General features: G+C 59.9%; 188 protein-coding genes and 4 tRNA genes (1 of these 192 running past the window's edge). 99 read left to right on the forward strand and 93 right to left on the reverse strand.

Going from position 1 to position 230,686, the window contains the following annotated elements; translation table 11 throughout:
- The first annotated feature begins 232 nt into the window (after nt 1-232).
- The gene (locus HSW_RS21170) at nt 233-778 is read left to right on the forward strand and encodes a dihydrofolate reductase family protein (protein WP_044003737.1); all 546 of its coding nucleotides are present in this window, start codon (nt 233-235) and stop codon (nt 776-778) included.
- A 110-nt stretch (nt 779-888) separates the two neighbouring features.
- Here the strand turns inward: HSW_RS21170 and HSW_RS21175 are convergent, their stop codons facing one another.
- From HSW_RS21175 to HSW_RS21190, 4 genes are all read right to left on the reverse strand, one after another.
- Nucleotides 889-1,569: a phosphatidylserine decarboxylase family protein gene (locus tag HSW_RS21175; protein WP_044003739.1), complete on the reverse strand. Its 681-nt coding sequence runs from the start codon at nt 1,567-1,569 to the stop codon at nt 889-891.
- A 235-nt stretch (nt 1,570-1,804) separates the two neighbouring features.
- A complete protein-coding gene (locus HSW_RS21180) occupies nt 1,805-3,094 on the reverse strand; it encodes a Glu/Leu/Phe/Val family dehydrogenase (protein ID WP_044003741.1) in 1,290 nt (429 codons plus the stop codon).
- A 313-nt stretch (nt 3,095-3,407) separates the two neighbouring features.
- Nucleotides 3,408-4,364, reverse strand: a complete 957-nt coding sequence (locus HSW_RS21185; protein ID WP_044003742.1) for a phosphatidate cytidylyltransferase — start codon at nt 4,362-4,364, stop codon at nt 3,408-3,410.
- A gap of 66 nt (nt 4,365-4,430) precedes the next feature.
- The gene (locus HSW_RS21190) at nt 4,431-5,486 is read right to left on the reverse strand and encodes a CPBP family intramembrane glutamic endopeptidase (RefSeq protein WP_081768550.1); all 1,056 of its coding nucleotides are present in this window, start codon (nt 5,484-5,486) and stop codon (nt 4,431-4,433) included.
- Between the two features lie 151 nt (nt 5,487-5,637).
- On the opposite strand from HSW_RS21190, the gene dusB reads away from it, so the two are divergent.
- Complete coding sequence (gene dusB, locus HSW_RS21195) at nt 5,638-6,627, forward strand: tRNA dihydrouridine synthase DusB (protein WP_044003744.1); 990 nt, start codon at nt 5,638-5,640, stop codon at nt 6,625-6,627.
- A gap of 148 nt (nt 6,628-6,775) precedes the next feature.
- Nucleotides 6,776-7,738 (forward strand): DMT family transporter, encoded by a 963-nt coding sequence (locus HSW_RS21200; RefSeq protein ID WP_052346725.1) that lies wholly within the window; start codon nt 6,776-6,778, stop codon nt 7,736-7,738.
- Between the two features lie 189 nt (nt 7,739-7,927).
- Here HSW_RS21200 and HSW_RS21205 read toward each other — a convergent pair whose 3' ends face one another.
- The 3 genes from HSW_RS21205 to HSW_RS21215 form a co-directional block, all read right to left on the reverse strand.
- Nucleotides 7,928-8,497, reverse strand: a complete 570-nt coding sequence (locus HSW_RS21205) for a hypothetical protein (RefSeq protein WP_044003746.1) — start codon at nt 8,495-8,497, stop codon at nt 7,928-7,930.
- Between the two features lie 127 nt (nt 8,498-8,624).
- A complete protein-coding gene (locus HSW_RS21210) occupies nt 8,625-13,457 on the reverse strand; it encodes a DUF3320 domain-containing protein (protein ID WP_044003747.1) in 4,833 nt (1,610 codons plus the stop codon).
- Between the two features lie 97 nt (nt 13,458-13,554).
- Entirely contained in the window at nt 13,555-15,318 is a 1,764-nt protein-coding gene (locus tag HSW_RS21215) for an amino acid permease (protein ID WP_231501335.1), read from the reverse strand.
- A gap of 154 nt (nt 15,319-15,472) precedes the next feature.
- On the opposite strand from HSW_RS21215, the gene HSW_RS21220 reads away from it, so the two are divergent.
- The 3 genes from HSW_RS21220 to HSW_RS21230 all read left to right on the forward strand — a co-directional run bounded on the left by HSW_RS21220 (nt 15,473) and on the right by HSW_RS21230 (nt 18,151).
- On the forward strand, nt 15,473-16,180 hold the full coding sequence (locus tag HSW_RS21220; RefSeq protein WP_044003749.1) for a peptidase associated/transthyretin-like domain-containing protein: 708 nt from the start codon (nt 15,473-15,475) through the stop codon (nt 16,178-16,180).
- 74 nt (nt 16,181-16,254) lie between these two features.
- On the forward strand, nt 16,255-16,980 hold the full coding sequence (locus HSW_RS21225; protein WP_044003751.1) for a carboxypeptidase-like regulatory domain-containing protein: 726 nt from the start codon (nt 16,255-16,257) through the stop codon (nt 16,978-16,980).
- A 49-nt stretch (nt 16,981-17,029) separates the two neighbouring features.
- Nucleotides 17,030-18,151 (forward strand): lipocalin-like domain-containing protein, encoded by a 1,122-nt coding sequence (locus tag HSW_RS21230; protein ID WP_044003753.1) that lies wholly within the window; start codon nt 17,030-17,032, stop codon nt 18,149-18,151.
- A gap of 104 nt (nt 18,152-18,255) precedes the next feature.
- Here HSW_RS21230 and HSW_RS21235 read toward each other — a convergent pair whose 3' ends face one another.
- Entirely contained in the window at nt 18,256-19,443 is a 1,188-nt protein-coding gene (locus HSW_RS21235) for an ATP-binding protein (RefSeq protein ID WP_231501336.1), read from the reverse strand.
- 264 nt (nt 19,444-19,707) lie between these two features.
- On the opposite strand from HSW_RS21235, the gene hemA reads away from it, so the two are divergent.
- Nucleotides 19,708-20,979, forward strand: coding sequence for a glutamyl-tRNA reductase (gene hemA, locus HSW_RS21240; RefSeq protein WP_044003754.1), 1,272 nt, complete (start codon nt 19,708-19,710; stop codon nt 20,977-20,979).
- A gap of 92 nt (nt 20,980-21,071) precedes the next feature.
- On the opposite strand, the gene HSW_RS21245 is transcribed toward hemA, so the two are convergent.
- Nucleotides 21,072-21,380 (reverse strand): ArsR/SmtB family transcription factor, encoded by a 309-nt coding sequence (locus HSW_RS21245; RefSeq protein WP_044003755.1) that lies wholly within the window; start codon nt 21,378-21,380, stop codon nt 21,072-21,074.
- Nucleotides 21,381-21,736: 356 nt separating this feature from the next.
- Between HSW_RS21245 and HSW_RS21250 the strand changes: the two genes are divergently transcribed.
- Together HSW_RS21250 and HSW_RS21255 are read left to right on the forward strand one after the other, a co-directional pair.
- A complete protein-coding gene (locus tag HSW_RS21250; protein WP_044003756.1) occupies nt 21,737-22,966 on the forward strand; it encodes a Glu/Leu/Phe/Val dehydrogenase dimerization domain-containing protein in 1,230 nt (409 codons plus the stop codon).
- A 121-nt stretch (nt 22,967-23,087) separates the two neighbouring features.
- Nucleotides 23,088-24,197 carry a mechanosensitive ion channel family protein gene (locus HSW_RS21255; protein WP_052346726.1) on the forward strand — a complete coding sequence of 370 codons (1,110 nt, stop codon included), beginning with the start codon at nt 23,088-23,090 and terminating at the stop codon, nt 24,195-24,197.
- An 89-nt stretch (nt 24,198-24,286) separates the two neighbouring features.
- Here the strand turns inward: HSW_RS21255 and HSW_RS25015 are convergent, their stop codons facing one another.
- Both HSW_RS25015 and HSW_RS21265 read right to left on the reverse strand, forming a co-directional pair.
- Nucleotides 24,287-25,174 (reverse strand): TerB family tellurite resistance protein, encoded by an 888-nt coding sequence (locus HSW_RS25015; protein ID WP_044003757.1) that lies wholly within the window; start codon nt 25,172-25,174, stop codon nt 24,287-24,289.
- 89 nt (nt 25,175-25,263) lie between these two features.
- A complete protein-coding gene (locus HSW_RS21265; protein ID WP_044003758.1) occupies nt 25,264-27,783 on the reverse strand; it encodes an AsmA-like C-terminal region-containing protein in 2,520 nt (839 codons plus the stop codon).
- Nucleotides 27,784-27,933: 150 nt separating this feature from the next.
- Here HSW_RS21265 and HSW_RS21270 point away from each other — a divergent pair.
- The 3 genes from HSW_RS21270 (at nt 27,934) to HSW_RS21280 (ending at nt 29,897) form a co-directional block, all read left to right on the forward strand.
- A tRNA-Val gene (locus tag HSW_RS21270) sits at nt 27,934-28,008 on the forward strand.
- A gap of 31 nt (nt 28,009-28,039) precedes the next feature.
- Nucleotides 28,040-28,117 (forward strand) — tRNA-Val (locus HSW_RS21275).
- A 163-nt stretch (nt 28,118-28,280) separates the two neighbouring features.
- Entirely contained in the window at nt 28,281-29,897 is a 1,617-nt protein-coding gene (locus HSW_RS21280) for an ArnT family glycosyltransferase (RefSeq protein WP_044003760.1), read from the forward strand.
- Between the two features lie 9 nt (nt 29,898-29,906).
- Here HSW_RS21280 and HSW_RS21285 read toward each other — a convergent pair whose 3' ends face one another.
- Entirely contained in the window at nt 29,907-31,193 is a 1,287-nt protein-coding gene (locus tag HSW_RS21285) for a hypothetical protein (protein WP_044003762.1), read from the reverse strand.
- Nucleotides 31,194-31,367: 174 nt separating this feature from the next.
- On the opposite strand from HSW_RS21285, the gene HSW_RS21290 reads away from it, so the two are divergent.
- A complete protein-coding gene (locus HSW_RS21290; RefSeq protein ID WP_044003765.1) occupies nt 31,368-32,984 on the forward strand; it encodes a hypothetical protein in 1,617 nt (538 codons plus the stop codon).
- Nucleotides 32,985-33,043: 59 nt separating this feature from the next.
- Complete coding sequence (locus HSW_RS21295; protein ID WP_044003766.1) at nt 33,044-34,216, forward strand: GNAT family N-acetyltransferase; 1,173 nt, start codon at nt 33,044-33,046, stop codon at nt 34,214-34,216.
- 183 nt (nt 34,217-34,399) lie between these two features.
- On the opposite strand, the gene coaE is transcribed toward HSW_RS21295, so the two are convergent.
- The 8 genes from coaE to HSW_RS21335 form a co-directional block, all read right to left on the reverse strand.
- Entirely contained in the window at nt 34,400-34,993 is a 594-nt protein-coding gene (gene coaE, locus HSW_RS21300; protein ID WP_044003767.1) for a dephospho-CoA kinase, read from the reverse strand.
- 153 nt (nt 34,994-35,146) lie between these two features.
- Nucleotides 35,147-36,106 carry a YbbR-like domain-containing protein gene (locus HSW_RS21305; RefSeq protein ID WP_052346727.1) on the reverse strand — a complete coding sequence of 320 codons (960 nt, stop codon included), beginning with the start codon at nt 36,104-36,106 and terminating at the stop codon, nt 35,147-35,149.
- A gap of 141 nt (nt 36,107-36,247) precedes the next feature.
- Complete coding sequence (yajC, locus tag HSW_RS21310; protein WP_044003768.1) at nt 36,248-36,568, reverse strand: preprotein translocase subunit YajC; 321 nt, start codon at nt 36,566-36,568, stop codon at nt 36,248-36,250.
- A gap of 108 nt (nt 36,569-36,676) precedes the next feature.
- Nucleotides 36,677-37,204 (reverse strand): DUF1573 domain-containing protein, encoded by a 528-nt coding sequence (locus HSW_RS21315; protein WP_044003769.1) that lies wholly within the window; start codon nt 37,202-37,204, stop codon nt 36,677-36,679.
- Nucleotides 37,205-37,386: 182 nt separating this feature from the next.
- The gene (locus HSW_RS21320) at nt 37,387-38,391 is read right to left on the reverse strand and encodes an isocitrate/isopropylmalate dehydrogenase family protein (RefSeq protein WP_044003771.1); all 1,005 of its coding nucleotides are present in this window, start codon (nt 38,389-38,391) and stop codon (nt 37,387-37,389) included.
- A gap of 228 nt (nt 38,392-38,619) precedes the next feature.
- Nucleotides 38,620-38,931 carry a YtxH domain-containing protein gene (locus HSW_RS21325; protein ID WP_044003772.1) on the reverse strand — a complete coding sequence of 104 codons (312 nt, stop codon included), beginning with the start codon at nt 38,929-38,931 and terminating at the stop codon, nt 38,620-38,622.
- A 203-nt stretch (nt 38,932-39,134) separates the two neighbouring features.
- A complete protein-coding gene (gene nusB, locus HSW_RS21330) occupies nt 39,135-40,319 on the reverse strand; it encodes a transcription antitermination factor NusB (RefSeq protein ID WP_044003774.1) in 1,185 nt (394 codons plus the stop codon).
- A 117-nt stretch (nt 40,320-40,436) separates the two neighbouring features.
- Entirely contained in the window at nt 40,437-41,528 is a 1,092-nt protein-coding gene (locus HSW_RS21335) for a Glu/Leu/Phe/Val dehydrogenase dimerization domain-containing protein (RefSeq protein ID WP_044003776.1), read from the reverse strand.
- Nucleotides 41,529-41,983: 455 nt separating this feature from the next.
- On the opposite strand from HSW_RS21335, the gene HSW_RS21340 reads away from it, so the two are divergent.
- Nucleotides 41,984-43,768 carry an ABC transporter ATP-binding protein gene (locus HSW_RS21340; RefSeq protein WP_044003777.1) on the forward strand — a complete coding sequence of 595 codons (1,785 nt, stop codon included), beginning with the start codon at nt 41,984-41,986 and terminating at the stop codon, nt 43,766-43,768.
- 169 nt (nt 43,769-43,937) lie between these two features.
- Here the strand turns inward: HSW_RS21340 and HSW_RS21345 are convergent, their stop codons facing one another.
- Both HSW_RS21345 and HSW_RS21350 read right to left on the reverse strand, forming a co-directional pair.
- Nucleotides 43,938-45,068, reverse strand: coding sequence for an NAD(P)/FAD-dependent oxidoreductase (locus HSW_RS21345; protein WP_044003778.1), 1,131 nt, complete (start codon nt 45,066-45,068; stop codon nt 43,938-43,940).
- Nucleotides 45,069-45,174: 106 nt separating this feature from the next.
- The gene (locus HSW_RS21350) at nt 45,175-45,633 is read right to left on the reverse strand and encodes a T9SS type A sorting domain-containing protein (RefSeq protein WP_044003779.1); all 459 of its coding nucleotides are present in this window, start codon (nt 45,631-45,633) and stop codon (nt 45,175-45,177) included.
- A 297-nt stretch (nt 45,634-45,930) separates the two neighbouring features.
- Here HSW_RS21350 and HSW_RS21355 point away from each other — a divergent pair.
- From HSW_RS21355 to HSW_RS21365, 3 genes are all read left to right on the forward strand, one after another.
- Nucleotides 45,931-46,004 (forward strand) — tRNA-Pro (locus tag HSW_RS21355).
- Between the two features lie 86 nt (nt 46,005-46,090).
- Nucleotides 46,091-46,164 (forward strand) — tRNA-Pro (locus HSW_RS21360).
- A 141-nt stretch (nt 46,165-46,305) separates the two neighbouring features.
- Nucleotides 46,306-47,010, forward strand: a complete 705-nt coding sequence (locus HSW_RS21365) for a hypothetical protein (RefSeq protein ID WP_044003781.1) — start codon at nt 46,306-46,308, stop codon at nt 47,008-47,010.
- An 82-nt stretch (nt 47,011-47,092) separates the two neighbouring features.
- On the opposite strand, the gene HSW_RS21370 is transcribed toward HSW_RS21365, so the two are convergent.
- The 6 genes from HSW_RS21370 to HSW_RS21390 all read right to left on the reverse strand — a co-directional run bounded on the left by HSW_RS21370 (nt 47,093) and on the right by HSW_RS21390 (nt 52,856).
- Nucleotides 47,093-47,617, reverse strand: coding sequence for a hypothetical protein (locus HSW_RS21370; protein WP_044003783.1), 525 nt, complete (start codon nt 47,615-47,617; stop codon nt 47,093-47,095).
- 170 nt (nt 47,618-47,787) lie between these two features.
- Nucleotides 47,788-49,560, reverse strand: coding sequence for an ABC transporter ATP-binding protein (locus HSW_RS21375; protein WP_044003785.1), 1,773 nt, complete (start codon nt 49,558-49,560; stop codon nt 47,788-47,790).
- A gap of 236 nt (nt 49,561-49,796) precedes the next feature.
- Nucleotides 49,797-50,588: a tRNA pseudouridine(38-40) synthase TruA gene (gene truA / locus HSW_RS21380; protein WP_044003786.1), complete on the reverse strand. Its 792-nt coding sequence runs from the start codon at nt 50,586-50,588 to the stop codon at nt 49,797-49,799.
- A gap of 30 nt (nt 50,589-50,618) precedes the next feature.
- Entirely contained in the window at nt 50,619-50,936 is a 318-nt protein-coding gene (locus HSW_RS24460) for a hypothetical protein (RefSeq protein WP_155833095.1), read from the reverse strand.
- A 59-nt stretch (nt 50,937-50,995) separates the two neighbouring features.
- Nucleotides 50,996-51,535, reverse strand: a complete 540-nt coding sequence (locus HSW_RS21385; RefSeq protein WP_052346728.1) for a GNAT family N-acetyltransferase — start codon at nt 51,533-51,535, stop codon at nt 50,996-50,998.
- A gap of 121 nt (nt 51,536-51,656) precedes the next feature.
- Entirely contained in the window at nt 51,657-52,856 is a 1,200-nt protein-coding gene (locus HSW_RS21390; protein ID WP_044005386.1) for a thiolase family protein, read from the reverse strand.
- An 88-nt stretch (nt 52,857-52,944) separates the two neighbouring features.
- On the opposite strand from HSW_RS21390, the gene HSW_RS21395 reads away from it, so the two are divergent.
- A complete protein-coding gene (locus HSW_RS21395; protein ID WP_044003788.1) occupies nt 52,945-53,418 on the forward strand; it encodes a DUF4293 family protein in 474 nt (157 codons plus the stop codon).
- Nucleotides 53,419-53,748: 330 nt separating this feature from the next.
- Nucleotides 53,749-54,327, forward strand: a complete 579-nt coding sequence (locus HSW_RS23240) for a DUF4382 domain-containing protein (protein ID WP_081768551.1) — start codon at nt 53,749-53,751, stop codon at nt 54,325-54,327.
- Between the two features lie 90 nt (nt 54,328-54,417).
- On the opposite strand, the gene HSW_RS21405 is transcribed toward HSW_RS23240, so the two are convergent.
- The 6 genes from HSW_RS21405 to fumC all read right to left on the reverse strand — a co-directional run bounded on the left by HSW_RS21405 (nt 54,418) and on the right by fumC (nt 59,204).
- Entirely contained in the window at nt 54,418-55,038 is a 621-nt protein-coding gene (locus HSW_RS21405; RefSeq protein ID WP_044003790.1) for a thioredoxin family protein, read from the reverse strand.
- Between the two features lie 131 nt (nt 55,039-55,169).
- Entirely contained in the window at nt 55,170-55,673 is a 504-nt protein-coding gene (locus tag HSW_RS21410; RefSeq protein WP_044003792.1) for a DinB family protein, read from the reverse strand.
- Nucleotides 55,674-55,788: 115 nt separating this feature from the next.
- Entirely contained in the window at nt 55,789-56,259 is a 471-nt protein-coding gene (locus HSW_RS24890) for a DUF6970 domain-containing protein (RefSeq protein WP_052346730.1), read from the reverse strand.
- A 126-nt stretch (nt 56,260-56,385) separates the two neighbouring features.
- Nucleotides 56,386-56,802, reverse strand: a complete 417-nt coding sequence (locus tag HSW_RS21420) for a diacylglycerol kinase family protein (RefSeq protein WP_052346731.1) — start codon at nt 56,800-56,802, stop codon at nt 56,386-56,388.
- Nucleotides 56,789-57,382, reverse strand: a complete 594-nt coding sequence (locus tag HSW_RS21425) for a GNAT family N-acetyltransferase (protein WP_044003793.1) — start codon at nt 57,380-57,382, stop codon at nt 56,789-56,791. The genes HSW_RS21420 and HSW_RS21425 overlap by 14 nt, the downstream gene beginning before the upstream one ends.
- Before the next feature lie 415 nt (nt 57,383-57,797).
- Nucleotides 57,798-59,204, reverse strand: a complete 1,407-nt coding sequence (gene fumC, locus HSW_RS21430; RefSeq protein ID WP_044003794.1) for a class II fumarate hydratase — start codon at nt 59,202-59,204, stop codon at nt 57,798-57,800.
- A 194-nt stretch (nt 59,205-59,398) separates the two neighbouring features.
- Between fumC and HSW_RS21435 the strand changes: the two genes are divergently transcribed.
- On the forward strand, nt 59,399-59,686 hold the full coding sequence (locus HSW_RS21435) for a hypothetical protein (protein WP_044003795.1): 288 nt from the start codon (nt 59,399-59,401) through the stop codon (nt 59,684-59,686).
- 201 nt (nt 59,687-59,887) lie between these two features.
- Here HSW_RS21435 and HSW_RS21440 read toward each other — a convergent pair whose 3' ends face one another.
- The gene (locus tag HSW_RS21440) at nt 59,888-61,285 is read right to left on the reverse strand and encodes a TonB family protein (protein ID WP_044003796.1); all 1,398 of its coding nucleotides are present in this window, start codon (nt 61,283-61,285) and stop codon (nt 59,888-59,890) included.
- Nucleotides 61,272-61,889, reverse strand: a complete 618-nt coding sequence (locus HSW_RS21445; protein ID WP_044003798.1) for an RNA polymerase sigma factor — start codon at nt 61,887-61,889, stop codon at nt 61,272-61,274. Before HSW_RS21445 ends, HSW_RS21440 begins: the two co-directional genes overlap by 14 nt.
- Nucleotides 61,890-62,086: 197 nt before the next feature.
- Between HSW_RS21445 and HSW_RS21450 the strand changes: the two genes are divergently transcribed.
- On the forward strand, nt 62,087-64,081 hold the full coding sequence (locus HSW_RS21450; RefSeq protein WP_044003800.1) for a vWA domain-containing protein: 1,995 nt from the start codon (nt 62,087-62,089) through the stop codon (nt 64,079-64,081).
- Between the two features lie 347 nt (nt 64,082-64,428).
- Here the strand turns inward: HSW_RS21450 and HSW_RS21455 are convergent, their stop codons facing one another.
- Both HSW_RS21455 and HSW_RS21460 read right to left on the reverse strand, forming a co-directional pair.
- Nucleotides 64,429-65,208: a porin family protein gene (locus HSW_RS21455; protein WP_044003802.1), complete on the reverse strand. Its 780-nt coding sequence runs from the start codon at nt 65,206-65,208 to the stop codon at nt 64,429-64,431.
- 152 nt (nt 65,209-65,360) lie between these two features.
- The gene (locus tag HSW_RS21460) at nt 65,361-66,557 is read right to left on the reverse strand and encodes a tetratricopeptide repeat protein (RefSeq protein WP_155833096.1); all 1,197 of its coding nucleotides are present in this window, start codon (nt 66,555-66,557) and stop codon (nt 65,361-65,363) included.
- Between the two features lie 494 nt (nt 66,558-67,051).
- Between HSW_RS21460 and HSW_RS21465 the strand changes: the two genes are divergently transcribed.
- From HSW_RS21465 to HSW_RS21480, 4 genes are all read left to right on the forward strand, one after another.
- A complete protein-coding gene (locus HSW_RS21465; RefSeq protein WP_044003806.1) occupies nt 67,052-67,888 on the forward strand; it encodes a prephenate dehydratase in 837 nt (278 codons plus the stop codon).
- Between the two features lie 112 nt (nt 67,889-68,000).
- Entirely contained in the window at nt 68,001-69,164 is a 1,164-nt protein-coding gene (locus tag HSW_RS21470; RefSeq protein WP_044003808.1) for a pyridoxal phosphate-dependent aminotransferase, read from the forward strand.
- 94 nt (nt 69,165-69,258) lie between these two features.
- Nucleotides 69,259-70,104 carry a prephenate dehydrogenase gene (locus tag HSW_RS21475; RefSeq protein WP_044003810.1) on the forward strand — a complete coding sequence of 282 codons (846 nt, stop codon included), beginning with the start codon at nt 69,259-69,261 and terminating at the stop codon, nt 70,102-70,104.
- 189 nt (nt 70,105-70,293) lie between these two features.
- On the forward strand, nt 70,294-71,391 hold the full coding sequence (locus tag HSW_RS21480; RefSeq protein WP_044003812.1) for a chorismate mutase: 1,098 nt from the start codon (nt 70,294-70,296) through the stop codon (nt 71,389-71,391).
- A gap of 216 nt (nt 71,392-71,607) precedes the next feature.
- On the opposite strand, the gene HSW_RS21485 is transcribed toward HSW_RS21480, so the two are convergent.
- Nucleotides 71,608-72,393, reverse strand: coding sequence for a tetratricopeptide repeat protein (locus HSW_RS21485; protein WP_044003813.1), 786 nt, complete (start codon nt 72,391-72,393; stop codon nt 71,608-71,610).
- A 42-nt stretch (nt 72,394-72,435) separates the two neighbouring features.
- On the reverse strand, nt 72,436-74,262 hold the full coding sequence (locus HSW_RS21490) for a hypothetical protein (RefSeq protein ID WP_044003814.1): 1,827 nt from the start codon (nt 74,260-74,262) through the stop codon (nt 72,436-72,438).
- 206 nt (nt 74,263-74,468) lie between these two features.
- On the opposite strand from HSW_RS21490, the gene HSW_RS21495 reads away from it, so the two are divergent.
- Complete coding sequence (locus HSW_RS21495) at nt 74,469-75,839, forward strand: lysophospholipid acyltransferase family protein (protein WP_081768552.1); 1,371 nt, start codon at nt 74,469-74,471, stop codon at nt 75,837-75,839.
- A 50-nt stretch (nt 75,840-75,889) separates the two neighbouring features.
- Here HSW_RS21495 and HSW_RS21500 read toward each other — a convergent pair whose 3' ends face one another.
- From HSW_RS21500 to HSW_RS23250, 7 genes are all read right to left on the reverse strand, one after another.
- Nucleotides 75,890-76,438 carry a hypothetical protein gene (locus HSW_RS21500; RefSeq protein ID WP_155833097.1) on the reverse strand — a complete coding sequence of 183 codons (549 nt, stop codon included), beginning with the start codon at nt 76,436-76,438 and terminating at the stop codon, nt 75,890-75,892.
- Nucleotides 76,439-76,469: 31 nt separating this feature from the next.
- Nucleotides 76,470-77,282, reverse strand: a complete 813-nt coding sequence (locus tag HSW_RS21505; protein WP_044003816.1) for a metallophosphoesterase family protein — start codon at nt 77,280-77,282, stop codon at nt 76,470-76,472.
- Between the two features lie 73 nt (nt 77,283-77,355).
- Nucleotides 77,356-78,012 (reverse strand): hypothetical protein, encoded by a 657-nt coding sequence (locus tag HSW_RS21510; RefSeq protein ID WP_155833098.1) that lies wholly within the window; start codon nt 78,010-78,012, stop codon nt 77,356-77,358.
- A gap of 5 nt (nt 78,013-78,017) precedes the next feature.
- The gene (locus HSW_RS21515) at nt 78,018-78,845 is read right to left on the reverse strand and encodes a metallophosphoesterase family protein (RefSeq protein WP_044003817.1); all 828 of its coding nucleotides are present in this window, start codon (nt 78,843-78,845) and stop codon (nt 78,018-78,020) included.
- 250 nt (nt 78,846-79,095) lie between these two features.
- Entirely contained in the window at nt 79,096-80,751 is a 1,656-nt protein-coding gene (locus HSW_RS21520) for an FAD-dependent oxidoreductase (protein WP_044003818.1), read from the reverse strand.
- A gap of 115 nt (nt 80,752-80,866) precedes the next feature.
- The gene (locus tag HSW_RS25020; RefSeq protein WP_044003819.1) at nt 80,867-82,258 is read right to left on the reverse strand and encodes a sensor histidine kinase; all 1,392 of its coding nucleotides are present in this window, start codon (nt 82,256-82,258) and stop codon (nt 80,867-80,869) included.
- A 143-nt stretch (nt 82,259-82,401) separates the two neighbouring features.
- Nucleotides 82,402-84,558 carry a lectin-like domain-containing protein gene (locus HSW_RS23250; protein ID WP_081768553.1) on the reverse strand — a complete coding sequence of 719 codons (2,157 nt, stop codon included), beginning with the start codon at nt 84,556-84,558 and terminating at the stop codon, nt 82,402-82,404.
- Between the two features lie 545 nt (nt 84,559-85,103).
- On the opposite strand from HSW_RS23250, the gene radA reads away from it, so the two are divergent.
- From radA to HSW_RS21560, 7 genes are all read left to right on the forward strand, one after another.
- Nucleotides 85,104-86,492, forward strand: a complete 1,389-nt coding sequence (gene radA, locus HSW_RS21535) for a DNA repair protein RadA (protein ID WP_044003820.1) — start codon at nt 85,104-85,106, stop codon at nt 86,490-86,492.
- Nucleotides 86,493-86,781: 289 nt separating this feature from the next.
- A complete protein-coding gene (locus HSW_RS21540; protein ID WP_044003821.1) occupies nt 86,782-88,236 on the forward strand; it encodes a TlpA family protein disulfide reductase in 1,455 nt (484 codons plus the stop codon).
- A gap of 276 nt (nt 88,237-88,512) precedes the next feature.
- The gene (locus tag HSW_RS24470) at nt 88,513-89,058 is read left to right on the forward strand and encodes a hypothetical protein (RefSeq protein ID WP_155833099.1); all 546 of its coding nucleotides are present in this window, start codon (nt 88,513-88,515) and stop codon (nt 89,056-89,058) included.
- 228 nt (nt 89,059-89,286) lie between these two features.
- Nucleotides 89,287-89,694, forward strand: a complete 408-nt coding sequence (locus HSW_RS21545) for a T9SS type A sorting domain-containing protein (protein ID WP_044003822.1) — start codon at nt 89,287-89,289, stop codon at nt 89,692-89,694.
- Nucleotides 89,695-89,808: 114 nt separating this feature from the next.
- Entirely contained in the window at nt 89,809-90,831 is a 1,023-nt protein-coding gene (locus HSW_RS21550) for an SPASM domain-containing protein (RefSeq protein WP_044003823.1), read from the forward strand.
- A gap of 217 nt (nt 90,832-91,048) precedes the next feature.
- Nucleotides 91,049-91,666 carry a helix-turn-helix domain-containing protein gene (locus HSW_RS23255; RefSeq protein ID WP_052346735.1) on the forward strand — a complete coding sequence of 206 codons (618 nt, stop codon included), beginning with the start codon at nt 91,049-91,051 and terminating at the stop codon, nt 91,664-91,666.
- A 134-nt stretch (nt 91,667-91,800) separates the two neighbouring features.
- Nucleotides 91,801-92,775, forward strand: a complete 975-nt coding sequence (locus tag HSW_RS21560) for a hypothetical protein (protein WP_044003824.1) — start codon at nt 91,801-91,803, stop codon at nt 92,773-92,775.
- A 92-nt stretch (nt 92,776-92,867) separates the two neighbouring features.
- Here HSW_RS21560 and HSW_RS21565 read toward each other — a convergent pair whose 3' ends face one another.
- From HSW_RS21565 to HSW_RS21595, 6 genes are all read right to left on the reverse strand, one after another.
- On the reverse strand, nt 92,868-93,212 hold the full coding sequence (locus HSW_RS21565; protein ID WP_044003825.1) for a hypothetical protein: 345 nt from the start codon (nt 93,210-93,212) through the stop codon (nt 92,868-92,870).
- Nucleotides 93,213-93,750: 538 nt separating this feature from the next.
- Nucleotides 93,751-94,545 (reverse strand): inositol monophosphatase family protein, encoded by a 795-nt coding sequence (locus HSW_RS21575; RefSeq protein WP_044003827.1) that lies wholly within the window; start codon nt 94,543-94,545, stop codon nt 93,751-93,753.
- Nucleotides 94,546-94,636: 91 nt separating this feature from the next.
- A complete protein-coding gene (gene lnt / locus HSW_RS21580) occupies nt 94,637-96,334 on the reverse strand; it encodes an apolipoprotein N-acyltransferase (RefSeq protein WP_155833100.1) in 1,698 nt (565 codons plus the stop codon).
- Nucleotides 96,309-97,049: a 16S rRNA (cytidine(1402)-2'-O)-methyltransferase gene (gene rsmI / locus HSW_RS21585; RefSeq protein WP_044005403.1), complete on the reverse strand. Its 741-nt coding sequence runs from the start codon at nt 97,047-97,049 to the stop codon at nt 96,309-96,311. The genes lnt and rsmI overlap by 26 nt, the downstream gene beginning before the upstream one ends.
- 78 nt (nt 97,050-97,127) lie before the next feature.
- The gene (locus HSW_RS21590) at nt 97,128-97,376 is read right to left on the reverse strand and encodes a 4a-hydroxytetrahydrobiopterin dehydratase (protein WP_044003829.1); all 249 of its coding nucleotides are present in this window, start codon (nt 97,374-97,376) and stop codon (nt 97,128-97,130) included.
- 32 nt (nt 97,377-97,408) lie between these two features.
- Nucleotides 97,409-97,966, reverse strand: a complete 558-nt coding sequence (locus HSW_RS21595) for an NADAR family protein (protein WP_044003830.1) — start codon at nt 97,964-97,966, stop codon at nt 97,409-97,411.
- Between the two features lie 121 nt (nt 97,967-98,087).
- Here HSW_RS21595 and HSW_RS21600 point away from each other — a divergent pair, with 121 nt between their 5' ends.
- The 3 genes from HSW_RS21600 (at nt 98,088) to HSW_RS21610 (ending at nt 99,625) form a co-directional block, all read left to right on the forward strand.
- On the forward strand, nt 98,088-98,588 hold the full coding sequence (locus HSW_RS21600) for a hypothetical protein (protein WP_044003831.1): 501 nt from the start codon (nt 98,088-98,090) through the stop codon (nt 98,586-98,588).
- Between the two features lie 62 nt (nt 98,589-98,650).
- Complete coding sequence (locus HSW_RS21605) at nt 98,651-98,860, forward strand: hypothetical protein (protein ID WP_044003832.1); 210 nt, start codon at nt 98,651-98,653, stop codon at nt 98,858-98,860.
- 66 nt (nt 98,861-98,926) lie between these two features.
- The gene (locus tag HSW_RS21610) at nt 98,927-99,625 is read left to right on the forward strand and encodes a metallophosphoesterase (RefSeq protein WP_044003833.1); all 699 of its coding nucleotides are present in this window, start codon (nt 98,927-98,929) and stop codon (nt 99,623-99,625) included.
- 75 nt (nt 99,626-99,700) lie between these two features.
- Here the strand turns inward: HSW_RS21610 and HSW_RS21615 are convergent, their stop codons facing one another.
- The 3 genes from HSW_RS21615 to HSW_RS21625 all read right to left on the reverse strand — a co-directional run bounded on the left by HSW_RS21615 (nt 99,701) and on the right by HSW_RS21625 (nt 103,492).
- Nucleotides 99,701-100,507 carry a hypothetical protein gene (locus HSW_RS21615; RefSeq protein ID WP_044003834.1) on the reverse strand — a complete coding sequence of 269 codons (807 nt, stop codon included), beginning with the start codon at nt 100,505-100,507 and terminating at the stop codon, nt 99,701-99,703.
- Between the two features lie 109 nt (nt 100,508-100,616).
- Nucleotides 100,617-101,129 carry a hypothetical protein gene (locus HSW_RS21620; protein WP_044003835.1) on the reverse strand — a complete coding sequence of 171 codons (513 nt, stop codon included), beginning with the start codon at nt 101,127-101,129 and terminating at the stop codon, nt 100,617-100,619.
- 128 nt (nt 101,130-101,257) lie between these two features.
- A complete protein-coding gene (locus tag HSW_RS21625) occupies nt 101,258-103,492 on the reverse strand; it encodes a beta-1,3-glucanase family protein (RefSeq protein WP_044003836.1) in 2,235 nt (744 codons plus the stop codon).
- A 380-nt stretch (nt 103,493-103,872) separates the two neighbouring features.
- Between HSW_RS21625 and HSW_RS21630 the strand changes: the two genes are divergently transcribed.
- From HSW_RS21630 to rpiB, 3 genes are all read left to right on the forward strand, one after another.
- Nucleotides 103,873-105,162 carry a serine hydroxymethyltransferase gene (locus HSW_RS21630; protein WP_044003837.1) on the forward strand — a complete coding sequence of 430 codons (1,290 nt, stop codon included), beginning with the start codon at nt 103,873-103,875 and terminating at the stop codon, nt 105,160-105,162.
- A 136-nt stretch (nt 105,163-105,298) separates the two neighbouring features.
- Nucleotides 105,299-106,156 (forward strand): twin-arginine translocase subunit TatC, encoded by an 858-nt coding sequence (tatC, locus tag HSW_RS21635; RefSeq protein WP_316931398.1) that lies wholly within the window; start codon nt 105,299-105,301, stop codon nt 106,154-106,156.
- Between the two features lie 102 nt (nt 106,157-106,258).
- Nucleotides 106,259-106,687, forward strand: coding sequence for a ribose 5-phosphate isomerase B (rpiB, locus tag HSW_RS21640; RefSeq protein ID WP_044003838.1), 429 nt, complete (start codon nt 106,259-106,261; stop codon nt 106,685-106,687).
- 65 nt (nt 106,688-106,752) lie between these two features.
- On the opposite strand, the gene HSW_RS23260 is transcribed toward rpiB, so the two are convergent.
- The 3 genes from HSW_RS23260 to crtD form a co-directional block, all read right to left on the reverse strand.
- Nucleotides 106,753-107,364, reverse strand: a complete 612-nt coding sequence (locus HSW_RS23260) for a TetR/AcrR family transcriptional regulator (RefSeq protein ID WP_052346736.1) — start codon at nt 107,362-107,364, stop codon at nt 106,753-106,755.
- A 70-nt stretch (nt 107,365-107,434) separates the two neighbouring features.
- Nucleotides 107,435-108,118 (reverse strand): carotenoid biosynthesis protein, encoded by a 684-nt coding sequence (locus HSW_RS21650; RefSeq protein WP_071883159.1) that lies wholly within the window; start codon nt 108,116-108,118, stop codon nt 107,435-107,437.
- A gap of 106 nt (nt 108,119-108,224) precedes the next feature.
- Nucleotides 108,225-109,718, reverse strand: a complete 1,494-nt coding sequence (crtD, locus tag HSW_RS21655; protein WP_052346737.1) for a 1-hydroxycarotenoid 3,4-desaturase CrtD — start codon at nt 109,716-109,718, stop codon at nt 108,225-108,227.
- Between the two features lie 481 nt (nt 109,719-110,199).
- Between crtD and HSW_RS21660 the strand changes: the two genes are divergently transcribed.
- From HSW_RS21660 to HSW_RS21690, 7 genes are all read left to right on the forward strand, one after another.
- Nucleotides 110,200-114,606: a carbohydrate-binding protein gene (locus HSW_RS21660; protein WP_052346738.1), complete on the forward strand. Its 4,407-nt coding sequence runs from the start codon at nt 110,200-110,202 to the stop codon at nt 114,604-114,606.
- 174 nt (nt 114,607-114,780) lie between these two features.
- Complete coding sequence (locus HSW_RS21665) at nt 114,781-116,664, forward strand: cellulase family glycosylhydrolase (protein ID WP_081768555.1); 1,884 nt, start codon at nt 114,781-114,783, stop codon at nt 116,662-116,664.
- Between the two features lie 43 nt (nt 116,665-116,707).
- Nucleotides 116,708-118,711, forward strand: a complete 2,004-nt coding sequence (locus HSW_RS21670) for a 7TM diverse intracellular signaling domain-containing protein (protein WP_044003839.1) — start codon at nt 116,708-116,710, stop codon at nt 118,709-118,711.
- Between the two features lie 897 nt (nt 118,712-119,608).
- Nucleotides 119,609-122,731: a SusC/RagA family TonB-linked outer membrane protein gene (locus tag HSW_RS21675; protein WP_052346740.1), complete on the forward strand. Its 3,123-nt coding sequence runs from the start codon at nt 119,609-119,611 to the stop codon at nt 122,729-122,731.
- 24 nt (nt 122,732-122,755) lie between these two features.
- Nucleotides 122,756-124,288 (forward strand): RagB/SusD family nutrient uptake outer membrane protein, encoded by a 1,533-nt coding sequence (locus HSW_RS21680; RefSeq protein ID WP_044003840.1) that lies wholly within the window; start codon nt 122,756-122,758, stop codon nt 124,286-124,288.
- Between the two features lie 36 nt (nt 124,289-124,324).
- Nucleotides 124,325-125,131: a PKD domain-containing protein gene (locus tag HSW_RS21685; protein ID WP_044003841.1), complete on the forward strand. Its 807-nt coding sequence runs from the start codon at nt 124,325-124,327 to the stop codon at nt 125,129-125,131.
- A gap of 113 nt (nt 125,132-125,244) precedes the next feature.
- Entirely contained in the window at nt 125,245-126,099 is an 855-nt protein-coding gene (locus HSW_RS21690; RefSeq protein ID WP_052346741.1) for a glycoside hydrolase family 16 protein, read from the forward strand.
- 410 nt (nt 126,100-126,509) lie between these two features.
- On the opposite strand, the gene HSW_RS21695 is transcribed toward HSW_RS21690, so the two are convergent.
- The 8 genes from HSW_RS21695 to HSW_RS21730 all read right to left on the reverse strand — a co-directional run bounded on the left by HSW_RS21695 (nt 126,510) and on the right by HSW_RS21730 (nt 135,184).
- Nucleotides 126,510-127,700 (reverse strand): class I SAM-dependent rRNA methyltransferase, encoded by a 1,191-nt coding sequence (locus HSW_RS21695; protein ID WP_044003842.1) that lies wholly within the window; start codon nt 127,698-127,700, stop codon nt 126,510-126,512.
- A 121-nt stretch (nt 127,701-127,821) separates the two neighbouring features.
- Complete coding sequence (locus tag HSW_RS21700) at nt 127,822-128,358, reverse strand: hypothetical protein (protein WP_155833101.1); 537 nt, start codon at nt 128,356-128,358, stop codon at nt 127,822-127,824.
- A 46-nt stretch (nt 128,359-128,404) separates the two neighbouring features.
- Nucleotides 128,405-128,911: an SRPBCC family protein gene (locus HSW_RS21705; RefSeq protein ID WP_052346742.1), complete on the reverse strand. Its 507-nt coding sequence runs from the start codon at nt 128,909-128,911 to the stop codon at nt 128,405-128,407.
- Nucleotides 128,912-128,963: 52 nt separating this feature from the next.
- The gene (locus HSW_RS21710; protein WP_044003844.1) at nt 128,964-129,170 is read right to left on the reverse strand and encodes a hypothetical protein; all 207 of its coding nucleotides are present in this window, start codon (nt 129,168-129,170) and stop codon (nt 128,964-128,966) included.
- A gap of 28 nt (nt 129,171-129,198) precedes the next feature.
- Nucleotides 129,199-132,165 carry a DEAD/DEAH box helicase gene (locus HSW_RS21715; protein ID WP_044003845.1) on the reverse strand — a complete coding sequence of 989 codons (2,967 nt, stop codon included), beginning with the start codon at nt 132,163-132,165 and terminating at the stop codon, nt 129,199-129,201.
- A gap of 337 nt (nt 132,166-132,502) precedes the next feature.
- Nucleotides 132,503-133,732 (reverse strand): FtsX-like permease family protein, encoded by a 1,230-nt coding sequence (locus HSW_RS21720; protein WP_044003846.1) that lies wholly within the window; start codon nt 133,730-133,732, stop codon nt 132,503-132,505.
- Between the two features lie 94 nt (nt 133,733-133,826).
- A complete protein-coding gene (locus HSW_RS21725) occupies nt 133,827-134,636 on the reverse strand; it encodes a class I SAM-dependent methyltransferase (RefSeq protein WP_044003847.1) in 810 nt (269 codons plus the stop codon).
- A 104-nt stretch (nt 134,637-134,740) separates the two neighbouring features.
- Nucleotides 134,741-135,184, reverse strand: a complete 444-nt coding sequence (locus HSW_RS21730; RefSeq protein ID WP_044003848.1) for a ribosome-binding factor A — start codon at nt 135,182-135,184, stop codon at nt 134,741-134,743.
- Nucleotides 135,185-135,357: 173 nt separating this feature from the next.
- Here HSW_RS21730 and HSW_RS21735 point away from each other — a divergent pair, with 173 nt between their 5' ends.
- Nucleotides 135,358-136,785, forward strand: a complete 1,428-nt coding sequence (locus HSW_RS21735) for a hypothetical protein (RefSeq protein WP_044003849.1) — start codon at nt 135,358-135,360, stop codon at nt 136,783-136,785.
- Nucleotides 136,786-136,864: 79 nt separating this feature from the next.
- Here HSW_RS21735 and HSW_RS21740 read toward each other — a convergent pair whose 3' ends face one another.
- The 7 genes from HSW_RS21740 to HSW_RS23270 all read right to left on the reverse strand — a co-directional run bounded on the left by HSW_RS21740 (nt 136,865) and on the right by HSW_RS23270 (nt 142,173).
- Nucleotides 136,865-137,107 (reverse strand): DUF6952 family protein, encoded by a 243-nt coding sequence (locus HSW_RS21740; RefSeq protein ID WP_044003851.1) that lies wholly within the window; start codon nt 137,105-137,107, stop codon nt 136,865-136,867.
- An 11-nt stretch (nt 137,108-137,118) separates the two neighbouring features.
- The gene (locus tag HSW_RS21745) at nt 137,119-137,430 is read right to left on the reverse strand and encodes a thioredoxin family protein (RefSeq protein ID WP_044003852.1); all 312 of its coding nucleotides are present in this window, start codon (nt 137,428-137,430) and stop codon (nt 137,119-137,121) included.
- A 133-nt stretch (nt 137,431-137,563) separates the two neighbouring features.
- Nucleotides 137,564-139,075: a T9SS type A sorting domain-containing protein gene (locus HSW_RS23265; RefSeq protein ID WP_052346743.1), complete on the reverse strand. Its 1,512-nt coding sequence runs from the start codon at nt 139,073-139,075 to the stop codon at nt 137,564-137,566.
- Between the two features lie 18 nt (nt 139,076-139,093).
- A complete protein-coding gene (locus HSW_RS21755) occupies nt 139,094-139,768 on the reverse strand; it encodes a phage tail protein (protein WP_316931399.1) in 675 nt (224 codons plus the stop codon).
- A 2-nt stretch (nt 139,769-139,770) separates the two neighbouring features.
- Nucleotides 139,771-140,460, reverse strand: coding sequence for a phage tail protein (locus HSW_RS21760; protein ID WP_316931400.1), 690 nt, complete (start codon nt 140,458-140,460; stop codon nt 139,771-139,773).
- Between the two features lie 13 nt (nt 140,461-140,473).
- Nucleotides 140,474-141,127 (reverse strand): phage tail protein, encoded by a 654-nt coding sequence (locus HSW_RS21765; protein ID WP_231501337.1) that lies wholly within the window; start codon nt 141,125-141,127, stop codon nt 140,474-140,476.
- Between the two features lie 44 nt (nt 141,128-141,171).
- Entirely contained in the window at nt 141,172-142,173 is a 1,002-nt protein-coding gene (locus HSW_RS23270; RefSeq protein WP_052346744.1) for a hypothetical protein, read from the reverse strand.
- 275 nt (nt 142,174-142,448) lie between these two features.
- Here HSW_RS23270 and HSW_RS21775 point away from each other — a divergent pair, with 275 nt between their 5' ends.
- Nucleotides 142,449-143,042, forward strand: a complete 594-nt coding sequence (locus tag HSW_RS21775) for an arylesterase (protein ID WP_044003853.1) — start codon at nt 142,449-142,451, stop codon at nt 143,040-143,042.
- A gap of 166 nt (nt 143,043-143,208) precedes the next feature.
- Here the strand turns inward: HSW_RS21775 and glgP are convergent, their stop codons facing one another.
- The gene (gene glgP / locus HSW_RS21780; protein ID WP_044003854.1) at nt 143,209-144,861 is read right to left on the reverse strand and encodes an alpha-glucan family phosphorylase; all 1,653 of its coding nucleotides are present in this window, start codon (nt 144,859-144,861) and stop codon (nt 143,209-143,211) included.
- Between the two features lie 376 nt (nt 144,862-145,237).
- On the opposite strand from glgP, the gene HSW_RS21785 reads away from it, so the two are divergent.
- The 5 genes from HSW_RS21785 (at nt 145,238) to HSW_RS21805 (ending at nt 153,077) form a co-directional block, all read left to right on the forward strand.
- Nucleotides 145,238-146,686, forward strand: a complete 1,449-nt coding sequence (locus HSW_RS21785) for a hypothetical protein (protein ID WP_044003855.1) — start codon at nt 145,238-145,240, stop codon at nt 146,684-146,686.
- A gap of 264 nt (nt 146,687-146,950) precedes the next feature.
- On the forward strand, nt 146,951-148,858 hold the full coding sequence (locus tag HSW_RS21790; protein WP_052346745.1) for a glycoside hydrolase family 13 protein: 1,908 nt from the start codon (nt 146,951-146,953) through the stop codon (nt 148,856-148,858).
- 89 nt (nt 148,859-148,947) lie between these two features.
- On the forward strand, nt 148,948-149,655 hold the full coding sequence (locus HSW_RS21795; RefSeq protein WP_044003857.1) for an SDR family oxidoreductase: 708 nt from the start codon (nt 148,948-148,950) through the stop codon (nt 149,653-149,655).
- A gap of 229 nt (nt 149,656-149,884) precedes the next feature.
- Nucleotides 149,885-151,564, forward strand: a complete 1,680-nt coding sequence (locus HSW_RS21800; RefSeq protein ID WP_231501415.1) for an alpha-amylase family glycosyl hydrolase — start codon at nt 149,885-149,887, stop codon at nt 151,562-151,564.
- Between the two features lie 100 nt (nt 151,565-151,664).
- Complete coding sequence (locus tag HSW_RS21805) at nt 151,665-153,077, forward strand: MFS transporter (protein WP_044003858.1); 1,413 nt, start codon at nt 151,665-151,667, stop codon at nt 153,075-153,077.
- Nucleotides 153,078-153,164: 87 nt separating this feature from the next.
- Here the strand turns inward: HSW_RS21805 and HSW_RS21810 are convergent, their stop codons facing one another.
- Entirely contained in the window at nt 153,165-153,572 is a 408-nt protein-coding gene (locus tag HSW_RS21810) for a hypothetical protein (RefSeq protein WP_044003860.1), read from the reverse strand.
- Between the two features lie 249 nt (nt 153,573-153,821).
- Here HSW_RS21810 and HSW_RS21815 point away from each other — a divergent pair, with 249 nt between their 5' ends.
- From HSW_RS21815 to HSW_RS21860, 10 genes are all read left to right on the forward strand, one after another.
- Nucleotides 153,822-156,848, forward strand: a complete 3,027-nt coding sequence (locus HSW_RS21815) for a M16 family metallopeptidase (RefSeq protein ID WP_044003861.1) — start codon at nt 153,822-153,824, stop codon at nt 156,846-156,848.
- A 185-nt stretch (nt 156,849-157,033) separates the two neighbouring features.
- Nucleotides 157,034-160,483: a DUF4175 family protein gene (locus HSW_RS21820; protein ID WP_231501338.1), complete on the forward strand. Its 3,450-nt coding sequence runs from the start codon at nt 157,034-157,036 to the stop codon at nt 160,481-160,483.
- 51 nt (nt 160,484-160,534) lie between these two features.
- On the forward strand, nt 160,535-160,996 hold the full coding sequence (locus HSW_RS21825; RefSeq protein WP_044003862.1) for an ATP-binding protein: 462 nt from the start codon (nt 160,535-160,537) through the stop codon (nt 160,994-160,996).
- Between the two features lie 15 nt (nt 160,997-161,011).
- Nucleotides 161,012-161,497 carry an rRNA maturation RNase YbeY gene (gene ybeY, locus HSW_RS21830; RefSeq protein ID WP_081768558.1) on the forward strand — a complete coding sequence of 162 codons (486 nt, stop codon included), beginning with the start codon at nt 161,012-161,014 and terminating at the stop codon, nt 161,495-161,497.
- A gap of 210 nt (nt 161,498-161,707) precedes the next feature.
- A complete protein-coding gene (locus tag HSW_RS21835) occupies nt 161,708-162,436 on the forward strand; it encodes a GNAT family N-acetyltransferase (protein ID WP_081768559.1) in 729 nt (242 codons plus the stop codon).
- 262 nt (nt 162,437-162,698) lie between these two features.
- Nucleotides 162,699-164,567: a tRNA uridine-5-carboxymethylaminomethyl(34) synthesis enzyme MnmG gene (gene mnmG / locus HSW_RS21840; protein ID WP_044003863.1), complete on the forward strand. Its 1,869-nt coding sequence runs from the start codon at nt 162,699-162,701 to the stop codon at nt 164,565-164,567.
- 273 nt (nt 164,568-164,840) lie between these two features.
- Nucleotides 164,841-165,731, forward strand: coding sequence for a class I SAM-dependent methyltransferase (locus HSW_RS21845; protein ID WP_044003864.1), 891 nt, complete (start codon nt 164,841-164,843; stop codon nt 165,729-165,731).
- A 241-nt stretch (nt 165,732-165,972) separates the two neighbouring features.
- The gene (locus HSW_RS21850) at nt 165,973-167,604 is read left to right on the forward strand and encodes an Ig-like domain-containing protein (RefSeq protein WP_044003866.1); all 1,632 of its coding nucleotides are present in this window, start codon (nt 165,973-165,975) and stop codon (nt 167,602-167,604) included.
- Nucleotides 167,605-168,697: 1,093 nt separating this feature from the next.
- Nucleotides 168,698-169,189 (forward strand): DUF4385 domain-containing protein, encoded by a 492-nt coding sequence (locus tag HSW_RS21855; RefSeq protein WP_044003868.1) that lies wholly within the window; start codon nt 168,698-168,700, stop codon nt 169,187-169,189.
- A 153-nt stretch (nt 169,190-169,342) separates the two neighbouring features.
- Nucleotides 169,343-169,825: a hypothetical protein gene (locus HSW_RS21860; protein WP_044003870.1), complete on the forward strand. Its 483-nt coding sequence runs from the start codon at nt 169,343-169,345 to the stop codon at nt 169,823-169,825.
- A gap of 214 nt (nt 169,826-170,039) precedes the next feature.
- Here HSW_RS21860 and HSW_RS21865 read toward each other — a convergent pair whose 3' ends face one another.
- Complete coding sequence (locus tag HSW_RS21865; protein ID WP_044003873.1) at nt 170,040-171,446, reverse strand: inorganic phosphate transporter; 1,407 nt, start codon at nt 171,444-171,446, stop codon at nt 170,040-170,042.
- A gap of 368 nt (nt 171,447-171,814) precedes the next feature.
- On the opposite strand from HSW_RS21865, the gene HSW_RS21870 reads away from it, so the two are divergent.
- On the forward strand, nt 171,815-173,332 hold the full coding sequence (locus HSW_RS21870; RefSeq protein WP_044003875.1) for a glycine--tRNA ligase: 1,518 nt from the start codon (nt 171,815-171,817) through the stop codon (nt 173,330-173,332).
- A gap of 81 nt (nt 173,333-173,413) precedes the next feature.
- Here the strand turns inward: HSW_RS21870 and HSW_RS21875 are convergent, their stop codons facing one another.
- Nucleotides 173,414-173,812: a hypothetical protein gene (locus HSW_RS21875; protein ID WP_155833102.1), complete on the reverse strand. Its 399-nt coding sequence runs from the start codon at nt 173,810-173,812 to the stop codon at nt 173,414-173,416.
- Between the two features lie 236 nt (nt 173,813-174,048).
- Between HSW_RS21875 and HSW_RS21880 the strand changes: the two genes are divergently transcribed.
- The 3 genes from HSW_RS21880 to HSW_RS21890 all read left to right on the forward strand — a co-directional run bounded on the left by HSW_RS21880 (nt 174,049) and on the right by HSW_RS21890 (nt 181,030).
- Nucleotides 174,049-176,487: an efflux RND transporter permease subunit gene (locus tag HSW_RS21880; protein ID WP_044003880.1), complete on the forward strand. Its 2,439-nt coding sequence runs from the start codon at nt 174,049-174,051 to the stop codon at nt 176,485-176,487.
- Nucleotides 176,488-176,621: 134 nt separating this feature from the next.
- Nucleotides 176,622-180,110, forward strand: coding sequence for an isoleucine--tRNA ligase (ileS, locus tag HSW_RS21885; RefSeq protein WP_044003881.1), 3,489 nt, complete (start codon nt 176,622-176,624; stop codon nt 180,108-180,110).
- Between the two features lie 263 nt (nt 180,111-180,373).
- Nucleotides 180,374-181,030, forward strand: a complete 657-nt coding sequence (locus HSW_RS21890) for a lipoprotein signal peptidase (protein WP_044003883.1) — start codon at nt 180,374-180,376, stop codon at nt 181,028-181,030.
- 98 nt (nt 181,031-181,128) lie between these two features.
- Here HSW_RS21890 and HSW_RS21895 read toward each other — a convergent pair whose 3' ends face one another.
- Nucleotides 181,129-182,115: an aldo/keto reductase gene (locus tag HSW_RS21895; protein ID WP_044003884.1), complete on the reverse strand. Its 987-nt coding sequence runs from the start codon at nt 182,113-182,115 to the stop codon at nt 181,129-181,131.
- A gap of 152 nt (nt 182,116-182,267) precedes the next feature.
- Here HSW_RS21895 and HSW_RS21900 point away from each other — a divergent pair, with 152 nt between their 5' ends.
- The 3 genes from HSW_RS21900 (at nt 182,268) to rnr (ending at nt 187,809) form a co-directional block, all read left to right on the forward strand.
- Nucleotides 182,268-184,316, forward strand: a complete 2,049-nt coding sequence (locus HSW_RS21900; protein ID WP_044003885.1) for an ABC transporter ATP-binding protein — start codon at nt 182,268-182,270, stop codon at nt 184,314-184,316.
- Between the two features lie 33 nt (nt 184,317-184,349).
- Nucleotides 184,350-185,093 (forward strand): ATP-grasp domain-containing protein, encoded by a 744-nt coding sequence (locus HSW_RS21905; RefSeq protein ID WP_155833103.1) that lies wholly within the window; start codon nt 184,350-184,352, stop codon nt 185,091-185,093.
- Between the two features lie 172 nt (nt 185,094-185,265).
- Nucleotides 185,266-187,809 (forward strand): ribonuclease R, encoded by a 2,544-nt coding sequence (gene rnr, locus HSW_RS21910; RefSeq protein WP_044003887.1) that lies wholly within the window; start codon nt 185,266-185,268, stop codon nt 187,807-187,809.
- A 142-nt stretch (nt 187,810-187,951) separates the two neighbouring features.
- On the opposite strand, the gene HSW_RS23275 is transcribed toward rnr, so the two are convergent.
- A complete protein-coding gene (locus HSW_RS23275; RefSeq protein ID WP_052346746.1) occupies nt 187,952-188,455 on the reverse strand; it encodes a TonB family protein in 504 nt (167 codons plus the stop codon).
- A 138-nt stretch (nt 188,456-188,593) separates the two neighbouring features.
- On the opposite strand from HSW_RS23275, the gene HSW_RS21920 reads away from it, so the two are divergent.
- From HSW_RS21920 to HSW_RS21930, 3 genes are all read left to right on the forward strand, one after another.
- A complete protein-coding gene (locus HSW_RS21920) occupies nt 188,594-189,565 on the forward strand; it encodes a polyprenyl synthetase family protein (RefSeq protein ID WP_044005445.1) in 972 nt (323 codons plus the stop codon).
- A gap of 97 nt (nt 189,566-189,662) precedes the next feature.
- Entirely contained in the window at nt 189,663-190,301 is a 639-nt protein-coding gene (locus HSW_RS21925) for a rhomboid family intramembrane serine protease (RefSeq protein ID WP_044003889.1), read from the forward strand.
- A gap of 102 nt (nt 190,302-190,403) precedes the next feature.
- Complete coding sequence (locus HSW_RS21930; RefSeq protein ID WP_044003890.1) at nt 190,404-190,682, forward strand: PLD nuclease N-terminal domain-containing protein; 279 nt, start codon at nt 190,404-190,406, stop codon at nt 190,680-190,682.
- Nucleotides 190,683-190,758: 76 nt separating this feature from the next.
- On the opposite strand, the gene HSW_RS21935 is transcribed toward HSW_RS21930, so the two are convergent.
- Nucleotides 190,759-191,376: a hypothetical protein gene (locus HSW_RS21935; protein ID WP_044003891.1), complete on the reverse strand. Its 618-nt coding sequence runs from the start codon at nt 191,374-191,376 to the stop codon at nt 190,759-190,761.
- Between the two features lie 131 nt (nt 191,377-191,507).
- Here HSW_RS21935 and HSW_RS21940 point away from each other — a divergent pair, with 131 nt between their 5' ends.
- From HSW_RS21940 to HSW_RS21950, 3 genes are all read left to right on the forward strand, one after another.
- A complete protein-coding gene (locus HSW_RS21940; RefSeq protein ID WP_044003892.1) occupies nt 191,508-192,350 on the forward strand; it encodes a glycerophosphodiester phosphodiesterase family protein in 843 nt (280 codons plus the stop codon).
- Nucleotides 192,351-192,585: 235 nt separating this feature from the next.
- The gene (locus HSW_RS21945) at nt 192,586-193,038 is read left to right on the forward strand and encodes a helix-turn-helix domain-containing protein (protein WP_155833104.1); all 453 of its coding nucleotides are present in this window, start codon (nt 192,586-192,588) and stop codon (nt 193,036-193,038) included.
- A 378-nt stretch (nt 193,039-193,416) separates the two neighbouring features.
- Nucleotides 193,417-193,980, forward strand: coding sequence for an acyl-CoA thioesterase (locus tag HSW_RS21950; protein ID WP_044003897.1), 564 nt, complete (start codon nt 193,417-193,419; stop codon nt 193,978-193,980).
- A 312-nt stretch (nt 193,981-194,292) separates the two neighbouring features.
- Here the strand turns inward: HSW_RS21950 and HSW_RS21955 are convergent, their stop codons facing one another.
- Together HSW_RS21955 and recF are read right to left on the reverse strand one after the other, a co-directional pair.
- Nucleotides 194,293-194,616 (reverse strand): DUF721 domain-containing protein, encoded by a 324-nt coding sequence (locus HSW_RS21955; protein ID WP_052346747.1) that lies wholly within the window; start codon nt 194,614-194,616, stop codon nt 194,293-194,295.
- 64 nt (nt 194,617-194,680) lie between these two features.
- On the reverse strand, nt 194,681-195,793 hold the full coding sequence (gene recF, locus HSW_RS21960) for a DNA replication/repair protein RecF (protein WP_044003899.1): 1,113 nt from the start codon (nt 195,791-195,793) through the stop codon (nt 194,681-194,683).
- A 68-nt stretch (nt 195,794-195,861) separates the two neighbouring features.
- Between recF and pdhA the strand changes: the two genes are divergently transcribed.
- From pdhA to recJ, 12 genes are all read left to right on the forward strand, one after another.
- Nucleotides 195,862-197,040 carry a pyruvate dehydrogenase (acetyl-transferring) E1 component subunit alpha gene (gene pdhA, locus HSW_RS21965; protein ID WP_081768560.1) on the forward strand — a complete coding sequence of 393 codons (1,179 nt, stop codon included), beginning with the start codon at nt 195,862-195,864 and terminating at the stop codon, nt 197,038-197,040.
- Nucleotides 197,041-197,094: 54 nt separating this feature from the next.
- Nucleotides 197,095-197,871, forward strand: coding sequence for a tetratricopeptide repeat protein (locus HSW_RS21970; protein WP_081768561.1), 777 nt, complete (start codon nt 197,095-197,097; stop codon nt 197,869-197,871).
- A gap of 152 nt (nt 197,872-198,023) precedes the next feature.
- Nucleotides 198,024-198,500 (forward strand): 6,7-dimethyl-8-ribityllumazine synthase, encoded by a 477-nt coding sequence (gene ribH, locus HSW_RS21975; protein ID WP_044003901.1) that lies wholly within the window; start codon nt 198,024-198,026, stop codon nt 198,498-198,500.
- A gap of 272 nt (nt 198,501-198,772) precedes the next feature.
- The gene (locus HSW_RS21980) at nt 198,773-199,156 is read left to right on the forward strand and encodes a TraR/DksA family transcriptional regulator (RefSeq protein WP_044003902.1); all 384 of its coding nucleotides are present in this window, start codon (nt 198,773-198,775) and stop codon (nt 199,154-199,156) included.
- 170 nt (nt 199,157-199,326) lie between these two features.
- Complete coding sequence (locus HSW_RS23670) at nt 199,327-201,279, forward strand: pseudouridine synthase (RefSeq protein WP_044003904.1); 1,953 nt, start codon at nt 199,327-199,329, stop codon at nt 201,277-201,279.
- 192 nt (nt 201,280-201,471) lie between these two features.
- Complete coding sequence (locus tag HSW_RS21990; RefSeq protein WP_044003905.1) at nt 201,472-202,215, forward strand: type III pantothenate kinase; 744 nt, start codon at nt 201,472-201,474, stop codon at nt 202,213-202,215.
- Entirely contained in the window at nt 202,202-203,554 is a 1,353-nt protein-coding gene (locus tag HSW_RS21995) for a porin family protein (RefSeq protein WP_044003906.1), read from the forward strand. Before HSW_RS21990 ends, HSW_RS21995 begins: the two co-directional genes overlap by 14 nt.
- Nucleotides 203,555-203,564: 10 nt before the next feature.
- Nucleotides 203,565-204,152, forward strand: coding sequence for an LPS export ABC transporter periplasmic protein LptC (gene lptC / locus HSW_RS22000; RefSeq protein ID WP_071883160.1), 588 nt, complete (start codon nt 203,565-203,567; stop codon nt 204,150-204,152).
- Nucleotides 204,153-204,161: 9 nt separating this feature from the next.
- Entirely contained in the window at nt 204,162-204,425 is a 264-nt protein-coding gene (locus HSW_RS22005; protein WP_044003908.1) for a hypothetical protein, read from the forward strand.
- A gap of 276 nt (nt 204,426-204,701) precedes the next feature.
- Nucleotides 204,702-206,834: a peptidylprolyl isomerase gene (locus HSW_RS22010; protein WP_044003909.1), complete on the forward strand. Its 2,133-nt coding sequence runs from the start codon at nt 204,702-204,704 to the stop codon at nt 206,832-206,834.
- 199 nt (nt 206,835-207,033) lie between these two features.
- Nucleotides 207,034-208,866: a tetratricopeptide repeat protein gene (locus HSW_RS22015; RefSeq protein ID WP_044003911.1), complete on the forward strand. Its 1,833-nt coding sequence runs from the start codon at nt 207,034-207,036 to the stop codon at nt 208,864-208,866.
- 257 nt (nt 208,867-209,123) lie between these two features.
- A complete protein-coding gene (recJ, locus tag HSW_RS22020) occupies nt 209,124-210,845 on the forward strand; it encodes a single-stranded-DNA-specific exonuclease RecJ (RefSeq protein ID WP_044003913.1) in 1,722 nt (573 codons plus the stop codon).
- Between the two features lie 19 nt (nt 210,846-210,864).
- On the opposite strand, the gene HSW_RS22025 is transcribed toward recJ, so the two are convergent.
- Nucleotides 210,865-211,224: a DoxX family protein gene (locus HSW_RS22025; RefSeq protein ID WP_044003914.1), complete on the reverse strand. Its 360-nt coding sequence runs from the start codon at nt 211,222-211,224 to the stop codon at nt 210,865-210,867.
- 154 nt (nt 211,225-211,378) lie between these two features.
- On the opposite strand from HSW_RS22025, the gene HSW_RS22030 reads away from it, so the two are divergent.
- The 4 genes from HSW_RS22030 to HSW_RS22045 all read left to right on the forward strand — a co-directional run bounded on the left by HSW_RS22030 (nt 211,379) and on the right by HSW_RS22045 (nt 216,348).
- Nucleotides 211,379-213,214, forward strand: a complete 1,836-nt coding sequence (locus HSW_RS22030; RefSeq protein ID WP_052346748.1) for a M61 family metallopeptidase — start codon at nt 211,379-211,381, stop codon at nt 213,212-213,214.
- 97 nt (nt 213,215-213,311) lie between these two features.
- The gene (gene lptB, locus HSW_RS22035) at nt 213,312-214,085 is read left to right on the forward strand and encodes an LPS export ABC transporter ATP-binding protein (protein WP_052346749.1); all 774 of its coding nucleotides are present in this window, start codon (nt 213,312-213,314) and stop codon (nt 214,083-214,085) included.
- A 191-nt stretch (nt 214,086-214,276) separates the two neighbouring features.
- Nucleotides 214,277-215,803 carry a GH3 auxin-responsive promoter family protein gene (locus HSW_RS22040; protein ID WP_044003915.1) on the forward strand — a complete coding sequence of 509 codons (1,527 nt, stop codon included), beginning with the start codon at nt 214,277-214,279 and terminating at the stop codon, nt 215,801-215,803.
- A 38-nt stretch (nt 215,804-215,841) separates the two neighbouring features.
- Entirely contained in the window at nt 215,842-216,348 is a 507-nt protein-coding gene (locus HSW_RS22045; RefSeq protein WP_155833105.1) for a toxin-antitoxin system YwqK family antitoxin, read from the forward strand.
- Nucleotides 216,349-216,828: 480 nt separating this feature from the next.
- On the opposite strand, the gene HSW_RS22050 is transcribed toward HSW_RS22045, so the two are convergent.
- The 9 genes from HSW_RS22050 to HSW_RS22090 form a co-directional block, all read right to left on the reverse strand.
- Complete coding sequence (locus HSW_RS22050; RefSeq protein ID WP_044003920.1) at nt 216,829-217,611, reverse strand: TIGR00266 family protein; 783 nt, start codon at nt 217,609-217,611, stop codon at nt 216,829-216,831.
- A 108-nt stretch (nt 217,612-217,719) separates the two neighbouring features.
- Nucleotides 217,720-218,085 (reverse strand): hypothetical protein, encoded by a 366-nt coding sequence (locus HSW_RS24635; protein ID WP_044003921.1) that lies wholly within the window; start codon nt 218,083-218,085, stop codon nt 217,720-217,722.
- A 194-nt stretch (nt 218,086-218,279) separates the two neighbouring features.
- Nucleotides 218,280-219,821 (reverse strand): glutamate--tRNA ligase, encoded by a 1,542-nt coding sequence (gene gltX / locus HSW_RS22060; protein ID WP_044003922.1) that lies wholly within the window; start codon nt 219,819-219,821, stop codon nt 218,280-218,282.
- A gap of 162 nt (nt 219,822-219,983) precedes the next feature.
- A complete protein-coding gene (locus HSW_RS22065; protein ID WP_052346750.1) occupies nt 219,984-220,595 on the reverse strand; it encodes a pentapeptide repeat-containing protein in 612 nt (203 codons plus the stop codon).
- The gene (locus tag HSW_RS22070) at nt 220,596-220,790 is read right to left on the reverse strand and encodes a hypothetical protein (RefSeq protein ID WP_044003923.1); all 195 of its coding nucleotides are present in this window, start codon (nt 220,788-220,790) and stop codon (nt 220,596-220,598) included.
- 133 nt (nt 220,791-220,923) lie between these two features.
- A complete protein-coding gene (locus HSW_RS22075) occupies nt 220,924-221,307 on the reverse strand; it encodes a RidA family protein (RefSeq protein WP_044003924.1) in 384 nt (127 codons plus the stop codon).
- A 132-nt stretch (nt 221,308-221,439) separates the two neighbouring features.
- Entirely contained in the window at nt 221,440-223,275 is a 1,836-nt protein-coding gene (gene glmS, locus HSW_RS22080) for a glutamine--fructose-6-phosphate transaminase (isomerizing) (RefSeq protein ID WP_044003926.1), read from the reverse strand.
- A 113-nt stretch (nt 223,276-223,388) separates the two neighbouring features.
- Nucleotides 223,389-224,867: a DUF4270 family protein gene (locus tag HSW_RS22085; RefSeq protein WP_044003928.1), complete on the reverse strand. Its 1,479-nt coding sequence runs from the start codon at nt 224,865-224,867 to the stop codon at nt 223,389-223,391.
- Nucleotides 224,851-225,663, reverse strand: a complete 813-nt coding sequence (locus HSW_RS22090; RefSeq protein WP_044003930.1) for a glycogen/starch synthase — start codon at nt 225,661-225,663, stop codon at nt 224,851-224,853. Before HSW_RS22090 ends, HSW_RS22085 begins: the two co-directional genes overlap by 17 nt.
- 120 nt (nt 225,664-225,783) lie before the next feature.
- Between HSW_RS22090 and panC the strand changes: the two genes are divergently transcribed.
- The 6 genes from panC to HSW_RS22120 form a co-directional block, all read left to right on the forward strand.
- Complete coding sequence (panC, locus tag HSW_RS22095) at nt 225,784-226,632, forward strand: pantoate--beta-alanine ligase (protein WP_044003931.1); 849 nt, start codon at nt 225,784-225,786, stop codon at nt 226,630-226,632.
- A 114-nt stretch (nt 226,633-226,746) separates the two neighbouring features.
- Nucleotides 226,747-227,094: an aspartate 1-decarboxylase gene (gene panD / locus HSW_RS22100; RefSeq protein WP_019948715.1), complete on the forward strand. Its 348-nt coding sequence runs from the start codon at nt 226,747-226,749 to the stop codon at nt 227,092-227,094.
- A gap of 97 nt (nt 227,095-227,191) precedes the next feature.
- Nucleotides 227,192-228,217: a lysylphosphatidylglycerol synthase transmembrane domain-containing protein gene (locus tag HSW_RS22105; RefSeq protein ID WP_044003934.1), complete on the forward strand. Its 1,026-nt coding sequence runs from the start codon at nt 227,192-227,194 to the stop codon at nt 228,215-228,217.
- A 72-nt stretch (nt 228,218-228,289) separates the two neighbouring features.
- On the forward strand, nt 228,290-228,784 hold the full coding sequence (gene rfaE2 / locus HSW_RS22110; protein ID WP_394332381.1) for a D-glycero-beta-D-manno-heptose 1-phosphate adenylyltransferase: 495 nt from the start codon (nt 228,290-228,292) through the stop codon (nt 228,782-228,784).
- A gap of 84 nt (nt 228,785-228,868) precedes the next feature.
- Nucleotides 228,869-229,552 carry a zinc metallopeptidase gene (locus HSW_RS22115; RefSeq protein ID WP_044005461.1) on the forward strand — a complete coding sequence of 228 codons (684 nt, stop codon included), beginning with the start codon at nt 228,869-228,871 and terminating at the stop codon, nt 229,550-229,552.
- A gap of 319 nt (nt 229,553-229,871) precedes the next feature.
- Nucleotides 229,872-230,686: the 5' portion of an acyl-CoA dehydrogenase family protein gene (locus HSW_RS22120; protein WP_044003935.1), read on the forward strand. Its footprint extends 325 nt past the window's final position; 815 of the gene's 1,140 nt are visible here — the first part of the coding sequence; the start codon lies at nt 229,872-229,874; its stop codon lies beyond the right edge, outside the window.

Genomic DNA, 230,686 nt, shown 5'->3' on the forward strand with positions numbered 1-230,686 from the left:
AATAGTAAGGAATATCGGGGTATTCGGAGCGGCAAAAGATGTTGTATTTTACACCGGCGTATTACTGCAGCCCCTCAGGCAGTTACCCGCCCACGCCCCTCAGTTTTCGTCCTTTCCTGTCGCTTCCCGCAGTCCGGTGGCCGCAGGCTGCCGTATGCAGGTCTATGCTGGCTCTGGTCAGTTGTGTCTGCCGCTCCGTTTCTTCCCACCCAACCATCCCACCACTTCCCACATGCGTAAAGTTGTTCTCTACATTGCCACCAGCCTCGATGGTTTCATCGCCTCCCCCGATGGCTCGGTGGAGTGGCTACCGAGTCCGCCTCCGGGCGAAGATTACGGTTACGCCGACTTCCTGACCACGGCCGACGCTACGCTGCTGGGCCGGGCCACTTACGAGCAGATTACCACCTTCGGCGAGTGGCCCTATCCTACGCTCACCAACTACGTATTCACGCGCCGCCCGCCGCATGAGGCGGCCCACCCTTCGGTGCAGTTCATCACCGACGACCCCACGCGGTTTGTGCGGGAGCTGCGCCAGCAGCCGGGTGGCACCATCTGGCTAATTGGCGGCAGTACCCTGGCGTCGCCGCTGCTGGCGGAAGGGCTGGTAGATGAGCTGATGCTGTTTGTGGTGCCGCGCCTGATTGGGGCAGGCATTCCGCTGTGGCGACATCAGGAGCACACTCAGCCGCTTCATCTGCTGCGCACCCAAACCTGGCCCGACGGCATGACTCTGCTCCACTACCGCCTCTCAGAAATGCCGGAAACCACCGGCTAAAATCTGACTACTCCCGAAAACACAACGGCCGCCCCAGATACTGGAGCGGCCGTTGCCTGTTTATGTTGGAACGAGTCCGTGCAATTCGAAAAACCCGGCTAAATACGTGGTTAAAAGAGGCTGGGGGCAGTGGTTTTGAGCTGGGCAATGATGGTCTGGCCACCTTTTACCTTCTCCCCAATCTGCACTTTTACTTCCGTGTCCACGGGCACGAAAATATCTACGCGGGAGCCGAACTTAATGAAGCCGAACTCCTCGCCCTGGCTTACTTCATCGCCCTCATTCACGTACCATACAATGCGGCGGGCCATAGCCCCGGCAATCTGGCGAAACAGCACCAGCGGACCGGCTTCCGACTCGACTACTACCGTGGTACGCTCGTTTTTGGTGCTGCTTTTGGGGTGCCAGGCCACCAGATAGTTACCGGGGTGGTACTTGAAGTAGCGCACAATACCCGAAATAGGATTCCGGGTGATGTGCACGTTAATCGGCGACATGAAGATGCTGATCTGCTTGCGCTTATCGTTGAAATATTCGGGTTCCTCCACGTCCTCAATCACCACCACCTTGCCATCGGCGGGGGCAATAACCAAGTCTTCGTGAGTGAAGAGACGACGGGCCGGACTGCGGAAAAACTGTAACAGCGTGAGAAACACGATGACAGAAATACCGGCAAAAACCTTGTTAAAACCACTGTTTTCGGCATTATACCGGAACAGCAGCAGGTTGGCAGCCAGCAAAGCCAGCAGGGTAAAGAACAGAATACGTCGTCCTTCTTTGTGGATCTTCATGAATCGCAGATTTGCGCTGATTACGTTGATTTCGCTGATTCAGACGACTTTCTACAAACAAAAGTAGCGGCTCGCCCTTGGGCGCATTACGAATCAACTTAGACAAAGATAGCCCGAGCCACCGGCCCGGGCTATCCGAAAGCAAATATAAGCGGTGGCGGCTATATGAGCCAGCCTCATTATTTACTGATTAACCAGTTGCTCTACCGATACAGTAGCACCGCCGGGTAAGGGCTTAGAAACCGCCGCGGAACTTATAAGTCTGGGCTACTTTATCGATGGCTACCACGTAGGCAGCAATACGCATTGGGATGTTGTACTTCTGGCTCGTGGCGTACACTTTCTCGAAGGCATCGTTCATGATGCGGTCGGCGCGCTCGGTTACCATTTCCTCGCTCCACTTGAAGCCCTGGCGGTTCTGCACCCACTCGAAGTAGGAAACCGTCACGCCGCCCGAGTTGGCCAGAATATCGGGCACCACCATGATGCCCTTTTCGTTGATGATAGGGTCGGCAGAGGCCGAGGTGGGGCCGTTGGCACCTTCCACAATCAGCTTGGCTTTGATGTCGTGGGCGTTGTGCTCGGTGATGACGTCCTCCACGGCGGCGGGCACCAGTACGTCCACGTCGGCAATCAGCAGGTCATCGGCGTTTTCCATCAGCACCGCGCCATTGAAACCATCGAGACGGCCTTTGTGGGCGTTCTTGTACGCCACGGCCTCATCAATGTTGATGCCGGCCTCGTTCCAGTACGCGCCCGAAACGTCGGAGATGCACTTGATTTTCACGCCCTGCTCGCTGAGCAGTTTGGCGGCCCAGGAGCCTACGTTGCCGAAGCCTTGCACAGCGGCCGACACCTGCGTGGGGTCGAGGCCCAGCTTCTTGAGGGCAGCCAGCGCCGACACCATCACGCCACGGCCGGTGGCCTCGGTGCGGCCCAAGGAGCCGCCCATTACCAGGGGCTTGCCGGTTACCACGGCGGGCGAGGTAGCGCCCACGGTCTTGCTGAACTCGTCCATCAGCCAAGCCATTTCGCGCGGACCGGTGCCCATGTCGGGAGCCGGAATGTCGCGGTCGGGGCCGAATACGTCCTTCATGGCCAAGGTATAGCCGCGGGTAAGACGCTCAATTTCGCCGGCGCTCATGGTGGTCGGCTCGCAGATGATACCGCCTTTGGCACCGCCGTAGGGAATATCAACCACGGCGCACTTCCAGGTCATCCAGGCGGCCAGGGCCTTCACCTCGTCGAGGTGCACGTTCTTGTCGTAGCGGATACCGCCTTTCGAGGGGCCCAGAATGGTGTTGTGCACCACGCGGTAGCCTTCAAACACGCGTACCTTGCCGTTGTCCATCGTCACAGGAATGTGCACGATGATCTGCTTATCGGGGGCTTTAAGGACGTTGTAGGTTTCTTCATCGAGGCCCAGGATTTCCGTGGCCACGTTGAAGCGCGACATCATAGATTCGAGGGGATTTTCGGCATCGACGCGGGGAGCCGGTTCTTTGTACACCGTGGTGGCAGCCATACGGAGGTGGGGGTTGGGGTGGGTTGAGGAAATGAAAACGCACGCCGGAATGGTGGGCAAACCGGCTGTACGCGGGAATTTTGGGTGGTCAAAGGTAAGCGGTTTACCCCATACGCGGCACGGCCGATACCGGCCGCCGCAGGCGGGAGTAGCGACGTAGCAAACTCCGTGCGAAATGCCAGCGAGTTTGTCAGTTTATTATTCAGTTACTGCTATTCTTCGCAACACAGCCGCCGGTTTTCTGCCATAAAAAAATCGGGCGACTTCCCGCCGAAAGTCGCCCGATAGTCAGGAGGTTACCCGTTGCGGCGACCTAGCCCCACAGCAGTTGCAGCAGCGCCAATACCGGCAGAATAAACAGAAACGCATCGAACCGGTCCAGCAGGCCGCCGTGACCGGGCATGATGCGGCCGGAGTCTTTCACGCCCACGCTGCGCTTGAGCATGGACTCGGCCAAATCACCGAGCGGCCCGAACACGGCCACCGCACCGGCCGCCACCAACCGGTAGGTCAGGGAAAGCTCGGGCAGCAGGTAGCCCAAGCCCCAGCCCACCACCAGCGTCAGCACGAAGCCACCCACGGCCCCTTCCCAGGTTTTGCCGGGCGAGATTTTGGGGGCCAGCTTGTGCTTACCGAAAGTTTTGCCGGCCGCGTAGGCTCCCGTATCGGACGCCCACACCAACAGCAGCAGCGCGAAGATGCGGCGGTAGTCGTAGCCAATTTCGGTGAAGGCCACCACGTTGAGTAGGCTCATCGGCAGGCTCACATAGAGCAGGCCCAGTAGCGCCACGCCCACATTAGAAAAGGGCGAGAAATCCTGCTTCTCCCGGGGCCAGGCCGCCATTTCCCGCAGGATCAGCAACGTGGGCAGCAGTAACAAAATGCCCATTAGGATGATACCGGCCGAACGGGCATCACCTACAATAACATGCATGCCCTGACCAATAGAATCTGTAGCGTTATTTACGACCACCACGCCTAGTACGCCGGCAAAAATCAGCGCACTAATTCCCCCGCCCAGCAGCGCGGCCGGTTTGTAGCCGGCGTGGCGCATCATGCGGTAAAACTCCCAGAGCATCCGCATCTGCACGGCCCCGAAGAATAGGGCAAACGTCCAGGCGCTGTACCACACGCTGCCCAGCAGCAGGGCGGCCCCAATCAGGCCAAAGATGACGCGCTGGGCCAGGTTGGACATGGGGGGCTTGTCGGCCGAGGGCTCAGCGGCGGAGGGCACGGGGGCGGAGGGCACGGGGGCGGGCGAAGAAGTCAAACGGAGAAGCGGGGGAATGAGAAGCGAAAATCGGATAGGAATAGCGGATATTCTGGGCCTTACAGGTTAGTTACGATCGGCTTTAGTGGCATCCACGCCGTCGTGGCTGAGGGTGCGGGCGGCGGGCAGGAGCTGCTCGGCGTGGCGCACGGCCACGCCGTGGCTGCCGAGCGTGTGCATCTGGGTAGGAAACTCGTCGGCGCGGGGCGCGCGCAGCTGGCGGTGCAGGTACCACAGCCCCACGGCGCAGGCCCCCAAAGACAGCAGCACCAGGTACCAGGGCAGCGCCTCGGTGGAATCGGGGTCGAAATCCGACGACGACCACTCCTGCTGCTGGGCGTAGAGCAGCACCAGCTGAAAGGCGTTCTGGGTGAAGTGCGCCGCCATGGGCACCAGAATATTGCCGCTCCACTCGTACAGGTAGCCCAGCACCAGGCCCAGCACCAGCCGCGGAAAAAACCCAAAAAACTGGAAATGAATGGCGCTGAAAATAATGGCCGCCAGCCAGATACCCACGTGCCGGGAGCCGGCCCACTGCACCAGGTTGCGCTGAATCACGCCCCGGAAAAACAGCTCCTCGCTCACGGCCGGCACCACCGCAATGACCAGCACGGCCACCACAAACCGCAGCGGCGACGAAAACCGGGTGAGGTAGCGAGTGATTTCTTGGGCCCGCTCCTCCATTTCCTTGGCTGCCTGCTCCCAACCCTGCAGGGCGGCCGGCAGGTGCATTTTGGCGTTCCAGGAAATCAGCACCGACATGGCCGGCAGGCTTGCCACGATGAGTACGCCCGCCAGCAGCAGCCACTGCGCCGGCACCGGCCGGCGGGGCGCGAAATAGTCGGGCAAACGGTAGCCGGTGAGGGCCGCCAGCGCCACGGCCGCGCCCCCGAAACCGCCCAGCAGCAGCAGCCCCTGGCTCAGCATCGACACGGCCCAGCCGTTGGGGTGGTCGGCGGGGCGCTGCGTCACGTTGCCCAGTTCCAGCAGGCCCACGCCGAAGAGCAGGTTGCTGCTGATGGCAATCAGCAGCATAGACAGACTGAACGTGGCCACCAGCAACACCAGCAGCAATGCCAGGTTGGCCAAAGGGTGTAGCTTGCTGGAAACGAAACCTTTCATGGTGTTTTGGTGCTTAATGCTTGGATTTTAGTGCTTGGCGGCCGGAAAGGCCAACCGTACTCTGCCGCTGAACGACCTACGCACCAGGCACTACGCACCGGGCACTAAATCCTATGTCGTAAATTTGCGCAAAATACTAGAATAGCCTGCCGTGGTTCACATCCGTAACATTGCCCTGCCCGATTTCCCGCTGCTGCTCGCGCCCATGGAGGACGTGTCGGATCCGCCGTTCCGGGCCGTGTGTAAGCAGGGCGGGGCCGATTTGATGTACACCGAGTTTATTTCCTCGGAAGGCCTGATCCGGGCCGCCGCCAAAAGCCGCCAGAAGCTCGACGTATTCGACTACGAGCGGCCCATCGGTATCCAGCTCTTCGGCTCCGACGTGGATACGATGGGCGAGTGCGCCCGCATCAGCACCGAGGCCGGCCCTGACCTCATCGACATCAACTACGGCTGCCCCGTAAAGCAGGTGGCCTGCCGGGGTGCCGGCGCGGCCCTGCTGCGCGACATCCCCAAAATGGTGGAAATGACCTCGGCCGTGGTGCGCGCCACCCACCTGCCCGTGACGGTGAAAACCCGCCTGGGCTGGGACGACTCGACCAAGAACGTAGAGGATGTGGCCGAACGGCTGCAGGATATTGGTATTGAGGCCCTCACGGTGCACGGCCGCACCCGCGTGCAGATGTACAAGGGCGAGGCCGACTGGGACTTGATTGGCCGCATCAAGAACAACCCGCGCATCAAAATCCCCATCTTCGGCAACGGCGACATCGACTCACCCCAGAAGGCCGTGGAATACAAAAATCGCTATGGCGTGGATGGCGTGATGATTGGCCGGGCCGCCATCGGCTACCCCTGGATTTTCCGGGAGGTGAAGCATTATGCCGCCACCGGCCAGTTGCTGCCACCGCCCACCGTAGAGGAGCGGGTGCAAGCCTGCCGCATGCATTTCGAGAAAAGCCTGGAATGGAAGGGCCCACGGGCAGGCGTGTTTGAGATGCGCCGCCACTACGCCCAGTACTTCCGCGGCTTGGAAGGTGCCCGCCAGTGGCGCAGCCGCCTCGTGGACAGCAACGACCCACTAGAAATCCACAGCATTATGGACGAAATCATTGCTGCCGAGCCGGTGCTGGTGGGGTAGCCTACCGATTGTTATTGAACGTCATGCTGAGCTTGCCGAAGCATCTTTACCGCGAGGCTATCTTCTTTGATTAGCTCCGGTAGAGATGCTTCGGCAAGCTCAGCATGACGTTCTTTTTTCTTCCCACAAAGGACTCTCTCCCCACCCCATGCCCACCACTACTCCCGCCCCGGCCGTGACGGCCGCGCCCGAACTGCCGCCCGTGGCTTCGCCCCCGCCCCACCGCACACCGGCCTCGGCCTGGCTGCTGCTGCTGGTGCTGGCCAGCATCTGGGGCACGTCGTTCATTCTGATGAAGAAGGGGTTGGTAGTGTTTTCAGCGCTGGAGCTGGGGGCGGCGCGTGTGAGCGTGGCGGCGCTGTTGCTGCTGCCGTTTGCTTTGCGCCACGTGGGGAAAGTGGACCGCAGCCGGTTTAAATGGCTGCTGCTGAGCGGCGTGGTGGGCACCCTCATTCCGGCCTTTCTGTTTGCCTACGCCGAAACCCGACTGGCCTCGGGGCTGGCGGGCGTGCTTAACGCCCTCACGGCCGTGTTTACACTGGTAGTGGGCGCGGCCTTTTTCGGGCAGCGGCTCACGGGTTTGCGGGTGCTGGGTATCGGGTTGGGGCTGGCGGGTACAGTAGTGCTGATGCTGCTGGGCGGCAGCGGCGGCGACGCCACGCCTTCGGGAGAAAGCAATGCCTGGTACGGCCTCTACATTGTGCTGGCCACGCTAGGCTACGGCGTGAGCGTGAACGTGATTAAGCACCACTTCCAAGGCATTCCGGCGCTGGCCGTGACGGGGCTGCTGCTGCTGTTTATCGGGGGGCCGGCGCTGGTGTTTTTGCTGCTGGGCACGGAGTTCGTACATAAGCTGCAGCATGTGCCAGGGGCCTGGACAGCGTTCGGCTACATTGCCCTGCTGGCCACCATGAGCACAGCCGTGGCTATGGTTCTGTTTAATAAGCTTATCCAAAGCTCCACAGCTTTGTTCGCGGCTTCCAACACCTACCTGGTGCCCGTGGTAGCCCTGGCCTGGGGCCTGCTCGACGGGGAAAGCTTCAACCTCTGGCACCTGCTGGGCATGGTAATTATCCTGGTGAGCGTGGCCATCATTCACCGGGCGAAGTAGGGATAGAACTGTCATTGCTTCGGCTCCGCCTCACAATGACAGTTCAGGGCGCTGTGTTTTGGGTAGCATAAAACTCCTGACATCTGGTTCTGGAATCAGATGTCAGGGGGCTTTAAGTAGGTTGGGGCTTCGTACTATATGAAGGAAGGCTTGCTTCGGCTTTGCCTCGCGATGACGGCTATCATCCTATCACCCGCCATACACATAAGGCCAGTCGTGGAAGCGTTCCGGCAGGTGCAGGCGTTGCGGGTGGGCCAGCAGGTACGTTTGGATGCGGGTTAGCTCCGGGGCATCCAGCACCGGCAGTTCGTGGAAGCCAGGTTGCCAGAAGTCGGCCTCCGGCGGGAGCTGGCCGCGCAGCAGGCGGCGGGCCAGGTTGGCGGTGCGCTGGTGCAGCAGTTCCACGGTTTTATAGAGCGAGAGGCTGGAGCCGACGGGTAGATGCAGCACGGCATGCAGGTGGTTGGGCAGCAGCACGAAGCACGGCACCCGCAGCCCCTGCTCCTCCAGCATCAGCAGCTCGCCGGCCACAGTTTCGGCCAGTTTTTCCTTCGTCAAATAATCCGGCCCCACGGTGCGGGCATCCAGCAGCGCATCGAAGCCGGCGAAGAACTGTTTCTCAGCGCGGCGGTGCGCCTCCGGGGAGTCGGCGGCTTGCCGGGCGGCTATGTGCTGGGCGTGCAACTGCCGACCCGCCCGCGTTGGGATGGAGCCGGCTAAGCGCAGGGTGAGCAGGATGGTTTCGCCGGGAGGCAGCATAGGCGGAATAAGTACGTTCGGGCTTGTCGAAACAACTCGCTTGGGGTAGTAATCAGATTAGGTTGGCAACGTCAGCACGCGAGATGTCTCGGCAAGCTCGACCTGACGTTCTGTTTTCCCGACCCGATTACTCCGCCGGTTTCAGCACGCCATTCACTTCCACTACCTCCCCGCTTTCCAGCAAACCAGCCAGTACCGCATCCAGTTGCTGGCGCATTTCTTCGGATAATCGGCTGAAGCCGAGCAAGCGTACCGTAGGCAGGAATACGGCCTCGCGGGGAAGGACAAAGCTCTGCTCCACCACGGTGCGTAGGGCGCGGGCCAGCTCCTCGGGAGCCACAAACGTCAGCTTGCGGGAAATGGCGGGCAGCTGGCTCCGGTCGCGCAGGGGCGGCTGTTGCATGCTGATGTCCCACAGAAAATCACCCTGCTGGCGCAGGTGGCGCAGGTTAGCGGCCAGTAGCGCCGCGTCGCGGCCGGCTTTGCGCATGCGGGCTCCTACCTGCGTGGCCCCGCTGGCTTGGCCCAGCCGGCGGGTGGCTTCATCAAGATGAATCGGGCTTTCAATGCGGACAATCTGGGTGAGCCAGTTGGCGAGTTGGCCCAGGCCGTGCTGGTGCAGCTCGCGGTGACCCACGGCGGCCGGCAACTGGGCTACTTGGTAAGGTTCGGCTAGTGCCGGGCTTTCAACCGGCAGATCTTCCCGCTCAATACCAGTGGTTTCCGCAGTTGTTTCTGGCTCTTCCGGCTCGTCGGGGTCGTCCTGGGTGGCGCGGCGCCGGGCTTCTTCAATGGCCTGCACAGCGCGTTCGGTTTCGCGCTGCGGGTCCCGGAACCAGTCGGTGCTCCAGATGCGGTGCAGCCGCCAGCCCACGGCTTCCAGCACCTGCTGGCGCAGCCGGTCCCGGTCCCGCGCCGAGCGGGCCGAATGGTACATGGCTCCGTCGCACTCAATACCCAGCACGTAGCGGCCGGGCTGGTCGGGGTCCATCACGGCCAAATCAATATAAAAGCCCTGGCTGCCAATTTGCGGACGCACCACGTAGCCCCGCGCCATGAGGGCGCGGTGTACGGCCTCCTCAAAGGGCGACTCCATCGGGCGGCCGGTGTCCTTGTTCTGGTTCAGGCGGCCGTGCTGGGCGAAGTTGAGGAAGGTTTTGAGCGCTGCCACGCCCTTGGCGCGAGTCCGGCTAAGGTCCAGGTCGTCGGCGGTGATGTTGGTGAAGACTTCGCAACGCTGCCTGGCCCTTGTTATCAGCACGTTGAGCCGCCGCTCCCCGCCCTCCCCGTTCAGCGGCCCGAAGCTCATGGGGAGGTAGCCATCCTTGGTGCGGCCGTAGCCGATGCTGATGAGGATGACGTCCCGCTCATCGCCCTGCACATTTTCCAGGTTTTTGATGAAGAACGGCTCGTGCGGGTGGCGGTTGAAAAACGCCTCCGTTTCGGGGTGCTGGCGGCGCAGCTTCTCCAGCGCATCCTGAATGGCCTGGCGCTGGGCCGTGCTGAAGGCCACCACGCCCAGCGTGAGGCGCGGCGTGGTGCGGGCGTGGTGCAGCACAGCCTCAGCCACGGCCTGCGCCTCCAGCGGGTTAGTGCGCGTGGTGCCCCGCTCGTAGTAGGTTTCGGGCAGCTGATGGTACACCAGCCCCAGCTGGCCCTGCCCGCCGGGACTGGGAAAAATCACCAGCTTGTTCTCGTAAAACAGGTGGTTGGAGGCCGCAATAAGCGACTGGTGCAGGCTGCGGTAGTGCCAGCGCAGCATCCGCTCGGGCATCTGGCGGGCCTTGCACAGCTCCAGAATACTCTGGATGTCGGCCGTTACGTTTTCCTCATCAGCCTCCTCGCCCGCCCCGGTTAGGGAGTCGAAGAACGAGGTAGGCGGCAGTTGCTTGGAGTCGCCGACCACCACCAGCTGCCGGCCCCGGGCAATGGCACCCAGCGCATCCACCGGCTTTACCTGCGAAGCCTCATCGAACACTACCAGATCAAACTCCACCGCCCCCGGCGGCAGGTAGCCGGCTACCGACAGCGGCGACATCATAAACACCGGCTTGATGGCCTGCACTGCCCGCCCGGCTTCCGCCATCAGGCGGCGCAGGGGCTTGTGGCGGGACTTTTTGGCAAACTCGTTTTTGAGCAGCAGCATCTGTCCGCCGGCCTGCGGGTGGGGCAGGCCCTCGTGGTGGCGACGCAGGGCCCGGATACGGTTGTGGTACAATGAATCCTGGTCAGCCTGACGGAAGCGGGCGGCCAGCTCCTCGTGGCTGGCCCGCTCGAACTGCCGCAGGGCCGGGTGCTGCTCGTAGGCTCGGCGCTGCAGGTACTCCAGCCACGTCTGGCGCACGGCGGCGGCCAGAAAGCGGGGGGCATCCGGCCAGCTTTCGGCCAGTAGCAATAGTTCCGGCAGCTGTTCCTGGTGCACGCTGGCGGCCACGTTGTTCCACTCTATCATCAGGCGCAGGGCGGGTACGTCGGCTGCCCAGGCGGCCAGGGTTTGCTGCTGATTATCAAAGGCATGAAACTGCAGCCGGCCAGCTGGCCCGAAGCGGCGCACTTCATTGAGCTGCAGACTATCTGCTACGGCCTGAAGGGCGGCGCGGTGCTGAGTAAGGGCAGTTTCGAGGGCGGCTAACTGGTCGGCAAGGTCGTTCTGGCGGTGGGCTTCACCCTGCCTCCCCCTTTCATCAAAGGAAGAAGTAGAGCCCAATGATTGGTTAGCCGCCAAATACCCTAGCAGCTCTTTGGGCAGCTCGCCCCGGCTGATGCGCTGGTGGGTCAGGGTCAGGTATTCCTGGGTTTTGGCCAACGCCGGCCAACTGGAGTGCGTGCCCTGCCAGGCGGGGCCGAACAGGGCACCGGCCCAGGCATCAGCTTCGGTCAGGGTCTGGCGGTGGCGGGTGGTTTCGTGGATGGCGTCGATGACAGGTAGCAGTTCGGCCGCATCTTTGGGTAGAGGGCCGCGCCACAGGCGTTGCAGGCGTTGGCGGGCGCGGCGGTAGTCGCCGCTCAGGACGTTCCACCACTTGCCGCCGTACGAGAGCAAAACGGCCCGCTCCGTCAGCAGCTGCTGGTCCCAGGCTTCGGGCAGCAGCACAGCGTCATGTTGCTGATGCAGGGCCGTGTAGGTCGCGCCGGCCAGCAAAATTTCAGTCACGCGGCTGGTTTGCTGCATCCAGGCCGTATCGGCCACGGCTGCGCCGGCCAGCGGCGGAGCCAGCTGAGCGTGGCGGGCGGCGGGCAGTAGCTTTTCGGCGGCGGCGCGGTCAGTAGGCCCAGCCAGACCCAGCGGCGCTGCCATGGCAGCGGCCTGGGTTTGCAGGTCCTGCACGGCGGCCTGGGCCGTGGCCAGCTGGGCGGTGAGGGTGGACTGGTCAGCGGGCAATAACACCGTCAGCTCGCTGCCCCAGAAAAGCAGGTGTTTGGGCGGTCCGGTTTTCTGCAGAGTAGCCTGCAGAAGCGTCGCCGATGCTTCGGCGTGGGTCGCGTCGGCATCGGCCCAGGTGGCCAGATTGGGTAAGGCAATGCGCGGCAGCTCCACCGGGCTTCGCTCTTCGGCTAGGCGCAGCAGCTCACCAACTACCTGCTGGGCGGTGCGGCGGCTGTGACCGATGGGTGCGTTTACAGCCAGGGCGTAGTCGTTGAGGGCCTGGCGGTAGCGGGGCAGCTGGGTTATCTGGTCTTCCACGCTGGCGGCCGTGGCGGGGCGGCCGAGGCTCAGGGTCTGCCGCAACTCGTCGTGGAGGGCTTTTTTGTTGGCTTTGTGGCTGTGCAGCTCCAGACAGGCCGCGCCCAGGCCCAGGGCATCGAGCCGGCGCTTTACTACTTCCAGCGCGGCCATTTTTTCGGCCACAAACAGCACTTTCTTCCCGGCCCCAATGGCCTCGGCCAACAGGTTGGCAATGGTCTGCGACTTGCCGGTGCCGGGAGGGCCCTGCACCACCAGGTTGCGCCCTTCCTGTACCGCCAGCAAAGCCAACAGCTGCGAAGAATCGGCGTCCAGCACCTGATGCAGCTCGTGGGCAGAGCTTTCGGTATCCAGAAAGGCCGTGTCGCCCACCGTCGGGGCCGCGTCGCGGAAGCCGGTATTCGGACCCAGCAGAGCCTTGATGGCGGGGTGGTTAAGCAGCGGGCTGTCGGCGGGCCAGGTAGCGGGGTCCAGGTCGCGGTAGAGTAGGAACTTGCCGAAGGAGAAGAAGCCCAGGGCAACGGAATCGGGGGTTACTTCCCAGCGCGGCAGGCCCGCCACGGCAGCCGCTACGGCCGCGTAATAGTCGGCCAGGGACGTTTCCTCCTCCAGCAGCGGCAACACCAGACCGAAGCTAGCTTTGAGCTTGGCCTGCAGACTCAGGTTGCTTTCGATTTCGGTTCCGGTGTGGCGCAGCTTAAACCGCTCGGCGGCGGTGCCGCGCTCCAGCAGCACCGGCACCAGCACCAGCGGGGCCTGCCGGGCTTCCTCGGTACTGTCGGCCTCGTACCAGCTCAGCATCCCCAGGGCCAGGTACAGGATGTTTACGCCCTGTTCCTCCAGGCTGGTGCGGGCGGTGTAGTAGGTGTTCAGCAGGCGGCTTTCCAGCTTGGCCAGCGGCTCAGCGGTTTGCAGCTTGTTGTCCGCAGCATCGGCGGCAAGTACGGCGGCGGTGGTAAGCTGCTGGGGCGTTACAGCGGCGGGCACGGGCAAACCCAAGGTTGCGGCCCGGCGGGCGGCCCGCTCCGCGTCGCCCTTCCAGCCGACGGGAGTTGGCAATGCTACTTCCGGGACGGGGGCAAATACCATTGCACGCCCTTTGCGCACCAGCAGTTCCCATACTGCCGCCGACTGCTCGCCAACTACCTCAACGCCCCGCGCTTTCGAGGGACGAAAGTTGAGCAACGGGTTGCGTAAACCCAAGTCCAGCAGCTCCTGGCGGGATGCTTCCAGACGAACGGTCAACGTAGAAGCAGCAGTAGAATCAGTCGACATACACTACAAATCCGGCAAGAATTACGCGCACTTACCATACAAAACCCGTCGGCAACGGATGCCGACGGGTTTGTGAAGCTGCCAGAAAACAGCCTGTTTACGACACTGCCGCAGCCTTCTTCAGACCTAGCTTCGAGTGTTTGAAGCCGTAATTGAAGTACAGGGCCAACCCAATCACCAGCCAGCCAAAGAACAGCAGCCAGTTGTTGATGCCGAGCTGGGTCATCAGGTAGAGGTTGGTAAGCAGGCCCAGCGTGGGCAGCAGGCTCAGCTTTTTGCGGAACGAGAGCCAGGCCAGGCCCAGGCAGAACCCGAAGAACACCAGCATCGGGATGTAGTGGCGGCCTTCCTCGTAGCTGCTGAAAGCCTGCGTAAACTCGCGGATACCGGCCTGGTTGTACATAAACAGCAGCCCGGCCCCGACCAGCAGCACCAGCGGCACCAGAAATTGGCCGTTGATGTAGGGCACCTTGAAGCGGGCGTTGCTCTGGCCGTGGGGGTCGATGATGAGGATGCCGCCGCACACCAGGGCAAAGGCAAACAGTGTCCCAATGCTCGTCAGGTCAATCACTAGGTCCATGTTCAGCAGCATGGCCGGCACGCCTACAAAGAAGCCCGTCACGATGGTGCTGAACGAAGGCGTGTGGAACTTGGGGTGCACCCGGGAGAATACCGGCGGCAGCAGCCCGTCGCGGCTCATGGTCATCCAGATGCGGGGCTGCCCGATCTGGAACACCAGCAGCACCGAGGCCATAGCCAGCACCGCTGACACGGCCACCACGCCGCCCAGCCACTTCACGCCTACTTTGTTGAACACATACGCCAGCGGGTCGCCCACAGCCAGCTCCTTGTAGTTCACCATACCGGTGAGAATCAGGGTGATAATCACGTAGAGAATGGTGCAGATGATGAGGGCGTAAATCATGGCCCGGGGCAGGTCGCGCTGGGGGTTTTTGCACTCCTCCGCCGTCGTCGAAATGGCATCGAAGCCGATGTAGGCGAAGAACACCGCCGACACGCCTTTCAGCACGCCGCCGATGCCATTGGGGGCAAACGGGCTCCAGTTTTCGGGCTGCACGTAGAACGCGCCTACCAGAATCACCACGGCCACTACCACCAGCTTCAGGGCCACCAACAGGTTGCTAGCGTTCTTACTTTCCTTGATACCCACGTACACCAACGCCGTAATAGCCAGGGTAATAAGCCCGGCCGGCAGATCCAGCACCAGCCGCAGCCCGCCCCCGATTTCGGGAGCCGCGCTCCAGGCTTTGTAGCCTTCCAGTTGGGCCGCTGAAGCTTCGCTCAGCGGCTTGCCGGCCTGCATCAACGCCAGCACTTCGTTGTAGTATTTGTGGGCGCTCTGCATGCCCATCGTGAGCCAGATAGGCACGTTGACGCCCACGCCGCTCAGCAGCCCGGTAAAGTAATCCGACCACGAAATGGCCACCACGATGTTGCCCACCGCGTACTCCATAATCAGCGCCCACCCGATAATCCAGGCCGTAAGCTCTCCGAAGGAAGCGTAAGCGTAAGTATATGCCGAGCCCGACACAGGAATGGTGGCCGCAAACTGCGCATAGCACAACGCCGAGAAGGCGCAGGCAATGGCCGTAAACACGAACAGCAACGACACAGCCGGGCCGCCATCATGCGAGGCGTTGCCGATGGTACTGAAGATACCGGCCCCGATAACGGCCGCAATACCGAGGGCAGTCAGGTCCCGAACGGTGAGGTGGCGCTCCAGGCCGCCGGCAGGGCCGCCGTGGCCTTCCGCGTCGGCGGGCGGGTTGTGCAGAATGTCGTCGAGGCTTTTGCGGCGAAACAGGCCGCTGAGGCGCGAGGGAGGCAGGGGGGTTGACAAAATCGGGCGTGAGAGGGTAGAAAGGGAAACCTGAGCAAACTGACGCCCGATCCGCACTTGGCAGATAGGGCCCCGCGTTTGCTTCAGGGGGCAAAAGATACAGAATAATGGCGGGCGGCTGCATGGGTTGGCGTGCCAATGGTATCTTCCGGCTATGGCTTCCCGTATTTCGCTCCCCCAGCCCTGCCCGGCCTCCTGGGCCGATATGACGCCCGCTTCCGGCGGCCGCCACTGCGCCGCCTGCAACAAGGTGGTAGTCGATTTCACTTCCCTGACCGAAGCCGAAACTGTGGCCGCGCTGCGGCAGCCGGACCGGGTGTGCGGCCGGTTTCGGCAAGAGCAGATCAATCCGCTTGCCAGTTGGGCACCGTGGCTGGCGGCGGCCGTTCTCACTCTGTCGTCCTGCGAAACGAGCTCGTCAGCCGGTTCAACCCTGAGCCCGGAACTGCCAGCTAAAGAGACGCTCGTACACCAGGATTCTATTCTGGTACGTGGCAAGGTGGTGGATAAGGGAAGTGGCCAGCCGCTGGCCCAGGCCATTATTATCAGCGAGCAGGATACCTCCTTCCATACCCGTACCGATGCGGAGGGCACCTTTGCCCTGCTACTTCCCAGGTCATTGCGCGGCACTCAACTGGTAGCCGCTCAGCCTGAGCCGGCTCATCTGACTCCCGATGACCCGGAGCCCGGCTTGTATATCCCCCGCTATTTCTCCGCGGATGAAAGCAGACCTATTGTAATCCGGCTGCGCAACCCGGGGCCCATGATTGGCATGCCTGTCCTGGAACCTCAGGAAAATTACTCGCCGGCCGTCATGTCGCGGGTAATGCACCTGGCGCCGCCCCCAAAAATTTCCCACTAGCCCAGCTTTCCCACCGCCGCGTGTGGAATCCGGCCCGGTCCGGCATCAGACAGACCGAACCTTACCCTACTGCCATGCCTGCCCGCTACACCCTCACCGTTCCGCAACCCTGCCATGAGAGCTGGGCCGCCATGACACCCGCCGCCCAGGGCCGCCACTGCGCCGCCTGTGATAAGGTAGTAGTTGACTTTACCCGCCTGACCGACGCCGAGGTGGTGGCTTTTCTGAGCCGGCCCACCGGGCCCAGCTGCGGCCGGTTCCAGACGGAGCAGCTGAACCGCCCGCTCCGGGCCACGGCCGAAGCACCGGCTTCGCGTCGGTGGCTGGCGGCTGCCCTGGCGGTGCTGGGGCTGGGCGTGGCCGGACCGGTGGCGGCCCAAACCCGCCTCGTCGCCCCGCAGGAGCAGCGGGTATTGTTGGGGGAAACGGTAGCACCAGCGGCCACTTCACCCAACCGGAGTATTCGGGGCCGGGTGACGGATGCGGCTACGGGTGCAGGACTGCCAGGGGTGACGGTGCTTTTGACGAACACTACTATAGGGGTTTCTACCAATTCGGACGGAACGTTCGAGTTACCAGGCTTATCTGCGGCCGCCAGCCAGCTCACCGTTGCTTCAATTGGTTATTTTACCCAACAAGTCGTGTTGGCAGATTTCAAAGGCCAAGACATCTATATAAAGCTTGCTGTTGATGAGAAAGCCATGAATGAGCGAATTGTGGTAGGAGGCTGTTCCGTATCACCTTGGTATTCCCCCCGCAGCCTGTGGCAGCGGCTGACACAACCATTTCGGCGTCATTAAATCAGCCAGCAGCAAACCTTTCGGCCCCTCAACTCCTTATTCCGGCAGTATGAAGAATTTACTGCTGGCTATTTTCCTGCTATTCATGGCCTCGGGCTGCGCCCTGAAGCCGACCAACAAATTCGACGTGTTCACGGAGCGGGCCCAGCTGCCCCAGGAGGAGGCCGTGCACAAACAAAACTCCCTGGAGTGGTGGTACTTCACCGGCCACCTGCGCGACCGGAAAACCGGCGAGCAGTTTGGAGTGGAGTACGTGTTTTTCCACTTTAACCTGAACGGCAAGCGCGACTGGCAGATGGTGAACTTCGCCCTCACCGACCCACAGGCCAAACAGTTCCGCTACGACTACAAGGTGCAGCGCCTCCCGCAGCTCCTGGAACCTAAGCTGCCGCTGAGCCTGCACGCCGAGAAAAAAGACCAGACTTGGACCCTCGACGGGCAGGAAGGCCGCTACCATTTGCAGGGCCGCATGGCCGCCCACCAGGGCCATGCCCTCGATCTGCGCACTACCCCCGCCAAACCCGTGCTGCTGCACAGCGGCACCGGCTATGAAAACTACGGCGACGTGGCCAAAGCCGGCTACTATAGCTACCCCCGCCTCACGGCCACCGGCACGCTGGAAGTAAACGGCCAGGTGCACGAGGTGGAGGGCGAGCTGTGGTACGACCGGCAATGGAACTGCAACAGCGTGACCAACAAAGGCATCGGCTGGGACTGGTTTTCGTTGCAGCTCGATGAAACCGACCCGGCCGCTACCGCCCAGGCCGGCCCCCAGCCCGGCGCGGCCCCGGCCACCACGCGCCACGATATCATGACCTACCTGCTGTTTGACCGCAACTCCAGCCGCACCGTGAGCGGCGGCACTTACAGCGGCCCCAGCCAGAATGAGGATCTGAAAGCGGACGACTTCCAGCTCGAGGTCCTCGACTATTGGACCAGCCCCCACTCCCGGCTGCGCTACCCAAGCAAATGGCGTCTGCGCATCCCCAGCCAGGAGTACGACCTCACCATCACCCCGCTGGTAGCCGACCAGGAACTCACGCTCAAGCTCTTCGCCGGCATCAAGATGCACTACTGGGAAGGTATGTGCCAGGTAGAAGGCACCCACCACGGCCGCCCCGTCCAGGGCAACAGCTACGTAGAGCTGACCAACCGGGGAAAAGAGAAGTAAGAACTGAGACTATAAGAGGTGAGACTTCTGTTCTGGAAGCCTGCTGGCCCAACTGAACGAAATTCTTACTTCTCCCCTCTTATAGTTAATCTCAGGTCTAAAAATTACCCGTTCAGAATCACCCGGAAGGTGGTACCACGGCCCGGCTCGCTCCATTTCACGAAGAGGCGACCCTTATGATAGTTCTCGATGATGCGCTTGGCCAAGGCCAGACCAAGGCCCCAGCCCCGCTTTTTAGTGGTGTAGCCGGGCAGAAACACCCGTTCCATCTTGCTTTTCGGGATGCCCTTGCCGGTATCGGTAATATCAATGGCAATCTGGGACTTGTTGCGGATGGGGCGGCGCAGGTGAATGGTGATGCTGCCCCGGCCGTCCATGGCATCCACAGCGTTTTTGCAGATATTTTCGATGACCCAGTCGAACAACGGGATGTTTACCTGGGCGGGCGTGTCGGTGGGCAGGTCGGTTTTTACCTCGAAGCTCACCTTCCGCGACACCCGGCTCTGCAGGTAACTGATGGCGTTCTGGGTCACGCGTAGGATGTTCTCGTCGTTGAGCACCGGCACCGAGCCGATGTTGCTGAACCGCTCGGTAATAATCTCCAGCCGCCGGATGTCCTTGCCCAGTTCCTCCACAATCGGCTCATCCCGGAACCGCTCACTCTCACGCAAATACGCCTGCCAGCCCACTAGGCTGCTCAGGGGCGTGCCCAATTGGTGGGCGGTTTCCTTGGCTAGCCCTACCCACACCCGGTTCTGTTCGGCGCGGCGGGAGTAGCTGAACGCGAAGTACGCAATAACGCCCAGGCACCCGATAATAGCCAGCTGCACCAGCGGGTAGTACCGCAGCTGCGTCAGCAGATCCGACTCCTTATAGTACAGGAAGTTACGCAGCCCCGCCCCTATTTCAATGATAATAGGCGGGTGCTGCTCCTTCATCAGTTCAATTTCCTTTCGCAGCAGCCGGATAGAGGTTTGCTCCGACACGCCCTTGGGCACGCTCACGTTACGGGCATCCACAATGTTGCCCTCCCCGTCCGTCACAATTACCGGTATGGTGGTGTTGGCCCCGATAATCTCGTCCATCAGAAACGACAGGTTCGAGGTTTCCTCAGTGTTGATGATGTAGCGCTGGGTTTTGGCGTAGAGGTCAATCTGCTCCTGCTCCCGCTCCGAGAGGCGCTGCACCAGCACGTTGGTATAGATGACCGTGGCCGCCCCAATTAGCAGGGCTACGGCCACAATAACGAGTTTGATGCGGGATTTCTGGTCGTAAATAGGAATGGGTAGCACAGGCGAAGCGGAACGGTGACGGGAGTGCCGGATACGGCCGACTCCTCAGCGAAGATACGGCCACTGCCCCGGCAAGGTCCACGGTAGCTGACATGGGAAAAATGATTTTCGCCGGCTTTACCCCTGATAATCGGCCATTAGCCGATGTGAACCGGGTTTTTGCCCCAATTTTAACTCTCTCCGAACCCTGGGCGTACATCAACTGTTTTTACCTAGCAATTTGTAGCGTATTTTTGCCCCCTGATTTTCGCACTAGCACCAGCTATGCTCCATTCATTCAAGGCCCTTAGTCTTTCCTTCAAAAAAGCACCTCTCGCCATTCGGGAGCTGATTGCGTTGGATGAGGCTGCCTGTCGGCGTTTCTTATATACCCTGCACCATGAGCTGGCCCTCCAAGACCTGCTCGTGCTGAGCACCTGCAACCGGACGGAAGTGTATTATTCCGCCGAGCGTGACCAGAGCCCGACCATTATTGAGGCGCTGGGCCAGCTGAAAGGCCTGCCGGAGGTAACTGAATACTTCCCTTACTTCGATGTGCTGGATCAGCAGACTGACGCTGTACGCCATCTTTTCGAGGTAGCAATGGGCCTCGATGCGCAGGTGGTAGGCGATTTGCAGATCAGCAATCAGGTAAAGCAGGCATACCAGTGGTCAGCCGATGCAGACGCAGCCGGGCCGTTTCTGCACCGCCTGCTGCACACCGTATTCTTTACCAATAAGCGCGTACAGCAGGAAACTTCGTTCCGCGACGGCGCGGCTTCTACCTCTTATGCTGCCTTGGAGCTGGTGGAAGAGCTGACGGCCGACATTGCCAACCCCCGCGTGCTGGTAGTAGGCCTGGGCGAAATCGGGGCCGATGTATGCCGCCACTTCGGCGACAGTAAGGTGTTCACCGACGTCACCATCTGCAACCGCACCCGCTCCAAGGCCGACGAGCTGGCCCAGGAGTGTGGCTTACAGGTAATCGACTTCGAAAACCTGGTACAGGGCCTCAAAGAGGCCGATGTCATTATCAGTAGCATTGCCCGCGACGAGCCTTTTTTCACCCGTGAGCTGGTGGCGCACCTTGACGTGCTGAGCTACAAGTTCTTTATCGACCTCTCCGTGCCGCGCAGTATTGCCGCCGATGTGGAGCAGGTGCCCGGGGTGCTGGTCTATAATATTGATGCCATCCAAAGTAAGGCTTCGGCCGCGTTGGAGCGCCGTTTGGCTGCCGTGCCGCAGGTACGCGCCATTATTGAGGAGAGCATGGCGGGGCTGCAGGACTGGAGCAAGGAAATGATGGTGTCGCCTACCATCCAAAAGCTCAAGAATGCCCTGGAGCAGATTCGGCTGGAGGAGATGGACCGCTACCAGAAAAAAATGAGCCCCGAGGAAGCGAAGCGCGTGGACGATATTACCCGCTCGCTGATGCAGAAAATTCTCAAGCAGCCCGTCATTCAACTGAAAGCCGCCTGCAAGCGCGGCGAGGCTGATCAGCTTATCGATGTACTCACCGACCTTTTTGACTTGGAACGCCACCCTGACGTAGCGTAAGCAAGTATACAGCACAAAAAAGCCTGCCCGACACATCCGTCGGGCAGGCTTTTTTTATGGGTTGGGCAACGACACCCGGCAACGAGCCGGCTTTACATCGTGTCGCAGCAGTCCTCCAGCGAGTCGATTACATCAAGCAGCTTGGGAATGGAGAGGGAGTAGTAGATTTTGGTACCCACCTTGAAGGAGGACAGAATGCCCCGGTCTTTGAGGGTGATGAGGTGCTGGGAGGCAATGGCCTGGGGCAGATCAAGAGAACGGTAGATTTCCGTGACGGTCATCTTCTCCTCTTTGCCCAGCAGGTCAACAATGGCGAGGCGTTTGGGGTGGGCCAGCACTTTAAGCATGGCGGCGGCCTTGTCTACTTTTTTGGATTCTACTCGTGACAGCAATGGTTTCATATGTCGTTACAACGGTGGTAGCAGAGGGTGGGTATCTAGGAATAGGCTTAATACGATATTCCAGACCCGCAAAGTTCCTCCCAGCATACCAGGGGCAAAAAAAAATTATATCCGGCGAGAAAATTGTATCCGTACAGGCTTCTACGCAACAATGGAGCCGAAGGACAAATCCGCGTAACCAGGGCTGCTTTGCTGTTGAGCTTACGCACGATATTTTCCCGCATGGTATTTATCCGGTACAGCAAGTATGCCGGTCCGGGGGTCTGGGTTTGTCCGTTTCAGGTACCATCGGCCATGAATGCCTGCGTACCTTTGCCCCCGAAATTTCCCACCCCCACCCCTACCTATTTCTGTTAATGAAAGACCTGCTGGCCAAGTTCGAGAACAAGCGTCCTGAAATCGTTTTTGAATGGAAAGACTCCGAAACCGAAGCCGAAGGCTGGGTGGTGATTAATTCCCTGCGCGGTGGCGCGGCCGGCGGCGGCACCCGCATGCGCAAGGGCCTGGACAAGAGGGAGGTAGAAAGCCTGGCCAAAACCATGGAGGTGAAGTTCACCGTGTCGGGGCCGGCCATTGGCGGGGCTAAGTCAGGCATCAACTTCGACCCCCAGGACCCGCGCAAGCGTGGCGTGCTGGAGCGCTGGTACAAGGCCGTCATTCCGCTGCTGAAAGCCTACTACGGCACCGGCGGCGACCTGAACGTGGACGAGATTCACGACGTGATTCCGATTACCGAAGACTACGGCCTCTGGCACCCGCAGGAAGGCATCGTGAACGGCCACTACCGCGCCACCGAGCCCCAGAAGATTCAGAAGCTGGGCCAGCTACGCCAGGGCGTGGTGAAAGTGCTGGAAGACGCCACCTTCACCCCCGACCTGAGCCGCAAATACACCGTGGCCGACCTGATTACCGGCTACGGCGTGGCCGAGGCTGTGCGCCACTACTACGAGTTGTGGGGCGGCCGCAGCGTGGCTGGTAAGCGGGCCATCATCCAGGGCTGGGGCAACGTGGGCGCGGCGGCGGCCTACTACCTGGCCAGCCAAGGCGCGCGCATCACCGGCATCATCGACCGGGCCGGCGGCCTAATTAAGGAGGAAGGCTTCTCGCTGGAGGAAATCCGAGCGCTGTTCCTGAACCGCAACGGCAACGCCCTGGCGGCCGATAACCTGCTCTCCTTTGAAGACGTGAACCAGCGCATCTGGAGCAGCGGGGCCGAGATATTTATTCCGGCGGCGGCTTCGCGGCTGGTTACGCGCCAGCAGGTGGAGCAGCTGGTGGCCGGCGGGCTGGAGGTGATTAGCTGCGGGGCCAACGTGCCGTTCCAGGACCCGGAAATCTTTTTCGGGCCTACCGGCGAGTTTGCCGACGCCCACACCAGCGTCATCCCCGATTTCATTGCCAACTGCGGCATGGCCCGGGTATTCGCCTACCTGATGGAATCCAACGCCGAAATTACCGACCAAGCTATCTTCCAGGATACATCCCGCATCATCCGGGCGGCTCTGGCCCGCACCCGCCACCAGGGCGACGCCACCACCGGCATTGCCCAGAAGTCGTTCGAAATGGCGCTTCGGCAGCTGGTATAGATGGAGTGTGAAGAATGTAGGTGAAATGTGAGGAATGTACCCGTTCCGATAGTAATGGATCATTTCTCCCATTCATCTCACTCTCCCACACTCTGCACATTCATTCCTGCTTCTTTCCTTCATGACTCTTCAGGAAATACTGCATTACCGCTTTCTGGGCAACAATGTGGCGGCGTACCTGTGGTGCGTGGGCATTCTGCTGTTCGGCTACGCGTTCAAAACGCTGCTCTCGAAGCTGCTCTCGAAACTGGTGTTCCGCTTTATCCGCAAGCGGACCGAGGGCGTGAGCGAAGCCCAGTTTCAGGCTTTGCTGATTCAGCCATTGTCCATCGTTATCTTCCTGATAACGGCCTACTTCGCGTTCCAGGTACTCGATTTTCCGGTGCGCACCTCTGAGCTGGCCCACAACGAGCCCTGGGCGAAGCGGCTGCTGTTCCGGGTGTTTCAGCTGGCCGTGTTCGGGGGTATGGGCTGGATCGGGCTGCGCATTATTGATTTTGTGGTGCTAGTGTTTCAGCGCCGGGCCGAGCACTCCACTTCCCGCCTCAATAACCAGCTGATTCCCTTCGCCAAAGACTTGCTGAAGGTATTGGTGCTCACGCTCACCTTTCTGGTGATGCTGAGCCGGGTATTCGGGGTGAACGTGACGGCCCTGATTGGGGGCCTGGGCATCGGGGGTCTAGCCGTGGCCTTCGCGGCCAAGGAAAGCCTGGAAAACCTGATTGCCTCGTTCACCATCTTCCTCGACCGGCCCTTTGCCGTGGGCGATTTGGTGGAAGTCGGCCCCGTAACGGGCACCGTGGAGAAGGTAGGCTTCCGGAGCACCCGCCTGCGCACCGCCGAGAAAAGCTACGTGACCGTGCCCAACAAGAGCATGATTGACAAGCCGTTAGACAACCTCTCGTTGCGCACAGCGCGGCGCGTGAGCTTCACCCTGGCCCTCAGCCACACCACCACCAGCCAGCAGCTGCACCGCATTGTGGAAGATGGCAAGCGGGCCCTCGAAGAAAACCCGCTGGTAACCAAAGAAGTGCAGATGCAATTTGCCGCCCTCACCCCTGCTGCTAAGGAAATAACGGTACAATACTTCGTGGAAACCACTAACTACGATGAGTACCTGCGGGTGAAGGAAGAGCTGAACTACCGGCTGGTAGAAGTGGTGGAACACGCTGGCGGCTCTTTCGCCAGCACCGGCACCACTGTTGTACAGGTGAACGGGTTGTCGGCGTAAACCCCCAGTGCGGAAGTGCGCATAAAAGTGAGGGGCCTTGAAACGTACGTTTCAAGGCCCCTCACTTTTAGATCAGTATGTACAATGGGCTACCGGCCGCCCAGCAGCCCACCGAGCAAACCGCCCATGCCGCCGTTCATTAGGCCGCCGAGGCCGCCACCGCCGCTGCTGCGGGGCTGCGAGTTGGGCTGCCCGCCCAAGCCGCCCAGAATCGACATCAATGAGCCGAGGCCGCCGCTGCCTACGTGGCTGCCTTGCTGCGGGTAGCCGGCCGTTTGCTGACCGCCACCCCCAAGTACCCCACTCAGCAGGCCGCCGCCGAGCAAGCCGCCCAGCAGGCCACCCATGCCGCTTTGTGAAGCGCCGCCGAGTAGGCCGCCCATGCCGCTGCTCATCATACCGCCGCCTATACCGGGGCTCTGATTACGGCCGCCCATCACCTTCGAAATGACCATCGGGGCCACTACACCCAGCAGGCCGGCCATCAGGGCACCTTTGGGGATGCCGGCACTTTCCAGCTTGTCAGTAATGCCGCCGAAGAAGCTTTGCTTGGCGGGGTCGGAGGCATCGTGCGGTACGTGGGCCGCTTGGTCTACTACCTGATTGAGGGTTTGCGTCTGCTGGGGCGTAATGCCCAGGTAGGCCGCTATTTTGTTAATCATGGCTTCCTCATCGTTGGCATACGAGCCATCGGCGCGGGCGAAGCTGATGAGGTCAGTTACCAGGGAGAAGCGCAACTCACTGCCCCGCAGCACGTCCAGGCTAGCTTTAATGCTTTCGTTGGTAGCATCCTTGGCTGAACCCAGCACCTGTTGGGTAGCACCGCCGCTGAGGCCGGCTTCGTGGGCCAGTTGCTGCAAAAATTCTACTTCAGCGGCCGAAGCTTCACGGTCGGCGGAGGCCAGGCTGGCAATGACACTGAGATATGCGGCTTTTTCCTGATCGGAATAATTCTGGAGTAGTTGCGAAGTGGCCATGGCAAGAGGGGAAAAGGGTGGGTGATACTTGTGCGTCCTTAACGCACTCCCCCTACCTGAGGTTGGGCTATGGCCTTGGCGGTTTCAACTTAGAACTCGAAATACTCCCCTACCTGCGGCTGGGCTGGTTTTTTCACCGGTTTCTTCAGCTCGAAGGAAGGCCGGTCGGCGGGCCGGGCCGGGGTGGCGGCGGGTCCGGCCGCCGGAGTAGTTACCGGCCGGCTCGGGGCCGGGGGTGTGGAGTTGGGCAGTGTCGGAGCGGAGCCGGTTTCGTAACGAACCGCAAAATCACTTTCCGAGCCCCGGATGCCCAGGCGCAGCACCGGCCCGTCGGCGCGGGTGAGCACGCGGGGCAGCAGGCCCGGCAGCAGCGGAATCTGCACATGGTAATCCAGCTGTTGATCAAAGGTGTGCGTACCGGTTACGCGAATGAGCGAGGCGGCGCGCACGTTGGAACGGATGTCCATTTCGGGCAGGTACACGGTTCGGCTTTGCACGTAGAGGCGGTTGTGCAGCTCGGCAAACCGCAGATGCCGCAGCGTGGCCCGGCTGGCCACCATGCTGAGTTTCTGCATAGGCTCGAAGTTGAGCAGCTCCCCGTTGCGGATGGTGGCCGTTACCTCGGCCTCCAGTCGGTCAGTGAGCGGGCTCAGGTGCTCATCAAAATACGTATCCGATTCGGCGGTGGCCGTGAGCTGGCCGCGCAGGTGCCGGGCCGTGAGAAACTGCTGGCCGAAATCCTCGAACACGTAAAACAGGCTGTCGAGCGGCAGGTGCTGGCAACTGGCCACAGTGCTGGCTTTCAGCAACTGGGGGCTACGGGCATCCACGGTGCCGCGCACGCTCACCGCGCCGCCCGCCGCTTGCAAACTCAGTCCCGCCGAGCTGAACACCTGGTTCCGGAGCCGTATCGTGCCCTGCAGATGCCGCCCCCGCAGCCGCCGGAACCGCACCTGCTGCGCCTCGGCCCGCACGCTCAGGGCCAGTGTGGCTGGCACCCGCAGCCCGGCGGCCTCCGCGCCCCCCCCGGTACCCGCACCACCGGGGCTGGCCGCGGGCTGATAGGCATAGAGCAGCTGGTTGAAATCGAGCAGGTGAGACGCCACTGTGGCATCCAGCCGTAGCGTTTGCCCCGGCCGCAGGGCCCAGGCCGTCACGTTGCCCAGCGTGCCCCGGCCCCGGAAATCGGAGTTACCCAGGCGGCCGCTCAGGGCTGGCACGGCCACATCGGAGCCCTGGAGCAGCAGACGGCCGTTGAGGTCAGTGAAGGGCTGGTGGAAGGCGCGCAGCCGGAGCGTTACGTGGCGCAGCGTCAGCTCACCGGCTACCTGCCGCGCCGTGGGTTGCTGTTTAATAGTGCGCAGTTTCCCGTGCAGCTGCAGGCGCAACTGGGCCTCACCCTGTGCTGTTTGCACGGCCGTCAGCGGGAAAAAGCGCACGGCCTGGGCCACGTCCAGGTCGGCGTGCAGGTTTAGGTCCAGTTGCGGATCGGCAAAGTTTGCCAGCCGCAGGTCGCCCCCAAAGGGCCGGCCCGCCAGTTGGCCCTGCACCTTTTGCAGGGTCAGCACGGCTGTGCGGGCCGCGTGGGCCGGGCCGTTGCGGAAGCTTCCGGTCAGCTGCAGGTGGTCGATGGTTTGCCGGTATTGCGGATGAAATACCGAGGCTTCCCGGCAGCCAAACTGCACGGCCACGGCTGGGTTCTGCCGGGCCGATAATTCTCCCTGCACGGTACCCGCAAAATACACCTGCCCCCGGCTCCGGTAGCCCGCCAGCGGCCGCGTCAGGCGGGACGGCAGCAGTGCCAGCACCGACTCCACATCGGCCCCGGTAGCAGTGGCCTGCAGGTTGAGTTGTGTAGCTCCCTGATAATTGATGGTACCCTGCACCGCGTAGGCAGCCGGCCCTACCCTGATTTCGGAAGGCTCCAGGGTAAGTTCGTGGCGGCGGCGGTCGACGGTGAGCGTGGTACGTAGCTGCAGCTGCTTGGCGCGGAAATAGTCGTCGGGACCCAGACGCAGGGTTTGCACCTGCGCCGCGCCAGTGGCTGTTACGGTTACTTGGACATCGGTAACGCCCACTGTTGCCAGCAAATCGGGCGTTTGCAGAGCAAAATACTGCTGCCGGCTGGCGTCCTCATACACGGCCTGGACCCGTTCCAGTCGGATGCCTTCCAGTTCCAGCCCAAACGGTTCCTCGGCGGCCGGGGCCGTGGTATCGGGGCGCAGAATGTGGTAGTTGCCCACGCCGCGCGCATCGCGCCGGATGTGCACGCGGGCATCGGCCAGGGTTATTTCCCGCACCCGGTAGCGGCCCGCCAGCAGGTCCCAGGCATCGAACGCACAATAAAGCCGCCGGGCGCGAGCCAGGCGCACGGTGTCTTGGGGCAGGGAGCCGTGCATTACCACATCGTGCAGCGTTACGGAGAGGCGCGGGAACTGGTCCACCACCGATACTTCCAGCCGGCTAGCCTGCACCGGCACTCGTAGGTGCTGATTTAGCCCGGCCACGAACAGGCCAATGATGCGGTTTTGCCCGAGCCACACGCCCAGCCAGCCCACGCTCAAAAGCAGAACTACCGTCAGGAAAGAAATTTTCAGAAATTTTCGCACCCGATATATCCCTCTGAAATTTCTGATTGGTAAGCAGTTGCCGGTTTTTATGCCGGCAGACCCAAAAATTCTCCGGCCAAAGATGGCAGGAAGAGTTGTGATTTAGAAAATGACCTCCCATATTTGCCATCCCAAACGGGACACGCCCTTGGGAGATTAGCTCAGCTGGTTCAGAGCATCTGCCTTACAAGCAGAGGGTCACTGGTTCGAACCCAGTATCTCCCACTTTTTATTTAGTAGCGTACGCACACCCCACGGGAGATTAGCTCAGCTGGTTCAGAGCATCTGCCTTACAAGCAGAGGGTCACTGGTTCGAACCCAGTATCTCCCACCAAAAAGGACAGTCGGAAACGGCTGTCCTTTTTTTGTTTTCGGCCGGGGCCTAGTTCGCCGGTTTTGGCAGCCGGGCGGTAACTTGCCGGGCCTGCCGCCCGGTTCTTATGCAAGTCCAAGCTGGCAGGTACTCCCTTCTGCTGATCTGCTTTTACCTGTTATCCATGGCGGTTTCTACTCCCGCAGTTTCTGTTCAGTACGCCCCGCTCTGGGTGGTACGCACGTTTTTTGGTATTCTGCTGCTACTGGGTGCGCTGTTGGTGGCCGATTACGGCGTATCGTGGGATGAGCCCGTGGACCACGCCAACGGGCTGGTGAGCCTGCGCTACATTGCCGATAAGGTAGCCCCGGCGTGGTCGGCCAACCAGGCCCTGCTGCAAAACTCGCCGGTGCTGGAAGGATACGTGGAGAATGACCACGGTGCCTTGTTCGAAATTCCCATGGTACTGTTCGACGTGCTACGCCCCGGCACCGACACCCGGACGTATCATCTGTTTCGGCACGCCTGCATTTTCCTGACGTGCGTGGGCGGCATCTGGGCACTGTATCGGCTGGCGCTGTTGCGACTGCGCAACGGCTACGTGGCCCTGGTAGCCGCCGCGCTATTTGTGCTTTCTCCCCGCATGTTCGCGGAATCGTTCTACAGCGGCAAGGATATGGTGTTTCTAGCCACCTTCACGCTGGGCATGTATACGCTGGCGCGGCTACTAGAGCGCCCTACCCTGCGCCGCGCGTTGCTGCACGGTATTGCCACGGGCGTGGCCGTTGATATCCGCATTCTGGGCATCATGCTGGTTCCGTTTACCCTCACGCTCCTGGCACTGGAACTCTGGTTTCCAACCGGCCCGAGCATCCGTCGGCAGGTGGCTACTGTAATTGGCGGCTATCTAGTGTGCGCCGTGGCCGCTATTATTGTCGGATGGCCGTATTTGTGGGCTTCGCCCTTTAACCATTTCCTGGCGGCCTTTGAGAACATGCGCCGGTTCCGGTGGCCAGGTTTCGTGCTGTACATGGGCCGGCAGGAGTCGGCGCTGGCGCTACCCTGGCACTATGCCCCGGTCTGGATACTGATTACCACGCCCGTTACCTACTCCGCAGCTGCTGTACTGGGCTTGCTGGGCGTGGCAATGCGGGGCATCAAGCGGCCGTTGGAGCTGCTGAAAACCTACAATGGCCGCCTCGATTTGCTGTTCAGTGGCTGGCTGGTGCTGCCGGTATTCATGGTCATTGCCCTGGATTCCGTTATTTATGACGGGTGGCGGCACCTGTATTTTGTGTACCCCGCTTTGCTGCTGCTAGCGGTAAGTGCCGGCTGGCAGCTGTGGCAGAGAGGCCGGACTTCCCCCCGGCTCCGGCCGGTAGTGCTGGCGCTGGGAGCCGTAGTGGCCCTGGAAGCGGCCGTAACGGCCGTACGCATGGTGCTGATGCACCCCAACCAACAGGTGTACTTCAGCTTTCTGCCGGCCGAGCAGGTGGAGCAGCAGTTTGAGCGCGACTACTGGGGCCTCTCCTACCGGCAGGGCCTGGAATACCTGATCAAGCGTCATCCGGAAGGCCAGATTTTTGTGGACCCAACGCACCGCGCGCCTTTCGAAAACAACCGCGAAATGCTGGCCCCCGCTGACCAGCAACGTCTCATTGCCGACCCCAACGCCCCAGGACGCTACTACATTACCGGCTACCGGGACACGCCGGGCCGCGTAACGCCGGAAATGGGCCAGGAAGTATACTCCGTGAAGGCCGGGGGCGTCACGATTCTGTCGGTGTGTAAGCGCCCCTAGCTCTGCCGGTTACGTAGCCGGCGTATCGGATTTCGGTAGCCAGCCCAGCCGGCCGGCTACCAGTAGCGGGAAGAACAGCAGGGCCGGCTCGGCAAAAAACCGCCACCGGAACCCCACAAAAAACACCAGGCTCAGCAGCCACACGGCCAGTAACGGCGTGAGCAGCAGCGCATCGGCAGCTCGAAAATGCAGCCCCCGGTAGCGAGCCAGCGTGAGAAACAGGGCCGCGAAGAAAGCCAGATGCACCAGGGCTGTGAACGGGTTCCAGGGCATGCGGGGCGCGTCTGCAATGAAGTTTTCGGGAGAGAAGAACAGGGCGGTTTTGCGTAGCCAAAGCCGGATTTCCTGCGCCGGGTGCGCCGCTACCCACTGCCGCGCCAGCCGGGCTCGGGCCTGACTTTCCTGGTACTGGTTCAGGGAATCGAGCTGCGGAACGTGCTGGCGCACAAACTGGTCGAAGGGCCCTTGCCGCTCGTCCCAGTCGAACATGAACCGGCCCTGCGTAACGGAGTTGTGGCCCTGTAGCAGCTCGAAGCCGGCCTGGTTGCTGAGCGTGTAAGCCCCGAACAGCCGGTGGTTTTTGCGCAGGATGGGCGCGTGGGCTAGCCCCAGGGCCAGCAGCAGCCCCAGACTCAGGCCCCACGCCGCCCGCTGCTGCCGGGCCGGCCGGCGCAGCAGCAGCCCCAGAAATACCGCGAACAGCAGCCCATACACCGCCAGCAGATAACCCCGCAATAAGCAAGAGAGCACCACACTGGCCGTAATCAGCAGGACATCGGGCAAGCGCAGGGGCCGGCCGCCGTACAGCCGCTGCAGCTTGTACACTACCAAAATCAGCAGCGGCAGAGCCAGGTTCTCAAACCACCAGAAGGCCCCGATGTAGTACATCACACTCGGCGACACCGCCCACAGACCGGCTCCGACCCAGGCCGCGCCCGGAGCCAGGCCGCCGTAGCGTAGCGTGCGTTGCGCGTACAGGCCGCCCACGGCGTACAGGCCAGCGGCAGCGGCGTACACCAGCAGCGTGAGGTAGTGCCGGGGTAGGCCAGTGCGGCTCCAGCCTACGTACACGAATACCGGAAAGCTGGCGTGAAACGAATCGGGGCGGAGCTGCTTCCGCTCGGGGTCTACGCTCACGTAGCCTCGGCCGGCCAGGTAGTTATCGGCAATGCGGCCGTTGCGGCGCTCATCGTAGTTCCACTCCAAGCCGGGATTCAGGCCCAGGTTGAGGACCAGCCGAATGACGAGCAGCAGCACGGCCACGGGCCAGATAAAGCGGGGAATGGAACGCAGCACAATGAAACAGAAACGCGGGTTGAAAATGAATTGCCGAATTTAGCGGCGTTTCCGCAGCTTGTTACGTCGACTCCCTTGTCATTCCGACGACAGGAGTAATCTGGGTTGATTAGCTAACGTCTTAACCTCAGATTCCTCGCTTCGCTCGGAATAACAGCCGACTACTTTTCTTCGATGTCTGATTCCGCCGCCATTTCCCGTCCTACCTGGTTTCGCTGGCTGGTGGGTGCGTTTTTCGGGTTGCTGACGCTGCTGGGCGTAGTCCTGCACCGCGACTACGGCGTGGGCTGGGATGAGCAGCTGGACCGGCTCAATGGCATTATCAACACCAAGTACGTGGCCCTCAAACTGGCCCCCGAACTGGCCCGCCGCCAAGCCACCTTCGCCCAGATTCCCGACATGCGCGACAACCAAGATGTGGACCACGGCGTGTTCTACCAGCTGCCCCTGGTGGTGCTGGAGAAAGTGGTCCGGGTGGAAGACTCCCGCGATGTGTACTTTTTCCGCCACTTGGTTATCTGGCTGACCTGTGTGGCGGGCACCTACGCGCTGTACCGGGTGGGGGCGCACTACCTAGGCAGCGGCCCCTGGGGGCTGGCCGTGGCGGCGGCCCTGGTGCTCTCGCCGAGGATGTTTGCCGAGTCGTTCTACAACTACAAGGACCTGGTGTTTCTGGGTTTTTTCACCGTGGGCATCGGCACGCTGCAACGGTGGCTGCGGCGGCCTACCTGGCCGCGGGCCGCTCTGCACGCCGTGGCTGTGGGGGCGGCCATTGATGTGCGCACGATGGGCGTGCTGCTGATAGCCCTCACGGTAGGTTTCGCGGGGCTGGAAGCCTGGGCGCGGCCAGCCGTGTGGCGGCGGCTGGCGGCTGGCCTGCTGTTGATGGTGCCATTGCTGATAGCCGTGGTAATAGTCGGCTGGCCCTACCTCTGGGAGCAGCCCTGGCAGCATTTCACGGCCGCTTTCAGCAGCTTCAGCCGCTACCGTGCCGATATGCTCACGCTGTATCTGGGCCGGGAAATTCCGGTGCAGACGCTGCCCTGGCACTACGCCCCGGTCTGGATACTCGTTACCACGCCGCTGCCATATCTGGTGCTGTTTCTGGCGGGCGTGGCGGTAGTGGCAGGTGCCGCCCGCCGGCCGCTGGCCTGGCTCCGCAACGCCCCCGGCCGCCTCGATTTGCTGGTGCTGGCCTGGTTTTTCGGGCCACTGCTGGCCATTATCGTCTTGCAATCGGTGGTGTATGATGGGTGGCGGCACCTGTACTTTGTGTATCCGGCGCTGCTGCTGCTGGCGGGGCGCGGGGCGCAGGCTGCCTGGGGCAGCTGGCAGCTGGCTACCGCCCGCCCGGTGCGACTGGCGGGTTACGCAGTGGCTGCCCTGCTCACACTCGGCCTCGGCCACACGGCCCTGCGCATGGTGCTCGACCACCCCTACCAGAACGTGTATTTCAGCTTTCTGCCCGGCCCCACCGCCGAGCGGCTATTTGAGCGCGACTACTGGGGCCTCTCGGGGCGGGAGGGGCTAACCTGGATTATGGCCCACGATTCCAGTGCCACTGTGCCCGTGGCCACCGAGCCCCGCACCGCCCTGATGTTGCACAATGCCCAGCTGCTGTTGCCCCCGGCGGAGCGGGCCCGGCTGCGCATGGTGCCACTAGCCCAGGCCCGCTATTTTCTCACTACCTACCGCTGGCACCCCGCTCCCTACCCTGACTCGCTGGGTCAGGAAGTGTACGCCTGCCGCGTAAATGGCCTTAAATTGCTGTCCGTAGTGCGGGTACGATAATAAGTAGTGCCACCGGCTCGGCTCTTCCTACCTGCCTCTCCCCTGTTCATTGCTCCTGTATGCCCTTGCTCGAAGTAAATTCCCCGGCCCGCGTCCGGCAGTTTCTGGATTTGCCGGCCCGGATCTACCAGAACCAGCCCCAGTGGATTTCGCCACTGGATAATGAAATCGAGGCCGTTTTCGACCCCAGGAAAAACCCCAACTTCGCCCACGGTGAGGCCATCCGGTGGGTGCTGACCGACGCGGCCGGCGCGGTAATTGGCCGGGTGGCGGCCTTCATCAACCACGAAACACCCCAGCCCGACCCTACCCAGCCGGTAGGCGGCATGGGTTTTTTTGAGTGCATTGATGACCAAACCGCCGCCAACGAGCTGTTCGAGGCCTGCCGGCAGTGGCTGGCCCAACGCGGACTGGCGGCCATGGACGGTCCCATCAACTTCGGGGAGCGGGACCGGTTCTGGGGGCTGCTGACAGATGGCTTCACGGAGCCCAACTACGGCATGTTCTTTCACCAGCCCTACTACCAGCAGCTGTTCGAAAACTACGGGTTTCAGCTGTATTTCAAGCAGTACACCTGCTACCGCGAAGTCGCCACGGCCCTGCACCCCACCTTCGACAAAGCCGCTGAGCGGTACGCCCAAGAGCATCCGGAGTTCAGCTTCCGCCACGCCAACAAGCGCGACGCCGAGAAGCTGGCCCACGACTTTCACCACGTCTACAACCTGGCCTGGGCCAACCACAGCGGCATCAACCCGATGAGCCTGGACAAGGCCCGCGACCTGGTGAAGCAGATGAAGCCGGTGCTGGATGAGCGGATTCTATGGTTTGCCTACGCCGGCGAGGAGCCAGTGGCCTTCTTCGTGAGCCTGCCCGAGCTAAACCAGATTTTCAAGCACGTGGGCCGCAACTTCAACCTGTGGGCCAAGCTGCGCTTCCTCTGGGAAAAGCGCAAATACGAGCAGCGGCGCGACAAAAAGCTGTTCGGCGTCATCTTCGGGGTGGTGCCGACCTGGCAAGGCAAGGGTGTGGAAAGCGCCCTGATGGTGCACGCCCGCCACGAGTTTATGCGCGCCGGCTACCACGATATCGAAATGAACTGGATTGGCGACTTCAACCCGCGTATGCTGGCCGTCACGCGCTCCATCGGGGCCCGCATCTACAAAACCCACACTACCTACCGCTACCAGTTCGACCGCACCCGCCCTTTTGAGCGGTGCCCGATTATCCGGTAAATCGTCTGACGCTGCTTGAGGCACGACATTTCGCGCCTCAAGCAGCGTCAATCCGTCCTTTCCCAAAAGCAACATATTGACCTAAACAAAAGCCCCCAACGTCCGCGCGTCAGGGGCTTTTTGCTTTTCCAGGGCTTTTGATTATTTGAAGGGCAGGTTGTTTCGCGCTGCTCGCAATAACACTCAGGCCCGAAACTCCGCGTCCAGCCGCAGCACCTGGGGCAGCAGCAGTTGCTCATCGTCGTTATACACCACGTAGTCGGCGCGTTCCAGTTTTTCCTCTTCACTCATCTGCTTGCCAATGATGATGAGGATGTCCTCGGGGGTACGGTGCGGGTCGCGGCGCAATACGCGGGCCTGCCGGATGGCCTGCGGGGCAAACACGGTAATGATGCGGCTAAGCTGCTGGTATGCTCCCGATTCGTAAAGCAGTGCGGCTTCTTTGAGGATATAGGCGTGGCCCTCGGCTTCCTGTGCCGCTGCCCACCCGGCAAAGTCACGGCCGACGTGGGGATGGACCAGCGCATTAAGGCGGGCCAATTGAGCCGGATCCTGAAAAGCGACGCGGGCCAGGTAGGTGCGGTTGAGTTGGCCCTGGTTGTCAAACGTTTCGGGACCGAAGGCGGCCGTTAGTTCGTCGCGCAGCTGTAGGTCGTGGCTCATCACCCACTTGGCGCGGGCATCCGAATCGTACACCGGCGCGCCCAGCGTTTGAAACAACCGGCACACCACACTTTTGCCCGAGCCAATTCCGCCCGTAATTCCTATTCGTAGCATGTGTTGTTGAGAGTTGAATGATGAATTGGGGGTATCGAACCAAGAAATAAGGAGCTGAAAATCACGACATGGAAGTGCGCAGGATTGCCAAGCCCCCCCACCGGACTATCCTAGTTCATACCTCATTATTCATAACTCCACTCTCCTAATTCCTCACTCACTACGCACCTTTACGCCGCGTGTGAGCACCAGGTAGCCCCGAGCCTGGGCCGGCTTCTCCGATAGGAAGGGCCGCAGGCTGGAATCCTGGTTGGTGAACTGGCCGTAGTGCAGCTGCACCCGCACCTGCGAGGGCCGGAAGCCAGCAGTATCCTCAGGAAAAAACTGGAGCCGCACCCGCACCGTAGCTGGCGTGAAGGCATATTTCCGGCCCACCGGCGCATCCAGTAGCTCAGGCACTACATCTACCGGAATAGTAATAACGGGGCGGCGCAGCAGCCGCACGCGCACGTCCTGCACGTTGGTCTGCACCAGCTCGGGCCCACCAATAGGCACCCGAATGTCACCGGTGGAGGAGCCGGCCGGCGCCGTGGGCAAATGCACCGGATACGGGTTGGGCAGCGTGCTCACCTTGCTGGCCGGCCCCTGAAACACCACTTCGGCGGGCTCGAATCGGGCCGCGTAGGGCAGAGCGGCCCCATCGGTGGCGGGGCTTAGGGCCAGCGGCAGGCGGCGGCTCACCCGGCGGTCCAGTTCCACCCACAGCGTGTCGGAGAGCAGGTAGTTGTATTGCAGACCTTCCATGGCCTGCTGTAATGCCGGCCGTAAGGCGCGCGAAGTGAGGTAACGGGTGGCGGCGGGCGTACTGAGGGTCAGCTCGGCAGGCTTTACATCCAGCAGCAACTGACGGCGCAGCAGCTTCCAACCCCTACCAGTCACGTTTACGGGCACCTCGGTAGGCAACGGCTGCACCGGAATAAACCGACTTTCATCGTAGCGCCAGGCCAGCGGATACGTGATGCGCGTGGTGTAGGTCTTGTTGAGGGCATTGAGCAGCCAGAAGGTGCTGGCTGCCAGAAAACACGCCGTTACGGCCCGCCAATAGCTCCGCTCTTCCCCGAAGAAAGGGTCCAGAAACCAGCGCAGCATGCGGGTGGAGCGAGCGGACGACACGGCGAACTAAGTTGGATGAAAAAGAGGTATCCCGAAGTACAGCTTCAGGGCGGGAACCGGCCGGGCTGGCCTGCCAAGGTACTAACCCCGGCGTTCTGACGCGAATGAAAGCAATACTTCGGGATACGAAACCAGCCACTGCTAGGCTGCGGGCGTAGTCGTTTTGCTGGCTACCTCCCGGGCAATGGCCGAGCGGTCGAAGCGCAGGCGTACGCCTTTATCAACTTCCACCGTTACGGTTTCCTCGTTCAGATCTACCACTTTGCCATGCAGGCCCCCAATGGTTACCACGTTGGAGCCTTTGCCCAGCGCGGCCCGGAACTTCTTGGCATCAGCACTTCGCTTCTGCTGGGGCCGAATCATGAAGAAGTACATTACGATTACCATACCCACGATGGGCAGGTAGCTGAGCAGACTGCTGGTGGTAGCCGGGGCAGTCTGGAGCAATAGGGATGCGAACATGAGCGGATAAAATCAGAGAATGACAAAAAGAAAGAGTTGGCAGGCTGCAGGCTGACCGGAATACCGGCCATGCCTCAACCCGCCAACTCGTTACTTCCTACACCTAGCCTAGCGGGTGGGGCCGTTTTGGCCTTCACCTAACACGTTGGTTTTAATCACCACTTTGGTGATGTTAGGCTGGGTATTGGCCTGAATAGCCACCTCTTTGTTCTGAATACCCATCTTGCCATGCGAGTCGAACTGCACGTCGATGGTGCCTTTAGCGCCAGGGGCAATGGGCTCCTTGGTCCAGTTGGGCGTGGTGCAGCCGCAGCTGGCCGTGGCATTCTCAATCAGCAGCGGCGACTTGCCGGTGTTGGTGAACTCAAAGGTGTGCTTCACCACTTCGCCCTGCTTGATGTCGCCGAAATCGTGCTCCGATACGGCAAAGCTCATCACGGGAGCATTAGGGTTCGGGGCCTCCGTTTCGTTGGTTACGTTGGGGTTGTCAACGGTAGGGTTGGCGGCGGCCTCGTTGGCGTTAGCGGCAGCGGCATTCATGCCCTCAGTGCCTACCTCGGCGGCTTTATTGTTGTTGCAGGCGCCCATCAGCAGCGCGCTGGAAAGCAGAACGGCAGAAAACAGCGTACGTTTCATATGTAGCAGAAAAAGAAGGCCGTCAGTGGTCTTCAGAAAGGTAAAGGTACTAACGAGTTGGCATTAGCCCGTCATTCCGAGCTTGCCGAGGAATCTCGCGTGCTGACGTTGGAATAGTAGCTCAACATCAGCACGCGAGATTCCTCGGTAAGCTCGGAATGACGTTCTTTTTACACAAACAACTATTTGCCCAGGTTGTCGATGATGGCCTGCGCAAACTCCGACGTAGAGGCCGAGCCGCCCAGGTCACCAGTGCACTTGGCTTTGTCCTTCAGCGTCAGCTCCAGCGCCTTCTCTATTTTCACTGCCTGCTCATGCTCGCCAATGTGGTGCAGCATCATCAGGGCCGAGCGGAGTAAAGCGGTGGGGTTGGCTTTGCCCTGGCCGGCAATATCGGGGGCCGAGCCGTGTACGGCCTCAAAAATGGCCATATCGTCGCCGATGTTAGCACCGGCTACCACGCCCAGGCCGCCTACCAGCCCAGCACAAAGGTCGGAGAGGATGTCGCCGAACAGGTTGGTGGTTACAATCACGTCAAACTGCTCGGGCTTGCCCACCAGCTGCATGCACATGTTGTCGATGATCTTGTCCTCGTACTGAATCTGGGGAAACTCGCGGGCGGCTTCCTGGGCGGCATCCAGCATGATTTTGCCGGGCACCTTCAGGATGTTGGCTTTGTGGGCCAGCGTCACCTTTTTGCGGCCGTGCTTGGCGGCGTAAGCAAAGGCCGCGTGGCAGATTTTGCGGGCTCCGTTTACCGTCACGCGGGCAATGGAGTCGCCGATGCCGTTGTGCTCGTCCCACACTTCCAAGCCAGCGTAGAGGCCCTCGGTATTCTCACGGAAGAGCACCAGATCAATACCCTCGTAGCGGGTCTTGATGCCATCGGTGGTTTTGCTGGGGCGCACGTTCTGGTACAGGTCGTACTTCTGGCGCAGCGTCACGTTGATGCTGCGGAAGCCCTTGCCTACCGGCGTAGTGATGGGGCCTTTCAGGGCTACCTTATTCTTTTCCAGCGAGGTCAGTAGGGCTTGCGGAATCAGCTCGCCCGACTGGTCGAAGGTGGTCTGGCCCGCGTTCTGTTCCTCCCACTGCACGGGCACTTGGGCCGCCGCGAAGATATCGGTTACTGCTTTCGTAATTTCGGGGCCAATGCCGTCGCCGGGGATGAGCGTGATGAGATGCATGCTATTGAGTTGGGTTAATGGGCAAGAGGAGGGCGAGCCGGGCCGACGAGGGGAGAGAATAAGAGCAGCTCGCGAAAAAACCGCCGAACCGGCCAGCAAACTGCCGACCAATCCCACAATTTTGCACAAAGGTACCGCCTGTCGGCGGGTGCTGAAAATGAAAATGTGCGAACGTGCTCCGTTTGTTTACGAGCACATTCGCACATTTTTCATCTTACCCACATTACGCTATACCGTTTTGCGGGAGTTAATCTGGTTGATAAGCTGGTCCACGTCGCCGAGCAACTGTTCGGCTTTGCTCTTGGCGTCCTGAATCACGCGCTGACCTTCGCTCTTGGCCGAGCTGGGGCTCTGGTCGGTGCGGCTGGTCACTAGGTTTTCGGTGAGGTCGGCCAGGGTTTCGCGGTATTTCTCCAGCTGATAACTCAGCCAGCTACGCGTTTCGCGGCCCTTTTCAGGCGCGTACAAAAGTCCGATAACGGCCCCGGTGAGGGCGCCGCCGGCGAAGCACAGAATGCCGGTGGTGGTTTTGCTACTCATGTTTCTTGCTCTAGAAGTGAGTACAGGTGGAAAATGACGTGAGAATTGGGAGTGCCCAATAGTACGTAAAAATGCGGCGGAAGATATGTGGCTTTACTGGAACGTCATGCCGAGCGGAACGAAGCACCTCGCGTGCTGACGTCTGAATAGCACCACCACGCCAACACGCGAGATTCCTCAGCAAGCTCGGAATGACGGGCTGCTTACTGGTTATCCAGCAAGCCCCGGCCCGACTTACGGATAGCGCCGCTGGCCGTCAGGTCTTGGGCCAGCTTGTCCAGAATGCCGTTCACGAACTGCTTGCTCTTGGGCGTGGAGTACATCTTGCTGATTTCGATGTACTCGTTGATAGTCACCTTCACCGGAATGGCCCGGAACAGGTGCATCTCGCAGAGAGCCATCTTCAGCAGAATCTTGTCGGTGAGGGCTACGCGCTCCACGTCCCAGTTCTGCACCGATTCGGCAATCAGCTTCTCGTACTTGTCGTCCTCGGCCAGCGTCTGCTGATACAGGCTTTCGGCAAACTCCTTGTCTTCCTGCCAGTTGGCCGACAGCGACATGAGCACCAGGTTTTCGTCGGCAGCTTCGTCAAGCATCTTGACGGTTTTCACCACCAGGTTTTTCACGATGGCGCGGTTTTCCTCCCAGTTCAGGTCGTCCTCCTCAATATAGGCGGGCAGGCTGGTGCCTTTAAACACGTAGGTTTTGTAGAGGTGCTTGAGCATCTCCTGGTCCTCGGTGTAATTGCCGGCGGGAGCGGCCAGGTAGCTCAGCAGCTCGGCGTCCTGCTTCATTTCGGTGCGCCAGGCGGTGCGCAGAGCGTCCAGCTCGTCCTCGCCGTGCCACTTCAGGGAGCGGCGAATGGTAAGGTCCTGCAGCTGCAGGTTGTTCATGAGCTTGTCGATGGCCTGGTTTTCCTGCAGGCGTGTAGCATCCAGCAGTGGCTCTTTGGCGGCCGTGTAGCGGCGCGAGTCGCGCACCTTCTCCTCCTCAATTACCTGCAGCAGGGTTTCGGGGATGTTGAGCAGGTGAATGTACTGGTCGTGGATGCTCTCGGCGGCGTGTACCATCTGGCCGCCGTAGTACGTGGCGTCCTTGGCCACGGCCTTGCGGTAGTACTTGATGGCCTCCTTCACCGCGTCGTTCACGTCGGCATCCTCAGTAGCTTCCGGCTCCTCGCCGGATTTGTGCCACTCCTTGAAAATGAGCTCGGCCATTTTGCGCTGGCCCTGCAGAAGCTTGCGGTCCTGGGGCTCCGGCGAGTTCAAATCGGGCGCGAAGGCATCCGCAATCTGGTCGATGGCAAGTAAGAAATCGGACCCGACAGCCTGATGATAGGCGTACAGAGCCTGCATGACCTTGATGCGAAGCGTGCGACGGTTGAGCATTCTGGGGAGGTGAAGTTGTGAAGTTGTGAAGTTGTGAAATGACAGATTCGATACCTACACGCCCTCAAGGGCTTAGCACATCAAATTCACCATTTTACAACTTCACAACTTCACCATTTAGTAAGTTGATTTAACCTTGCCGATAGCGGCAATGCGCTCCTCGGCCTGGCGGGTGGCGGCGGCCTGGGGGTGACTGCCTTCCTGCTCGGCTTTCTGAAGCACCTGGGTGGTAATGTCGTAGATGCGCTCCGTCTGGGTCATCACCGACTGGCGGTTGCCGCCCTGTACTTCGGAGCACACGTTGATGAGGCCGCCGGCGTTGATGAGGAAGTCGGGGGCGTAGATGATGCCACGCTGCACCAGGGCTGGGCCGTGCACGTTCTCGTCGGCCAGCTGGTTGTTGGCACAACCAGCCACCACGCGGGCTTTCAGACGCGGGATGGTGTCATCGTTGAGGGTAGCACCGAGGGCGCAGGGCGAGTATATATCCACGTCCTGGTCGTAAATTTCATCGAGGCCCACCATGCGGGCGTTGAAGCGGCTGGCGGCTTCCAGAGCGCGGTCTTCGTAGTAGTCGCAGAGTACAAGTTGGGCACCCTCCTTCTGCAGATACTCCATTAGGTAAGTACCCACGTGGCCCACGCCCTGCACGGCCACCCGCTTGCCAGCCAGCGAATCGGAGCCGAAGGCTTTATGCGCGGCGGCTTTCATGCCCATGTAGGTGCCGTAGGCCGTTACCGGCGACGGGTCGCCGGAGCCGCCCATGCTCTCGGGCAGGCCCGACACGTGCTTGGTTTCCATGCGGATGTACTCCATGTCCTTGGTGGTCATGTTCACATCCTCGGCCGTGATGTACTTGCCGTTAAGGTTCTGCACGAAGCGGCCGAACTTGCGTAGCAGGGCCTCTGTCTTCATGGTTTTGGCGTCGCCGATGATGACGGCCTTGCCCCCACCCAGGTTCAGGCCCGAAATGGCCGCTTTGTAGGTCATGCCCCGGCTCAGGCGCAGCACGTCGTTCAGGGCCTCGGCCTCGGAGGTGTAGTGCCACATGCGGGTACCGCCCAAGGCCGGCCCCAGCACCGTATTGTGAATGCCGATGATGGCTTTCAGGCCGGTTTCGTGGTCGTGGCAGAACACAACTTGCTCATGCTGATACTCGGCAATTTGCCCGAAGACCGACGATTCGGTCAGCACTTTCGTTTCTACCATAAGAAGGGGTGGAAAAAAGAGGTGGGTGGGGTGGTTATCGTACCTTTGCGGAGCCCTCGAAAGGAAAAAGTGCTCCGTGCCTCGTTAAACGAATGATAACACCCCGTGGCTGTTTTCCCGTCGTTCAATGAAATCCACAGCCCACTTCCGGTTCGGGTGGCCTCCCGCAATGCGGGTGCAAAAGTACGCCGTTTTTCCGATTTCAGCCACTTGGCTCCTTACTTTATCGGAAGTTTAGAGGTTTGGAATCTAGAAAGTTAGCGGGTGCTGCGGGGTCTGTCCGAGCCGAAGAAAACCCTTTTGTAAACTTTTAACTTTCTATTAGCCAAACTGCTACTCTTTCCGGGGAGCAGTTGAAAATTTAGCAATGCCGGGAAGCCCCACCAACCCGGCGGCTTCTTATCCGCAACGTCATGGCGCGGTAACGCGTCCTTCTTTTTTCTCTGTTTTATACCGTGCGCGCCCTCTCCGCTACCAACAAATACCTGTTTCGCTATAAGTGGCACTTCCTCGGGGGCGTGCTGTTTGTGGCCTTGAGCACGCTACTGGCCATTTTCCCGGCCCAGATTGTGCGTTACGCCTTTGATCTGGTGGGTGAAGGTATCGACCTCTACCACCTCTACGCCGGCACCCGGGCCCAGAGCCAGGTGTACGAACTGTTCGGGCGCAACGTGCTGCTGTACGGCATCCTGATTCTGCTGATGGCGCTGCTACGCGGCATCTTCCTGTTCTTCATGCGCCAGACGCTCATCGTGATGAGCCGGCACGTGGAAAACGACCAGAAAAACGAAATCTACCAGCACTACCAGAGCCTGCCGCTGAGCTTTTACCGCCGCCACAGCACCGGGGATTTGATGTCGCGCATTTCGGAGGACGTGGGGCGAGTGCGCATGTATATTGGGCCGGCGCTCATGTACTTCATGCAGCTCGTGATTCTGTTCGTGCTCATTGTGCCGCTCATGTTCATGGTGAACGTGAAGCTGACGCTGTACACGTTGCTGCCGCTACCTATTCTGAGCGTGAGCATTTTCTACGTGAACAACCTCATCGAGAAGAAAAGCGACGAGATTCAACGCTCTTTGGCCGGCATGACCACGTTCGTGCAGGAGGCGTTTTCGGGCATCCGCGTGATTAAGTCTTTTGTGCGGGAGGAGGATTCGCGCCAGCAATTCGCGGTGGCTTCCGAGGAGTACAAGCAGAAGTCGCTGAGCCTGAACTTCGTAAACTCGCTGTTTTTTCCACTGATTCTGTTCCTGATTGGCCTGAGCACCATCATCACCGTCTGGATTGGCGGGCAGGAAGTTATCCGGGGCACCATCACCACGGGCAGCATTGCCGAGTTCCTGATTTACGTGAACCTGCTCACCTGGCCCGTTACGGCTTTGGGCTGGACCAGCTCGTTGGTGCAGCGCGCCGAGGCCTCCCAGGCCCGCATCAACGAGTTCATGCACCAGCAAACCGACATCGTGTCGCGCCGCAACCTGGAGCTGGAGCTGAAGGGCGACATCGTGTTCGACCACGTTTCGTTCACCTACCCCGACACCGGCATTCAGGCCCTGCGCGACGTGTCATTCCGCATCCGCCACGGCCAGACGCTGGCCGTTATCGGCAACACCGGCTCGGGCAAAAGCACTGTGGCTGCTCTGCTCTCCCGCCTCTACGACGTGACGGAAGGCAGCATCCGGGTGGACGATGAGGACGTGCGCGACCTGTCGCTCAAAACTCTGCGGGGCCAGATCGGCTACGTGCCCCAAGACGTGTTTCTGTTCTCCGACAGCATCCGCAACAACATCAACTTCGGCCTTGACCAGCCCGATGAGGCCCGCATGCAGCAGGCCGCCAAGGATGCCAACGTTTACGAGAACATCCTGCGCTTCCCCGAGGGCTTCGATACAAAGCTGGGTGAGCGGGGCATCACGCTGTCGGGCGGCCAGAAGCAGCGCGTGAGCATTGCCCGGGCGTTGGTAAAAGAGCCCAAAATCCTGATCCTCGACGATGCTCTATCGGCCGTGGACACCAACACCGAAAACGCCATTCTGAACGCGTTCCAGCGCATTATGCACAACCGCACCAGCCTCATCATCAGCCACCGGGTAAGCTCGGTGAAACTGGCCGACGAAATCCTGGTGCTCGACGACGGCCAGATTGTGCAGCACGGCACCCACGAGGTGCTCATGCAGGACCAAAACGGCCTCTACCGGGCGCTGTACGAGCGGCAGCTGCAAAGCGAGGAAGCATAATTGTCATTGCGAGGAGGCACGACGAAGCAATCCTTCCTTTTCTAGGCTCCCAACTTTGATCTACTCAAAAGCCCCTGACGTTCGCGCGAACGTCAGGGGCTTTCTGCACTTCAGGGCTTGGTGCTTCTTGAAGGAAGGATTGCTTCGGCTGCGCCTCGCAATGACGTAGTCACCCCATCAACTGCGCGGCCTGCCAGCCGCTGCTGGCGCCAAGGGCCACGCCCATCCCGTTGCAGCGCACGGCCACGAACAGGCCCGGCTGCACCTCGCGGATGATGGGTTCCAGCTCCCGGCCGAAGGCCATCACGCCACTCCAGCGGTAGTCAATGCGGGGGCGGTGGCCGGGCACGATGACTTCATGCAACAGCTGTTCCAGCCGTTGCTGTACCAGCCTAGTCAGGCCGGACTCGGTGGTGGTTTCGGCCTGAAAATCGAGGTTACGACCGCCCCCCAGCAGGATCCGTTCCTCCACCTGCCGGAAGTAATAATAGCCTTTATCGTAATGAAACGTGCCGGGCAGGTGCAGGCCGGGAATGGGCTCCGTCACGAGTACTTGGCCCCGACCGGGCACCACGTCCAAGTCTGGCAGCAGCTGGCGACTGAAGGCGTTGGTAGCTACCAGCACCTGCCCAGCCGCCAGTTCTAGCTCATCCAGTTGCACCCGCACGCCACCGGCCCCGGTTTCTACGCCCAGCACCGGGCAGCCATGCAGCACCGTAACGCCCGCTGCCCAGGCCCGTTGCAGCAGCGTATGCATCATCCGGCCGGTATCGAGGCTGCCTTCGGCCGTGTTTTCCAGCATCACCGTGGCACCGCCCAGGCCCAGGACCGGCAGTTGGGCCGAGGCGTCGCGAAAGATACCGGCGGAGCCGATAACGGGGGCCAGCAGCGCGTTGTAGTATGCTACGTGTTCCCGACAGGTGGCAGCCAGGCCGGCTTCCTCGGGCCGGAACAGCTCATAACCACCCTCGGGCCGGTAGCCAATGGCCTCGTCGCCCAACAGCTCGCGCAAACGGCGCAGACCATGCCAGCGGGCCTGCACCACGCGCAGCAAGGCCTCGGGGCCGCCGCGCTGCTCCTGCTCCCGCAGCTCCGAGATGCTGCCGAAACAGGCGAAACCAGCGTTTTTGGTGCTGGCCCCGTTGGGCAGCGTATCGCGCTCCAGCACCAGCACCCGGGCCGTAGGCCGAAGCTGCCGGGTGTAGATGGCCGCCGTCAGCCCCACAAGCCCCGCCCCGATTATCACCACATCCGCGCCTTGCAGAAACGTCTGATGTTCCCAGTACGATAGGTTTTTCATGAGCAATCCGTCAATCAGCAGCCGAAATCTGCCGGAAATTCGGACAAAGAAAAAGCCCCGCAAATCTTATTTGCGGGGCTTTTTCAAAAAACAAAGCTGTTGTGACCTACTGGCCCAGCATCACGCGCTTGAGGCCACGCCGCTCCCCGGAGGTACACTGCACGATGTAGGAGCCGGCGGGCAGGTTGCTCACGTCCAGCACCGCGGCGGCATCACCCGAAATCAGGTCCCGGGTCAGGACGGGGCGGCCATCGGTACCGTTGAGTTCCACGCGGGTGGGGCCGGTAGCATCCGTGCGCACCGTGAGGCGCTTGGTCAGCGGATTGGTTTCGGCGCGCACCTTCAGGGCGTTGGTGTTGGGTGTGGGGTCCATCATCTTATCGGTGATGAGGGCCGGGGCTGCCACCGCCACCAACGGAGCTGCTGAGGCCGCCGGCTTAGGGGCCGGAGCCGTCGGTTTAGCAACTGAAACAGCCGGCTTGGCGGCTACTTTCGTTTGCGCCTGGGCAAATTGTCCGGTCAGGAGTAATACCAGCAGGCAACCCAGAAGAGTAAAAGTTTTCATACGCGTTCCTGTCAGATTATGTGAACGATACGGCCGGGTAAAGGTACGAAACTCTACCCCCACATCGGATTGGTCGAGCTTAAAGTACGTGGTGGCATATCGGGGCAATAAACGCGCCAGAGTGTTTTTTTATTTCGAGCGGGCATTATTTCTCTGGTCTTCCAACTTCCACATTCTGAAACGTCTACCGCCTGTTGTGCCAGCTGCGGCGCGGATAATGGGAGCCGAGCACAGAAAAAAACACCACTGAAGTTGCGCGGATATCATTTACCGCGTTACATTTGCATCACAATTCCTCGGGGTGTAGCGTAGCCTGGTATCGCGCCAGCATGGGGTGCTGGAGGTCGTAGGTTCGAATCCTGCCACTCCGACCGAAGAGTTATCTGATCGAAAAGCCTCTGGGAACCCCACCCGGAGGCTTTTTTCGGCCTAAAAAAGTGAGTACCCAAGTTTCCCTCGGGGTGTAGCGCAGCCCGGTAGCGCGCGTCGTTCGGGACGACGAGGCCGTAGGTTCGAATCCTGCCACCCCGACTTTGATACTCTCTCCCTGAAAAAGCCCGCTGGACTTCGGTTTAGTGGGCTTTTTTGCGTTTCTAATGGTTTATGGTGCGGTTTATGTTAAGATAAGTTCCATCTGAAGGCTTTTTTTATCACTCTTTCTACATCACTTTTATGAATCGTCTCTTTTTGCTGACCATAGGGCTCAGCTTTTCCTCTTTAGTAGCAGAAGCACAACTAGTTAAAGGCACTAAATTACTGGGCGGCAACCTGGGGTACACCCGATCCACCAGTACTCAAACGCTGAACAATCCATCCATTCCGGTGACGAAACGCGAGTACGAGCAGGTGAATCGCACCTTTAACGTGAGCCCCCGGGCGGGCGTGTTTATAGCAGATAACCTGGCGGCGGGTATTTCCGTCGGCTATAATTCTCAGAAGATAACGTCTCCTTTATACGATTACTCTTACACTGGCAACCCCGTAACCTACCAGCAGACAGCCCGCAACAATAGCTTCAACATAGCTCCTTTTCTCCGCTATTACTATATGCCAACTGCTACATTTGGCGTATTCGGGCAGTTGAACGCTACGTACAGCACGGGCAAAAGCAAAGCAGAAACCACCGCGCCTAATCAGTTGGACAACGAGGGGAAAATTAATGGCTTCGGACTAGGAATCAGCCCGGCGTTAGTCTTTTTCCCCGTGGAAAAACTGGGTTTGGAGCTGGCGTTTGGCGGTATTGGTTATGGCCGCACTACATCCAAATCAGAAGCCACCCGGAATCAGCCGGAATCAAAGTCCATGTATTCCGATTTCGGCGCAAACTTTGGCCTTAACCAGTTAAGCGTGGGCGCATCATACTATATGGGCCGCTAACGGCCTGGTTTTCTACCTCCTCACATAACAGAGCGCCCGCCTGACTATCACGTCAGGCGGGCGCTTTGCGTTCTGCGGCGCTCTACTTCAGCACGGCCAGCACTTCTGGCTCGCCTTCGTCGGGGAAGCGTTCCAGGTAGATGTGCTGGAGGGTGAGTTTCTGGGCGGCGGCGGCATCTTTCACGCCGGTGTAGAGCTTGTCGGGGGCCAGCAGGTAACTGGCGTTGATGCGGGCGCGGAGCACACGCTGGCCCGCGGCGAAGGTGCGGTAGCGGTAGCCGGCGGGCAGCTGCTGGGCGGTGGTATCGGCCACGAACACGCCCACGAATACCTTGGCTTGGTCGCGGGAGCTTTCGGGGCTGTTGTAGAAGATGTTGCCGAAGTCGCCGCGCAGCTTGCCGGCTTTGCGCAGGTTGTAAGCCTCGCGGGTCAGGTCGCCGAAGGCTTCATCCTGGGCGGGGCCTTCGTAGTAGCGGCCGGCCAGGAAGTAGGGTTGCGCGGTGGTTTCCCGGGTGACGACGGCCGCTTTAAAGCCTCCCATTTTCCAGTAGGCTACCGAGAAACCCAACGTCAGCAGCAGGGCCAGGGCGAGAAAAATTCTGTTCATTCTGTAAGAGAAGAAATGGAAAGGGTTTTCTGGTTCGGAGATGCAAAGAAACAATAGAACGTCATGCTGAGCTTGTCGAAGCATCTCGCGTGCTGACGTTGAGTTACTACTGCAACATCAGCACGCGAGATTCCTCGCTCCGCTCGGAATGACGTTCTGTTCTTCCCGGCCTATTGCAGCACGTCTTTGTACTGCATCTGGTAGAGGTTGGCGTAGAAGCCTTGGTGGCGCAGCAGTTCCTCGTGGGTGCCGGCCTCCTTAATTTCGCCCCGATCGAGCACGATGATCTGGTCGGCTTTCTGGATGGTGCTCAGGCGGTGAGCAATGACGAGGCTGGTGCGGCCCTGCATGAGCTTTTCAATGGCCTGCTGAATCAGCTCCTCAGTTTCCGAATCCACTGACGACGTGGCCTCGTCCAGAATGATGATGCGGGGCTGGTACACCATGGCCCGCACGAAGCTGATGAGCTGGCGCTGCCCCACCGACAGCGTGGCCCCGCGCTCCATCACTTGGTAGTCGAGGCCGCCGGGAAGACGCTCAATGAAGCGGCGGGCACCCACTAGGTCGGCGGCTTCCCAGATCTGGGCGTCGGTGATGTCCTGCTTGCCCAGGGTGATATTGTCCCGAATAGCCCCGGCGAACAGGAACACATCTTGGAGCACCACCCCGATGTGGCGGCGCAGGTCCTTGAGGTCGTACTCGCGCAGGTCGTGGCCGTCGATTCGGATGGTGCCCTTGTTAATTTCGTAGAAGCGGCTGAGCAGGTTAATAATGCTGGTTTTGCCGGCCCCGGTAGCGCCCACGAAGGCAAACGTCTGGCCGGCCTTTACCGAGAAATCCACGTCGCGCAGTACCCATTCCTCGTCGTTGTAGGCAAACCAGACGTGCTCGAAGTTCACATCGCCGCGCAAATCGGCTGGGGCGTAGGTGCCGTTGTCGGCAATCAGCTCCTTGCTGTCGAGCAGCTTGAGCAGGCGCTCGGTGCTTACCAGGCCCAGCTGCAGGGTGTTGAATCGGTCGGCAATTTGGCGGATGGGCCGGAAGAACAAAGCGTTGTACATGATGAAGGCAATGAGTGCGCCCTTCGAGATGGTGCCCTCAATCTGGCCCTGGGCGGCGTACCACACCAGCAGGCCCACGCCGGCGGCGGCCAGCACCTCGGCCACCGGGAAGTAGATGCTATAGTAGAGCACCGAGCGAATGTTGGCGCGGGTGTGCTCCTGGTTGATGGCCTTGAACTTGCGCAGCTCCCGCTCCTCGTTGTTGAAAATCTGCACCACGTTCATGCCCGTCAGGTGCTCCTGCACGAAGGAGTTGAGGCTGGCCACGGCCGTGCGCACCTCCTGGAACGACTTCTTCACCTTCTCCTTGAACACGTAGGTGCTGAACAGCAGCGGCGGAATCACCGAGAGGCTGATCAGCGTCAGTCGCCAGTCGATGTAGAACATGAAGCTCACGATGAACACCAGCTGCAGAATGTCGCCAATCATGGCCGCCAGCCCTTCGCTGAATACGTCGGAAAGGGTTTCCACGTCGGAGATGTTGCGCGTCACGAGCTGACCAATGGGCGTCTTGTCGAAGAACTTGAGGCGCAGGTCCAGGATGTGCTTGTAGAGGTCCACCCGAATGTCGCGCACGATGTACTGACCCAGCCAGCCCCCAAAGTAGGTTTGCAGGTAGCTGACGATGGCGTGGGCCACCAGCAGCACCAGCAGCAGCCCAAACATGCGGTTGAGCCCCTGCCAGTCGCCCTCTTCAATGGTCACGTCCACCATCTGCTGGATCAGAAAGGGCCGCAACGTGCCCAGCACCGCAGTGGCAATAGTGAGAAAAATCAGGAAATAAAACACGCGCTGGTAGGGCCGCACGTACACCATCAGCCGCCGCAGCACCTGCCAGTCGAAGATATTGCCGCTTTTTGGGGCGGTAGTTGCTTGCTCCATTTCGGGTTGTTGGGTGGGGTCAGAGGGTAACCGGCAGGCGCGGGTATGAGTTAGATTGGGGAGGCGTGAAAACGTTAGAACGTCATTCCGAGCTTGCCGAGGAATCTCGCTCGTTAGTTAGCAATCTGATTACTCCGACAACGTCAGCACGCGAGATTCCTCGGCTGCGGCTCCGCACACTGGCTTGATGCGCCACATGCTCGGAATGACGTTCTGGCTTTTCGTTCTGCGGGGCGCTACACTTCGGAGAAGTACGGCAAACCGGTGGGCAACGCTGCATCACCCAGCAGCTCCGCCGGATATTCCACGCGGCACAGGAACAGGCCGTTGGCCAGGGCCGCGCCGCCGGCATGCACGCGGTTGAGGCTGCGAAACACTTCCCCGAACTCCTGCGGCGTCATCTTGCCCCGGCCCACGCTCAGCAGCGTGCCCACCACCAGCCGCACCATGCCCCGCACGAAACGGTTGGCCCGAATGCGGAACACCAGCCCGCCCGGCTCCTCGTGCCAGCCGGCCTCCAGGCAGGTGCAGTTATAGTGCTTCTCCGCCCCTTTCACCTTGGAAAACGTGGTAAAATCGTGGGTACCCAGCAGCATAGCCGCCGCCTCGTTCATGGCCGCCACATCGGGGGCCCGGTCGAGGTAGAGGCTGTAGTTGGCGGCAAACGGGTCGGGCGTGAGGCGCACGTGGTATTCGTAGGTCCGAATTTTGGCGCTGAAGCGGGCGTGGGCGTCGGGCGGCACCGGGTGCAGCACCTGGCAGCGGATGCTGGGCGGCAGCGCGCGGTTGAGGCGGTAGAGCAGCGTGGGCACGTCCAGACCGGCGGGTAGGTCGGCATCGAAGTGCGCGACCTGGTGGCTGGCGTGCACGCCCGAATCGGTGCGGCCACTGCCCAGGCAGTACACCGGCTGCCGCAGCACCTGCGAGAGGCAGCGGTCCAGCTCCTGCTGTACGGTCGTCACGCCCGGCTGAATCTGCCAGCCGTGGAAGGCGGAGCCGTCGTAGGCCAGGTGAAGGAAGTAGCGCATGAAAAACTCAGGAAATTGAAGCTACCATTATTACAAATGGCATTTATTAACAATTGTAGTATCTTGTATTGCATATTTATATTTATTGTTTTTCAAAAAATAATATCCTCGCACTTTAGCATAACTACTATCGCACATTCCTGTAATTGCAACATAGAAGGTAGCTGTATCACCTTCGTGTAGATCAGATTTACTGTATGCAAGCGTGTATCCTCTATTCTCAACTATTGTCCTTATTATTGAGGTATCAGCTTCTATTTTATCACAGATGGAAAATAGAAAGGAGGGAGTAGTATAGAAACCATAAGTAAATATACTTGCTGCTGCTATTGTTATGACGGACATCATAATCAGCAACAGAATAGTATGTATTCTTTTAAAAAAGGCCAAGTAGCAAAACAATCCTTTCATACTACCAGCGCATACAGCAACGAATCCTGCACGACACCTTCCTTTACCACGCTGCGGCGCAAACGGGCTTCCAGCGTGTAGCCTGCCTTTTCCAGCACGCGGGCCGAAGCGGGGTTGCTTTCGAAAACTACCGCGTAGAGGCGGCAGACGTCGAAGTGGGCCAGTACGTAGGCCGTGGCCGTCTGCACGGCGGCCGTGGCCAGACCGCGCCCCCAGCAGGCCGGCGTGAGCCAGTACCCGATTTCGGCGGAGTGGCGGCGCACATCGGTCTTGAAATGGACGCCGATGCTGCCCACCGCTTCCCCGTCGACCTCCAGGGCTAAGTGCAGGTCGCGGGTGCTGTCAGCTACGAGGCAGAGAAAAAACTCCGCGTCGCTGGTCGTATACGGGTAAGGAAACGTGTCGCGCAGATTCCGGGCAATGCGCTCATCGTTGGCGTGACGGGCCAAAGCGGCGGCATCGGAGAAGCGCCAGGGCCGCAGCCGCGCCCCGGCCACTGGTAAAGCAAGCGTCGGGGTGAGGAGCGAATCGGCCATTGGGGGAATGTGCGAAATGTGGGAAATGGAGCTAGAATGTGAGCAATGAACAGGACCAACGAGGGAACAAACTTGTCCACATTCCTCTCATTTTTCACATTCTCACCACATTATTCCCGACCTACATTTTCTCGTAAATCACGGCGGCGCCCTGGCCTACGCCCACGCACATGGTGGCCAGGCCGTAGCGGATGCCTTCGCGGCGCTGCATTTCATGAATCAGGGTGGCCGTGATGCGCGAGCCGCTGGCTCCCAGGGGGTGACCGATGGCAATGGAGCCGCCGTTCACGTTCACCTTGGTCAGGTCGAGGTCCAGGTCGCGCACGCAGGCAATGCTCTGGGCGGCAAAAGCTTCGTTCAGCTCAATCAGGTCCATATCCTGCAACGTAAGGCCGGCCCGCTGGAGCACCTTCTGGGTGGCAGGCACGGGGCCGAGGCCCATATAGGCGGGGTCGACGCCCGCCACGGCCGACGCTACCACCCGCGCCAGTGGCTTCAGGTTGTACTGCTTCAGGGCCTCCTCGCTCACAATCAGCACGGCGGCGGCCCCGTCGTTGATACCGGCCGAGTTGCCAGCCGTAACGGTGCCATCTACCTGAAAAGCGGGCCGCAGACTGGCCAGCTTTTCGAGGCTGGAAAAGCGCGGCGGCTCGTCTTGGTCGAACAGAGCCGTGTCGCCCTTGGGCTGCGGGATGAACACGGGGGAAATTTCCTTGCGGAAGCGGCCCTTCTCGAAGGCCCTCTGGTACTTGCGCTGCGAGTCGAAGGCAAACTGGTCCTGCTCCTCCCGGGTGATGTGGTAGCGACGGGCCACGTTTTCGGCCGTTTCGCCCATAGCGTACGGGTGGTGCATCTTCGAGAGCCTGGGGTTCACGAAGCGCCAGCCCAGGGTGGTGTCGTGGGCCATGAAGTCGCGGGCAAAGGCCGTGGCCGATTTGGCCATCACAAAGGGCGCGCGGGTCATGCTTTCGGCCCCGCCGGCCAGGTACACCTCGCCTTCCCCGGCGCGGATGGCACGCGAGGCATCCATGATGCTTTGCAGGCCCGAGGCACAGAGGCGGTTTACCGTAATACCGGGCACCGTGATGGGCAGGCCGGCCAGCAGCGCGGCCATGCGGGCCACATTGCGGTTGTCCTCACCAGCCTGGTTGGCAGCTCCGATAATGACGTCCTCTACGGCCGCTTTATCCAGGGACGGGTTGCGGCGCAGCAACTCGCGCAACACATGCGCGGCCATATCATCAGGACGGACGCTGCTGAGGGCGCCACCAAATTTTCCTATCGGGGTGCGGACGGCGTCCACAATGTATGCAGTAGGCATCAGGTTAAATGCGTTATTCCGGTCGTAGTTGGCTACTTTTGCCCGCCCCAAGGGAATGGTGTCGTAGCCGAAAAGTCAAAACACAAAGATGATACAAAGAATCCAAAGCGTTTTCCTGCTGTTGCTGGCCCTGGCCATGCTCAGCGTTCTGTTTCTGCCCATCTGGAGCAAGTTCGACCCGAGCAGTAAGCAGACGGTGGTCCTCACGGCTACGCAGCTGGCCTTCGAGCAGCCGGCTGCCGGTACGGCCCCCGTGGCCACCTGGCCCATTGCTGTACTGGCCGTGGCTTCGGCCGCCGTGGCCGTGCTGGAAATCTTCCAGTTTCGCAACCGCTTCAACCAGCTCAAGCTGGGCGCGGTCAACTTCCTGCTGATTGTGGGCACTATCGGGGCCGGGTTCTATTACTCGGGCGTGGGCGAGCGGATGCTCAACATTAAAATTCCGGGCGAATTCGCGGCCGGGTTCTACCTGCCCACCCTAGCCCTGCTGCTGAACCTACTAGCCAACCGCTTCATCCGCAACGACGAGCGCCTGGTGCGCAGCCAGGACCGGCTACGGTAATCCGTCCTTACGCTCTCCATTACAAGCTCCGGTTATTCTTAACCGGAGCTTTTTTTTGCTCTTTTTTCAAGAGTTACGCTGTCTGTTCTCCCATTTTGGGCCTATGCATTTTACCCACGTTGCCCTACTGCACATATGGCCTTAGCGCTTCGCACAGCCGGCTTCGTCTCATTCACCGGCCAGAATATCAGTCGCATTTCTACGGCTTTCTACTAAGTATCAGAGCGTTATTCAACCCTTATAGCTGACTGGTCGTTTTTGATTTTATTTCTCTTTGTTATAGATTTCACCGCCTAAATCCATTCTCTCCCTTTTTTACTCCTATTGCGCATGAAACTTCTTACTCCCTTGTTTCCCACTTTGATCCTGGGCGCAGCACTACTTTCCGGCTGTAGTGACACACTTTCCGAAATCCAGCCCAAAACCAGCAGCCAGCAGGCCGACAGTAAAACCAAACCCAGTGCAATTGGGGCGGTCCTCATTGATCTGGAGCAGGCCGAGGGACAGTTCAGCCAAGGCAATAAAGTGGTACTACCCGGAGTAAGCGCCCGCAGCTACGACCTGTTGAGTGCCACCAACGGCCGGATCAGCCTGACGCCAGCTTTCAGCGGCACTTTGCAAAGCATACGCCTGGTGCTGGGCACCGGCAGCCAAATTCAGCTGGCCAACGGCACCCTGCTGGCCCTGGATACGCCCAGCGGCACCACTTCGGGGTTGAAAATTCAGCTGGATGATACGCCCCTGGAAGCCGGCACCACTTACCTGCTCACCATTGATTTTTCCGTGGAGCGGGATATTGTCAGCCGTGGCAACGGAACCTACGGCCTCAAGCCGGTACTGCGGGGAACCGTAATACCGGCTTCAATCATTATCAACGTTCCGCCCACGCTGCCCACCCCGCCCAGCTAGGCTAAGCGCGGTTCAGATCCGGTTCCTTTACTGCTTTACTTAAGAAGACGAGCGGCGTGACTGTGTCACGCCGCTCGTCCTTTTTCTATTTTAGGCCATCTGTTCTATCACGCGCAGGAGTTCGTGCTGGGTGGCCTGGGTTTTGTCTTTGGCGTACCAGCCGTGAAGTTTTTCAGCGAATTCCTCGTGGGTGGCCCCGGCGGCTTTCATCTCCAGAAACAGGTTGTGGGCTTCGGTAGGGCGCGGCCCCCAGTTGGTGACTTCCGTGAGCGTATCGGCGTGCAGGATCAGCAGCTTGGGGATGGAGCGGCCACCGTTGGTGAGGTAGTGGTCCATCAGGTCCAGGTTTTCGTCGCGCAGCAGGTAGTGGGTACGCAGGCGGCCGTGGCTGGCCCGGGCTATCTTTTCCAGCACCGGCACGATCTGGGCCGCGTCGCCGCACCAGCCTTCCGTGAGGATAACCCACTCATAGGTGCCGGTGAGGCGGTTCAGGGCCGTTTGCACTTCGGGCAAGACCTCAGCCTTTTTATCCAGCCGCTCCATGCGCTGGATGTTGAGGCGGGCATAGGCCGTCAGTTCCGTCGTCTGAGTGTTGCCGGTGGTTTTGTCTTCGGTCATCAACTGGTCGAGCAGTTGGCGGTAAGTTTCGTAGGAGTAGGCGCCGGCGAGGCGTTCGGGGCTGAGGACGGCAGGTTGCGCGGGAGCAGTCATGCGGATGGCTATGTGATGATAAGGAGTCGGCAGACAAACCACTGCTGCCTGTGGCCCTAACAAACGAAAAACCCTTCCGGTTGGCTGACACCAACGCGAAAGGGCTTCCGTTTTTTCACTACTTGTATGTGCTACAGGCTGGGCACATCAGCGGCTTGGGCCTTAGCCGACAGCTCCCGGCAGTAGGTAATAAAATCAGTATTGATGGGCTCCAGGCCAGCGGCGCGCAACTCCTTGGCCACTTGGGCGCGGTGGTAATTGCCATGCACCGGTACGTGGGTCAGGATGTCGGACACCTGGCTGGTGTAGCCCTCCCCGATGGAGTTGGTATAGGTGATGTGGCGGTTCAGCTCGGCCTCGTCGGCGTTGAGGCCATACTGGTGGAACCGCTCTGAGGTTTGCTGGTGCCAGTGGTGCAAACCAGCCAGATCATGCTCCTGCCATACCTTCACGGGGCTGGGAGTGCCGGTCAGGCGGCCCAGCCAGATGGCCTGGGCATTGAGGACGTGGCTGAAGATGCGCAGCGCGCCGGCGGGCAAAGTGGCCCCGCCGGCCACCAGGCCATCGAGGTGACGCAGCAGGGTGTCATTGGCCCACACTCCGTAGGCGCCCAGCTTTTCGTTGGTGTTACTCATGTACAAAAGAAGGTGAGTCCGGCGGCCGGCGACCGGGCGCGTCAGACAGGCAAAACAATAGGCAAAGGTAAGCAGCAGAACGGCGCTACCGCCGGGCGGCCCACCCGGGGCGGCCTTAGCGCGGGTCCTGCCACACGAGGCGCTCCTCGGTGCGGGTCTTGGCGAAGTCAGCGCATTGGCCGTCGCCCCGGCCGGTCAGGCCGCCTTCAGGGTGGCAGAGCAGCTTGCCATCAGCGGCGTACAGGTTACTGAACTGGTCGCAGCACGGGGCCGACTCTAGGTACACTGTAGCGCCGTTGTACTGGTAGCTGTAGATGTGAATGGGCGGGTTGGCTTTCTTGTCGTTGGAATGCTTAGTAATTCGCTCTTCCAGCCAGGCAGGACGTTTTTTGTTATCGAACTGAGCGTCGGGCCGGGGGGTAGGCTCCACGGTGTTGGCACTAGTGGGCGTGGGGGTCGATGCGCTGCCGGCTAGCCCGTTCTGGGGGGCATCGGTAGGGGTGGTAACGGCTACGTTGCGCTGGCAGGCGCTGAGCGAAAAAAACGCGGTAACGGTGGCCGCCGTTAGCAGGTGGGCAAAACGCATAAGGCAGGAAACAGGGGTGGCAGATGATAAACGGGCCGTTCGTCGTTCCGCACCGGAACGGCCTGCAGGCCCGCGTACCGAGAGGTTACGCAGGGCGGGGCCCAGAGTTGGCCGCCCGCCCCCCGGTTACGCGTCCACCGCCCAAGCCCACAGGCGCGGCCCGAACACCAGCAGGCCCACGGCCAGCGCCGCCAGGGCCATGACCAGCACGGCTCCGGCCGCCACGTCCTTGGCTCGGCCCGCCAGCGGGTGATAGTCCGGCGACACCAGGTTCACCACCGCTTCCACGGCCGTATTCACCAGCTCGGCGCACCACACGGCCCCCACGCTCAACGCCACCGCCGCCCACTCCCAGCGTTCTAGCCCGCAGTACAGCCCCAGCCCAATAACCACTACCGTAGCCGCCGCGTGAAACCAGAGGTGCACCTCCGTGCGCAACGCCGCCCCCACGCCCCGGAAGGCATAGCCGAAACTGGCCGCCCGCTTCCGCAGCACCGCCGGAAACCGGCGCGGCGCGGCTTTTTCCGGCTCAGCCCCGCCCATCGAACTCCTGAAAAACGGTTTGCCGCAGCCGGCTCCACTCACTGCGCAGAATGCTGAAGATGACTGTATCGCGCCGGATGCCACCCTGGGTGCGGCGGTGGCTGCGCAACGTGCCCTCCTCGGTAGCCCCCATGCGGTGCATTGCCTCCTGCGACTTATGGTTGCGCGAATCGGTTTCCAGCTCCACCCGCTCGCAGCCCAGCCCATCGAAGGCGTAGCACAGCAGCGCGTGCTTGGCCGCCCGGTTCAGGCCGCTGCGCTGGAACTCTTCTCCTACCCAGGTATAACCGATGCTCAGCTTGGCGTCGGCCAGATCCACGTTGTAGTAGCTGGTGCTGCCGGCTACCCGGCCGGTTTCTTTGTCGAGGATGAGGAACGGGTAACGGCGCTGCTGCTCCCGGCCCCGCGTGGCTTCCGTCAGGTACGCGGCCAGACTGATGGGGTCGTCGGCGCGGGTGAGGGTGTAGGCCCAGAGCGCGGGCGCGGCGGCCAGAGGGCGCAGGGCCTCAAAATCGGTGAGGGCCAAGGGGCGCAGCCGTACGCGGCTGTTTTCAAGAACGATATCCTGGGTGAAATCCATGCGGGCAAAGCAAGTGGCGGAGTAGGCTGTAAAGATGCCGGATTTCCCCCACCCACGCCACCCGCCGCCACTGCTCCAACCAAAGCCTCATCAACACCACCCGAACAGCCCGCCACAACGCCCAAAGGTTCTCCAACAGTAACTGAAGCTCCATTTGCCGCACCCAAAGGTGCTCTAACAGTATCCGAAGCTTTTTCAACAGCAGCCGAAGGTATTTCCACTAGCTAATTCCGGTGCTTCGGATGGGGCGGGAACCATTTCGGGTGCTGAGGCTGGGGCAAAAAAGAAGCCGACCACCTGTTTGGAAGGTAGCCGGCTCGTTTCGGGGGGCGGTGGTTGGGGTGCAGCCCCAGGCCGCAGCGGCTTGGAAGGCGAAGGGTCTCTCTTACCTATCGCCACCAGATGCTACTGGTACCTACTTCTTGATTTCGCCTACCATGTCTTCGGGCTTGAGCCACTCGTTGAACTGCTCCTCGGTGAGGTAGCCGAGTTGGAGGGCGGTTTCCTTCAGCGTAGAGCCGTTTTTGTGGGCCGTCTGGGCAATTTCAGCGGCTTTGTAGTAGCCGATGTGCGGGTTGAGGGCCGTTACCAGCATCAGTGACGAATCAACGTGCTTTTTGACGTTGGCTTCCAGGGGCTCGATGCCCACGGCGCACTTATCGTTGAAGCTCACACACACGTCGCCGATGAGGCGGGCCGAGTGCAGGAAGTTGTAGATCATCACGGGCTTGAACACGTTCAGCTCGAAGTGGCCGCTCATGCCGCCGATGTTGATGGCTACGTCGTTGCCCATTACCTGGGCCGCCACCATCGTCATAGCCTCGCACTGGGTGGGGTTCACCTTGCCGGGCATGATGCTGGAGCCGGGCTCGTTGTCGGGGATGTGCAGCTCGCCGATGCCGGCGCGCGGGCCGGAAGCCAGCAAGCGGATGTCGTTGCCGATTTTCATCAGCGAAGCAGCTACCGTTTTCAAAGCGCCGTGGGCCTCCACGATGGCGTCGTGGGCGGCCAGGGCTTCAAACTTGTTTTCGGCCGTAACGAAGGGCAGGCCGGTGAGGTCGGCAATGTGCTTGGCCACATTCTCCGAGTAGCCGGCGGGCGTGTTGATGCCGGTGCCCACGGCGGTGCCGCCCAGGGCCAGCTCCGAGAGGTGGGCCAGCGTGTTCTTGATGGCGCGCAGGCCGTGGTCGAGCTGCGATACGTAGCCGCTGAACTCCTGGCCCACCGTCAGCGGGGTGGCATCCATGAGGTGGGTACGGCCGATTTTGACGATGTGCATGAACTGCTCGCTCTTGCTCTTCAGCGTGTCGCGCAGCTTCTCGATGCCGGGAATGGTGGTTTTCACCAGGATTTTGTAGGCCGCAATGTGCATGGCCGTCGGGAACGTGTCGTTGGAGCTCTGGCTCTTATTCACGTCGTCGTTCGGGGCCAGCACCTTCTTCTCATCCGAAAGCTGGCCGCCCTGCAGCACGTGGCCGCGGTAGGCCACCACCTCGTTCACGTTCATGTTGCTCTGGGTGCCCGAGCCGGTCTGCCACACTACCAGCGGGAACTCCTTATCGAGCTGGCCGTCCAGAATTTCGTCGCACACGCGGCCAATCAGCTCCGCTTTGTCGGCGGGCAGGATGCCGGCGTCGCGGTTGGTGAGGGCGGCGGCTTTCTTGAGGTAGGCGAAGGCACGGATGATTTCCTTGGGCATCCGGTTGATGTCCTGGGCAATCTGGAAGTTATCGATGCTGCGCTGGGTCTGAGCGCCGTAGTAGGCGTCGGCCGGCACCTGCACGGTGCCCATGGTGTCTTTCTCGGTGCGGAACTGCGTCATGCTTCTGTGGGGTGAGAAGAGGATGAGGTGACAGGGAAACAGGCTGCGGCCGGGGCCGCCGGGCAAAAGTACGCAACCCTGCCCCGTACCCGACCCAAAATCCCCAAATTCTGCGGCTGCCCAACGCGGCCACTGGCCCGCAGGCTGCGTATAGCCGGCCAATAGCTTTCCATCCGCCTTATCTGCCCTTCCTCATGAAAAAGACCTTCGAAGACGAATCCGACGCCCTGTCCACCTCGCCCGCCACGCCGACTGCACACCAGAGCGCTGCCGTTACGCCGCCTAACCACGAAAACCAGGAGTCCACCAGCACCCGCGTAGGCGGCACCTCCGCCACTAATGAAACCGCTGTGCCTACCGCTGGCAACGGTGCCCCCGATTACAGCCAGGTAGAACTGAAAACCGAGCCCGAGCTGCCCACCCCCGACAAAGCCGGCGGCAGCGCTACCGAGCCCGAAAGCGGCGGCGGCTACAGCGGATAGTGGTGAATTTGTGAAGGGTCATTGCGAGGCATAGCCGAAGCAATCCTTCCTTTTCACTGCTCAACGCCCTGAAAAGCAGAAAGCCCCTGATGTCTGGTTCTGGCGTCAGGGGCTTTTGCGTGGGGCATGGTTGGGAACTGCGTGAAAGACGGATTGCTTCGGCTATGCCTCGCAATGACCATTTCACAAATTCACCACTTGTTACCGTTGCTCAATTTTGAAGAGGACGCCTACGACTACTTTGCGAGCGGTGCGGCGGTTGTTCTGCACGGCCGGGAACCAGGTGGGGCCCTCCTTGAGGAGACGCAGGGCCTCCTCGTCGCACTCCGGCGACACGGATTTTACCACTTTAAAGTCGCTGAGCTTGCCGTCGACTCCTACTACGAACTGCACCCGCACGGTGCCTTCGCGGCGGTCCGTGAGAGCTTTTTCGGGGTAGTCGAGGCTGTCGGCCAGGTACTGGCGCAGCTTGCCGTAGCCCCCAGCCGGCGTGGCCGAAATGCTGGGCAGCATGGGCGGAGCCTCGCGGCGCACTACCACTTCATTGAGCTGCTTGCTGTCGGGAGCCAATGCCAAGGCCAGCGTGGAATCGGTGGGGCGCAGGGTGTAGACCTGGGTGACATAGCCAATAGAACTGATGTAAAGCTGCCGTGTAGTAACATGTCTTTTCAGACTAAAAACACCATTCTGGTTTGTTGAAACAGGATGTGAGTCACCGGGAATTGAGATGGATGCTCCCGGCAGCGGCTGGCCCTCAGTATCCGTCACGCGGCCCTGAATGGTGCGCGTAGCCGGCGGAGCCGCCGGGGCAGCCGCCACCGAAACGCCGGCCACGCGGGCCATTTTAGCCTTGGCCGCTACTGGTTCCGGGGTTGAGGCGGCCTCTTCCTTATTTTCGACGGACGTTTCCGCCATAGCCACGGTGGCCGGCTCTACTACCGGCGCAGCCGCCGAGGCGCTTAAAGTCGCGGAGCCATTACCAACCGCATCCAACCCCGCCAGATCGGCCGACGGCTCCGGCACTACTTGCGCGTTGGCCACTAGCACCGGGCGACGCGACCGGGCCACCAGCTCCGACCGCCGGAGTGGGGAGGCCGGGGCCGCCGGTAAAACGGCCGCCACTTCGGGCGCGGCAGCGGCCACGGCTGGCTCGGCTGGGCGTATCGTGGCCGTCGTGTTTTCTTCGCGGGTGACTTGCGAAACAGAGCGGGCGGCCAGCTCCGGCGCGTTGTTCAACCGGCTCACCGTCAGCCACCCCACCACGCCCAACGACAGCAGCAGCACGGCCGCTGCCGCCAACGGCCGCCACGCCCACAGCGGAATGACGGCGGGCTCGGGGGTTGTTTCAGAGGTCAGCTCGGCCACGCGGGTGTGCAGGCGTTGGCGTAATGCGTCCACGCTGGCCTGGTGCGCGGTGGCGGGTTGCAGTTCCAAACCTTCCAGGATATCGGCACACACGGCGCAATCCAGGGTGTGGGTTTCTACCTGGTGCTCCTCGGCGGGCGGCAGCTCCCCGGCCACGTACCGGCGCAGCAGCTCCACCGGCAGGTGGGCGCCGGCCGGGGCAGAGGGTGCGGAGGTCAGGTTAGGGCGAGGCATCGGAGGCGGAGGCTTGCAGCAGGCGGCGCAGGTTGCGCTTCCCGTTTTGAAGGTGACTTTTTACGGCGTTCAGGTCGAACCCGGTGAGGGCGGCTACTTCGCGGTAGCTTTTCTTTTCCAGGTAAAACAGTTCCAAGCACTGGCGCTGACCGGGGGGCAGTTCGGCGAGGGTAACTTCCAACTGTTGCAGGTGCTGCTCATGCAGCTCAGCTTCGGCGGGGTCGTTTGCGGTTAGATGCCGGGCGGCCACCGATTCCATACCGGCCTCGTCGGAAAAATGCACCAGGGCCGGGCCGGCGCGCTGCCGGGCCCGCAGCGTCATCAGGCAGTAGTTGCGGGCGGTGGCGTGCAGCCAGGGCGGGAAGTTTTCCACCTCGTGCTGCCGAAGCTTGTGTAACAGCTGCTCAAATAGCTGCATTACCGCATCCTGAGCGTCGGCCTCGTCGCGGAGGTAGCGCCGGGCAATGGCCAGTACGCCGCTCATGTGCCGCTCATAGAGCACGCCCAGGTCGGCCACCTCGCCCTGGGCGTGGTAGCGGCGCAGCAGGTCCTCATCAGACAGCTCGGCGGCGGGCGTGGGGCGGGTGGAGCGGCGGAAAAACATGTGTGGCGCAAGCTACGGGATTTGCGGGTTTGGGTGGACGAGAAGTTCTCGGGTTGGTTCCTGCAGAGGGATGCGCGCAGGTTCGCAGAGTCGTTCTGAAAATATTTTTCCGGGGCCGTGTGGAATCCAGGGCAAGGGCGCATCTGATGAGCAGAACCTGGCCGGATCTGCTTTTCTCACCGCTATTCCCTCTGCTGATGAAACCCTTTCTGTATTGCACGCTGGCGGCCGCTTTGCTGGCCGCTCCGGCCGCCCGGGCCCAACAAGCCAACGCCCTGTATCAGGTAATCGACCCGGCCCAGACCAAAGGAACCATAACGGGCCGCGTGACCGACAAGAGTACCGGCCAGGGTCTACCGGGCGTGACGGTACTGGTGAAAGGCACCTCCGTGGGGGTCAGCACCGGCCCCGATGGCGCGTATGCCCTCACGCTGCCGGCCGAGGCCACCACGCTGACATTTTCCTCCATCGGCTTCATCACCCGGGAGGTGAAGCTTACCGGCCAGACAATCATTAACATAGCGTTAGTCGCCGACCAGAAGACGCTCAGCGAAGTAGTGGTAACTGGCGGTAAGGCCAAGCCCCGGCGCATACCGGCTTCACCAGTGCGAGTGCGCACTAAGGAGGCATCGGACGCCGACCTGACCGGCCTCGAACCCAGTATGGACAGCTTCCCGATTCAGGAAGCATTGCAGGGCCGGGTGGCCGGCATGGCTGTCAATTCCAGTCCCGGCTACCTATACCCGCAACCCGTCCCCGGCGCGGGCGAAACCTACGCTCACGTAGCGGAAAACGGCTTCCAGCGGGTGGCGAAGGAGCCGCTCAGCACCTTCAGCATTGATGTGGATGCGGCCAGCTACAGCAACGTGCGCCGCTTCCTGCAACAGGGCCAGCTTCCCCCCACCGACGCCGTGCGGGTGGAGGAAATGCTCAACTATTTCCAGTACGACTACCCCCAGCCCGCCGCTTCGGCCCCCGAGCCCTTCCGCGTTATCACCGAGCAGGCCCAGTGCCCCTGGAACGCCGGGCACCAGTTGGTGCAGGTGGCACTACAGGCCCGCCAGATAGCCACCGAGAAGCTGCCACCCGCCAACCTGGTGTTTCTCGTGGACGTGTCGGGCTCCATGCAGGGCGAGGACCGGCTGGGTCTGGTGCAACAGAGCCTGCGCCTCCTTACCAAGCAACTGCGTCCCCAGGACCGGGTGGCGCTGGTGGTGTACGCCGGGGCCGCCGGCACGGTGCTGCCGCCCACGGCCGGTTCCGAGCGGGCCACTATTCTCTCGGCCATTGATAACCTTTCGGCGGGTGGCTCCACGGCCGGTGGCGCAGGTCTGCGCCTGGCTTATCAGGTGGCCCGTCAGCACTTCAACAAGGAAAGCAATAACCGCGTGATTTTGTGCACCGACGGCGACTTCAACGTGGGCGAGCAGAGCGACGACGCCATGGAGCACCTCATCACGCAGGAGCGGGAAAGCGGAGTGTTCCTGACGGTACTGGGCGTAGGCCAGGGCAATTACCAGGACAAAAAAATGGAGCTCCTGGCCGACAAAGGCAATGGCAACTACGCCTACCTCGACAACCTCGACGAGGCCCGGCGGGTGCTGGTGCAGCAGTTCGGCGGCACGCTGTTCACGCTGGCCAAGGACGTGAAGCTGCAAGTGGAGTTCAACCCCCAGCGGGTGCGCGAGTACCGCTTGGTGGGCTACGAAAACCGCGTGCTGGCCGCCGAGGACTTCAATAATGACCGCAAAGACGCCGGCGAACTGGGCTCCGGTCACACCGTTACGGCCCTATATGAGGTAGTACCCGTGGGTGCCCCCGGCACAGTTGATCCGCTCAAGTATCAGTCGGCTCCTGCTGCGCCGGCCGTATCCGCCTCGGCGGAACTGCTCACCGTGAAGCTGCGCTACAAGGAACCCCAGGGCCTCGCCAGCCGTCTGCTGGCGGTGCCGTTGGCCGGTGCGGCGCGGCCCCTTGCCGAGGCCAGTGAAAACCTGCGCTTTGCCGCCGCCGTGGCCCAGTTCGGTATGCTGCTGCGCCAGAGTGAGCACCGGGGTACGGCCACCTGGGAAAGCACCACCCGCCTCGCCGAGGGTGCTCGCCGCTTCGACCCCGACGGCTACCGCGCGGAACTGGTGCGGCTAGTAAAGCTGGCCGAAGGCCTGCGCCCCGAAGCGTACGGAGCACGGTAACGACCGGCTAGGCTTCCAGCCATCATCAAATTAATCAACAGATTTTCAGCATGATGCAACCCACTCTATCTGCTGTAGCCTCTTCATTCTAGTATAGCGGAGTACTAGGCCGCTACTCCCGGCGTTCTGGCCGCAGAAACATCCCCGAAGGCGGCCCACCGTCACTCATAAGGCGGCAGGCGGAGCAGGTTGCAGCCGCTTCCGCCACCCATGCCGCCGGGCCGCCTTCGGCTTGTTATTCCGATGCGGAGCTATTCCGCTTCCCTTTTATACTTTCATGAAAAGCAAACGGCCCCGCTGGTTAGCAGCGGGGCCGTTTGTGTTATTTATAAGGTACTTAAAACCCTCTAAAAAGAGTAGTTAACGGAAGCTTTGATGACGCGGTTCTGGGCGTCGAAGTTATTGTTTTTGTCCAGGGACGACAAGCCGTAGTCGTAGCCGGCGCTCAGGCCCAGGCCGTTCTGGAATTGGTAGCCCAGGCCGCCTACTACCCCGAAGTCAACGGTGCGTAGCTGGTTTTTTACGTCGAAATCGGTATTGAAGGCGTTGAAGCCCAAGGCACCGGCCTGCACGCGGGCCTTACCCGAGAGCAGCACCGAGGCCTGCGGACCAGCGTACACGTACAGCCCATCGGTTAGGTAGGCCTTGGCCAGCACCGGAATATCGAGGTAGGCCAAGCGGCCGGTGGCAGTTACTTTGGCGTTCAGGAAATCAAACTGCTCCAGCGGAATGCGGCCGTTGAGCACCGTACCTTTCTCGGAGTAGCCAATGCCGGGCTCAATGGCGAAACGTGGGCCCAGGGGCAGCGTGGCGTAGAGGCCGGCGTAGAAACCGGGCTTCATTTCCTGGGTAACGGCCCCGTTAGTGTACTCCGCCAGGTCGTTGAAGGTACTCACCGCGTCGCCCGATACATCGGCCACGTTTACCCCCGCCCGCACCCCGAACTGTACGCCCCCGGTGGCCGGAGTCGACGAGTACGACGAGGTGGAACGCACGGGACGGGCTTGGGCCGGGCCGGTATACTTCGGTACGCGGTGGGTGGTTACCTGGGCCTCAGCCGCCGTGGAGAAAGCCGAAAACAAAAGGGTAGCCGCGGCCAGGCGGCCGAAAAGTCGCTTCGTATTCATGGTCAGGAAGTTTTGGAAGGAGGAAGCCGGCCGCCGCGTTTGCGCAAGGTGGGCTGCCGGTGCTGACAGGTAATATTTCAAAACCGTGCCAGTTTTTTGCGTTGCTGCTCCAGCAACCCTCACTAATCCTCACTTCAGGCTTGGAAAGGGTATTATTTCGACTCCGCCAAGCCTTTCTCGATGAGTTGCAACGCCGGATTATCGGGCTTCATTACCGTGGTCAGCTGCTTTTTGGCTGCCAGGAAGTGCGGCCGGGCCTGTTGGGGCCGCTTGAGCTGCATGTTCAGGATGGCCACGTAGAAATGCAGCAGGCCCTGGGGCACCGCCTCTTTAGGCGCGGTGGACAGTTGGCTGCTGAAAAATGCCTCGGCCTCAGCCCACTGATTATTGGTCTGGTAGATGTCCATGATGTCGTTGAACATCTGGTCATCAGCCGGATTCAGCTGGTAAAGCCTGGTAGCCCAGGAGGCAGCCTCCGCTGAGTGGGCTGCCACGGCCAACCCCAGCAAGCCCCGTATCGAGGGATAATCGGTGGGGTTCAGGGCCAGGCTTTGCTGGTAAGCGACTTTGGCTTCGACGGGCTTTTGTTGCTGTTCGTACAGCATGCCCAGCAGGCGGGCGGCATCGGCTTGGCGGCGGGGCTCGGCAGCGTACAGGTCGTAGGCAGTTGTGGCGTGTGGCAGGCCTTCAGCCGATTTTTTCAGCAGCCACAGCGCGTACGCCAGGTTGTAGTGCGAGTTCGGGTAATCGGCCTTAAGGGCTACCGACTTCTCAAAAGCCACCGAGGCAGCGGCGGGTTGGTCACGCAGCAGTTGCGCGTAGCCCACTCCGAAGTAGGAGCTATAGTCGGCCTGCCCGTGGGCGTGGGCCGCGTTGTAGTAGCGCAGCACCAGATCCAGCTTCTGCTCCTCGGACTTATCCTGCTCCCCGCACCCGCACGAAAGCACCGCGTACCAATAGTCGCCGAGGCCTTTGCTGAGGGCGTAGTTGGCGGGGTACTTCCGTTGCAGGCGGTTGAGTTCCAGCGGCAGGTTCAGCAGGTGCATGGAGTAGTCGCCCTCTTTGCCGCGGAGCTGCTCCACGGTTTCGGTGGGCTTGAGGTTGCGCAGGCCAAAGCCCTGAAAGTTCAGACTGATGAGGTAGTTATCCAGCAAGAGCTTTTCCTTAGCCAACAGCACTTCGGGCAACTGATTTTTGGGGTCAGCCTTGTCCAGTACCTCAAAGGCCGATTGGTATTTTTTCTCCTGCGTAAGTTGGGCGGCCTGAGCCAGGTCCGAAGCAACCGGTGTCTGGGCCAGGCCCGGTCGCACTGTCAGAGCCAATACGGCAAGTGGCAGATAAAAACGCATCTATCAATGAGTTATCAGATTGAGAACAGGGCGCGGATACGGGGTCGGCAACCAAGCGGAAAGATGCAGGTTTTCCCACAAAATCTACTGACAAACAAACAGTTGTTCGGGCGTTTTTTGCATTTTTTATTTGGAATTTCCGGCGACCGGTCCCACCTTGCCGCCGTTAAAACGCCCGACACGCATGGCTCAGCCCACGGCCCGCTTCTTTTTTAGCTATTACTTCTACTACGCCACCACGTAGTCGAGCGGCCTCCCTGTAGCCTTCCTAACCCGAACTCTTCAGCGCCTCTCGACAACTTCGGGAGGCGCTTTTTTTACGCTCAATCTGCCCTGATGCCCGCTTGCAGCTTCTTTTATTACGGCTACTGCTACTTCTTCTTTCTGAAGAGGCCGGGCCCGGTTTGCCGAAGCTGACTTATCCGCAGCCATCCAGCAAAACCAGGGCCCCGCACACCGGAGGCCCTTTTTTAGTGTCTTTTTCAGTTCACAGTATGCTTCCCATCGTCGCCATTCAAGGATTTGAAGGTTGTTTCCACCAGATTGCCGCCCGCCGCCATTTCGGGCCGCAGGTGGCGGTGTTGCCCTGCGCTACGTTTGGGGAAGTAGTGCGGAGCGTTGTGAGCGGAGCAGCCGGCGCGGCGGTTATGGCCATCGAGAACTCCATTGCCGGCAGCATTCTGCCTAACTACACGCTGCTGCGCAAGGCCGGCCTGCGGGTGGTGGGCGAGGTGTACCTGCACATCCGGCAGCACCTGATGGCCCTGCCGGGGCAGCAGCTACTGGATATTAAGGAGGTACATTCCCACCCGATGGCGTTGCTGCAGTGCGCCGACTACCTGGGGCAATACCCGCACTGGAAGCTGGTGGAAACCGAGGATACGGCCCTGAGCGCCCAGCGCATCCGGGAACAGCTGCGGCCGGGCGTGGCGGCCGTAGCAGGCCAGCTTGCCGCTGAGCTGTTCGACCTGGATATTGTGGCGGGCGACATTCATGAGGAACAGCATAACTACACCCGTTTTCTGGTGCTAATGCGGGCTGAGGATGCCCCACTGCAACACCACCCCACAAAAGCTTCGCTGTACTTTGAAGCCCCGCACGCCATCGGCAGCCTGGCCCGCATCCTGACGGCCGTGGCCGGGCAGGGTGTTAATCTGAGCAAGTTGCAGTCGTGTCCGCAACCGGGCCGTACGTGGCACTACTTCTTCCACGCCGACCTGGAATTCGACGCGCCGACGCAGCTTGCCGCCACGCTGGATGCCTTGGTTCCGCTCACGGAAGGCCTGCAACTGCTGGGCACATATAAGGGAGAAGTGAGTTATGAGAGATGAATGCTGAATTGAATGGGTTGTAAAACTCCTTCCACCCGGACCAGCTCCGGATTCGCACTTCATCACCCCTCTCCTCCCTCCCCAACTCAATACTCCTAATTCAACTTTCATCATGCACGTTGCCAGCCGCCTTCAGCATATTCAGGAATACTACTTCTCGCAGAAGCTGCGCGAGATTGAGGGCCTGAACAAAGCGGGGGCCCAGATCATCAACCTGGGCATCGGCAGCCCCGATATGCCGCCGCACCCGAACGTAATTGCGGCCCTGACGGCCGCCGCTCAGCAGCCCAACACCCACGCCTACCAGGGTTACAAGGGCGTGCCGGCCCTGCGCCAGGCCATGGCCGGCTGGTACCAGCGGCAATACGGCGTAGAGTTGAACCCCGACACGGAAATTCTGCCCCTGCTGGGCTCCAAGGAAGGCATCATCCACATCAGCATGACGCTGCTGGAGGCCGGCGACGAGGTGCTGATTCCGAACCCGGGCTACCCCGCCTACCGGGCCGCCGCCCACCTGAGCGGGGCCACGCCCCTCGACTACGACCTGACCGAAGAAAACAACTGGCTGCCCGACCTGGACGCGCTGGCCCGCCGCGACCTGAGCCGGGTGAAGCTCATGTGGGTGAACTACCCGCATATGCCCACCGGCACGCCCCCTCCGGCCGGCTTCTTCGAGCGGCTGGTAGCTTTTGCCGCCGCCCACGATATCCTGCTGGTCCACGACAACCCGTACAGCTTCATCCTGAACACCGAGCCGCCCCGCAGCCTGCTGGCGGTACCGGGGGCGCGGGCGGTGGCCCTGGAGCTGAATTCCCTGAGCAAGTCGCACAACATGGCGGGCTGGCGGGTGGGTCTGCTGGCCGGCCGCGCCGACGTGCTCCAGGACGTGCTGCGCTTCAAGAGCAACCTCGACTCGGGAATGTTTCTGCCGGTGCAGCTGGCCGCCGTGGAAGCCCTGAACCTGGACGCCAGCTGGTACGCGGAACTCAACGCCCACTACCGCGCCCGGCGCACTTTGGTGCTGGAGTTGCTGAAGCTGCTGAAATGCACCGTGGCCCCCAACCAGGTAGGCCTGTTTGTGTGGGCGAAAGTGCCAGCACAGTACCCCGACGCTTACGCCCTCAGCGACGAGGTGCTGCGGGCGGCCCGGGTGTTTCTGACGCCGGGCGGCATCTTTGGCAGCAATGGCAACGGCTACATTCGCCTCAGCCTATGCCAGCCGGTGGAGGTGCTGCAGCAAGCCCTGGCGCGCGTACGAGAGTCTACCGGGCAGTAAAACAGAACGTCATTCCGAGCTTGACAAGGAATGACATTCTAATAACATCCTCCACGCATTCCATCACATTTCGCACATTCCACCGCTTCACCTAATGGTAGTTACCATCATCGGAATTGGCCTGATTGGCGGGTCGCTGGCTTTGAGCCTGAAGGAAACCGGCCTGGCCCACCACATCATTGGGGTGGACCGCAGCCCGGACAACCAGCGGCAGGCCGTGGCCCTGGGCCTGATTGATGAGCCGGCCCAGGACCTGACTGAGGCCGTGCAGCGTGCCGACCTAGTGGTTGTGGCCGTACCCATGGATGCCATGCTCACGGTGCTGCCCCTGGTGCTCGACGCAGCTACCGACCGCCAGACGGTTATCGACGTAGGCTCCACCAAGGCCCTGCTGCTGCAGGCCGTGGAGCACCACCCACAGCGCAGCCGCTTCGTGGCGGTGCACCCGATGGCTGGCACCGAGTACTCAGGCCCCTCGGCGGCGCTGCCGGGTCTGTTCCGGGATAAGACGCTGGTAATCTGTGACGCTCCGCGCAGCGCCCCCGACGCCGTGGCCCGGGTGGAGGCTGTATTCGGGCGACTGGCCATGCGGCTGGTGTACATGGATGCCACCGCCCACGACCTGCACACGGCCTACATTTCGCACATTTCGCACATCACCTCCTTTGCCCTGGCCCTCACGGTACTGGAAAAGGAAAAGGAAGACGAGCAGATTTTTGCCCTCGCCAGCGGTGGTTTCGAGTCGACGGTACGTTTGGCCAAAAGCTCGCCCGATATGTGGGTGCCCATCTTCCGTCAGAACCGCGAGAACGTGCTGGATGTATTGGATGAGCACATTCACCAACTCCAGCACCTGCGCGAGCTGCTGCACCAGGAAAACTACCCCGCCGTGTACCAGCAAATTCAGCAGGCCAACCTCATCAAGAAAATTCTGAAATGAGAACCCTGTAGAGACGCGACGCTTCGCGTCTCCCGCCAGAACAACCAGGACCGCGCTACATATGCAACCCCAACCCACGCCAAGACGCGGAGTGTCGCGTCTCTACAGCTAACGTCAGCCCGCGAGATTCCACTCTCCTATCGGCATGATGTTCCTTTTCTCCTCTTCATCTCGACACACAACATACGCATGGAACAGCTCCTGACCTCCTCCGCCGACGCGGCCGAAAACCCCAAATTTCTCAAGAAAAAGCCGCTTATCATCTCCGGTCCTTGTTCGGCTGAAACCGAAGAACAGCTCATTGCCACCTGCACCCAGCTGGCCGCCACCGGCAAGGTGGATATGCTGCGGGCCGGCATCTGGAAGCCGCGCACCAAGCCGGGCCTGTTCGAGGGCATAGGGACCAAGGGCCTGCCGTGGCTGCAAAAGGCCAAGCAGCTCACCGGCCTGCCCACTACCGTGGAGGTGGCCACGCCCAAACACGTAGAGGATGCTCTGGCCTTCGACGTGGACGTACTCTGGATTGGGGCCCGCACCACGGTAAACCCCTTCTCAGTGCAGGCCCTGGCCGATGCGCTACGGGGCGTGGACATCCCAGTGTTCATCAAAAACCCCGTGCACCCCGACCTGGAATTGTGGATGGGCGCGGTGGAACGGCTGCAGAAAACCGGCAACCAGAAAATTGGGCTGATTCACCGAGGCTTCGCCAGCTACGGCAACACGGAATTCCGCAACGCGCCCATGTGGCATTTGCCCATTGAGATGAAGCGCCGCCTACCCGAGCTGCCTATCATCTGCGACCCAAGCCACATCTGCGGCAACCGCACCGGCTTGGCTGCCGTGGCCCAGAAAAGCATCGACCTGGATTTCGACGGGCTGATGCTGGAGTCGCACATTGACCCCGACAACGCCTGGAGCGACGCCAAGCAGCAGGTGACGCCCCAGCGCCTGGCCGAGCTGCTCGACGGCCTGACCTGGCGCCATGAAACCACCGACCAGCAGGAGTTCCTTAACAAGCTCAGCCAGCTCCGCGCCCAGATCAACCAGCTCGACGAAGAGATTCTGCACCTGCTGGGCCGCCGCATGCAGGTGGCCGAGAGCATCGGCAGCTACAAAAAGGAGAATAACATCACCATTCTGCAGGCCAGCCGCTGGAACGAAATCCTGGAGCACGGCATCCAGCAGGGCCAGCGCCTGGGCCTGACGGAAGACTTCATCCTCAAGTACTTCGACGCCGTCCACTTGGAATCCATCAACCGCCAGAACCGCGTGATGAATCAGAAGTAGCTTGTTGAATGGATGGGTGAACGGTCATTGCGAGGCGCAGCCGAAGCAATCCGTCCTTCACGCAGTCAAAAGCCCTGATAAAACACAAAGCCCCTGACGTATGGACGCCAGGGGCTTTTTAGTAGGTCGAAGGTAGGAGCTTCGTGAAGGACGGATTGCTTCGGCTGCGCCTCGCAATGACCGTTCACCCATTCAACAATCCACCCATCCACCCATTCACTTCATCCGCTCCTCAATCTGGCTGAGCAAAAAGCCGGCGTCTTCGCGGTGCTGGGCATCAGGGAAGAGCTCTACGGCACGGCGGGCGTGCTCCCGGGCCTTCTCAAATTCCTTGAGCTCCAGCAGCACGAAGGCCAGGTTGAGGTGGGCGGTGGCGTAGGTGGGACGTAGCTGCAAGGCCCGCTCGAAGGGCGCGAGGCTCTCCTGAAACCGGCCCAGCCGCTGGTAGGCGTAGCCGAGGGCAAAGTAGGAGAGGTAATCGCCCTGGCCGTGGGCGTGGGCCTGCTGGTACTGGGCAATGGTGCGGCGGAACACTTCGTCCTCGCCCAACTCGGCCTCGGCGCAGTCGCACTGCTGCACAGTGAAGTAATAGTCGCCGAGGGCCCGACTGAGCTTGTAGTTATCGGGGAAGCGGCCCTGCAGGCGCTCCAACACTAGGCGCACGGCAAAAGCGTAGCGCACCGAGTCCTGGCCCAGCTGGCGGAGGCTGTCGGGGCTGAGGTCCAGGAGCTTTAGGTTGCGAAAGGCGAAGCGGCGAAGCTCGTCGGTAGCGGTGTAGTAGTTAAGGGCCAGATCAGCCTTCTGCAGCACTACGGCCGGGTCGGCATTGGTGGGGTCAGTGAGGGCAAGCAGCTGCCAGGCACTTTCGTAGCGGCGCTCCAGCACCAGTTGCCGGGCGCGACGCAGGGCCGTAGCCGTGGCGGCCGCGGTGGCCGTCTGGGCCGGAGCCACGTGGGGTAGTAGCAGCAGGCTACCAAAAAGCAGGAGAAACAGGCGCACCATTAGCGGCCAAAGATGCAGGTTTTCATTCGCTATTCAGGACCTTCAGGGCTGGGCAAACAGACTGGCATCCAGCTGCTGCAGGGCCGCGTGTTGAGCCGGGGTGAGGTACATGTACGCCTCGCCCTGCTCGATGCTATAGAACCGGCCGCCTTGCCCCTGCTCGCGGGCAGCCCGCTCGACCAGCTCTATTGCCTTACTATCGAGCCACTCGTTTTTGGTTAGCAGGGTGGTCTGGTACGTGGCATTGCCTAGCCGAAAGGAAAAGCTGGTCTTCCGGCCGTAGCTCACCTCCGGCCGGAATGTATCCTGCACTTGGGCAGGCGCAAAGTCGCCGCGCGAAATAGCCGCCATTTCCCGCAGGTAGCGCGCGTAGGGCGCATCCTCTACCGCCATTTCCCAATCGGGCCAGTACAGCAGTTGCGGAAAGCAGGCCAGGAGCTCCGCCAGGGTTTGCTTCTGGCCCTGCCCCAGCTGCTGCCGGGCAGTAGCCAGCTGAGCCGGCGTCAGGTGGCGTAGCAGCCCCAGTGCCTGCAGGCGGTCGGTGAGGCTGTCTATCCACACGGAGGTAAACCGGTTGTCGTGATTTTCTTGGGTGAGGAAGTAGGCCGCCGTGCCCCATACCTGGCGCTGGGGCCGGGTCAGCATGGCCAGCCCCAGCCGTTCCTGCCCGTATCCCCCTTGGTTATCCGGCTGGTAAGCCAGGTACAGCCGCTCGGGTGCCCCCTGGTCGCGCAGCCATTGGTTGAGGCTGGTCCGGAATTCCTCGCCCACCTCCGGCCCGTGCGCCGGGCGCTCATCTTGGCGCATGTAGCCGTGCAGAAACCGGTTGGTATAGCGACGGCCATCGGCCCGAAAGCTCAGGGTTACATAATCAGCCCACAGGGTCCCCCCTTCGGCCCGCCGCTCCACCAGGGCCTGCACTTCCGAGGGCTGAAAACGGGGCCAGAGCCGGGCTACCTGCCCCAGCAGGGCCGGATACAGTTGCCCAGGCTCCGAGGGCAGCTCCCGCAGTTGCAGTACCCGGGCATGCGTCGTAAAGCCCAGCAACTGCAGTGGCGGCAGCAGTTGCTGCGGCGGAGTAGCCGCCTCGGCCTCCTGCCGACGGGAGGCCGTCAGCTGCCCCGTGAGCTGCAGACTATCGAGCAGCGCGCGGCGAGCCACCCGGCGGGCGGGCAGGGTGGCCTCCGCCAGCATCAGCGCGGCACCCCGCTCGCACACGGCTTGCTCAGAAGTCAGCTCCTGCCGGAGCAGCGCGGCCTGCACCTGCTCGTAGGCCGCGTTGCTGAGTAGCCCCAGGGCGTGCAGGTCGCGGGCCAGGCGGGTGCGGGTTTTTCCCAATACACTGCGGCTTTCATGAATGAGGTGGCCGCTCGTCAGTATACCGCCTTGGCCCAGGGGCGGATAGATGGTCCTGTTCTTCAGTACTACTGCGTCCTCGGCCGGAATGGCGGCTTCCAGCTGCATGGGAGCCGGGCCGTGGGCCATCAGGTAGTTGGCAATGGCGGCGGTGTCGGTTTTGAACAGCCCGATGGCCGTTGCAACCAGTGCCTCCTGCTTTTTCTGTTCCGCTGGCGTATGCGGGAAATCGGTGCGGTAGAGCAGTTCAACAACAAATGCCTGGGCGCAGAAGGTGAGGACGGCCGCCGCACCCTGCCGGGGGGCGAATTCGCCGCTGCCCGACAACAGCTCCTGCGCATCCAGAACCTGCAGGCGTCCTTCGGCGGTGGTTTTGCGGAGCAGGTCGCGCCCCTCGGCCGTGAGAATGTGCTGCTGATACAGCCGGTCGGGCAGCTCCTGTACCGGCGGCTGCCCCCGGCAAGTCAGCGCCACACTGGTAATCAGGAGCCATAGGAATACTACACGTTTCATACAGGGGCAAATATGCACGTTTTGGCCCTGTATGGAACGGGCACAGCAGTTCGTGCAAAGGCCGTACCCCACCCGAAAAGTCAGAATCCGGCGGCTTGTGGTTTGGGCAGGCGGGCAGAAAGCCCGAAGTAGCAGCCCGTACCGGCCCCGGCAACTCTGCCCCGGCAGCCGAGTATAACCCCCACCCAATTTCCTTTCTTGCGGCTATGCTTTTTTACACGGTTATGAAGCCCCTCGTGCAGGTGGCCTTGCGCGTTTTCTTCCGCAAGCTCGAAATCCGCCACCGGGAGCGGCTGCAGCTGCCGGGGCCGCTGCTTATCTGCAGCAACCACCCCAACACGCTCATGGACCCGCTGATTGCGGCAGCCAGCCGGCGGCAGTCGGTGGCGTTTCTGGCCAAAAGCACTTTCTTCAAAAATCCGATTTCCCGGGCCATTATGGAGTCGGGCAACTCCATTCCCATCTACCGCCGTCAGGACCTCGATACCGGCGCCGAAACCCTGACCCCGGCCCAGCTCGAAGCTCAGAACGAAAAGGCCTTCGGGCGCTGCTACGACTATTTTGACCGGGGCGGCACCATCATGATTTTCCCCGAGGGCACCAGTGTGTCGGAGCGGCGGCTGCGGCCCCTCAAAACCGGGGCGGCCCGCATTGCGCTGGGCGCCGAAGCCCGCCACGACTTCCGCCTGGGCCTGCGAATTATGCCCCTGGGCATCAACTACTTCGACCCGCAACGCTTCCGCTCCGACGTGTTCGTGAACATGGCAGAGCCCATTACGGTAGCCGACTACGCCGACCAGTACCGCCAGGACCCCGAAGCCGCCGCCGACGCCCTGACCGAGGAAATCCGCCACCGCATGGAGCAGCGCCTCGTTATCACACGCACCGATGAAGAAGATGAGCTGGTGACGCAGGTGGAGCGCACCTTCGGCCAGCACCTGATTCAGGACGACGAGGAAACCCTTTACGACAACTTCCAGCTCAGCCGCACCCTACTACGGGCCGTGCGCTACTTCGAGCAGCACGACGCCGGCCGCCTGGGCGACGTACGGGAACGGCTGCACAGCTACCACCAAGAGCTGCACCGCCTGCGCCTCACCGACGATGCCCTCGAAACCCGGGGCCCGGCCGGAGCCCGCCGTAACCGCGCTCTGGAGGCTGGCCTGCGCCTAACGCTGGGGGCCCCGGTGTACCTATACGGGCTTATTAACAGCTACATTCCCTACAAAATACCGTCCGTTATTGCCCAACGGGCCACTAAAGACGTGGAGTTCGTGTCTCCCATCCTGCTGGTAACAGGGATGCTGACGTTCACCCTGTTCTACTTGGGCCAGACGGCGCTGGTGCACTACCTCACGGACAGCTGGCTCTGGACGCTGCTGTATTTTATCAGCCTGCCGCTCACCGGCTTTTACGCCCTGAGCTACGCCGGCAACCTGGCCGAGCGGCTGCGCCGCCTGCGGGCGCTGCGCCTGTTCCGCCAAGAGCGCCCCGTGATGGAAAGTCTGCTCCGCCAGCGCACTGAGCTCATCCGCCTCCTGCGCGAAGCCCGTGCCGCCTACCTAGCGAAAGTATAAGGGTTCAGGAGCATAGAGTGCGCGGGGATTTTCATCCTCCACGTATCAAATCACCGCATATCTTGCTTCAGGCCGCCGCCCAGCGTGAGGATATCGGGTAAGCGGAGGGTGCGGTTGGTGAGGGCACTGATCAGGTGCAGGTCGTTGGCGCTAAGCTCGGCGTAGGCGGCAGTGCGGGTTGAGCCGGTACGGCCATAATTTAGGCGGGTGCCAGCCAGCAGGCCCAGGCGCACCGCCGAGGACCACCAGTAGTAGCCAGGCCGGTAGCGGCCGGCCGTATTGTTGGTCAGGAAAAACTGTTTTCCCGTGGTGTAGTTCACCATAGCCCCGAGCGTAAACGGCTGGGCCTGCCAGCGGGCGTCGCCCAACCCAGCTTTCCAGGGCAGCCAGGTAGTTTTCAGGGTGACGATGGCCAGCGGCTTACTTCCGCTCAGCCGGCGCGGCACGTAACCCACCAGCAGCTCCGGCTCCAGCCGCTCGTGGGCCAGCCGGTAGCCACCGCCCAGCGCCACCAAGCCCGTACCGCCCGCTACGTGTAGCGTCAGAAAATACGGCCCGGCGGCGGCTTGTTGCGCCCGCGCTGGTATGCTTGCCAGCAAAACTACCGCCAACGCCCTGAGAGCCGTGATATTAGCTACCCGCCCCATACGCAACGGTTTCGAGGCGAAATTCCCGCTGCCCCCACACCGTGAGAATGTGGTAGCGTTTCTTCTGCAGGCTGTAGGTGGTCAGGTAAGTTACACCGTCGTGGAAGGGCTGCCCGGCCGTGAAACGGTGGACGTGCGCCGCCAGATGAAACACTAGTTGCGGACAGCTGCGCAGCGCCGCCGTATACGCCGACACCAGTTCCGGGTCAAAATCCTCATCGGTGGGCGGCATGTGGCCCACTACAATCGTGCGCCGGCTGCCAGCAGTGTCGGCCAGTTGCTGCCGGAGCCAAGCCATATCAGGCACTTGGCGGCCAAAACCGTATTCCCGCCCGTTGGTATCGAGGCAGATGAAGCGGGTTTGCTGGTACTGGAAGCTGTAGTTCAGAGGGCCGTAAATGTGCTGGTACACGGCCCGGCCATTACCGACCAGGTCGTGGTTGCCGATAACGGTCAGAAAGGGCACCCGCAGTGCGTTCAGCCGCTGGTTTACCCATCGGAACTCCCGCGTGAGGCCAAAATCGGAAATATCCCCGCCCACCAGCACGAAATCAACGGCTCGCTGCTGGTTTACGCTGGCGACGAAGGCCTCCGTTTCATCGTAGAACCGCTGGGTGTCGCCCACGAACACGAAGCGTAGCGTGTCATCGGCCGGCTGAACCTCCAGACGGCGCAGGTTTTGCGCCGTGAGGCTCCGCTCCCGAGCGGGCACGTAGGCTTGGTTGGGGCTGAACTCCACCAGCTGACACCCGGCCAGCCACAGCAATACAATTACTCCCAAGCCCCGAAGCTGCATGATTCGTGCAGGTCAAGTTGCAAAAGATGGTTCAGCCGCTGCCTGCCAGCCGCTTATCATCAGCCTGCCGGACCTAGATATCCAGCTTCAGCCCTAGGCTCAACACCAGAATATCCGCCGGCGAAAGGCTTTTTCGATTCTGAGCGTAGCTCAGAATATACAAGTCATTAGTCCCTAGCTCGTAGAAAGCCGAGAGGTTGCGAGCGTAGCCGGAGGCGGTGGGCGGCAAGGCGTAGCTTAGGCGGCTGCCCAGTAAAGCCCCGATGCGTGTATCGGTAGAAAACCAATAGTATCCCTTGGTGTACTGGTTGGGTTCTTCGTCGTTGATGGTGCCGTGGGTGTAGCTGAAATAGCCGCCCACCGTGAGCGGCTTCACCGACCACTTATCCTTGATGGGCAAGGTCCAGGGCGAGTACAGCAGCTTGGCCGATGCCAGGGACAGAGCCGAGCCGGCATACTTTTCGGGTACGTAGCCCACCAGAATATCCAGCTCCAGCCGGTCCTTAAGTGTGAAGCCGGCCCCACCGGCTACCATCCCCAGGCCGCCGCCGGTTTGCAGCACTACGTGGTTGGGGCGATACCAAGGCCGGCTATTGCCGGAAGTCGCTCGGGGAATTGACGCTGTCGTGGTTACGCCCAAAGTATCGGGCGCGGCAACGGAAGAAATAGGGCTAGCCGACGCGACCAGCGGAGCAGCCACTAGGGCCACTGAGAGTATATGCTGTAGCATCGGACTTAGAACGTTACTTGTTTGAGGCGGAAGCCTTTGTCACCCCACACCGTCAGAATCACGTACTGGCGCGACTCGAACGACGACGAATTAATATAGGTCACCCCGTCCTCGAACGGCTCCCCAATGCTAAACGCGTGGCGGTGCCCGTTCAACTCGAATATCAGGCGCGGATCCTGGCGCAAAGCACCCGCATAGGCCTCCCGCAACGCCGGGTCAAAGTCCTCATCCTGGGGCGGGACGTGGCTGATGATGACGTGGCGGCGGGCCGTGCGGTCGGCCAGTTCCTTATTCACCCACGTCATGTCGGGAGCTGTGCGGTCGAAATTGTACTCGCGGCCGTTGGTGTCGGTGAAGATGAACTTGGTGTCGCCGTACACGAAGGAGTAGTTGCGAGGGCCGAAGATGGCCTCGTAGGCCTTGCGGCCGTTGCCCACCAAATCGTGGTTGCCCACTACGGTCAGGTACGGCACTTTCAGCTTGCGCAAATCGTCGTTGACCCAGCGCATTTCGCGGGCAAACCCGAAGTCAGAGATGTCGCCAGCCACCAGCATGAACTGGATGCCGGGCTGCTGATTCACGCTTTTTACCAGGTCCTCGGCGTCGTCATAGAACCGCTGCGAGTCGCCGGTAAACACGAACCGGAGCGTATCACCGGCGGGCAGCGGGTTTTGCAGCAGGCGCGCCAGATTCTTCTCCGTCAGGTCGCGCTCCGACTCGGGCGCACGGTGGTCATTGGGGCTGAATTCGAGCAGGTCGCAACTGCTGAACAAGAAGGCAGCGGCCACAGGCAGCAAGGCCCGGACCGGTAGGTTTTGAAGAAATGAGCGCATACGCCTCGGCACAAAAAGCAACAGAAACGGACCCGTCCGGCGGGATAGGTCCGGCGCTATATACCGGGGAAGCCGCCGGATGGTTTACCCAAAAACTTCCCTCAGGCATCTGGGAGGCACATTCCAAGACAGGCGTTTCCGGGCGCAACGCGCTTTACAGGCTACCAACGGCCAAAATCAATTCTGAAGCCATTCTGAAGAAAGCCCCGCGTTTCCGGCAAATAACTTCCTTACCAGGTCGGCAGCCAGCTTATTCATCCAGATACTGATGCACAAATTTGATGGCCATGCTGCCCTCACCCACGGCCGAAGCTACCCGGGCCATAGCCCCTGCCCGGCTGTCACCGGCCGCAAAAATGCCAGGTACGCAGGTTTCGAGCAGGTAGGGCTCCCGGCGCGGGTGCTGCCATGCAGTGGCGTAGCGCGGGTCCGTCACTAGGTCGCGGCCCGTGAGCACGAAGCCTTTGCCGTCGCACACAATCGTGTCGCACACCCACTCGGTGCTGGGCTTGGCCCCTATGAACACGAACAGCGCCCGGGCCGGCCGCCGCTCCAGCTGGCCCTGCCGGCGCACTACCACCTCCTCCAGATGGTCGGCGCCGCACACTTCGGCTATTTCGGCAAAGGGCAGCAGCTCAATATTCGGGGTCTGCCCAATCTGCTCAATCAGGTAAGCCGACATGCTGGCGGCCAGGCTTTCGCCCCGAATCAGGATGAACACCCGACGGGCGTACGTGGCCAAGTACATAGCCGCCTGCCCCGCCGAGTTGCCGCCGCCCACAATGTACACGTCCTGCTCCTGACAGGAGCGGGCCTCGGTGCGGGCGGCCCCGTAGTACACGCCCGCGCCGCTGAGACGGTCCATGCCGGGCACGTCGAGGGTGCGGTAGCTCACACCGGTGGTCAGAATCACGGCCCGGGTTTTCACCTCGTTGCCATCCGTGAGGGTCAGCACTTTGTAGCCATCCTGCACGCACAGGCCGGTTACCTCCTGCGGGGCCAGAATTTCGGCTCCCAGGCGCACGGCCTGCGTCCAGGCGCGGTGGGCCAGCTCACTGCCGCTCAGGCCCGTCGGGAAGCCCAGGTAATTCTCGATGCGGGAACTGGTACCGGCCTGGCCGCCGGGCGTCTGCCGCTCAATTACCAGGGTTTTCAGGCCTTCAGAAGCGCCGTACACGCCGGCTGCCAACCCGGCTGGGCCGCCCCCGATGACCACCACATCGTAGAGCTCCTGCGAGGCCTGCACCGTGAGGCCGATGCGGGTGGCCACCTCGGTGGGCGTGGGGCTGGCCAGGGCGGTACCGTCTTCCAGCACCACCACCGGCAGGTCGTGGGCAGTGAGGTTTTTGCGGGCCAGCAGGGTCTGGGCCTCGGCGTCCGTCTCGAAATCAAGCCACTGGTAGCCCACCATGTAGCCCGCCAGAAAGTCCTTGAGCTCGTGCGACTTCGGTGACCATTGAAACCCGATCAGGCGCACGCCCCCGAAGGCCGGCTTGTAGGCGCGCTGCCAGGCCGCCAGCAAATCGTGCAGGGTGGGATAGAGCAGCTGCTGGGGCGGGTCCCAGGGCTTCATCAGGTAGTGGTCGAGGCGGGCGGAGTTGATGGCCCGGATGGCGGCTTCGGTATCGGCGTAGGCCGTGAGCAGCACCCGCTTGGCCTCCGGAAACAGCTCCCGGGCCTGGGTCAGCACCTCCACGCCTTCCAGGTCGGGCATGCGCTGGTCGGCCAGAATGAGGGCCAGCGGTTCCTCCCGCTCGTGCAGCTCCCGCACAATGGCCAGCGCTTCCCGCCCCGAGCCGGCCCGCACCACCCGGTAGTCGCGCCGGAACTCCTGGCGCAGGTCCCGGTCAATGGCGCTCAGCACCTGCGGATCATCATCCACACACAGTAAAACGGGCTTTTTCATGGGAGAGGGGAGTAAATGAGTAACTGAGCAGCGGAGTAACGGAGTCGAATACAACGGCAAAGTAACCGGCTGCCAGCCATACCGGACCTGTTGCCCTGAGAGAACAACTACTCAGTTACTCCGCTATTCCGTTACTCTTCGGTAGCCAGATGGCAAATTCCGTACGGCCGGGCTCCGACTGGACTTCCAGCTGGCCGCCGTGCTGCTCCACAATGCGCAGCGCAATATCGAGGCCCAGGCCGGTACCTTCGCCGGCGGGCTTGGTGGTGAAGAAGGGCTCCAGAATCCGGGGCAGCACCTCGGCGGGAATCCCGGGGCCGTTGTCGATGATAAATACGCGCACGAAGTCGTCTTCCAGTCGGGTCCGGATGGTGATTTCGCCGCCGGGCGGCAGCGCGTCGAGAGCGTTATCAAGTAGGTTGGTCCAGACCTGGTTGAGGCTGCTGACCTGGCCCTGCACCAGCGGCAGATCGGGCGCGTAGTCTTTCACGATGCGCAGGTTTTTTCCGCGCAGCGCGAAGCCCAGCATGTTGAGGGTGCTGTCCAGGCCACTGTGCACATCGAGCGGGGCGAAATCCTGGCCCCGGTCCATGTGGCTGTATGTTTTCACGTTGGTAACCAGCGTAGTAATGCGGGTGCCGGCCTCCTGCAATTCCTGCACCAGCCGCAGCCCCGTTACCTGGCCTTCCAGCCAGGCCAGCGCGGCCGGACGGGCGGCCGGGGCCCACCCCGCCAGCACCGGTTGAAGGATAGCCTGCGGGAGGCCGGCATCCAACAGTCCCGCCGCCAGCTGAAAGCCATCGGGCACGCCCTGCTCTTCCAGCCAGTCGGCCAGCTCGTCTTCCGCGTCGGAGCGGTCCAGGGCCGGGAGGGTGGAAGGCGGGTAAACGGTGGTAGCCAGGGCTGTGAGCCGGGCCAGGGCCTCGGGGCTGGGGCAGTGTTGCACCAGCTGCTGCAACAGCGTCGGCCGCGCCCGCAGGTTGGTAGCCAGCACCTCGGCGGCCCGCATAATGGCGGCGGCAGGGTTGTTGAGCTCGTGGGCCAGGCCGGCCGAAAGCTTGCCCAACGCTCGCAGCTTATCGTCGCGCTCCTGGGCCCGGGCTTCCAGGCGGGCCCGGTCGCTCATCAGGCTCACCAGCCGCTGCACCAGCTCGGGGCTGGCCTGTTCCAGCTCCGGAAACTTGTTGCGGTGCAGCAGAAACAGCGTGGTTTCGCCCACCGCCACGCCCTCGCCCCGGATTACGCGCAGCCGGGAATAGGGCAGCACCCCACTGATGTTGCCTGCCTCCACCCGAAACACAGGCTCCCGGTTGCCGTTGTGGGTCATGTAAAACTGCAGGCCGCCCGCCAGCACAGCCATCATAAACTCGGCCTCGTCGCCGGCCCGGGTAATGACTTCGTTGGGCGCGAAGCGGCGGATTTCTCCGTGCGCGGCAAGCCAGGCCAGGGTTTCGGGCGGCAGGCCGGCAAAGGCCGTAACGCGGGTAAGAGGTGAGGCAGGCAGCATGGCAGAAAGGTAATCAAGCGTACCGATGCAGTCGGTTGACGGGCCAATGTACTTTTTCCTGCCTCCACAAACTGTGTAAACAGCACAACCGCCAGCCTTATGAAAGGGCTGGCGGTTGTGCTGCTACGGCAACCTGCCGCTGCTTACTGACGGACAGCCTTGACGCTATACTGCTGCTGGCCTTGGATAATGCGCACGAAATACAAGCCCGCTGCCCAGGTTGCTGCCTGCGGTACTACCAATGTGGTAGTGCCGGCCTGCAACATTACGGCCTGCACCAGTTGGGGCCTGCCGGTAGCATCCAGTACTTCCAGCGTAGCCGTCCCAGCCACAGTTTGTGGCAGCTGCAGCGTAAGCTCGGTAGTGAAAGGCGTCGGCAGGGCTACCATGGTGCTACGCCGGTTGCTGACAACCAGGGTCTGCACCGCCGAAAATTGCACCGCCCCGTTCGTATCAACCTGGCGCAGACGGTAATACACTACAGCCACTGCATAACGAGCCAGGTTGACATCGGTATAGCGGTACTCATGCCGCTGGGTAGTTGTACCCTTACCGGCAACTTCGGCAAGGGCTGCAAACGTCTGCCCGTCGGTGCTGATTTCCACTACGAAGTAGGCGTTATTCACCTCGGAGGCCGTGGCCCAAACGAGTTGTGCCTGCGCGCCGGCAGCCCGCGCCGTGAAGGATACCAGCTCTACCGGTAGCGGGGTTACCAGGGCGGCGTCCCGGTAATCTGGCACGGAGTTGCTGTTGCGGTCGGGGTAGCTGGTTACGTCCGCGTAGCCTTTTCCTAGGTTGGAAGCATCCAGCAGATCAACCAGTCCATCGCCATCCGTGTCCCGGTAGAATGGGCTGGTGATGTCCAGGAAATTGGGAATCCCGTTGGCATTGGTATCATCAAGCCAGTCACGGGTACCGTTGGCATTGGCGTCGGTGGCAGGATAGTAGGTGCTGTTACCCCCGGCAGTTACAAAAGCAGCGGCCCGCACTACCAGATCATCAGAGGAGTAGCCGCTGTTGTTATCATCAAAGGCCTCCATCCAGTCCGGCACTGCGTCGTTATCAGTGTTGGTATCGAGGTAATCGGGCTTACCGTCGCCATCGGTATCCGGCAGGGTAGTATAAGAGGCTGTATTTTGGGGCCGCCCTACGGCATCTACTGCCTGAGTATATTGTGCATCGGCAGCACTATATAGGGCCCGGAAGCCGCTGCTCATGCGGCCATCAGTGCCTTCCACCACATCCGGAATACCGTCGGCGTCAGCATCCAGATCAAACTGGTTGATGATACCGTCGCCATCCGCGTCCAGCGTACTCACGACACCTCTGGCATTAAGCGCCCCAAAATCCGCATCCTGGTAGTTCAACACTCCGTCACTGTCCGCATCGGCGGTGGCATCCACGTTATTTGCTTCGGCCGTATCGGCAATACCATCGTTGTCGTCGTCGGCATCCTGCCTGTCGGTCAGGCCATCGGTATCCTGGTCGTAATCGAAAGCCAGGCTGCAGGCTTCCATCTTATTGAGAGCCCCGCCGGTAGAGGCCGTAAAGCCCCAATAGACCGATGGGTTATTGCCGAATATCGTAGCTACGAAGTCTTCAGAGTATGTGGCCCGCAGGACATTATTAAAGTACACCTGCAGTGTTTTGGTCTTCACGTTCCAGGCTACTCGAACCGGGTAGTACGTGCCGTTTTCGATGTTAAGCGCCGTACCCCCGGCATCAACGGCCGCTGGAGTGGCTCGTACGGCTGTGGCGGCTGAGTTCGTAAACGTAAGCGGATTACCGAAGTCGCCATTCTTCACCAATCCGATATGGTCGGCAGCTATGTCGTTGATGCCGGTGCCGTTGTCATAGGTATCAAACTCCACAATTACGGATGGCGAAATAGCAGCCATACCCATATTTTGCCCGCCGCCGCCCAAGGCGTTGGTGCCCACATTGCTTCGTTGCAGGCCAAACACCATCCCGTCGCCCCCATTCCCATCCCGGGTACCGAGGTAGACGGAGAAATTGAAGACAAACGACTTGGCCAGCGTAATCTGCTGCAGCCGCCACACGGAGCCCGATTTGTTGCCTAACTCGGGAGTAAGCGTAAAGCCACCGGTGCAGGTAGTGCTGGCAACAGCGTCGCCGTTGGTTTTATACAGTGCCTGAGCACTTGTATGGTGGGGCCGGGCCGCCGCAAAAGCCGTGGCCATACCAGTCAGTAGCAACAGCCGACGAGACCAAGAGAAGGCAGTAGCTGCCAGAGGTTGAGCCGATAGGTAGGTGAAGGTGTGTTTGGCAGAAAAGCGCATAACAGCAGGTGATGTATCGGGCAAAACCAGATACAGTTGACATTCAGTGGTATGCGCACAAAACTACCAACCAAATATATGTAACAACACGCATAACAGATAAATACAATTTCATTGAATACCAATCGAGGGAAGCAACCTGCTGCTGTACCGGCCCAACAAGCTAAATACAGCTCATTTTTTAGCCAGAAAGCTCAGTTAAGTTCCCTCATACCTGGTTTGCCTCACTAAATCGGCTCAAACAACAGGCCTACACCTCCAACCAGCAAATTTTAGTTCCTCATACAGTTGACAATCATTATAGTAGTATAGTCTAACCGTTTCCGGTTCGTACCTATATATGAATGCACAACTATATGGTCGACGGCTATCCTCTTGTCCTCTATCAGTAAGCTCTCCTATCGGGGGTAAGTGCGTAGGTGTGCGCAGGCACTTGTGCAGCCCCCGGTACGACTGCCAACAAAAGGAAAAGATGTTTCTTGCCAAACTTTTTGGCCGCGTGCTGCATTCTTTAGTTTTCCCTTCTTGCTTCTGACCTTACCGGTATGGCGAAAGTCAAAACCCTTTATTTCTGCCAGAACTGCGGCGCCCAATCCGCAAAATGGATTGGACGCTGCCCCAGCTGCGGCGAGTGGAACACTTACGTGGAGGAAGTGGTGGAGAAAACCGACACTGCTACGGCCGCCAACGCCTGGAAGGCCTCTTCCTCAGTGGGTACCACCTCCAAAGCCGCCAAACCCAAGCCGCTGGGCGACATTCTGTACGAGGAGGAGTCGCGCCTGAATACCCACGACGACGAGCTGAACCGGGTGCTGGGTGGTGGCCTCGTGCCCGGCTCCCTGGTGCTTATTGGGGGCGAGCCAGGCATCGGCAAAAGCACCCTCATGCTTCAGATTGCCATGCAGCTCAACGGGTTGCGTATTCTGTACGTGAGCGGGGAGGAAAGCGAGCAGCAGATTAAGATGCGGGCCGAGCGCCTGGGCCGCCAGCACCCGGGTCTCTACATCCTTACTGAAACCAACACCCAGAATATCTTCCGTCAGATCGACCAGCTCCAACCCAACGTGGTGGTGGTCGATTCCATCCAGACCCTGCACAGCACCTTGGTAGAAAGCGGGGCCGGCTCTGTGAGCCAGGTGCGCGAGTGCACCACCGAGCTACTCAAATACGCCAAGGATACCGGCGTGCCCGTGCTGCTCATCGGCCACATCACCAAGGATGGCTCCATTGCCGGCCCTAAGATTCTGGAGCACATGGTGGATACCGTGCTGCAGTTTGAGGGCGACCGGCACCTGACCTACCGCATCCTGCGCACCATCAAAAACCGCTTCGGTTCCACCTCTGAGCTAGGCATTTACGAGATGCAAGGCGCAGGCCTGCGGCAGGTGAGTAACCCGTCAGAAATCCTGCTTAGTCAGCGCACCGAGGTGCTTAGCGGTTTGGCCATCGGGGCCACGCTGGAGGGCAACCGGCCGCTGCTGGTGGAAGTGCAGGCCCTCGTGACGCCCGCCACCTACGGCACCCCTCAGCGCAGCTCCACCGGCTTTGATGGTAAGCGTCTGCAGATGCTGCTGGCGGTGCTGGAGAAACGCAGCGGCCTGCGCCTGGGTCAGCACGACGTATTTCTGAACATTGCCGGTGGCCTGCGCCTCGAAGACCCGGCCCTGGATTTGGCCGTGTGTGCCGCCGTGGTCAGCTCCCTCAACGATGTGCCTATCCGGGGCGAAATCTGTCTGGCGGCGGAAGTGGGCCTGAGCGGCGAAATCAGGGCCGTGAGCCGGCTGGATCAGCGTCTGAGCGAGGCGGAAAAGCTGGGTTTTGCGGAAATGTACATTTCGCAGTTCAACGCCAAGGGCCTCGACCTAGCGCGCTACGGTATCCGGGTACACCCGGCGGGCCGCCTGGATGAGGTTCTGACGGGCTTGTTTGGGTAGACCTGGCGTGATGTGGCGTTGGTGAAAATCGAGCTAGGGCATCACGCATCCTGGTAAAGCCCTATTTTTTAGATAGCCGGTACAGTCGCCTACCGGGAAGTGTTCAAAACTTTGGTATCGACCGGCGGGTTACGAAAAAAGTAACCTGCCGGATTGGACTTTCTCAACCATTACCGCGTATCTTCGGATAAGGAATTGACTTTTACCGCGAATCAACTGACGCGGTAGCGCGAAAACCGGCCCTCCGGTTAAGCAGGGTCCGATTTCTAACCTGCTAAGCCCCTCCCCGATGGCCTATAGATTTCCTCTCACTGCCGCCCTGTTATGGGCCGGGCTGCTGGCCGCCCCGCTATTGGGGCGGGCCCAGGGTACCGTGGTGCTGACCGGCAAAGTCAGTGGCCGGACGGCCGATACCGTGGCCGTTTCGGTGCGCGAGAACCCGCTCGATGTGAAAGAGCAGATTACGTATGCCCGCCTCGACAGCAAAGGCGAATTCCGGCTGGCTCTCACCGTAAACGGCCCCACCCGCGCTGATTTGGTGTACGGCGACGACGTAACCGACCTGTTTCTGGAGCCCGGCAACCAGATGGAAGTCCGCTTCAAAGGGTCCGACCTGGCCAGTTCCGTCCGCTATAAGGGTAAAGGCGCGGAGGCCAATACCTTCCTCACGGAAATGGACGACAAGTTCGTGGAAAACGATGGTTTCCAGGTTCTTCCCGACAATATCACGTTCTACGAAGCCCCGTTCCTGTCCTTTCTGGACTACCGTCGGAAGGAGGAAACCAAGTTTCTGGAGGAAAGCTCCGAAGGACTCTCGCCGGCTTTTAAGGAGTACGTGAAGGCCGAAATCACTTACGGCTATGCCAATGACCGGCTAACGTTTCAGGATTTGCGCGAACAGGTAGTAGCTACTGAGGGCCGCCTGAAAATGACACCCTCGTACTACGAGTTCCTCAACGACAAATCCCTGATCAACAATCCGGCAGCGGTGCAGAGCGAGCAGTACCAAGAGTTTCTGCTCAACTATATTCACTACCTGGCCACCAGCAGCGGCAAGCTGCGCTCCGACCCCGACTTTTACCAGGTATGCTACGATATGGCCAAAAACCAGCTCACTGGCCCGGCCAAACCCATTGTGATGGGTCGGGTGCTGAAAGAGTCGTTCCGGTTTGGGCACGTAAAGCAGTCGGCGGCTATGCTGGAGGATTTCCGTGCGGTAGATGCCAAAAATCAGTATTACCCGCTGCTGAGGCAGGATTTTGAAACTCACAAAGCCTTTGCCATCGGCTCGCCGGCCCCCGATTTCCGGCTGGTTTCCTCCAAGGGCGACACGCTGAGCCTGAAGAACTTTGCCGGAAAGCTGGTGTACCTGAACTTCTGGCGCACCACCAGCGGCTTGGCCCTGCGCGACCTGCCCTACGAGGCGGAGCTGGCCAAGAAGTTTGAGGGCAAGAACATCGTGTTCCTGAACGTGGCCCTCGACGACAACGAAGGAGCCTGGAAGCAGCTGGTTATCAGCAAGAAGCTACCGGGCGTGCACGTCCGGTCGGGCGGCGGACTTCGCTCGGCGGTAGCCCGGGCCTACGCCGTGCAGGACGTGCCCAGCTACTTCCTGCTGGCCGAAGACGGCACCTTCCTCAACACTAAGCCCAAGCGCCTGAGCAGCCGCGCCGCCGTGGACGAAATCAAGGAATCGTTCGGCAAAGCCAATACGTACAGCAGCTCCATGCCAACGGGCCGGTAAATCAGTATTCAAACTATGCCTTCAAAACGCCTTTCGCCCTGCGGCGAAAGGCGTTTTGCTGTTTTGTGTACGATAGACAGACAGTTCTGGCCGCCCCCGGAGCCACTACCTCACCCGCACCGCCGTGGCCGTGGCTCCTACCGAGGCGGTTGCCTTTCTGCGCCCGGCCGCGTAGCTTGGCCATACTGCGCTGCTTCTCTTATCTACCTATTGCTAGCCCCTCCCGCTGCGGCGGGCCTGTCTCATCCTTCTTACCCCTTTATCCCGTTTCGCCCCGTGAAACTTATTCGCTCACCCCTGTACCTAGCCCTGGCCCTGCTCACCCAGTGCAGCAGCTGCAAAGAGGGCGACCCCGCTCCCGAACCACTGCCCGAACTGCCCCCCGCCACCCAGACCGGGGCCAGCACTTTCGGCTGTCTGGTCAACGGCAAACCTTATGTCGCAAAGGGTATAAATCAAACTGGTGGAGATTGGTTTACACTTAATAAACTGTCAATCGGCGCTGACATGAGAAGTCAAGGGCAGAAGTCGACACTCAGTTTGCTGCTATCAGATACTGTTTCTTTCGGCATATTGACGACTACCTATAAGATACTGTCAATAACGCAGATATTTCCGCCACCTCAAAGGGTAGGATTTACTGTCCGAGCTAACACAGACAGGTGCTCCTACGATGGAGTCAACACCCGCACGGGCACGCTGACACTGACGCGCTACGACCCGGTGGCCCGCATTGTGGCCGGCCGCTTTGCCTTCACGCTCTACGAGCCCGGCTGCGATACGCTGCGCGTTACCGACGGACGCTTTGACGTCCAGTTCTAATTCCTCTATCCCCTTATTTTCTATGCGAAAATTATTCGTTTTGCTCGCCCTCTGCTGGGCGAGTGGCTCGCTCGTACGTGCCCAATCCGCTGACCCCGTCCGCCAACAGCTCGACCAGCTGCTGGGCCCCCTCGACAAAATGAAATAGACGGCTGTGATCCGGCGGCTACGTATCAGGTCCGGCCCTATGACCCGTCCCTTACCTATACCATTACGTCCTCTGGCCGGGTGCGTCACAAGCCGTTAAGCCGCGATGGCAGTTTCGCAGTTCTTACCTACGGAGCCGGCTATGGCGAAATACGCATTACGGCTACCAATGCCTGTGGTAGCACCGGCAGCACCTTACCGGTTACCGTGACTCAATGCGACTATTCGCCTTCTTATACTGTGTACCCCAACCCGGCCCGGGATGAGGCTACCGTAGTGGCCACTGAGCCGGCGCCAGCAGCCCGCGCCATCACCGCGCCGGGGTTCGACGTAGTGCTCTACAACGAGCAGGGCCGCCGCGTGTATCAGGGCCGCAGCCAGCATGGCCAGGCGAAACTGCCGCTGCGGGAGCTGCCTGCCGGCCTCTACCAGTTGCACGCCGGCCAGGGCAACCGGCAGGAGCGCCACACGGTGCAGGTGCGGCCGTAGGCCACGCTATTGTAATAGCCACAGGCCTCTTCTTCCCGTGAACCGAAGAGGGGGCCTTTGGTTATTAGGGCCAGTGGCTCGTTTCGCCACCGCGCCCCGTACCTTTAGCCCCGCATGGCCTCCTTACTCACCGACGGACTTAATTTCTTTTCAAAAGCTACTCCCGGCCGCCTCTGGAACGGGGCGCAAGTGGTAGGGGGCTACGTGCTGAGCAAACTCACGGGCAAGGCGCGCCACTGGGGCCTGCCGGTGGCTTTGAGCTTCGAGCCCACCACCAGCTGCAACCTGCGCTGCCCCGAGTGCCCCAGCGGCCTGCGTTCCTTCACGCGCCCCACCGGCATGCTGCCCGATGAGCTGTTCCGCAAAACCATTGACGAGGTGGCCTCCCGGCTCTGGTACCTGATTTTCTACTTCCAAGGCGAGCCGTACCTGCACCCCAACTTCCTGGAGCTGGTGAAGTACGCCGCCGATAAGGGCATCTATACCGCCACCAGTACCAACGCCCACTACCTCAACGACCACAACGCCCGCCGTACCGTGGAATCGGGCCTCGACCGGCTCATTATTTCCCTTGATGGTACCACTCAGGAGGTGTACCAACAGTACCGCGTGGGCGGCAAGCTCGACAAAGTGCTTGAGGGTACCCGCAACCTGATTAAGTGGCGGCGGGAGCTGAAAAGCCAGACGCCGCGGGTGGTGTTCCAGTTTCTGGTGGTGCGGCCCAACGAGCACCAGTTGGAGGAGGCAAAGGAGTTGGCCCGGGAGCTGGGCGTGGACGACGTGTGGTTTAAAACTGCCCAGATCTACGACTACCACAACGGCAGCCCGCTCATTCCCACCATCGACTACTACTCGCGCTATGAAAACCAGGGCGACGGCACCTGGAACATCAAGAACCGGCTGCTCAACCATTGCTGGAAGATGTGGCACTCGTGCGTTATCACCTGGGATGGGCTGGTGGTGCCCTGCTGCTTCGATAAGGATGCCGAGTACCGCCTCGGCGACCTCAAAACCCAGACCTTCCGCCAGCTCTGGCACGGCAGTAAATACCGCAACTTCCGCGCCGCCCTGCTCAAGGGCCGCGACCAGATTGACATGTGCCGCAACTGCACCGAGGGAACCAAAGTGTGGGGGTAGCGGTGAGATTGTGAAGTAGTGCAATGGTGAGTGTGGACAGTGCGCGAACAGTACGTCATTGCGAGCCTGTTGAGGAATCCTGTGTGCTGACGTTGCAGTAGTACAGCAAGGCCGGTGAACCGTAGCCGGGCAGGTTGATTTCGGCTGGTGAATACGACTGAGGAAATATTCCCAATTTCACCTTTTCCGATTTCGCCTTTTCCACTGCCGCCGCGCTATGTTTTCAGCTGCCCGTATTCTGGCCATCCGCAAGAGCAAAGGCCTTTCTCAGGAAGTGCTGGCTGAGCAATCGGGCGTGAGTCTGCGCACTATTCAGCGGGTGGAGCAGGGCGACACAGTGCCGCGCGGCTACACGCTGCAGGCCCTGGCTACCGCCCTCGATGTGCCGTTGGAAGCCTTCCGGCCGGAGCCCGAAGCCGCCGCTCCGGCTGCTGAAACAGCTGCCCCGTTGCCTATCACGGCAGCACCCTCCACGCTCCCCGATCCGCAGTTTCTGCAGCTACTGAACCTGAGTGCGCTGAGCTTTCTGGTATTGCCACTGCTGAACCTGGTGGTGCCATGGCTGCTCTGGCGAAAGCACCGCCACGAGGTGGAGCACGCCGCCGAAGTCGGGCGGCGCGTGCTGGGCTTTCAGATTCTGTGGCAGGTGGGCTGCTTTCTGGCATACCTACTGGCCGGATTGGTGCAAGTGGTGGCGCATGCCTTCCATACCTTTATACCGGGGCTGTACGTGGGCGTTTTCATCGGTTCCTATCTGCTCAACCTGGGGGTGGTGATTTACTATGGCTGGCAGTTACGCCAGGGCCACCTGGATATCTACCGGTTTCGGCTATAGCAACATCCACGCACAACGTTCTTATTGTCAATAAATTGCTTCAAACGGCGGCTAAATGACGGAGGAATGACGCACGGGGTAACAGTGCAAGGCAGCTATGTTTGAGATGTACTCCACTCCTCACTTAGTGCGCCATGAAACTCCTTCGCAACGTCCTGCTCGTTATCCTTACCCTGCTACTGCTTGGTGGCGTGGGCGGCTACTTTTACATGCGGAAAAAGTTTGAGCCGGCCCCCAACCAGCTGGCCGTTGCGGGGCTGCCTGCCACCTGCACCTTCGTGTGGCAGGCCGATAGCTCAGCCCGACCCGTGGTGGCCCAGGCAGCGTTGTTGCTGCCCGTGTCGTTGCCCGGCTGTGCCCGCACCTGTTACCTGCAGTTCGATACCGGGGCTCCTACCTCCCTACTCTATACCCATCCGCTGGCCGCTTTACGGGCCCGTTACCCCGACACCCGCCAGTACCTGCTACCCCAGGCCGATACTCTCCATAACTTCCGCTTCGCACTGGGCCAAAGCCAGGTGCAGGCCCGCCGGATGCGCGTACTGACCTACGGTGCGCACCAGCTGCCCGCCGACAGTACCGCCCCGTTCATCATTGGTACCCTGGGGGCCGACGTGCTGGAGAACCGGGTCCTTGTACTCGACTACCCTGGTCAGCGTTTCAGCCTCGAAGCTCAGTTTCCCGACAGCCTGAGCCGCCGCACGGAGTTCGTGCCCCTGGCTTTTGACAGCCGCCGAATCATGCTGAGTGCCGGAGTGGCCGGGGAAACCAAGCCGCTGCTGTTTGACTCGGGCAGCAGCGCATTTGCTCTCCTCACTAGCCAGGCTACGTGGCAGCAAATGGCTCGTCCCCAGGCCCTAGCCCGTACTTCCGCCGTCAATTCAATGGGCCGCACGCTCACTTCGCATACCATAGCTACGGCGGCTGCTTTGCAGCTGGGCGCGGTGGCACTGCCCCTGCAAACCGTCACGTACATTGAAGGCACCAGCTTGATGGAAAGCCTGCTGATGCGCTTTTCCGGCATGGGTGGTATGCTGGGCAACCGGCCCTTCAACCAGCATACTATTGTGGTGGATGTGAGCCATCAGCGGTTCGGACTGGTGCGGTAGCAGCAAAGCTGTGCAAGATGGGCCCCACCAAAAAAGCGCGACGCAACTTCCGTTGCGTCGCGCTTTTTCATTTTTTCACCTGAAAAAGGTGTTTACTTATGCTTCGGCTTGGTCAGGTTTTTACCCAGGTCCTCTACCGTTTTCAGAAATTCGTCCACGTCGGCATCGGCGTAGGTGCCGTAGGCGGAAGAGATGGTGCCTTTCACGCCGTCGGCGGTTTCAATGACATAGAGAATCGACATATCGTCGGGGTTGCTTTCACCCTCGAAGCGGTAGAAATCCACGATAGTTACTTCGTTGGGCGTGTAGCCTTTGCTCCGGTCGTTATCGATGGTATGCAAACGGCCATCGGTAACGCGGAAGTCGGCCGTGAAGCCATCCTTGTTGAGCTGGCGTTCTACATTCACGAGCGAGCGTTCTTCTTCTTTGTCTTGCATGATGAGGGGCGTTTGGTAGGGAATAGGAAGGATGTCAGATCAGCGGCGGGCCTGCCAACGGAAAGCCCCCGTGCCGGCTATACGTAGCCAGTACGGGGGCAGGTTATATCCGAAGACAAGAATATCGTGCCGTTACGACGCTTTTGTTTCCCGGGCAGCAGCCAGCTCGATGGTTCGCTGCAGCCGATCCACGTCAATGGTAGAGCAAGCTCCGCCGCAGCCCTTAGCGCAGCCGGCGGCACTCTTATCAAAAAAAGCCCGCCAGAAAATCCGCCCTACATAGAACGCAGCCCCGGCAAAGAGCAGTGCGATGATGAGATACTGTATCCACATGATGGTCACAAAACTACGACGAACAGGTTTTGGTTTGCGCCGGGCTGGTTTTTATGGCTATCCGGACTCAATAGAGCGTCATGCTTCATCTGACGTCCGCTTGTCGAAGCATTTCTACCGCTTCGTTTGAATAGTCTGGCAAAGAAGCGGTAGAGATGCTTCTACTTCGCCTCCGGCTTCGCTCAGCATGACGCTCTACCAGTCCTTACTTCCAGACTTCGCGGATGGTGTCCTGCATTTCTTGGTGTACCAAGCCGTTGCTGGCTACCACTTCGCGGCCGAACAGCGGGTCGCCGTCCTGCAAGAACTCCGTGACGCGGCCCCCGGCTTCGCGCACCAGCAGGATGCCGGCGGCTACGTCGTAAGAGTTGAGGTTGAACTCGAAGAAGCCCTCGAAGCGGCCGGCGGCCACGTAGGCCAGGTCGGCGGCGGCAGAACCCACCCGGCGCACCCCGTGCGAGCGGCGCATGAACGAGCCCAGCACCTGCAGGTAGTCATCCATCAGCCCGAAATCGGTGTAGGGGAAGCCGGTGGCAATGAGCGAGCTGTTCAGATCGGGCACGTCGGATACGTGAATGGGCACCTCGTTGCAGAACGCCCCGGCCCCTTTGGCGGCCCGGAAGCACTCGTCGCGCACTACCTCGTACACCACGCCGGCTACCAGTTCCTGGCCCCGGACGAGGCCTACACTCACGCAGTACACCGGCAAGCCGTGCACGAAGTTGGTAGTGCCATCGAGCGGGTCGATAATCCAGTTGAACTCCTCGGCGCGGTCAGCGCCTTCGGTGCCTTCCTCCGTGATGAAGCCGGCCTCGGGCAGCACCTCGCGCAAGCCGGCCACCAGCAGCTTCTCGGTTTCCTTATCCACGTACGACACCAGGTCGTGGACGCCCTTCATTTCGATGTGGCTGCGGTTGAAAGTGGCCGCCTCCTGGCGGATGAACTGGCCCGCGTGGCGCGTTACGGCCGCGAGCTGAAAGCTGAGTTGATTGTAATCCATGAGAAAGAAAGTGTCAGAAAAAGACCTCCGGCGAGCAAGTGTTTTTAGCCCGCAGAGGACGCCGAGCTGTTTCGGCCCGTAGATGCCGAAGCTAGGCTGCAGTTATGCGTCGCCGGTTCAACGCCAGACGGGCCAGCGTGAGCAGCAGCAACAGCACCGCCAGCACCTGGCAGGCGGGCCCGATCAGCTCGCCATGCTGCACGTAGAACGTCAGCTCCGTGTTCAGGTGGACGGTAGCCCGACTCACGGCGGGCACCCACCAACCGGTTTGCTGCGTGATTTCGCCCTTCTGGTTGATGAAGCCTGATATGCCGGTGTTGGCTGAACGGGCTACGTCGCGGCGGGTTTCAATGGCGCGCAGGGTGGCGTACTGCAAGTGCTGCAAGTGTCCCGGCGAATCGGACCACCAGCCGTCGTTGGTGATGATGCCAATGAGCGTGGCCCCGCGCTGCACGTACTGGTTCACGAAGTCGCCGTACACCGATTCGTAACAGATAACCGGGGCTACCTGCAAACCGGGAGTAGCCGTGGGGTACACTGTGCGTTCCGCCTGGGAGCCCAGGCCGCCGGCCGCGCCGCCCAGATCAATCACGAACATCGACAGCCACGGCGGCACACCCTCCACGCCCGGCACCAGCCGGCTCTTGTGGTAGAACTGCGGCCGGCCGGGCGTGCCAGGCAAGTGAATAGCCGCGTTGAACACGTCGTAATAGCCCAGGTCTTGACGGAAGCGGGCCGTGGGGCTGGCGTTGGCTTTATCGGAGCCGTACTGCTGCACGGTGGTCAGGCCGGTTATCAGTTCCACGCCCGGGTGCTGGGCCAGCCACTGGCGGAGCCGCTGCACCTTGGGGTAGCCCTCAAAGCCGGCCTCGAAGTAGGTTTCGTCGAGGGAGGTTTCGGGCCAGAGTACGAGCTTGGTCTGGGGCGTGAGGTGCTGCTCGGTGAGGGTGAGCAGGCGCGTAAGCTGCTCATCGTGCGAGATAAAGCGGGAACCGCCCTCAAACTTCTCCTCGAACGGGTCCACGTTGGGCTGCACCGCCAGCACTTCCGCCTTCGCCCCCTTTTCCTGATATCTGCTTCCTATAAAGTATGACAGGCCGATGGGCAATAGTGCTGCCAGCAGCGGCAGGAGTATCAGCCGCTGGAGCTGCACTCGGGACAAGGGTACGACACCCGAATGGCCGCCCGCCCGGTAATTGCGGAAGGCAAAAAACGCCAGCAAATTCACTACCCACATCCAGAGCGAGCCACCCAGAAAACCGGTATACTCATACCACTGCACCCACTGGTTGGCCTGGGCAAAGCCGTTGCCTAGCGTCAGCCAGGGCCAGGTCAGGAACCAGTGCAGATGCAGCTGCTCGAAGGCAATCCAGTAAATGGGCAGCGACAAATAGCCCAGCTTCGGGCCGAAGTGGCGCTTGGTGAGCCGGAACGCCGTGAGCGGCAGGCTCATAAGCAGAGCGTTGGCAATAACGGCCGTAATACCCCCGGCTAGGGTGCTGTAGCTCACCCAGTACGTAGTGAACAGGTTCCAGAGCAGCAGCAGCAAATAGGAGTAGGCCCACACCTTGCCGTTGCCGGCTCCCTGCCGGGTGAGGTGGTGTTCGAGGTAGAGGTAGGGCACCCAGGCCACCAGCAGCACCGCCGCCAGCGCGGCCGGGTGCACCGGCCACCCCAGCCAAAGCAGTACCCCGCCCAGCACGGCCAGCAGCAGCGGCAACCAGCCGGCGCGGCCGGTTGCGGGGGGCAGCGCGGAAGTTACTTTATTCGTCACGGTCGTTATCGGCATACCGGTCTTGCTTAATGCGTTCTTCTTTTTCGCGGCCCTGCACCACCAGCACAATCTCACCCTTGATGGCAGCGCGGGCGGCAAAATTGGCGGCCAGCTCAGCCAGCGGTGCCGTAATGGTTTCCTCGAATAGCTTGGTCAGCTCCCGGCTCACGGAAGCCGGCCGCTCAGGACCCAGCACAGCGGCCAGCTGCTCCAGCGTTTTCACAATGCGGTGCGGCGACTCGTAGAAAATCATGGTGCGGTGCTCGTGCACGAGTTCCTGCAGGCGCGTCTGGCGGCCCTTCTTCACTGGCAGAAACCCTTCGAACGTAAACCGCTCGGCCCCGAATCCTGACTTCAGCAACGCCGGTACAAAGGCCGTGGCCCCAGGCAGACACTCTACCCGCAGGCCCCGGGCCAGGCACTCGCGCACCAGCAGAAAGCCGGGGTCGGAAATGCCGGGCGTGCCCGCGTCGGATACCAGGGCCATGGTTTCGCCGCGCTCCAGTCGCACCAGCAGGCGTTGCACCTGCTGGTGCTCGTTGTGGAGGTGGTAGCTGAGCATGGATTTCTTCAGGCCCAGGTGTTGTAGCAGCCGGCCGCTGGTGCGGGTGTCCTCCGCCAGTACAATATCGACCTCGCCCAGCACCCGAATGGCGCGCAGGGTAATGTCCTCCAGGTTGCCGATGGGCGTGGGCACGAGGTACAACAGAGTTTTGGGAGCGTCAGCCATAGCCACAAAGGTAGCTGAGTTGTGAATTGCCAGCTGCCAGTTGTCGGGGCTGAATTCTGACAACGAACAACGGGCAACTCAATTTCCCCCGTACTCGGCAGCCAGCTTATCAATAGCGGCAGCCAGGGTGTGGTCCTTGTCGGTGACGGTGTTGCCCGCGTCGTGGGTGCATAGGCGGAAGCTCACCACGTTGTACTCGTTGCTCCACCATGGGTGGTGCTCCTGGTACTCGGCTTCCTCGGCCACGTCGCTCATAAAGCTGAAGGCCATCTTGAAATCCTGGAAGCGGAAGGTGCGGGTAAGGGCGTTGTCGATTTCAGTCCACATGATGCAGGGCAGGGTTGGCGGTTGTAGCAGAATTAAAGCGTATCGCGGACTGCCATCAGTGCGAAGCCCAGCAAATTGAGGCCGCGCCAGGTGGCGGGGTCGGCGGCCTGCGGATGGTCCTGGGCCAGGCCAATGCCCCAGATAGCATCCACCGGGCTGGCCTCTACCAATACCCGACTGCCGGTGGCTCGCAGGTAGTTGAGCAGAGCCGGGTGCTGGCCGAACTTAGCCGCGTTGCCCCGCACGACTATCTCAAAGCGAGCCGCGTCCCAGCGGGCTTCCTCAAAGTTTTGCACCTGGCGGCCCAGACGCTTGGCCACGTCGGGGTGCGGAGCCTGCAGAATAGCCTGCCGGGTAGCTTCGTCGTTGAACAGGCGGGCTTTTTCGGCCATCATGTAATGCTCAGCCGTGGCGTAGGTGTCGCCATCCAGTTCGAAGGCCGCTGGGTACCACTGGCTGAACACCTCCTTGCCCAGCTCGCCCCGACCAGTATGGCCCCAGAAATACAAGTACTTTGGGGTAGAGCCGGCAGCCAAGTGGCGCAGCAGCGTTTCAACGGAACGGATGGCGGGAAGCTCGGCAGTAGCCATATCAGGCAGGAGGGAGTGCGGGAATATTGTAGGCCCGGAAGCCGGCCAAAGCTAAACCCAAATCCGGGAACGGCAGTACACCTTAGCTGTACCGACTACCCACCTCAACCGCTCACCTCCTATGGCTATTGACCCCAACGACCGTCCCGTGCGCGTCATCAACGACGATACAACTGAACAGGAAATGGCGGCCGGCCACATCACGCCCGGCGGCGACCCACCCAAGAACGAGGCAGCCCGGGGCGGCTTCGGCAACCGGGAAGGCAAAGAAGGCTACGGCACCGACAGCGGCGCGGGCATTTCGGCCGTATCGGTAAACGAGGACGCTGACAAAGCCCAGCACCCGGCCGATAATATGCGCACCTCCGACGAAGGCCGTCCTGACCGCCCGAACCAGGATCTGCCGGCCGACGACGATACCGATCTGGAATCTCGCCGCCCGGTAGACGAGTTGGACCTGGACGATAAGCGCGCCGGCCGCGACGAAATGCAGGACCCCGACTCCCGCGTGGGCATGGGCCAGATGGACAAGCCCACCGGCACCAACGCCGACCTTGCCCGCCAGGGCACCAACGCCGACCTCACTGACCCCGACGCCACCGATACGGCCATTGTGCAGTAAGGCGCGTCTTCGCTGACCAGCATCAGCTCTTTGTATCTGTTTCCACCTAACTCCTGATTATCATGGCACATCGTAGCAGTGAAGCAAATCAAGAATCACAGGAAAAACACGACCGGAAAGCCGATATCGGTACACCCAAGGCTGATGCGTTGCCGGCCGGCACCACCGATGAGCAGACGGAGGACCACCTCGAACAGGAGGCCACTGATGCTGGTACCCGGCACCCCAACCGCAACCTGCACAAACCTGACCTCGACAAGCCGGGTTACTAGCCGGTGCATCTGTTTAAGTAAAAAGCACCTGTTAAAGCAGGTGCTTTTTTGTTTTCCCCCTCTCTTATGGCCCGTTACGTTACCACCGATCTGCATGGCTGCCTCCGGTCTTTTCAGCACCTGGTAGAACACCAGCTGAAACTACGTCTTCAGGATGAGCTGTACGTGCTGGGCGACTACGTGAACAAAGGTCCCGATAGCCGTGGCATACTCGATTATCTGATGCAGCTGCTGCAGCGCGGCTACCGGGTTACCTGCCTGCGTGGCAACCACGACCAGGAGCTACTGGATGCCGCCCAGGGCCACGCCCACCTTACCTGGGCCTCCGCCGCCGACCGGCAGCTCACGCTTGGCAGTTTCGGGGTAGAAAAGCCAGAGAATATTCCTTCCGTCTACCTGCGCTGGCTGTACGAGCTGCCCTACCAGCTGGAAGTTCCCGGCTGGGTACTGGTACACGCCGGCTTCGACTTTCGGCTACCGCCTGCCGAAATGCGTCAGGACTGGCACACGATGCTCAACATCAAGCAGTTCGTATTCGATGCCTCCCGGCTGGGCGGCCGTCGACTGGTACACGGCCACGTTCCGACGCCTGTAGCGGAGGTGCAGCGGCGTGTGAGTGCCCACACTGGAGCCATCGGGCTGGATACCGGCTGCGTGTACCGCCACAACCCGGAGTTGCGCAATTTAGCGGCCTTCAACCTAGATACCGAAGAGTTGCTTCTGCAACCCAACATCGAGGACGACTATCCGATTGGAGTCCGTTGAAAGTCAACGTGCTGACGCAAACCTTCACAGGTCTACGTCAGCACGTTGACTTGTTGACTTGTTGACTTCCAGCTCCTACTCCTGCGGCAAAGCTTCGGAGCGCAGCACTTGGCGGGCGGCCTCCTGGTAGGGATTACGCGCATCGTTGGCAACGGAGCGGAGCGTATTGCGGGCGGCCGTAATCTGCTGGTTGCGCCAATAGGCCATGCCCAGGTGGTAGCGCGCCCGCCCAGCCAGCCGGGACCCAGACTGCATGGCCACGCGCCGCAGAAACGGCTGGGCCGCCTTAATCTGCTCAGGGTCGTCCTGGCTGAGCAGGAAGATGCCGTTGTAATACGTAATGGTATCTTGGCCGATAGTGCTGTTGGGAATGCGGCGCAGCGTGTAGAGGGCTGGGGTGTAATGACCGGCGCGGTACTGCTGCATGGCTTCGGCCAGCAAAGGGCGCTGGCTTTCGCGCACCACCTCGTCGGTCAGGCCTACTTCCGGCACGTAGTAGCGCGTCCAGGCGGCTTCAGTATTGGGGGCAGTAGGCCGCAGCAGGAACCACCAGACGGCGGCCAACACCGTCAGGCCCACGGCGGCCACCACTCCCCACTGCCGCTGCACCCGGCGCTGCCGCCGCTTAATGCGGGACAGTGCCTCCTGCCGCTGGTCGAGGCGGCGGTCCAGGGCCAGCAGGCGCTGATAGAGGGTTTCGTGGCCGGCTACCCAGCGCAAATCGGCCGACAGCTGCTCGTATGCCTGATACGCCTGGTATAACTCCGCATCCTGCTCCAGCCGCACTTCAAATTCCTCCTGCTCGGCGGCAGACATCTGGCCATCGGCAAAGCGTTCCAACTCTTCGAGATAGGGGCGCAAATCGGAGGCAGGCAGGGTCATGGAGCAGGGTACTGACCAGTGAGGCGCGCAACCCGGGGGCTGGCGCAGCATCGGAACGATAGAAGAAAGGGGAACTTGGGGCTAAGCTACGCAGAAGCCGGCACAGGCGCTAGCTGACTGCGGCTTCGGTACGCAGGCGCAACTCGTATAGTTTGCGCAGGCATCCCGATTTCTGCATCCGGGCCACATTGGCGTTGGCAAAGCCCATCTTGCCGGCCACCTTCTCGAAATTGTAGCCCCGGAAGTAGAAGTACATCAGAATTTTCTGGCAATCTAGCCCCTGCTGACGAAACAGCATCAGCAACCGCTGCCGACGGCCAGCCTCCACCACCGGCAATACTTCCGTAGTACGGGCAGCTCGCACCTGCTCATCGGCCATTCCATACACGTAGGCCCGCAGGTCGGGCGGCAGCTTGGTCAGGCGACCGTCCGCTACCTGGTCGTAGAACTCAACCAGCACGGTCCGGAGCAACTCATGCGAGGACGGGGCTGCCAATTGGTGCTGACGGCGTGCCCAGCGAGCAAACAGGTCCCGATTCTCTTCATAAAAGGTAATCAGGAACGACTGGTTACCAATGCGGAGGCTGGTCAGGACTTCGGCGAGTTGATGGGGCGTGTTCATACCGGGCAAGATACGGGATTGACGGTATTAGGTGACAACGCCCCGGCGGCCGCCAAGGCCGACACGCAAAGAGGCCGCCCTCCCGGGCGGCCTCCGCTCAACGTACAAAGCAACTCCGACCGTAGCTGCTACTTCACGAACCGGCGTACGGTGGTGCGGCCGTCCGGCTGCGTGACCAGCAGGGTGTAGACGCCGGCCGGCAGTTTGGCAACACTCAGCACGCTACGGCCCAGCGTACCGGTGGCTACCGGGCGGCCGTACTCGTTCACGATGCGGTAGGTACTGCCGGTCAGGCTCGTGGACGAAGTCAGCTCCAACTGATCCACCACCGGGTTCGGGTAGATTTGCAGCAGTGCGGCCTCAGCTTCCGGCTGCGTCGCCGCTACCGAGGCAGTACGCGCCGTACTGGCCCGGGTGATGCGCACGAAGTTGATATTCCAGCCCCCCGACTGCGCGTAGATGCCGAAGTTGTAGGTGCCGGCGTTGAGGATGACGGTGCGGGATACAGTAGTCCAGGTCTGCCAGCCGCCGGTGCCGGGAATGGTGGTATTGCCCAGCTGCGTAGTGCCCGCATTCAGATCCGACGAGATGGTGCCCCCGGCGGCTCCGCTGGCTACCCGGTACTCAATGGTGTACTGGCCGGTGGTGGGGAAGCTGATGTTGTTCCACACCAAGTAGTCGCCGGTGTCGACGTAGCCCATGTTCTGGCCGCCGCCCGTATCGGTGCAGGTTTCTACAGTCATGCCGTTGTTCACGTTGGCAGCTTCGGCCTGCAAGGTCAGACTAAAGGTGCTGGTAGTGGCCGCGCGGACCCGCAGGGACGTGGCTTTGTCGTTCCAGTTGCCGGTGCCCAGGGCATTACCGACCAGACAGCTATTGCCGGCGCTGCCCACCGTAAGCGAGGCCCCCGCGAAGTTGTCGTTTTCATACAGTACTACCTCATAGCCGCTGTTCACCCGGAGCGATGACACGTCGTCGTTCAAAATGCCGCGGCTTTGCAGAGCAGTCAAGTTGTAGTCGCCCACGGGCAGGTTCACGGCCGTGCCGGTGTAGTTGCAGTCCTTATACACGGTGCTGACGCCGGCCACGGGCGGCGTGGTGCCGGCGTAGCCCCCGAAGGTGGCAATTACGCGGGTAGGCTGAGGCGTCTGGAGCGTGGCCGACTGGTCGTTCACGTCGTCGTAGGCAAAACCGTAGCTCAGGTTATCCACGCTGATGCCGGGCAGGTGCCAGAAACGAGCATAGTAGTTGAACGGGGCCGTCTGGTAATACTGGCTGGCGTCGTACCAGTTCTGCTGGCCGGGGTTGGCGGCGGTGGTATTCACTACGTGGCGGTTGATGGCGGCCGTCATCTGGGCCTGCACTACTAGGTCACAGTCGCCGTCACTCACCCGGTTATCCAGGAGGCCCTTGCCCTCAAACGCCATTTGGGTAGTAGGCCGGCCGTTGATGATGCCCGTCCGGCCCGCAAAGGCCCCCGACTGGCCCACTACCACCAGCCGGTCGTTGGCATCAACGCGGCCCTTGAACACGCCTGCGTTGCCGGCAAAGAAAATCAGGTCCGTGGTCTTGTACTTGTTCCAGATGGCATCGATGTAGCCCTTGAAGTAGTTGCCGTAGGGGCCGGGCGTGGTGCCGTTGGTGCCATCGTAGAAGGCGGCGGTTTTGGAAGGGAAGCTGATTTCGCCGGTGGCGTTGTTCACCGTGCCCTGAAACTCAACGGGCACGTTGGCCTTGTAGGCGGCCACGATGTCGGCGGCGTTTTTCAGCTCCCCGGTGCGCTTCTGATAGCCGTTGCCGAATAGCTCCAGGCCCATCGGGTAGCGGAAGGCATCCACGCGGGTAGTGTTGCCAAAGAACCCGAACTGATTGTTGGTCAACTCAATGAATTCATAGAGAATCCCCCGATTGGGGTCGGTGGGACTTTGCGGGTTAGGCGCGGCGTAGCCAGAAGGTGCACCCGTGGCACCGAAGAAGTACAGATACAGCTGCTGGCCCCGGCTGATGAATACCCGGCAGCCTTGGATCTGGGGCAGCGTGAAGGTTTTGTTGGGCACGTTGCTGAGCCGGGTAAAGCAGGCAGCGTAACGCGAGTTCTGCCCCGGTCCGGTGTTGCCGTCGTAGGTGGGGCCGAGGGCTGTGTTGTAACTGCGGTCCATGGGCAGAATCTGGCTGGTGCGCGCGTCCACCCACACATGCCGGCCGCTCAGATCGAGCCCCACGATGGCCACGTACAGGTCGGAATCGGGGAAGGGCGAGTTGTTGGCAATGGTAAACGGAATGCTGCCCTGGGCGCGGCCCAGCAAAGGAAGCAGGGCCCCCAGCAACAGAAGGCACCAGGCCAGTAGAGTAGGTTTTTTCATGGGTAGGAAGTTGGTTGTGGAAAGAGAAATGAACAGGATGCCCGCCCCACCGGGGCGTAATGGCCCGTCAAAGTACAGCCCGGCACCTCTCCGCAAAAAGGGCCAGGGCAAGCCCGTTTTCCCCGGCTACGGTTAGCCCACATGCCGGCTTTCTTTACTGCACACGCCCACCAGCTGCCCTGCTCCTGACACCCAGGTTGCCGGCTTTAGCGGCTGCACTTACCGCACACGCGGCCGGCGGCTACCTCCCTGCCCGATGACTAAATTTTATACGGTGCTTTTTTGTCTGCCACAGACCCTGGTTTTCACCGCGCAGAACTTCCGCACTTCCCCGGTGCTACCTCATTTGCCCATCATCATTTCCGCTTACCTTTGGCCTTATGGAAACGCAAGCCACCCTCGCCCTCGACACCGCCGTCTTCGACCTGATTCAGAAGGAGAAAGAGCGCCAAACTCACGGTATTGAACTCATTGCCTCCGAAAACTACGTGTCGGAGCAGGTGATGCGGGCCCAGGGCTCCATCCTCACCAACAAGTACGCCGAGGGCCTGCCCGGTAAGCGTTACTATGGTGGCTGCGAAATCGTAGACCAGATTGAGCAGCTGGCCATTGACCGCGCCAAGGAACTGTTCGGCGTGGAGTGGGTGAACGTGCAGCCGCACTCCGGGGCCCAGGCCAACGCGGCCGTGATGCTGGCCATCCTCAACCCCGGCGACAAAATTCTGGGTTTTGATTTGAGCCACGGCGGCCACCTCACCCACGGCTCGCCCGTCAACTTCTCGGGCAAGCTCTACCAGCCCTCCTTCTATGGCGTGGAGCGCGAAACCGGCCTCATCGACTGGGAGAAAGTAAAGGAAACCGCTCGCCGTGAGCAGCCCAAGCTCATCATCTGCGGGGCCTCGGCCTATTCCCGCGACTGGGACTATAAAGCCCTACGGGAAGCTGCCGATGAGGTAGGCGCGCTGCTGCTGGCCGATATTTCGCACCCCTCGGGCCTCATTGCCAAAGGTTTGCTTAACAACCCCTTCGACCACTGCCACATTGTAACTACCACCACCCACAAAACCCTGCGCGGCCCCCGGGGCGGCCTGATTATGATGGGCAAGGATTTCGAAAACCCCTTCGGCCTGAAAACCCCGAAAGGCGAAATCCGGATGATGAGCAGCCTGCTTGACTCGGGCGTGTTCCCGGGTACACAGGGCGGGCCGTTGGAGCACGTTATCGGGGCCAAGGCCGTGGCCTTCGGGGAGTGCCTGAGCGACGCGTATACCGACTACACCCACCAGGTTATCCGCAACGCCCAAGCCTTGGCCAACGGCTTCGTGGAGCGCGGCTACCAGATTATTTCGGGCGGCACCGATAACCACCTGATGCTGATTGACCTGCGCAGCAAGGGCCTTACCGGCAAGCTGGCCGAAAACACCCTTATTAAGGCCGACATCACCATCAACAAGAATATGGTACCCTTCGATGACAAGTCGCCCTTCGTGACCAGCGGCATGCGCATCGGCTCGGCGGCCGTCACCACGCGCGGCCTCAAGGAAACCGACATGGTGCGCATCGTGGACTTCATCGACGAGGTACTGACCCACAACGCCGACGACACCCGCATCAGCCGCATCCGGGGCGAGATTAACGAGTGGATGCAGCAGTATCCGCTTTTCTCTTAATCAATGGGTGAATGGGTGAGTGAGCGAATGAGTGAACGGCAAAGCAGCCGGCCTAACATCCTGTTGCGCCCAAATTGCGTTTGTTCCTCATTACCGCCTGCCACTTCACTCATTCACTCACTCACCCATTCACCTCTTGGATCCTACTCAACCCGTGCTGGGCGAACAGCACGAAATGTCGTTTATAGACCACCTGGAAGCACTGCGCTGGCACATCATCCGCGCAGCCATTGCGGTGGTGATATTTGCCACCGGGGCCTTCTTCGCCAAGGATTTCCTGTTTCACGACCTGATTTTGGGGCCCTCCCGGCCCGATTTCTGGACCTACCGCATGTTCTGCCGGGCCGGTGAGTTTCTGCATGCGCCCAGCCTGTGCATTGATAAAATTGGCTTCGTGATTCAGAACCGCGAGATGAGCGGGCAGCTGACCATGCACATCAGCACGTCGTTTATTGTGGGGTTGGTGCTGGGGTTCCCGTATCTGTTCTGGGAGTTGTGGCGCTTTATCAAGCCGGGCTTGTACCCGCACGAGCAGCAGAACTCCCAAGGGGCCGTATTCTTTGTCTCGGTACTATTTGCGCTGGGGCTGATGTTCGGGTACTACATTGCCGCGCCCATGAGCATCAACTTTCTGGCCGGCTACGTGGTGGATGCTACTATCGAAAACCAGATTGACATGCAGAGCTATCTGAGTACGCTCACCACCATGTCGCTCTCGTGCGCTTTCGTGTTTGAGCTGCCCATGATTGTGTTCTTCCTGGCCAAAGCCGGCCTGATTACCCCCGAAATCATGCGAGTGTACCGCAAGCATGCCATCGTGGTGATTCTGGTTATTGCGGCCATCATCACGCCCCCCGACGTATCGGCTCAGATCATCGTAACCATTCCCATCATCCTGCTCTACGAGCTGAGCATCAACATTGCCCGCGTGGTGAGCCGGGGCCGCACTGCCTCACTCAATGCTCAGCTGGCCGAAAACCAGGGAATTGCTTAGAGATGATGTAGAGCAAATAAAAATGTGGCGAAATGTGGCACAAGGCTGCACTTCGCCACATTTTTCATACCCATTAAATTCCACCACATTTTTCCTACTGCCATGAAACTTGCCATCGGCTCCGACCACGCCGGCTTCGACCAGAAACAGATGCTGCTCCAGTGGCTGCGCGACAACGGCTACGAGGTGCAGGATTTCGGTACCCACTCCCCCGATTCGGTGGATTACCCTGATTATGTGCACCCACTGGCCCTGGCCGTGGAGCGCGGGGAGTTTGAGCGCGGAATTCTGCTCTGTGGCTCGGCCAACGGCGTATGCATCACGGCCAACAAGCACCAGGGCATCCGGGCGGGACTGGCCTGGGAGCCGGAAGTGGCCTCTCTCATTCGCCAGCACAACGACGCCAATGTAGTGTGCATCCCGGCCCGGTTCGTGGACGAGGAGACTGCCCGCGCCATCACCAGCCAGTTCCTCAATACCGCCTTCGAAGGAGGCCGCCACCAAACGCGGGTGGATAAGATTAGCTGTTAGCATCAAGGGTGAAGTTGTGAGAGGCCATTCGTAATGGGGCCTCTCACAATTTCACCCTTGTCCGCTTACATCCGCTCGAACAGCGGGCCTACCAAACGCAGGCCGGCGGTGGTGCAGAGGCCGCGCACGTACGGAGCGAAGATATTGCGGTACACATCGGCCAAGTTTACCTGTTCGGGCGGGAAGAATTGCTCGTTCAGCACCAGGCTAAACTGTGCCAGAATAACGTGCGCAATGGCCCGGGCATCCACATCAGCGCGGAACTGGCCCTCCTGAATGCCTTCCTGCAATAGCCGCACCAGTAGCGGCTGGGAGTAATTGATCAGGTACTCCTGAATATGCTGCCACGATTCCGGGAACCGCGCCCGCATGACGTGGTAGTCGTGGTGGGGGGAGCGGCGCAGCTCGTGCAGGCTGTGATGTAGCAGGGCCAGCAAGCACTCAGCGGGCGTGGCGAGGTTGGCGAACAATTGCTCGTGCTCCTGGCGCTGGCGCAACAGGTTGCGCTGCGTAACGGCCAGCAGCAGTTCGGCCTTAGAGCCAAACTGCTCCCGAAAAGCTGCCGGGGTCAGATCGAGGGCGGCGGCCAGCTGTTCTTCGTGAATCAACCCGACTCCGACTTGGCGGAATAACGTGTTGGCCCGATCAAGCAACTGGTGGAGTACTAATTCCTGCATGGAAAAGGATAAAAAATTACTAATCACTTCCTATCCCTACGAGCCGGCACTCGCCTAACGCCGCAACGACTCAGAGCAACATACCCAGCCCGAAAAAAAACAGCAGTTGCACCAGGTACACAAAGGAAGCTAACGGGTTACGCTTATCGAACTCCACGCGGTTGAAGTACACCTGCAGAATCAGGCTGACCGCAAACCACCCTTTGAAGTTCAGCAAAGGAATAACATCGTACTGCCAGTGCCAGAAGTCGTACCGAATGGCTACCGGCTCTATACAAATATCAAGCCCAACCATCAGCAAAGCCGCCACCACGGCCCGCAGGAAGCCCGGAATGGGCAGGTAGCGCGCCAGCATACCAGTGCAGTAGGTCAGAATCAGCCAGTTCACTCCAATCAACACTGGTACTTCCAGCCACTTGGGCCCGAGCGTAGGGCCGTAGGTATACTGCCCGAACAGCAGGCCTGTACGAATACCGACCACCTCCACCAAGAAGCCCACCACCATCACCATCAGGCAGAAGCTCCAGAAAGCCGGCGTCCGGCGCGGCTGAAACGCGAGCAGCAACCCCAGCGTGAGCAGCAGGTTTAGAGGCACAAACTGGAGAAAGAAGCTGGGGTCCTGCGAAAAAGCCAGCCCGAGGAAACCGGTAACGTGGAACAGCAACAAAATGCCCTGCGCCCAGCGTAGCCGCCGCGTCTGGGCCTCAGGAAGCGCCGTAGCCGGCGGAGAAAGTTGTTGCGTAGGTTCAGGCATAGGAATGAATTAAAAACTGAGAATCAAAAATTGAGAATTGGCCGGTAAGGCTCCTGCTCCAAGCATGCCTAACCCATCACCCCATCAATTCTTAATTCCTCATTTTTTAATTTTTAATTAAGTCAGAGACAATGCGGGCCGAGAGCAGGCAGAGCGGAATTCCGCCGCCGGGATGTACCGAGCCACCGCAAAAGTACAGCCCCGGCAGTTGCCCCGAGAAATTAGGATGCCGCAGAAAGGCCGCTAGCGTATTGTTGCTGGAGCTGCCGTACAACGCCCCCCCAAACGAAGACGTGCGCGCCTCGATTCCCGGCGGGTCCCATACCTGCTCCGCCCGGATGAGCGAGGCGACGTTGGTGCCCAGTGCCTGGCTTACGCGGGCCAGTACGGCGGTGCGGGTGCGCTTGATCAACGCGGGCCAGTCCTGGCCCTGGTTGTGGGGCACGTTCACCATCACAAACCAGTTTTCATGTCCGAGCGGGGCATCAGTGGGCGTGTGGCCAGAGGTGATATTGACGTACACGGTAGGGTCATCGGCAATGGTTTTCTCCCGGAAGATGGCTTCGAACTCCTTTTTGTAATCCTGGGAGAAAAAGATGTTGTGCACGCCCAGCTCCGGAAACCGTTGCCCGATGCCCCAGTAAAAAATCAGGGCTGAGGATGAACGGGGCTGGCTTAAAGTGCGCTCCGGGGCCGGCTGGTGAGGTAGCAAACGACGGTAGGTCGGCACCACATCCATATTACTGACTACTAGCTTGAAGTCATATGTCCCGAGGCTGGTTTTCAAACCGGTTATGCGCCCGGCGGCCGTCAGGATTTCCAGTACCGGCTCGCGGTAGCGGAACTGTACGCCCAGTTCCTCGGCCAGCCGTACCAGGCTTTGGGCAATGGCATAGATGCCGCCCTCGGGGTAATAAGCGCCCAGCCCGTGCTCCAGGTGCGGAATCATGCTGAGGGTAGCAGGGGCCTGATACGGGTCGGAGCCGTTGTAGGTGGCAAACCGATCGAAGAGCTGCACGAGGCGCGAGTCCTGAAAAGCAGCCGCGTGGCGCTTGTGCATGGTGCTGGTAAGGCCCAGCTGCGGCAGCGCCGCCAGGGCCTTGAGCACGTCGGGGCTGAGGTAGGTACCGACTTTGTGCAGGGACTTCTGGAGGAAAGTTCCGGCCGTAGCCTCATAGGCCCGGCCGCTACGGCGCAGAAACTGCAGCACCTCGGCGGCGGGTACCTGAAGCTTTTCCTCTACTTCCCGGGCAAAATGCTCCTCATCGGCCCAGGCCGTGAGGCGGGTGCCATCGGCGAAGAAGTACTGGGTAATCGGGTCGAGGCGGTGGTAGCGGAAGTAGTCGTGGGGGTTGCGGCCGGCCAGCTGGAACAGTTCATCTACCAGGTGCGGCAGCGTGAACAACGATGGCCCCCCATCGAAGCGGTAGCCACCGGGCAACTCCAGCTGGTGCATTTTGCCCCCAAAGGATTCCTGGGCCTCGAACACCGTGACGCGGTGCCCCTGCACGGCCAGCCGCACCGCCGTGGCAATACCGGCAATGCCGGCTCCAATAACGGCAACAGATTGGGGGGAGCTTACAGGACTGGAATGCGGCACTGGCGGAAGAACATTATTCGGAGAGGACTAAACGGATAGTGCCCGTACGAAGAACGGACTATCGGGGGCTCTAACACAAGCAGTCTTCCGGAAATGTTTGCTCAAGCAGCCCAATGAGTTTCCTCATTGAGCAACAGAAAAAATATTTAGCCGTTGCGCGCTTTTTTTAACGTGTTTTCTAGCCGCCCCTCCCTCTGGTGTGACCTGGTACCTGTACCAGACCACGCAGGCTTTTCGCGTGTGCCGTAAGCGTATAGCACCGCGTGTACTGTAAAGCAAAAACCCTGTTTCCTGCTTTGCAGCAAGGGTTTAGTGCTTGATTTTATAAATCACACACCGTTACATTTGATCAGCCGCAACAGCCGCTGCGCTTCTGTATTTATACGCTGCTCCCGGTTTTTGCGCCTTCGTGTTTACCGTGCCATTTCTCCCCAGGAAATGCGCGGCCCTTGCCCTACCTACCAAAACACCCACACATTTCATGGAAACTTCTACCGCTTCTCCGGGCCGCTGGCTCGGGCGTTGGGCGCGGCTGGCCCTGGCCTTAGGCCTAGGCTGGGCGCTACAGCCAACTACGGCTCAGGCCCAATGCAACCAGCTGGTCTGGGCCGATGAGTTCAATACTGCCGGCGACTTTGCCAAGTGGCAGGTGTACAACGGCGACGGGTGCAACGTGGGCAACTGTAACTTCGGCAACGCCGAGCTGCAAGTGTACCGCCCCGCCAACGCCACCGTCACGGGCGGCTTCCTGAACATTGCTACCCGCTACGAAAACACGGTGGAAGGCGGGCGCACCTACAACTACACCTCCGCCAAGCTCCAGTCGAAAGTAACCGCTACCGGAGGCCTTCAGACCTTCCGCTTCGGCCGCATTGAGGCCCGCATGAAGCTACCTTCGGCCCAGGGCGCCTGGCCCGCGTTCTGGATGCTGGCCGACCCCGGCAACTGGCCTTACACGGGCGAGATTGACATCATGGAGGCCAAGCACAAGAACCCCAAGTCGGTGGGCGGCACCATTCATTACGACGCGGGCGGCTGGCACTTCACCGGGCGCGACTACGTTTCCACTCTCGATTTATCCCAGGATTTCCACGTGTATGCCGTGGAGTGGGGCCCCGACCAGATTAAGTGGTTTGTGGATGGTAACCTGTTCCACACAGCCTCGCCTAAAACCACCTTTGCCGGCGGCTGGCCCTTCAACGACGGCAATTTCTACATCATTCTGAACACGGCCGTGGGCGGCCCCGGCACGGCCTACACCGGCTTTCAGCAGCCTACCCCCACCGATTTCCCGGTGACTACGCAGGTCGACTACGTGCGGGTGTACAAGGGTACCTACAACTACGCCGTGCTGGGCGTAGATCAGGTCCATCAAGGCGACCAAAACAAGACCTTCCGGATGGAAGCCATTACCGGCGGCACCTATACGTGGTCGGTGCCCAGCGGGGCCACTATCGTAAGCGGGCAGGGCACCAACGCCATTCAGGTAAACTTCAGCAGCACAGCAACTAGTGGTAACGTGACGGCCTCAGTGGCCGTGAGCGGCTGCGCTACGGCCACCTACTCCAAAGCCCTGACGGTGACGCCGGCCCTACAACTGGACCGCGTGTATGAGGACTACGAAAGTAACCGTGTCATTACGTACGGCACCGTCACGGGGACGCTCACGCAGGCCGTGAACAATCCTTCGGCGGTTATCAATACCTCCGCCAAAGTGGGCCAGTACGTGCGTAATGCCTCGGAGCAGTACGACGTGCTGTACGTGCGCAATCTGGGCATCGGCAATGCCAACGATTATGTGGCGGGCCGCCGCAAGGTGTTTATTGATGTGTACTCCACCGCTCCGGTAGGCAGTAAGGTGACCATGCAGTTCGAGAACAGTCAGGTTACCACGGCCATCAACTTCCCGGCGGGGCGGCACAGCGCCTACCGCGCCTATACCACCCGCCAGAACGCCTGGGAAACCCTGGAATTTGAGTTTGAGAAGAGCCTGGATGCGGGTACCAACATCTACTCCATCGACAACGTGGCTTTCCTGCTGCAGCCGGCCACCAACTCCGGGGCCACCTTCTACCTGGATAACCTCCTGATTAAGAAGCAGCCCGAAGCCCCGGTAGTCGCCACAGAAGTACTCCAGAACTACGACGGTACGGCCAAGCTGACTTTCAACGCGGCTAGCACCAACGGCGCGTACACGGCCCCCACGGCCAACCCCTCGGCTACCGGCGTAAATACCACGGCCAACGTGGCCCGTTACGTGCGCAACTCCACCCAGCAGTACGACGTGCTGTTTTTCGATGCCGGCGCGCCAGGCACCGTGATTCAGGACGCGGGCCTGTTCAAGAACCAGACCTACCAGTTGCAGGTGGATGTGTACACCTCGGCCCCGGTGGGTACGCCCATCAACATCACCCTGCAGAACAAGACGGCGGCCGCGCCCACAGGCTCCTTCCCGGCCGGCCGCAATAGCACCTACTTGGCCAACACCAGCAAGCAGAACCAGTGGGAGACCCTCACGTTTGCCTTCAACACCGCTCCTGACGCGGGCACGGCCAACGTGGCCATTGACCAACTGGCGGTGCTGTTCAACAGCGGAGCTTTCACCGGTGAAACGTACTATATTGATAACATCCGGATTGCCAAGAAGGCCACCCCGACCTACTCGGCCGGCACCACCTTCGAGAACTACGACGCGGTACGCAACCTGCCTCTGCGGAATGCGAATGGCACGTACGTAGCGGCGGCCAACAACCCCGCCGCCACCGGCATCAACACCTCTGCCAAAGTGGGCCAGTATACCCGTAACGCGGCTTCGCAGTACGATGCGCTGGCCCTGGCCAGCACCCAGATCAAGGATGGCAGTGCCTATGTGGCGGGCCAGAAGGTGTTTGCCCTAGACGTGTACACCTCTGCTCCGGCCGGCACGGTGGTGTCGTGGCAGCTGGAAAGCAGCACCTTCTCCAACCCCAACAACTACCCTACAGGCCGCCACAGCATCTACCAGGCTGTGGTGAAGCAGAGCAACGCCTGGCACACGCTCACTTTCAGCTACGCCAACTCGCCTGATTCCGGCACGCCCGATGCTGAGGTGGACAACGTGGTGCTGCTGTTCGCGCCGAACTCGACTACCGGCACAGTATACTACATCGACAACCTGCGCAGCCTCACCGCCAGTACAGCCCCTACCAACGTAGCCCCCACCGTCAGCCTGACCTCGCCGGCCAACGGCGCTACCTTCACGGTTCCGGCCAGCATTACCATCAACGCCAACGCCGCCGACCCAGATGGCAGCATCAGCAAAGTGGAGTTCTACCAGGGCTCGACACTGCTCGGCACCGACACCAGCAGCCCGTATAGCTACTCCTGGACGGGCGTAACGGCCGGCACCTACAGCCTCACGGCCAAAGCCACCGACAACGCCGGGGCCGTAACTACCTCCGGAGCCGTGAGCGTAACGGTGGGCTCCACACCCGCCGCCCAGGCCATTCCGGGTAAGATTGAGGCCGAAAGCTTCACCGCGCAGCAGGGCACCGACAAGGAAACCACCACCGACACCGGCGGCGGCCAGAACGTGGACTACTTCGACACCGGCGACTGGCTCGACTACACCGTGAACGTAGCCACGGCCGGCTCCTACACGGCCCAGTTCCGGGTAGCCTCGGCCACGGGTGGGGCCACGCTGCAGCTGCGCACCAGCGCGGGCGCGGTGCTGGGCAGCATCAACGTGGGGAATACCGGTGGCTGGCAGAGCTGGCAGACTATTAGCACCAGCGTAACGCTGCCGGCCGGCAACCAGACCCTGCGCCTCTACGCCGCCGCCTCCACCGGCTGCAACGTCAACTGGCTCAACTTTGCCTCGGCTACCCAAACGGCCACCAACCTGGCCTTGAACAAGCTTACCGTCACCTCTTCCACCGAAAACAGCGGCACGCCCGGCTCGGCCGCCGTGGATGGCAACACCACCAGCACCCGCTGGGGCAGCGCCTTTGCCGATCCGCAGTGGATTTACGTGGACCTGGGCGCCAGCTATAACGTGAACCGCGTGAAGCTGACCTGGGAAGCGGCCTACGGCAAGGACTACCTGGTGCAGGTGTCCCCGGATGCCACCAACTGGACGACCATCAAAACGGTAACCGGCAACGCTACCCTCACCAACGACCACACCGGTCTGACCGGCACCGGACGCTACGTGCGGATGTACGGCACGGCCCGGGCCGTTATCAATGGGGCCAGCTACGGCTATTCGCTGTATGAGCTGGAAGTGTATGGCACGGCGGCCAGCGGCGGCGGAACCGGCAGCACCGCCTGCACCGGCACCGTAGCCAACGGTGACTACAGCTACGAGATATCGACCACCAATGGAACCGTGAACTGGAAGTTCATCCCGCTCGGTCCCATTGCGGGCAGCAACATGGCCCTCCTCTATGTGAAAGTGGGCACCGGTGGCTACACCGGCTACAACATGACGGCCTCGGGCAGCAACTTCACTTTCTCCCAGGCCCAGACTGCCGGCGCTGCTCTATCCTTCTACTTCACTTACCGCGTGGGCACTACCACCGCCGAGCGTAACTCCAGCGCCACCCCGCACAGCTACACCGCCGGCGCCACCTGCACTGGCAGCCGCACGGCCCTAGCGTCTTCCACGGCCGTGGCTCCCGAAGCCCGCCTCTACCCCAATCCGGCCAGCACCCAGCTCACGGTACCTGCCAACGGTGCCACGACCCTGACCATCACCGATGCGCTGGGCCGCCTGGTGCACACAGAGAAAGTAGCCGCCAGCCAGCCTTATTCGGTAGTTGACGTGCATAGCCTGCGGCCCGGGCTGTACTTCCTCACCCTGCGCGGCGCTACCGGTGCCGCCACAGTGCAGCAGTTTATCAAAGAATAATCTCCGCGGTGCATTGGGCAGCAGGTCCCTGCAAGGAACTGCTGCCCTGGTTCTGCCTACTCGGAGCAACTACCTCAACGAGTGAGAAAAAGCGGAAACGGGGCGGAGTATCTCCGCCCTGTTTTTTTCTCTTTCACCCTCCCTGTGCTTCTTCCCCTTTAATTTTTTGCTAGTATGATTTGCCGAAACAGGCCGGTAACGGGCCAACGCAAGGCGTCTTTTTTTTCCGGCTGTCTGGGGCTGCTGCTGGGCGGTATGCTGGTGGCTGCCGGTAACCCGGCCGAAGCTCAGAAGCTCAGCCCCCTGCACGCTGCCGGAACCAGAATGCTGAACGCGGCCGGTCAGGAAGTGATACTGCGCGGCTATAACGTGGGCGGCTGGCTGCTCCAGGAGAGCTATATTCTGGGTACCGATTCGCTTAACAGCCAGTGGCGCATCAGGCAGGGCCTGCTCCGGACCATGCCGGAGACCGAAATGGAGAAGTTCTACCGCCAGTACCGCCAGAAGTTTATCACCAAAGCCGATATCGACTTCCTGGCCCGCCAGGGATTCAACTGCGTCCGGCTGCCGCTGCACTATGATTTATTTCTGACCCCGGAGCAGCGCCACGCCCGCACCAATGTCATCCGCGACCCGCACAACCCGCAGAAGCTGGATGCCTACGTGCAGCAGCTCAGCCAGTGGTACGATGCCGACCAGCTCTTCACGAAAACGCAACAGCTGGATGGCTTCCGGTTTATCGACGACGTGGTAAAATGGTGCGCGGCCAACAACATGTACGTGGTGCTGGACCTGCACGCAGCCCCCGGCGGCCAGGGCACCGACCGCAACATCAACGACAACTTCCGCCCCCTCGACCTGTGGAAGCGCCATGATGCCCAGGACCGCCTGATTTACCAAGACATGACCGTACGGCTCTGGGAAAAGCTGGCCGACCAGTACCGCAATGAGTCTGCCATTGCCATGTACGACTTCATCAACGAGCCTCACAATCTGAACGCGGCAAATGGGTTATCGGCCGACAACCAGGAGCTCAACACGCTGTATTCCCGGCTGATTGACGCCGTGCGGGCCCGCAACGACCAGCACCTGCTGATGCTGGAAGGCAACGGCTACGGCAATGAATACACCAACCTCACGCCGGACAAGCTGAAGGTAAAAAGTACCGCTAACCTGGTGTACAACGCCCACCGCTACTGGTGCCCCAACACGGCCGAGGCCACCGACCCCAATCCTAATCAGATCAACCTGCTCACTAATCTGGCGGCTTTTCGGGACCAGTGGCAGGTGCCGGTGTGGGTGGGTGAAACCGGAGAGAACTCCAATGAGTGGTTTGGGGCCGCCGTACAGGGCCTAAATGCCCGTAATATTGGCTGGTGCCACTGGAATATTAAGCGTGTAGATTCCGGGGCCGGCCTGTTGCGGGTAGCTCCCTACGGTAGCCTCCTCACGCCGGCCGGCCGCACGGCACTGCTGCGTAACGTACAGTTTGCCAATTGCCAGATCAACCGCGACGTGGCAACCTCCCTGACTCAACCCGCCGACTTCCGGGCTCCATTTGCCCAGCTTACCATTCCGGGTACCATTGCGGCCACCGACTACGACCTGGGCCGCGATGGGGTAGCCTACCACGACGACTTCTCAGCCCGCATCGACTACCGCGACCTGACGCCGCACAACCACGGCGGGGCCTACCGCAACGATGGGGTGGATATCACCGCCTGCCCCGAAATGGCCAACGGGTTTGCGGTACAGAAGCTGGCCGTCGGCGAGTGGCTCACCTACACAGTAAACATTACTAAAGCAGGACCTTACAAAGCCGAGCTGCGCGTACAGCCGGGCAGTACGCCCGGGCAACTGGCTTTGCTGCTGGGAGAACTGCCGGTCGGAACTGCCGCCGTTACGCCCGGCAGCGAGTGGACCACCGTTTCCCTTACCACCCCGGCGTTACCGGTTGGCCAGCATACCTTGCGGCTGATGATTGAGCAACCCGTGAGCCAGCTGGGTTGGCTGCGCTTTGCTCCGGCATCCGGCAGCAGCAGCGCGGGTGGCCAGTGAGTAAGTGAGTACGTACCCGGGTTTTGTGTATCTTCAAGTCACCATGAAGCTCGTATCCTCCCACCTCCCACCGCGTCGGGCTACTTGGTTTTCTTTCCTGACGCTAAGCGGCCTGTGGCTGCTGACTTTCCTCGGCCCCCAGCCAGCCAGTGCCCGCCCCGCCGATACGTTGCGGGTGACACCGGCGCTGGAAGAGCTGTTTGTTGACCCTACCTGCTACAGCGTGCTGGAAGACCCCTCCGGTCAGCTCACGCTGGCGGAGGTGCGCGAACCAGCCCGGGCTCGCCAGTTTCAGGCGGGTAACCTGCTGCCTACCACCACTATGGAGCATCCAGGCTCAGCATACTGGCTGCGGCTGGTGGTGCGGGCTGAGGGCCAATTGAGCCAGCACTGGTACCTGGAAATGTTCGACTCCCACCTCAACAGCGTGGAGTTTTTCCCGGCCGATGGAGCCGCTCCCACTTATACCGGCTCGGCCTTTCCCCTCTCTACCCGCAAGTTTCCCTACAAGAACTTCCTGTTCCGCCTGCCCCTGCAGCCCAACCAGACGCAGACGTACTACCTACGGCTGAATTCCAGCTCCAAAACCACCTTCCTCAGCCGCCTGCGCACCGAGCAGCCTCTGGCTGTTCATTTTCAGACGGAGTATGGCTTGTTGGGGGCTTTTTATGGGGTTTTGCTGATTATGGTGGTATACAATCTGTGCCTCTACCTCTTCATTGGCGAGCAAACCTACCTACGCTATGTGCTGTACGTGCTCAGTTGCAGCCTCGTATTCCTGTCGGAAGATGGCTTGGGGTTTCAATACCTCTGGCCCGATTATCCGGCGCTAAATGAGCTGATTGTGGCTGGCTCACCCATTCTGCTGCTGCTCACGTTCAGCTATTACGCCCGTCAGTTCCTCGATATGCCCCTACGGCTGCCTCATTTCGACCAGTGGGTGCGAGGGGTAGTGCTGCTGAGCGTGGGCGGCCTTATTATTGATGCCGTGTGGCTGCATTCGGGCTGGGGTTTCTGGTTTTACCTGCTGCCCTATGGGCTCATGTACTATGCCGCCGTACGGGTATGGCAACGGGGCCAGCGCCCGGCCCGCTATTTTCTGCTGGCCCACGCGCTGGTGGCCATCAGTGTCGGTTTTTTGATTTTGCGTAAGCTGGGTATCAGCACGTTCACCAGTACGGCTACGGTGTACAGCATGAACGTGGCTTTTGTCATTGAGGTAGTCGTGCTGTCATACGCGCTGGGCGAAAAGATTAAAGCCATCAAGGATGCCACCATCCGGGCCCAGGATAAGCTGGTAAAGCAGCTGCGCAAAAAGCACCAGGTACAGGAGCAACTGGTAGAACAACTACATCACAATCAGACGCTTAAAGACCAACTAAACACAGAATTGGAAGGTTTGGTAGCGCAGCGCACTGAGGAGCTACGCCGCCAGAGTGATACCATTGCTGCTCAGAACCGGGAGCTGGTGCAGGCCAACGGGTTACTGGCCCTGCAGTCAGCGGCCATTGAGAAGCTGAATACCGAGCTGCAGCAAGATCTGCAGGAAGTAAAAACAGCCCGGGTGCTCTCCAAGGAGGTAGATTTCGGGGAATTCAGCCAGATTTACCCCGATAAGGATTCCTGCCTGGCTTACCTGGCCAACCTGAAATGGGCGGAGGGCTACCATTGCCGCAAGTGCGGCCACGAGAAATACTGCGACGGGCGCGAACCTCATTCCCGCCGCTGCACCAAATGCCGCTATGTGGAGTCGGCTACGGCCTACACGCTGCTCCAGAAGTGTAAGTTCTCCATTATTAAGGCCTTCTACGCGGTTTTTCTGATCTATACCCACAAGGGCAACTACTCGTCCCAGGAGCTTTCCCGCGTACTTGATCTGCGCCAGGGCACGTGCTGGAGCTTCAGCCAGAAGGTATTGGAAGCCATGCGCCGCCGCCGCCACGCCCCCGATTTCGACGAGAATGAAGGCTGGACGCACGTACTGCTGGATGCTACTACCACGGAGGCCGAAGAAACAGTAGCGGAAGAATCGGCCGCTCAGGCATAGCCCTGCCGCTAACCAGAATACCGGCCGCACGCCGGCATCAGCTTGGCAGCCTGTAGCTACCGGGCCGATGCCGGCGTGCGAAACAACCCACCAGTGAAAAGCAGCTGCAGCACACTCCTCAACGCAGAAATCTGCCGTTGATGTAGCTATCAGGGCAACCTATGAAACGGATGAATCCCAGGCGCTGGCTGCTCCTGAGCGCCTTCATTCAGGTTTGTTATCAAGACTGCCCCTCCCCTGTTCCAACTGATAGCCTACTTGGTCATCCTGCTTGGCTATTCAGTCCTGCCAGTCCATCGCACCTCTGTTTTCAGAATAGCGTAAGTTTGGTATGTAAGTGGCCACTCAGGTGCACGTAAGTGCAAAAAAAGTTAAGAATAACTGGTGTTTTTTTGATTGTTTTTTACGTGTTGCATTTGCCCTGACGGAAGGCCCGACGGTGCCTTACAAGCCCGATAAGCGCCTCTTTTGCGTGTGTTGTAAGTGTATAATACAGTTGTGACTTAGGCTCAAAAACCGCATTTTCAGCGCGTATAGGCAGTTTTCACTATTGCTTTTCCGAAACAAGGTCGGATATATTTGGGTCACGACTTCCCGTTTACAGCTCAGCCTTCCTGCTTTATCCGCTGGACTACCATAAAATCGGCTGTCGGTTCCGGTTTCAGATTGCCTGCCTCCGGTTATTCAGTCCGTCCTGTATCACTGCCTGCAAGGCGGCCAGTATTCTTTCCGCAGGTAGTGTAATGCTCCTCTGAGTGCCACCCCGGCTTACTGCCTGAACCAGCAAGGTGGCTGTAGACGCTTTTTGATTTTTCCGGTAGCCATACCTCCCCAGGGTCAGGCCACATTATCACCGGGTTTTACCTGCTTTTCACTTCCCTCAATTCCCACACATCAATGAACCAACACCTCTACACTCAGGCGTTCCGCCGGGCATTGTGGCTGGCGGCCTGCGGTTTGCCAACCCTGCCTGCGCTGGCAGCCACTCCCATTGGCGCTCCGGAAGCTGCCACTCGCTTCGCCACGCTGGCCGATGTTCCTGTTTCGGGTCGCGTGACTCAGAGCAACGGGGACCCGCTACCGGGCGTGACCATTATTGTCAAGGGAACCACTATCGGGGCTACTACCGATGCGGACGGCCGCTTTAGCCTGAACGCACCGGAAAACTCCACGCTGGTTATCAGCTACGTTGGTTTCACCCGGCGGGAAGTGCCGGTAACCGGTGCTTCTACTTCCGTCAACGTAACGCTGACGGAAGATGCGCGCGCGCTGAGCGAGGTGGTAGTAGTAGGCTACGGCACGCAGGAACGCGGCAGCGTAACGGGCGCTATTTCGTCTGTTGGGGCCGCTGACATTGTGCGCCAGCCGGTGCCCGATGTGACGCAAGCAATCCAGGGCAAAGTGGCCGGCGTGACCATTACCTCCAACGGTGGCGCGCCGGGCGGAGCCGCTGGTACCGCCGTACGGGTCCGTGGCATCACATCCGCCGGCAACAACAACCCGCTGTATGTAGTGGACGGCTTTCCGCTGCCCGATGGCGGCGACAACCAGCTCAACGCCATCAGCTCCAATGACATTGAGTCGATTGACATCCTGAAAGATGCCTCGGCTACGGCTATTTACGGGGTGCGGGCGGCCAACGGGGTAGTTATCATCACCACCAAACGGGGCAAGGCTGGTCAGTCTACCTTTAACCTGGATGTGTACCGCGGGGTGCAGACGGTAGCCCGCAAGCTAGACCTGCTCAACGCCGAAGAGTACGCCACCATCAATAATGAGTCGTTGCTGGCGGCTGGCAAGCCCATTGCTCTGGACAAGCTACGCAACCCCTCGGCTCTGGGCGAAGGCACCGACTGGCAGGACCTGCTGTTCCGCCGGGCCAAAATCCAGAACTATTCCCTTTCCGCCACCGGCGGCAGCGAAAAATCCCGCTACGCCCTGTCGGGCACGTATTTCCAGCAGGACGGCATCATTCTGGGCACCAACTTCGAGCGGTTTACGCTGCGTGCCAACGGAGATGTGCAGGTAGGCCGCATGCTGAAGGTGGGTAACAGCATCTCGCTGACGCACCTGAGCGACCGGCAGGTAACGAGCAATAACGGGGAATACGGCGCGGTGCAGCAGCTGCTGCGCATTCCGCCCACGGTGCAGCCCTATCGCCCCGATGGCTACTGGTACCAGCCCAACAGCGCCGAAGACAACTTCACGGAGGAAAACCCGCTGGCTACTTCGCAGCGCGTGAACCAGAAGTTTACCCGTAACCGGGCCATTACTACCTTCTTTGCCGAGCTGGAGCCCATCAAGGGGTTACGCTTCCGCACCAACGTGGGTGCCGACCTGATCTTCGACAACTTCAACAGCTTTGCCCCCAAAGGCCCGGAACTGGCTGGCTACACTCAGCGCTACATAACGGCCGGCGCAGCGGCTACCTCCAGCTACGCGCCCACGTACCTGATTGAAAACACTGCAACCTACGACCACCTGTTTGCCGATAAGCACCAGTTCACGCTGCTGCTGGGCCAGTCGGCCCAGGAGTTCAATTTCAGCAACGTCGCGGCCTACCGCTCCCTCTATCTGCGCAACGACCTGCAGACGATTAACGCGGGCCCCATCAACCCACAGCTCAACAACGGCGGCACCATTGATACCCGCCGGCGTCTGGCCAGCCTTTTCGGCCGGATCAACTACGAGTTTGCCGGGAAGTACATCTTCCAAGCTACTGTTCGTCGCGACGGCTCCTCGCGCTTTGACCTAGGTGAGAAATTCGGCTTCTTCCCCGGCGCTTCGGTGGGCTGGCGCATTTCGGAGGAAGACTTCCTCAAGGGCAACAGTGTCATCAGCAACCTGAAGCTGCGCGCCGGCTACGGCCGCGTGGGCAACGAGTTGAACGCCGACCGGTTCGCGTACCTGTATGCCATCCGGTTCGGGGCCAACTACCCGCTGGGTCCCGATGGGGCCATCAACATCGGGGGGGCTCCTACCCGCCTGGCCAACCCGAATCTGCGCTGGGAATACAACGACCAGGCGAACTTCGGTATTGACCTGGGCTTGCTGGATAACCGCTTCGAGGCCACCATTGACCTCTACAACCGGAACTCGCCCAATCTCATTGCCAACATTCCCCCCTCCTTGGTTTCGGGTACCTACGAATCGGTGCCGGGCAACGCCGCCTCCGCCTACAACCGGGGTATCGACGTGAGCCTGACCTCGCACAACTTCACCGGCAGCGGCCAGGACCTGAACTGGAGCACGACTCTGAACGTGTCAGCCTTCAAAACCAAGCTGGAAGACCTGGGTGCCGGTTTACCCTACAACGGGCAGGGCTCCCTGAGTGGCACCATTGTGCGCTATGACGTGAACCAGGCATTTGGCTCGTTCTATGGGTTCCAGGCAGATGGCCTGTTCCAGAACCAGGCGGAAGTAGACGCCGCTCCCAAGCAGGAAACCGGCACCGCCCCCGGCGACATTCGCTTCCGGGATACCAACGGCGACGGCGTGATTACCGACCTCGACCGGACGTTCATCGGCAATCCGAACCCCAATTTCTCGTTTGGCATCACCAATACCCTGAACTTCAAAAACTTCGACCTGAGCTTCTTCATTCAGGGCGTACAGGGCAATGATGTGTACAACCTCAACCGCTACATCACGGAAAGCGCGCTGTACAGCACCACCAACGGCACAACCCGCATTCTGAACCGCTGGACCGGCGAGGGTACCAGTAACGATGTGCCGCGTGCCATCAACGGTGACCCCAACCGCAACCTGCGGGTGTCCACGCACTTCATTGAGGATGGCTCCTATGTCCGCCTCAAAAACCTGACCCTCGGGTACACACTGCCCAAAAGCGTTATGAGCCGTATTTCGGCCTCGCAGCTGCGCGTGTACTTCACGGCCCAGAACCTGGCTACGCTCACCAAATACACCGGCTACGACCCTGAGGTGAGTGCCAGCGGCGTTGACCTGGGTATCTATCCGCAGGCGCGTGTGTTCATGGGCGGCCTGAACATTGGGTTCTAATCTTCTACTTCCCACCCCCTCATCATGACTATTTCAAAACTCACCTGCAGTGCTTTTCTGCTGTCACTGGGCTTGCTGGTTGGCTGCACCGAGAAGTTCCTGGAAGAAGCTCCTTCCGATCAGGTAACGGATATCAACTTTTACCAGAACCAGACCGATGCCATTCAGGCTGTAACGGCGGCGTATAGCGAACTGACCAAAGAAGGTCAGTACAACCTTTCCATGTGGGCCTTCGATATCATGGCCGACATCTCGGTAACGGGCGGCGACGACGGCAACGACGGTATTGAGTACAAGCAGCTGGAGGCCTTCAGCATTCCATCTACCAACATCGTCACGAACCGTCTATGGGGTGGCTGTTTCATCGGGGTGCAACGGGCCAACATCGTGCTCCAGAAGGTGCCTGGTATTCAGGGCATGGACCCCGATATTCAGAAGCGTTGCCTGGGCGAAGCGCAGTTTCTGCGGGCCAAATACTACTTTGATCTGGTGCGCGCTTACGGCGACGTGCCTCTGTTCACCAGCCCGCCGGCCAGCCCTGAGGCGGTAAATATTCCGCGCACTCCCGCCGCTCAGGTGTACGCCCAGATTGAGCAGGACCTGAAAGACGCCATCGGCAACCTGCCGGGCTCCTACAGCGGCGCCGATTTGGGCCGGGCTACCAAGTGGGCAGCTACGGGCCTGTTGGCAAAAGTCTACATCACCCAAGGCAAGAAAACCGAAGCCGCGCAGCGTGCCCGGGAAGTTATTACCGGCTCGGGCAAGTCGCTGTGGGCCAACTACGGCGACAACTTCAAAGTGGCCAACGAGAACGGCAAAGAGTCGCTGTTCGAAATTCAGTACGTGAACGGTCGGAATGAATATGACCGTAACAACGTGGGCTCATCGATGAACGAGTTCTTCGGCCCTCGGGGTGCCAACCAGACGCCCGGCAGCGGCTACGGCTTCAACATTCCCGAGCCCGACTTCGTGGATGGCTACGAGGCCGGCGACACGCGCAAATCAGCTAGCATCTGGGTGCCCGGCGACACGTACCCCGACGGCGGTAAGCAGTCGGCCAAAGCCACTGGTTCACCATTCGGCTATAACACCAAGAAGTGGTTTGTAGGCAAGGTGAACACCAACATCTGGGACTCGCCCCTGAATGTGCCGGTATTGCGCCTAGCTGAGATGTACCTGATTCTGGCGGAGGCCGTTGGCCCGACTACCGAAGGACTGGAAGCCATTAACAAAGTTCGCCGCCGGGCCTTCGGGCTGGACATCAACACCGCTTCTCCTGCCCGTGACCTTACGGCCGGTACCGCCGACTTCACGGCCGCAGTCCTGAAGGAACGCAAGTACGAGCTGGCCTTCGAGTTTGACCGGTGGTTTGACCTGAAGCGTTACGATGGTACGCCGTACGGCCTTATTCCGGTAATGACGGCGCAGGCCGCGTATCTACGCTCCCTCAACATCGGGGCGGTGCGCGGTATTCCTACCAAAACCCACTTGGTACTTCCCATTCCGCAGTCGGAGCTGGATGCCAACCCCGGGCTGGTGCAGAACCCTGGCTACTAGGTTCATTTTCACGAACGATTTCAGCTTTTCAGCACAATGAAACATACATGGAACAAGGCAGCCCTGGTCCTTCTGGCCGGCTCACTGCTCTTCACCGCTTGTGATAAGGACGAAGACGGCAAGCTGGAAGGCCCCAAGCCGACCGTTAGCTTTACCTCCAGTACGCCCAAAGTAGTGGGCCTCACCTCCGAAGTCACCTTCACCAGCACCAGCACCGATGCCTTTCTGTATCAGTGGGATTTCGGGGATGGCACCATCGGCTCGGGCCAGACGGTTACCCACACCTACGCCAAGGGCGGCACCATGAAGGTGAAGCTCACGGCAGCGGGCCGGGGCGGGGCTACCACTTCCGAGACGCGGGAGGTAGTCATTGCCTCTCCGCTCAGCATCGTCAATCAACTGCTCACTGGGGGCTCATCTCGCACCTGGAAGTTGGATAACTCAGTGGCCGCTACCATTGTAGTAGGGCCTAACGATGCGGACCCCACGGGCTATTACGCCGGCGGTGCGGCCGGTAGTCTGCCTGCCTGCCAGGCCGATGATGAGTTTACCTTCAGCACCAGCAACGTGTATACTTACGACGCCAAAGCCCAAACCTTCGTGGCCGGGGCAGCTGGCGGCTGCCAGGCTCCCCGCTCCCGCACTACGCCCTTCACGTTTGGTGATGCCACCGGCACTGGTTTAGCGCAGCTCACGCTGGGCACTGCAGGCTCATTCATTGGTATCACCGATGCCCCGGACCTAGTGTACCGCATTCTTTCCATCGACAACCAGAAAATGGTACTGCGGGCCGGTGCGCCTAGTGCCGGCGTAGTTTTCACCATCAAGCTGGCGGTGAAATAGCCCTCCTATTCCAACCTGTACCGCAAAGCCGGCCGGGATGTCGCTCCGGCCGGCTTTGTACAACCTGCCCGCGCACCCGATGCATTGAGCTGGTTTACGTAGCACCCCTTCCTATGAAAAATCACTTCCGGTTTCGTTTCGGCCTGCTGGCAGCTAGCCTTGCGCTGGGCCTGTCGGCCTGCACTGAAACCAAAACCAAGAATATTCCTGCCCCTACCCCGGTAGTGCCGGTTGCCAACGAAGCCGCCAAGGAATACGGAGAGTACACCGACCTGAAATGGAGCGACGAATTTGATGGCGCGACTCTGGACCAAAGCAAATGGACCAATGAGCTAGGCGGCGGTGGCTGGGGCAACCAAGAGCTGCAAACCTACACCAGCTCCCCCGACAATTCCTTCGTGCGCGACGGTAAGCTCACCATTCAGGCCCTGCAAACGGGTAACAGCTATACCTCGGCCCGCCTGATTACCAAGGGCAAGCAAAGCTTCCAGTACGGCCGCCTCGATATTCGGGCGAAGATTCCGAAGGGCAAGGGCGTATGGCCCGCCATCTGGATGCTGGGCGCTGACATTGACCAGAACAACTGGCCCAAGTGCGGCGAAATTGATATTATGGAGCTGCGGGGCAGCCGCCCTACGGAGCTACTCTCCACCATGCATTTCGCCAATAGCAGCGGCACCCACGAGTACCGGGGCACTACCGAAAAGCTGACAACCGACTTGTCGGCCGATTTCCATACCTACAGTGTGGTGCGTAGCAAAAACATGAGCCGCTTCTACCTAGATGGCGCGGCTACCCCCTACTACACCTACACCAGCACCGAAGGTGCACCCTTCCCGTTTAACAACTCTTTTTTCATGATTCTGAACGTGGCCGTGGGTGGGCTGTTCGATGGCAACCCCGACGGCTCAGCCACCTTCCCGCAACAGATGCAGGTAGACTACGTCCGATATTATCAGTATAAATAAGCCAGCGCCACGGCCTGCTTTCGGGGGTGGAAAACGAACCAACAGAGGCCGGGGCTTCCGGGAGTTTTGCTCCGCTGGGCCGGGTGATGGTGGTGCTCAGTTGTGGTTTTCTGCGTGCTGCCGCACCTAGCAACCGGAAATACACCTGCCAGGAAGAAGGCTCAGCCTAAATCCACCCTTCCTCAGTAATTACTGTGGATTACGGGCCTTTCCACAACATCAAATCAGTGTATTTCTAGCCTTCCCTGCTGACTCTCCTTGGTCAGTGGGGTAATACCGGAGCCGGTCTGCCTGTTAGGGGTGCAGCCCGGCTCCTGGTTTTTGCCGCGTCATGCACAGAAAAGGCCGGACGAAGCAGCTGCTTCGTCCGGCCTTTTCTGTGCATGGCTATTTCATTGCAGTTGCTGAGCTTACTCCACGGCCAACACTAGGCCTTTCAGGTATTCGCCTTCGGGATGGAAGAGGCTCACGGGGTGGTCGGCGGGTTGGGTGAGGCGGTGCAGGATGCGGGCCGGGCGGCCGGCTTCAATAGCCGCCGCCAGTACCGCGCCTTCAAACAGCTCGGCCGACACTACCTGCGAACAGCTGAAGGTGAACAGCAGGCCGCCGGGGGCAATCTGCCGAATGCCGGCCGCGTTCAGGCGCTTGTAGCCCATCAGGGCGTTGTGGCGGGCCGAGAGGTGCTTGGCAAATGCCGGCGGGTCGAGCACGATCAGGTCGTACTGTTCCTGGCTGTTCTTCATGAAGCTGAACACGTCCTCGGCGTAGGCGGCGTGCTTGCTTTCGAGGCCGGTGAGGGCCGCGTTGCGTTCCGTGAGTTCAATGGCGCGCTTCGAGCTATCCACGGAATGCACCAGCTCGGCTCCGGCCTGCAGGGCGTAGGAGCTGAAGCCGCCGGTGTAGCAGAACGTGTTGAGCACCCGGCGGCCGGGCGCATAGCGGGCCAGCAGGCTGCGGTTGTCGCGCTGGTCGATGAAGAAGCCGGTTTTCTGGCCCGTTTCCCAATCCACAGCAAACGGGTGGCCGTTCTCGTGCACCACATGCTCCTGCCCGCTGCCGCCCCCGAACAGGTAGCCGTTCTGAGCCCCCGGGGCAGCCTTGGCCGGTACCGTCTCAGCACTCTTATCATAGATTGCGCGCAGGCCGGGAATTACGGCCTGCAGAGCCTCGGCAATCAGCGGCCGGGCTTTGTACATGCCCGCGCTATGCGCCTGCACCACGGCCGTGTCACCGTAGACATCAATAATGAGCCCGGGCACACCGTCGCCCTCGGCGTGGGTGAGACGGTACACATTGGTGTTGCCGGTGCCCGTCAGGCCCAGGCCCTGGCGCAGCTGGTAGGCATTGCGCAGGCGGGCTTCCCAGAAGGCCGCGTCGGGCAGCTGGGCACCGGCACCAAAATCAAGCATCCGGACGGCAATGGAGCCGGGGGCATAATGACCCACGCCCAATACCTCACCGTTAGAGGCCTGTACCGTCACGACTTCTCCCTCCACTACCTCACCCTGCAGACGGGCAATGGCCCCTGAAAATACCCACGGGTGCCGACGGCGCAGGGACTGGTCTTTTCCGGGTTTGAGGGTGACAATGGCAGAGGTCATAGGATGCAGCTTGAAGAATTGGACTGCAAAGGTAACCTAACCCGCCGAGGATACTCTGGTCCGCCTATGTCAGCCACATCTCAGCTTCCGGAAACTCTATCCCGCCTCAGAGCCGCTACGGCTAACCAAATGGATCAAGGTACGCAACCAGCACTGCCAGGGCCGCCAGCCCCGCCAGAATAGCCCACACTGGCCCACCCCAGATCAGCAGGCCAAGTAGTGCCACCGGCAGCACCACCAAGCCCAGCACGCCCAACACTGTGGTTCCCAGCCCTACTTCCGAGGTTTGTTTTGGTCCGGCCGCCCGCCGCACACGTTGTGCACTTGACTTTGTCGCCCGGTCTTTTACCTGCGGTACTACAGTGTAGGCCGCTGCCTGCAGAAGCTGCCGACGCACCTGCCGGGTTTTTAGCGTTTGTTGCCGCAGTGGTTTCAGTTTGGCTGGCGCGACGGCAGCAGTTACCGGGGCAGCCGTTTGCTCGGCATCTGCCTCGGCGGCGGCTGCAGCTACGCGCACTGTTACCGGCTGGGCAGCTGGCCTGAATTGGTACGCCGACTGGCTACTACGGCAGCTGGTTACCAGCAACAAAAGCAGCATTACCAGTGGGAGGCAGGAAAACAGCCGCGCGCGGCGGGCAGGAGTAGAAGTAGTAGGCATGGGCAGAACCGCAGAGAAGCCGCAAGATACGCGGCCGGATGAGCTCCTATACGGTGGCCGGACCACCCGCGCTGCCTGCCGGAGCAGTTTCGGAAAGCAACCGCTGGCCCGGCTGTCCGAACCACCGACGATAAATGGGCCGGCGCCACGCGAATTGCGCCCACATTGCCGGCCACAGCAATCTATCCAGCAGCCCCGAGCCGGCCGTGTATTCCAAGTCCTCCACAATGTACGTGCCGCCGCCGGGCGCGGGCTGCATCAGGTGGCGGTGCCGCCATTGGCGCAGCGGCGGCGGCAACTGCCGGCCCTCATCCACGAAGTAGTACGTGCCGTCGGGGGTGGTGCCGTGGTCGGTGATGAGCGAGGTCCAGAGGTAGCGCAGCGGCCCGGCCCCCAGCTCAATGTGCACCTCGTCGCCGCGGTGGCAGCCATCGAAGCGGCGCAGCCGGAACGGCGGAAACGGCGGAGCCAGAGCCAGAAACAACTCCCGGGTAAAGCCCTGCCACACCTGGGCGGGCGCGGCGGCAACGTGGGTACGGAGGTAGAGGTGCATAACCAGCTAAACTCCGGTCGGCGACCCAGGGTTTTGCCGGAGCCTCGGCCTACTATTTCGGCATGAACCAGTGCAGGTAGCCGCAGTTGTCGCACTCGTAGCAGATGGCATGCGGGTCGGACCAGTCAGAGGTGAACAGCCCGGCGCGTTCCAGCTTCACCTCGTTGCGGTGGAAGCCCTGGTGCCCACAGATAACGCACTGCAGCGTGTGGCCCTTTATTTCTACCCGTACGGGTTTTGGCGCGTCGAACAGACCCATGTAATGTATAAGAGTACGTATATAAATATTACCCCAGCAGCTCCTCGATATCCTCCTTGGTGAGGCTCTTGATAATGGCCTCGTCGGTGGTGATGAGGTCGGTGACGAGTTGAATTTTCTTGTTCTGCAGGGCCAGGATTTTCTCCTCCACCGTGTTCTGGGTGATGAACTTGTAGGTGAATACTGTGCGCTGCTGCCCGATGCGGTGGGCGCGGTCTACGGCCTGGGCCTCCACGGCCGGGTTCCACCACGGGTCGAGGATAAACACGTAGTCGGCGGCGGTGAGGTTAAGGCCCACGCCGCCCGCTTTCAGGCTGATGAGAAACACCCGCAGCTCGTCGGTTTCCTGGAAACGGGCCACTTCCTTGTGCCGGTCCCGGGTATTGCCGTCGAGGTAGGCGTACTCAATCTGCCGCTCATCGAGGGCCGCCCGTACAATATCCAGATGCTTCACAAACTGACTAAACACCAGCACCTTGTGTCCTTCCGACACCACGCTTTTCACCATCCGGATTACCTCCCGCAGCTTACCCGACTCGTGCTGGTATTCTTCATCGGCCATGCGGGGATGGTTGGCAATCTGCCGCAGCTTGGTGAGGCCCTGCAGCAGCATAAACTGGGTGCTGGCCGTGCCGTGCTCCTCAATGCTCTGCAGAATTTTGTTGCGATAAAAGCTCTTGGTTTCCTCGTAGCAATGCTGCTGCTCCTCCGTCATGGGGCAGTAGCTCAAGTTTTCAATCTTAGCGGGCAGCTCCTTAGCTACCTGGGCCTTGTGCCGACGCAGAATAAAGGGCTTGATGAGAGCGTGCAAACGCTTGGTTTTCGCTTCATCCTTACCCTTTTCAATGGGCTTGAGGAATTCCTTGCGGAAGAAAGCCTGCGTGCCCAGCAGCCCAGGGTTGATAAACGACATCTGCGACCATAGGTCCATCGTACTATTTTCTACCGGCGTGCCCGTCAGAATCAGTCGGTGGCGCGAGTGCAGCCCCCGCACCGCCTGTGAAGTAGTGGAGCCCGGGTTCTTGATGGCCTGCGACTCGTCCAGAATCACGTAGTCGAATTTGTACGACTTCATCAGTTCCACATCCAGGCGCACAATGCCGTAGCTGGTCAGTACCAAGTCATAATCGGCGAACTGCTCCACGTTTTTATCGCGGTATGTGCCCGTATAGATGAGCAGCCGCAGCGCGGGCGTGAATTTGAAGGCCTCCGTCATCCAGTTGTACACCAGCGAAGTAGGCATCACCAGCAAGGAAGCCGCCCCCTTGGCCGCGCCGCTTTCCTTGCGTTGCAGCAGCAGCGCCAGTGTCTGGATAGTCTTGCCAAGCCCCATATCATCGGCCAGACACCCTCCGAAGTGGTAGTCCTGCACGAAGTGAAGCCAGTTGTAACCGGCTTTCTGATAAGGTCGCAGCTCACCCCGGAACGAGGCCGGCATGGGCCGATCCTCCACGGCCTCAAACTCGCGCAGCTTCTCCAGCTTGCGCGACATGACTACAGTGGCCAAGTTACCATTCTGCAGGTCTGACACCAGAGCCAAGTGGTGTTTGCGCAGGGTCAGTCCGTTATGCTGCTCTTCCGAGAAGGCAAACAGCTCCAGGTACTGCGTAAACCACTCCTCCGGAATAATGGCAATCTGCCCGTTCGGCAGCCGAAATTCGTGGCGTTTGTTGAGGATATAGGGCCGCAGCTTGATAAAAGGAATTTCGAATTCGCCGAAGCGCACGGTGCCATGCACGTCAAACCAGTCGTTGGTTTCCGTGATGCCCACCTGCACCGTTACGGCTCCGATAAAGTAATCCTTGCCCGAAGACGTGCCCTGCTGCACTGTAAAGCCCAAGCGCACCAGCTCATCAGCGTGATGGTGCAGCCAGCGGAAGGCGGTGGCTTTTTCCAGCACCGCGCGGCCGTTGCGCACTTCCAGAGCCCGGTCGTGCAGCTCCGCAATAATTTCCTGTTCCCGGTCGAGGTTGCGGATGAGCCGGTGGAAAATATAGCTATCCTCCTTCTTTTCCAGCTTCACGCACACCCGCTTGTCGTGGGTAGTATGCACGGTATGGTCGCCGTACTGAAAGCTCAGGTCGAAGTGAATATGGTCGGATACGGGCGGCGCGGCAGTAGCCACCGCCGCACTACTCGTACTCCGGCGTGCCACGGTGGGCCGGGTCGGCGCAACAGCCACCAGACTGGCACGCGGCGCATCCGAAAAGGTAAGCTGCGGCCGGGCCACATACCGCTCCGAGCGGATGTCGAAGCCCCGGGCATGCACGTCAAACGACTCGACCAGCGGGGCCACAAACCGCTGGAAGTAGCTGTCCTCCACCTGCCGGGGAATCACAATGAATTTCTTGTTGAGAAAGGGCTTGATCTTTTTGCCATCCACATCGTTGCGGAAGTTGTGGAGCATATCGCCCAGCAGCAGCCAGGCCGGCTGCTCGCATACAATTACCGCGTTCTTATACTGAAAGTCGAGCTTCTGGCCCTGGTACTGAATGGTGGGAAAATAGTGGGTGCTTTCCTCGTTGCGGCGGAAGTGAAACAGCACGGACGCGGGTTCCGGGGCCACCCCGATTTCGCGCCACGTAGGTTCCCCATCCTTCCCCATAATGAACACGTACTTGCCCTGGAGCCGATCCAGGATCTGGCCCATCCGGTCCTGCACGTACTGGCAAATAGCGTCCTGCAGGCCTTTATCGCCTTTCTCGGGGTCGTAAATCTTCAAAAAGAAGTCGGCCGGGGTAGTCTTTTTCGACCAGAACTCCTTAATCACCACATCCTGCTGGATCTGGTCGGTCAGGGCAATCAACTCAAAATCTGTTTCGTCCAAGCCGTCGGCAAACTCCGGGGCATTTTTGGCCGATACCGTTTGATGCTGCAGGGTCAGCTGGCCGCGCTGGTTGCGCTGCACCACATAGGACTCAAATAAATAGCCCAGATACTCGTGCTCGAGTAGCGAATAAACAATTTGAAATGGCTGAGAAGTAGAGACCTTCATGGTCGGCAACTAAAATGCAGTGTTGAAAGTAGTAACAAATGCTAAATACTATGTTTTCTACCAAAAATTAAAATTTAATCCAAGAATAATTACATTAAACTGTTAGAACTAGCAAACCAGATGGTCCGATGGCCCTTTGCAGTCTACGAAGGTAACGGAGTTCCCTTTTCATAGTTATAGTTTCTAGCAAAGAAACAACCGCCCGCCCGGCTTGGTTAAGCTGAGCGGGCGGCTACCGTTTCAATTCGGGACGGAATAGTAGTACCTATTCGGTGCGGAGCGCAAAAATTCCCACTCCGGGACCACCTACTCAGCACTTAGCCAAGTGGTTCCAAGTTTACAGATTTTCGCGAAGGTCGAGGTTCGCTGCATTCAGAGCCGGCCGGATAGACACCGATATGGTAATGAAGATGATGGCAATACCGGTCAGCACCACATCGGAAAGCTGCATTTTTACGGGGTAGGAGTCTACTACGCTGGTAGCCATACCCATGCTCACAATGTGAAAGGTTTGCTGCAGCCAGCAGATACCCACGCCCAGCACCAGCCCGGTAATTGCGCCTACCTGGGCCACAATGGCACCTTCAAGCAGAAATATGTTGCGGATCGTACGCGTACTGGCTCCCATAGCCATCAGTACGGCCATGTCCTTGCGCTTATCGATTACCAGCATCGAGAGGGAGAAGAAGATGTTGATACTGGCAATCAGTAGGATAAAGGCAAACGTGATGAACACAAACATCTTCTCCACCTTGATAGCCTTCAGCAAGGAAACGTGCTGCTCGTCAGAATCCAGCACTTTGAAGCCGGGGCCGAGCTGCTTTTTAAGCGCCTTTTTCACGTCGGCAATATCCCGGCCGGGCATGGCTTTTATCTCCAGGGCCGTCCGCCGATTCCCGTATCGTAGCAAATCCTGAGCAAACTGCAGGGGCACAAAAACGTAGCTATCGTCAATGTGCTGCTCAATCAGAAAGACCCCGCCGGCCAGAATATTCTGCTCGTTGAACGCCGTTTCGGGGTTCATTGAGAGGGTTTTCCTGCCCGTATTGCGCGGATACAGCAGGTGCATGGGCGCAAACCGGTTGTCGAGGGTAATGCTGAGCTCATGCTGTACGCCGGCTCCTACCAACGCATAGTCCAGCCCGTCGCGGTGCAGCTGATGGCTGCCATCCACAATAGCGGAATCAATGTTGCTCTGGTGGTAGTAGTTGCTGGAAACGCCCTTCATCTTCACTACCATCTGCCGGTCGCGGTACTGCAGCAGGGCATTGTCTTCGATTACTTCCGTAACCAGGCCCACGCCCGGCGTACGGCGAATCTGGACCAGCATGGGGGCCTGCAGCTCAAACGCTTTGCCTTTCACCGCCGAAATCACCAGATCGGGGTCGGATTTGCCGTAGAGGCTGCGTACCAGGTCTTCCAGCCCGTTGAACACCGACAGCACAATAATCAGCGCCATCGTTCCCACGGCCACGCCTACCATGGAAATGTTGGAGATGATGCTGATAATGTTGCGCTTCTTCTTCGAGAGAAAATAACGCCGGGCAATGAGCAAAGGTACGTTCACGTGCGGGGCGCGGGGGCGGAGCTAGATGAAAGGCGGAGTGGAGGAATAGGAGCGGAATAATCAGGAGCAAGATACGCGCCCCAACTGAAAAGGTCTATTTCCAGGCTTTCACAATGAGGCCCGTACCCGACTGGTGCTCCGTATTGGCATCAAACCAGTTCAGAATGAGGCAGAACGGAAACGTAAGCAGATAATAGAATGGCAGCAGCAGGAAAAACAGCTTCGATTTGCCCAGCATCAGAATCGGGTATTTCATGCTCAGCCGCCACGAAACCTGCCCCGGCTCGCCGTAGCTGTAGCGGGCCTCAATCCGCTCGAAACCGGCCGTACGCAGCTTCTGCTGAATTTCATGAATGTTGTAGCCGTCGCGCACATGCTCCTCAATAAAGCTGGTTTCGCCGTCGGAATGCACATCGGAGCCGCCCTGGTCGGAGGGAGTGGAAATGAGCAGCATGCCGCCGTCCTTGAGAGAGGCGTGGATGTTGCGAAACACTTCCACATCTTCCAGAATGTGCTCCATCACGTCCACAGACAAGGCCAGATCAAAGGCGTTGGGCTGCTGATACAGTACCAGATCCTGCACGGCAAACTGGGCGTTGACGCGTCCGATTTCGCGGAAGAACCGGTTGGAATCGGCCACCTGCTCGTCCTTCACATCCACGGCCAGAATCTGCCACTTGCGGCTCAGGCCCGACAGCCAGTAGGTGTACTGACCGTAGCCGGAACCAGCGTCGAGGATGTTCAGCGGCTCATTGGTGCGGCCCCTATACCACTGGCGCAGCTCCCGATGGACGTGCCAGGTACGCAGAAGCAGCAAATCAAGCAGGTGGTAGAAGAGGCGACGCAGCAGCGGCGTGCGGTTGAATACTTCGCCGAGCGACTTCTTAATCGGGTCGTAGTACAAGGAGGTGAAGTTGTGAAGTTGTGAAGAGTGGACTTATGAAATGAGTGAATGAAAAAGCGCTTGTCACCTTGCCACCACATCACCCTTCACAAGTTCACCTTTGTTTATTCGTCTTCGTCGGCGAAGAGTTTGGGGCGTTTGGGGATATTGCCGGCTTCGTCCGAAGCATCCGGAACACCTTCGGATGGGGCGGGCGGAATGTGCAGGTCGCCGAATACCTGGTCCATGTGGGCAGCGTAGGAGGCCGAGTCATCAAGGAAGAATACCAGGTCAGGCACGATGCGCAGCTGCTTGCCGACGCGCCGGGCCAGGGCCTGCCGGATGATTTTGGCACTGTCCTGCACCAGGGCTTCGGTAGCGGTATTGTCGGTTTTGCCTAGCGTGAGCAGGCTCAGGTACACGCGGGCCACGCCCAGATCGGGCGACACGCGCACGAGGCTGATGCCGGGTGGCAGCCCCGGGAACAGGTGCGGCAGGTCGCGCTGAAATACGGCGGCCAATTCCTGCTGGAGCAGGCTGGCTACTTTTTGCTGTCGTTTACTTTCCATATGAATCCGCAAAGATAGGGAGTTAAAGAGTTGGACAGTTGAGATAAATACACCGTTCGGGCGGTGGGCCCGGGGAGGGCTATATTTGCTGCGGAACGAATGGGGCCACGGTAACCGGCTGTCGGCTGATACCGCCACTACCTTCGTTCAAAACGCGTCAACTCCCTGACTTCTTGCTTCAATTCTTTAAAAGCTCCCTGCCCACTCGCCTGTTCGTGCTGCTGCTGCTGCTGCTGGCCCTGCGGTTGCCGCTGCTATGGTGGGGTATTCCGCTGATGCCCGTGGAGCTGCGCGCGCTGCTTATCGGGGAGCGGCTGCATGGCGGCGCGCTTCTTTACCGCGACGTGTACGACAGCACCGCGCCGCTGGCAGCCGCGCTGGCGGGGCTGTTGGAGCTGGTAGGCAACCGGCCGCTGTGGCTTTATCGGGCGCTGGCGCTGGCCCTGCTCACATTTCAGGCACTACGCTTCAACTTCGTGCTCAACCGGGCCGATGTGCACCCCGAGCGGGGCTACGTGGCGGCGCTGGTATACCTGCTGCTCAGCTCCCTCACCACCGACCTGGATATTCTCTCGCCGCTGCTGCTGGGCCACACGTTTCTGATTGCCGGCATGAGCGCACTGCTGCCCACCTCGCGGGAGGGCTACGACAACCGCCGGCTGTTCCGGGCTGGTTTCTTGATTGGGGTGGCGGCGCTGTGCTACCTGCCGCTGGCCTTGTTTCTGCTGCTGGGCCTATTTGCCGTTATCATCTTCGCGGCCAACTCGTTCCGGAGCTTTTTGCTGCTGCTGTGCGGGTTCCTGTTTCCGTACGCGGTGGTAGCCACCTTTTTCCTCTACACCGATTCCCTGCCGGGCTTCGCGCAGTTTCATTTGCGGCCCACGCTGAGCGGACTGGTAGCCGGGGCCGATGGGCTCCCGCTGTGGCTGCAGCTGCGGCTGCTGCTGCTGCCAGGGCTGGTATTGGTGCTGGGTTTGGGACGCAGCTTTGCTATTCCGCCGGGGCTGGTGTTTCAGATAAAGTTTCAGCAACTGATGCTGGTGTGGCTACTGGTGGCCGGGGCTATGGCGGCGGCCAGTGGCGGCACGGCACCGGGCACGCTGGTGCTGGCTCTGCCGCCGCTTACCTATTTCAGTTTATATCTGTGGCAGAAAAGCCGGCGGGCCTGGGTACCGGAAGTGCTGTTGCTGGCGGTGGTAGGGGCCGTACTGGTGGTGCGCTACCGCTCGGCACTGTTTCTGGAGAACGTCCTGCAGCTCCCGCTTGAGAGCCGCTATGCCGTGCAGCCCGCTGCCCGCTACCGTTTTCTGCAGGGGCAACAGCTGTTGGTGCTAGGTCCCGATATGCGCCCGTACCTACAGAACCGCTTAGCCACGCCGTATCTCGACTGGCAACTGGCGCAGGCCGATTTCGGTCATCTGAATGAGTACGACGCCATTTTCCGGGTGGCCCGCAACTTCCGGGCGGCTCCGCCCCGCTACCTCATCGACCAACGGGGCCTGGTGCCGGAGCTGCAATACAAGATACCCGCCATTTTTGGCCGGTATGAGGCTACCAATACGCCCGGCGTGTATCGGCTTAAAAATGAAATAGTGAAATAGTGAGTTTGTTGTTCTGCTTGCGCCAGTTGCGCGGTTAGAACAGCAAACTCACTATTTCACTATCTCTCTTTTAAGCCGCCTAGCTAATACTTACACGAACTTTGGCGGTGTACTCGCGGAGGGCGGTTTTGAAGTCGGAGCCGTGGTCCTGCATGTGGTTAAGGATGAAGATAGCCGCAAACACATGCGTCAACTGCTCGCCTTCGTCCTCACCCTCTACTTCAAACGCGGGAGTCTGCTCTTCCAAGATGGCCTGCTCGGCGGCCACCAAGCTGTCGAGCGACTGGGTTTCCACCAACCGCCTGATTACGGGCATTTTCATGGCGAGCGGGCTTAGTTAAGGCGGGAAATCAGGCTGGCAACGGCCTCCTCCTTGCTGGCGGCCACGGTATCCACCAGCTCGCCGTTGCGGAATACAGCGAAGAAGGGCAGGTTGGTGACGCTGGCCAGTTTGCGGGCCTCGGGGCTGGTTTCGGCGTTTACGTCCAGGAAGGCCATGCCTTCGTTCTGCTCGGCCAAGCGCTTAAACTTGGGCGAAAACAGGCGGCAGTTGCCGCACCAATCGGCGTAGTATTTCACCACTACTTTCTCGTTGTCTTGCAGTAGTTGCTGAAAATCGGCGTCGGTGGCTTTCGTAACGGACATTCGGGGGGTATTTGGTGAAAAAATCAGGCTCAACAGAAGAGAATCATTCTCATCTGGCAGCAAAGGTAAAGGCCAAACCCGGGAAAAAAGTTTATTCTTTCCCGGGTTTGGCCTTTACTGCCTGAACTCGCGTTTACTGCCGCACTATCCGCGTGCGAACTACTTGCCCATCTATCATCCCTGACAGAATGTATACACCCGCCGGCTGCGTTTCGGTGAAGGTGGCGGGCAGTTGGTTTTCTCCGGCCTGCAGTGGCACTACTACCTGACTTACCTGACGGCCAACGGCATCATGCATGGTCAACTGCACAGTTTGGGCCCGGGCCGCCGTCAATAGGATGGTATACTTATCGCGCGCTGGGTTGGGCCAAGCAGCAATGGACGCTGGCTGAAGCGCGAAGGCCACTGTTTGCACTGCCGAGTACGTAGCAGTACCATCCATATCCAGCTGGCGCAGACGGTAGTACTGCAGTGTGCCGCGCCGGGCGGCGCCCGCATCGGTGTAGCGGTACTGCTGGGCCGCGGCCGTAGTGCCGTGCCCGGCTACAAAGCCCAGCCGACGGAAGTTGGCTCCGTCCAGGCTCACTTCTACCTCAAATCCCTTGTTATTCAGTTCCTGGGCCGTATTCCAGCTGAGCAGGGCGTTCTGGGCCTGCGCCTGGGCCGTGAAGCTTACCAGCGTTACCGGCAGCGGGCGGTTGAGGTCGGAGGATGCAAAGGTGCCGTAGGTGTTCTGCAGGTCGGAGGTGAGGGTATTGGCCGTGGGGTTTACGCTGCCCTGCGAGGGCTCCCAGTTGCTGCCGTTCCAGCGCTGGAGGCGCAGGCGGTTTTCCGTGATGGTGTTGGGGCTGGTATTCCACTCGCTGTCTTGGTAGCCCAGCGTGAGCGTAGAGGTGGGCGTGATGGTGTAGTTGGCTGGCGTGATAACCCAGAACCGGTCGAGGGCATAGTTGGCGTCGCCCTGCAACGACGATACCCCGGCAGGCAATGGCTGGTTGTTGGCCGGCGTGGGGTAGGTAGTGAACGACAGGTTGCCGCTGCTGCTGCCAGCCGCCGTAATGGCCGCCGTCATGGTGAGCGGGGCGGTGCTGGTGCCCATAGGTACCGTGTAGGTGCCCGTATTGGAGCCGATTACCCACACCAGCCGACCGTAGCCGGCCGCCGGGGTAGTTTCGGCTACCAGCCGGCCCGTCGTCTGGCTCAGGGCCGAAGCCGCGCCATTGTTGAGCGTAACCGTGCGGGAATTGAGCTGCACCTGCGTGGCGCCCAGCGTCAGCACGCCGCTCGTAGTGCCCACCGAAACATCGGTGGCCAGCTGCACCGGGCCGGTGGCACCGCTTACATCCAGGGAGTGAAACGTGGTGGGCGTGGTGCCGCCAATCTGCTGGGCAGCGGTGCCCGTGAGCCGCACGGTGCCCGTGGCCGGCGTGAGCACGCCGCCAGTGGTAGCGTTGGTCCAGTTGCCAGTCAGACTCAGAGTGCCCGCATTATCAATGGTGCCGCCGCTGCTCACGGTCACATCACCCACCACCGACACCTGCGCGCCCGACTGAATGGATAGTATGGCACCCTGGTTGGATAAGCCCTGGCCCACGACTGGCGCGGCAGCCACCAGGGCCCCACAGATAAGGAAAGAGTGCTTCATAGGAAGAAGAAAAGCAGGTTACCCGCGTGGCGGAAAAATACCCTGCAGGGCAATGCAGAAGGTGAGCGTGAGGTAGGGTTGCAGGTTGTTGTGGGGCTGAGCCTGGCCCGTAAAGACACTGGCCGTAGACCCGGTGCCGGTAGCCTCGTACTGCGCCCGGCCCGAGCCGTTGCTGGCCAGATAGGCATTCTCGGGGGAGGCCAGCGTGCCCAGCTCGGTACTGTAAGTGAGGTCCAGCGTGTGGCTATGCGCGGGCAGCTCACTGCCCAGCAGCTCAACCGTTTCGCCGCCGCCGGTCTGGCCCAGATCATAAAGGCTCAGCCCCTGGCCTTGGCCGGCACCCACGGCCACGCGGCCGTTCAGGTTGGGCAGCGCAAACGTGGATTTGCCGTCCCCGCCGTAGGTAGTGCCCAACAGGGAAAACAGCGCGGTGTTCTGGAAAATAGGCAGTAGTTGCCCGTCGCAGCGGGCGTAGCCTTTGGGGGCAAAGTTGAACGGCACCGTAATTATTTCCGCCACAAACACCCCGTCGCCGCCCGAGAGGGTACCGGCGGCGGCAGGGGTGGCGCGGCCCAGCAGCGCCTGCAACGGCCCGGCCAGGAAACTGCCGGCCACCAGGCCTGACAAACGCTTGAGCAGGCTCCGGCGGGCCGGCTGGGTCGGGCCGACAGGGGTAGTAGAACGTAGTGGCACGGCTAGGTCTGGGAAGGAAAAATGCCTTGCAGGCAGATGATGTAGTTGAGGCAGATGTACGGCTGGCGGTTTTCGTGGGCCTGGCTGCCCCCAATGGCGCTGGACACGTTAACGGGCGGGTTTACCGCCGATGAGCTGGCCAGTTGGGTGTTGATATCGCCACCGTACTGGGGCACGCCGCCTCCGCTGTTGGCCAGGTAGTTGTGCACCGTCGGCCCCGAGGTACCCGAGAGGTGGGTGGTACCCGTGGCGGTACTGGCTTTGAGGCCGTGCACGTGGGGCGGAATCTCATTGGCCAGCAGCCGGTGAGATTCCGCCCCGCCACGCTGACCCAGCGAAAAGCCGGCCCCGTCACCTACCACCACGCGCCCCCGCAGGTCGGGTAGGGCGAAATTCGTTCGTCCATCCCCGCCGTACATGGTACCCAGCAGGGAAAATAACCCCTGGTTCTGGTTGATGGCCAGCAGCTGGCCGTTGCACAGGGCCCAGCCTCTGGGGGCGAAATTGAAGGAAACCAGCATGATTTCCGACAGAAACGACGTATTGCCCATCGTTTCGGCCACGCCCAGCGGGCCGGCGGTGGCAGCCTGGTTTTTGTCAAGCAACAGGCCACCGCCCAGCACCGCGCCCAGCTTTTTAAACCAGCTCCGGCGCGAGGAATCGGCCGCCGGCAAAGTATTTATGAAAGACATACTGCGAATCGGCTTAGGTAGGAGAGGGAAACGTCCCGTACAGCGAGATGATGTAGTTCACCACCAAGTAGGGCTGCATGTTCTCGTGGGGCTGACTGCCACCCACCACGCCCAGTGGCTGGGTGGGCTGTTTTACGAGGCTGGCCGTTGACTGCGTGTACTGGGCCGAGCCGGAGCCGCTGTCAGCCGGCACGTAGCCCAGCGGGGAGGCCGATGTTCCGGGTGACGCGCTGGCACCCACCGCATGCGTGTGCGAAGGAATCTGCTGGGTGGAGAGAGAGACAGATTCTACTCCCGCCGCTTCTGCCAGTTGATAATTGCTTAACCCCGGTCCACTACCCATATGCACCGGCACCCGGCTTTGCAGGTTGGGCAGGGCAAACGTCTCCTGTCCGTCGCCGCCGTAGGTGGTCCCGATCAGCTGGAATAGTGTCTCGTATTCTGAAATAGGCAGCAGCTGGCCGTGACAGAACATCCAGCCGGCCGGGGCGAAGTTGCCGGCGAAAATGGCTATTTCGCCCACAAATGGCTGCGAGCTGTTGGGGCGCATGGATACCAGCTGCCGGGGCTGGGCCGCTGCGCCGGGCCGCAGCCAGCGTTGCAGGCGCTGGCGCAAAGAGCGGCGCCCGGCCGTGGAGCCGGATGCCGAAGAGGAAAAGTCAGCCATGAAACTAGCGGGGCTCGAAAGAGAAATACGGAAAGAGGAGCTGCCTACGACTCCCGGCGCCAAGCCCCGTTGGTGTAGATGTAGCGCGCCGCGTACCGCGACAGGATGTTGCCCGTGCCGCTGCCCGATACCACCGTCAGAAACTCATTGTCGTTATTGACGATAACGAGGCGCTGGCCTTCCGTGCCCGCACCCAGCGTCACGGCTCCGTTGCCGCCACCGTTATTCGTATACACGATGTTGGTCACGGCCGGAGCCACCGTCACGGCAGAGGTAGGGGCGGCACTCACCGAGTTGCTTTCGGCCGTGTAGTTGCCCGCGCCTACCGTCGACCAGCCCGTGGCGGTGTACTGGTAGAGGCCAGGCGTGTTATCGGTCTGGATGATGAGCAGGCCGACGGTCGGGCTTCCGATGACGTTGCGCTGTGCCAGCGTCATGCGGGGTGGGAGCAGGCCCTTGCTGGTGCTGCTGACCTCCAGCGCCGCCGAGCTGGCCGCCGCCGCCGTGGTGCCCACGGCCAAGCTGCCGCCCACGTTGCCGCTGCCGCTTACCACGCTGTTGCCAGTGGTGCTGCTGTTGCCGCTTACGGTGCTGTTACCGGTTACCACGCTGTTGCCGGTTACCGTCACCTGGCCCGCATCGGTGATGCTGATGCCGCCGGTACCGTTGTTGGAAAGGGTGTTGCCGGCCAGCTTCACGGCCGTGGTGGCCGTGCCGTTGCCCAGGTTGTCGCCGGCCCCGGCCTTATCGGGCAGCCACAGCCAGTTGGCCGTGCTGGTGGTGCTGGCGTTGTAGTAGAAGCCGGGCTGGGTGCCATCGGTCTGGAACACGAGCAGGCCCTGGGCCGGGCTGCTGATGGCCGTGCGCTGGGCACTAGTCAGGCGCGGTACCAGAATGCCCTTGGTGGTGCTGCTCACGTCCAGCACAGCCGACGAGTTGGGAGTTGCCACCCCAATTCCGACGCTGCCGGTTTGCGCGTTGGCTGAAAAGGAACCAGTTGCCAACGCCGCCGCTGCCAACACTTGAAAGCGTAGATTTTTGTTCATACTCGCCGAAAAGAGGACCGCACACACTGGTGCTGGATATTGTGCCAAAGCTAGGAAATATAGGCCATAATATATATGCTGACCCTGAGGATAGTATGAAAATTCAACTCCACAGTAGCAACTTTTCTGTAGTGAGTAGTCGTATAGGCGAAGTTTTTCCATCCGGCTTTTATCCATTCTGCTCGATGAATCTTGGCTGGAAAGTTTTGCCGGCCGTTTGCTGCCTGCGTAGATGCTACTTTTCTTCAGCGCAGCCGTCCGCGCTGCTTCCCACTATGCACACCCTCCTCTTCTTCGGCGACTCGCTCACGGCCGGTTATCAGCTCCGCGCCAGTGAATCTTTTCCGGCCCGTATTCAGGAAAAAATTGACGCCGCTGGCCTCGCCTACAAAGCTTACAACTACGGCGTCAGCGGCGAAACCACCGCCGGGGGCCGCCAGCGCATCGGCTCCGTCCTGGCGCGTTTCAAGCAACTCGATGTGTTTGTGCTGGAGTTGGGGGCCAACGACGGCCTGCGCGGCATTCCCGTCCGCGAAACCACCCAGAACCTGCAGTTCATCCTCGATGCGGTCCGCCGCGCCTACCCCGAGGCCCGGGTGGTGCTGGTGGGCCTGGAGTTTCCCTTTGATTTGGGGCCACTGGCCACGCTGGGCGGCGGCCGGCTGGGGCACTACGCCCAGGAGTTCAACGCGTTGTTCCGGCAGCTGGCGGAGAAAAACCAGGTCGATTTCGTGCCCTTCCTGCTACACGGCGTGATGGGCCAGCGCCACCTCAACCTCTCCGACGGCGTACACCCCAACGCCGAGGGCCAGAAAATCCTGGCCCAGAACGTGTGGCAGGTGTTGCAGGGAGTTCTGGGAGCAAACTAAACCTGTCATTGTAAAGCCGGAAGCCGAAATAAGCCGTTCTTTCCAATTCTCAAAGCCCTGAAAAAGCAGAAAAGCCCCTGACGTCCGTGCTGGCGTCAGGGGCTTTTGCGTAGATCAGGGCGTTGCGCTCAGAGCAGGAAAGATTGCTCCGCTCGCACTGACCGGCTTACTTGGCGTCGTACATGCGCTGGTAGTACTCGGTGGCCATGCGGTGCGACTCGAACTCGGGCTCTACCTCGCGCATGCCGGTTTTCACCAGCTCCAGGAACTTCTCGGGCTGGCCGTAGTACAGGGGCACGATTTCGTTTTCAAGCACGTCGAGCACGTTGGTGGCTTCGAGGTTGTCCTTCACCTCATCGGGCTGGTTGATGTCGGTGTGCTCGATGATGAAGCCGTTTTCGCCGTGGCGCACGAACTCCGGAATCCAGCCATCGGCAATGCTCAGGCTGGCCGAGGCGTTCATGGCGGCCGTCATGCCCGAGGTACCGGAGGCCTCGCGGGGGTAGCGCGGCGTGTTCAGCCAGATATCGGAACCCTTCTTGAGAGCCGCCGACAAACCCAGCTCGTAGCCCGTGAGTACGGCGCAGTTGGCCAGGTTCTTCGTCTTCTCGATGATGCTGTTGAACAGGGCCACCGCGCCAAAATCTTTCGGGTACGGTTTACCGGCCCAGATAACCTGCACCGGCCGGTCGGCGTTGTTCACGATGTCCAGGAACCGCTCGAAGTGGCGCAGAATCAGGTCGGCGCGCTTGTAGCCGGCAAAGCGGCGGGCCCACACCACGGTCAGCACTTCGGGGTCGAGCAGAGTACCGGTCTGGTCGGCCACGATGTCGAACAGCTGCTTTTTCAGCTCATGCTTGCGGGCTTTCAGGGCCACGTCATCGTTGGCTACCAGGGCTTCGTGCAGGGCTTTGTCGCGCCAGTAGGTGCCGTTCTGGGAGTTGGTGATGGCAATGATGGGGCAGATGCCCGCATTGGTGCCCCACATTTCGTTGGCCACCTCACCGTGCACCTTGCTCACGCCGTTGCTGATGCGCGAGAAGCGCAGGGCGGTGAGCGTGTAGTTCAGGCGCTCATTCTCCACCAGGCCCAGGCGGCGCACTTCCTCCAGCGGCACGTTGCCGAAGAACGACATGTCGTGCAGCAGCTTGATGGGGTGCTCCTCGTTACCGGCCAGCTCGGGCGTGTGGGTGGTGAACACCAGACGCTTCTTCACCTCCTCCAGGTTGCGGCCGTGCTTGTCGTAGAGGTAGAACGCCAGGGGCAGACCGTGGCCCTCGTTGAGGTGGTATACCTCCGTGTGACGGCCCAGCATATCGAGCAGCTTGCCACCGCCCACGCCCAGCAGAATGCTCTGGGCCACGCGGGCGGCAGTGTCGGCGTCGTAGAGGTGGTGGGAGATGGTGCGCGAGAGGTAGTCGTTTTCGGGAATGTCCGTGGTGAGGAAGAACATCGGGGCCGTGCCGAACGTGTCGGGGGCCAGGTACAGAGCCTTCACCAGCACCTGCGCGTTGTGGATGGTGATGGGGAACACCAGGCCAGTATCCTGCAGAAAGCTGTAGTGCTTCAGGCGGAAATCGGCGCGCATGCTCTGGTCTTCGTTGCGGCCCTGGTCGTAGTAGCCGAATGACCACAGAATGCTGATGCCGACCAGGTTTTGCTTGAGCTCATACACGGAGCGCATGTGCGAGCCGGCCAGAAAGCCGAGGCCGCCAGAGTATGTTTTCAGGGCCTGATCCAGGGCAAATTCCATGGAGAAATACGCGGCCGGGGTACTGAACTCGGGGGCGGGGGTATAGGGGTTAAACTCGAATGCCATAAAAGCAGAAGATATGCGGTGAGAGGAAGCTTACCAGAGGCGCTAAATGGTAGCAGTTCTCCGGTTGAAAAGCCAAAAAAAGCGGAAAAGAATGGACCAAGCGGATTGCATTCAAATAAGAATGCCAAAATGTTAACGCGCCACTAGTAAAAGGCAAACAAGCATCATTGGATGGCCGTGGCGAGGTGCCTGGGGTATTTCCTTCGGCTGGTGGTTCTTAGTGGTAAAACCGGGTGTCAGGGAGGAGCTTGTGCAAGCTAAGTGTTTGATAATAATTCCTTAATATTCCTTGCCCTTTTCACCGCTCAAAGGCCCTCTACCTTTGTTGAAAAGGTTTTTCTGTCCTTTTTCTCACCCCACAACCACCCTACACGCTATGCGCTACCCCCTGCGCTGGCTCACAGCATCCCTGCTGAGCCTCACCGTTCTATCCTGTGCCAAACAGGATAATCTTCCTTCCCCCATTGCGGCCACCGCTGCTACCAGTACCGCCGATGTAAGCAGCGCCGGCTTCCCGGAGGGCTTCGACACCGGTACCAAAACGGCCTATACCACCGGCTCCGTCACGCTCGGCTCGGGCTCTTGGACACTGAATGATGCCCTGCTGGGCAACACCTCCGCCGACCCCAAAACCGGCGCGCAGTCGGTGCGGGTACGCAACGTGGGCTCCCTCACGATGAACTTCAACGCCACCACCGGCGCGGGCGTGGTTACGGTGCAGCACGCCGTGTACGGCACCGATGGTAGCTCGCAATGGGAGCTGTGGGTAAGCCAGAATAGCGGCAGCAGCTACGCCAAAGTGGGCAGCACCATCACCACGAGCAGCGCCACGCTCAGCACGGCCTCGTTCACGGTGAATCTGAGCGGCAACGTCCGTTTGCAGCTCCGCAAGACCTCGGGCGGTACCAACCGCGTGAACTTCGATAACGTGACGATGGAGCAGTACGGTGGGGGAACTACGCCGCCGCCCACCGGCACGGGCAAGAAATTCCTGTTTGATGGCTCGCACGGGGAGCTGGCCGGCAACGCCGACTGGGTGCTGGACGTGAACAGCGGCGTGGCTTCGCGCTACCCCTCGCCGGACCAGAGCGGCATCACGGCTACTACCTCGGAAACCTTCTGGACGGGCGCGGTTTCGGCCTGGGGCGTGGCCCTAGTGAAGCTGGGCCACACGGTGGAGCAGCTGCCCGCCGGCACCGCCATCAGTTACGGCAACAGCAGCAACCCCCAGGACCTGAGCAACTACAGCGTGTTTGTGGTGGATGAGCCGAACACGGTATTCACTGCCGCCGAGAAAACGGCCATTCTGCAGTACGTGCAGAACGGCGGCGGCCTGTTTATGATTTCCGACCACACCATCTCGGACCGCAACAACGACGGCTGGGACTCGCCCGAAATCTGGAACGATTTGATGCAGAACAACTCGGTGAAGGCCAACCCCTTCGGCTTTTCAGTGAATATGGACAACATCGTGGAAAACAGCAGCAACGCCCTCACCACCAGCACCAATACCATCATGAACGGCTCCCAGGGCCGGGTATCACAACTGTCCTTCCACAACGGCGCTACCATGACGCTCAGCCCCACCGCCAACAGCACGGTGCAGGGCCTAGTGTGGCGCACCTCGGCCACCCAGGGCAACAGCCTGGCCATGGCCGCTAGCAGCACCTTCGGCACGGGCCGCGTGGTAATTATCGGCGACTCCTCACCGGCCGATGACGGCACCGGCTCGCCCGGCAACACCGTGTACGACGGCTGGAACGAAAACGTGAGCCACGCCCGCCTGCACCTGAATGCCTCGCTGTGGCTGGCGAAGCTGCAATAAGCGGCCTACTGTAACCCGCGCGATGCACACGGCCCCGCCGTCCGGACCTTCCGGGCGGCGGGGCTTTTTGCTTGCAGATGAGAGCCGGGCAGAACCAACCATATACAACCGCATTACCTGGTCGGCCAGCGGTATTGCGCAGCTTACATCAACCGGGCATCAAAAACCCGTCAATACGTCACCATTTCGGGAGGCTGGGGCAGTAGCATGAGCGGGGTCGGGGTGCGTACCTTGGCAGAACTGTTTCTGACTTCCCACCCGCGTATGAACTCCTTCCGATTTCTACCTCTGCTGGCCGGCTCCTGGCTGGCCGCCACCTCATCGGTAGCCTTGGCTGCCCCGGCCCTGACCGTTACTGAATCCGCCGCTCCGGCCGCCAAAACCGCTGCCATCCAGCGCATCGACCCCACATTCTGGTGGGTAGGCATGAAAAACCCCAAGCTGCAGTTGCTGGTGCACGGTCCCGGCATTGCCAGCAGCACCGCCACGCTCAAAGCCTATGATGGCGTCACGCTGGACGGCGTGCAGAAGCTGGAAAGCTCCAACTACCTGCTGCTCAACCTCACCATCAGCCCTTCGGCCAAGCCCGGCAAGCTGCAGCTGGAGTTCCAGGGCGCTAAGAAGACCACCTTCGCCTACGAGCTGAAGCAGCGCACCACGCCCGGCGATAAGCAGAAGGTGCAGGGCCTCGCGCAGCAGGATTTTATCTACTTCCTGATGCCCGACCGGTTCTCGAACGGCGACCCGAAAAACGACTACATAAAGGACATGCGCGCGCCCAAAGTGGCCCGCGACTCGATGTACGCCCGCCACGGCGGCGACCTGAAAGGCATCGAAAACCATTTCGACTACTTCAAGAGCCTGGGCGTAACGGCCCTGTGGATGACGCCGGTAGTGGAAAACGACATGCCCAAGGCCAGCTACCACGGCTACGCCCTCACCGACTACTACAACACTGACCGCCGCTACGGCACGCTGGAAGAGTACAAGCAGTTTGTGGACCGGGCCCACGCCAACGGCCTGAAAGTGGTGCACGACGTGGTGCTCAACCACATGGGCTCCAAAAACTACCTATTCCTAGATCAGCCCGCCAAAGACTGGTTCAACCAATGGCCAGGCTTCACGCGCAGCAATTACAACTCCTCGGCCCTCAACGACCCCTACGGCTCGAAGCTGGATGGCAAGCTGTATAACAAAGGCTGGTTCGACACCACCATGCCCGACGTGAACCAGAGCAACCCGCTGGTAGCTACCTACCTGATTCAGAACTTCTTGTGGTGGGTGGAATACACCGGCCTCGACGCCTACCGCATCGATACCTACCCGTATTCTGACCCCAAATTCCTGATGCTGTGGGGCCAGGCCCTGAACGAGGAGTTTCCGAACCTGTTTAAGTTTGGCGAGGCCTGGGTGGGCAGCACGGCCCAGCAGGCCTTCTTCGCCCGCAACGTGTTCCAGCCCGTCGATGGGTTCAAGTCCAACCTGGAATCGGTGTTTGATTTCCAGTCGCAGAACGCCATGCACGAGGCGCTGCGGGGAGACCAGCCCAACCTGAACCGGGTGTACGAAGCCCTGCAGGGCGACTGGATGTACGAGGACGCCACCCGCAACGTGACCTTCCTCGACAACCACGATATGAGCCGCTTCTACTCGGTGATTGGGGAGGATTTCAACAAGTACAAGCTGGGCGTGGCCTGGCTGCTCACCACCCGCGGCATTCCGCAGCTCTACTACGGCACCGAGGTGCTGATGAAGAACTTCTCCAACCCCGACGGCAAGGTGCGCGAGGACTTCCCCGGTGGCTTCTCCGGCGACAAGCAAAACTACTTCACGGCGGCCGGCCGCACGGGCCAGGCCGGCGAGGCGTTCAACTACCTCAGCAAGCTGAGCCTCTACCGCCAAGCCCATCCGGTGCTGGCCACAGGCAAGCTCATGCAGTTCATTCCGCAGGATGGCGTGTACACCTACTTCCGCTACAACGACCAGGGCGAGGCGGTGATGGTGCTGCTCAACGGCAACAAAGACGAGAAAACCGTGGACGGCGCACGGTTCGTAGAGCGCACAGGCGGCTTTACCTCGGGCACGGAAATCACCACCGGCACCCCTGTTTCGGACCTCAAGAGCTTTAAAGTACCGGGCCGCACGGCCTGGGTGGTGGAGCTAAAAAAATAAGATTAGCGACGAGCGGCGGAACCACAGCCGTTCGTCGCTACTTATGTACTACCGCTTGGTACTATCTTCAGCCTCAACCTGATAAAGCTATGACCGACCTCACCAACCAAGTAGCCATTGTAACGGGTGCCAGCCGGGGCATCGGCCGCGCTATTGCCCTGCTGCTGGCCCTGCAAGGAGCCAAAGTGGTAGCCGTAGCCCGCACCGCTGAGGAACTGGAAGAGCTCAACGCCAAAACCCAGGGACTGGCCATTCCGGCCGACGTGGCCGATGAGGACGACGCCCAGCATATCGTCACAGAAACCCTCAGCCGCTTCGGCCGACTGGATATTCTGGTGTGTAATGCCGGCGTAGGCTCCTTCAACCTGCTGGAACACTTCGACGCCGCCGAGTGGGACCGTATTTTCGACGTGAACGTGAAGGGTACGTTTCTGCTCTGCAAAGCCGTGGTACCCCACTTCAAGGCCCAGGGCCGGGGCCACATCGTGGGCATCACCTCCGATGTGAGCAAACGCACCTTCGAGCACGGCACGGCTTACGGGGCCAGCAAGTTTGCTCAGGATGCCCTGCTGGCCTCGCTGCGCAAGGAAGTACGGCCCCACGGCGTGAAAGTCAGCACCATTTACCCCGGTCTGGTGGATACGTATTTCAACGACTCCCGCCCCGGCAGCCTCGACGCTGAGAAAACCCACCTCAAGCCCTCCGACGTGGCCCAGGCCGTGCGCTACGTGCTGGAAGCTCCGGCCCATGTAGTTATCGACGAGCTGATGCTACACCCAATAACGCAGGAATGGTAGGCTGTCATTGCTTCGCGCTGCTCGCAATGACAACTCAACCAAACGCCTATCTTGTTCGCCTATGAAATACCTGCTGCTGCCGGCGGCGGCCCTGTCTTTGGGGCTGGCTGCGTTCGGGCTTTCTTCTTTCACCTTGCAACCCTCCGTTTCTGTGGCCGAAACGTTTGCCCCCTCAGACCCTAATACCACCGACGAGCAGCCCCAAGATCATAAGCTGGTGATTTACCAGATGATGACCCGCCTGTTCGGCAACAAAACCGCCGTGAACAAGCCCTACGGCACGCTCCAGGAAAACGGCGTGGGCAAGTTCAACGACATTACCGGCCCGGCCCTGCAGGCCATCAAAAAACTGGGAGCCAGCCACGTATGGTACACCGGCGTGATTGAGCACGCCACCATGACGGACTACACCAAACAAGGCATTGCCCTGGATGATGCCGACGTGGTGAAAGGCCGCGCCGGCTCGCCCTACGCCATCAAGGATTACTATGATGTGAACCCCGACCTGGCCGTGGACGTGAAAAACCGCATGCGGGAGTTCGAAGACCTGGTGAAGCGCACCCACGACAACGGCCTGAAAGTCATCATCGACTTCGTGCCCAACCACGTGGCCCGCACCTACAAGTCGGATGCCCACCCGGCGGGCGTGGCCGACCTGGGGGAGAAGGACGACAAGAACGTGGCCTTTGCGCCCAACAACAACTTCTACTACCTGCCCGGCAAGCCCTTTGTGGTGCCGGCCGGCTACAACCCACTGGGCACGCTGAAAGGCCCCCGCGAGGACGGCAAATTCCAGGAAAACCCCGCCAAAGCCACCGGCAACGACGTGTTTTCGGAAGCGCCCAAGGTGGACGACTGGTTTGAAACCATCAAGCTCAACTACGGCGTCGATTACCAGAACGGCCGCAAAAAGCACTTCGAGCAGACGCCCGATACCTGGCTGAAAATGCGCGACATCCTCATCTTCTGGGCCAAAAAGGACGTGGACGGCTTCCGCTGCGACATGGCCGAGATGGTGCCGGTAGAGTTCTGGGCCTGGGTGATTCCGGAGCTGAAAAAGGTGAACCCGAAGCTGGTGTTCATCGGCGAAGCCTACGATGCCAAGACGTACAAGATGTACATCGAGCAGGGCCACTTCGACTACCTCTACGACAAGGTGGGCCTCTACGACGGCCTGCGCCGCCTGATGCGCGGCGAGGGCACCACCGAGGATATCACTAAAGTCTGGAAGGAGGAAAGCCGCGGCATTGCCAATCATATGCTGCGCTTCCTGGAAAACCACGACGAGCAGCGCATTGCCAGCAAGGACTTCGCCGGCAACCCCCGCGCCGCCATTCCGGCCATGACGGTTTCGGCCACACTGGCTACCGGCCCGGTGATGCTGTACTTCGGGCAGGATGTGGGCGAGCCGGCCCACGGCTCGGAGGGCTTCTCGGGTGAGGACGGCCGCACCACCATTTTCGACTACTGGGGCGTGCCCGAGCACCAGAAATGGATGAACGGCGGCAAGTTCGATGGCGGCCGGCTTAGCCCCGAGCAGCGCCAGCTCCACGACTTCTACGCCCGCTTACTCACGCTCACCAGCCAGAGCGACGCCATCCGCCGCGGCCGTTTCTACGAGCTGCAGGACGCCAATAATCTGGATGCCCAGTACAACCAGCGCCAGCTGTACACCTACGTACGCTACACCGGGAAGCAAAAGCTGCTCATCGTGGTCAACTTCAGCCCCGATAAAACCTACCGGCCTACCATCCGGATTCCGCAGAATGTGATGCAGCTCATGGGCCTCAACCCCCAGCAGTTCTACACCTACTCGGAGTTGCTCAGCCAGGCCCCGGCCGTGGAAACCCTGAACCTCACCCTGGCTCCCCAAAGCGCCTACATCTTCGAAATCAACCCAAAAAAATAGAACTCAGAGTTCAGAGCCTAGAGCTTAGCAAGTTTCTGATTTCTAAGCTCTAGGTTCTCACATCTAAGCTCTCCCTCTCCCTAATTCCCACACAATCACAATGGCAACCAGTGTAGCAGCCGCTCCCCCCGGCACCGATAACAAACCTCGCCTCAGCTTCTGGCAGATCTGGAATATGAGCTTTGGCTTCTTGGGCATCCAGTTCGGTTTCGCGTTGCAGAACGCCAACGTCAGCCGCATTTTCGAAACCCTGGGCGGTACCGAAATTGCCCTGTACTGGCTGGCTGCCCCGCTTACCGGCATGCTCGTGCAGCCCATCATCGGGTATATGTCGGACCGCACCTGGAGCCCGAAATGGGGCCGCCGCCGGCCGTTTTTCCTGGTGGGCGCAGTGCTGGCCTCATTTGCCTTGCTGGTGATGCCCAACGTATCCGCCCTGTGGATGGCTGTGGGCATGCTCTGGATTATGGACTCCAGCATTAACATCAGTATGGAGCCGTTTCGGGCGCTGGTAGGTGACTTGTTGCCGTCGGAGCAGCGTACCACGGGCTTCGCAGCCCAGACGTTCTTTATTGGGGTAGGTGCCGTGGTGGCATCCATGCTGCCCTGGATGTTTACCAACTGGTTTGGCATTGCCAATACGGCTCCGGCTGGTCAGATTCCGCCGTCGGTGAAGTATGCCTTCTACATCGGAGCAGCGGCCTTCTTCACGGCGGTGCTCTGGACGGTACTGACCACTAGAGAGTACCCACCGGCTGATATGGCCGAGTTTGAAGCCGAAAAGCGCCGTACTGCTGGTTTCTGGAACGGTATCCGCGAGTCGTTCGGTGGCATCTTCCACATGCCCAAAACAATGGCGCAACTGGCTATTGTACAGTTCTTCTCCTGGCTGGCGCTGTTTTCTATGTGGATTTACACCACACCTGCTGTTACCAGCCACATCTACCACACCACTGACACTACTTCCAAACTCTACAATGAAGGGGCCGACTGGGTAGGCGTGTGCTTTGCTACGTACAACGGGGTTTCGGCCGTGGCGGCTTTGCTGCTGCCTTTTATTGCCCGCGCTACCAGCCGCCGCTTCACGCACTTGCTATGCTTAGTAGCCGGCGGTTTGGGCCTCATTTCCATCTACTTCATTCAGGACCCCAAAATGCTGCTCGTGTCCATGATTGGGGTAGGCATTGCCTGGGCCTCCATCCTAAGCGTGCCCTACGCCATGCTGGCCGGCGCATTGCCCGCCAACAAAATGGGCTACTACATGGGCGTGTTCAACTTCTTCATTGTGATTCCGCAGGTAGTGGCAGGCCTGATTCTGGGCTTTTTCACCAAAACCGTATTCGGTGGCGAAGCGGTGTACACGCTGATTCTGGGTGGCGTTTCCATGATTATTTCGGGCCTGCTAACGCTGCGCGTGCACGACGCCGACGATATCCGCCTGCCCGCCGACGCCACCATCCAGACCAGCTCATCCGGCTACGACACGACCGTGGAATCCGACCCGCGCGTGTAATTCCTCAACCAACTGACCTCAACTAAAAATCCCCGCCGCACCTGAGTGCAGCGGGGCTTTTTAGTTGAGGTGCGCGGTATCCGGGGCCTAGCCGTGCTGCAGCCACTGCTGGGCCATTTGCTCCTCTGTGAACACCCGCAGCTGGGTACTGTTGGTGGGGTCGTGGTCGTACTCGGCTAGGCGGGGGCGCAGGATATCGGCGTGGTAGGGGGTGGTGAGGTAGGCCAGGCGGCGCGGGATGCCCGGCAAGGCCGTCTTCAGCTCAGCCCGAAACTCCTGCAGCAACCACTGCAGATCCGTGGGGTCGGCGAGGCCCCGACTGCGCAAATCAATCAGCCAGCGGCCGGCCTGCTCGCGCCTAGCCAGCGCCAGGCCGGTGCGGTAGCCTTCCCGGTGTTCGGCGGAGGTAGCCGGCCGCGTCCAGCGCAGAAACACCACCGCTAAATCGGGGCGGTAGGAGAGGTGCAGATAGTTGGGGAGGGCGGAGTCGGGCATACGGTAGTCGGGCAAAGGTAAGGCGACTTTTCTCGCGGTCCGGCCGAAAGATGCCACCGCTACATGAATCTTCGGTGAACTACCGTGCCCCCGCACGGCCCGCCCCCACGACACCCGTTAACGGCTGGTTTTCGGGCTTTCGGGGCCAAAACTGCCCGGTTGGTTGGAATCGGCGGGCCGCCCACCCGGCTATTTGCGCGGCGGCGCGTAACTTCCGCTTCCATTCGTCTCACTCACCTCCTTTATTTGATGACTCGTAATCACCTGTTGCTACTGGGCCTGGGCGCTTCGTTGGCCGTTCAGCCGGCCTTGGCGCAAAAGTCTACCCCCAAACCTGCCACCGTTACCAAGGCCCCGGCCGCTACGGCCGGCGGCGCCCGCCTCGTGGAGAAAGTCACCCGTAAAGGCTCGGAGCTGGTGATTCCCTACGAAAAATACGTGCTGCCCAACGGCCTCACCGTCATCGTGGCCGAAGACCATTCCGACCCGCTGGTGCACGTCGATGTCACCTACCACGTGGGCTCGGCCCGGGAGCAGATCGGTAAGTCGGGCTTTGCTCACTTCTTTGAGCACATGATGTTCCAGGGCTCCGACCACGTCGCCGACGAGCAGCACTTCAAAACCGTTTCGGCATCCGGCGGTACGCTCAACGGCAGCACCAACCGCGACCGGACCAACTACTTCGAAACCGTTCCCAGCAACCAGCTCGAAACCGCGCTGTGGCTGGAGGCAGACCGCATGGGCTTCCTGCTGGATGCCGTGACCCAGCCCAAGTTCGAGAACCAGCGCAGCACCGTGAAAAACGAGCGGGGCCAGAACTACGACAACCGCCCCTACGGCCTGGCTTCCGAGAACGTGAGCCGCACGCTTTACCCCTACGGCCACCCTTATAGCTGGCTCACCATCGGCTACCTCGAAGACCTGGACCGTTCCGATGTGAACGACCTCAAGAACTTCTTCCTGCGCTGGTACGGCCCCAATAACGCCACCCTTACCGTGGGCGGCGACGTGAAGCCGGCCGACGTTGTGCGGCTGGCCGAGAAATACTTTGGCCCCATTGCCAAAGGCCAGCCCGTAGCGGCCCAAAAGCTGCCCGCTCCCAAGCTGACGGCTGACCGATACGTGAGCTACAAGGACAACGTGCGCTTCCCGATGCTGCAGATGGTGTTCCCGACGGTACCCAGCGGCCACCCCGACGAGTACGCGCTGGACGCGCTGGCCGAAATTATCGGGCAGGGCAAAAACTCCCTGCTGTATAAGAACCTCACCAAAACCCAGCAGGCGGTACAGTCCCAGGCCTACAACAGCACTTCCGAGCTGGCCGGCGAGTTTACCGTTGTCACGCTGCCCTTCCCTGGCAAAGGCCTCGATTCCCTGGAAATTAAGGTGCGCAACACCTTCAAGGAGTTTGAGCGGACGGGTGCCACCGCCGAGCAGGTAGCCCGCTTCAAGGCCAGCACCGAAGCCCAGATGATCAACGGCCTGGCCAGCGTGCAGGGCAAAGTAAGCCAGCTGGCCGCCAACCAGACCTACTTCGGCAACCCCAACCGCCTGCCCGGGGAGCTGAAGCAGCTACGCGCCGTGACGCCCGCCGAGGTGAACCGCGTGTACAACCAGTACATTAAGGGCAAGAACGCCGTGATTCTGAGCGTGGTGCCCAAAACCGGCAGCGTCGCCCCGGCCAAGGCCGACAACTACACCGCCAGCAAGGACGGCTACAAAGCCCCCGACTACGGCTACGATGGCCTGAAGTACGTGAAGGCCACCGATACCTTCGACCGGAGCAAGCAGCCCGGCGCGGGCGCCAACCCCGTGGTGCAGGTGCCGGCCGTGTGGCAGGCATCGTTCCCGAACGGCTTGCGCCTGATGGGTAGCCGCAACACCGAAATTCCGACCGTGACCATGCTGCTCACCATGCGTGGCGGCCACCGCCTGGAGCAGGCCACGCCCAACAAGGCCGGTATTGCCTCCCTTACGGCCAGCATGCTGAACGAGGGCACCCAGAAGTACACCGGTGAGCAGTTCAGCTCGGAACTGGATAAGCTGGGCAGCACCATCCGCATTTCGGCCGGCGACGACAATACCACCGTGTACGTGCAGAGCCTGACCAAGAACCTGCCCGCTACCATGAAACTGCTGGAGGAGCGCCTGCTGCATCCGCGCTTCGATGAGGCCGATTTCGCCCGCCTCAAAAAGCAGGCTCTCGAAGGCATTGCCAACCAGAGCACTCAGCCGGTAGTCATTGCCGATAAGACGTTTGCCCGCCTCGTGTACGGGGCCGGCGACATCATGCAGACGCCCGGCAGCGGCACCGTGGCCACCGTCACGGGCCTCACGCTCGACGACGTGAAGCAGTTTTACCAGCAGAACTACGCCCCTAACGTGAGCCACTTGGTGGCCGTGGGCGACGTGGATCAGACTGGCCTCACCAACCAGCTGGGCTTCCTCAAAGGCTGGGAGCAGAAGCGTATCAGCCTGCCGGCCGGTATGGCCACCACCCAGCCCGATAAAACGCGCATTTACTTCGTGAACAAGGAAGGCGCGGCGCAGTCGGAAATCCGGGTGGGCTACCTCACGCCCCTCACCTACGACGCTACCGGCGACTTTTACCGCGCCTACCTGAGCAACTACCTGCTGGGCGGCGCCTTCAACTCGCGCATCAACCTGAACCTGCGCGAGGACAAAGGCTACACCTACGGCGCCCGCTCGGGCTTCCAGGGCACCCGCTACGTGGGCCCCTACACCGCCCAGGCCGGCGTGCGCGCCGATGCCACCGCCGCCTCGGTGAAGGAGTTCATGAAGGAAATTCAGAACTACCGCAATGGCATCACCGACGAGGAGCTGCAGTTCCTGCAGGCCTCGGTGGGCCAGAGCGACGCGTTGCGCTACGAAACCGGCCAGCAGAAAGCTGCCTTCCTGAGCCGCCTGCTGGAGTATGACCTGCCCACCACATACGTGCAGCAGCAGAGCGACATACTGAAAGCCCTCAAGAAAGAGGACGTGCAGGGTATTGCCCAGAAATACCTGCCCGCCGACAACATGTACATCGTGGTAGTCGGCGACCGGGCCAAGTCGTTCCCCGGCCTCGCGGAGCTGGGCTACGAGGTAGTCGAGCTGGATGCCGAAGGTACCCGCGTAGCCACCGCCGCCCCGGCTGCGGCCCCGGCGTCGGTCCTCACGCCGGCCCCGGACGCGGAGAAGATGAAGGTGGTCACCAAGGACGCCAACGGGAAGAAGGAGAAGAAGAAGTCCAAGAAAGACAAGGACGCGAAATAAGCCCCTCCGGCTCACCAGTACCTGAAACCGGCCCGGTCTGCGCAAGCAGGTCGGGCCGGTTTTTTAGCGGCAGATGAATGGCGGCAGCAGTGCTCTGCCGACCACCTTCACCCTTGCGGGAACCACTTGCCCCACCGGAAATGTAGCCTACGTGCAGCCGCCGGGCCGAAATCCGTATCTTTCCCATGCCCGGATTAGGCGGCACCCTTATGGTAGTGGAGAAAGACCCCGCAACAACCCGGGCGCTGGACGACGTACTGGCCCGCCTGGATGCCTTTAAGCACAAATTTTACCTGAATCTGCTGGTGCGGGGGCTGCTGGTGGCCGGCGGCCTTGTGCTCAGCCTGTTCCTCGTGTTCAACCTGCTCGAGTACTTCCTGTACCTGCCCACCTGGGTGCGGGCCGGACTGCTGTTCGGGTTTGTGGGCGGGGTGGCCGTGGCCTTCTTCCGCTGGATCTGGCAGCCGCTGGCCGCCCTCACCCACCTGCGCCGCATGCTGAGCGACGAGCAGGCAGCCCGTAGGGTAGGAGAACTGTTCCCGGAGGTGCAGGACAAGCTATTGAACGCGCTGCAGCTGCGTGGCCAAGCTCAGGAAAATGCTTTGCTGGCCGCCAGCCTTGAACAGCGCGCCGGCCAGCTGCGGGGCGTGGAGTTTAGCCAGGGCATCAATATTCAGGCCCAGACCCGGCCGCTGTGGAAGTACGTGGCCGTGCCCGCCGTAGTGGTAATGGGGCTGCTGCTGGTGTACCCGCGCCTGTTTGTGCAGGGCACCGGCCGCATTCTGAACTATAACCGCACGTACAGTCCGCCTGCGCCTTTCCGGTTCGTGGTGGAAAACAAACAGCTCACGGCCTTCCAGGGCGAGGATTTCAGCCTGAATGTGGCCGTGGAAGGGGAGGCCCTGCCCAACGAAATCAGTATTGCGTTTGAGGGCCGGCAGCGCCGCCTCACCCGCACCACCGGCAACCTGTTCCGCTACGATTTCCGGCAGCTGCGCCGCGACGTGCAGTTCCAGCTCACGGCCGCCGGCTTTAGCTCCGAGGCCTATAACCTGACGGTAAAAACCCGGCCCAACCTCCGCGACTTCGTGGTGCGGGCTACCTACCCGGCTTACCTGCGGCGGCCCGCCGAAACTTTGCGCAACGCCGGCAACCTCACCGTACCCGAGGGCACCGACCTGCGCTGGGATTTCAGCACCGAGGCCACCGATCAGCTCCGCCTGCAGTTCCGCAACCCTGACGAAACCCTCACCGCCACCTCCGACGACGGGCAGTTCCTCGTTAGCCGCCGGGCCCTGCGCAGCCAGACCTACGCGGTGCAGCTGCGCAACGCGGCCAGCCCCAACCGGGACCCCATCGAGTACCAGCTCACCGTAGTGCCCGACCAGGTGCCCGAGGTGACGCTGGAAACCTTCCAGGACACCACTGCCCGCCGCTTCCTGGCCCTGGGTGGCAACCTGCGCGACGACTACGGCTTCTCGCGGCTGCAGCTGCACTACCGGGTGCTGAGCAAGGGCCGGCCCAACGCCGCCTACCAGATGAAGGCTTTGCCCCTGGGCACCGGCCCCAGCCAGAGCTACGCCTACCAGTGGGATGCGCGCCCGCTCAACCTGAAGCCCGGCGACCGGCTGGAGTACTTCGTGCAGGCCTGGGACAACGACGGTGTGCACGGCCCCAAGGCCGCCCGCAGCCGCACCGCCGAGTTCCGCCTACCCGGCCGCGCCGAGCAGCGCCAGCAGCTGGCCTCCCAGAGCCAGGCCGTACAGAGCCAGCTCAGCCAGGCCGCTCAGCAGAGCAAGAAGATGGAGCGGGAACTTGCTAAGGCCGAGGACAAGCTGAAAGTGAAGCGCGACCTGAATTTCCAGGACCGCAAGCAGCTCAAGGACATGCTCGACCAGAAGCAGCAGATGGACCAGGCCATGGATGAGCTGAAACGGCAGTTTGAGCAGCTGCAGGAGCAGCAGAACGAGCTGAACCCGCAGAAAAACGAGGAGCTGGCCGAGAAAGCCAAGGAGCTGCAGAAGCTGATGGAAGACCTGCTCGACCCCGAAACCAAGAAGCTCTACGAGGAGCTGCGCAAGCTGCTGGAGCAGCAGCAGGACCAGAACCAGCCCGACATGCAAAAGCTCCTGCAGCAGCTCGAAAACAAGGAAAACACCCTACAGAAGGAGCTGGAGCGCGCCCTCGAAATGTTCAAGCAGTTGCAGTTTGAGCAGAAGCAGGACCAGGCCCTCGAAAAGCTCCAGCAGCTGGCCCAGGAGCAGCAGAAGCTGGCCGAGGAAACTCAGAAAAACGACAAGCAGAACCCCGATAACAAGCTCAGCAACGAACAACAAAAAGCAAACAACGAGCAACTAAAAAATAAGCAGGCCGAGCAGCAGCAGCAGTTCGACGAGGTGAAGCAGGACCTGCAGGACCTGAAGGAGCTGGACAAGCAACTCGATGGCCAGAATGGGGCCGACGAGATGAAGCAGGACCAGCAACAGGTGGACGAGCAACAGCAGCAAAGTCAGGAGCAGCTGGGCAAAAACCAGAACCAGAAAGCCAGCCAGAACCAAAAGCAGGCCGCCCAGAAAATGCAGCAGATGGCTCAGAAGATGCAGCAGCAGATGGACCAGGAAGAATCCGACGAGCAGCAGCAGAACATCGACGACCTGCGCGACATCCTGGAAAACCTGCTCAAGCTCAGCTTCGACCAGGAAAACCTGATGAAGCAGTTCCGCCAGGTGGACCAGTCGGACCCGCGCTTCGTGCAGCTGGGCCAGACCCAGCGCAAGCTCAAGGACGACGCCCGCGTGGTGCAGGATTCGCTGTATGCCCTGGCCAAACGCGTGTTCCAGATCAAGAGCTTCGTGACCCGCGAGGTGGGCGAGATGAACGGCCGCATGGACGAGAGCCTCGACCAGATCCGGCAGCGCAACGTGGGCCGCGCCACCAGCTCCCAGCAACTGGCCATGACCAGCATGAACAACCTGGCCCTGATGCTCAACGATGCCCTCCAGCAGATGCAGCAGCAGCAGCGCGAAAGTCAGAGCCAGCAGCAGATGCAGGGCGGCGGCAAGCCGGGCCGTAAGAAGAAAAAAGGCAGCAGCGCCGGCGAGGGCCAGATGGGCCGCATGCAGCAGCAGCTCAACCAGCAGATTCAACAGCTCCAGCAGAGCGGCAAAACCGGTCGTGCCCTCTCCGAGGAGTTGGCCAAGCTGGCCGGCCAGCAGCAGATGCTGCGCCAAGCCATGCAGGATCTGGAGCGCATGCAGCAGAAAGGCGGCGGTAAACCCGGTTCTAACAAAGATGGCCAGGGGCAAAACGGCGCCGGCGGCCTCGGCGACGTGAAAAAAATGATGGAACAAACCGAAACCGACCTCGTAAACAAGCGGCTGACGGAGCAAACCATTATGCGCCAGCGCCAAATCCTGACCCGTTTGCTGGAAGCCGAGAAATCGGCCCGGGAGCGGGACCAGGACGACAAGCGGGAAGCGCAGACGGCGCAGAACCGTCCGCCGGTATTTCCGCCGGCTTTTCAGCAGTACAAACGCCAGCAAAACCGCCAGACAGAGTTGCTGCGGACGGTACCGCCTACGCTCACCCCGTACTATCAGCGCGAGGTGAGTGAATATTTTCAAAAAATGAAATAGCGTTCTGCTAATTTTACCCTCTTACCCGCTGCCCCTCTCTTTTCCTCTTTTATGAAGCAGGTCAAAATTCAGATTCCTTCCCTGGTTGAAAATATCCGCGTTGTAGAAAGCTTTATCGACAACTCGAAGGATACGTTTCACATCGACGACGATATTTACGGCAACATTATGGTGGCCGTCACGGAAGCCGTAAACAACGCCATCCGCCACGGCAATAAGTTCGATAAGGACAAGAACGTGTTCCTGTCCTTGTTTGTGGAGCCAGACCGGGTGAAGTTTGAGATTGAGGATGAAGGCACGGGTTTCGACTACACCAATCTCTCGGACCCCACGGCCCCCGAAAACTTGGAGAACCCTGGTGGCCGCGGCATCTTCCTGATCCGCCACCTAGCCGATGAAGTGGAGTTCCAGAAGGATGGCCGCCATGTGCAGCTGACCTTCATGCTGCCCACGCCCGCCACGGAAGCTGAACAGACTTCGACTATCAACGGGGCCGAAACGACGGCTCACTAAACATTTTCTGTTGCCATGAGCGACCTGCCTACTGAGCACGATGAGTTAGAGGACGCAGATGATTTCGGCGGCGAAAGCCACGGCATCGAGTTCATGGTGGAGGATGTGGAATTTGAGCTGGCTGATGCCCAGGACCTAACGTCCTGGATTGAGCGCGTGGCTGAAGTACACGAGCACGAAATCGTGCAGCTCACCTATATCTTCTGCTCCGATGAGTACCTGCACAAGGTGAATGTGGAGTACCTTGACCATGACACCTACACCGACGTCATCACCTTCGACAACGCCGACGACGCCGACATCATTGAGGGCGACATCTTTATTTCGGTGGATCGAGTACGTGAAAATGCCCTCACCCACGGCGTTACGTTCCGCGACGAGTTGCACCGCGTTATGATTCACGGCGTACTGCATCTGCTCGGCTACGCCGATAAAGACCTGCTCAGCCAGACCGCCATGCGCAAAAAGGAAGACGACTGCCTGTTATTGCGCACATTTTAGAGTGTGTTGCTTTACTAGATCAAAACGCCCGCCATCTGGTGGGCGTTTTTTGTTGACTGGTTGATGAATGAAAGAACGTCATGCAGAGCGGAGTATCCCTACCTCTGGCTAATCATATAGCATTGCAACGAAGCGGTAGAGATGCTTCGGCTTCGCTCAGCATGACGTTCTTTTGTATTCTGCCTATCCCGAATGCTCTGACTACTCTGTATGTCCGCTACTCCGCATCCTATCCGCATTATTCCCGGTCCGGCGCTGGACTACTACCTTGGCCAGGGCTATTACCGCATGCACCAGGACCTGTTTACCTGCCGGTTCTTACCCATCGAAAACCAGCTGTATACAGTGCATTGGTTGCGGCTGGAACTGGCCCGCGTGCACTACGGTCCCGAGCAACGCCGCCTGCTACGCCTAGCCGAGCGGTTTACGGTGGTACGGCGGCCGTTCCGGCTCACGGCCGAGTTGGAGGAACTTTACGCCGCCTACCGCCAGTCCATCACCTTCGATGCGCCGCCCACGGTGGAGGCCTTTTTGCTGGCCGGCTCCACCCATAACGTGTTCAGCACCGAGGTGTTGGAAATCCGGGACGGGGTGCGGCTGGTGGCGGCCGGCATCTTTGATGTGGGAGCCCGCACGCTGGCCGGCATTATGAATTTCTACCACCCCGAGTACCGCAAATTCAGCCTCGGCAAGGTGCTGATGCTGCTGAAACTGGAGCACGCCTGCGCTCTGGGACACTACTATTACTACCCCGGCTACGTAGTCCACAACTACCCCAAGTTCGACTACAAACTGTTCCCCTGCCCGGCCGCCACGGAGGTATTTGACTGCCTGACCGCACAGTGGCTGCCGTTTTCTTGGCCTGAAGTCAACCGCCAAGCCGCCGAGTTGCTGGCCGACTGGAACGAGGACGACTTCGCGCCCGACGATGAAGCATAAGCCCCGGGCCGCGCAATAACGCGCCGTACTGCGTATCTTTGCGCACGTTTTGAGCGTGTTGCGTGGGGCGTTCGGCTACGGTTTTCCTGACAAAGCGCCTGCCACCTGCGGGCGTTTTCTGCTTAACCGTAGCGCGAACTTTCCCCTTGGTGCAAGCTGTTTCCTGCAAACGGTCTGCGCAACGCAGCGTCGGTCAGCCGAATTGGTTGGCTACCAGCAACACGCCGCTCAAACTGCCCAGTTGGCTTAAATCTGCGAATTCATGTTTCAGCAAGAAGAATACGATGTCATTGTAGTAGGAGCCGGGCATGCCGGCTGCGAGGCCGCCGCCGCGGCTGCCAACATGGGCTCCAAAGTCCTGCTGGTGACGATGAACATGAACACCATCGCGCAGATGTCGTGCAACCCGGCCATGGGCGGGGTGGCCAAGGGCCAGATTGTGCGCGAGGTGGACGCGCTGGGCGGCCAGTCGGGCCTCATCACCGACAAAACCATGATTCAGTTCCGGATGCTGAACCGCTCCAAAGGCCCCGCCATGTGGAGCCCCCGGGCGCAGAGTGACCGGATGCGGTTTGCTGAGGAGTGGCGCATGACGCTGGAGCAAACCCCCAACGTGGATTTCTGGCAGGAAGCCGTCATGGGCCTCGTGGTGGAAGAGGGCGCGTGTGTGGGCGTGAAAACCCAGCTCGGCATCGAGTTCCGGGGCAAGTCGGTGGTACTCACCAACGGCACGTTCCTCAACGGCCTCATCCACATCGGGGAGAAGCAGTTTGGCGGTGGCCGGGCGGCCGAGAAAGGGAGTACCGGCATCACGGAGCAGCTGATTGAGCTGGGCTTTGAGGCCGGCCGCATGAAAACCGGCACCCCGCCCCGCGTGGACGGCCGCTCGCTCGACTACAGCAAAATGGAGGAGCAGGCCGGCGACGCCGAGCCCAGCAAATTCAGCTACCTCGACACGCCCGCCCTGCGCAACCAGCGCCCGTGCTACATCACCTACACCAACCCAGAGGTGCACGAAATCCTGAAGGAGGGCTTCGAGAAGTCGCCGATGTTCCAGGGCCGCATCAAGGGCCTGGGGCCGCGCTACTGCCCGTCGGTGGAGGACAAAATCAACCGCTTCGCCGACAAGGACCGCCACCAGATTTTTGTAGAACCGGAAGGTTGGTCCACGGTGGAAGTGTACGTGAACGGCTTTAGCTCTTCGTTGCCCGAGGACGTGCAGTACCGCGCCCTGCGCAAAATTGCCGGCTTCGAGAATGCCAAGATGTTCCGGCCCGGCTACGCCATTGAGTACGACTTCTTCCCGCCGACCCAGCTCCAGCTCACCCTGGAAACCAAGCTGATCCAGAACCTCTACTTCGCGGGCCAGATCAACGGCACCACGGGCTACGAGGAGGCCGCCTGCCAGGGCCTGATGGCCGGCATCAACGCCCACAACAAGGTGCACGGCAAAGCGCCCTTCGTGCTCAAGCGCAGCGAGGCCTACATTGGCGTGCTCATCGACGACCTTGTGAACAAGGGCACCGACGAGCCCTACCGCATGTTCACGAGCCGCGCCGAGCACCGCCTGCTGCTGCGCCAGGACAACGCCGACCTGCGCCTCACGCCCCTGGGCTACGAGCTGGGGCTGGCTTCGGAGGAGCGCATGCAGCTGGTGCGCGAAAAGGAGCAGCAGACCAAGGAAGTTGCCAAGCTGCTGAAGAACTTCGGCATCGAGGCTGCGGACATCAACCCCTGGCTCACGGAAATCGGGTCGGCCGTTATCAGCGAGAAAACCCGCGCCGTGAACCTACTGCGCCGTCCCGGCATCGACCTGCCGGCCCTAGCCCGTGTGCTGCCCGAACTCACCCTGGCCCTGGCCCCGTACCGCCCCGACGCGCTGGAGCAGGCCGAAATTCTGGTGAAGTACGAGGCTTACCTGGAGAAGGAGCACCAACAGGCCGCCCGCGTGCAGGAGCTGGAAAACTTCGTGATTCAGGGCCGCCTCGATTACACCGCCATGCCCGCCCTCTCGCACGAAGCCCGCGAGAAGCTGCTCAAGATTCAGCCCGAAACCCTGGGCCAGGCCAGCCGCATCAGCGGCGTGAGCCCCGCCGACGTGTCAGTGTTGATGGTGTATTTGGGGCGTTAAGAACGGCGTCATCCTGAGCAACCCGAACGTCATTCCGAGTGCAGCGAGGAATCTCGCGTGCTGATGTTGGGTTACCATTGCAACATCAGCACGCGAGATTCCTCGCTGCACTCGGAATGACGTTCTTACTAATGACGTTCTTGTTATCAAAGCCGGCCGCCGTTTCTTTCCGAAACGGCGGCCGGTTTGGTTTTGTACCTTCGCCTTGCGGCTGGCTTCTCTGCGCAGGCCGGTTGTCGCAATCAGCGAAATCAACATAATCAGCGAGCATCTGTGATTTACGAGCGTTTGGAGAAGTGCCCGGTTTGCGGCAAAACGGAGTTTCGCAACAAGCTGGTGGTGGAGGATAAGTCAGTCAGCAAGGAGAGTTTCGCCATTCAGCAGTGCGAAGCGTGCACGTTCCGGTTCACCAACCCGCGGCCCGACGCCGCCCACATCGGCCGTTACTACGAGTCGGACGAGTACGTGTCGCACAACAGCGGGGCAGGAGGGGTCATCAACCAGGCTTACAAAGTGGCCCGCTACTTTACCATGCGCCGCAAGGTGGCCCTGGTAAATCAGCGCGCCAGCAAGGGCCGTCTGCTCGACTACGGCTGCGGCACGGGCCATTTCCTGGCCGCCGCCAAGGCCGACGGCTGGCAGGTAGCCGGCTGGGAGCCCAACGCCCGCGCCCGGGAGGAAGCCACCGAGCGGGTGGGCCAGCCCATCGGCACCGAGAGCCTGGTGCAGTTTCAGCCCGCCAGCTTTGATGCTATTACGCTCTGGCACGTGCTGGAACACGTTCATAGCCTGAACGAAACCCTCGCGCAGCTCATCAGCTTGTTGAAGCCCGACGGTACACTCGTCATTGCCGTGCCCAACGTGGACAGCCTCGACGCCCAGCACTACCGCCAGGACTGGGCCGCCTACGACGTACCGCGCCACCTTTATCATTTCAGCCCCAAAACCATGACCCACCTGCTCAAAAAGCACAAAATGCAGGTGGTGGAAGTGCTGCCCATGCCGCTGGATGCCTATTACGTGAGCATGCTCAGCGAAAAGCACCGCGCCGAGCGGGGCGGCGGGATGCTCACCGTGCTCAAAGCCGGCTACAAATCGAACCAGTACGCCGCCCAGCACGAAGGCCAGTACAGCAGTCTGATTTACGTGGTGCGCAAACGCTAAACGGTAGGGTAGGGGAGAGGCTATCCGGCTGACACAAAACGTCTTGTTATTCCGAGCGGAGCGAGGAATCTGGGTTACGCCATTAGGCATCCGGGATTCCTCGCTTCGTTTGGCAGGTTAAGTAGCGGCCGGGCCTGACAGTTTTAGGCCGGAGCCGCGTTACAGCGTGTACCTTCGAAGCTCGGAAACGCCGGCCCGGTCGTTGCCGAACCTCGTCACCCTTTCCAACCTGCTTCCCGCGATGCTCCGACCTGCCTGCGCCCGCGCTTCCTTATTTTTAGTAGTAGCCGCAGCGGCGGGACTGAGCGGCTGCGCGGCCATCAGCTCGCCCGAGGGCGGCATTCGGGACACGATTCCGCCCAAGCTGGTGCGCACGGTACCGGCCAACGGCACCCGCAACTACCAGGGACAGTCGGTGCGGCTGGAATTCTCGGAGCAGGTGCAGCTGAAGGAGCTGGCCAAGAACCTCATCGTAGCCCCGTTGCTTTCTGACGACAACCCTTATAAGGTGCGCGAAGACCGCACCTCCATCACCCTCACCTTCGACAAGGCGCTGGCCCCGAATACCACCTATTCCTTTAACTTCGGCACCGCCATCAGCGACATTACGGAGAGCAATCCGGCTGCCAAGGCCGTGGTCAGCTTCAGCACTGGCCCCGAGCTGGACTCGGCCTCGGTGCGGGGCACGGTGGTGGATGTGCTGAGCCAACAGCCGGTAGAAAATGTGGCCGTGGTGCTGTATCCTGAAGCCGACACGGCCAACGTACGTCGGGGCCGCCCCACCTACCTGGCCCGCACCGACAAGGCTGGCCAGTTCGAGCTGAATTACCTGAAGGCCGGCCAGTACCAGGCGTACGCCTTGGCCGATAAAAACCAGAACAACCGCTACGAAGAGCCCGAGCGCATCGGCTACCTGCCCGGCCTGCTCACCGTGGGCGGCCCCGCTTCCGACAGCCTGCGCTTCGTGCTCACCCGCCCCGACACGCGCCGCCCGCTGGTAACTACTCAGAAACCCGAGCCTACGAGCTACCGCGTGAGCTACACCGAAGGCATAGTGCAAACTACTCTGGCCCCGCTGGGCGCGGCAGCTACGCCTCTTCTGAACGAGGCCGTACAGCTGGCGGAGCGAGGCCGCACCGCCGTCCTCTACCGCATCCCTGAGCTGTCCGAAGGCCGCTACCTGCTCACGGCCACCGACAGTGCCGGCAACGTAGGGCGCGACACGATTAACGTGCGCTTCCAGGGGAACGCGCCGGCTAAGCGTGGGGCAGCTTATACAGTGGAAGGCAACCCGCGCGAGGTGTACCGCCAAGGCCAGGTGAAGTTCGTGTTCAACGAGCCGGTGCGCATAGCTCCTGACAGGCCCATTGGTACACTGACGGAAGACTCCCTGAAGCGGCGGCCTTTGCGGCTGCCACAGGATGGCACCCTCAGCCTCGGCCGCACCGAGCTGGCCCTGAACCTGAACACCAACGCCCGCAAAATCGTCACGTTTCAGCTCGACAGCACGGCCATCCGTAGTATTACGGGGCAGTCGTTGGGGCTGAAGCCGCTCCGGCTGCGCGTGGTGGAGCAAACCAGTACCGGCACGCTCAGCGGCCCCGTCCAGACCACCGCCAAGCGGTATTGGGTGCAGCTGCTGGAAGCCAACGGGCAGATCCAGACCACCCTCGATTCGCCCAAAGGCACCTACCGTTTCGATAACCTGCAGCCTGGCACCTACCGCCTGCGCATACTCATCGACCAGAACGGGGACGGCCGCTGGCAGGGCGGTGACCCACAACTGCGCCAGCTGCCCGAGCCGGTAGTGCTATTTCCCAAAACCATTCAGGTGCGCTCCAACTTCGATAACGTGGAATCCTTAAGCTTCTAGCATTTCGTTTTCCGCTTTTCCCGCCCGATTCCGCTCTGCCGGAATCGGGCTTTTTTGTAGTGGCCGGTGGCGCGGTTACCGGATGATTCGGGTAAGCTGCCGGTCCTGTGCGGCTCCTGGCCGGCAGTTCCGGCAGCCCCTCTTAAAAGTGCAAATAGCTACTCTATAGATTTGTCTTTCCAAAGATATCCACACCCCAAAAGTGCGCCTATGATTCAGCAGGTCGGTTTCTAGTTTTCCCGAAACTACTATCCACATAAGTTATCCACCCTAATCGGCGTAAGCGGCGTAACCTGTGGATAATAGTGGGGAAACCTGGGGATAACCCGTGGAGAACTTGCGGACAAGTTTTTTTGCATCTGAGCCGGCTAGCACACCCTCTTGGTCATGTACAAAACCTGTGGATAGCCGTGGATAACTATCCCCCGAAAATCCCACAATCCACACACCTGTGTGGATGTGGATTGTGGATTTCTGGATAACTACTGTGGATTGTGAAAAACCTATTTAAGTAACTGATAACATGTTATTTACTATCCACATACCCTGTTGATAGACGGTGTATAACTCTGCTTTTGTACACATGTTATCCCCGCCGTGGATAACCATTAATTCTTATCCACTTATGAACACCCCTAACGACAGAGATAAAAAGAGATTTTTAAATAAAAGATTTTTTAAAAGTTATTAACCTGTGGAAAAGCCAGCCGGGTTTCCGGTCAGCCAGTTCAGGAAGAAAAGCCGGGTTTAGCCTGAGTAGGCTGTTAGGGCCAGCCGCAGGTTGTGCGGGAAGCACGGTTGACTAAACCAGCAGCTCCGGGAACAGCATCCGGCATCTAGCAGCTTCTGTCTGCGTACTCGGCAGCGAATGGGTTTTCCGCAGTTCTCATGTAGACAACCAGTGTGGGTAATCCGGTCCAACATGCTAGATGCGGCTGCCAGCGCCAATCGTGTTGATAAGATATTGGTTATCAACATATACAGGATATTTATCCACCATGCAGCGGGTATTGAGTAAAGTGGAAGGCAGCCATAGGCTGGCAACCGGCGTATAGGGAGATGCGCCTGTTCTGCCCTTTCCGGTTTCCCACCTATGCCTTTCAATTATCAACAGGATTTCCACACCGTTAATTTCCGCCAGCACCCGGAACATTACCGCGTGGGCAAAGGCGAGCAGGGCGTGCTACTGGTGCAGCCTTATAAAGGCGAGATTCTGCCCCACTGGCGCTTCCGCACTCCTTCGGTGGCCCGGGAGTCTTCAGAGCAGATCTACGCGCTGTTTGAGGCCTACTTGAAGGCTAATGACTTTGTGGGCGCCGACATGGCCCGCAAGTTTCTGCAGATGGGCTTTACGCGGGCAAGGCGTTATGCCAACCACAGAGGTGGCAAGAAGTACGACGGCCCCGTACCCGATGACAAGAAAGGGCAGAGTGGCAGCCACGGTCGCGCCGAGTTGCCCCGCTCTCCCGAAGACCCGGAAAAGGCCGAAGCCGCCGCCATTTTTAAACGCAAGTGGGACGAGGCCAAGCAACACCCCGACTATCTCCGTCAGCGCGCCGAATTTGAAGCGCGCTACGGCAAATAAGAGCTGAAATGTAAAGCATAAGGTATGAATTGAGCTGTTTAAGGCGTTTTACTCTCGTCTTTACTGCATAGTTCAAACCTCATCTCTCATAACTCAGCTTCCGAAAACCTACCTTTACGCCTACTCAACTCCTACCTTTTTCCCGAACTGGCTATGACGACTCCAGCCCAACCCTCCAGCACCGAAGAAAACGAAATCAGCCTCGGCACCGGCATGGGCCCGCTCAAGTTTGGCGCTTCCATGGATGAGGTGCGCGCCCTGATGGGTGAGCCCGAAGAAATTGAAGAGTCGGAAGACGACGACGAGTTTGAGCACCAAGCTTGGAACTACCTCGAAGAAGGCTACTCCCTGTATTTTGACCGGGAAGACGACTACCGCCTGAGCTGCATCGAGACGGACCACCCCGGCATGCGCCTCTACGGCGAGGCCATCCATGGCAAAAGCCCCGAGGAAATCCAGGAGCTCATGAAGCGCCACGGCCACGAACACAGCGAAATCGAGAAAATGGACACCGGCGAGATGCGCATCTCCTACGAAAAGGAAATGATTGACCTCTATTTCGACGACGAGGAGCTGCAGTTTGTCAACTTCGGTGTGTTCATAAACGACGACCTAGACGTGCAATGGCCTGCCTAGATCTTAGTTATCCACAAATTAGCTTGTTTTTAGTGTTGATAAGTGGATAAGATGCTAAGTATCGGGAGTTTTCAACAGTTTTTCCCAACGCGGGAGGTTTTGCTAGTAGTACTAGCACGCTGCTGATAATCAGGTAAAAAACAAAAAAGCCGCCCCGGTAACGGAGCGGCTTTTTTGTGTGATTTCAAGAGCAGGTTGCGCTGCCCTATGGTGCTTAGCTCGGAATGATGGCCCGGAATAGCAGGAACAATCCGCCGGCCAGCGTCATCGTCACGGGTAGGGTGAGTACCCAGGCCAGGGCAATGTTGCGGATCATCTGGGGGTTCAGGTTCTTGATGCCGCGGTTGGCCACCATGCTGCCGGCAATGGCCGACGACAGGACGTGGGTGGTAGAAACAGGCAGGCCGAACTGGGTGTTCACTCCAATCATGGCGGCGGCTACCAGTTCCGACGACGCACCCTGCGCGTACGTCAGGTGCTCCTTCCCGATTCGCTCCCCGATGGTTTTCACGATGCGCTTCCAGCCCACCATCGTACCAATACCCAAGGACAGGGCCACCATGAAGGAAACCTCCCAGGGCGCGTAGTCCGTGAAAGTGCGCATCTGCTTGATGCTGTCCTCGAAGGTGGTGCGGTCGGCGGTGCTCAGGGGCACTTTGTCGCTGGAGGTAAGTTTCTTGGCGCGGTTGTTCAGCAACAGAATGGCCTTGCGGATTTCGAAGCGGGCCGTTTCGGGCAGTTGCTTCACGTCGGTTTTACCGGCGAAAATCTGGTCCAGTGTGCTTGTCTGGGTCCGGATGTCGGCCAGCAGCTTGCTGTCGGCTTCGCTCAGGCCGTTCACGTTCACCTTGTTCATCACCATTTCCACGTTGGTCAGCGACGCGCGCATATCCAGCGGGTTCAGCTTGGAGTTCAGGGCAAAGTGAATGGGCACGATGCCGATGAGAATCAGCATGATCAGGCCCACGCCCTTCTGGCCGTCGTTGGAGCCGTGGAAGAAGCTCACCAGCGTGCAGGTGGCAATCAGAATCAGACGAATCCAGAGGGGTGGCGGCTTGCGCTTGTGGGGCTCTTTAAAGATGGACTTGTTGGCCACAAACCGCTTCAACAGAAACATCATGATGATGGTCAGCGAGAAGCCGAAGATGGGGCTGATCAGCAGAGAAGCCATGGTTTCGCCGGCTTTGCCCCAGTTCACGGCTGCTCCGTTCGACTCGGGCAGCAGGGAGTAGGCAATGCCCACGCCTAAGATGGACCCAATGAGGGCGTGCGACGACGACGAGGGCAGGCCGTAATACCAGGTGCCTACGTTCCAGATGATGGCCGCAATGATAAGCGCGCCCACCATAGCAATGCCGTGGTACACGTTCTGATCTACGAGGCTTTCCACCGGCAGCAGGTACACGATGCCCATGGCCACCGCAATACCGCCCGTAAGCACCCCGATGAAGTTCCAGAAGCCCGACCACACCACGGCCACCCAGGGCCGCAGCGTGTTGGTGTAAATCACCGTAGCCACCGCGTTGGCCGTATCGTGGAAGCCGTTTACAAATTCAAACGCGCAGGCTGCTACCAGACAGGCAATCAGCAGCAGCAGCACATGAGGCTCTAAGCCAAACATAAAGGGGGGATTGGTGAAGATTCAGTTTTCGGCAACCAAAGGTACTGCCGCCCTAAGGGGGCGCAAGATTATGAAATTGTTACCGCACTGCCCCGATGGCCGGCCGGTTGAGCCGCTAAACGCAGGCGGCCAGCATTGGTTGAGGTGGGCCGGGGTAGGCAAGATAAAATCCTGACAGGCAGTCTGTCCGGGCTATTTCTGCGGCCCTGGCTAGGCTACTAGCGTGGGCTTTAGCTACTTTTGCCCAGATTCAGAAGTGAGAATCGAGAAGTAAGAGGTGAGAAAGGAAACGGCACCTGAGGCCGAAGTACCCACAAACCGGTTCAACTCTCAGTTCTCACTTCTCGCCTCTCACTTCTCTATACAGTATGAGCAACGAGCAGAAACCCGCCGCCACAGCCGAAAACACCCTGGCTGATATCGTGTCGCACGCCAAGGAATACGGCTTCGTATTCCCTTCCTCGGAAATCTACGACGGTCTGGCCGCCGTGTACGACTACGGCCCCAACGGCGTGGAGCTCAAGAACAACCTCAAGCAGCTCTGGTGGAAGGCCATGACCCAGCTCAACCAGAACGTGGTAGGCATTGATGCGGCCATCTTCATGCACCCGCTTACCTGGAAAGCCTCCGGCCACGTCGATGGCTTTTCGGACCCGATGATTGACAACCTCGACAGCAAGAAGCGCTACCGCGCCGACGTGCTGCTGGAAGACAAAGCCGCCGAATACGAAAAGAACGGCGAGCTGGCCCGTGCCGAAACCCTGCTGGCCGAAATGGGCCGCCTGCTCACGGCCGAGGACCTGGCCGGGGTGAAGCAGCTCATCATCGATGAGAAAATCATCTGCCCGGTTTCCAAAACTGGCAACTGGACCGATGTGCGCCAGTTCAACCTGATGTTCTCGACCCAGATCGGGGCCGTGGCTGAGGGCTCGAACCAGATTTACCTGCGCCCCGAAACGGCTCAGGGCATCTTCGTGAACTTCCTGAACGTGCAGAAGTCGGCGCGCCAGAAGGTGCCGTTTGGTATTGCCCAGATCGGGAAGGCCTTCCGCAACGAGATTGTGGCCCGGCAGTTCATCTTCCGCATGCGGGAGTTCGAGCAGATGGAAATGCAGTTCTTCGTGCGCCCTGGCACCGAGGGCGAGTGGTACGACAAGTGGAAGGCTACCCGTCGCCGTTGGCACGAGGTAATGGGCCTGCCCGCCGAAAAGCTCCGCTTCCACGACCACGAAAAGCTGGCCCACTACGCCAAGGCGGCCGTGGATATCGAGTATGAATTCCCCTTCGGCTTCAAGGAAATCGAGGGCATCCACTCCCGCTCCGACTTCGACCTGACCCAGCACCAGACGCTGAGCCGCAAGAAGCAGAACTACTTCGACAACGACATCAACCCCGAAACCGGCAAGCCCTACGGTAACTACGTGCCCTACGTGGTAGAAACCTCGGTAGGCGCCGACCGCCTGTTCCTGGCCACGCTCTGCCAGGCGTTTCAGGAGGAAACCATTACGGAAGGCGAAGGCGAGGAGCAGAAAACCAAAACCCGCAAGCTGCTGCGCCTTCACCCGGCCGTGGCCCCGGTGAAGGCTGCCATCTTCCCGCTGGTAAAAAAGGACGGTCTGCCCGAGAAGGCCAACGAAATCTACAACCAGCTGCACTTTGATTTCCGGGTGGTGGTAGAGGAGAAAGACAGCATCGGCACACGCTACACTCGCCAGGACCTCATCGGTACGCCCTTCTGCATTGCCGTTGACCACCAGACGCTGGAGGATAACACCGTGACCGTGCGCCACCGCGACTCCCGCGAGCAGACCCGCATGGCTATTTCGGAACTGCGTAGCTACATTGGGGAAGCCGTGAGCCTCTCTCGTATTTTCGAGCAGTTGTAGGGGTGAGTACCTATAAAAACCAGAAAGGCCGCCGGAGCAATCCGGCGGCCTTTCTGCGTATAAGGGTGGTGTGTGACAAGGCTAGTTCTCGCTCAGCCACTGGGTAGCGTCGCGGCGGGAGGTGAAGTAGTTGAACTCCACGCGGGCCGGGGGCCGGGTGGTGGAGGCAATGGAGTTGCCCACCTGGTACTGGTATTGGCCTTCAGATACCACGGCCGCAATGAACAGCGGCCGGTGGGCCTGCTCAGCCAGCATATCGGCGAGGGGGCCGAGTAGCTCGTCGGCTTCGTCGGTGGGTGGGGCGTTGCGTTTGAGGTCCAGCAGGAGCTTGCCCACGTTCTGGGCCAGCATTTCCTCCAGGGCACGCTGATACGCCTGACCAAACGACACCGACAAGCGGGTGGCATTGTAGCTCAAGTGTAAAGTCTCAGAAACCGGATTGTAGGTCAAAGACGCATCCGGGGAATTGTACAAAGTCATGACAAAGGGAAAATAACAAGCAATGCGCAGAATAATGCTATTATTTAATATCGCAACGCATTGAAGGTGGTATACTTACGATATATAAGTCATAAAATGTTCCCTATATTCTGAATAAAAATTGGATTTTCCAACTAGCGGTGCTGGGCAAACTGCTCTTGGCAGGCGGGGTTACTGGCTGAGGCTCACCGCATAGCTGACCGGGGTTGCGTACCTTTGCTGCATTTTACCGGCCTATGTGGAGAAACCTCGCCTTGTTCGTCATCAAAAACCGTCGCCTGCTGGTTGGGCTGCTGGCCCTCATCACCGTATTCATGGGCTGGCAGGCCCGGAAGATTGAGATGACTTACGACTTTGCCCAAGTGGTGAGCCCCACCGACCCGGACATGGTGTATTTCCAGCAGTTCAAGCGCACCTTCGGGGAGGACGGTAACGTGCTGGTGCTGGGTATGCAGGATAGCTCGGTGTACCGGCTGGGCAACTTTAATGAGTTGCGCACCCTCACCGACACGCTTAGCCGGGTAGAAGGGGTAAACGGGATTCTGGGCGTGACGCGGCTACCAAGGTTGGTGAAGGACACGGCTACCCAGACCTTCCGGGCCGAGCCGATTTTTCGCAATTTCCCCCGCACGCAGCCCGAGTTGGATTCGCTGATGCGGGTGGTGAATGCCCAGGAATTCTACAAAGGCCAATTGATTTCGCCTACCACCGGGGCCACGCTGCTGGCCCTGACGATGGACCCCAAGTACCTGAATTCCAGTCGACGCGAGGCCGTGATGCAGGAAATTTTGGGCCACGCCGAGCGGTTTCAGCAGAAAACGGGCATCAAGATGCACTACGCCGGCCTGCCCTACGTGCGGGCCACGATGACCACCAAGGTGGCGTCGGAAATGAAGCTGTTCGTGGCCCTCACTATTGTGATGATGGCCGTCACACTACTCATGTTCTTCCGGACGTGGTCGGCAGTGGTATTTCCGTTGCTGATTGTGCTGATTGTGGTTACCTGGTGCATCGGCTCAATGGTGCTGATGGGCTACAAGATCAACCTGCTCACGGGGCTGATTCCGAGTATCATCATCGTCATTGGCATTCCCAACTGTACCTACCTGCTCAGCCGCTACCATTACGACTACCGCAAATCGGGAAATCAGGTGCTGGCTATGGCCCGAGTGGTGCGTAAAATCGGACTGGTCACGCTTATGAACAACACCACCACGGCCATCGGATTCGTGGTGTTCTGCTTCACCAACATTGCCATCCTCTATCAGTTCGGACTGGTAGCCACGGTCAATATTTTCGTAGCCTTTGCGGTATCGTTTATTCTGATGCCGATTGTGTTCACCATTCTGCCGCCGCCCACACCCAAGCAGCTGGAGCACCTGGAGGCCAAGCCGCTGATGAAGCTGCTGGAATTCTTCGATTACTTGGTATTAGAGCGCCGCCGGACGGTGTACCTGGCGGCCCTGGCTTTTATGGTACTGGCCTCGTTTGGGGTGGCGAAGGTGAAATCGGTATCCTACATGGTGGATGATTTGCCCAAAGACTCGTCGGTAAATTCCGATCTGAAGTTTTTCGAGCAGCATTTCAACGGTGTGATGCCCCTGGAAATGGTGGTAGATACGGGCCGGCCCAAGGGAATTCTTAAGTTGAAAAATCTGGAGCGTATTGACCGGCTGGAGAAGTTTCTGCGCACGCAGCCGGTTCTGACCACCCCGGTCAGCATCGTGACGTTCCTGAAGGCCGCCACGCAGTCGTTCTACAACGGTGACCCTGCGTACTACCGCCTGCCCGACAACGACGAGAAGAATTTTGTGCTGAGCTATCTGGCTCGCTCCCAATCGGTAGAAGGTGGAGAAGGTCAGCTAACCAACAAGCTGCTGCGCTCCTTTACCGATAGCACCGGCCAGCGGGCCCGTATTTCGCTGAAAATTGCCGACATCGGCTCCCACAACCTCGACACGCTCATCAACAACCGTATCAAACCCGAAATCGACAAGATTTTCAAGGAAACGGGTATGAGTGTAAAGTTGACGGGCACAACCATCATCTTTACCAAAGGCAACGAATACCTGATTGGTACGCTCAAGGAAAGCCTACTGATTGCCTTTGCGCTGGTAGGGCTGGTGGTGCTGATTCTGTTTCGCAGCATTCGGGCGGTGTTCTTTACACTGCTGCCCAACTTTTTCACGCTGCTGCTTACGGGCGGCATTATGGGCTACTTCGGCATCCCGCTCAAGCCCAGCACGGCCCTGATTTTTAGTATTGCGCTGGGCATTGATGGCGACAACTCCATCCATCTGCTGGCCAAGTTCCGGCAGGAAATGGCCGTGAACGGGCGCCGCGTGAAGGCCGCCATCAGCACCACCCTGAGCGAGGCGGGTACCAGCATGATTTACACCAGCATCGTGCTGTTTCTGGGCTTCTCGGTGTTTGCCTTCTCAGAGTTTGGCGGCACGAAGGCCCTGGGCCTGCTGATGTCGGCCAGCCTGCTCATCACCAACTTCTCCAACCTGATTCTGCTGCCCTGCCTGCTGGTCACCTTCGAGCACGGCGTGGATGAAGAAACCATCGACCAGTCGGGTATCAAGCACTACGACGACAACTACCACGAGGAAGACGACGACCTGGAGCTCAACCTGAGCCGCATGCAGGTGCAGCCGAAACTGAACGGTTAGTATGAACCAACGTCATGCTGAGCTTGCCGAAGCATCTCGCGTGCTGACACAGGATTACCAACTTAACATCAGCACGCGAGATGCTTCGGCAAGCTCAGCATGACGTGCTGATAGTTACTACTACAAGCAAAGAAATGAACTACCCCGAATTCAAGCAGCCGCTCAACTACGGCCAGGTCGGCACCGATATCCTGGCGTGGTGGAAGCAGAACGGCATCTTTGAGAAAAGCGTGAGCACCCGCGAAGGGCAGCCCACGTTCGTGTTTTACGAGGGCCCGCCTTCGGCCAACGGCGCCCCCGGCATCCACCACGTGATGGCCCGGACGGTGAAGGACATCTTCTGCCGCTACCAGACGCTGCTGGGCAAGCAGGTGCACCGCAAAGGCGGCTGGGACACCCATGGCCTGCCTATCGAGCTGCAGGTGGAAAAGGAGCTGGGTATCACCAAGGAAGATATCGGCAAGAAAATCAGCATCGAGGACTACAACCAGCGCTGCCGGGAGACTGTCATGCGCTTCAAGGCCCAGTGGGACGACCTCACCGAGAAAATGGGCTACTGGGTGGACCTCGACGACCCCTATATCACCTTCGAGCCCGAGTACATCGAGAGCTGCTGGGCGCTGCTCAAGAAGCTCTACGACAAGGGCCTGCTCTACAAAGGCTACACCATCCAGCCCTACTCCCCGGCCGCCGGCACCGGCCTGTCGTCGCACGAGCTCAACCAGCCCGGCACCTACCGCGACGTGAAGGACACGACGGTGGTGGCCCAGTTCAAGGTGAAGCGCGACGAGAAGTCGGAGCCGTTGTTTGGCAACGTGCAGCTCGATGAAGTGCCGTTGGCTGCCCTCTACGGCGACAATGCCTCGGAGCCGGACGTGTACATCTTGGCCTGGACGACTACGCCCTGGACCCTGCCCGCCAACACCGGGCTGGCTGTGGGCAAGAACATCCCGTACGTGCTGGTGAGCACCTTCAACCCCTACACCTACGCGCCCATCCGGGTGGTGCTGGCGGAGGCGCTGGTGGGCAAATACTTCTCGGAGAAGGGCAAAGAAGCTTCGTTTGAGGACTTCAAGCCCGGTGACAAAGTGCTGCCCTGGCGCATCGAAAACACCTTCAAAGGCGCCGACCTCGTGGGCATCAACTACGAGCGGCTGTTCGGCCAGAACAAAGGCTATCCGGCGTTTGAGGGCGAGGAAAACGCCTTCCGCGTCATCAACGGCGACTTCGTAACCACCGAGGATGGTACCGGCATCGTGCACATCTCGCCCACGTTTGGTGCCGATGACTTCCGGGCTGCCCAACTGGCCGGCGTGCCCGCCCTGCTGGTAGCCGACGACGAAGGCAAGCTCGGCCCCATCGTGGACCGCACGGGCCGCTACGTGGCCCAGATGGGCGAATTCGGCGGCCGTTGGGTGAAAAACTACGACGGCCACGATGAGTCGGACGCCGACTATAAGACTCTTGACGAAAGCATTGCCATCCGCATGAAAGGCGACGGCACGGCCTTCAAAGTGGAGAAGTACGAGCACACCTACCCGCACTGCTGGCGCACCGACAAGCCCGTGCTCTATTACCCGCTCGACTCCTGGTTTATCAAAACCACGGCGGTGAAAGACCGGCTCATCGAGCTCAACAAAACCATCAACTGGCAGCCCGCCAGCACCGGCACCGGCCGCTTCGGCAACTGGCTGGAAAACCTGGTGGACTGGAACCTGAGCCGCTCGCGCTACTGGGGCACGCCCCTGCCCATCTGGCGCACCCAGGACGGCTCGGAGGAAATCTGCATCGGCTCAATCGAGCAGCTGAACGCCGAAATCGAGAAGGCCGTCGCCGCCGAAGTCATGACCCACAACCCCTACCAGCTGGTGGACGGCAACTGGGTGATGGCCAACGGCTCGACGGACCAAACCGCCAAAATCGACCTGCACCGGCCCTACGTGGACGACATCTTCCTGGTGTCGCCCTCGGGCCAGCCCATGTACCGCGAAACCGACCTCATCGACGTGTGGTTCGACAGCGGTGCCATGCCCTACGCCCAGTGGCACTATCCGATTGAAAACGAAGGGCAGTTCCAGAAGAACTTCCCCGCCGATTTCATTGCCGAAGGCGTGGACCAGACCCGCGGCTGGTTCTTCACCCTGCACGCGCTGGCCGTGATGCTGGAAGACTCGGTGGCCTACAAAAACGTGATGGCCAACGGCTTGGTATTGGACAAGAACGGTAACAAGATGAGCAAGCGCCTCGGCAACGCCGTGGACCCGTTTGCCACCATCCAGCAGTTCGGCCCCGACGCCACGCGCTGGTACATGATTGCCAACGCCCAGCCCTGGGACAACCTCAAGTTCGACGTGGCCGGTATCACGGAGGTGCAGCGCCGCTTCTTTGGCACGCTCTTCAACACCTACTCGTTCTACGCCCTCTACGCCAACCTCGACGGCTTCCAGGCCCGGGAGTTTGACCGCACGCCGCACGCCGAGCTAAGCGAGCTGGACCGCTGGATTCTGAGCAAGCTCCAGTCGCTGATTCTGGAAGTGCGCGGCCACTACGATAGCTACGACCCCACGAAGGCCGCCCGCGCCATCCAGGATTTCGTGACCGACCAGCTCTCCAACTGGCACGTGCGCCTCTCGCGCCGCCGCTTCTGGAAGGGCGAGCTGACCGCCGACAAGCGCGCCGCCTACGAAACCCTGCAGGAATGCCTGGTGGTAGTGTCGCAGCTCATGGCCCCGATTGCGCCCTTCTTCGCCGAGTGGCTCTACCAAAACATGACCAACGGCATGCGCGCCGAAGCCATCGAGCGCAACACCCCGCTGGCCGCCGAATCGGTGCACCTGACTTTGCTGGTGGAGGCCGACGAAGCCCGCATCGACAAGGCGCTGGAGGAGCGGATGGAGCTGGCTCAGCGCATTTCTTCGCTCACGCACTCGCTCCGCAAGAAGTCGGTGCTGAAGGTGCGGCAGCCGCTGCAGCGCATCCTGGTGCCGGTATTCAACGATTCCACCCGCGCCCAGGTGGCCTTGGTGGAAGATCTGATCTGCGCCGAGGTGAACGTGAAGCACGTAGAGTTCCTCGATGATGCCAGCGGCGTGCTGGTGAAGTCGGTGAAGCCCAACTTCAAGCGCCTAGGCCAGCAGTACGGCGCCAAGCTGAAAGCCGTGGGTGCCCGCATCCAGCAGATGAGCGCCGAGGAAATCAGCACCCTCGAAAAAACCGGTCAGCTGGCCGTGGAAATCGACGGCGAAGCCTACACCCTGGCCCCCGATGACGTGGAAATCCGCACCCAAGACCTGCCCGGCTGGCTGGTGGCCACCGATGGCCCCCTCACCGTGGCCCTTGACGTGACCCTGACCGACGAGTTGCGCCAGGAAGGCGTGGCCCGCGAGCTGGTGAACCGCCTCCAGAACCTGCGCAAAGACAGCGGCCTGGAAGTGCAGGACAAAATCCGGGTGACGCTGCAGCAGCAGCCCGAGCTGGAAGCCGCCGTGCAGTCGTTCGGCGGTTACATCCGTGAGGAAGTGCAGGCCCTGAGCCTGGATTTCGCCCCGGAAATCAGCGGCGGCGCGGTGCTGGAATTCGATGAGTTTTCCGTGCCGGTGCTGCTGAACGTAGCAACTGCCTAAGCCTCAGGAGCCAACCGCCGCCTTAAAAACGGCGGTTGGCACATCGGCGCACAAAGAACAGAGCCGGCCCTCAAATCCGGCTCAAAACGGCATAAATCGCCAACCGAAACATATACCAACGGCGCAACAGTTCGGCTCTCGCCTCTGAGGCCGAAGTCCAAAAATCTTCGTCACTTTGTGCTACGAGAGGGGAGAGGTTGCCAGCCTGACAATGTGTCGGGATGGAGTCTCACTTCTCACTTCTAACCTCTCACCTCTATAGAATGAAGTACTGGAAATACTACCTAGTGGCCCTGTTGGTCATCGTCATTGATCAACTCTCGAAGTGGGCTGTGCACCGCTACATGCCCCTCGGCATGCCCGGTGAAATTCCGCTGCTTGGCGACTGGTTTAAGCTGCACTACACGCTCAACCCGGGTATGGCTTTCGGGGTAGAATTGCCGCCACCCTACGGTAAAATCCTGCTCACCAGCTTCCGGCTGGTGGCCGTGACGGGCATTGCATACTACATCTACAAATTGTGGAAACAGCGTGCCCCGCAGGGCTTTATTGTGTGTGTAGCCATGATTCTGGGCGGGGCGCTGGGTAACGTTATCGACTCGATTTTCTATGGTATTCTCTACAACAATGCGCCGTATGGTTCGCCTACACCCTGGTTTCATGGGCAAGTGATTGATATGCTGTACGTGGATATCTATGAGGGTTTCTTGCCATCTTCGTGGCCTTTAATGGGAGGCTCGCACGTATCACTATGGCCCATCTTCAACATTGCCGATTCGGCTATTTTTGTCGGAGTAGCCCTGATTCTATTGTTCCAGAGCCGCTTTTTTGCCCACCACGAAGCCGCGCACCCCCTGGCCGCCGATGATGCCCAAGCCGCCCAGACCCGCCGCGACGCTGAAGCCTCGGAAGTAGCGTAGAATAAACTCACTAAGAGCCAAAAGGCCCGCTGGAACTGTTCCAGCGGGCCTTTTTTTGGTTTTTAGAACTTCATGCTGAGCAGCTTCTGCCTTAAATCCTACCAGCTATAGTGCACCAGCGGCTTGATGCGCTGCTCGTATACCGTTTTCACGGCCTGCATCTGTTCCGGTGTGAGGGCCGGCAACTCGGCGGCTTGCAGGTTCGATTGCAACTGATCGGGCCGGGATGCGCCGGGGATTACGCAGCTTACTTCATCGAACATCAGCACCCAGCGCAGGGCCAGCGGGGCCAGGCTGGGCTGGTCGGCGAATATCTTTTTCAGCTCCTCTACGGCTGCCAGGCCTGTTTCATAGTCCACGCCCGAGAAAGTTTCGCCCTTGTCGAAGGCGGCCCCGTCGCGGTTGAACTGGCGGTGGTCATCGGGGGAGAAGGTGGTGTGGGGCGAGAATTTGCCGGTGAGCAGGCCGCTGGCCAGCGGTACGCGCACAATCAGACCCACGTCGTGGCGCTTTGCCTCCTGAAACAGCAGTTCGGCCGGCCGCTGCCGGAACATGTTGAAAATGAGTTGGATGGTCGTAACGTTGGGGAAGGTCAGGGCCTTGAGGCCTTCCTCCACCTTCTCCACGCTCACGCCCAGGTGCCGGATTTTGCCTTCTTCCTGCAGCCGGTCGAATAGCTCGAAGATTTCGGGCCGGTAGAACACCTCCGTGGGCGGGCAGTGCAGCTGAATCAGGTCCAGCGTATCCAACTGCATGTTGCGCAGGCTGTTTTCCACGAACCGGCGCAAAGCAGCGGGCTGATAAGCCTCGTTGGTGTGGGGCTGGAGCTGGCGGCCGCACTTGGTGGCAACGTACACCCGCTCAGAGCGGCTGCGCACGAGTCGACCTACCGCCTTTTCACTTTCGCCGTCGCCGTACACGTCGGCCGTGTCAATGAAGTTGATGCCCGAATCGACGGCGCTGTTGAGGATGGCGTCGGCGGTGTCGTGGCTGAACGGGTCGCCCCATTTGCCGCCTACCTGCCAGGTGCCGAGGCTGATTTCTGAAACGTTGAAGCCGGTTTTACCGAGTTTGCGGTACTGCATGTGGTTAGGAAATAGATGTACGATGGTTTTTCGGAGCCTACGGAATAATAATTCGTAACCCAAACGAACAACCGGTGCTTACGCGAAACGTCCCGGGCAAGCTACCGCGCATCGGCCTATCTTTACTTTTTTCCGTCTCGTTTTTCGTTGCCGTGTCCCAGCCCATCCTCTCCGTTCGCAACCTCACCATCGATTTTCACTCGCACCGGGGCAACACGCGGGCCGTGCAGGATATTTCCTTTGAGCTGCGCCGGGGCGAAACGCTGGCCATCGTGGGCGAATCGGGCTCGGGCAAGTCGGTTACCTCACTGGCCCTGATGGGGCTGATTCCGCTGCCGCCCGGCCAGATTGTGAGTGGAGAAGCGCGCTTTTACAGCGACGCATTGGGGGAGGTGGATCTGCTGCAGCTTTCCGACAAGCAGTTGCAGAAAGTGCGTGGCAACGACATCGGAATGATTTTTCAGGAGCCGATGACCTCGCTGAACCCGGTGTACACCTGCGGGAGCCAGGTGGTGGAAGCTCTGCGGCTGCACACCAGTCTCTCGGAAAAAGAAGCTGCCGCTCGCACCGTGGAGCTATTCACGATGGCCCAACTGCCGCGCCCCGAGAAAATATTCACGAGCTACCCGCACGAAATCAGCGGCGGCCAGAAGCAGCGCGTGATGATTGCCATGGCTATGGCCTGCAACCCCGCCCTGCTCATCGCCGACGAACCCACCACCGCCCTCGACGTGACGGTACAGGCCCGCATGCTGCGCCTGATCGACGACCTGCGCCGTCAGCACAACACCGCCGTCATCTTCATCACCCACGATTTGGGCGTGGTAGCCGAAATAGCTGACCGGATTCTGGTGATGTATAGGGGCCGGGTAGTGGAGCAGGGCGCGGTGCTCGATATTTTCACCAATCCGCAGCATCCGTACACGAAAGGCCTGCTGGCTTGCCGGCCAAAACTTTCCGTCGGCCGAAAAAAACTTCCCGTAGTGGCCGATTTCATGCGTGAAACGGCCGATGGTGGCTTTGTCAGCACCGAAACTGAATTTGTTCAAGTGGCTGATGGTCTTGTACCTGGATCTGTGCAAGCTGCCTCTCAAAGCGACAGTGAAACTACCAAAACGTTTCCCGTGGAACATTCTGTTTCACGCTTTGGTGAGCCGCTTTTCGGTGTAGAATCGGCTCCGGGCGCGGAATCAGGGCAGCCGCTGCTGTTTGACGCGGCCACGCCGGAACGCCTGGGGGCAAACTCTGAGCTCGTCGGCGCGGCAACAACGGGTACGGAAGCCACCCCAGAGTATTCCGTAGCCCTGGGTTTCAACCCTGAAACCTCCGCGTCAGCTACACCAGCAACGAACCACGAACAACAGTTCACGAGCAACGAGCCCATTCTGCGCGTGGAGAACCTGAACGTGCACTTTCCGATCCGGAAGGGCTTCTTCAACCGCACCAAAGAATTTGTGCGGGCCGTGGATGGGGTAAGCTTCGATATTTACCCCGGCGAGACGGTAGGGCTGGTGGGGGAGTCGGGCTGCGGCAAAACGACCCTGGGCCGGGCGCTGCTGCGGCTGGTGGAGCCCACGTCGGGCAGCATCCTGTTCGACGGTGTGAATCTGGCCGCGTTGCCTGCCGAGGCACTGCGACGGAAGCGGCGGGAGTTTCAAATGGTGTTCCAGGATCCGTACGCTGCCCTCAACCCGATGATGACCGTAGGCGAGGCCATTCTGGAACCCATGCGCGTGCACGGTGTGGGCGGCAGCCGGCAGGAGCAAAAGGCCCGGGTGCTGGAACTGCTGCGCACGGTGGGCCTCAAGGACGAGCACTTCCAGCGCTACCCCCACGAGTTCAGCGGCGGTCAGCGCCAGCGCATCTGCATTGCCCGCGCCCTAGCGCTGCAGCCCAAGTGCATCATCTGCGACGAATCCGTATCGGCCCTCGACGTATCGGTGCAGGCGCAGGTGCTCAACCTGCTCAACGACCTCAAGCGCGAGTTCGGCATCACCTACCTCTTCATCACCCACGACCTGTCGGTGGCCCGCTTCATGAGCGACCGGCTGCTGGTGATGCGCCAGGGTCGGATCGTGGAAAGCGGCCTCGCCGCCGACCTCTACGCCAACCCCCAGCACGAGTACACGAAGCAGCTGCTGGCCGCCATTCCTAAAGACACTCCCGCCGACATTCGCGCCGCCGTGGCCAGCCGGGCGTAAGTTCGTCTTTGACTTATTATAAACTGCGACGGTATGCGCATCATCTATCCTTCTCTGCCCTACGAAGTCCGCGTTGTGGATCCTATGTGGGAAGACGAATACCGATGGGCGCGGGCGCACGGTTGGGCTGTGGCCCTGTATGACAGCGAAACGCAACGCTTGGGGCCTGATAGTTCAACTCCGGCTCTTTACCGGGGCTGGATGCTTTCCGAGGGGGAATATCACAGCCTGGAGCGCCGTACGCCCTTGCTGGTTTCCGTAGCCAGTTATTTGTCTTCGCACCTGGCTACGGGGTGGTACGAGGCTGTTCAGAACCTCACATTTTCCAGTTGGTTCCTGAAGGCAAACCAACCGCCCGACTTTTCAGCTGGGCAGCGTTACTTCGTGAAAGGTCTGGTGAAGTCGTTTGGCGAAGATTCCGTGGTGGCTTCGGTAGCACAATGGCAACAGCTTTATCGGCGGCATGAACTATTGCCGGAAGAGTTGCTGTTCGTTCGGCAGCATGCAGCATTGTTGCCCGACTCTGAGCGACGCTTCTTTGTAGTAGCTGGCGAGGCCTATGGTGCTAATGGCACTATGTTGCCCCCATCCTTGCAGCCTGCAGTAGAGGCCTTACAGCCACGTCTGTTTTATAGTTTGGATGTAGTACTCACCCAAGCTGGCACTCCGGTGATAGTGGAAGTAGGGGACGGGCAGGTATCTGATCTGAAGGAATGGATGCTGCCCGATTTTGGCTCTACCGTACTGCGTGCCCTGGCCCGCGTAACCCAACCGTAATCCGCTATTTTCAGTCGGCTATAGTTATTGCTCGCTATATTTCGTATCATCTCTCCAAAGCCCGTAGAACGGCTGCTATTTACCATTTCGGAAGCCGGGCACAATCCTCTGCTTCCTTCTACCAACCACTGCCGCCTGCGAAAACGACAACTTCTGGCGGCTCCTTTTCTACATGAAAGAAAAAGACGAACCCGCCGCCCCCCGCGCCTCCCGCGCGAAGGCAGCCCGTGGCGATAAAGCCACTACAACTACCACCGAAATCAGCCAGGACCTGGTGTTTCGCATCTTCCGCGACAACCCCGGCAAGGTGCTGGCCTACCGCCAACTTTCCCGCCGCCTGGGCGTGACCACCAAAGAGCAGCGCGACGAGATTTTCGCGCACCTCAAAAACCTTAAGAAAAGCGGCCTGCTCACGCTCGTGCAGAACGACGAGTACCGCCTCACCGACGACGAAGCCGTGCTGGCCGCCGCGCCTGCGCCGACGCCCAAGGGCCGTAAGCGTCCGGCTGCTGCTGCCGAGGCTACCGTTGCTCAACCGGCTGCCCAGCCCGCCGACGTGGAGTTTGGCCAAGACCCGCTGGTGCACCGCCGCCGTGAGGCCGGCTTCGACTTCCCCGGCGACAACCGCCGCTCGGGCCGCCGCAGCGGCAAGCCCGACTTTACCGACACCGTAGTGGGCACCGTGGACCTGGCCTCGCAGAAGTTTGCCTTCGTGGTGAGCGAGGACAGCGAGCAGGACATCCGGGTGTTCACTGACCGCCTCATGTTTGCCATGGAAGGCGACACGGTGCGGGTGCGGCTGCGCGGCTCCCGCGACGGCAAGCCTGTGGGCGACGTAGTGGAAGTCATTAAGCGGGAGCGGGCCGAACTGGTGGGCCGCCTGCAGATGCAGGGCTCCATCGGCTTCGTGAAGCCCGATAACCGCAAGCTTTACTTCGATGCGCTGGTGACGCCCGAGCACTTGGGCGGGGCCCGTCACGGCGACAAGGTACTGGTGCGCATCACGGAGTTTCCGGAGAGTGACTCGGGTAGCCTGCCCTCGGGTGAGGTGATTCGCAACTTCGGGCCGGCTGGTCAGAACGAGGCGGAGATTAACGCCATCATGGCCGAGTTCGGGCTGCCGTTTGAATTCCCGGCCGAGGTAGAGGAGGAGTCGGAAGCCATTCCGTTGGAAATCCCGCAGGCCGAGATTGCGCGCCGCCGCGACTTCCGCCACATCACCACCTTCACCATCGACCCCGCCGACGCCAAGGACTTCGACGATGCCCTCAGCATCCAGCAGCTCGAAAACGGGCACTGGGAAATTGGGGTTCACATTGCCGACGTGACGCATTACGTGCGGCCCGATATGGCCCTGGAAAAGGAAGCCCGGCACCGCGCTACCTCCGTGTACCTCGTGGACCGCGTGATTCCCATGCTGCCCGAGCGCCTCAGCAACGGCCTCTGTTCCCTGCGTCCCAACGAGGACAAGCTTACCTTCTCGGCCGTGTTTGAGCTGGATGAGAACGGCAAGCTCTATAGCTCCTGGTTCGGCAAAACCGTCATTCACTCCGACCGTCGCTTCGCCTACGAAGATGCTCAGGAGCGCATCGAAGGTCTGGACTCCGACTACACGGCGGAGGTGCAGCTGATGAACAGCATTGCCAAGAAGCTGTGCGCCGCCCGCTTCCGGCAGGGGGCCATCAGCTTCGAAACCCAGGAGGTGAAGTTCCGGCTGGATGAAAACGGCAAGCCGCTGGGCGTGTTCGTGAAGGAGCGCAAGGATGCTCACAAGATGATTGAGGAGTTCATGCTACTGGCCAACCGCAAGGTGGCCGAGTTCGTGTTCAAGCTCCGCAACCGCAAGCCCCGCTTCACGATGGTGTACCGCGTGCACGATGCGCCCGACCCCGAGCGGCTGCAGACCTTCGCGCTGTTCGCCAAGAAATTCGGCCACCAGCTCGACCTCACCAACCCGCGCACCATCAGCACCGAGCTCAACGATTTGAGCACCGACGTGGTGGGCCGGCCCGAGCAGAACGTGATTCAGGGACTAGCCATCCGCACGATGGCGAAGGCCACCTACACCACCGACCCCCGCGGCCACTTCGGCCTAGCCTTCGAGCACTACTCGCACTTCACCTCACCCATCCGTCGCTACCCCGATATGATGGCGCACCGCCTGCTGGAGCACTACCTGGAAGGCGGCGGCAACGTGGACGTGGAGCCTATCGAGGAAGAGTGTAAGCACTCCTCAACGCGGGAGAAACTGGCTGCCAGCGCCGAACGGGCCAGCATCAAGTTCAAGCAGGTGGAGTTCCTGCAGGACCATATCGGCTCGGAGTTTACAGGCGTCATCTCGGGCCTGACCGAGTGGGGCGTGTATGTGGAGATTCCGGAAAACAAGTGCGAAGGCATGGTGCGCGTGAGCGACATCCCGGGCGACTTCTACGAGCTGGACAAGGACAACTACCGCCTCGTGGGTCAGCGCACCAAGCGCATCATCCAGTTCGGTGACGAGATGCAGATTGTCGTGAAAGCGGCCAATCTACTCGACCGGACCATCGACTTCGAGCTGGTGGATAACCGCCCCGACTCGGTGAAAAGCCAGGACCGCGACGACCGGAGCGGCCGCCGGGGCTACCGCCCCGAGCGGAGCAGCAAAGGCGGCCGCCCCGATGGTGGCGGCAAGTCCGGCAGTGGCAAGTCGGCCAGTGGCAGTAAGCGCCGCCGCTAAGCTGCCGTCATTGTGAGGGCCAAGGACACTGCGCGCAGCAAGCGGCATCAATCCGGCCTTCATCAGAACGACAAATGGTAACCTATTCAAAAGCTCCTGGCATCTGTTGATGTCAGGGGCTTTTTGCTGGGGTGGTGTTACTTCAGAAAATTACCGGAAGGGTAAGGGCCGTGGCTACCGGCTTGCCCTCACGGTGGCCTGGTTTGAACCGGGGCAGCCGGCGCACGCACTCCACGGCCGCCGCATCGTAGGCCGGGGAGAGACCATGCACCGGTGCTACCTGCACCTCAGTAACCTCACCCGTAGTGGACACTATCAGGTTCACTAGTATCCGCCCGTGCTGCCGCGGCCCGCGGGGGCGCTGCAGGTTTTTGCGGAGAAAGTTCAGCATGCTCTCCGTCCCACCTGGGAAGGCTGGCATCACCTCCACGTACGTGTACTTGCCTGTGGTAAGCGGTAGCGAGTCGATGACTACTACAATAGCGGAGGAAGGAGCAACGGGAGCCGGCTTGCGGGCCGGCCGGGGCGGGGACGTTACCGGCGCGGGTGGGCGGGCATCCCACCAGTTGTAGGAGTTCTGGGCGCAAGCCGTGGCAGCTGCCAGCAGCAGTAATCCGAGGGCCAAGAGGCGGGAGGCAGTAACCATAGCGGGGCGACAATTGTCTGGTTGCTGAACGCGGGAAGCGGGCCCAAAAGTACGCTGCCCGGCGGTGGTCCGTTGTTGATTCCGCACCTTCTCCCAACCCGCCGTACCTTGCCAACCTCAACCTTGACCCCGCCCTTCGTGGACCTTTCCTTCTTTAGCCAGTACCTTGCTACCGGCCTCGCCGGCATTTCCTACGGCGAGCAGCCTGCCAACCTGTATGAACCCATCCGCTACATTATGGGGCTGGGCGGCAAGCGCATCCGACCCCTTCTTACTCTGCTCGGTGCCCACCTGTTCACCGACGACCTCGCGCCCGTAGTGAAGCCCGCGCTGGCCACTGAGGTCTTCCACAACTTCACCCTGCTTCACGATGACCTGATGGACCAAGCTCCTTTGCGCCGGGGCCAAGCCACCGTGCATGAGAAGTGGAACCCCAACGTGGCCATCCTGAGCGGCGACGTGATGCTGGTGCGGGCCTACGAGCTGTTCCTGGACGTGCCCCCGCACCTGCTGGCCCATGTGCTGCGCCGCTTCTCGCAGACCGCCGCCGAGGTGTGCGAAGGCCAGCAGTGGGACATGGATTTTGAAACCGAAACCGAGGTCAGCATTGCGCAGTACCTGGATATGATCCGGCTGAAGACGGCCGTGCTGCTGGGCTTTGCGCTGGAGTTGGGCGCCCTGCTGGGCGGTGCTTCCCTAGCCGATGCCGACCACCTGCGCCAGTTCGGGGTGGGCATCGGGCTGGCCTTCCAGCTGCGCGACGACCTGCTGGACGTGTATGGCGACGCGGCCACCTTTGGCAAGCGGGTAGGGGGCGACATCGTGAGCGACAAGAAAACCTACCTGCTGCTCACCGCTCAGGCCCAGGCTGGCGCTGCCCAGCGCGCTACGCTTGCCCGCCACATCGGCCAGCCCGTGCTGGATGCCGAAGCCAAGGTGCAGGCAGTGCGCGCCATCTACGACGAGCTCGAAATTCGCCCCCAGACGGAAGCTCTCATCAACGACTACTTCTTGGATGCCTTGCAGCACTTAGAGCGCGTGACGGCCCCCGAAATGCGCAAGCAGCCCCTGCACCAACTGGCCCTGCAGCTGCTGGAACGCGAACAGTAGCGCGCGTGTCATTCCGACGCAGGAAGAATGACACGCGCGCTGTCCTGAATGATTATCGGACGGCTATTTTTCTCTCTCCTCTACATCTTCTTTTCTCATGGAATTAACTCCCACGCTGGTGCTGACGGTACTTACCGCCGGCATCTCCCTATACGCTTGGTCGAAACCCGAGCTGCTGGATAGCTGGATTCTGGACCCCTACCGCGTGAAGCGCAGCAACGACTGGTACCGCTTCATCACCTCGGGCTTTTTGCACGCCGATTTCGGGCACCTGCTGTTCAATATGATTGCCTTCTTCTCCTTTGGGCAGACGGTGGAGTATATCTTTCTGCAGCTGTTCGGGCCCACCAACGGGGTGTTGTTTTTCCTGTTGCTGTATCTGGGTGGCATTGTGGTGTCGGACATTCCCACCTACCTGCGCCACCGCGACGACCCCAACTACCGCAGCCTCGGGGCTTCGGGTGGAGTGGCCTCAGTTATCTTTTCAGCCATCCTGTTTAACCCCATGGGTGGCATCCGCATCTTCCCCATTCCGGTTGACATTCCCAGCTTCATCTTCGGCTTCCTGTACCTGGCTTACTCCTACTACATGGGCCGCCGTCGGGGCGACAACATCAACCACGATGCGCACTTCTACGGAGCGCTGTATGGTATCATCCTGACATTCATTCTGTTACCGAGAGTTGGTGGCTTCTTCTGGGACCAAATCCGCAATTCTGGAATGTTAAATATTTGATTTTCAATGCATTGTGATTTAGATAGGTTGAGCCATATATCTATTTCGTAGCGGGAGCGTAAACGCAGGCAGAATACTCTCCAACCAATCACCTCCCTGCACATGAATAAGCTCATCTTCCTCACCAACCGCATTCCGGCTTTTGCGCTGTTGCTCTCAGTTCTTACGCTGCCTTTGCTGACGGCCTGCGGCAGTGGCCGCCGCTCGGATGGTTCTCTTACCATTGCCGGTGTTTTCTACCTCATTCTCGCTGTTGCTGCCTTCCTGAGTCTGATCAAGCAGGATTGGTCTATTGGCAAGAAAATCGTCTGGGGTCTGATCATTTGGTTCTTCCCCTTCGGTGGTTCTATTATTTACTTCCTGTTTTCCGGACGTAAGTAACCAATCCGATCCAAGTGCAAAAAAGCCCCGGTACCAATATGGTGCCGGGGCTTTTTCGTAGATAGTAGAGAAGTCCCTACTTACCGATGAGTCGTTGTTTTTCCCAGCGGGCAATCTGCCGGATGATTTCCCCGCTGTTGCTGATGGCCGTGGCCTGCCAGTAGTCGCCCTGGTTGCGCATGCTCACTTCCAGCACCAGCGTCGTATCGTAGCGGGGCTGCGTGAGTTCTAGGCCTACGAAAGCCTGCTCGCCCTCCTTGCGGGTGTACTTAATGCCCTTGAACCGGCTGCCTTCGCCCACTACTTTCCCGGCCAGACCCAGCACCGAAACGTTCAACGGTCCAGCCGAACCAGCCTCAGCAGCTGCCTGCGCCGAGCCGGTTTCCACGTAGCGTTTCACCTGAGCCCGCGCCGTGCGGGCCAGCTGTGGCTTGAACAGCTGTAGGGCTCCCGTCATGGCCAGTCCGCCCGGGTTCAGGCCACCCAGGGCCGCGCCCTGCTCCGCCACCTGATCCACCAGGTTGCCGGTGACGCTACCAATATCCACGTACCGCTCGAAGGTGTCCACGTCGTGGTCGGTCATGGCTTTGTAGGCCTGCATCAGGGAATACTCGGGGCCAGTCCGGAGCTGCCGATAGTAGAGGTAGCCGCCTGCGGCCAGGGCCAGCAGCACTAGCAGAATCGTCTTTTTCATGGGGGGAGAGTTGGGAAATGAAAGGGGAATTAGGAGGTTGTTGCCAAGCCTGAATGCGTGGTTCCGCTGCATTCCGGCCCTCGGTTTCTGGTATGGGTATCTGTACGAAGCCAACGGCCGTAGGGCTTAGCATGCATACAATACTTCCCTATCCGCAAATACACGGGCACCGCGGCTGCCGCGGACTGCTCCCCGAAAATACCTTGCCGGCTTTCCGCCGGGCCGTTGAAATAGGGGTGGAAGTGATAGAACTGGACGTGGTCATTTCCGCCGATGAGCAGGTGGTCGTATCTCATGAGCCGTGGATGTCGGCCACTATCTGCCGCCAGCCCGATGGTCGTCCTATCCTGCCCGCTGAGCAGACCCGGCACAACCTCTACAGCCTGTCGTACGCTGATATCCGCGCGTATGATTGCGGCCTTACCCAACACCCCGGTTTCCCCTCGCAGCAGCCGCAACCCGCGGCCAAACCACTACTGCGGGAGGTAGTGTCGGAGCTGGATAAACTGGCTTGGACACTAGGCCGTCCGGCGGTGCGCTACAGTGTGGAAATCAAAAGCAGCCCTGCCTATGAGCCCGGCTTCCAACCGCCGCCGGCCCGGTTCCTGGAGCTCGTGTTAGCCGAACTTCAGACCACTGGAATTTTGGGCCGAACCACGCTGCTCTGCTTTGATACCCGGGTCCTCCGGCTGGCCTATGAGCAGCTGCCAGAGATGCCCCTGTGTTTGCTTGTAGAGGATACCCGCCCTCTGCATATGCACCTCGCTGAGCTAGGGTTTCAGCCCCACATCTACGGCCCGGATTTTCGTCTGTTGACTCCAGAACTGGCGGCCTCACTACGTACCCTGGGCATTGGCCTCGTGCCCTGGACCGTGAACGAGCCGGCTGATCTACGGCGCATGTTGCAGCTGCATCCTACCGGCATCACCACCGACTATCCGGACCGTTTGATGGCCCTTCGGTCAGCGGTATAATAATGGCATAGTCGGATTGCAGATAGCACAAAACGTGTCTCGCAGGAGCTCTATCACTTCAGGAACTGACACAAACAATACAGGTGTAATATTAAATCTGTAACAGATTGGTGTATTACATCGAACAAATGAATGAGCGTTACAGGATGGCAGTGTAATGAATTGTATAACGTTACAGAGATACATTTATTAACAGTGTATCAGTGTTGTCTTTGTATCATCTGTTCTTGGTTACATGAAACAGATTGTACATATTTACATAAGTTCAGATTATTACACGTTTCCCCCTATGTCACATCAAGGTGAAATACTGCAGGAAGTCATCAAAAACAGCGGAATTTCCATTACGCGTATCGTGGACGAATTGGGTATTACACGTCCCACCATATACCGTAAGTTCAAGGATGAAACACTTGATTACAACTTCGTAAAGCGTATTGGGGAAATAATCGGACACGACTTTTCGCAGGATTTTACATCATTGCATCAGGTGGTGTTGCCGTTTTCTGTTACACCAGTGTCACATGGTGTATCTGTAATGTCTGACAAAGGTGTAACACATAAATCAACTGTTACACCGATGATTGAGTCGGATAGTCTAAAACAGCTAATGCAGCTTCAGCAGAAGTATATTGCCTTGCTAGAAGCCTATAATGAACTGTTGCTAAAAGTGTACGGACCTAAGTAATAAATTTGTTCCACGTGAAACATATCTGTCGCATACAAGTAGGTTGGCTTTGATACACCTGCTCATTGCCTGACGGATACCTAGTTCTCATCAGGCCACATGTTACAGGCGGACAAGTGCAGGGATAAGGTGGATTGACGGAATGAAGCAGGTGGCCAGTGTAAAGAGCGACAGTGGAAATCGTACGGGTTTCAAAAGCAGTGAAAGTGAGTAGTAGGTAGGTCTGTCAACAATGGTCTAGCTGGGTTGTGCTAGTAATGCTGGTAGCGCTGGCAGTGGAGAACGGAGCCTTGTATAGGTGCCGGAGGTAGGTGGTTAGATGCGGGTAGCGGGCCGTATCTTTCGGCAGTCGTTTTACCTTCTTCGTTTCAGTCTTGCATGTCTGCTGACCACCTGCCTGCTTACCGCCCGGTGTCTCATTCCCGGGTTACGCTTACCGAGTTGATGATTCCTTCCTACGCCAACTTTGGGGGTAAGATCCACGGAGGAATTCTTCTCTCTCTCATGGACAAGGTAGCCTACGCGGCGGCCTCCAAACATGCCGGAACCTACTGCGTCACGGTGAGTGTGGATGGGGTGAATTTCTTGCAGCCGGTAGAGGTAGGGGAGTTGGTTTCGTTACTGGCTTCGGTGAACTATGTGGGCCGAACGTCCCTCCTTGTCGGCATCAAGGTAATTGCCGAAGACGTGCGTAGCGGGTCGGTCAAACATACTAACACCTGCTACTTCACGATGGTCGCTAAGGATGATGAAGGCCGGCCCAGCCAGGTGCCCGGCTTGCTCCTGGAAACCCCTGATGATACCCGCCGCTTTCTGGAAGCCATCAAGCGCCGTGAGTTCAAGGAGCAGTACCGCCAGGAGTTTGATAATGCCCGCTCCATCCTGGCCCTGGAGGAGCAGCAGCACTTATTGGAAAAGGAGCGGTGCCAGTTGGGCTACTAGTGTGGTGTTGGAGTCGCGGAGCCTCAATACAGACTTTTTAGTGAGAGTCCCTGTATATCGGGGAGTAAGCCAGACCCAGAGCTACAACCCGTTGTTCCTGCTGGCAGATTAGCCGGGTAGGGGGAGGGCATTTGACCCAGTCGCTACTGCGGCACCATCCGGTCGGGTTCCAATCCTTTCTCTTTAGCTACTCATAAGGACATCTCCCAGCGTAGCAGCGCAAGCTTGGGTAGTGGCATACCTGCCATAAAGAACCGGCCCCAGCTTTTGAGCCAGGGCCGGTAGTGCTTTCTAATAAGACGCGCTTTTCACCTATAGGAATACGACTTCCTTTATGATGTCCTCGCCGACTTCGGCGTTGAGGTTTTCCAGTACCCGAGTCTTGGCCATGAACAGTTCGTGCTTGAGCGGAGCGGATGAAAGCCGTACAAACAGCTTGTTGTTGCTCACGTATACCTGCTGGGTTTTCATGGCCACGGCCTTACCCATTACCTTCTCCCAACTAGCCACTACTGTTACCTCGTTGAGTTTGCCCTGGAGCCGATAAACGCGCAATAGTGCCTTAATACCATCCCTTAGTGGAACAATATCGGACTGGCGTGAATTTTCGGAGGAATGTGGTTTTTTAAGCGCCATTACAGTTATTAACGCGCGAGAAAACTCTTCTCGCACCGGGCTTCAAAGATACCACCCACCTTACCTAAAGCGGCTGCACACTTCCCAACTCTACCCGGAACCGGCGGATATCTTCGGAGAGGTCGGCCAGTACCCGGTCGGTGCGCTCCAGGTGAGTATCGGTCAGGAAAATCTGGCCGAAGGTATGATTGGCTACCAGCTGCATAAGGCGGGTGATGCGCTTCTCATCTAGTCGGTCGAAGATGTCATCGAGGAGCAGCAGCGGCTTTTGCTGCTTGTGCGCGGCCAGGATTTCAAACTGCGCCAGCTTGAGGGCAATGGCAAACGACTTCTGCTGCCCCTGCGAGCCATACCCTTTTACCGGTAGCTCATCCATAAGAAACGTGAAGTCATCACGGTGGGGGCCGGTGGTAGTGCGTTGCAGCGTGAGGTCCTTGCGCTCATTCAGACGAAGCAGTTTCAGGAAGTCGGCTCCCGGCAGCTCACTCTTATAGGTAAGAGTCACGACCTCGCGGGCATCGGCTAGCTGCTCATAGTGACGCTGGAAGATGGGCTCGAATTCCGTGAGAAATTCTTGCCGCCGCTGCACTAGCTGCTCGCCCACGGGGGCCAGCTGCTCATCCAGCACTAATAGGTAGTCCCGGTCGTAACCGGCTTGGCGGTCAGCGGCCAGCTTGAGCAGGGAATTGCGCTGCTTCAGCAGGTGCGTGTACCGGATTAGCTGCTCCAGATACGTGTGGTCGAGTTGGGAGAGGAGGCTGTCGAAATACTTGCGCCGTTCCTCGCTGCCCTGCCGGATCAGGTCAGTATCGTAGGGCGAGATAAGCACCACCGGGTACCGCCCAATATGGTCCGATACCCGCTCGTAAGCCTGCTTGTCGTGGGTTACGGTTTTCTTCTGGCCCTGACGTAGACTGCACTGAATGGTTTCAGGCTTTTCGTCGGGTGCGGGACGGAAGCGCCCCCGCACCACAAACAGCTCTTCGCCCTGCTTAATACTCTGGGCGTCGGAAACCGTAAAGGCACTCTTAGTGAGGGAGAGGTAGTGGATTGCGTCGAGCAGATTCGTCTTGCCGCTGCCGTTGTCACCCACAAAGCAGTTGATGTGGGCGGAGAAGCTCAGATTGGCTTCTTCGTAGTTTTTGAAGAACAGCAGATGGAGGCTTTCGAGGTTCATGCTTAAGGTTCGGAATTGCAATCCTTTTACGTACTTTCGCATCCCAAACGCGAACAACCGAAAGCAAGATGGCGGAGACGAAAGTAAAGGCTGCCCCCAAGGCTTCCAATTCGACGAAGAAATCGTCGGCCCCGAAAGCGGCCCCCAAGGGGAAAGCTGCGGCTACTAAAACAGCCAAGCAGCCCGATCCGGTATTGCCTCCTTCCACTGAGGAAGGCAAGGCAGCTACGGGAACTCCTAAAGCAACGAGCCCGGCCCAGCCGGAGTTTTCGAAGGAAACCTACCTCACTTGGTATGAGCAGATGCAGCTCATGCGCAAGTTTGAGGAGAAGGCTGGTCAGCTGTACGGTCAACAGAAGATTAAAGGTTTCTGCCACCTCTACATAGGCCAGGAGGCCTGCGTAGCTGGTGCCGTGTCGGCCCTCACCAAGGACGACAAGTGGATTACTGCTTACCGTGACCATGCCCACCCGCTGGCCCTCGGTACTTCGCCCAACGCCATCATGGCCGAGCTCTATGCCAAAGCTACCGGTTGCTCTAAGGGCAAAGGCGGCTCCATGCACATGTTCGATAAGGAAGTAAACTTCATCGGTGGCCACGGCATCGTGGGGGCGCAGGTACCTATGGGTGCCGGCATCGGTTTCGCCGAGAAGTATAATAAGACGGGCAACCTGTGCATCTGCTATATGGGCGACGGTGCCGTTCGGCAGGGTGCCTTGCACGAAGCCTTCAACATGGCCATGCTGTGGAAGCTGCCGGTCATCTTCGTGGTGGAAAACAACGGCTACGCTATGGGTACCTCGGTACAGCGCACGTCCAACGTGACGGAACTGCACCACATTGGCCGTGGCTACGACATGCCCTCTGAGCCGGTGAATGCCATGAACGTAGAGGACGTGCATAATGCCGTGGCACGCGCCGCCGAGCGGGCCCGGGCCGGTGAAGGCCCTACCTTCCTCGAGTTTAAAACTTACCGCTACAAAGGTCATTCCATGAGCGACCCGGCCAAGTACCGCACCAAAGAGGAGCTGGAAGACTACCGCTCCCGCGACGCCATCGAAGCCGTACGCCACACCATCCTGACGCACAACATGGCTACCGAAGAGGACCTGGCGGCCATTGATGAGAAGATCAAAGGACAGGTGGCCGAGTCGGTGGAGTTTGCCGAGAACTCGCCCTTCCCTACAGCCGACGAGCTGTACAAGGACGTGTACGTACAACAGGACTACCCCTACATCCGCGACTAGCTCGCCGGAAGGTTATCGGGCCGCTGTCGGCGGCCGCCTTTTTGAGTAATACCCATGTCGAAGATTCCGTTCACAGGCAAAAGCCAGCAAGCGCGTCAGCAGCAACAGCGCGTTGTCTCTCCTGACCCCACGCAGCCGCTGGAGGCGTACAACCCCGAGCATCCGCTGCTGGAAGACCCCGATGCCTTGGCTATTCGCCTGGTGGAATCGGAAGACTTCGTGCGGCGCAACAAGAACGTGCTGCTGGGTTTGCTGGCCGTGGTAGTACTGGCCGTGGCTGGTGGCTTCGGCTACTACCTGTGGCGAGGCTCCCAGGATACCAAAGGGCAAGCAGCCCTGTTCCAGGCGGTAAGCTATTGGGAAGCCGACTCTTTGCAGAAAGCCATGAAAGGCGACGGCCGCAACCTGGGGTTGGAGCGCGTGGCATCAGAGTACAGTGGCACCGACGCTGGTAACCTAGCCAACTTCTACGCCGGTGTGGCTGCTTTGAAAGAAGGCAAAAATAAAGAGGCCATCGACTACCTTGAAGACTTCAGTTCCGATGACTACTTGGTGCAGGCTCGAGCGTATTCCCTACTAGGTGATGCGCACCTGGAAATGAACCAGGCCAAAGAAGCCGCTGACTTCTATAACAAAGCCGCTAATTATAATGCTAACGAGTTCTTCTCGCCCGGCTACCTGCTGAAGGAAGCTACGGCCCGCGAAGCCGCTAAGGATTATGAAGGTGCCATTACGGCGTACAACAAAATCCTGACCGACTACGCTTCGGCGGCGGAGGCTACGGAAGCCAAGGAATACAAGGCCCGCGCCGAAGCCCTGGCTGGTAAATAAACATAGCTCAGCATTTCTGTATTCTGCACAAGAGGCGGCCCCCGGGTCGCCTCTTGTGTTTTCAGGACCAGCCGGCCGGAGTAGAAACCGTCCCCTATCTTTGACCGCACGGAGCTACTAGCTTCTCTTACCTGTTTAAACCTCCCCGCCGCATGGCTACCTCTCTCAAAAATCTGAGCGACTATACTTCCGACCACTTCGTTGACATCAGCGAGAAACGCTTTGGGCTGGTGGTGGCCGAGTGGAACCGCGAAATCACCGACACCCTGGCCCAGGGCGCGTTCGACACGCTCCTCAAACACGGAGCCAAACCCGAGAACATCTTCCGCAACACGGTGCCCGGCAGCTTCGAACTGACGCTGGGGGCCCAGCTACTGGCCCAGCATGAGGAAATTGACGCGGTTATCTGCCTGGGTGTCGTTATCCAAGGCGAAACCAAGCATGATGACTATATCTGCCACGCGGTGGCCAGCGGCATCACCAACGTGAGCCTGAAGTTCAACAAGCCGGTCATCTTCGGGCTGGTGACCACCAACACACTGGAGCAGGCCTGGGACCGGGCCGGTGGCAAGCACGGTAACAAAGGTGTGGAAGGGGCAGTGGCTGCCATCCATATGCTGGGTTTCTAGACGAGCCTTACCTGACTCGTCGGCAAAAACCGGGGCCGGAGGGGGTATCGTGCAGATTAGCAGACAAAGCCGTAGCTTTGCGGCCGGAAATAGTCTGGCTATCGGGACCACCGGAGCTAGTAGGAGCAGTCCGGCTGCTGAAGGCTATGCGCAAAAAGGACAAACTTATTCGCGCAGGCTGCTGTTGGGCGTAACTACTGGCTGTTCAGTGGCTGCCGAAACTGGCATCCTAGCAAATAACATAGTTTCATATAACCTCTTCCTGCAACGACATGAGTGAAGCACCCCTACGCTATTCCAGGGAAGAACTGGCTGAGTTTGAGCAAATCATTCAGGACAAGGTCACGGCCGCCCGCAAGGAAGTAGCGTTTATCAAAGAAACCCTGAGCCGCAAAAACGATACCGGCACCGACAACACAGCTTCTTCTTCGAAGGTGCTGGAAGACGGAGCCGATACGGCCGAAAAGGAAAGCCTGAACCAGTTGGCCTCACGCCAGATGAAGTTCATCCAGCAGCTCGAAAACGCCCTGATCCGTATCAAGAATGGCACCTACGGTGTCTGCATTGGTACCGGCAAGCTGATTCCGAAGGAACGCCTGCGTGCCGTACCGCACACGCAGCATTCCATTGAAGCCAAGATGGCCCGCCGCGACTAACCTCGCTTTTGGCTCTTATTACTGCCCGGACTTGTGGCCGGCCTGTACTTTTTGGTACAGCCGGTTGCTGGTCCGGGCACTGTTTTCGGCGGCTTGTCGTTAGGCAAGCTTCCGCCTGTATCTGATTATTAACCTGTACCGTAGCGATACGGCACGCACGCTTCTTCCACATGGGCAAGAAACACTTCTCCGGCGATGCGCCCGGCCGCCGTGGCCGTACCACCGGCTCCGGCCGTCCTGCTGACAGCCGTAACAATGACAGCCGTAACAATGACAGCCGCGGCAACGACAACCGTTCTTCGGATAACCGAGGCAACGAGGGATTCCGCAAGTTTATACAGCCCGGTCAGGAGCGCACGGAGCGCACGGGCGGCAACCCGCGCTTCGGCCAGAATGGGGGCGGCTCAGATGAGCGTCGGGGCAACTCCGACCGCTCTTCGTTCGGGCGTTCCAGCGGCGGCAGCTTCAGTGGGCCGCGCAAGTTCGGCAACTCGCCGGGCGGTAGCTTTGGCGGTCCGAAGAAATTCGGGACTTCCTCGGGTAGCGGCTCTTTCAACCGGGGCGGCCGGGACTTCCGGGGCGGTGACGATACGCGCCGTAGCAGCGGCTTTGGCGACAACCGCGAGGAGCGCCCGGTGCGGGAATTTGAGCCCAAGAAAACATGGCAGGGCCAACCATACCGCAGCCAGGAAGGACAGTCGGCAGTGCCGCGTGGCTTGCCGGGTGAGCGGAACCGTAAGTTCATCAAGCAGAACCCCAACCCTCAGGACGAACCCCAGGAATTCCGTCCCCGGCAGGAAGAAGCACGCCCGATGCGCGAAGCTGCTCCCGGCGAGCGGGAAATCCGGGCGGCGCGTCCGTTCGATTTCCGTGGCCGGCCTTCGGACCTCGACAACGAGCAGTCGGAACAGGCGGCGCGGCCAGAGCGCATCGAGCGTCCTTCCCGGTCGGAGTGGTCAGAACGTACGGAGCGGCCGGCCCGCTTTGAGGCTGATGACCGCCGGGAACGGCCGGTTCGCCGGGCCGATGACAGCGGCGAGCGGCGCGACTTTGGTAGCCGGAAGCCCCAGGGCTTTGGAGCCGGAGCTGCCGGGGAAAAACGCACAAGCCGCCCCGGCGCTTTCGGCGACAAGCGGGAGGGTCGTGCTTTTGATCAGGACCGCCGCGGGGCCTTTGGCGAGAAGCGTAGCTTCGGTAGCGACAGGCGCGAAGGTCGTTCCTCAGAGGAGCGCCCAAAGCGGGCCCATGATGAGTACGCGGGCCGGGGTGCCCAGACGCCCACCAGCAACCAGGCCGGCAAGCGCAAGTATGGCGAGGTAGCAGGGCAGGCTCCTGACTACAAAAACCTGAAACACTACGAGGACGATAAAACCCGGGGCAATAAACGTCGGCGTGAGGAAGATGACACGACGGGCGAGGAAGTTCGCCTGAACCGCTACATCGCCAACGCCGGTATCTGCTCCCGCCGTGATGCCGACGCCCTGATTGCCGCCGGCGAAATCAAAGTAAACGGGGAAGTAGTAACGGAAATGGGCTACAAAGTGCAGCCCTCCGACACGGTGCAGTACGGCAAGACAAACCTCAACCGCGAGAAGCAGGTGTACGTGCTGCTCAACAAGCCCAAGGACTTCCTCACGACGACTGAGGACCCCGAGGGCCGCCGGACGGTGATGGAACTGGTAAAAGGGGCATCAAAGGAGCGTCTGTTCCCGGTGGGCCGCCTCGACCGGAATACCACGGGCCTGCTGCTGTTCACCAACGACGGGGAAGTGGCGCAGAAACTCTCGCACCCCTCGCACCGCAACAAGAAAATCTACCAGGTGGAGCTGGATAAGCCGCTAACGGAGGAACACCTGAAGCAGATTGCGGACGGGGTGATGCTGGAAGACGGCAAAGCCGACGTGGACGATGTAGCGGTGGTAGCGGGTAACCCGCACTTTGTAGGTGTGGAAATCCACATTGGCCGTAACCGCATCGTGCGCCGCATTTTCGAGCACTTGGGCTATGATGTAATTACCCTGGACAGGGTGCAGTACGCCGGTCTGACTAAGAAGGACCTGCCGCGCGGCAAATGGCGCTTCCTTTCGGAGAAAGAAGTTATCCGCCTGAAGTATTTCATGTAAGCACGCAACCGCCTGCCCGGCGGATGGCTCCTGATGGTGAAGTTGTGAAATAGGGAAGTGGTGAGTGGATGGGTTATTCTGACCTGCCACGCCCAGCCTCTCCTATTCCACGGCTTCACCATTTTTGCGCTGTTGAATGCCGAAAACCCGCGCGTTCCGGCTGCACTACTTCACCATTTACCACTTCACCACTTGCGTACTCTGGCCCTCGATATTGGTAACACAGCCGTGAAGTACGGCTGCTTCGAAGCCGATGCGCTGTTGGAATCGGCTACGGGGCAGACGCCGGCGCAAGTACGGGCGGCCGTGCAGCGGCTGCGGCCGGAGCACGTAATCCTGGCTTCGGTGGCCGAGGCTACGGCCGCCTGGGCAGAAGAACTACGCCAACTGGTGCCGGGACATATCCTGGAGTTTGCGCCGGCCACCACGCCATTGCCCATCGGCAATGCGTACGCCACACCGCACACGCTGGGCGCCGACCGGTTGGCGGCCGCCGTTGGAGCCGCCTGGCTGCTTCCTGCTCGTCCGGTGGTGATTATAGATGCCGGTACGGCCATCAAGTGCGACCTGGTCACGGCCGATGGCGTCTTTCGGGGCGGCAGTATTTCGCCGGGGTTGGCTATGCGTTTTCAGGCTCTGCATACGTTTACCGGACGGCTGCCGCTCATTACCAAACCCGAAAATCCAGTTGCTACTGTGCCGCTTACCGGAGCCGATACCCAGGCCGCCATTCGGAGTGGCGTGCTGAATGGGGCAGCAGCAGAAGTGCGTGGAATGCTGGCTGAATATGAGGCGCAGTTTCCGGGCTTAGCGGTGCTGGTAGCCGGTGGTGATGCCGGGTTTTTCCGCACCCGGCTGAAACGGCCTATCTTTGTTGTTCCGGAGCTCGTGTTAATGGGGCTTCACCGAATCTTAGTACACCATGTCTCAACCTAACTACGCCGGCCTAGCCGGTGGTCTTTCGCTGCTGGGGCTGCTGGCAGCCTCGTCGGCCGCACTGGGGCAGGGCCTCGGCAACTCGCCTTACTCGCGCCTGGGCCTAGGCGACGCCAGTATGAACTCGGGCGGCGTCCGGCAAATGGGTATGGGAGGCATCGGCGTAGCCGCGCCCAACAGCGTGAACGTGAACGAGCTGAACCCGGCCCTGGTGTACTATACCAGCCGTACCACGTTTGAGGCCGGATTTACGGGACAGTTCAAAACCCTGAAGAACACGGTAAGTAGTCAGCGGACTGGCTCGGGCACGCTGGGCTATTTGGCATTGGCGGTGCCCATCAACCGCCGCTGGGCGGGGCTTATTGGTCTGAAACCCTACAGCACGGTTGATTACGAATCGAAAACGCTGGACAATACGGTAGTTGGCGACCCTACCTCGCAGGTGGAAAAGCGCTATGCCGGTTCTGGTGGGTTGGCTGAAGCCTATATGAGCCACGCCGTGCGGGTTGCCAAAGGGCTGACGCTGGGGGCATCGGCAGGCTACGTGTTCGGCAGCATCGACCAGGAAGCCAGTACCCGCATTGGTAGCAGCACCCTGGCCTTGGATTTATCTAACCGAGACATTTACCAGCAGCAAGTTCATTATTCCGACTTCGCCTTCCGGACGGGCCTGCACTACCGGGGGCAGATCAAGGACAAACTGAACTACAACGTAGGCGGAACCTATAGCTTCCGATCCAACCTGAACGGGGAGCGAAGCACAAGTCTGTTGCGTGAAGACTACAATGGCGTCCAGATTGGATCAACGGCCTTGGAAGTTGAAGCGGCTGGCAAGGCCCGGGTGCCCGCGCTTACCCAGTTGGGTATCAGCCTGGATAACAACCGTAGTTGGAGCCTGAGCGCCGAAGGTAGCCGCCAGGAATGGTCGCAGTTCCGGGCATTTGGGGAACAGGGCGGCTCCTCCGGGATTCTGCTTTCCGATACCTACCGCTTCGGTGTGGGCGGTGAGCTGACGCCGGACGCCACTTCAGTAGACAATTACTTTAAACGCGTAACCTACCGGGCTGGCCTGAACGTCACCCAACTGCCTTACCGCCCCGGTGGTCAGACGCTCTACGACCGGTCTGTCAGCTGGGGCTTTGCCCTGCCGCTACCCACCGCTACGCCGCTCGATGCCACGACCATCAGCCTGGGTTTCACCTACGGCCAGCGGGGTAACACCGATGTGCGTAGCCTGTCGGATGGTTCTACGGAGCGTAATGTGAAGGAAGACTACGTGCGTATGCAATTGGGCGTGACGCTCAACAACCGGTGGTTTATCAAGCGCCGCATTGAATAACTCCGTTCCTATGTTTCCGGTTTCTACCCGTCTGGTTTCGGTATTGGTGGGAATAACCCTGCTCACGGCGGGCTGTCGTAAGAGCAGCGACGAGGTAGCAGCCAAGCCGATAGAATACAAGGGCCCTACCGTAGAAACGGAGAATGTGCTCATGCTGGTCAGCGACTCGGCTAAGCTGCGTATTCGCCTCACGGCCCCGCTGGAGCAACAGTTTGAGTCGGGCGACATGCTGTACCCCAAAGGCGTGAAGCTCACGTTTCTGGGAGCTGATGGTCAGGAAGTGGTCAACACCATCACGGGCAAGTATGGCAAGTTTGAAAAGGCCAAGAACCTCTATACCATGCGCGGCGACGTGCGGGTGGTAAACGTGCCCAAGCAGCAGCGCATGAATACGGAGGAGGCCTTCTACGACAAGCTCAAGGCTAGTATCTATACCCAGGAGCAAACCGAAGTTAAGGTAACCACGCCCACGGAGGTTCTTACAGGCCGAGGGCTGATGGCCAACCAGGATTTCTCTTGGTATCGGATTTTAAACCCCACCGGCGTATTCACGCTGCAAAACGCCCCTACGGCCGGCCCGGCCGCGCCGCCTCGCTAACCTCTTCGCATGAAACGTTTCTGGGAGCCCGGCATCAGCCGGACCATCTTGTTTGCTCTGTCTATCGTCACGTTCGTCATTGCGTGCTATCAAACGCTGGTAACGGGCAAGATGGAGGGCTTATACCAGAACTACTGGCTGTTCATGCTCTCCTTCGGGCTGGTGATTGGGTTGCGCTACCTCCGCCAGCGCGATAAAATAGCGGCGGCCGAGGCAGAAGCAGCCCGCAAAGCGGCTACGCCGCCCACCAAAAAACCGAAGAAGAAAAAGTAATCTTCTTGGTACTAGTGGCGGGGCAACCTCGGCCAAGCCCAAGTCCCTGATATCCGTGCGGATGCCAGGGACTTGGGCTTTGTACAGCTTTGCCGTTTTTGAAATAGCAAAGAGGAGAGCCGCTATTTCAGCGGTTCAGCGCTGGGAAAAGGACCGTATGCTTTGCGTCGCCGCCGCAAGCAGACAACTGCCGCGCCATTTCATTACCTAATGACCATCTTTTTTGGTTATTTTGCACCTCTTTCACCTTTTCTTACTGCGCTTTTTTTCAAGTAAATGGCATTAATCAACACGATTCGAGAAAAATCGGGCTGGGCGGTCGGGGCCATCATCATCGGCCTGCTGCTCTTTATGCTCGGCGGTGACTTCCTGTATGGTCGGAGCAGCATCTTCGGCAAAAACGATACGTCGGTAGGCGAAGTGGCCGGTGAAAAGGTGGAGTACGATGACTTCAACAACACGCTGGAGCAGGCCAAGCAGCAGTTCATTCAGCAGCAGCAGCGCCAGCCCGATGACCAGGCTATGGGCTACCTGCGCGACCAGGCATGGAACCAGACCCTCTACCGCATTGCCTTCCAGAAGGAATTCGACAAGCTGGGGCTGAAAGTATCCGACGAGGAACTGACCGATATGGTACAGGGTACCAACGTGCACCCCAGTATCCGTCAGGCCTTCACCGACCCGAAAACGGGCCAGTTCGACGTGCTAAAAGTGAAGGAGTACCTGCGCAACCTCGATAAGATGGATCCGCAGGCCCAGGCCGCGTTTGCCAACTTCGAAGCGAACCTGCGTCCCGAACGGCTGGGCACCAAGTACAACAACCTGCTCAAAATGAGCACCTACGTCACCTCGGCCGAAGCCAAGCGCTACAACGAGGGCCAGGCGGCCCAGGCCAGCCTGCGCTACCTATTTGTACCGTACTTCTCCCTCTCCGATTCAAGCGTGAAAGTGAGCAACGAGCAGCTGCAGGCCTACATCGACAAAAACAAAGGGCGCTACAAAGTAGAGGATGGCCGCAGCATTGAGTACGTGACCATCCCGGTAACGGCTTCGGTAGAAGACAGCACCACCGTGCGTAAAACCGTAGATGAGCTGGCGGCCCGGTTTGCCACTGCTCCGGTAGACTCGGCTTTCGTGAAGCTGAACTCCGACAATCCCACCCGCCCCGCTTTCCTTTCGCCGGCCGATATGCCCGAGAAGCTGCGCGCTCAGCTGCCCCTGCAGCTGGGAAAAGTATATGGCCCTTACGCTGAAAACGGCACGTACTCGCTGTATAAAGTGTCGAGCCAGAAAGCCGGTGCCCAAGCCGCGGCCCGCGCCAGCCACATCCTCATCAAGCCCGAAGGTACCACGCCCGAGGCCGATGCGGCTGCTAAAGCCAAGGCCACGGAAGTGCTAAACAAAATCAAAGGTGGCGCCGATTTTGCCGCCATGGCCCGTCAGTACGGTACGGATGGCACCACTGCTACCGGCGGCGACCTGGGCTGGTTCCAGCAGGGCCGTATGGTACCCGAGTTTGAGAAGGCCGTATTTGCCGCCGCTTCGCCTGGCCTGCTGCCCGCTCCGGTGAAAACGTCGTTCGGCTACCACATCATCAAAATTACGGCTCCCAAAACCACGCAGACCTACGAAGTAGCCACGGTACAGAAAGGCATTCAGCCCACCGATGCTACCCGTGACGCCGCGTACCAGAAAGCGCAGGAGCTGAAAGGTGCCGCTACCGATCTGGCTTCCTTCCGCGCCGCTGTGGCGAAGGATAAGAGCCTGCAGAAAATGGAAGCCAAAGGCCTCGGCCGCGGCGACCAAGCTGTGAACAACATCCAGAACGCCCGCTCCATTGTGCGCTGGGCCTACGGCGTAAACCCCGAAGGCTCGCCTACCGAGGTAGGCGACGTATCCCGGGTATTTGATGACGTGGGCGACCAGTATGTAATTGCGGTATTGACCGGTGAGCGGACCAAAGGCACCGCCGACGTGGCTAGCGTGAAGCCGGAAGTAACGGCCCTCGTGCGCAATGAGTTGAAAGCTGAGCAGATCATCAGCAAGCTGAACGCCGCCAAAGGCAGCTCGCTGGAGCAGATTGCTCAGGCGTACGGCAACGGCGCCCAGGTGAAAACCGCCGACAACGTGGTTCTGGGTCAGGGCATGATTCCCGGCCTCGGCTCGGAGCCGGTAGCCGTGGGCAAAGCCTTCGGGCTGAAAGCCGGCCAGAAGTCGAAAGCCTTTGCTGGCGAGCAGGGTGTGTTAATCGTGGAAGCGGTAAGCACTACGCCCGCGCCGGCCACGGCTGACGTGAAAGCAGCCAAGCAGCAGCTCACCGCCCAGCGCGTAGCCCGCGCCGATGGTCTTATCTATGAGGCTATTAAGCAACACGCCAACGTGAAGGACAACCGCACCAAGTTCTTCTAAACCAGGCTGAGTAAGAAACAGCAAAAGGGCCGTACCTTAGAGGTGCGGCCCTTTTTTGATTTAGCGAATCGGTGACTTGGCGATTTAGTGAATTGAATGAGCCTGAGATGCAGGCTGCGCAAGTGTTACAGGCTCAACGGTCAGCTCACTAAATCACTAGGTCACTGAATCACCGTCAGGGTCTTTTCGTTATGCGCTTATGAAAAAGTCGTTGCGTTTGGGAGTAGGGAAGGCAGGGCTGACCGTGTTGCTATTGGCAGCCGGGCCGGTGGTAGCCCAGGTTCAGGAAGACAGCCAGGTGCAGCTAGCTCGTGAGTATGAGCGCAAGGGCGAGCATGAGAAGGCCGCCTTTCTGTTCGGCCGACTGCGCAACGATGAGCAGACGGCCCCCAACATCCTGCCCGATTACCTGGCTGCCCTGCAAGGACTCAAGCGCCCCAAAGATGCCGAGAAGCTGGTGAAGCGTGCCCAAAAGCAACGGCCCCAGGAAGCCAAGCTGGGCGTCACGCTGGGCCAGGTGTACGCCCAGGCTCCCGATGAGCTAGCCGCCCAAAAGCAGTGGGAGCGGGTGCTGGCCCAGCTGCCCCCGGAACAGGTAGTAGCCGTAGCCACCGAGTTTCAGAAGCTGGCGTTACCTGACTGGGCTATCCGTACCTATCTGCGCGGCCGGGAGCTGGCCCGTTCCGAAACCGAGTTCGGCCCCCAGCTCATCCAGCTCTACACCCAGCAGGGCCAGACGGATAAGCTGATGGCCGAAACTCTGCGTCTGGTGCAGGACGATGAGCGGCAACTGCCCTTCGTGCGCAACATGCTTCAAAACAGCCTCCAGGAAGATAAGGACTTTGCCACGCTGGAAAAAGAGCTGCTGAGTCTGGTGCAGAAAAACCCCGAGCTGCCTGTGTACAGTGAGTTGCTGCTGTGGCTGCAGGTGCAGCGCCGCGACTTTACCGGCGCGCTGGTGCAGGCCAAAGCCCTCGACCGGCGCGGCCGTACCGAAGGCCAGCGCGTACTGGAAGTAGCCGAAATTGCCCGCCGCAACAAAGACTACGAAAGCGCAATCCAAGGCTACGATTACGTGGTGCGCGAGTACCGCAACCAACCGTACTACGCCCTGGCCCGCCAGCGCCTCGTGCAGACCCGCGAGGACCAGGTACGCAACACGTACCCCGTCAGCCCCGCCCAGCTGCGGAGCCTGCTGCAGGAGTATGAGCAGGTGCTTACTGACCTGGGCCGCACGCCCGATACGGCCCCGGTGCTGCGTAGCATGGCGGCCTTGCGCGCCTTCCAGCTCGATGAGAAGGAACCCGCCATGAAGCTGCTCAACGAGGTAATCACCATGCCCCGCGCCAGCCTCGATGTGGTGGATCAGGCAAAGATTGATCTGGCCGATATCTACCTGCTGCGCGCCGAGCCTTGGGAAGCTACCCTGTTGTACTCGCAGGTAGAGAAGTCGCACAAGGATACGCCGCTGGGTTATGATGCCAAGCTGCGCAACGCCCGCCTCAGCTACTTTGCCGGCGACTTCAAGCTGGCCCAGTCGCATCTGGATATTCTCAAGCAGGCCACCAGCCGAGAAATTGCCAACGATGCCATGCAGCTCAGCCTGCTCATCACCGACAACACGGCCATGGACACGGCCGGCGTGGCCCTGCGCGACTACGCCGTGGTGGAGCAGCAGGTATTCCAGAACAAGTTGCCGGAAGCCCTGCGCGGCCTCGATGCTCTGCTGGCCAAGTATCCCGGCCACGCGCTGCAGGACGACGCTTGGTACCTGAAGGCCCAGCTTCAGCGCCGCACCGGTGACTATCCCGGTGCCTTAGCCACCCTGGAGCGCATTACGGCTAACCCCAAATATGATGTGCTCAGCGACGACGCACTGTTCTTGGCCGCTCTCATTCAGGAGGAAAACGTGCAGGACCGCGAGAAAGCCCAGCAGCTCTACAACCAGGTTATCACCAAGTACCCCGGCAGCATCTACGTGGCCGAAGCCCGCAAACGGTTCCGCAAAATGCGCGGCGATGCGGTCAACTAGAATCACAGATTTTCGCTGATTAACTGTGGTTTCGCTGATTCAGGCCGGCAAAACGTGTACCCCGGAGCTGGGCTCTGGCTTGCGCTTAGGAGTAAGACCCTTCTGACGCGGGCCGGAGCCCAGCTCCGGGGTACACGTTTTGCCGGCCTCGAACACTACCCCCTCAATCTGCGGCATCTGCACCCGAATCTGCGAAAATCTGTGCTTCTGTTTTTGTACTTTTGGAGATACTGCCGCTGTTAGGCTCCTCTGTACTCATGGAAAAACGATGGATTCGCAAGCCCGCGCCTGACGTTGAAACAGTCCGGCATCTGGCTGATGCGCTGCGCGTAAACGAGGCCATCGTCAGCCTGCTGTGCCAGCGCAATGTGGGCACGTTTGAGGAAGCGCGTTCCTATTTCCGTCCCGACCTCAGCCAGCTACCCGACCCGCTGCTCATGCGCGACATGGACCGCGCCGTGGACCGCCTGCTCCAAGCCCTGCACCTGGGCGAGCGGGTGCTGGTATTTGGCGACTATGACGTGGACGGGACTACCTCCGTGGCACTGGTGTACAGCTATTTGTGCCGATTTTTCGGGCCGGAGCGCATTGATTACTACATTCCGGACCGCTACAAAGAGGGCTATGGCATTTCCGACGCCGGCATCGACCATGCCCACGACTTCGGCTACCAGCTCATTATTGCCCTCGACTGCGGTGTGAAGTCGGTGGATAAGATTGCCTATGCCAACCAGCGCGGCGTCGATTTTATCATCTGTGACCACCACTTACCCGGTCCCGAGCTGCCAGCGGCCGTGGCCGTACTCGACCCCAAGCGCCAGGATTGCCCGTATCCGTTCAAGGAACTGTCGGGCTGCGGCGTGGGCTTCAAACTGATGCAGGCCTTCACCCAGCACCAAGGCCTGCCCGAAGACGAACTCTATGAGTTGTTGGACTTAGTGGCCGTGAGCATTGCCGCCGACATCGTGCCCATCTACGGCGAAAACCGCACCCTGGCCTACCACGGCCTGCGCCTCATTAACGACCGGACCCGGCCTCAGCGCCCCGGCCTGGATGCGCTGCGCGAACTGGCCGGCCTGCAAACCGCCGAGCTAAACATTAGCAGTCTGGTGTTCGGGTTTGCGCCCCGCATCAACGCGGCCGGCCGCATGGGTGACGCCAAACGCTCGGTGGCCATGCTGCTGGCCGGCAGCACCGCAGAAGCCGTAGCCACTGCCGGCGTAGTCGACAAAACCAACCAGGAACGCCGGGGTTTCGACACTAGCATAACGAAGGAAGCGCTGGAAATGATTGAGCAGAGCGACCTGCTGCGCACCGCCCGCACCACCGTGCTATTCAAGCAGGATTGGCATAAAGGCGTGGTGGGCATTGTGGCCTCGCGCTGTCTCGATAAGTACTACCGGCCCACCATTATCCTCACCGAAAGCAACGGCAAAGCCACCGGCTCAGCTCGTTCGGTGGTAGGGTTCGATGTGCACCAAGCCATTGAGGACTGCGCCGAGCTGCTCGACCAGTACGGCGGCCACATGTACGCCGCCGGCCTCACGCTGCCGGTAGAGAACGTGCCCGCTTTCCAGGAGAAATTCGAGCGGATTGTAGCCGGTCGTATCCTGCCGGAGCAGCTGATTCCGCCCGTGGAAATTGACTGGACCATTCGACTAAGCGACATTACGCCGTCGTTTTACCGGCTGCTGAGCCAGATGGAGCCGTTCGGTCCTGGCAACCCCAACCCGGTGTTTGCCTCCGAGCAGGTGTACGCCACCCCCGATTCGGCGCGCATTGTAGGCAACTCCCACCTCAAGCTTACCCTCACTCAGGACGGCCACCACACCGTGGATGCCATTGGCTTCGGGCTGGGCGAATACCACGAGCAAATTCGTCAGGGCCAGCCGTTCAGCGTTTGTTACACCATCGAAATCAACGAGTACCGGGGCGTGAAGAACCTGCAGCTGCGGGTGAAGGACATCCGGTGGGAGTAGCGGTGAGTGAGTGAAGCAGTTACTTACGCACTTTCCACACCCAGCCAATAAGCACCAGTTGGAGCGGCAGGCGCGCCCATAGCGCCCATAACGGCACTGGCAGGCCTGCGCCGCGGGTTTGCAGCATGTATACGTTGGCTGGAAACACGGCTACCAGTAGCGCCATCAGGCCCCAAGCGGCCCAGCAGCGGGTAGCGGGAATAAGCAGCCCGAGGCTACCGGCCAGTTCAGCCGCGCCGCTCAGGTATACCAGTAGGAGGGGAGCCGGCAGGTAGGGCGGTACGATGCGCAGAAACCCCGCTGGGTTAGTAAAATGCGTAATGCCGGCCCCGATAAAAAACGTAGCCAGCATAATGCGGCTGATGGTTTTGATGCGCATGCCGACAAGGTACAGGGGAATCGGCGTGTCGTTCGTGCCAGAAAGCTGTCCTTCGGGTACTTCGCCTGTAATGACAATCCACCCGTTCACCCATTCATACTACCTATCTTCGCCGGGGCGTTAGTGCCGTATCCCATCTATCCTTGTTCGTTTTATGAAAGCTACTTTGCTGGCCCTCGGGCTGAGCCTCGCCACCGCTTCGGCCGCTTTGGCCCAACAGCCCGCTGGCTACCAGATTCGCCTCGATTTGCAGCAGGTGACCAACGACCGGGTGAAGGTCGTTATTAATACCCCCGCTATCCGTGAGGCGCAGGCTACGTACGTTATGCCCTCGGTGGTGCCCGGCTCGTACTCCAAGAAGGATTACGGCCGCTTCGTGACCAGCTTCAAGGCGTTTGATAAGAATGGCAAGAGCCTGAAGGTGAAGAACAACGGCCCCAACCTGTTTGTCATCGACAACGCAACCAAGCTGGCCCGCCTCGAATACCTGGTGGACGATACCTGGGACGTGAAGCAGGACGACCAGTTCATCTTCCAGCCCGGCGGCACCAACATTGATGCCGGCCGCAACTTCACTATTAACCATTACGGCTTCTACGGCTACTTCGAGGGCTACAAGATGCTGCCCTACGAGGTGCAGGTGCAGAAACCCGCCGACCTCTACGGTGCCACCGCCTTGGATGTGCGCCGCGCTTCAACTACGCAGGACGTATTCACGGCCTCCAACTACGTGACGCTGGCCGACGGCCCCATCCTCTACGCCCGCCCCGATACGGCCAGCTTCAGCACCGGCGGGGCCCGCATTTCGGTGGCCGTGCTGTCGGAGAGTGGCGCGGTGAAGGCTGCGGACGTAAGCCAGATGCTGCGGCCTATGTCGGAGGCCTTGACGAAGTACTTTGGTAAGATGCCAGTGCCGCGCTACCAGTTTCTGTTCTACTTCCCCAGCCTCACCTCGGCGCTTAATAGCGAAAAAGGCGGTTACGGGGCCATGGAGCACAGCTACTCTTCTCTCTACTTCCTGCCCGAGCTGCCCGACGCCGACCGCCTGCGCAGTATGGTGCTGGAAGTGGCCTCGCACGAGTTTCTGCACATGCTGGCCCCGCTCAACATCCATTCCCGCGAAATCGGGGAGTTCGACTTCCGCAACCCCCAGATGTCGCAGCACTTGTGGCTGTACGAGGGCGTGACGGAGTACGTGTCGCAGCTGGTGCAGGTGCAGGGCGGGCTTATCACGCCGGAGGAGTTTCAGAAGCGCGTGAAGGAGAAAATCGACAAGTCGGATAAGTACGCCACCGTGTCGTTTACGGAGATGAGCCGCCGCATTTTGGAAGACCCGTACAAAGACATGTATGAGAACGTATACAACAAGGGCGCGCTCATCGGGCTGCTGCTGGACATTCGCATCCGGGAGCTGAGCCAGGGCCGCCAGACGCTGCGCGACGTGCTGCTGGCCCTGCGCGAGAAGTACGGCCCCACCCGCTCCTTCGAGGACAAAGACCTGATTCCTGAAATCGTGGCCCTTACCAACCCCGAAATCGGGACGTTCTTCCGCCGCTACGTGGAGGGCGCCGAGCCGCTGCCGCTGGCCGAGGACCTGGCCAAAATCGGGTGGACGTACGCGCCCACCGGCCAGGCCCGCGTGAAGGCGTTCGGTAACCTGGGCTTCGCCTATGACCAGAGCAAGGACCAGTTCCGGGTAGCCAAAACCAAGCCTGAGGACAACGCCTTCGGTCTGGACGAGGGCGACGTGGTGGTGGCTATCAACGGGCAGTCGGTAACGATGCAGACCGCCGAGAAGCTGCTGCGCCCGTTGGTAGAGCCCCAGACGGCCGACGCCGTACGGGTGAAGTTCCGCCACGGCAACGGTGCCGAGCAGGAACGCCAGGCCACCCCGCGCGAGTTTGAAGTAGAAGTCAAGAACCTCGTCGAAACGCAGTCTGCTGCCACTCCCGCCCAGCAAACGCTGCGTAGCAGGTTGTTAAAAGGGTAGAGACGCGTCAGTACAAGCGGCGCTTTGAGGTGTCGTTGTGCCGCCTCGAAATGACACACCTGTTGACCTTCCTGCTTCCCCTTACCTTTGCCCCACGATGATTCTACGAGCCGAGCACCTGGTTAAGAAATACAAGTCGCGCACGGTAGTGAACGACATGTCGCTGCAAGTGGAGCAGGGCGAGATTGTGGGGCTGCTGGGGCCGAACGGAGCCGGCAAAACCACCTCGTTCTACATGACGGTGGGCATGGTGAAGCCCGACTCCGGCCGCGTATTTCTCGATGACAAGGAAATCACCAAGCTGCCCATTTACCAGCGGGCCCGGCTGGGCGTGGGCTATCTGGCCCAGGAGGCCAGCGTATTTCGCGACCTGACCGTGGAGGAAAACATTCTGGCTGTGCTGGAAATGACGGATATGCCCAAGCAGGCTCAGCGCGACAAGGTAGAAGAGCTCATTAGTGAATTCAGCCTCGGCCATGTGCGCAAAAATCTGGGCCGGGTGCTGAGCGGCGGTGAGCGGCGGCGCACCGAAATTGCCCGGGCCTTGGCCGTCGACCCCAAGTTTGTGCTGCTCGATGAGCCGTTTGCCGGCGTCGACCCCATTGCTACCGAGGAAATCCAGAGCATCGTGGCCCGCCTCAAACACAAAAACATTGGCATCCTCATCACCGACCACGATGTGAACTCCACCCTGGCCATTGTGGACCGGGCGTACCTACTCTTCGAGGGTAAGCTGCTGAAAGCCGGTACCGCCGAGGAACTGGCTGAAGATGAGATGGTACGCCGCGTGTACCTGGGCAAGAATTTCGAGCTGAAACGCAAGGACTACACCACGGCTCCCGGTCAGGATATGACTGCGGAAAGTGCCTGAGGTGAGCTCAGCAAGCTTGCTGTACTGCTGCCTCACCTGATAGGCAGGGCCAGTGCCGTAAACGCAGCCGCGAAAAGGCCGTTGGGGTCCCGTCAGAATCACCCAAAGCATTTCGGTAACTTTCCCGGGCGGTCAGCGGTACAGCGTATCCGGTGGCCGCCCGGCCGCTTTTTCCTTCTCATCTCTCCTCCGTGATTAGTACCGTTCTGACCTGGGCCGTGCAGCGCCGGTTGGCCAGCATCAGCCATTTTAGGGATAACCCGCACGAGGTGCAGCAGGCGGTACTGCACAGCCTGTTGCACACGGCCCGCGCTACGGCCTGGGGCCGCCGCTACGGCTACTCCGATGCGCCTTCGGCCCGGGAGTTTGCCCAACGGGTACCCATCAGCAGCTACGAGGAGTTGTACCCGGAAATTGAGCGGGTCCTGCGTGGCGAGTCCGATGTGTTGTGGCCCGGCCGCGTGGAGTGGTTTGCCAAAAGCAGCGGCACCACCAACGCCCGCAGCAAGTACATTCCCGTTACGCGCGCCTCTCTGCACGAGGGCCACTACCGCGCCGGCCGCGACATGACAGCCCTGGCCACCCGGTGCTATCCTGAAACGGATGTGCTGGCTGGCAAAACCCTGTCGCTGGGTGGTACCCACAGTGCCAATCCGTTCCGCCCTGAAGATGCCGCTTCCCGCGTCGGCGACGTGTCGGCGGTAATCATGCAGAACCTGCCGGCCTGGGCCGAGTTTATCCGTACCCCGCCGCTGGAACTGGCATTGCTGGACGAGTGGGAGGAAAAGATTGAGCGCATTGCCCGCCACGTTCTCACGGCCGATGTGCGCGTGCTGGCCGGCGTGCCCACTTGGATGATTGTGCTGCTGCGGCGGGTAACGGAGCTGGCCGGAGCCGAATCCATCGTGGACGTGTGGCCGCGCCTGGGGCTGTTTCTGCACGGGGCGGTGGCGTTTGGGCCGTACCGAGAGCTATTCCGTCAGCTGATTCCCAGCTCCCGGATGCACTACCTGGAAATATACAACGCCTCCGAAGGCTACCTAGCCCTCCAGGACGAGCCCGATTCGGAGGACCTGCTGCTGTTACTCAACCACGGCATCTACTACGAATTCCTGCCTGCCGACCAGTGGGACGTACCCCAGCCCCAGGCCATCGGGCTGGAAGAAGTGGAGCTGGGCCGCATTTACGCCCTCATCATCAGTACCAACGCCGGCCTGTGGCGGTACAAAATCGGGGATACGGTGCGGTTTACCTCTCTGGCTCCGTACCGCATCCGCATTGCTGGCCGGACCAAGCATTTTCTTAATGCCTTTGGGGAAGAAGTGGTGGTGGAAAATGCCGATGCGGCGGTAGCCGCCGCCTGCCAGGCCACCGGCACCACCGTGCGCGACTATACTGCGGCCCCCGTTTATTTCACTGCGCACGATGGCGCCTCGCGCGGCGGCCACCAGTGGCTGATTGAATTTACCCAGCCGCCCACCGATGCGGCCCGCTTCACCAGCGTGCTTGATTCCACGCTCCGCCAGCTCAACTCCGACTATGACGCCAAACGGCACCGTGACATTGCCCTGCTGCCGCCCCAGGTAACCGCAGTACCCACCGGCACCTTTGTAGCGTGGCTGGCCCGCCGGGGCAAGCTGGGCGGCCAGCACAAGGTGCCCCGGCTCAGTAACTCACGGGAATTTCTGGAGGAAATACTTTTACAACTAAAAAATTAGTTGTAAAATAGGGCAGGTTCTTATTTTATGCTCTTGCCATGCTCCGTATCCGCTTTCAGCTAGTAGTTCCGGCTTTATCAATTCTTGTGGCGGGTTGCACTACCATGGCGCAGCACGGTCCCATCGGCTTCTGGTCGCGCAACCGATTTGGCGCCGACGGGCAGCGTCAGGGTCCCTGGCGTGAGTACTTCGACGCAGCCGAACAGCAGCCAGCTAATAAGGGGCGCTACCAGCATGGGCGGCCTGTGGGAACTTGGCAGTACTATAACGCCACCCGTCAGCGGGAACGTACTGAGCGGTTTCACCGCCAACCATACGGCCTGGTCACACTCACCTACTACCATCCGGGTGGGCAAGTGGCCAAACAGGGACAGGCCCGCTACCGTGCCGATGCTAATGTGGCCCGGTTCTACTGGTTTGGGGAGTGGAAATGTTATTCCGTTACCGGCCAGCCGCTCCGCCCCGAGTTTTATCGAAACGGTCACCGCACCGCCACCCTGCTCACTACGCCTGCCGGCGACACGTTGTTCGGAGTAGAGCGGTAGGCCTTGCCGGCGGTAGAAGTGGATGGCGCAAATTGTACCGTGCCCGGCAAGGTGGCAGGGATAGTGCTGGCTCATTTAGAAACCAACAAATGCCATAGTAGCTTGTCAAGGCGAAAGTTAAATTAGTCGGCTAGAATGCTGTGTTTGTCGATGCGCAAGACGTCTGAAATGGATTTTGTTGAGAAACCATCCTATATTCCCGCTCTGGTTTCCCACCAATCACCCACCTATGGCAACGTCTAGCTCTTCGTAGTCTTCCGGCAGTCGTCGGCGACGGTATCGTCTGAAATCCGAAGTATCAACGGATACCAAATCCCGCAAGCTGACCCTTGCCTTTCTGGGGCTGATGCTATTCGCCTTACTGGCGAGTATCGGGGTAATTGCCGCTACTGCCGTTTAAGAAATCTGGTAGCATACTAAGGCCCGGCCGTTGGTAGCAGTACCAGCAGCCGGGCCTTAGTATATGCAGGAGCAGGCTGCTTACTCGTCCAGAATGCCGCCTACCATTCTGCCCAGAATCCCACCGCTTTCCTTCTGAGCGTTGCCGCCATTAGGGGCCAGAGCCTGGATGAGCTTCTTCACGGGCATAGATTGCAGCCACACGCGGCCGGTGCCCTGCAGAGTTGCCAGCAGTAGACCTTCGCCTCCAAAAATCATGGATTTCAGGCCGCCGGCGCGGGCAATGCTGAAGTCAATGCCAGGCTCGAAGGCCACTACGCAGCCGGTATCCACACGCAGCAGCTCGTTGTTCAGCCGCTTCTCGATGATAGTGCCGCCGGCGTGCACGAAGGCCTTGCCGTCGCCGGTAATTTTCTGCAGAATAAAGCCTTCGCCCGCAAACAGGCCCGCGCCCAGCTTCTGGTTGAAGTGCAGGCTGATTTTGGTGCCCTTTGCGGCAGCCAGGAAACCATCCTTCTGCACAATCAGGCCTTGGGGAAGGCTGCGCAGGTCAAGAGGAATGATGGTGCCGGGATAAGGGGCCGAAAATGCCACGTGCGCCTTGCCGTAGCTCCCACGGTTGGTGAAGTGCGTCATGAACAACGACTCGCCGGTTATCAGCCGGGTGCCCGCCGAAAACAGCTTGCCCATGATGCTCTGGTTCGGCTCCGAACCGTCGCCCATCTTCGTCTCGAAGGCAATGGCCTCGCTCATGTATACCATGGCTCCGGCTTCGGCTACCACAGTTTCATTTGGGTCGAGCTCAACCTCCAGTACCTGAATGTCGTTGCCGAGAATTTTATAGTCCACGTCGTGCGACTGCATCGGAAAAAAGGAAAGGATGAAAGGATACCTCAAGTATAGCGAAAGCCCGATAAAATCGGGCTTTCGTGCGCTATTCTGCCAGATATTCCTCCTACCTGTAAAGCAGCGTTACTCAGCTTCTTCTTCGCGGGTAGCCTCGTCGTCTTCAGCGGCGGCTTTAGTACCTTTTTTCTTCGCCTCCTTACTGGTACGACGCATAAAATCCTCATCCGATTCTTCGGGCTCCTGGGCACCGTCTTCCAGGGGAAAGTCCTCATCCTCGTCCTTCTCACCGAACTGGCCGTCACGGTTTACCAGCTTTTTGTCGCGCACGTGGCGGTTCAGGAACTGGTTGATATCCTCAATGGAATAATTGGAGGTAATTTCGCCCAGTGGGTTTACCTTGATTTCAAAGCCTTCCAGCTCTTTATGAACGCGGGCTTTTTTTTCAGGATCAGCAGCTTTTTTCTTCGGGCTAACGGGTTTTTTGGCCATGATGCGGGTGGCTAAAGAGTCGGGGGAAAGAGAACCGGAGGGTTCCAAGCCAGTACGTACGCAAGGCCCCCGCTGAAAGATGTGCAGTGTATTGGCAGCCCGCCCCACTACCCCGACTCAGCCCACCCAAAACAAGCCTGCCTACCCAACGTGCGTCGGGTAGGCAGGCAGCATAAAGATTGGTAAGGATTTCCTTACGCCGACAGCACGGCCACGGCGGCCTGAATACGCTCGGCGGTTTCCTGCGGCCCCAGAATGCGCATAATGTGCATCAGGTCGGGGCCAGCAGCGTGGCCGGTTACGGCTACGCGCAGAGCCTGTAGCACCTGTCCGATTTTCAGGCTTTGGGCTTCGAGCACCTGCGTGAGCAACGCTTTGATACCGTCGGCTGAAGCATCGGCAGCGGTGGGTAGCTGCCCGGCAAAGGCTGCCAGGGCCGCCGATACCTGCGGGTTCCACTTCTTGCTGATAACTTGCTCATCATAACTGCTGGGGCGCTGGAAGAACAACTGCGCTTCCTGGGCCAAGTCGGCGGGGAAGGTGGCGCGTTCCTTTACCAGGGCCGCAATCTGCTCGGCTTGGTCAGCGGGCACCTCGATTCCCTGCTGGCTTAGCTCCTCGGTGAGGTACTGGGCCAACTCGGCGTCAGGTTTGGCACGCAGATACTGCTCGTTGTACCACCGCACTTTGTTCTGGTCGAAGCGGGCCGGCGACTTGCTCACGCGCTCAATCGAGAAGTTCTCAATCAGCTCATCCATCGTGAACAGCTCCTGCTGGGTGCCGGGGTTCCAGCCTAGGAAGGCCAGGAAGTTGATGAACGCCTCGGGCAGATAGCCCGATTCACGGTAACCGCTGCTCACGGTCGGCTCACCGGTTTCGGCGTCTTTGCCATGAAACTCCAACGGAAATACCGGGAAGCCCAGCTTGTCACCGTCGCGTTTCGAGAGCTTGCCGGTGCCGTCGGGCTTGAGCAGCAGGGGCAGGTGGGCAAACTGCGGCATGGTGCTTTCCCAGCCCAGGTAACGGTATAGCAGTACGTGTAGCGGAGCCGAGGGCAGCCACTCTTCACCCCGGATAACGTGGGTGATTTCCATCAGGTGGTCATCCACAATGTTGGCTAGGTGGTAGGTCGGCATGCCATCCGACTTCATCAGTACCTTATCATCTATGCTGGAAGAATGCACCACTACCCACCCGCGAATCAGGTCGTTGAAGCGGATTTCCTCCTTGCGTGGCACCTTCAGGCGGATGACGTAGGGCGTACCGCTTTCCAGTAGTTGCGTTACCTCCTCGGCCGGCAGGGTGAGGGAGTTGCGCATTTGGGCGCGGGTGATGCTATTATACTGCGGATTAGGCACCTTGGCAGCCGTGAGGCGGGCCCGCATGGCGTCCAGGTCCTCGGGCGTATCGAAGGCGTAGTAGGCGTGGCCGGCCTGAATCAGCTGGTCGGCGTACTGGCGGTACATGGGCTTCCGCTCGCTCTGGCGGTAGGGGGCGTGGGGGCCGCCCTGCTCAATTCCTTCGTCAATTTCAATGCCGCACCAGCGCAGGGAGTCCATAATGTACTGCTCCGCACCGGGCACGAAACGGTTCTGGTCGGTGTCCTCAATGCGCAGCAGCATCTTGCCGCCCAGCTTGCGGGCCAGCAGGTAGTTATACAGCGCAGTGCGCACGCCGCCGATGTGCAGCGGCCCCGTGGGGCTGGGCGCAAAACGCACCCGTACTTCTCTTTCCATAAGTCAGTCAGTTCGCAACGCTTTCGGGGAAAGAAAGCGCGCCGCAAAGGTACGAAAGGTGAGATGGTGAAATGGTGAAATTGTGAGTTTGGCGTTCTACCGGGCCTGATGGCACAAGCAGAACGTCAAACTTACCATGTCACTATTTCACCACCTTACTTATTACTCCACTACCAAGCCGTATTTACCCAGTAGGCCGGGCAGGCTCTGGAGGGCGAAACGGGCCTGTTTCAGCTCATTCTGCTCGGGGTCGAGTACCATGCCCTGAGCGGTGCGAAAGTCAACTCCCGGCAAACGGGTTTGGCTGAAGATGGCCCCGCGCAGCTGGCATTCCTGGAATACGGCGTTGGTCAGGTCGGCGCGGGTGAAATCAACCTCCTGTAAGGAGCAGCTTACAAAGCGCGTGTTGGGCATGACTTTGCCCCAGAACGAGGCATAATCTAGCTGGCACCGGTCAAAATGCACATCGAACAGCATGTCCCGGCAGGAGGTGAACTGCAGCCCCAGGAGCTTACAGCTCTCGAAGGCCACATTCTGCAAACTGGTATTGGCCAGAGAGGCCCCGGCCAGGTTGCAGTTCTCAAACAGGCACTCGCTAAACCGCCGGCCCGCTAAGTCTGCCTGGCTTAAGTCGAAACCGATAAAATGGAACTGCTCAAACTCCCTCTGCCCCACTAGGGCGGGTGGCAGCACACGTAGCACCACGTTTCCGGGCGGGAAGTACGTAGGCTTTGCCAACGCCTTGGCGGGTTTGCGGGAAACCGGTCGGCGCATTTAGTGGCGGTTTTTGAAGCTGAGCCAGAGTATCAGGCCCAACGCAGTAATGCCGCCCTTGATGGCCCACGCTACCGTTGGGCCCCAGTTGTAGATCCAATCCAGCAGCGGAAATCGAAAGTTAGCGGGCAGCAGCAACGGGGCGGCAATAGCAATCAGCCCAGCGAAAAACAGAAAAATACCCAGCTCGCGCATAGCAGTGAATTTGTGAAGTAGTGAAATAGTGGGTTTGACGTGCAGAGAACCTGACGGCACAATCTGCACAATCCGCGCAAGCGGCGCAAACCGAACGTCAAACTCCCCCTTTCATAAACTCACAAATTCACTGCTACTGCACTGCAATGCAGGAAATCTCTACCTGCACGTCTTTCGGCAGGCGGCTTACTTCCACAGTTTCGCGGGCAGGGGCGTAGTCGGCATCGAAGTAGCTGCCGTAGATTTCGTTGATGAGGCCGAAGTTGCCTAGGTCCTTCACGAAGATGCTACACTTCACCACATGGCGCAGGGTGAGACCCACGGCTTCCAGCACGGCTTGCAGGTTGCGCATTACTTGGTGAGTTTCCTGGGCTACGTCGCCGTCGCCCACCAACTGGCCATTGGCATCCAGCGGAATCTGGCCCGATACGTACACGGTGCCACCGGCCTGAATGGCTTGGCTATACGGGCCGATGGGAGCAGGGGCCTGGGGCGAAAAAACAACAGTATGGGCCATAAGGTAGGGCGGGTAAGGATGGAGAAAGAAGGAGCGCAAAGTACGCGGAAACCGGCACAGATGCGGGGCAAAAAACAGCCGCCACCCCGAATTTCGGAGTGGCGGCTGGTACTGTTCTGTTAGCGGGGCGGGTTATTCAACCGTTACCGATTTGGCCAGGTTGCGGGGCTGGTCCACGTTGCAGCCGCGTAGCACGGCAATGTGGTAGCTCAGCAGCTGCAGAGGCACTACCGATACCAGCGGCATCAGCACGTCGCTGGTAGCGGGCACTTCGATGGTGAATTCGGCCATGGCCGGAATCACGTCGTCGCCTTCCGTTACTACCGCAATGATGCGGCCTTTCCGGGCCTTTACTTCCTGAATGTTGCTCACCACCTTCTCGTACGAGCTATCCTTGGTGGCAATCACCACCACGGGCATGTTCTCATCGATGAGGGCAATGGGGCCATGCTTCATTTCGGCGGCTGGGTAGCCTTCGGCGTGGATGTAGCTGATTTCCTTCAGCTTCAGTGCGCCTTCCAGGGCCACGGGGAAGTTGTAGCCCCGGCCCAGGTACAGGAAGTTCGGCACGTCCTTGAACGTTTCGGCAATCTTCTCGATCTGGTCGTTAAGCAGCAGCGCCTTCTCCACTTTCGCGGGAATCGTGCTTAGCTCCACCATCAACTCCCGCAGGCGGGTGTCGGAGAGGGTACCACGCTTGTGGCCCACAATCATGGCCAGCAGTGTTAGTACGGTTACCTGGGCCGTAAAGGCTTTGGTAGAAGCTACCCCGATTTCGGGGCCGGCATGGGTGTACGCGCCGGCATCGGTGGCGCGGGCAATGCTGCTGCCCACCACGTTGCAGATACCGAAGATGGTCGCGCCCCGGCTCTTGGCCAGCTCAATAGCTGCCAGCGTATCGGCCGTTTCACCTGATTGCGAAATGGCAATGACGATGTCGCGCTCCGTAATTACAGGGTTGCGGTAGCGGAACTCCGAGGCATACTCCACTTCCACTGGAATGCGGGCCAAGTCTTCCAATAGGTACTCGGCCACGAGGCCGGCGTGCCAGCTGGTACCACAGGCCACAATCAAGATGCGGTCGGCATTCACGAACTTCCGCTCGTAAGCGCGCACGCCGCCCATGTTTAGGTGGCCGGCTTCCAGCTCCAGACGACCACGCATGGAGTCGAGAATCGAGCGGGGCTGCTCGAAAATCTCCTTCAGCATGAAGTGCTCGTAGCCACCTTTCTCGATGCGGTCCAGCTCCAGCTCCAGTGTCTGGATGTAGGGCGTCTGTACTACATCTTCGCGGGAGCGGATTTCCAGCTTCCCGTCCCGGATAATGGCCAGCTCGTAGTCATTTACATACACTACTTCGTTGGTGTACTCAATGATGGGTGTCGCATCGGACGCCAGGAAGAACTCGCCTTCACCTACCCCGATTACCAGCGGGGAACCCTTGCGGGCCGCAATTAGCTGACCGGGATTGTCTTTGCTGAGTACTACAATAGCGTAGGCTCCTACTACTTCGTGCAGAGCCAAACGTACAGCTTCCTCCAGCGTGCAGCTGTTCTGCTTCTGGATTTCCTCAATCAGATTCACGAAAACCTCCGTGTCCGTATCGGAGTGAAATACGTGACCCTGCTGCTGCAAATGCTGCTTCAAAGCGGCGTAGTTCTCGATGATGCCGTTGTGAATGATGGCAATGCGCTCCGAAGTGGAGTAATGCGGGTGCGCATTCACGTCGTTCGGCTCACCGTGGGTGGCCCAGCGGGTGTGGCCCATGCCAATGTGAGCGTGGGTGTCCTGCTCACCGATGAAGGCTTCAAGGTCGGCTACTTTGCCTTTCTTCTTGTAAACGGTAAGCTGCCCGTTCAACAGGGCAACCCCGGCCGAGTCGTAGCCCCGGTATTCCAGACGGCGCAGGCCTTTGATGATAATGGGGCAAGCCTCACGGTGCCCAATGTAAGCGACAATTCCGCACATAGTTGTTTGATTGTGACAGAGCAGAAACCTTCCAGAAGAAAGCAAAAATTCGGGCGGCAACGGCAAAAGCCGTGCCGCCCTTGCCGGCAAGCTAACCTGGCAGCGAAAGCTGCTTAACGCAGCTTGGAGTAGTATACGCGCAACTTGATGTTGTTGGCATCCAGTTGGGCCCGGCTAAGCCCAAGACTCAGATTAGCCCGGAGTACCGGCGACAGAATCAGGCCACTTGGTAATTCCCCGTCCAGTCGGTTTTGCAGGTAGGCCTGCAGGTATTCAGTGATGGAAACGGAGTAATACTGCACAGGGTCCTGGCCGGCCGGAATGGATGCCGATACCGGAAAATCGGTTCGGGTAGGCGTTAGGCGCGCTCCGTTTTTGTCCAAGCCTTCCTGCTGTACCATACGCTCCGCAACGGTGGCCCCCACGGTGCGGGTCAGTACCTGATTGGCACTGTTAACCTCATATAGGTACAAGCCATTCGGGTAAGAGAACAGTCCGTTGCTGAACTGCTTTACCGGAATGAGCAGCTCGGCCCGGTTAATAGCCAATTCAGCGTTATTCCGAAGGTTGTCCAGCCCCTGAAACTCAATGCGGGTAGCCAATCCAGTTCCTTCCTGAGCGTACGTGAAGCCATTGGTTGCGCTGGGGGGCAGGGTGGACTGAGCAGTGGTAAGGCCTGCGAGGGCAGTACCACTCAAATCCGTGTTCACCTGCGTGAAGTATTTGCCCGGAACTGAAGAAAGGCCGTGGGCCAGCAGCAACCGGTATTGCCGGGTGCGTACTTTGCCGGTGGTAGAAGTGCCGGTGTAATAAAAGCTTACGTTGGCGCTTGTGTTGCTGGTGAAGCCAGCAATACTGCCCAGATGCCCGGCGGAAGGCTGCAGAGCCAAACCCTTCCAGACGGCGTCCAGCTTGCTTTGAGAAGGAGTTCCGTCCTTTAGGGCCGCAAACACGGAGTTAGCCAACGTGGCCGTAGCCGGATACTTCTGCATGCGGATGCGCACTACGCGGTCAGGCACCAAGGCGGTGGTTACCGTAGTGGTCGTATCACCGCTGTTGCCAGAGGCAACACGCTGCTTAACCAGCCTGTTGCGGTTAAGCGGGGCTTCAAAATTTGTCAGCAGGCTGGTGCCCGTTGCTACCGTTGAGGCAGAGTTGTACACTGCCCGCTCATCCAGCGGCTGCTGCAAATCTTTCAGATCGAGTCGCAGGGGTTGAGCCGCTGAGCCGTATATCTGATCAAAAGGCAGACTGATGACAGCTGAGTCCAGCCTGAGAGCCGTAAACGTAGACGGCACCGTATCACTGCTGATGACCAGCAGGTTCAGGAAGCCACTAGCGGCCGTGGTGCCAACGAAGGAGTCGCGCACCCGGCCTACCAGAATGTGGTCAGCTTTCACCGTTTCTACGGGTTGCTGCCGCACAGTGGAAGCCGTCACTGGCAGATCGAGGTAGCTAGCGGTAATGGGAGAGGTGCCGGGAAGCTCGAGACCCAGGTCGCTGGCTTTTTCGCAGCCAGTAGCAAATCCGAGCAGGGAAACGGCAAAAAGGGAAACCGAAGCGAGTCGGCTGGCGCTAGTTGGCCAATTCATTATAGAGTGCGTAGTAAGAAGTCAGCAGATTGTCGTCGGCGCCTACCTGCTCAATTTGTTTGTTGGTTGAATACTCTGCAAACAGAGTCTTCAGGTTTTCGCTAAAATCCTCGTCGGATTTCACCACTGTATCGGCATATTCCATACCTACTTTGATGAAACCGCCGAAGTCGGCGGTTTTCAGCGAAGCCAGCATTTCGTCCTCAATGTCCAGCATCTTAGCCTTCTCTACAATATCGCCCTCAAATTTGAAGTCGAACTCGTTGTTGTAGATAGTAAAGACCGATTTGGCGTCCTTGAAAATCGGGTCCTTTTTATAGGTCGTTTTCAAATACATGGGAATAAGGCCGGTCATCCAGTCGTTGCAATGTACGATATCCGGCGACCAGCCGAGTTTCTTCACCGTTTCCAGTACCCCTTTGCAAAAGAAGATAGCCCGCTCGTCGTTGTCAGAGTGAAACTTATCGTTCTTATCTACCAGCACCGACTTGCGGTGGAAGTAATCTTCGTTGTCGATGAAGTAAACTTGCAACTTCGCATTCGGAATGGAAGCTACCTTAATGATAAGCGGCTTCTCATCTTCGCCCACCGCAATATTGATTCCCGACAGACGCACTACTTCATGCAGGCGGTTTTTACGCTCATTAATAATGCCGAACCGGGGTACAAAAATGCGGATTTCCATCCCCATTTCCTGCATTCCCTGCGGCAGGCGCCGCAAAAACTCCGCTACCTTGGTGGTCTGCAAAAACGGGTTGATTTCCGTGGCAGCGTAGAGTATTCTCAACTTGGACATATAGAGTCAGTTGGGGTGATTGGGAAAGGGCAACACTTTGGGATGCACAAAATTAAGCATTTTTGAGGGAAATTTCAACTTTGCCCGGTTGGCCTCTGGCCGAAGGGCGCTTTTTACTCTATGGAGATACTGAATACCGCCGCCGCGTTGCAAGCCCGGACCGAAACTTGGCGCCGTGAGGGAAAACGCATTGGCCTAGTGCCTACCATGGGGGCCCTGCACGAGGGACATTTGCAGCTGGTGCGCGCTGCGGCACAGGAATGCGAGGTGGTTGTGGTGAGCATTTTTGTGAACCCAACCCAGTTCAATAACCCCGATGACTTCCGGCTGTATCCACGCCTGCCTGAGGCGGATGCAGCCCTGCTAGACCCGGCAGGCTGCACGGCGCTATTTCTGCCCTCGGTAGAGGAAATGTATCCGCAGCCTACGGTTCTGCGGTTTGATTTCGGGCCGCTGGAACGGGTGATGGAAGGGGAGCACCGGCCGGGGCACTTCAACGGAGTAGCCACGGTAGTCAGCAAGCTGTTTCACCTGAGCCGGCCGCACCGGGCGTACTTCGGGCAGAAGGATTTTCAGCAGGTAGCGGTAGTGCGCCAGTTGGTGCAGGATTTGTCGTTTGATCTGGATTTGGTGGCGTATCCAACCATCCGGGAGGCGGACGGGCTGGCTATGTCCTCGCGTAACCGCCGGCTCGATGCCCCGGCCCGGGCAATGGCTCCCCGACTGTATCAGGCCTTGCAGCTCGCCGAAACACTAGTGTGTGAAAAGGCGGTAAGTCCGGCGGAGGTGAAAGCCGCCGCCGCTGGCTTTTTGGCGGAAGAACCAGCTATTGCCCTGGAATATCTGGCCGTAGTGGATGCGCAAACCCTGCAGCCACTGACGGAATGGCAGCCTGGTCACCCGGTGGCGTTGTGTCTGGCCGCGCATCTGGGCGGCGTCCGGCTCATTGATAATATCGTGGTAAACTGATGAATGAATGGAGAATCTGAATAGCGCAGTCAAGCCATTCGTTCCGCCATTCACCGGTCCATCCATTCGCCTTGCCTATCTTTGCGGGCCAGAAATCACCCGTTTTTTCTTCTCATGCATATCGAGGTTCTCAAGTCTAAAATTCACCGCGTGAAGGTTACGCAGGCGGAGCTGCACTACGTGGGCAGCATCACCATCGATGAGGACCTGCTGGACGCGGCCAACATGGTGGAAAACGAGAAGGTCACCATTGTCAATATCAATAATGGGGAGCGGTTCGAAACCTACACAATTAAAGGGGAGCGAGGCTCGGGCATGATTTGCCTGAATGGGCCGGCCGCGCGCCGGGTGGCAGTTGGCGACATCGTCATCATCATCTCCTACGCCCTGATTGACTTTGCCGAGGCAAAGGCCCACCAACCTACCGTCATTTTCCCGGACCAGCATAACCGGGTAGCGTAACCTCCCAGCCGCGGGCAACAGCGCGAAGGCTGACTATTCTTGCCTAAGAGTAGTCAGCCTTTTACTTGCCTGTAGGCTGACCCCGAACGATTAATCTATGAAGCAACTCTTCAACGTTATCAAGTACACGCTGCTGCTGGCTGTTTCGGGGCTGCTGATGTGGTATGCCCTGCAGGGCCAGAACCTGAGCCGCATCGGGGAATACGTGCGCAGTGCTAACTATGCGTGGCTGGTATTGACGATGGCGCTGTCGGTGCTGGGCTATTTCAGCCGGGCGTACCGCTGGAAAATGCAGATTGACCCCACCGGCCACAAGCCGGCCTACTGGGATGTATACCACGCCATGATGGTGGGCTACCTTGCCAACATGGTGCTGCCGCGCATGGGGGAGGTAATCCGGTGCTCGGTGCTGCGGCGCACCAGTGGCGTACCGGTACAGGTAGCGTTGGGTACGGTGGTAACGGAGCGGGTAATTGATGTGCTGGTGCTGCTTGGGCTACTGGGAACCACGCTGCTGCTCGATTTCAACACGTTCTGGTCGTTTGTGACGGATAAAGTGCTGGGTGGCCGCTACGATGCGCTGGCCCGCAACCGTACCCCGCTGCTGCTGGCTTTGGGTATTGCGGTGGTGCTGGTGCTGGGGTTGGCTTACGCGGTATTCCGCAACTTGGAGCGGCTGCGCCAGAACGCCCTGTTCAATAAAGCCATGAGCTTCGTGAAAGGAGTGTTAGCCGGAGCATTCAGCATCCTGAAGCTGGAGCACAAGGGCACCTTCCTGCTGCATACGTTCTTTACCTGGGCCGTTTATTACCTCATGGATTACCTGGCTTTCTTTGCCTTCCCAGCTACCTACGACTTAGGCATGCGGGCGGCCCTGGCGGTCCTCACGTTTGGGGCGTTTGGCATGGCCGCGCCGGTGGCGGGTGGTATTGGCCCGTTTCACGTAATGGTGCAAGGTATTCTGCTGGCGTATGGCGTGAGCAAAGAAGCTGGTATTGCCTATGCACTGGTGGTACACGGCTCCCAAACGCTGCTGGTCGTTGTGATGGGCGGCATCAGCTTTCTGGCCAGCATGATGAAATCGGGCAAAAAGGTGGTGTTACCGGAAGGAGTAGCCGCGTAAATCAGGTTTTCCGGGGCCGGCAGTCTAACCGCCGGACCTTGTTGGTTGAGCAGAAATAAACCGTGTTGCATGATGATGTGGACGAAAGATAAAATCCTGAGCCAAGCTAAGCTGCTGCCGGTGGTAGCAGGCTGGCAGGCGGCCGGCGAAAAGGTGGTGTTCACCAATGGCTGTTTCGACTTGCTGCACCTGGGCCATGTGGATTACCTCGAGAAAGCCCGGCACCTGGGTAACCGACTGGTGGTAGGCCTGAATACGGACGCCTCGGTGAGCTGCCTCAAGCCCGGCCGTCCGCTCCAAGACGAAGTGTCACGGGCGCGGGTGCTGGCCTCACTTTTGTTTGTGGATGCAGTAGTGCTCTTCGGCGAGCAAACTCCGCTGACGTTGATTGAAGCCGTCCGGCCCGACATTCTGGTGAAAGGCGACGATTATCAGCTTAGCGGAATTGTGGGCCACGAGGTAGTGTTACAGAACGGCGGGCAGGTGCTGACTGTACCCCTGGTAGTCGGCTACAGCACTACCCGCATCGTCGAGCGTATTTTACAGAGTTCCCAGGGGCTCGTTTGAGGAAAGAAGGTGGCCGCGAGGTACCGGTAGTTGCTCAGGCGGGTTCCGGTTTCTTCCACCCCGAAATTCCTTCCCATGTACCAGATGAATCCGGCCTATATCATCGTCTTGCTGACGATGCTGGCCAGTTGGCTGATCCAGCGCCGTTTGCAAAGCAAGTTTGAGCAGTACTCCCGGGTAGGACTGAGCAACGGCCTGTCGGGCCGCCAGATTGCGGAGCTGATGCTGGCCGACCACGGCATCACCGATGTGCGCGTTATCAGTACCGAGGGCCGCCTCACCGACCACTACAACCCGGCCGATAAAACCGTAAACTTGAGCGAGGCGGTGTACGAGGAGCGAAGTGCGGCCGCCGCTGCCGTAGCCGCCCACGAGTGCGGCCATGCCGTGCAGCATGCCACCGCCTACAGTGCTCTGCAGTTCCGCTCGGCTATGGTGCCGGCTTTAAGCGCAGTGTCGAAGTTTATGCCCATCCTGCTGTTCTTGGGCGTGATAATGCTGCGTACCACGCCGTTACCGCTTGGCATCGGCGTTGCGTTTTTCGCCCTGACCACCCTCTTCAGCTTTGTGACGCTGCCAGTGGAATTTGATGCCTCCAAACGCGCCCTGGCCTGGATGGACAAGCGCAACGTAGTAACTCCACAGGAACACGTCATGGCAAAAGACGCCCTCTGGTGGGCCGCCATGACCTACGTGGTAGCCGCTCTGGGCTCCTTGGCTACTCTGTTTTATTACGCCACCCTGCTCATGGGTCGCCGCCGTGACTAGCCGCTGGCCTTTGATGGAATTGCTGCCGCCACGCCGGTCACCGGGGTGGCGGTAGTGTATCTGGGAGGGCTGGTTTGTTGGAAATCTGCAAAAGCGAACAGGTGTTAGCGGGCCTATAAACCTGCTCAGGCAGTACCAATAAGTACATAGTTTGGTGCCTTGGAAACAAAAAAGGGGCTTCAGACCTTATAAAGCCAGCTTCCCAGAAAAAATCTGTGGTATCTGCTTAATCTGCAAAATCTGTGCTTTAATTTTGATCCGCCAGCGAATTTACGCTCGGTCTTTGCAGACGAGTTTCCCACCCCACCCTTAGTACCCTATGGACTTTCAGCTCACCGAAGAACAACTGGCCGTGCAGGCCGCAGCCCGCGAATTCGCACAGACCGAACTGTGGGCCGGCGTGATTGAGCGCGACGAACACCAGAAGTTTCCTGCCGAGCAAATCAAGAAGATGGGCGAGCTGGGCTTCATGGGCATGATGGTAAGCCCCGAGTACGGCGGCGGCGGCATGGATACAGTGAGCTACGTATTGGCCATGGAGGAAATCAGCAAAGTGGATGCCTCCTGCTCCGTTATTATGTCGGTGAATAACTCACTGGTATGCTGGGGCTTGGAGAAGTATGGCACCGAGGAGCAGAAGCGCAAGTATCTGCCCCGCCTGACCTCCGGCGAAATCATCGGGGCTTTTGCCCTCTCGGAGCCCGAAGCCGGTTCGGATGCCACCAGCCAGCGCACCACCGCCGAAGACAAAGGCGACTATTACCTGCTGAACGGTACCAAAAACTGGATTACTAACGGCACCACGGCTTCCGTGTACCTGGTTATTGCCCAGACCAATCCTGAGCTGAAGCACCGCGGCATCAACGTGCTGATTGTGGAGAAGGGCATGGAAGGCTTCCAGACGGCCCCCAAAGAAAACAAGCTCGGTATCCGTGGCTCCGATACCTGCTCGTTGTTGTTCACCGACGTGAAAGTGCCCAAGGAAAACCGCATCGGCGAAGACGGCTTCGGCTTCAAGTTCGCCATGCAGGTGCTGGCCGGCGGCCGGATTGGTATTGCCGCGCAGGCGCTGGGCATTGCCTCGGGTGCGTATGAGTTGTCGTTGAAGTATTCCAAAGAGCGTAAGGCCTTCGG

Origin of the sequence: Hymenobacter swuensis DY53 (assembly GCF_000576555.1) — a bacterium.
In the GTDB taxonomy this organism is placed as follows: domain Bacteria; phylum Bacteroidota; class Bacteroidia; order Cytophagales; family Hymenobacteraceae; genus Hymenobacter; species Hymenobacter swuensis.

Coding starts and splice junctions, on each gene's coding strand:
- HSW_RS22070 (WP_044003923.1), bottom strand. CDS start 220,790: ATGCGCGAGCTGGGTATTTTTCTGTTTTTCGCTGGGCTGATTGCTATT.
- HSW_RS22045 (WP_155833105.1), top strand. CDS start 215,842: ATGCTCCGTATCCGCTTTCAGCTAGTAGTTCCGGCTTTATCAATTCTT.
- HSW_RS23270 (WP_052346744.1), bottom strand. CDS start 142,173: ATGAACAAAAATCTACGCTTTCAAGTGTTGGCAGCGGCGGCGTTGGCA.
- HSW_RS21625 (WP_044003836.1), bottom strand. CDS start 103,492: ATGAAAAAACCTACTCTACTGGCCTGGTGCCTTCTGTTGCTGGGGGCC.
- HSW_RS24635 (WP_044003921.1), bottom strand. CDS start 218,085: ATGGCCAAAAAACCCGTTAGCCCGAAGAAAAAAGCTGCTGATCCTGAA.
- HSW_RS21805 (WP_044003858.1), top strand. CDS start 151,665: ATGGCAACCAGTGTAGCAGCCGCTCCCCCCGGCACCGATAACAAACCT.
- HSW_RS21810 (WP_044003860.1), bottom strand. CDS start 153,572: ATGCCCGACTCCGCCCTCCCCAACTATCTGCACCTCTCCTACCGCCCC.
- HSW_RS21870 (WP_044003875.1), top strand. CDS start 171,815: ATGAGCAACGAGCAGAAACCCGCCGCCACAGCCGAAAACACCCTGGCT.
- HSW_RS21350 (WP_044003779.1), bottom strand. CDS start 45,633: ATGAAAACTTTTACTCTTCTGGGTTGCCTGCTGGTATTACTCCTGACC.
- HSW_RS21705 (WP_052346742.1), bottom strand. CDS start 128,911: ATGCACCTCTACCTCCGTACCCACGTTGCCGCCGCGCCCGCCCAGGTG.
- HSW_RS21510 (WP_155833098.1), bottom strand. CDS start 78,012: ATGCTACAGCATATACTCTCAGTGGCCCTAGTGGCTGCTCCGCTGGTC.
- radA (WP_044003820.1), top strand. CDS start 85,104: ATGGCGAAAGTCAAAACCCTTTATTTCTGCCAGAACTGCGGCGCCCAA.
- HSW_RS21560 (WP_044003824.1), top strand. CDS start 91,801: ATGAAACTCCTTCGCAACGTCCTGCTCGTTATCCTTACCCTGCTACTG.
- HSW_RS23265 (WP_052346743.1), bottom strand. CDS start 139,075: ATGAAGCACTCTTTCCTTATCTGTGGGGCCCTGGTGGCTGCCGCGCCA.
- HSW_RS21790 (WP_052346745.1), top strand. CDS start 146,951: ATGAACTCCTTCCGATTTCTACCTCTGCTGGCCGGCTCCTGGCTGGCC.
- HSW_RS21590 (WP_044003829.1), bottom strand. CDS start 97,376: ATGTGGACTGAAATCGACAACGCCCTTACCCGCACCTTCCGCTTCCAG.
- HSW_RS23670 (WP_044003904.1), top strand. CDS start 199,327: ATGGGCAAGAAACACTTCTCCGGCGATGCGCCCGGCCGCCGTGGCCGT.
- HSW_RS21390 (WP_044005386.1), bottom strand. CDS start 52,856: ATGCCTACTGCATACATTGTGGACGCCGTCCGCACCCCGATAGGAAAA.
- HSW_RS21880 (WP_044003880.1), top strand. CDS start 174,049: ATGTGGAGAAACCTCGCCTTGTTCGTCATCAAAAACCGTCGCCTGCTG.
- glmS (WP_044003926.1), bottom strand. CDS start 223,275: ATGTGCGGAATTGTCGCTTACATTGGGCACCGTGAGGCTTGCCCCATT.
- HSW_RS21405 (WP_044003790.1), bottom strand. CDS start 55,038: ATGACTGCTCCCGCGCAACCTGCCGTCCTCAGCCCCGAACGCCTCGCC.
- HSW_RS22050 (WP_044003920.1), bottom strand. CDS start 217,611: ATGCAGTCGCACGACGTGGACTATAAAATTCTCGGCAACGACATTCAG.
- HSW_RS21710 (WP_044003844.1), bottom strand. CDS start 129,170: ATGGGTCTGTTCGACGCGCCAAAACCCGTACGGGTAGAAATAAAGGGC.
- HSW_RS21795 (WP_044003857.1), top strand. CDS start 148,948: ATGACCGACCTCACCAACCAAGTAGCCATTGTAACGGGTGCCAGCCGG.
- HSW_RS21480 (WP_044003812.1), top strand. CDS start 70,294: ATGGAACAGCTCCTGACCTCCTCCGCCGACGCGGCCGAAAACCCCAAA.
- HSW_RS22090 (WP_044003930.1), bottom strand. CDS start 225,663: ATGTCCAAGTTGAGAATACTCTACGCTGCCACGGAAATCAACCCGTTT.
- HSW_RS21175 (WP_044003739.1), bottom strand. CDS start 1,569: ATGAAGATCCACAAAGAAGGACGACGTATTCTGTTCTTTACCCTGCTG.
- HSW_RS21815 (WP_044003861.1), top strand. CDS start 153,822: ATGACTCGTAATCACCTGTTGCTACTGGGCCTGGGCGCTTCGTTGGCC.
- HSW_RS21895 (WP_044003884.1), bottom strand. CDS start 182,115: ATGCAGTACCGCAAACTCGGTAAAACCGGCTTCAACGTTTCAGAAATC.
- HSW_RS21825 (WP_044003862.1), top strand. CDS start 160,535: ATGAAGCAGGTCAAAATTCAGATTCCTTCCCTGGTTGAAAATATCCGC.
- HSW_RS21250 (WP_044003756.1), top strand. CDS start 21,737: ATGAAAGACCTGCTGGCCAAGTTCGAGAACAAGCGTCCTGAAATCGTT.
- lptB (WP_052346749.1), top strand. CDS start 213,312: ATGATTCTACGAGCCGAGCACCTGGTTAAGAAATACAAGTCGCGCACG.
- ileS (WP_044003881.1), top strand. CDS start 176,622: ATGAACTACCCCGAATTCAAGCAGCCGCTCAACTACGGCCAGGTCGGC.
- HSW_RS21315 (WP_044003769.1), bottom strand. CDS start 37,204: ATGAAACGTACGCTGTTTTCTGCCGTTCTGCTTTCCAGCGCGCTGCTG.
- HSW_RS21290 (WP_044003765.1), top strand. CDS start 31,368: ATGTCTGATTCCGCCGCCATTTCCCGTCCTACCTGGTTTCGCTGGCTG.
- HSW_RS21320 (WP_044003771.1), bottom strand. CDS start 38,391: ATGCATCTCATCACGCTCATCCCCGGCGACGGCATTGGCCCCGAAATT.
- HSW_RS21375 (WP_044003785.1), bottom strand. CDS start 49,560: ATGGAGCAAGCAACTACCGCCCCAAAAAGCGGCAATATCTTCGACTGG.
- HSW_RS21785 (WP_044003855.1), top strand. CDS start 145,238: ATGCGCTACCCCCTGCGCTGGCTCACAGCATCCCTGCTGAGCCTCACC.
- HSW_RS21325 (WP_044003772.1), bottom strand. CDS start 38,931: ATGAGTAGCAAAACCACCACCGGCATTCTGTGCTTCGCCGGCGGCGCC.
- HSW_RS21945 (WP_155833104.1), top strand. CDS start 192,586: ATGAAACAGATTGTACATATTTACATAAGTTCAGATTATTACACGTTT.
- HSW_RS22075 (WP_044003924.1), bottom strand. CDS start 221,307: ATGGCCCATACTGTTGTTTTTTCGCCCCAGGCCCCTGCTCCCATCGGC.
- HSW_RS21385 (WP_052346728.1), bottom strand. CDS start 51,535: ATGGCCGATTCGCTCCTCACCCCGACGCTTGCTTTACCAGTGGCCGGG.
- HSW_RS21370 (WP_044003783.1), bottom strand. CDS start 47,617: ATGAACAGAATTTTTCTCGCCCTGGCCCTGCTGCTGACGTTGGGTTTC.
- HSW_RS25020 (WP_044003819.1), bottom strand. CDS start 82,258: ATGCTGCCTGCCTCACCTCTTACCCGCGTTACGGCCTTTGCCGGCCTG.
- HSW_RS21665 (WP_081768555.1), top strand. CDS start 114,781: ATGATTTGCCGAAACAGGCCGGTAACGGGCCAACGCAAGGCGTCTTTT.
- panC (WP_044003931.1), top strand. CDS start 225,784: ATGGAGATACTGAATACCGCCGCCGCGTTGCAAGCCCGGACCGAAACT.
- HSW_RS21820 (WP_231501338.1), top strand. CDS start 157,034: ATGCCCGGATTAGGCGGCACCCTTATGGTAGTGGAGAAAGACCCCGCA.
- HSW_RS21420 (WP_052346731.1), bottom strand. CDS start 56,802: ATGGGCGGGGCTGAGCCGGAAAAAGCCGCGCCGCGCCGGTTTCCGGCG.
- HSW_RS21225 (WP_044003751.1), top strand. CDS start 16,255: ATGCCTGCCCGCTACACCCTCACCGTTCCGCAACCCTGCCATGAGAGC.
- HSW_RS21180 (WP_044003741.1), bottom strand. CDS start 3,094: ATGGCTGCCACCACGGTGTACAAAGAACCGGCTCCCCGCGTCGATGCC.
- mnmG (WP_044003863.1), top strand. CDS start 162,699: ATGTTTCAGCAAGAAGAATACGATGTCATTGTAGTAGGAGCCGGGCAT.
- HSW_RS21875 (WP_155833102.1), bottom strand. CDS start 173,812: ATGACTTTGTACAATTCCCCGGATGCGTCTTTGACCTACAATCCGGTT.
- HSW_RS21695 (WP_044003842.1), bottom strand. CDS start 127,700: ATGACCTCTGCCATTGTCACCCTCAAACCCGGAAAAGACCAGTCCCTG.
- HSW_RS21520 (WP_044003818.1), bottom strand. CDS start 80,751: ATGAAAAAGCCCGTTTTACTGTGTGTGGATGATGATCCGCAGGTGCTG.
- lnt (WP_155833100.1), bottom strand. CDS start 96,334: ATGCCGATAACGACCGTGACGAATAAAGTAACTTCCGCGCTGCCCCCC.
- HSW_RS21280 (WP_044003760.1), top strand. CDS start 28,281: ATGGCGGTTTCTACTCCCGCAGTTTCTGTTCAGTACGCCCCGCTCTGG.
- HSW_RS21905 (WP_155833103.1), top strand. CDS start 184,350: ATGCGCATCATCTATCCTTCTCTGCCCTACGAAGTCCGCGTTGTGGAT.
- HSW_RS21515 (WP_044003817.1), bottom strand. CDS start 78,845: ATGCGCTCATTTCTTCAAAACCTACCGGTCCGGGCCTTGCTGCCTGTG.
- HSW_RS21200 (WP_052346725.1), top strand. CDS start 6,776: ATGCCCACCACTACTCCCGCCCCGGCCGTGACGGCCGCGCCCGAACTG.
- HSW_RS21690 (WP_052346741.1), top strand. CDS start 125,245: ATGAAAAATCACTTCCGGTTTCGTTTCGGCCTGCTGGCAGCTAGCCTT.
- HSW_RS21715 (WP_044003845.1), bottom strand. CDS start 132,165: ATGAAGGTCTCTACTTCTCAGCCATTTCAAATTGTTTATTCGCTACTC.
- HSW_RS21675 (WP_052346740.1), top strand. CDS start 119,609: ATGAACCAACACCTCTACACTCAGGCGTTCCGCCGGGCATTGTGGCTG.
- recJ (WP_044003913.1), top strand. CDS start 209,124: ATGGAAAAACGATGGATTCGCAAGCCCGCGCCTGACGTTGAAACAGTC.
- HSW_RS21800 (WP_231501415.1), top strand. CDS start 149,885: ATGATGACCCGCCTGTTCGGCAACAAAACCGCCGTGAACAAGCCCTAC.
- HSW_RS24890 (WP_052346730.1), bottom strand. CDS start 56,259: ATGCGTTTTGCCCACCTGCTAACGGCGGCCACCGTTACCGCGTTTTTT.
- HSW_RS21970 (WP_081768561.1), top strand. CDS start 197,095: ATGTCGAAGATTCCGTTCACAGGCAAAAGCCAGCAAGCGCGTCAGCAG.
- HSW_RS21765 (WP_231501337.1), bottom strand. CDS start 141,127: ATGGCTGACTTTTCCTCTTCGGCATCCGGCTCCACGGCCGGGCGCCGC.
- HSW_RS21730 (WP_044003848.1), bottom strand. CDS start 135,184: ATGGAAAGTAAACGACAGCAAAAAGTAGCCAGCCTGCTCCAGCAGGAA.
- HSW_RS21550 (WP_044003823.1), top strand. CDS start 89,809: ATGGCCTCCTTACTCACCGACGGACTTAATTTCTTTTCAAAAGCTACT.
- rfaE2 (WP_394332381.1), top strand. CDS start 228,290: ATGATGTGGACGAAAGATAAAATCCTGAGCCAAGCTAAGCTGCTGCCG.
- yajC (WP_044003768.1), bottom strand. CDS start 36,568: ATGTTCGCATCCCTATTGCTCCAGACTGCCCCGGCTACCACCAGCAGT.
- HSW_RS21615 (WP_044003834.1), bottom strand. CDS start 100,507: ATGACCCTGCCTGCCTCCGATTTGCGCCCCTATCTCGAAGAGTTGGAA.
- HSW_RS21440 (WP_044003796.1), bottom strand. CDS start 61,285: ATGCCTCGCCCTAACCTGACCTCCGCACCCTCTGCCCCGGCCGGCGCC.
- hemA (WP_044003754.1), top strand. CDS start 19,708: ATGCTCCATTCATTCAAGGCCCTTAGTCTTTCCTTCAAAAAAGCACCT.
- HSW_RS21170 (WP_044003737.1), top strand. CDS start 233: ATGCGTAAAGTTGTTCTCTACATTGCCACCAGCCTCGATGGTTTCATC.
- recF (WP_044003899.1), bottom strand. CDS start 195,793: ATGAACCTCGAAAGCCTCCATCTGCTGTTCTTCAAAAACTACGAAGAA.
- HSW_RS21610 (WP_044003833.1), top strand. CDS start 98,927: ATGGCCCGTTACGTTACCACCGATCTGCATGGCTGCCTCCGGTCTTTT.
- HSW_RS21605 (WP_044003832.1), top strand. CDS start 98,651: ATGGCACATCGTAGCAGTGAAGCAAATCAAGAATCACAGGAAAAACAC.
- HSW_RS22085 (WP_044003928.1), bottom strand. CDS start 224,867: ATGAATTGGCCAACTAGCGCCAGCCGACTCGCTTCGGTTTCCCTTTTT.
- HSW_RS22025 (WP_044003914.1), bottom strand. CDS start 211,224: ATGCGCATCAAAACCATCAGCCGCATTATGCTGGCTACGTTTTTTATC.
- HSW_RS21700 (WP_155833101.1), bottom strand. CDS start 128,358: ATGCCTACTACTTCTACTCCTGCCCGCCGCGCGCGGCTGTTTTCCTGC.
- HSW_RS21835 (WP_081768559.1), top strand. CDS start 161,708: ATGTCCGCTACTCCGCATCCTATCCGCATTATTCCCGGTCCGGCGCTG.
- HSW_RS21600 (WP_044003831.1), top strand. CDS start 98,088: ATGGCTATTGACCCCAACGACCGTCCCGTGCGCGTCATCAACGACGAT.
- fumC (WP_044003794.1), bottom strand. CDS start 59,204: ATGACGCAGTTCCGCACCGAGAAAGACACCATGGGCACCGTGCAGGTG.
- HSW_RS22010 (WP_044003909.1), top strand. CDS start 204,702: ATGGCATTAATCAACACGATTCGAGAAAAATCGGGCTGGGCGGTCGGG.
- HSW_RS23240 (WP_081768551.1), top strand. CDS start 53,749: ATGAAACTTCTTACTCCCTTGTTTCCCACTTTGATCCTGGGCGCAGCA.
- HSW_RS21460 (WP_155833096.1), bottom strand. CDS start 66,557: ATGCGTTTTTATCTGCCACTTGCCGTATTGGCTCTGACAGTGCGACCG.
- HSW_RS21670 (WP_044003839.1), top strand. CDS start 116,708: ATGAAGCTCGTATCCTCCCACCTCCCACCGCGTCGGGCTACTTGGTTT.
- HSW_RS21190 (WP_081768550.1), bottom strand. CDS start 5,486: ATGAAAGGTTTCGTTTCCAGCAAGCTACACCCTTTGGCCAACCTGGCA.
- HSW_RS21295 (WP_044003766.1), top strand. CDS start 33,044: ATGCCCTTGCTCGAAGTAAATTCCCCGGCCCGCGTCCGGCAGTTTCTG.
- HSW_RS21680 (WP_044003840.1), top strand. CDS start 122,756: ATGACTATTTCAAAACTCACCTGCAGTGCTTTTCTGCTGTCACTGGGC.
- gltX (WP_044003922.1), bottom strand. CDS start 219,821: ATGGAAAGAGAAGTACGGGTGCGTTTTGCGCCCAGCCCCACGGGGCCG.
- HSW_RS21775 (WP_044003853.1), top strand. CDS start 142,449: ATGCACACCCTCCTCTTCTTCGGCGACTCGCTCACGGCCGGTTATCAG.
- rpiB (WP_044003838.1), top strand. CDS start 106,259: ATGAAACTTGCCATCGGCTCCGACCACGCCGGCTTCGACCAGAAACAG.
- HSW_RS21470 (WP_044003808.1), top strand. CDS start 68,001: ATGCACGTTGCCAGCCGCCTTCAGCATATTCAGGAATACTACTTCTCG.
- HSW_RS21410 (WP_044003792.1), bottom strand. CDS start 55,673: ATGAGTAACACCAACGAAAAGCTGGGCGCCTACGGAGTGTGGGCCAAT.
- HSW_RS21220 (WP_044003749.1), top strand. CDS start 15,473: ATGGCTTCCCGTATTTCGCTCCCCCAGCCCTGCCCGGCCTCCTGGGCC.
- HSW_RS21930 (WP_044003890.1), top strand. CDS start 190,404: ATGAATAAGCTCATCTTCCTCACCAACCGCATTCCGGCTTTTGCGCTG.
- HSW_RS21335 (WP_044003776.1), bottom strand. CDS start 41,528: ATGGTAGAAACGAAAGTGCTGACCGAATCGTCGGTCTTCGGGCAAATT.
- HSW_RS21425 (WP_044003793.1), bottom strand. CDS start 57,382: ATGGATTTCACCCAGGATATCGTTCTTGAAAACAGCCGCGTACGGCTG.
- HSW_RS21860 (WP_044003870.1), top strand. CDS start 169,343: ATGACGACTCCAGCCCAACCCTCCAGCACCGAAGAAAACGAAATCAGC.
- HSW_RS21955 (WP_052346747.1), bottom strand. CDS start 194,616: ATGGCGCTTAAAAAACCACATTCCTCCGAAAATTCACGCCAGTCCGAT.
- HSW_RS21445 (WP_044003798.1), bottom strand. CDS start 61,889: ATGTTTTTCCGCCGCTCCACCCGCCCCACGCCCGCCGCCGAGCTGTCT.
- HSW_RS23260 (WP_052346736.1), bottom strand. CDS start 107,364: ATGCAGGAATTAGTACTCCACCAGTTGCTTGATCGGGCCAACACGTTA.
- HSW_RS21455 (WP_044003802.1), bottom strand. CDS start 65,208: ATGAATACGAAGCGACTTTTCGGCCGCCTGGCCGCGGCTACCCTTTTG.
- HSW_RS21485 (WP_044003813.1), bottom strand. CDS start 72,393: ATGGTGCGCCTGTTTCTCCTGCTTTTTGGTAGCCTGCTGCTACTACCC.
- HSW_RS21995 (WP_044003906.1), top strand. CDS start 202,202: ATGTCTCAACCTAACTACGCCGGCCTAGCCGGTGGTCTTTCGCTGCTG.
- HSW_RS21760 (WP_316931400.1), bottom strand. CDS start 140,460: ATGTCTTTCATAAATACTTTGCCGGCGGCCGATTCCTCGCGCCGGAGC.
- HSW_RS21395 (WP_044003788.1), top strand. CDS start 52,945: ATGATACAAAGAATCCAAAGCGTTTTCCTGCTGTTGCTGGCCCTGGCC.
- HSW_RS24460 (WP_155833095.1), bottom strand. CDS start 50,936: ATGATGTCCGTCATAACAATAGCAGCAGCAAGTATATTTACTTATGGT.
- pdhA (WP_081768560.1), top strand. CDS start 195,862: ATGGCGGAGACGAAAGTAAAGGCTGCCCCCAAGGCTTCCAATTCGACG.
- HSW_RS21935 (WP_044003891.1), bottom strand. CDS start 191,376: ATGAAAAAGACGATTCTGCTAGTGCTGCTGGCCCTGGCCGCAGGCGGC.
- rsmI (WP_044005403.1), bottom strand. CDS start 97,049: ATGGCTGACGCTCCCAAAACTCTGTTGTACCTCGTGCCCACGCCCATC.
- HSW_RS23275 (WP_052346746.1), bottom strand. CDS start 188,455: ATGGTTACTGCCTCCCGCCTCTTGGCCCTCGGATTACTGCTGCTGGCA.
- nusB (WP_044003774.1), bottom strand. CDS start 40,319: ATGCTCAACCGTCGCACGCTTCGCATCAAGGTCATGCAGGCTCTGTAC.
- HSW_RS21435 (WP_044003795.1), top strand. CDS start 59,399: ATGAAAAAGACCTTCGAAGACGAATCCGACGCCCTGTCCACCTCGCCC.
- HSW_RS22015 (WP_044003911.1), top strand. CDS start 207,034: ATGAAAAAGTCGTTGCGTTTGGGAGTAGGGAAGGCAGGGCTGACCGTG.
- HSW_RS21540 (WP_044003821.1), top strand. CDS start 86,782: ATGGCCTATAGATTTCCTCTCACTGCCGCCCTGTTATGGGCCGGGCTG.
- HSW_RS21345 (WP_044003778.1), bottom strand. CDS start 45,068: ATGAAAAACCTATCGTACTGGGAACATCAGACGTTTCTGCAAGGCGCG.
- lptC (WP_071883160.1), top strand. CDS start 203,565: ATGTTTCCGGTTTCTACCCGTCTGGTTTCGGTATTGGTGGGAATAACC.
- HSW_RS21865 (WP_044003873.1), bottom strand. CDS start 171,446: ATGTTTGGCTTAGAGCCTCATGTGCTGCTGCTGCTGATTGCCTGTCTG.
- coaE (WP_044003767.1), bottom strand. CDS start 34,993: ATGCTACGAATAGGAATTACGGGCGGAATTGGCTCGGGCAAAAGTGTG.
- HSW_RS21505 (WP_044003816.1), bottom strand. CDS start 77,282: ATGCAGCTTCGGGGCTTGGGAGTAATTGTATTGCTGTGGCTGGCCGGG.
- HSW_RS21495 (WP_081768552.1), top strand. CDS start 74,469: ATGCTTTTTTACACGGTTATGAAGCCCCTCGTGCAGGTGGCCTTGCGC.
- HSW_RS21475 (WP_044003810.1), top strand. CDS start 69,259: ATGGTAGTTACCATCATCGGAATTGGCCTGATTGGCGGGTCGCTGGCT.
- HSW_RS22030 (WP_052346748.1), top strand. CDS start 211,379: ATGAAAGCTACTTTGCTGGCCCTCGGGCTGAGCCTCGCCACCGCTTCG.
- HSW_RS21740 (WP_044003851.1), bottom strand. CDS start 137,107: ATGAAAATGCCCGTAATCAGGCGGTTGGTGGAAACCCAGTCGCTCGAC.
- HSW_RS21925 (WP_044003889.1), top strand. CDS start 189,663: ATGGAATTAACTCCCACGCTGGTGCTGACGGTACTTACCGCCGGCATC.
- HSW_RS21685 (WP_044003841.1), top strand. CDS start 124,325: ATGAAACATACATGGAACAAGGCAGCCCTGGTCCTTCTGGCCGGCTCA.
- HSW_RS21210 (WP_044003747.1), bottom strand. CDS start 13,457: ATGTCGACTGATTCTACTGCTGCTTCTACGTTGACCGTTCGTCTGGAA.
- HSW_RS22065 (WP_052346750.1), bottom strand. CDS start 220,595: ATGCGCCGACCGGTTTCCCGCAAACCCGCCAAGGCGTTGGCAAAGCCT.
- HSW_RS21565 (WP_044003825.1), bottom strand. CDS start 93,212: ATGCAAGACAAAGAAGAAGAACGCTCGCTCGTGAATGTAGAACGCCAG.
- HSW_RS22115 (WP_044005461.1), top strand. CDS start 228,869: ATGAATCCGGCCTATATCATCGTCTTGCTGACGATGCTGGCCAGTTGG.
- ybeY (WP_081768558.1), top strand. CDS start 161,012: ATGAGCGACCTGCCTACTGAGCACGATGAGTTAGAGGACGCAGATGAT.
- ribH (WP_044003901.1), top strand. CDS start 198,024: ATGGCTACCTCTCTCAAAAATCTGAGCGACTATACTTCCGACCACTTC.
- HSW_RS21855 (WP_044003868.1), top strand. CDS start 168,698: ATGCCTTTCAATTATCAACAGGATTTCCACACCGTTAATTTCCGCCAG.
- HSW_RS21950 (WP_044003897.1), top strand. CDS start 193,417: ATGTCTGCTGACCACCTGCCTGCTTACCGCCCGGTGTCTCATTCCCGG.
- HSW_RS21205 (WP_044003746.1), bottom strand. CDS start 8,497: ATGCTGCCTCCCGGCGAAACCATCCTGCTCACCCTGCGCTTAGCCGGC.
- glgP (WP_044003854.1), bottom strand. CDS start 144,861: ATGGCATTCGAGTTTAACCCCTATACCCCCGCCCCCGAGTTCAGTACC.
- HSW_RS21745 (WP_044003852.1), bottom strand. CDS start 137,430: ATGTCCGTTACGAAAGCCACCGACGCCGATTTTCAGCAACTACTGCAA.
- HSW_RS21890 (WP_044003883.1), top strand. CDS start 180,374: ATGAAGTACTGGAAATACTACCTAGTGGCCCTGTTGGTCATCGTCATT.
- HSW_RS21450 (WP_044003800.1), top strand. CDS start 62,087: ATGAAACCCTTTCTGTATTGCACGCTGGCGGCCGCTTTGCTGGCCGCT.
- rnr (WP_044003887.1), top strand. CDS start 185,266: ATGAAAGAAAAAGACGAACCCGCCGCCCCCCGCGCCTCCCGCGCGAAG.
- HSW_RS23255 (WP_052346735.1), top strand. CDS start 91,049: ATGTTTTCAGCTGCCCGTATTCTGGCCATCCGCAAGAGCAAAGGCCTT.
- panD (WP_019948715.1), top strand. CDS start 226,747: ATGCATATCGAGGTTCTCAAGTCTAAAATTCACCGCGTGAAGGTTACG.
- HSW_RS21490 (WP_044003814.1), bottom strand. CDS start 74,262: ATGAAACGTGTAGTATTCCTATGGCTCCTGATTACCAGTGTGGCGCTG.
- HSW_RS22105 (WP_044003934.1), top strand. CDS start 227,192: ATGAAGCAACTCTTCAACGTTATCAAGTACACGCTGCTGCTGGCTGTT.
- HSW_RS21255 (WP_052346726.1), top strand. CDS start 23,088: ATGACTCTTCAGGAAATACTGCATTACCGCTTTCTGGGCAACAATGTG.
- HSW_RS23250 (WP_081768553.1), bottom strand. CDS start 84,558: ATGCGCTTTTCTGCCAAACACACCTTCACCTACCTATCGGCTCAACCT.
- HSW_RS25015 (WP_044003757.1), bottom strand. CDS start 25,174: ATGGCCACTTCGCAACTACTCCAGAATTATTCCGATCAGGAAAAAGCC.
- HSW_RS21595 (WP_044003830.1), bottom strand. CDS start 97,966: ATGGCTACTGCCGAGCTTCCCGCCATCCGTTCCGTTGAAACGCTGCTG.
- HSW_RS21980 (WP_044003902.1), top strand. CDS start 198,773: ATGAGTGAAGCACCCCTACGCTATTCCAGGGAAGAACTGGCTGAGTTT.
- HSW_RS21940 (WP_044003892.1), top strand. CDS start 191,508: ATGCATACAATACTTCCCTATCCGCAAATACACGGGCACCGCGGCTGC.
- truA (WP_044003786.1), bottom strand. CDS start 50,588: ATGCGCTACTTCCTTCACCTGGCCTACGACGGCTCCGCCTTCCACGGC.
- HSW_RS21650 (WP_071883159.1), bottom strand. CDS start 108,118: ATGCCTGAACCTACGCAACAACTTTCTCCGCCGGCTACGGCGCTTCCT.
- HSW_RS21365 (WP_044003781.1), top strand. CDS start 46,306: ATGAATCGTCTCTTTTTGCTGACCATAGGGCTCAGCTTTTCCTCTTTA.
- HSW_RS22005 (WP_044003908.1), top strand. CDS start 204,162: ATGAAACGTTTCTGGGAGCCCGGCATCAGCCGGACCATCTTGTTTGCT.
- HSW_RS21575 (WP_044003827.1), bottom strand. CDS start 94,545: ATGGATTACAATCAACTCAGCTTTCAGCTCGCGGCCGTAACGCGCCAC.
- HSW_RS21660 (WP_052346738.1), top strand. CDS start 110,200: ATGGAAACTTCTACCGCTTCTCCGGGCCGCTGGCTCGGGCGTTGGGCG.
- HSW_RS21620 (WP_044003835.1), bottom strand. CDS start 101,129: ATGAACACGCCCCATCAACTCGCCGAAGTCCTGACCAGCCTCCGCATT.
- HSW_RS21630 (WP_044003837.1), top strand. CDS start 103,873: ATGGAAACGCAAGCCACCCTCGCCCTCGACACCGCCGTCTTCGACCTG.
- HSW_RS21850 (WP_044003866.1), top strand. CDS start 165,973: ATGCTCCGACCTGCCTGCGCCCGCGCTTCCTTATTTTTAGTAGTAGCC.
- HSW_RS21465 (WP_044003806.1), top strand. CDS start 67,052: ATGCTTCCCATCGTCGCCATTCAAGGATTTGAAGGTTGTTTCCACCAG.
- HSW_RS21245 (WP_044003755.1), bottom strand. CDS start 21,380: ATGAAACCATTGCTGTCACGAGTAGAATCCAAAAAAGTAGACAAGGCC.
- HSW_RS21230 (WP_044003753.1), top strand. CDS start 17,030: ATGAAGAATTTACTGCTGGCTATTTTCCTGCTATTCATGGCCTCGGGC.